The 230,686-nt window shown below is 58.0% G+C and carries 209 protein-coding genes, 3 tRNA genes, 1 other RNA gene and 1 riboswitch (1 of these 214 cut by a window edge); of the genes, 97 read left to right on the forward strand and 116 right to left on the reverse strand.

Annotated elements, in window-relative coordinates; translation table 11 throughout:
- From IEW09_RS09125 to IEW09_RS09135, 3 genes are all read right to left on the reverse strand, one after another.
- Positions 1-5,005, reverse strand: partial view of an RHS repeat-associated core domain-containing protein gene (locus tag IEW09_RS09125; protein WP_188553840.1) — the 5' portion only. Its footprint begins 176 nt before the window's first position; the window shows 5,005 of its 5,181 coding nt (coding positions 1-5,005); its start codon is at positions 5,003-5,005; its stop codon lies off the left edge, out of view.
- A 10-nt stretch (positions 5,006-5,015) separates the two neighbouring features.
- Entirely contained in the window at positions 5,016-5,897 is an 882-nt protein-coding gene (locus tag IEW09_RS09130) for a hypothetical protein (RefSeq protein ID WP_188553841.1), read from the reverse strand.
- A 589-nt stretch (positions 5,898-6,486) separates the two neighbouring features.
- The gene (locus IEW09_RS09135) at positions 6,487-6,702 is read right to left on the reverse strand and encodes a helix-turn-helix domain-containing protein (protein WP_188553842.1); all 216 of its coding nucleotides are present in this window, start codon (positions 6,700-6,702) and stop codon (positions 6,487-6,489) included.
- Positions 6,703-6,775: 73 nt separating this feature from the next.
- Between IEW09_RS09135 and IEW09_RS09140 the strand changes: the two genes are divergently transcribed.
- Positions 6,776-7,858: a tetratricopeptide repeat protein gene (locus IEW09_RS09140; RefSeq protein ID WP_188553843.1), complete on the forward strand. Its 1,083-nt coding sequence runs from the start codon at positions 6,776-6,778 to the stop codon at positions 7,856-7,858.
- Between the two features lie 770 nt (positions 7,859-8,628).
- Here IEW09_RS09140 and IEW09_RS09145 read toward each other — a convergent pair.
- The 3 genes from IEW09_RS09145 to IEW09_RS09155 all read right to left on the reverse strand — a co-directional run bounded on the left by IEW09_RS09145 (position 8,629) and on the right by IEW09_RS09155 (position 9,999).
- A complete protein-coding gene (locus IEW09_RS09145; RefSeq protein WP_188553844.1) occupies positions 8,629-8,949 on the reverse strand; it encodes a hypothetical protein in 321 nt (106 codons plus the stop codon).
- Between the two features lie 437 nt (positions 8,950-9,386).
- A complete protein-coding gene (locus IEW09_RS09150) occupies positions 9,387-9,629 on the reverse strand; it encodes a hypothetical protein (protein WP_188553845.1) in 243 nt (80 codons plus the stop codon).
- Positions 9,630-9,792: 163 nt separating this feature from the next.
- Positions 9,793-9,999 (reverse strand): helix-turn-helix domain-containing protein, encoded by a 207-nt coding sequence (locus IEW09_RS09155; RefSeq protein WP_188553846.1) that lies wholly within the window; start codon positions 9,997-9,999, stop codon positions 9,793-9,795.
- Positions 10,000-10,103: 104 nt separating this feature from the next.
- On the opposite strand from IEW09_RS09155, the gene IEW09_RS09160 reads away from it, so the two are divergent.
- Together IEW09_RS09160 and IEW09_RS09165 are read left to right on the forward strand one after the other, a co-directional pair.
- Entirely contained in the window at positions 10,104-11,006 is a 903-nt protein-coding gene (locus IEW09_RS09160; RefSeq protein ID WP_188553847.1) for a hypothetical protein, read from the forward strand.
- Positions 11,003-12,196 carry a tyrosine-type recombinase/integrase gene (locus IEW09_RS09165; RefSeq protein WP_505661218.1) on the forward strand — a complete coding sequence of 398 codons (1,194 nt, stop codon included), beginning with the start codon at positions 11,003-11,005 and terminating at the stop codon, positions 12,194-12,196. The genes IEW09_RS09160 and IEW09_RS09165 overlap by 4 nt, the downstream gene beginning before the upstream one ends.
- 105 nt (positions 12,197-12,301) lie before the next feature.
- On the opposite strand, the gene IEW09_RS09170 is transcribed toward IEW09_RS09165, so the two are convergent.
- Positions 12,302-12,376, reverse strand: a tRNA-Cys gene (locus tag IEW09_RS09170).
- 71 nt (positions 12,377-12,447) lie between these two features.
- Positions 12,448-12,522 (reverse strand) — tRNA-Gly (locus tag IEW09_RS09175).
- A gap of 166 nt (positions 12,523-12,688) precedes the next feature.
- Here IEW09_RS09175 and IEW09_RS09180 point away from each other — a divergent pair.
- Complete coding sequence (locus IEW09_RS09180) at positions 12,689-14,188, forward strand: ATP-binding protein (RefSeq protein WP_229739209.1); 1,500 nt, start codon at positions 12,689-12,691, stop codon at positions 14,186-14,188.
- Here IEW09_RS09180 and IEW09_RS09185 read toward each other — a convergent pair.
- From IEW09_RS09185 to IEW09_RS09205, 5 genes are read right to left on the reverse strand one after another with little or no spacing between them, the layout of a single operon-like run.
- Positions 14,139-16,061 (reverse strand): secretin GspD/PilQ domain-containing protein, encoded by a 1,923-nt coding sequence (locus IEW09_RS09185; RefSeq protein WP_188553849.1) that lies wholly within the window; start codon positions 16,059-16,061, stop codon positions 14,139-14,141. The genes IEW09_RS09180 and IEW09_RS09185 overlap by 50 nt on opposite strands.
- Positions 16,062-16,088: 27 nt before the next feature.
- On the reverse strand, positions 16,089-16,367 hold the full coding sequence (locus IEW09_RS09190; protein WP_188553850.1) for a helix-turn-helix domain-containing protein: 279 nt from the start codon (positions 16,365-16,367) through the stop codon (positions 16,089-16,091).
- A 52-nt stretch (positions 16,368-16,419) separates the two neighbouring features.
- Positions 16,420-16,962, reverse strand: coding sequence for a CvpA family protein (locus tag IEW09_RS09195; protein ID WP_229739210.1), 543 nt, complete (start codon positions 16,960-16,962; stop codon positions 16,420-16,422).
- Positions 16,959-17,852, reverse strand: coding sequence for a phosphoribosylaminoimidazolesuccinocarboxamide synthase (locus IEW09_RS09200; protein WP_188553851.1), 894 nt, complete (start codon positions 17,850-17,852; stop codon positions 16,959-16,961). The genes IEW09_RS09195 and IEW09_RS09200 overlap by 4 nt, the downstream gene beginning before the upstream one ends.
- A gap of 44 nt (positions 17,853-17,896) precedes the next feature.
- Entirely contained in the window at positions 17,897-18,529 is a 633-nt protein-coding gene (locus IEW09_RS09205; protein WP_188553852.1) for a hypothetical protein, read from the reverse strand.
- A 194-nt stretch (positions 18,530-18,723) separates the two neighbouring features.
- On the opposite strand from IEW09_RS09205, the gene IEW09_RS09210 reads away from it, so the two are divergent.
- Positions 18,724-19,218: a hypothetical protein gene (locus IEW09_RS09210; RefSeq protein WP_188553853.1), complete on the forward strand. Its 495-nt coding sequence runs from the start codon at positions 18,724-18,726 to the stop codon at positions 19,216-19,218.
- Between the two features lie 543 nt (positions 19,219-19,761).
- Entirely contained in the window at positions 19,762-20,619 is an 858-nt protein-coding gene (purU, locus tag IEW09_RS09215; RefSeq protein WP_188553854.1) for a formyltetrahydrofolate deformylase, read from the forward strand.
- A gap of 68 nt (positions 20,620-20,687) precedes the next feature.
- Here purU and IEW09_RS09220 read toward each other — a convergent pair whose 3' ends face one another.
- From IEW09_RS09220 to IEW09_RS09250, 7 genes are all read right to left on the reverse strand, one after another.
- Positions 20,688-21,710 (reverse strand): DsbA family protein, encoded by a 1,023-nt coding sequence (locus IEW09_RS09220; protein ID WP_229739211.1) that lies wholly within the window; start codon positions 21,708-21,710, stop codon positions 20,688-20,690.
- A gap of 44 nt (positions 21,711-21,754) precedes the next feature.
- Positions 21,755-23,443 carry an NAD+ synthase gene (locus IEW09_RS09225; RefSeq protein ID WP_188553855.1) on the reverse strand — a complete coding sequence of 563 codons (1,689 nt, stop codon included), beginning with the start codon at positions 23,441-23,443 and terminating at the stop codon, positions 21,755-21,757.
- A 17-nt stretch (positions 23,444-23,460) separates the two neighbouring features.
- Positions 23,461-24,867: a sugar transferase gene (locus IEW09_RS09230; RefSeq protein ID WP_229739212.1), complete on the reverse strand. Its 1,407-nt coding sequence runs from the start codon at positions 24,865-24,867 to the stop codon at positions 23,461-23,463.
- A 414-nt stretch (positions 24,868-25,281) separates the two neighbouring features.
- Positions 25,282-26,265: an ABC transporter ATP-binding protein gene (locus tag IEW09_RS09235; protein ID WP_188553857.1), complete on the reverse strand. Its 984-nt coding sequence runs from the start codon at positions 26,263-26,265 to the stop codon at positions 25,282-25,284.
- Between the two features lie 78 nt (positions 26,266-26,343).
- Positions 26,344-27,051: a molybdenum cofactor guanylyltransferase gene (gene mobA / locus IEW09_RS09240; protein ID WP_188553858.1), complete on the reverse strand. Its 708-nt coding sequence runs from the start codon at positions 27,049-27,051 to the stop codon at positions 26,344-26,346.
- Positions 27,051-28,514, reverse strand: a complete 1,464-nt coding sequence (locus IEW09_RS09245; protein WP_188553859.1) for a dipeptidase — start codon at positions 28,512-28,514, stop codon at positions 27,051-27,053. Before IEW09_RS09245 ends, mobA begins: the two co-directional genes overlap by 1 nt.
- A 183-nt stretch (positions 28,515-28,697) precedes the next feature.
- Complete coding sequence (locus tag IEW09_RS09250) at positions 28,698-29,093, reverse strand: (R)-mandelonitrile lyase (RefSeq protein ID WP_188553860.1); 396 nt, start codon at positions 29,091-29,093, stop codon at positions 28,698-28,700.
- A gap of 126 nt (positions 29,094-29,219) precedes the next feature.
- Between IEW09_RS09250 and IEW09_RS09255 the strand changes: the two genes are divergently transcribed.
- The 3 genes from IEW09_RS09255 to IEW09_RS09265 all read left to right on the forward strand — a co-directional run bounded on the left by IEW09_RS09255 (position 29,220) and on the right by IEW09_RS09265 (position 30,804).
- A complete protein-coding gene (locus IEW09_RS09255; RefSeq protein WP_188553861.1) occupies positions 29,220-29,627 on the forward strand; it encodes a cupin domain-containing protein in 408 nt (135 codons plus the stop codon).
- Positions 29,628-29,646: 19 nt separating this feature from the next.
- Complete coding sequence (locus tag IEW09_RS09260) at positions 29,647-30,369, forward strand: FAD-dependent oxidoreductase (RefSeq protein WP_188553862.1); 723 nt, start codon at positions 29,647-29,649, stop codon at positions 30,367-30,369.
- Between the two features lie 93 nt (positions 30,370-30,462).
- Entirely contained in the window at positions 30,463-30,804 is a 342-nt protein-coding gene (locus tag IEW09_RS09265) for a DUF488 domain-containing protein (protein ID WP_188553863.1), read from the forward strand.
- Positions 30,805-30,943: 139 nt separating this feature from the next.
- On the opposite strand, the gene IEW09_RS09270 is transcribed toward IEW09_RS09265, so the two are convergent.
- From IEW09_RS09270 to IEW09_RS09285, 4 genes are all read right to left on the reverse strand, one after another.
- Positions 30,944-32,098, reverse strand: coding sequence for an acyl-CoA dehydrogenase (locus tag IEW09_RS09270; protein ID WP_188553864.1), 1,155 nt, complete (start codon positions 32,096-32,098; stop codon positions 30,944-30,946).
- Positions 32,099-32,215: 117 nt separating this feature from the next.
- The gene (gene thiC / locus IEW09_RS09275; RefSeq protein ID WP_188553865.1) at positions 32,216-33,700 is read right to left on the reverse strand and encodes a phosphomethylpyrimidine synthase ThiC; all 1,485 of its coding nucleotides are present in this window, start codon (positions 33,698-33,700) and stop codon (positions 32,216-32,218) included.
- Between the two features lie 94 nt (positions 33,701-33,794).
- Entirely contained in the window at positions 33,795-36,455 is a 2,661-nt protein-coding gene (locus IEW09_RS09280; protein ID WP_229739213.1) for an ABC transporter permease, read from the reverse strand.
- A complete protein-coding gene (locus tag IEW09_RS09285) occupies positions 36,452-36,805 on the reverse strand; it encodes a PadR family transcriptional regulator (RefSeq protein WP_188553866.1) in 354 nt (117 codons plus the stop codon). Before IEW09_RS09285 ends, IEW09_RS09280 begins: the two co-directional genes overlap by 4 nt.
- 166 nt (positions 36,806-36,971) lie before the next feature.
- Here IEW09_RS09285 and IEW09_RS09290 point away from each other — a divergent pair, with 166 nt between their 5' ends.
- The 15 genes from IEW09_RS09290 (at position 36,972) to IEW09_RS09360 (ending at position 47,763) form a co-directional block, all read left to right on the forward strand.
- A complete protein-coding gene (locus tag IEW09_RS09290; RefSeq protein WP_188553867.1) occupies positions 36,972-37,427 on the forward strand; it encodes a cytochrome c maturation protein CcmE in 456 nt (151 codons plus the stop codon).
- Positions 37,428-38,135, forward strand: coding sequence for an ABC transporter ATP-binding protein (locus tag IEW09_RS09295; RefSeq protein ID WP_188553868.1), 708 nt, complete (start codon positions 37,428-37,430; stop codon positions 38,133-38,135).
- Positions 38,132-38,623: a Cys-tRNA(Pro) deacylase gene (gene ybaK / locus IEW09_RS09300; RefSeq protein WP_188553869.1), complete on the forward strand. Its 492-nt coding sequence runs from the start codon at positions 38,132-38,134 to the stop codon at positions 38,621-38,623. Before IEW09_RS09295 ends, ybaK begins: the two co-directional genes overlap by 4 nt.
- Positions 38,620-39,303, forward strand: a complete 684-nt coding sequence (locus tag IEW09_RS09305) for a heme exporter protein CcmB (RefSeq protein ID WP_188553870.1) — start codon at positions 38,620-38,622, stop codon at positions 39,301-39,303. The genes ybaK and IEW09_RS09305 overlap by 4 nt, the downstream gene beginning before the upstream one ends.
- 27 nt (positions 39,304-39,330) lie before the next feature.
- Positions 39,331-40,065, forward strand: coding sequence for a cytochrome c biogenesis protein CcsA (ccsA, locus tag IEW09_RS09310; protein ID WP_188553871.1), 735 nt, complete (start codon positions 39,331-39,333; stop codon positions 40,063-40,065).
- On the forward strand, positions 40,062-40,205 hold the full coding sequence (locus IEW09_RS09315) for a hypothetical protein (RefSeq protein WP_188553872.1): 144 nt from the start codon (positions 40,062-40,064) through the stop codon (positions 40,203-40,205). Before ccsA ends, IEW09_RS09315 begins: the two co-directional genes overlap by 4 nt.
- A 194-nt stretch (positions 40,206-40,399) precedes the next feature.
- Complete coding sequence (locus IEW09_RS09320) at positions 40,400-40,864, forward strand: winged helix-turn-helix transcriptional regulator (RefSeq protein WP_188553873.1); 465 nt, start codon at positions 40,400-40,402, stop codon at positions 40,862-40,864.
- A 17-nt stretch (positions 40,865-40,881) separates the two neighbouring features.
- Positions 40,882-41,280, forward strand: coding sequence for a DoxX family protein (locus IEW09_RS09325; RefSeq protein ID WP_188553874.1), 399 nt, complete (start codon positions 40,882-40,884; stop codon positions 41,278-41,280).
- Between the two features lie 45 nt (positions 41,281-41,325).
- Positions 41,326-42,441, forward strand: coding sequence for a WD40/YVTN/BNR-like repeat-containing protein (locus IEW09_RS09330; RefSeq protein WP_188553875.1), 1,116 nt, complete (start codon positions 41,326-41,328; stop codon positions 42,439-42,441).
- Complete coding sequence (locus IEW09_RS09335; protein WP_188553876.1) at positions 42,438-42,746, forward strand: MoaD/ThiS family protein; 309 nt, start codon at positions 42,438-42,440, stop codon at positions 42,744-42,746. The genes IEW09_RS09330 and IEW09_RS09335 overlap by 4 nt, the downstream gene beginning before the upstream one ends.
- A 121-nt stretch (positions 42,747-42,867) precedes the next feature.
- Positions 42,868-43,281 carry a VOC family protein gene (locus tag IEW09_RS09340; protein ID WP_188553877.1) on the forward strand — a complete coding sequence of 138 codons (414 nt, stop codon included), beginning with the start codon at positions 42,868-42,870 and terminating at the stop codon, positions 43,279-43,281.
- A 245-nt stretch (positions 43,282-43,526) separates the two neighbouring features.
- On the forward strand, positions 43,527-44,000 hold the full coding sequence (locus tag IEW09_RS09345) for a carboxymuconolactone decarboxylase family protein (protein ID WP_188553878.1): 474 nt from the start codon (positions 43,527-43,529) through the stop codon (positions 43,998-44,000).
- On the forward strand, positions 43,997-44,851 hold the full coding sequence (locus IEW09_RS09350; protein WP_229739214.1) for a sigma-70 family RNA polymerase sigma factor: 855 nt from the start codon (positions 43,997-43,999) through the stop codon (positions 44,849-44,851). Before IEW09_RS09345 ends, IEW09_RS09350 begins: the two co-directional genes overlap by 4 nt.
- A gap of 416 nt (positions 44,852-45,267) precedes the next feature.
- Complete coding sequence (locus IEW09_RS09355) at positions 45,268-46,278, forward strand: tagatose 1,6-diphosphate aldolase (RefSeq protein ID WP_188553879.1); 1,011 nt, start codon at positions 45,268-45,270, stop codon at positions 46,276-46,278.
- A 96-nt stretch (positions 46,279-46,374) separates the two neighbouring features.
- Complete coding sequence (locus IEW09_RS09360) at positions 46,375-47,763, forward strand: TraB/TrbI/VirB10 family type IV secretion system protein (RefSeq protein ID WP_188553880.1); 1,389 nt, start codon at positions 46,375-46,377, stop codon at positions 47,761-47,763.
- 3 nt (positions 47,764-47,766) lie between these two features.
- Here IEW09_RS09360 and guaA read toward each other — a convergent pair whose 3' ends face one another.
- From guaA to IEW09_RS09380, 4 genes are all read right to left on the reverse strand, one after another.
- On the reverse strand, positions 47,767-49,326 hold the full coding sequence (guaA, locus tag IEW09_RS09365) for a glutamine-hydrolyzing GMP synthase (protein WP_188553881.1): 1,560 nt from the start codon (positions 49,324-49,326) through the stop codon (positions 47,767-47,769).
- A 27-nt stretch (positions 49,327-49,353) separates the two neighbouring features.
- Positions 49,354-50,295 (reverse strand): hypothetical protein, encoded by a 942-nt coding sequence (locus IEW09_RS09370; protein WP_188553882.1) that lies wholly within the window; start codon positions 50,293-50,295, stop codon positions 49,354-49,356.
- Positions 50,295-52,823: a leucine--tRNA ligase gene (leuS, locus tag IEW09_RS09375; protein WP_188553883.1), complete on the reverse strand. Its 2,529-nt coding sequence runs from the start codon at positions 52,821-52,823 to the stop codon at positions 50,295-50,297. The genes IEW09_RS09370 and leuS overlap by 1 nt, the downstream gene beginning before the upstream one ends.
- A gap of 75 nt (positions 52,824-52,898) precedes the next feature.
- Positions 52,899-54,782 (reverse strand): peroxidase family protein, encoded by a 1,884-nt coding sequence (locus tag IEW09_RS09380; RefSeq protein ID WP_188553884.1) that lies wholly within the window; start codon positions 54,780-54,782, stop codon positions 52,899-52,901.
- A 167-nt stretch (positions 54,783-54,949) separates the two neighbouring features.
- Between IEW09_RS09380 and IEW09_RS09385 the strand changes: the two genes are divergently transcribed.
- On the forward strand, positions 54,950-55,900 hold the full coding sequence (locus tag IEW09_RS09385; RefSeq protein WP_188553885.1) for a hypothetical protein: 951 nt from the start codon (positions 54,950-54,952) through the stop codon (positions 55,898-55,900).
- A gap of 28 nt (positions 55,901-55,928) precedes the next feature.
- Here IEW09_RS09385 and IEW09_RS09390 read toward each other — a convergent pair whose 3' ends face one another.
- The 4 genes from IEW09_RS09390 to IEW09_RS09405 all read right to left on the reverse strand — a co-directional run bounded on the left by IEW09_RS09390 (position 55,929) and on the right by IEW09_RS09405 (position 64,159).
- Positions 55,929-56,798 carry a deoxyribonuclease IV gene (locus IEW09_RS09390; protein WP_188553886.1) on the reverse strand — a complete coding sequence of 290 codons (870 nt, stop codon included), beginning with the start codon at positions 56,796-56,798 and terminating at the stop codon, positions 55,929-55,931.
- A 9-nt stretch (positions 56,799-56,807) separates the two neighbouring features.
- Positions 56,808-58,598, reverse strand: a complete 1,791-nt coding sequence (locus IEW09_RS09395; protein WP_188553887.1) for an AMP-dependent synthetase/ligase — start codon at positions 58,596-58,598, stop codon at positions 56,808-56,810.
- 106 nt (positions 58,599-58,704) lie between these two features.
- Positions 58,705-59,313, reverse strand: a complete 609-nt coding sequence (locus tag IEW09_RS09400) for a TetR/AcrR family transcriptional regulator (protein WP_188553888.1) — start codon at positions 59,311-59,313, stop codon at positions 58,705-58,707.
- A gap of 280 nt (positions 59,314-59,593) precedes the next feature.
- Entirely contained in the window at positions 59,594-64,159 is a 4,566-nt protein-coding gene (locus IEW09_RS09405) for a glutamate synthase-related protein (protein ID WP_188553889.1), read from the reverse strand.
- 258 nt (positions 64,160-64,417) lie between these two features.
- Here IEW09_RS09405 and IEW09_RS09410 point away from each other — a divergent pair, with 258 nt between their 5' ends.
- From IEW09_RS09410 to IEW09_RS09450, 9 genes are read left to right on the forward strand one after another with little or no spacing between them, the layout of a single operon-like run.
- Entirely contained in the window at positions 64,418-64,858 is a 441-nt protein-coding gene (locus IEW09_RS09410) for an arginine repressor (protein WP_188553890.1), read from the forward strand.
- Between the two features lie 40 nt (positions 64,859-64,898).
- Positions 64,899-65,975 (forward strand): N-acetyl-gamma-glutamyl-phosphate reductase, encoded by a 1,077-nt coding sequence (argC, locus tag IEW09_RS09415; protein WP_188554399.1) that lies wholly within the window; start codon positions 64,899-64,901, stop codon positions 65,973-65,975.
- Positions 65,972-66,754: an acetylglutamate kinase gene (gene argB, locus IEW09_RS09420; RefSeq protein WP_188553891.1), complete on the forward strand. Its 783-nt coding sequence runs from the start codon at positions 65,972-65,974 to the stop codon at positions 66,752-66,754. Before argC ends, argB begins: the two co-directional genes overlap by 4 nt.
- Positions 66,751-68,004, forward strand: a complete 1,254-nt coding sequence (locus tag IEW09_RS09425; protein WP_188553892.1) for an aspartate aminotransferase family protein — start codon at positions 66,751-66,753, stop codon at positions 68,002-68,004. The genes argB and IEW09_RS09425 overlap by 4 nt, the downstream gene beginning before the upstream one ends.
- Positions 67,997-69,091 carry an ornithine carbamoyltransferase gene (gene argF / locus IEW09_RS09430; RefSeq protein WP_188553893.1) on the forward strand — a complete coding sequence of 365 codons (1,095 nt, stop codon included), beginning with the start codon at positions 67,997-67,999 and terminating at the stop codon, positions 69,089-69,091. The genes IEW09_RS09425 and argF overlap by 8 nt, the downstream gene beginning before the upstream one ends.
- Before the next feature lie 34 nt (positions 69,092-69,125).
- The gene (gene argG, locus IEW09_RS09435) at positions 69,126-70,469 is read left to right on the forward strand and encodes an argininosuccinate synthase (RefSeq protein WP_188553894.1); all 1,344 of its coding nucleotides are present in this window, start codon (positions 69,126-69,128) and stop codon (positions 70,467-70,469) included.
- Positions 70,470-70,472: 3 nt separating this feature from the next.
- Entirely contained in the window at positions 70,473-70,982 is a 510-nt protein-coding gene (locus IEW09_RS09440) for a hypothetical protein (protein ID WP_188553895.1), read from the forward strand.
- Positions 70,975-72,387, forward strand: a complete 1,413-nt coding sequence (gene argH / locus IEW09_RS09445; RefSeq protein ID WP_188553896.1) for an argininosuccinate lyase — start codon at positions 70,975-70,977, stop codon at positions 72,385-72,387. The genes IEW09_RS09440 and argH overlap by 8 nt, the downstream gene beginning before the upstream one ends.
- Before the next feature lie 10 nt (positions 72,388-72,397).
- Positions 72,398-73,015: a GNAT family N-acetyltransferase gene (locus IEW09_RS09450; protein WP_188553897.1), complete on the forward strand. Its 618-nt coding sequence runs from the start codon at positions 72,398-72,400 to the stop codon at positions 73,013-73,015.
- A 9-nt stretch (positions 73,016-73,024) separates the two neighbouring features.
- Here the strand turns inward: IEW09_RS09450 and IEW09_RS09455 are convergent, their stop codons facing one another.
- Positions 73,025-73,942, reverse strand: coding sequence for a vWA domain-containing protein (locus IEW09_RS09455; RefSeq protein ID WP_188553898.1), 918 nt, complete (start codon positions 73,940-73,942; stop codon positions 73,025-73,027).
- 82 nt (positions 73,943-74,024) lie between these two features.
- Here IEW09_RS09455 and IEW09_RS09460 point away from each other — a divergent pair, with 82 nt between their 5' ends.
- The 3 genes from IEW09_RS09460 (at position 74,025) to IEW09_RS09470 (ending at position 75,476) form a co-directional block, all read left to right on the forward strand.
- The gene (locus IEW09_RS09460) at positions 74,025-74,237 is read left to right on the forward strand and encodes a hypothetical protein (RefSeq protein ID WP_188553899.1); all 213 of its coding nucleotides are present in this window, start codon (positions 74,025-74,027) and stop codon (positions 74,235-74,237) included.
- 125 nt (positions 74,238-74,362) lie between these two features.
- Positions 74,363-74,833 (forward strand): SRPBCC family protein, encoded by a 471-nt coding sequence (locus tag IEW09_RS09465; protein WP_188553900.1) that lies wholly within the window; start codon positions 74,363-74,365, stop codon positions 74,831-74,833.
- A 103-nt stretch (positions 74,834-74,936) separates the two neighbouring features.
- On the forward strand, positions 74,937-75,476 hold the full coding sequence (locus IEW09_RS09470; RefSeq protein WP_188553901.1) for a DinB family protein: 540 nt from the start codon (positions 74,937-74,939) through the stop codon (positions 75,474-75,476).
- A 79-nt stretch (positions 75,477-75,555) separates the two neighbouring features.
- On the opposite strand, the gene IEW09_RS09475 is transcribed toward IEW09_RS09470, so the two are convergent.
- From IEW09_RS09475 to IEW09_RS09485, 3 genes are all read right to left on the reverse strand, one after another.
- The gene (locus IEW09_RS09475) at positions 75,556-78,030 is read right to left on the reverse strand and encodes a TonB-dependent receptor (protein ID WP_188553902.1); all 2,475 of its coding nucleotides are present in this window, start codon (positions 78,028-78,030) and stop codon (positions 75,556-75,558) included.
- Positions 78,031-78,066: 36 nt separating this feature from the next.
- Positions 78,067-78,288: riboswitch (cobalamin riboswitch) on the reverse strand.
- Positions 78,289-78,419: 131 nt separating this feature from the next.
- Complete coding sequence (locus IEW09_RS09480; protein WP_188553903.1) at positions 78,420-78,905, reverse strand: group II truncated hemoglobin; 486 nt, start codon at positions 78,903-78,905, stop codon at positions 78,420-78,422.
- A gap of 39 nt (positions 78,906-78,944) precedes the next feature.
- A complete protein-coding gene (locus IEW09_RS09485) occupies positions 78,945-79,910 on the reverse strand; it encodes a quinone oxidoreductase family protein (protein WP_188553904.1) in 966 nt (321 codons plus the stop codon).
- Positions 79,911-80,150: 240 nt separating this feature from the next.
- Here IEW09_RS09485 and IEW09_RS09490 point away from each other — a divergent pair, with 240 nt between their 5' ends.
- The gene (locus IEW09_RS09490; protein ID WP_188553905.1) at positions 80,151-80,684 is read left to right on the forward strand and encodes a hypothetical protein; all 534 of its coding nucleotides are present in this window, start codon (positions 80,151-80,153) and stop codon (positions 80,682-80,684) included.
- A gap of 93 nt (positions 80,685-80,777) precedes the next feature.
- Here IEW09_RS09490 and IEW09_RS09495 read toward each other — a convergent pair whose 3' ends face one another.
- The 3 genes from IEW09_RS09495 to IEW09_RS09505 all read right to left on the reverse strand — a co-directional run bounded on the left by IEW09_RS09495 (position 80,778) and on the right by IEW09_RS09505 (position 85,048).
- Positions 80,778-81,752, reverse strand: a complete 975-nt coding sequence (locus IEW09_RS09495) for a glycosyltransferase family 2 protein (protein ID WP_188553906.1) — start codon at positions 81,750-81,752, stop codon at positions 80,778-80,780.
- Positions 81,753-82,030: 278 nt separating this feature from the next.
- Positions 82,031-84,886, reverse strand: a complete 2,856-nt coding sequence (locus IEW09_RS09500; protein ID WP_188553907.1) for a S53 family peptidase — start codon at positions 84,884-84,886, stop codon at positions 82,031-82,033.
- An 85-nt stretch (positions 84,887-84,971) separates the two neighbouring features.
- Positions 84,972-85,048: transfer RNA gene (locus IEW09_RS09505), tRNA-Arg, on the reverse strand.
- 110 nt (positions 85,049-85,158) lie between these two features.
- On the opposite strand from IEW09_RS09505, the gene ispG reads away from it, so the two are divergent.
- Both ispG and IEW09_RS09515 read left to right on the forward strand, forming a co-directional pair.
- Positions 85,159-86,394, forward strand: coding sequence for a flavodoxin-dependent (E)-4-hydroxy-3-methylbut-2-enyl-diphosphate synthase (gene ispG / locus IEW09_RS09510; RefSeq protein ID WP_188553908.1), 1,236 nt, complete (start codon positions 85,159-85,161; stop codon positions 86,392-86,394).
- Between the two features lie 96 nt (positions 86,395-86,490).
- Positions 86,491-87,501: a polysaccharide deacetylase family protein gene (locus IEW09_RS09515; RefSeq protein ID WP_188553909.1), complete on the forward strand. Its 1,011-nt coding sequence runs from the start codon at positions 86,491-86,493 to the stop codon at positions 87,499-87,501.
- Here IEW09_RS09515 and IEW09_RS09520 read toward each other — a convergent pair.
- From IEW09_RS09520 to IEW09_RS09530, 3 genes are all read right to left on the reverse strand, one after another.
- A complete protein-coding gene (locus tag IEW09_RS09520) occupies positions 87,487-88,659 on the reverse strand; it encodes a glycosyltransferase (RefSeq protein WP_188553910.1) in 1,173 nt (390 codons plus the stop codon). The two genes, IEW09_RS09515 and IEW09_RS09520, sit on opposite strands and share 15 nt — an antisense overlap.
- Positions 88,656-89,915 carry a spinster family MFS transporter gene (locus tag IEW09_RS09525; protein ID WP_188553911.1) on the reverse strand — a complete coding sequence of 420 codons (1,260 nt, stop codon included), beginning with the start codon at positions 89,913-89,915 and terminating at the stop codon, positions 88,656-88,658. Before IEW09_RS09525 ends, IEW09_RS09520 begins: the two co-directional genes overlap by 4 nt.
- Before the next feature lie 283 nt (positions 89,916-90,198).
- A complete protein-coding gene (locus IEW09_RS09530; RefSeq protein ID WP_188553912.1) occupies positions 90,199-91,560 on the reverse strand; it encodes a Gfo/Idh/MocA family protein in 1,362 nt (453 codons plus the stop codon).
- Positions 91,561-91,837: 277 nt separating this feature from the next.
- On the opposite strand from IEW09_RS09530, the gene IEW09_RS09535 reads away from it, so the two are divergent.
- Positions 91,838-93,079 (forward strand): acyltransferase family protein, encoded by a 1,242-nt coding sequence (locus tag IEW09_RS09535; RefSeq protein WP_188553913.1) that lies wholly within the window; start codon positions 91,838-91,840, stop codon positions 93,077-93,079.
- Between the two features lie 10 nt (positions 93,080-93,089).
- Here IEW09_RS09535 and queF read toward each other — a convergent pair whose 3' ends face one another.
- Positions 93,090-93,509, reverse strand: a complete 420-nt coding sequence (gene queF / locus IEW09_RS09540; protein WP_188553914.1) for a preQ(1) synthase — start codon at positions 93,507-93,509, stop codon at positions 93,090-93,092.
- Between the two features lie 126 nt (positions 93,510-93,635).
- Between queF and IEW09_RS09545 the strand changes: the two genes are divergently transcribed.
- The gene (locus tag IEW09_RS09545; protein WP_188553915.1) at positions 93,636-94,307 is read left to right on the forward strand and encodes a flavin reductase family protein; all 672 of its coding nucleotides are present in this window, start codon (positions 93,636-93,638) and stop codon (positions 94,305-94,307) included.
- A gap of 32 nt (positions 94,308-94,339) precedes the next feature.
- Here the strand turns inward: IEW09_RS09545 and IEW09_RS09550 are convergent, their stop codons facing one another.
- Both IEW09_RS09550 and IEW09_RS09555 read right to left on the reverse strand, forming a co-directional pair.
- Positions 94,340-94,801, reverse strand: a complete 462-nt coding sequence (locus IEW09_RS09550; RefSeq protein ID WP_188553916.1) for a DUF1569 domain-containing protein — start codon at positions 94,799-94,801, stop codon at positions 94,340-94,342.
- A 20-nt stretch (positions 94,802-94,821) separates the two neighbouring features.
- Positions 94,822-95,982, reverse strand: coding sequence for a M48 family metallopeptidase (locus IEW09_RS09555; RefSeq protein WP_188553917.1), 1,161 nt, complete (start codon positions 95,980-95,982; stop codon positions 94,822-94,824).
- A 204-nt stretch (positions 95,983-96,186) separates the two neighbouring features.
- Here IEW09_RS09555 and IEW09_RS09560 point away from each other — a divergent pair, with 204 nt between their 5' ends.
- A complete protein-coding gene (locus IEW09_RS09560; protein ID WP_188553918.1) occupies positions 96,187-98,913 on the forward strand; it encodes a family 78 glycoside hydrolase catalytic domain in 2,727 nt (908 codons plus the stop codon).
- A gap of 3 nt (positions 98,914-98,916) precedes the next feature.
- Here the strand turns inward: IEW09_RS09560 and IEW09_RS09565 are convergent, their stop codons facing one another.
- Together IEW09_RS09565 and IEW09_RS09570 are read right to left on the reverse strand one after the other, a co-directional pair.
- Positions 98,917-100,050 (reverse strand): glycoside hydrolase family protein, encoded by a 1,134-nt coding sequence (locus IEW09_RS09565; protein ID WP_188553919.1) that lies wholly within the window; start codon positions 100,048-100,050, stop codon positions 98,917-98,919.
- Positions 100,051-100,065: 15 nt separating this feature from the next.
- A complete protein-coding gene (locus IEW09_RS09570) occupies positions 100,066-101,175 on the reverse strand; it encodes a substrate-binding domain-containing protein (RefSeq protein ID WP_229739215.1) in 1,110 nt (369 codons plus the stop codon).
- A gap of 304 nt (positions 101,176-101,479) precedes the next feature.
- Here IEW09_RS09570 and IEW09_RS09575 point away from each other — a divergent pair, with 304 nt between their 5' ends.
- The 3 genes from IEW09_RS09575 to pabB all read left to right on the forward strand — a co-directional run bounded on the left by IEW09_RS09575 (position 101,480) and on the right by pabB (position 104,194).
- Positions 101,480-101,866, forward strand: a complete 387-nt coding sequence (locus IEW09_RS09575) for an MliC family protein (protein WP_188553920.1) — start codon at positions 101,480-101,482, stop codon at positions 101,864-101,866.
- A gap of 28 nt (positions 101,867-101,894) precedes the next feature.
- Positions 101,895-102,110, forward strand: a complete 216-nt coding sequence (locus IEW09_RS09580; protein ID WP_188553921.1) for a hypothetical protein — start codon at positions 101,895-101,897, stop codon at positions 102,108-102,110.
- A 203-nt stretch (positions 102,111-102,313) separates the two neighbouring features.
- Positions 102,314-104,194 (forward strand): aminodeoxychorismate synthase component I, encoded by a 1,881-nt coding sequence (gene pabB, locus IEW09_RS09585; protein WP_188553922.1) that lies wholly within the window; start codon positions 102,314-102,316, stop codon positions 104,192-104,194.
- Positions 104,195-104,196: 2 nt separating this feature from the next.
- Here pabB and xseB read toward each other — a convergent pair whose 3' ends face one another.
- Positions 104,197-104,424 (reverse strand): exodeoxyribonuclease VII small subunit, encoded by a 228-nt coding sequence (xseB, locus tag IEW09_RS09590; RefSeq protein ID WP_188553923.1) that lies wholly within the window; start codon positions 104,422-104,424, stop codon positions 104,197-104,199.
- Complete coding sequence (locus IEW09_RS09595) at positions 104,424-106,361, reverse strand: bifunctional homocysteine S-methyltransferase/methylenetetrahydrofolate reductase (RefSeq protein ID WP_188553924.1); 1,938 nt, start codon at positions 106,359-106,361, stop codon at positions 104,424-104,426. The genes xseB and IEW09_RS09595 overlap by 1 nt, the downstream gene beginning before the upstream one ends.
- 179 nt (positions 106,362-106,540) lie before the next feature.
- On the opposite strand from IEW09_RS09595, the gene IEW09_RS09600 reads away from it, so the two are divergent.
- From IEW09_RS09600 to IEW09_RS09615, 4 genes are all read left to right on the forward strand, one after another.
- Positions 106,541-108,085, forward strand: a complete 1,545-nt coding sequence (locus IEW09_RS09600) for a hypothetical protein (protein WP_188553925.1) — start codon at positions 106,541-106,543, stop codon at positions 108,083-108,085.
- Positions 108,086-108,188: 103 nt separating this feature from the next.
- The gene (gene bshB1 / locus IEW09_RS09605) at positions 108,189-108,902 is read left to right on the forward strand and encodes a bacillithiol biosynthesis deacetylase BshB1 (protein WP_188553926.1); all 714 of its coding nucleotides are present in this window, start codon (positions 108,189-108,191) and stop codon (positions 108,900-108,902) included.
- Positions 108,903-108,992: 90 nt separating this feature from the next.
- Positions 108,993-109,919, forward strand: coding sequence for a ferritin-like domain-containing protein (locus tag IEW09_RS09610; protein WP_188553927.1), 927 nt, complete (start codon positions 108,993-108,995; stop codon positions 109,917-109,919).
- A gap of 12 nt (positions 109,920-109,931) precedes the next feature.
- The gene (locus IEW09_RS09615; RefSeq protein WP_188553928.1) at positions 109,932-110,909 is read left to right on the forward strand and encodes a ferritin-like domain-containing protein; all 978 of its coding nucleotides are present in this window, start codon (positions 109,932-109,934) and stop codon (positions 110,907-110,909) included.
- A gap of 71 nt (positions 110,910-110,980) precedes the next feature.
- On the opposite strand, the gene IEW09_RS09620 is transcribed toward IEW09_RS09615, so the two are convergent.
- The 7 genes from IEW09_RS09620 to dcd form a co-directional block, all read right to left on the reverse strand.
- The gene (locus IEW09_RS09620; RefSeq protein ID WP_188553929.1) at positions 110,981-112,159 is read right to left on the reverse strand and encodes a GGDEF domain-containing protein; all 1,179 of its coding nucleotides are present in this window, start codon (positions 112,157-112,159) and stop codon (positions 110,981-110,983) included.
- Positions 112,160-112,445: 286 nt separating this feature from the next.
- Complete coding sequence (locus IEW09_RS09625; protein ID WP_188553930.1) at positions 112,446-113,054, reverse strand: hypothetical protein; 609 nt, start codon at positions 113,052-113,054, stop codon at positions 112,446-112,448.
- Between the two features lie 13 nt (positions 113,055-113,067).
- Entirely contained in the window at positions 113,068-113,979 is a 912-nt protein-coding gene (gene lpxD, locus IEW09_RS09630) for a UDP-3-O-(3-hydroxymyristoyl)glucosamine N-acyltransferase (RefSeq protein WP_229739216.1), read from the reverse strand.
- Positions 113,980-113,987: 8 nt separating this feature from the next.
- Positions 113,988-114,932 carry a lysophospholipid acyltransferase family protein gene (locus IEW09_RS09635; RefSeq protein WP_188553932.1) on the reverse strand — a complete coding sequence of 315 codons (945 nt, stop codon included), beginning with the start codon at positions 114,930-114,932 and terminating at the stop codon, positions 113,988-113,990.
- 88 nt (positions 114,933-115,020) lie between these two features.
- Positions 115,021-115,719 carry a lipid-binding SYLF domain-containing protein gene (locus IEW09_RS09640; RefSeq protein ID WP_188553933.1) on the reverse strand — a complete coding sequence of 233 codons (699 nt, stop codon included), beginning with the start codon at positions 115,717-115,719 and terminating at the stop codon, positions 115,021-115,023.
- A 289-nt stretch (positions 115,720-116,008) separates the two neighbouring features.
- Entirely contained in the window at positions 116,009-116,659 is a 651-nt protein-coding gene (locus tag IEW09_RS09645) for a response regulator transcription factor (RefSeq protein WP_188553934.1), read from the reverse strand.
- Between the two features lie 74 nt (positions 116,660-116,733).
- Complete coding sequence (gene dcd / locus IEW09_RS09650; protein ID WP_188553935.1) at positions 116,734-117,288, reverse strand: dCTP deaminase; 555 nt, start codon at positions 117,286-117,288, stop codon at positions 116,734-116,736.
- Between the two features lie 220 nt (positions 117,289-117,508).
- Between dcd and IEW09_RS09655 the strand changes: the two genes are divergently transcribed.
- The gene (locus IEW09_RS09655; protein WP_121472085.1) at positions 117,509-117,778 is read left to right on the forward strand and encodes an HU family DNA-binding protein; all 270 of its coding nucleotides are present in this window, start codon (positions 117,509-117,511) and stop codon (positions 117,776-117,778) included.
- A 23-nt stretch (positions 117,779-117,801) separates the two neighbouring features.
- Here the strand turns inward: IEW09_RS09655 and priA are convergent, their stop codons facing one another.
- The 4 genes from priA to IEW09_RS09675 form a co-directional block, all read right to left on the reverse strand.
- Entirely contained in the window at positions 117,802-120,288 is a 2,487-nt protein-coding gene (gene priA, locus IEW09_RS09660) for a replication restart helicase PriA (protein ID WP_188553936.1), read from the reverse strand.
- A gap of 121 nt (positions 120,289-120,409) precedes the next feature.
- Entirely contained in the window at positions 120,410-120,937 is a 528-nt protein-coding gene (locus IEW09_RS09665) for a cupin domain-containing protein (RefSeq protein WP_188553937.1), read from the reverse strand.
- Positions 120,938-121,060: 123 nt separating this feature from the next.
- Entirely contained in the window at positions 121,061-122,365 is a 1,305-nt protein-coding gene (locus IEW09_RS09670) for an FG-GAP repeat domain-containing protein (protein ID WP_188553938.1), read from the reverse strand.
- 20 nt (positions 122,366-122,385) lie between these two features.
- Positions 122,386-123,744, reverse strand: a complete 1,359-nt coding sequence (locus tag IEW09_RS09675; RefSeq protein WP_188553939.1) for a Gfo/Idh/MocA family protein — start codon at positions 123,742-123,744, stop codon at positions 122,386-122,388.
- 270 nt (positions 123,745-124,014) lie between these two features.
- Between IEW09_RS09675 and IEW09_RS09680 the strand changes: the two genes are divergently transcribed.
- The gene (locus tag IEW09_RS09680) at positions 124,015-124,710 is read left to right on the forward strand and encodes a ribonuclease T2 family protein (protein ID WP_188553940.1); all 696 of its coding nucleotides are present in this window, start codon (positions 124,015-124,017) and stop codon (positions 124,708-124,710) included.
- A gap of 13 nt (positions 124,711-124,723) precedes the next feature.
- On the opposite strand, the gene IEW09_RS09685 is transcribed toward IEW09_RS09680, so the two are convergent.
- The 10 genes from IEW09_RS09685 to IEW09_RS09730 form a co-directional block, all read right to left on the reverse strand.
- The gene (locus IEW09_RS09685; RefSeq protein WP_188553941.1) at positions 124,724-125,599 is read right to left on the reverse strand and encodes a uracil-DNA glycosylase; all 876 of its coding nucleotides are present in this window, start codon (positions 125,597-125,599) and stop codon (positions 124,724-124,726) included.
- Between the two features lie 31 nt (positions 125,600-125,630).
- Positions 125,631-125,840, reverse strand: coding sequence for a DNA-directed RNA polymerase subunit omega (rpoZ, locus tag IEW09_RS09690; protein ID WP_188553942.1), 210 nt, complete (start codon positions 125,838-125,840; stop codon positions 125,631-125,633).
- Between the two features lie 76 nt (positions 125,841-125,916).
- Positions 125,917-126,576 carry a guanylate kinase gene (gene gmk, locus IEW09_RS09695; protein ID WP_188553943.1) on the reverse strand — a complete coding sequence of 220 codons (660 nt, stop codon included), beginning with the start codon at positions 126,574-126,576 and terminating at the stop codon, positions 125,917-125,919.
- A 54-nt stretch (positions 126,577-126,630) separates the two neighbouring features.
- Entirely contained in the window at positions 126,631-127,536 is a 906-nt protein-coding gene (locus tag IEW09_RS09700) for a YicC/YloC family endoribonuclease (protein WP_188553944.1), read from the reverse strand.
- The gene (locus tag IEW09_RS09705; protein ID WP_188553945.1) at positions 127,533-129,404 is read right to left on the reverse strand and encodes an ABC transporter ATP-binding protein; all 1,872 of its coding nucleotides are present in this window, start codon (positions 129,402-129,404) and stop codon (positions 127,533-127,535) included. The genes IEW09_RS09700 and IEW09_RS09705 overlap by 4 nt, the downstream gene beginning before the upstream one ends.
- A gap of 91 nt (positions 129,405-129,495) precedes the next feature.
- Positions 129,496-130,401 carry an RNase adapter RapZ gene (gene rapZ, locus IEW09_RS09710; protein ID WP_188553946.1) on the reverse strand — a complete coding sequence of 302 codons (906 nt, stop codon included), beginning with the start codon at positions 130,399-130,401 and terminating at the stop codon, positions 129,496-129,498.
- A 42-nt stretch (positions 130,402-130,443) separates the two neighbouring features.
- Complete coding sequence (gene hpf, locus IEW09_RS09715; RefSeq protein ID WP_188553947.1) at positions 130,444-131,076, reverse strand: ribosome hibernation-promoting factor, HPF/YfiA family; 633 nt, start codon at positions 131,074-131,076, stop codon at positions 130,444-130,446.
- A gap of 28 nt (positions 131,077-131,104) precedes the next feature.
- Complete coding sequence (gene rpoN / locus IEW09_RS09720) at positions 131,105-132,823, reverse strand: RNA polymerase factor sigma-54 (RefSeq protein WP_188553948.1); 1,719 nt, start codon at positions 132,821-132,823, stop codon at positions 131,105-131,107.
- 210 nt (positions 132,824-133,033) lie between these two features.
- Positions 133,034-133,762, reverse strand: a complete 729-nt coding sequence (lptB, locus tag IEW09_RS09725) for an LPS export ABC transporter ATP-binding protein (RefSeq protein ID WP_188553949.1) — start codon at positions 133,760-133,762, stop codon at positions 133,034-133,036.
- Entirely contained in the window at positions 133,759-136,296 is a 2,538-nt protein-coding gene (locus tag IEW09_RS09730; protein WP_188553950.1) for an LptA/OstA family protein, read from the reverse strand. The genes lptB and IEW09_RS09730 overlap by 4 nt, the downstream gene beginning before the upstream one ends.
- 69 nt (positions 136,297-136,365) lie before the next feature.
- On the opposite strand from IEW09_RS09730, the gene IEW09_RS09735 reads away from it, so the two are divergent.
- Positions 136,366-137,022: a hypothetical protein gene (locus IEW09_RS09735; protein WP_188553951.1), complete on the forward strand. Its 657-nt coding sequence runs from the start codon at positions 136,366-136,368 to the stop codon at positions 137,020-137,022.
- 119 nt (positions 137,023-137,141) lie between these two features.
- On the opposite strand, the gene IEW09_RS09740 is transcribed toward IEW09_RS09735, so the two are convergent.
- The 3 genes from IEW09_RS09740 to IEW09_RS09750 all read right to left on the reverse strand — a co-directional run bounded on the left by IEW09_RS09740 (position 137,142) and on the right by IEW09_RS09750 (position 139,464).
- Complete coding sequence (locus IEW09_RS09740; RefSeq protein ID WP_188553952.1) at positions 137,142-137,747, reverse strand: outer membrane protein; 606 nt, start codon at positions 137,745-137,747, stop codon at positions 137,142-137,144.
- A 194-nt stretch (positions 137,748-137,941) separates the two neighbouring features.
- Positions 137,942-138,418: a DUF4890 domain-containing protein gene (locus IEW09_RS09745; protein WP_188553953.1), complete on the reverse strand. Its 477-nt coding sequence runs from the start codon at positions 138,416-138,418 to the stop codon at positions 137,942-137,944.
- Positions 138,419-138,540: 122 nt separating this feature from the next.
- A complete protein-coding gene (locus IEW09_RS09750) occupies positions 138,541-139,464 on the reverse strand; it encodes a LysR family transcriptional regulator (RefSeq protein ID WP_188553954.1) in 924 nt (307 codons plus the stop codon).
- 124 nt (positions 139,465-139,588) lie between these two features.
- On the opposite strand from IEW09_RS09750, the gene IEW09_RS09755 reads away from it, so the two are divergent.
- The 11 genes from IEW09_RS09755 (at position 139,589) to IEW09_RS09805 (ending at position 152,317) form a co-directional block, all read left to right on the forward strand.
- On the forward strand, positions 139,589-140,764 hold the full coding sequence (locus tag IEW09_RS09755) for a 2-isopropylmalate synthase (protein WP_188553955.1): 1,176 nt from the start codon (positions 139,589-139,591) through the stop codon (positions 140,762-140,764).
- Between the two features lie 27 nt (positions 140,765-140,791).
- Positions 140,792-141,889, forward strand: coding sequence for a 3-isopropylmalate dehydrogenase (gene leuB / locus IEW09_RS09760; RefSeq protein ID WP_188553956.1), 1,098 nt, complete (start codon positions 140,792-140,794; stop codon positions 141,887-141,889).
- A gap of 113 nt (positions 141,890-142,002) precedes the next feature.
- Positions 142,003-142,695, forward strand: coding sequence for a hypothetical protein (locus IEW09_RS09765; RefSeq protein WP_188553957.1), 693 nt, complete (start codon positions 142,003-142,005; stop codon positions 142,693-142,695).
- On the forward strand, positions 142,692-144,128 hold the full coding sequence (leuC, locus tag IEW09_RS09770; RefSeq protein ID WP_188553958.1) for a 3-isopropylmalate dehydratase large subunit: 1,437 nt from the start codon (positions 142,692-142,694) through the stop codon (positions 144,126-144,128). The genes IEW09_RS09765 and leuC overlap by 4 nt, the downstream gene beginning before the upstream one ends.
- Positions 144,128-144,766, forward strand: coding sequence for a 3-isopropylmalate dehydratase small subunit (leuD, locus tag IEW09_RS09775; protein WP_188553959.1), 639 nt, complete (start codon positions 144,128-144,130; stop codon positions 144,764-144,766). The genes leuC and leuD overlap by 1 nt, the downstream gene beginning before the upstream one ends.
- Positions 144,767-144,866: 100 nt before the next feature.
- Entirely contained in the window at positions 144,867-146,564 is a 1,698-nt protein-coding gene (ilvD, locus tag IEW09_RS09780; protein ID WP_188553960.1) for a dihydroxy-acid dehydratase, read from the forward strand.
- A 104-nt stretch (positions 146,565-146,668) separates the two neighbouring features.
- Positions 146,669-148,423, forward strand: a complete 1,755-nt coding sequence (gene ilvB / locus IEW09_RS09785; RefSeq protein WP_188553961.1) for a biosynthetic-type acetolactate synthase large subunit — start codon at positions 146,669-146,671, stop codon at positions 148,421-148,423.
- An 84-nt stretch (positions 148,424-148,507) separates the two neighbouring features.
- Positions 148,508-148,972: a hypothetical protein gene (locus IEW09_RS09790; protein ID WP_188553962.1), complete on the forward strand. Its 465-nt coding sequence runs from the start codon at positions 148,508-148,510 to the stop codon at positions 148,970-148,972.
- On the forward strand, positions 148,973-149,581 hold the full coding sequence (gene ilvN / locus IEW09_RS09795; protein WP_188553963.1) for an acetolactate synthase small subunit: 609 nt from the start codon (positions 148,973-148,975) through the stop codon (positions 149,579-149,581). It abuts the gene before it with no gap.
- Between the two features lie 92 nt (positions 149,582-149,673).
- Positions 149,674-150,699 (forward strand): ketol-acid reductoisomerase, encoded by a 1,026-nt coding sequence (gene ilvC, locus IEW09_RS09800; RefSeq protein ID WP_188553964.1) that lies wholly within the window; start codon positions 149,674-149,676, stop codon positions 150,697-150,699.
- Positions 150,700-150,832: 133 nt separating this feature from the next.
- Complete coding sequence (locus IEW09_RS09805) at positions 150,833-152,317, forward strand: sensor histidine kinase (RefSeq protein ID WP_188553965.1); 1,485 nt, start codon at positions 150,833-150,835, stop codon at positions 152,315-152,317.
- A gap of 49 nt (positions 152,318-152,366) precedes the next feature.
- On the opposite strand, the gene IEW09_RS09810 is transcribed toward IEW09_RS09805, so the two are convergent.
- The 6 genes from IEW09_RS09810 to IEW09_RS09835 form a co-directional block, all read right to left on the reverse strand.
- Entirely contained in the window at positions 152,367-152,651 is a 285-nt protein-coding gene (locus IEW09_RS09810) for a DUF427 domain-containing protein (protein WP_188553966.1), read from the reverse strand.
- A gap of 161 nt (positions 152,652-152,812) precedes the next feature.
- Positions 152,813-153,238, reverse strand: a complete 426-nt coding sequence (locus IEW09_RS09815; RefSeq protein ID WP_188553967.1) for a DUF4760 domain-containing protein — start codon at positions 153,236-153,238, stop codon at positions 152,813-152,815.
- Between the two features lie 18 nt (positions 153,239-153,256).
- Positions 153,257-156,163, reverse strand: coding sequence for a type I DNA topoisomerase (gene topA, locus IEW09_RS09820; RefSeq protein WP_188553968.1), 2,907 nt, complete (start codon positions 156,161-156,163; stop codon positions 153,257-153,259).
- Positions 156,164-156,400: 237 nt separating this feature from the next.
- Positions 156,401-157,525, reverse strand: coding sequence for a DNA-processing protein DprA (gene dprA / locus IEW09_RS09825; RefSeq protein ID WP_188554401.1), 1,125 nt, complete (start codon positions 157,523-157,525; stop codon positions 156,401-156,403).
- Between the two features lie 95 nt (positions 157,526-157,620).
- A complete protein-coding gene (locus IEW09_RS09830; protein ID WP_188553969.1) occupies positions 157,621-158,361 on the reverse strand; it encodes a DoxX family protein in 741 nt (246 codons plus the stop codon).
- Positions 158,362-158,439: 78 nt separating this feature from the next.
- A complete protein-coding gene (locus IEW09_RS09835) occupies positions 158,440-158,640 on the reverse strand; it encodes a DUF3565 domain-containing protein (RefSeq protein ID WP_188553970.1) in 201 nt (66 codons plus the stop codon).
- 87 nt (positions 158,641-158,727) lie between these two features.
- Between IEW09_RS09835 and IEW09_RS09840 the strand changes: the two genes are divergently transcribed.
- Together IEW09_RS09840 and IEW09_RS09845 are read left to right on the forward strand one after the other, a co-directional pair.
- On the forward strand, positions 158,728-159,603 hold the full coding sequence (locus tag IEW09_RS09840) for a menaquinone biosynthetic enzyme MqnA/MqnD family protein (RefSeq protein ID WP_229739217.1): 876 nt from the start codon (positions 158,728-158,730) through the stop codon (positions 159,601-159,603).
- A gap of 77 nt (positions 159,604-159,680) precedes the next feature.
- Positions 159,681-160,418 carry a YqaA family protein gene (locus IEW09_RS09845; protein WP_188553971.1) on the forward strand — a complete coding sequence of 246 codons (738 nt, stop codon included), beginning with the start codon at positions 159,681-159,683 and terminating at the stop codon, positions 160,416-160,418.
- A 15-nt stretch (positions 160,419-160,433) separates the two neighbouring features.
- Here the strand turns inward: IEW09_RS09845 and IEW09_RS09850 are convergent, their stop codons facing one another.
- Together IEW09_RS09850 and ffs are read right to left on the reverse strand one after the other, a co-directional pair.
- Positions 160,434-161,456 carry a beta-ketoacyl-ACP synthase III gene (locus tag IEW09_RS09850; protein WP_188553972.1) on the reverse strand — a complete coding sequence of 341 codons (1,023 nt, stop codon included), beginning with the start codon at positions 161,454-161,456 and terminating at the stop codon, positions 160,434-160,436.
- A gap of 155 nt (positions 161,457-161,611) precedes the next feature.
- Positions 161,612-161,709: signal recognition particle sRNA small type (gene ffs / locus IEW09_RS09855), an RNA gene on the reverse strand.
- Between the two features lie 108 nt (positions 161,710-161,817).
- On the opposite strand from ffs, the gene IEW09_RS09860 reads away from it, so the two are divergent.
- From IEW09_RS09860 to IEW09_RS09905, 10 genes are all read left to right on the forward strand, one after another.
- Complete coding sequence (locus IEW09_RS09860; protein WP_188553973.1) at positions 161,818-162,888, forward strand: pectinesterase family protein; 1,071 nt, start codon at positions 161,818-161,820, stop codon at positions 162,886-162,888.
- A 40-nt stretch (positions 162,889-162,928) separates the two neighbouring features.
- Positions 162,929-163,282 carry a hypothetical protein gene (locus tag IEW09_RS09865; RefSeq protein ID WP_188553974.1) on the forward strand — a complete coding sequence of 118 codons (354 nt, stop codon included), beginning with the start codon at positions 162,929-162,931 and terminating at the stop codon, positions 163,280-163,282.
- Between the two features lie 100 nt (positions 163,283-163,382).
- Complete coding sequence (locus IEW09_RS09870; protein WP_188553975.1) at positions 163,383-164,234, forward strand: hypothetical protein; 852 nt, start codon at positions 163,383-163,385, stop codon at positions 164,232-164,234.
- A gap of 12 nt (positions 164,235-164,246) precedes the next feature.
- Positions 164,247-164,735, forward strand: coding sequence for a heavy-metal-associated domain-containing protein (locus IEW09_RS09875; RefSeq protein WP_188553976.1), 489 nt, complete (start codon positions 164,247-164,249; stop codon positions 164,733-164,735).
- On the forward strand, positions 164,732-165,166 hold the full coding sequence (locus IEW09_RS09880; RefSeq protein ID WP_188553977.1) for a hypothetical protein: 435 nt from the start codon (positions 164,732-164,734) through the stop codon (positions 165,164-165,166). The genes IEW09_RS09875 and IEW09_RS09880 overlap by 4 nt, the downstream gene beginning before the upstream one ends.
- A 142-nt stretch (positions 165,167-165,308) precedes the next feature.
- Entirely contained in the window at positions 165,309-166,043 is a 735-nt protein-coding gene (locus tag IEW09_RS09885; protein WP_188553978.1) for a bestrophin-like domain, read from the forward strand.
- Positions 166,044-166,106: 63 nt separating this feature from the next.
- On the forward strand, positions 166,107-167,258 hold the full coding sequence (locus IEW09_RS09890) for an FUSC family protein (protein WP_188553979.1): 1,152 nt from the start codon (positions 166,107-166,109) through the stop codon (positions 167,256-167,258).
- 254 nt (positions 167,259-167,512) lie between these two features.
- Positions 167,513-168,070: a PEP-CTERM sorting domain-containing protein gene (locus IEW09_RS09895; protein ID WP_188553980.1), complete on the forward strand. Its 558-nt coding sequence runs from the start codon at positions 167,513-167,515 to the stop codon at positions 168,068-168,070.
- A 140-nt stretch (positions 168,071-168,210) separates the two neighbouring features.
- Complete coding sequence (rimO, locus tag IEW09_RS09900) at positions 168,211-169,863, forward strand: 30S ribosomal protein S12 methylthiotransferase RimO (RefSeq protein WP_229739218.1); 1,653 nt, start codon at positions 168,211-168,213, stop codon at positions 169,861-169,863.
- Positions 169,864-169,965: 102 nt separating this feature from the next.
- A complete protein-coding gene (locus IEW09_RS09905) occupies positions 169,966-171,279 on the forward strand; it encodes a VWA domain-containing protein (protein ID WP_188553981.1) in 1,314 nt (437 codons plus the stop codon).
- 15 nt (positions 171,280-171,294) lie between these two features.
- Here the strand turns inward: IEW09_RS09905 and IEW09_RS09910 are convergent, their stop codons facing one another.
- On the reverse strand, positions 171,295-172,056 hold the full coding sequence (locus IEW09_RS09910) for a CAP domain-containing protein (RefSeq protein ID WP_188553982.1): 762 nt from the start codon (positions 172,054-172,056) through the stop codon (positions 171,295-171,297).
- A gap of 160 nt (positions 172,057-172,216) precedes the next feature.
- Between IEW09_RS09910 and IEW09_RS09915 the strand changes: the two genes are divergently transcribed.
- From IEW09_RS09915 to IEW09_RS09925, 3 genes are all read left to right on the forward strand, one after another.
- Positions 172,217-172,990, forward strand: coding sequence for an ABC transporter ATP-binding protein (locus IEW09_RS09915; protein WP_188553983.1), 774 nt, complete (start codon positions 172,217-172,219; stop codon positions 172,988-172,990).
- A complete protein-coding gene (locus tag IEW09_RS09920; RefSeq protein WP_188553984.1) occupies positions 172,983-174,677 on the forward strand; it encodes a hypothetical protein in 1,695 nt (564 codons plus the stop codon). The genes IEW09_RS09915 and IEW09_RS09920 overlap by 8 nt, the downstream gene beginning before the upstream one ends.
- A gap of 300 nt (positions 174,678-174,977) precedes the next feature.
- On the forward strand, positions 174,978-175,190 hold the full coding sequence (locus IEW09_RS09925; RefSeq protein WP_188553985.1) for a DNA gyrase inhibitor YacG: 213 nt from the start codon (positions 174,978-174,980) through the stop codon (positions 175,188-175,190).
- Positions 175,191-175,237: 47 nt separating this feature from the next.
- On the opposite strand, the gene IEW09_RS09930 is transcribed toward IEW09_RS09925, so the two are convergent.
- A complete protein-coding gene (locus IEW09_RS09930; RefSeq protein WP_188553986.1) occupies positions 175,238-176,038 on the reverse strand; it encodes a TIGR03435 family protein in 801 nt (266 codons plus the stop codon).
- Positions 176,039-176,366: 328 nt separating this feature from the next.
- On the opposite strand from IEW09_RS09930, the gene IEW09_RS09935 reads away from it, so the two are divergent.
- The 5 genes from IEW09_RS09935 to IEW09_RS09955 all read left to right on the forward strand — a co-directional run bounded on the left by IEW09_RS09935 (position 176,367) and on the right by IEW09_RS09955 (position 181,888).
- A complete protein-coding gene (locus tag IEW09_RS09935; protein ID WP_188553987.1) occupies positions 176,367-176,876 on the forward strand; it encodes a phosphatidylglycerophosphatase A family protein in 510 nt (169 codons plus the stop codon).
- 40 nt (positions 176,877-176,916) lie between these two features.
- On the forward strand, positions 176,917-177,969 hold the full coding sequence (locus IEW09_RS09940; protein WP_188553988.1) for a gluconolaconase: 1,053 nt from the start codon (positions 176,917-176,919) through the stop codon (positions 177,967-177,969).
- Positions 177,970-178,130: 161 nt separating this feature from the next.
- The gene (locus IEW09_RS09945; RefSeq protein ID WP_188553989.1) at positions 178,131-179,450 is read left to right on the forward strand and encodes a Gfo/Idh/MocA family protein; all 1,320 of its coding nucleotides are present in this window, start codon (positions 178,131-178,133) and stop codon (positions 179,448-179,450) included.
- Between the two features lie 127 nt (positions 179,451-179,577).
- On the forward strand, positions 179,578-180,189 hold the full coding sequence (locus IEW09_RS09950) for a TetR/AcrR family transcriptional regulator (protein ID WP_188553990.1): 612 nt from the start codon (positions 179,578-179,580) through the stop codon (positions 180,187-180,189).
- An 85-nt stretch (positions 180,190-180,274) separates the two neighbouring features.
- On the forward strand, positions 180,275-181,888 hold the full coding sequence (locus IEW09_RS09955; protein WP_229739219.1) for a DHA2 family efflux MFS transporter permease subunit: 1,614 nt from the start codon (positions 180,275-180,277) through the stop codon (positions 181,886-181,888).
- Between the two features lie 26 nt (positions 181,889-181,914).
- Here IEW09_RS09955 and IEW09_RS09960 read toward each other — a convergent pair whose 3' ends face one another.
- Both IEW09_RS09960 and IEW09_RS09965 read right to left on the reverse strand, forming a co-directional pair.
- The gene (locus IEW09_RS09960) at positions 181,915-183,657 is read right to left on the reverse strand and encodes a hypothetical protein (RefSeq protein WP_188553991.1); all 1,743 of its coding nucleotides are present in this window, start codon (positions 183,655-183,657) and stop codon (positions 181,915-181,917) included.
- On the reverse strand, positions 183,650-184,414 hold the full coding sequence (locus IEW09_RS09965; protein WP_188553992.1) for an ABC transporter ATP-binding protein: 765 nt from the start codon (positions 184,412-184,414) through the stop codon (positions 183,650-183,652). Before IEW09_RS09965 ends, IEW09_RS09960 begins: the two co-directional genes overlap by 8 nt.
- A 177-nt stretch (positions 184,415-184,591) precedes the next feature.
- On the opposite strand from IEW09_RS09965, the gene IEW09_RS09970 reads away from it, so the two are divergent.
- The 5 genes from IEW09_RS09970 to IEW09_RS09990 all read left to right on the forward strand — a co-directional run bounded on the left by IEW09_RS09970 (position 184,592) and on the right by IEW09_RS09990 (position 188,893).
- The gene (locus IEW09_RS09970) at positions 184,592-185,848 is read left to right on the forward strand and encodes a competence/damage-inducible protein A (RefSeq protein ID WP_188553993.1); all 1,257 of its coding nucleotides are present in this window, start codon (positions 184,592-184,594) and stop codon (positions 185,846-185,848) included.
- Positions 185,849-185,899: 51 nt separating this feature from the next.
- Positions 185,900-186,511, forward strand: coding sequence for a glycerol-3-phosphate 1-O-acyltransferase PlsY (gene plsY / locus IEW09_RS09975; protein WP_188553994.1), 612 nt, complete (start codon positions 185,900-185,902; stop codon positions 186,509-186,511).
- Complete coding sequence (locus IEW09_RS09980) at positions 186,508-187,500, forward strand: NAD(P)H-dependent glycerol-3-phosphate dehydrogenase (RefSeq protein WP_188553995.1); 993 nt, start codon at positions 186,508-186,510, stop codon at positions 187,498-187,500. Before plsY ends, IEW09_RS09980 begins: the two co-directional genes overlap by 4 nt.
- Positions 187,501-187,559: 59 nt before the next feature.
- Positions 187,560-187,841: a hypothetical protein gene (locus IEW09_RS09985; RefSeq protein ID WP_188553996.1), complete on the forward strand. Its 282-nt coding sequence runs from the start codon at positions 187,560-187,562 to the stop codon at positions 187,839-187,841.
- 116 nt (positions 187,842-187,957) lie between these two features.
- On the forward strand, positions 187,958-188,893 hold the full coding sequence (locus IEW09_RS09990) for a YXWGXW repeat-containing protein (protein ID WP_188553997.1): 936 nt from the start codon (positions 187,958-187,960) through the stop codon (positions 188,891-188,893).
- A 65-nt stretch (positions 188,894-188,958) separates the two neighbouring features.
- Here IEW09_RS09990 and murG read toward each other — a convergent pair whose 3' ends face one another.
- The 11 genes from murG to IEW09_RS10045 form a co-directional block, all read right to left on the reverse strand.
- Positions 188,959-190,077: an undecaprenyldiphospho-muramoylpentapeptide beta-N-acetylglucosaminyltransferase gene (gene murG / locus IEW09_RS09995; RefSeq protein ID WP_229739220.1), complete on the reverse strand. Its 1,119-nt coding sequence runs from the start codon at positions 190,075-190,077 to the stop codon at positions 188,959-188,961.
- Entirely contained in the window at positions 190,064-191,155 is a 1,092-nt protein-coding gene (gene ftsW, locus IEW09_RS10000; RefSeq protein ID WP_188553998.1) for a putative lipid II flippase FtsW, read from the reverse strand. The genes murG and ftsW overlap by 14 nt, the downstream gene beginning before the upstream one ends.
- A 57-nt stretch (positions 191,156-191,212) precedes the next feature.
- On the reverse strand, positions 191,213-192,568 hold the full coding sequence (gene murD / locus IEW09_RS10005; protein WP_188553999.1) for a UDP-N-acetylmuramoyl-L-alanine--D-glutamate ligase: 1,356 nt from the start codon (positions 192,566-192,568) through the stop codon (positions 191,213-191,215).
- A 19-nt stretch (positions 192,569-192,587) separates the two neighbouring features.
- Positions 192,588-193,724 carry a phospho-N-acetylmuramoyl-pentapeptide-transferase gene (gene mraY / locus IEW09_RS10010; protein ID WP_188554000.1) on the reverse strand — a complete coding sequence of 379 codons (1,137 nt, stop codon included), beginning with the start codon at positions 193,722-193,724 and terminating at the stop codon, positions 192,588-192,590.
- 160 nt (positions 193,725-193,884) lie between these two features.
- The gene (locus IEW09_RS10015) at positions 193,885-195,261 is read right to left on the reverse strand and encodes a UDP-N-acetylmuramoyl-tripeptide--D-alanyl-D-alanine ligase (RefSeq protein WP_188554001.1); all 1,377 of its coding nucleotides are present in this window, start codon (positions 195,259-195,261) and stop codon (positions 193,885-193,887) included.
- On the reverse strand, positions 195,258-196,754 hold the full coding sequence (locus IEW09_RS10020) for a UDP-N-acetylmuramoyl-L-alanyl-D-glutamate--2,6-diaminopimelate ligase (protein WP_188554002.1): 1,497 nt from the start codon (positions 196,752-196,754) through the stop codon (positions 195,258-195,260). The genes IEW09_RS10015 and IEW09_RS10020 overlap by 4 nt, the downstream gene beginning before the upstream one ends.
- A gap of 77 nt (positions 196,755-196,831) precedes the next feature.
- A complete protein-coding gene (locus IEW09_RS10025; RefSeq protein ID WP_188554003.1) occupies positions 196,832-199,180 on the reverse strand; it encodes a PASTA domain-containing penicillin-binding protein in 2,349 nt (782 codons plus the stop codon).
- Between the two features lie 48 nt (positions 199,181-199,228).
- Positions 199,229-199,753 (reverse strand): FtsB/FtsL family cell division protein, encoded by a 525-nt coding sequence (locus IEW09_RS10030; RefSeq protein WP_188554004.1) that lies wholly within the window; start codon positions 199,751-199,753, stop codon positions 199,229-199,231.
- Between the two features lie 218 nt (positions 199,754-199,971).
- A complete protein-coding gene (gene rsmH, locus IEW09_RS10035; protein ID WP_373282806.1) occupies positions 199,972-200,898 on the reverse strand; it encodes a 16S rRNA (cytosine(1402)-N(4))-methyltransferase RsmH in 927 nt (308 codons plus the stop codon).
- 7 nt (positions 200,899-200,905) lie between these two features.
- A complete protein-coding gene (locus IEW09_RS10040) occupies positions 200,906-201,346 on the reverse strand; it encodes a division/cell wall cluster transcriptional repressor MraZ (protein ID WP_188554005.1) in 441 nt (146 codons plus the stop codon).
- 388 nt (positions 201,347-201,734) lie between these two features.
- Entirely contained in the window at positions 201,735-202,268 is a 534-nt protein-coding gene (locus tag IEW09_RS10045; RefSeq protein ID WP_188554006.1) for a DUF2127 domain-containing protein, read from the reverse strand.
- Between the two features lie 164 nt (positions 202,269-202,432).
- Between IEW09_RS10045 and IEW09_RS10050 the strand changes: the two genes are divergently transcribed.
- Positions 202,433-202,990 carry a fasciclin domain-containing protein gene (locus IEW09_RS10050; RefSeq protein ID WP_188554007.1) on the forward strand — a complete coding sequence of 186 codons (558 nt, stop codon included), beginning with the start codon at positions 202,433-202,435 and terminating at the stop codon, positions 202,988-202,990.
- A 94-nt stretch (positions 202,991-203,084) separates the two neighbouring features.
- Entirely contained in the window at positions 203,085-203,594 is a 510-nt protein-coding gene (locus IEW09_RS10055) for an SRPBCC family protein (RefSeq protein ID WP_229739221.1), read from the forward strand.
- 52 nt (positions 203,595-203,646) lie between these two features.
- Here IEW09_RS10055 and dxs read toward each other — a convergent pair whose 3' ends face one another.
- Positions 203,647-205,545, reverse strand: a complete 1,899-nt coding sequence (gene dxs, locus IEW09_RS10060) for a 1-deoxy-D-xylulose-5-phosphate synthase (RefSeq protein ID WP_188554008.1) — start codon at positions 205,543-205,545, stop codon at positions 203,647-203,649.
- Between the two features lie 171 nt (positions 205,546-205,716).
- A complete protein-coding gene (gene pgeF / locus IEW09_RS10065) occupies positions 205,717-206,565 on the reverse strand; it encodes a peptidoglycan editing factor PgeF (protein WP_188554009.1) in 849 nt (282 codons plus the stop codon).
- A 135-nt stretch (positions 206,566-206,700) separates the two neighbouring features.
- Here pgeF and aroE point away from each other — a divergent pair, with 135 nt between their 5' ends.
- Positions 206,701-208,287: a shikimate dehydrogenase gene (gene aroE, locus IEW09_RS10070; RefSeq protein WP_229739222.1), complete on the forward strand. Its 1,587-nt coding sequence runs from the start codon at positions 206,701-206,703 to the stop codon at positions 208,285-208,287.
- A 76-nt stretch (positions 208,288-208,363) separates the two neighbouring features.
- Here aroE and atpC read toward each other — a convergent pair whose 3' ends face one another.
- The 9 genes from atpC to hfq form a co-directional block, all read right to left on the reverse strand.
- Positions 208,364-208,798 carry an ATP synthase F1 subunit epsilon gene (atpC, locus tag IEW09_RS10075; RefSeq protein ID WP_188554011.1) on the reverse strand — a complete coding sequence of 145 codons (435 nt, stop codon included), beginning with the start codon at positions 208,796-208,798 and terminating at the stop codon, positions 208,364-208,366.
- Between the two features lie 2 nt (positions 208,799-208,800).
- Positions 208,801-210,243: a F0F1 ATP synthase subunit beta gene (atpD, locus tag IEW09_RS10080; protein WP_188554012.1), complete on the reverse strand. Its 1,443-nt coding sequence runs from the start codon at positions 210,241-210,243 to the stop codon at positions 208,801-208,803.
- Between the two features lie 30 nt (positions 210,244-210,273).
- On the reverse strand, positions 210,274-211,365 hold the full coding sequence (locus IEW09_RS10085) for a F0F1 ATP synthase subunit gamma (protein WP_188554013.1): 1,092 nt from the start codon (positions 211,363-211,365) through the stop codon (positions 210,274-210,276).
- A gap of 2 nt (positions 211,366-211,367) precedes the next feature.
- Positions 211,368-212,915: a F0F1 ATP synthase subunit alpha gene (gene atpA / locus IEW09_RS10090; protein ID WP_188554014.1), complete on the reverse strand. Its 1,548-nt coding sequence runs from the start codon at positions 212,913-212,915 to the stop codon at positions 211,368-211,370.
- A 58-nt stretch (positions 212,916-212,973) separates the two neighbouring features.
- A complete protein-coding gene (gene atpH, locus IEW09_RS10095) occupies positions 212,974-213,513 on the reverse strand; it encodes an ATP synthase F1 subunit delta (RefSeq protein ID WP_188554015.1) in 540 nt (179 codons plus the stop codon).
- Complete coding sequence (locus IEW09_RS10100) at positions 213,513-214,229, reverse strand: F0F1 ATP synthase subunit B (protein WP_188554016.1); 717 nt, start codon at positions 214,227-214,229, stop codon at positions 213,513-213,515. Before IEW09_RS10100 ends, atpH begins: the two co-directional genes overlap by 1 nt.
- A gap of 23 nt (positions 214,230-214,252) precedes the next feature.
- Complete coding sequence (locus IEW09_RS10105) at positions 214,253-214,723, reverse strand: F0F1 ATP synthase subunit B (protein ID WP_188554017.1); 471 nt, start codon at positions 214,721-214,723, stop codon at positions 214,253-214,255.
- Between the two features lie 344 nt (positions 214,724-215,067).
- Entirely contained in the window at positions 215,068-216,450 is a 1,383-nt protein-coding gene (gene hflX / locus IEW09_RS10110; protein WP_188554408.1) for a GTPase HflX, read from the reverse strand.
- A gap of 74 nt (positions 216,451-216,524) precedes the next feature.
- Positions 216,525-216,860, reverse strand: coding sequence for an RNA chaperone Hfq (hfq, locus tag IEW09_RS10115; RefSeq protein ID WP_188554018.1), 336 nt, complete (start codon positions 216,858-216,860; stop codon positions 216,525-216,527).
- Between the two features lie 258 nt (positions 216,861-217,118).
- On the opposite strand from hfq, the gene IEW09_RS10120 reads away from it, so the two are divergent.
- Positions 217,119-218,282: a DegT/DnrJ/EryC1/StrS family aminotransferase gene (locus IEW09_RS10120; RefSeq protein WP_229739223.1), complete on the forward strand. Its 1,164-nt coding sequence runs from the start codon at positions 217,119-217,121 to the stop codon at positions 218,280-218,282.
- A gap of 20 nt (positions 218,283-218,302) precedes the next feature.
- Here the strand turns inward: IEW09_RS10120 and IEW09_RS10125 are convergent, their stop codons facing one another.
- The 3 genes from IEW09_RS10125 to IEW09_RS10135 form a co-directional block, all read right to left on the reverse strand.
- Entirely contained in the window at positions 218,303-218,977 is a 675-nt protein-coding gene (locus tag IEW09_RS10125; RefSeq protein ID WP_188554019.1) for an MgtC/SapB family protein, read from the reverse strand.
- Positions 218,978-219,053: 76 nt separating this feature from the next.
- Positions 219,054-220,193: an SH3 domain-containing protein gene (locus tag IEW09_RS10130; RefSeq protein WP_188554020.1), complete on the reverse strand. Its 1,140-nt coding sequence runs from the start codon at positions 220,191-220,193 to the stop codon at positions 219,054-219,056.
- A 192-nt stretch (positions 220,194-220,385) separates the two neighbouring features.
- Positions 220,386-221,552 carry a lactonase family protein gene (locus tag IEW09_RS10135; protein WP_188554021.1) on the reverse strand — a complete coding sequence of 389 codons (1,167 nt, stop codon included), beginning with the start codon at positions 221,550-221,552 and terminating at the stop codon, positions 220,386-220,388.
- Between the two features lie 83 nt (positions 221,553-221,635).
- On the opposite strand from IEW09_RS10135, the gene IEW09_RS10140 reads away from it, so the two are divergent.
- On the forward strand, positions 221,636-222,703 hold the full coding sequence (locus IEW09_RS10140) for a M28 family peptidase (protein ID WP_229739224.1): 1,068 nt from the start codon (positions 221,636-221,638) through the stop codon (positions 222,701-222,703).
- 76 nt (positions 222,704-222,779) lie between these two features.
- Here the strand turns inward: IEW09_RS10140 and ahpD are convergent, their stop codons facing one another.
- From ahpD to nadA, 5 genes are all read right to left on the reverse strand, one after another.
- Positions 222,780-223,334: an alkylhydroperoxidase, AhpD family gene (ahpD, locus tag IEW09_RS10145; protein ID WP_229739225.1), complete on the reverse strand. Its 555-nt coding sequence runs from the start codon at positions 223,332-223,334 to the stop codon at positions 222,780-222,782.
- Positions 223,335-223,408: 74 nt separating this feature from the next.
- Positions 223,409-223,948, reverse strand: a complete 540-nt coding sequence (locus tag IEW09_RS10150; protein ID WP_188554022.1) for a peroxiredoxin — start codon at positions 223,946-223,948, stop codon at positions 223,409-223,411.
- A gap of 101 nt (positions 223,949-224,049) precedes the next feature.
- On the reverse strand, positions 224,050-224,472 hold the full coding sequence (locus tag IEW09_RS10155; protein ID WP_188554023.1) for a Fur family transcriptional regulator: 423 nt from the start codon (positions 224,470-224,472) through the stop codon (positions 224,050-224,052).
- Positions 224,473-224,556: 84 nt separating this feature from the next.
- The gene (locus IEW09_RS10160) at positions 224,557-224,991 is read right to left on the reverse strand and encodes a DUF2203 domain-containing protein (RefSeq protein ID WP_188554024.1); all 435 of its coding nucleotides are present in this window, start codon (positions 224,989-224,991) and stop codon (positions 224,557-224,559) included.
- Between the two features lie 14 nt (positions 224,992-225,005).
- Entirely contained in the window at positions 225,006-226,157 is a 1,152-nt protein-coding gene (nadA, locus tag IEW09_RS10165) for a quinolinate synthase NadA (protein ID WP_229739226.1), read from the reverse strand.
- A 408-nt stretch (positions 226,158-226,565) separates the two neighbouring features.
- On the opposite strand from nadA, the gene IEW09_RS18795 reads away from it, so the two are divergent.
- Genes IEW09_RS18795 through IEW09_RS10180 form a run of 3 tightly spaced genes read left to right on the forward strand, consistent with a single transcriptional unit; the run spans position 226,566 to position 228,881 of the window.
- Positions 226,566-227,126 carry a twin-arginine translocase TatA/TatE family subunit gene (locus IEW09_RS18795; RefSeq protein ID WP_188554025.1) on the forward strand — a complete coding sequence of 187 codons (561 nt, stop codon included), beginning with the start codon at positions 226,566-226,568 and terminating at the stop codon, positions 227,124-227,126.
- Complete coding sequence (gene tatC / locus IEW09_RS10175; protein ID WP_188554026.1) at positions 227,119-227,904, forward strand: twin-arginine translocase subunit TatC; 786 nt, start codon at positions 227,119-227,121, stop codon at positions 227,902-227,904. The genes IEW09_RS18795 and tatC overlap by 8 nt, the downstream gene beginning before the upstream one ends.
- Complete coding sequence (locus IEW09_RS10180) at positions 227,901-228,881, forward strand: M28 family peptidase (RefSeq protein ID WP_188554027.1); 981 nt, start codon at positions 227,901-227,903, stop codon at positions 228,879-228,881. The genes tatC and IEW09_RS10180 overlap by 4 nt, the downstream gene beginning before the upstream one ends.
- Positions 228,882-229,022: 141 nt before the next feature.
- On the opposite strand, the gene IEW09_RS10185 is transcribed toward IEW09_RS10180, so the two are convergent.
- Positions 229,023-230,543: an ankyrin repeat domain-containing protein gene (locus IEW09_RS10185; protein WP_188554028.1), complete on the reverse strand. Its 1,521-nt coding sequence runs from the start codon at positions 230,541-230,543 to the stop codon at positions 229,023-229,025.
- Positions 230,544-230,686 lie beyond the last annotated feature (143 nt).

Genomic DNA, 230,686 nt, shown 5'->3' on the forward strand with positions numbered 1-230,686 from the left:
GCGATCCTTGATCGATACCGAATGGCAAAGGCCACGCAGGGTTTTGATTTAGGATGCTCTGAAATCCAGAGGGGTCAGCGACATCAAACGTGTAATTGGCGTGCCCCCCGATCGAGCCTGCAGATTGCACGTTCGAAATAGACGTTCCTGTGTTGCTCTGCACCCCTTGAGCCAATTTTGCAGAACAAGGTTTCTTATCCGGTTGCTGCCCGCTATTCGGAGAATTGGGCCTGGGCTGGAGCGATCCGTGGAACGTTGGGTGAGCAAAGAAACCGCCCGTAAATAGGTCGGCTACAACGGCTCCAATAAAAGCAGCTCCTCCGGCGACTGCACCACAAACGGGTCCGCAAGTCTCCGTCGCTGTGATTGCAACACAGGTAGCAATCGTTATCCCAGGATCAGCGACGGGAACACAAGGAATTTGGCCACTTGGATCGATGAAGCGCATCGGCATATTGCCCACATAGCTATAGCGATTGAAGCTCTGGGGATTGGCGAGGTCCATGCTGCCGTTGTAGGGGTCGGGGGACATCCATCGGCCCATCGTCGAGCCGTATTGCCGGAACTGAGTGTGGTCGAGGCCGCTCTCCGAATCGTGTTCCAGTCCGGTGAACTTGTAGTGATTCGCGGTGTATTGAGTATCGAGTTCCTGACCGAAGGGAGCGAATTGGCCCTTCCAGAGCGGATATCCCCCTGCCGAAAACTCCATCTGCGTCGTGCCGAGATGGTCATCAACATAATACCGAGTCTGTACCGAACCAATCACACCGTTATAAGAAGCCCAGTTGTTTTCCAATCCCGCAACCGCTGGCATGCTAAGTCCTATCTGGTTGATGCCGTCGTAGATCGTATCAACTCGGCCATCTGCATGAGTGATGGATATAAAGCTAAATAAAAGATCCCAGCTATCCGACGGCGCTCCAACATCCTTGAGCAGTTGCGCTCCGCTTATGGAATGACCTGCATAAGCGCTAAGGTCCACAGTTCGCCATTCCCATCCGAAGTTACCACTCCATTTATCAACGGCAACATCATTCTGGTCAAGCGCGGCAGCAGGCTGACCAGAACACGAAGTGCATGCCCCATTCAACTGCCACCCGTTATCAAAGATCAAATTCATCCCACCGGTTGTACCGCCGCTCGACTGCTGGTACTGATACCAACTAAGCTTGTCACCTGTAGAAATATTGATCACGCCTGGAAGAGCAAGATTGACAGCCGCCTCGACGGGTGTCTGGTTGGAGCCGTGCATCCAGATCGTAGATGCCACCGTATCCATCGCAATCTTGCGGCCATTGGCATAGATATAGTCCGTCCAGGCCCCGCTCTGATCCGTTTCTGCTATAGGTTGACCATTGAAATAGACATATTCGGTAAAGTTGCCGTTTGCATTGGCTTTCCGAACTCGGTTGCCATCACCATCATAGAAATAAGTCTCGAATGGAGTGCCGCTTCCGAGCATTGCAATCTGGCTGATGCGGTTCTCCGCGTCGAAGGAATACTGTCTTAACGCACCGTTGTTGTCGGTATCGCAAATCTGATTCCCAACTGTGTCATAAGGAGCCAAAGAGGCAGCGCAAGGAAGGTTGTTGATTCTATTTGTGGCTGGATCAAACGAAAACACGGGATTTGTTCCCGACATAGGGCTCATATTGCCAAAGGAGTCGATTTTGTATTGCTGACTGATCGCTCCGCCCAAGGAAAAGCTACTGATCCTATTTAATGCATCATAGGTAAAGCCCTGAGTCTGACTGGGATTGAGTGTATCTGTAATTCCCCATATGTTGCCATTATTGGCGGTCCCACCGGTTGCACAATTTACATAGCAGTACGTATGCGCCAAAAAGGGTTGTGAGTTATATGGAGATGTTGGATTCCACGCAGTTAGGCTTTGAATCTGGAGTCGGGAGTTTTTGTTTAGAGTTTCAACCATGCCGTTTCCAAAGGTAGTCTGCAATGGAGAGCCGTCTGCAAAATAGTTAATGGCGGAAATATAAGGAATGTTAACTATGGTTCCTCCGGTGAAGGAACCATAGGGGGTACTTTGTGATGCATAGATGACATTTGACAATCTGCCAGCCCCATCAAACGTTTGGTTGATGACATGCCCATCCGGATATAGCAAGGCTGTAAGATTCCCTGCAAGGTCATACTGCATCTGAGTCCAATGAGCAGCATGACCTGCCTCTGAGGGCGTTGCGCCTTCGAGGTGATTGATTCTCCCCATAGGATCATAACTGTAAAGATCATCATTGCATTGAGAAGAAGCATTACATGTTAAGGCTCGAACGAGCCTACCTATAGAAGCTCCATGAGGTTGTCCCCAGCCAGAGAAACTATCATAGGTATATGCCACATTAGGAGTTCCGTCAGAATAAGTTTTTCCTGTCAAACGATTCAATGCATCATAGGCGTAATTTATCGTGGTTCCCCGTGCATCTGTCTTGCTGCATGGGAGCGATACATCTCCTGCACACAGACTGCCGTTGGCAACATAGCTATAGCTGGTAGTTCCTGACTCTGGTATAGCAGAACTCAGCATTCGAGAAAGCGAATCATAGCTAAAGGTACGGGTTCGCGATGTATCTCCTGATCCGCCCGCCTGGATCGCTGTCACCAGGTTTCCAAGACCGTCATAGCTATAGCTGGTCTGAAGATTCCCTGGCTCTACAACATTGGTTAGCTGTCCAAAAGCATTGCTAGTACGTGACCAAGTATTGCTAGCTTCATCACTAAAACTTGTGACATTGCCTGTGTAATTCCATGTTAGCGTGCTTCCGTCTGGCTGCGTTTGCTTCTTCGGACGATCCAAGCCATCGTAAACGGTAATACAGGTGCTTCCGTCTGTAGACGAAGGTGTTCCGATAACATGTGGGTTGGTAACACAGGACTTTCTACCGTTCGCGTCATAGGCAATTTCAGTAGAAATCCCTGCTTGAATATGCTGATATGTTCGGCCAAAGGCGTCAGAGATGTCCTGTGATGATATCGTCGGATCGGGAGTAGCGGTAACGGCTGTATCAACTTCTGTTGAGGAGGGATAAGAGTATGTCGTTGTTCCTCCATCAGGACGCCCTATAGTCCAGGATCGCCCAGCGACCGCTTCATAGCTATATGTTGTACCTGAGCGACCAGCCGCCGAATCATTAGGATCTTTTACGCTGGTTATTGCGCCAGAGTTGCAGTCATATCCATAGGTTGTCGTTTGGCTCAACGCATTTGTGGATTGATATGGTAGAGCATTGGCGCATTGATAACTTGTGCTGGAAAGATTACCTTTTGGGTCTTTGATACTAGTGACCATCCCGGTATCGTCCATTGCATATATGGTTGTCGATGAACCACCGGTATTGATCCATTGAGAGACTGTCTGGAGATACGGGCCGCCCGCATTTGTTGTTCCGTGTTGAGCTATTCCAGAGGTGGTCGTAGTGGGGGACGGAGTATAGCCATAAGTGATTTGAGCTACTTGAGTCCCATTATAAAAACTTGTCGATTGTGTTAGGTCATAACCGGAATAGACATAATCCGTCTCATGAGTTGGGGTAGCCGATGGGCTGCCTGTGTAGTAATCCCATTGCTTCAAAGAGGTTAAATTCCCCAGATACGGGTCGTTATAACCATATTGAGTCTGAGTCATAAGGCCAGTATCAGACAGGGTTGTCACCGCAGTCGATTTTGTAATGTCGTTCGCGCCAATACATATCTGGCTTGGGCATGGATTTGAAAAGTCGTAGGTGTTGACCACATTCATTAATGGCGTTCCCGACAAATGTGAGCCAGTGTAGGCAGTGGTATTCGTATTCCACGCTCCATTGTTTAATGTAAGCGTGTAGACAGTTTCATCCCCACTCGGCTTATGAACAACCATCTGTTCCTGGCAGCCAGTTCCTCCACTGGAGCACTGTGTAATGACCGAAGGCGTAAACGTCATTGCCGGATTATTTCCTACCGTTCTAGACGTCAGCCACCGATTTTCATTTTGATAAGAATCGAAATAATTGCCCCAGCCGTAGGTGATGACGCCTCCGGTTGGGAGAGTAACACTCGTCATCTCGCCATATGAATCATATGAAAAGCGATAGGAGGAGCCATCAGGCAATTGGATACTTGATATCGGGGAGAGCGTCCCACTCCACTCAACAACCCCGGTCTCATTGAACTGTGTACTGACCTGAATCGGTGTTGTCGTGACAGTGTATCGAACACGTGTGCCATTATTGTTTATTGGCCCATTAGGAGCCAGAACATCGTAATAGGTCACATTCCCATTCGTCGTAGCAATAACCGGCGTTCGACCGAGATCATCAATCAGATTTTCATTATTATCGAGCGACCAATAATTGCCGTAACGGTCGATTACTTCCGGGTATACCTGAGTTCCGTTCTTATCTACAACGACTGCATTTCCATTCGAATCTCCGCTAACGTAATATCCGCTCGCGTCGGTTGCATACCCACCGTCAATGGTCCTTGAGGTGGGATACCCACAAGTATTCTCATCGTCGAAAAGTGAAGCATCAAAGATATGATTGGTGCCGCTCGGATCACTCCAACTTATGGTGTATACATAATTGTCCTGAGTGCCGGTTGGGCCGCGATTTGGGGCCTGGCATGTACCTTGAGTAGTTCCAGAGTTGAGTGTATAAGTGATGGTTCCCGTTTCGGCACCTGTGACAAATCTCCATCCTCCCTGCGCCAAGGTAGTATTAGGAACATTTGTCGGCCACCAATAATAGTTGTTGTAATGGCCGATCATCCAGATGCGGCTGTCATAGACAAGTTTTTCATCGAGTGCAAGCGCACCGCGTTGCTTATGCGTTGCCAATGGAAACTCCATGTGCAAATTGCCGTTAGCAACGTTGATAAACCCATTTTCAACGGGAATATTGACACTGAATGAAGGATTGCCGGTGGCAGTAAGGTAATCCTGCGATATTGCGGGACGGCATATGGTCAAGAGGCATAGCGCGGCTAGACGAAGGCCAAGTGGGATTCGATTCACGATGTAATCCTTAGAACTCAAAAGAGGAGGTTTCAAGGGCTGGATTGAGTTGAACCGTCGAGAGTTGCAGGGTCCATTGCTTCTGCCCATTTAGCGTCTGCGTAAATCGAAATGGAACCATAGATCCTTGTACCGATCTATAGTCGTCGTAGGAGATAACGCGGAGAAAATCAGCGTTACCAGCACCATCAATCCGAATCGAATTGGCGCTTTTTATTAGGAGATGGGATGTCGGGTCGAAGTAAAAATCCGTGATAACGGCATTTTTCTTCCGCACTACTTCGCTCGCGTCTGCCGTAGTGGTCTCATAGGTAATGCGATGGAGGGACCTTCCATCAATAACAACGAGACCACGATCTAGAAGTGATGTGCCCGAATAAGGAAAATTAGCGAGGCGTGGAAGTTCAAACTGAACAATTCCTGATTTCGCTGTGTTTGGGAGCAGAGGATATAGATGTCCATCGCCCTCTTGAATCTTGCCACGCCCCCCATTAATTCTTATGCTCAACTCTCCCTTTGCTGTCTGACCGTCTAGTCGAAAGCCGGTACCATCGAGGATGGACAGCGTCGCGCTATAAGCAGTTGTGTCTTCCACTCCATAAGTAATCTGACCCGTTCCTTGAAGTCCGCTCCAGGGACTAGTACCGACAACCTTAAGATGGTCCACGATCTCATTCAGGGCAGTAGCATCCCATTGTCCGAATGGTTCCGTTATCGTCGGGATTGGAACATCTTTATCGAAGACTGCCGGAGACGAAGATTGCGCCGATGCAAGAGTGCACCCGATAATGAGGTACACGACGCATCTGCAAATAGGCATCGAGTGCTGCCTGAAATCGACCCAAAGCGCACAAATAATTCGCGCAATACTGCGCGTAGGAAACCAAGGCATGATCTAACTCCAGTCCAACAATAACCAGCAAGAAGAAGAATGTGCCGCACAGACAGACAAATAAATACTGGGAGAAATTGCACGTCAGGACTTACTAGCTCAAGAAGTCAAATCTAATTTGTTTGGTGTCTGCTGGATCATATGTAAAGGGACATGCCTCGTCAAGTTAAATGCTTTAAATACTGATGTTATCTGCCATAACAAAGGGTCTCGGGGTGAAACAATGCGGCTATGCAATTAGCGGAATGCAGGAGGCGTGTGTTTCTTCTTTGCAAAATTTGCGGACGAGGAAACGAGTCGAATGTTTTTGATTGTTAGGCTTGCATGAGCAATACCGTATGGGCACTGGGTCAACTTCGCATCGAAGGACACAAATTCGCTTTATGTCAGGAACTTGATAAAAGCCATTTTGAATGTGGGCTTTACGGCAGATAAAGGCGAAGAAAGCGCAAGACGATGCTTAAATCGTGATATATCCATCTTAAGGGCGCAAGTTGCCACTTTTGCGATCGAAGAAGAACTGACTCAAAGACGTCGGAGGAATGCTTTCAGTCCCACTTTGTCACGGATCTGACCACTTGAGCGAGGATCACAATCCCTTCAGCATCTCCGATAACGTAGTCCCCAGAGCAGTGGCAATCTTGTCGAGGGTTCGCAATCCTGCCTCGCGTGATCCACGCTCCAAATCTGAGATGTGGACTTCGTGAACTCCTGAATGCTCCGCAAGGTCTATCTGTCGCCAACCCTTGACGCGGCGCATCTCTCTGATTCGCTCGCCCAACGCCACGCAGATATCCGATGCCATCCGTTCATCGTCGGATTGGCGCGTGCGCTATATTTAGCGCATACACTCTTTTGCGATAGAAAGGTATGGCATTATGTGGCCGGACGCAAAATTAAGAGCGCAATCCCTGCATCTATGGGCATCCTTAGGACTGCTGTGGTGCGTTGCTGGAGTATGGGCACAGTCCACACATGCGACAGGTACTCAGAGCATTATCACGTTAAAGAAGCAAGCTGCTAGCGGAGACGCGAATGCACAGTTCAAGCTCGGGAGTGCATACTCGACTGGCGGAGGTGTAACGCAAGACTACATTCAGGCTGCTGCTTGGTATAGGAAGGCTGCTGAGCACGGTAATGCGTTCGCACAGGTTAACCTTGGCTCACTGTACGAAAACGGTCAAGGTGTGTCCCAAGACTACGCGCACGCTTTGCTCTGGTACCACAAAGCCGCTGCCCAAGGAAATGCGGCGGGGCAATCCAATCTTGGCGAGATGTACGACAACGGCGAAGGTGTTTCACAGGACTCAGCACAGGCTGCTGGCTGGTATCAAAAAGCAGCCGAGCAGGGGTTTGCGTTCGCCCAATCTAAACTCGCTCATCTGTACGAAGATGGTCGCGGTATACAGAAAAACGAAGTTCAGGCCGAGGCTTGGTATCGCGAGGCGGCTGGGCAGGGTGATGCTGATGCTCAGGGACAACTTGGCATGATGTATCAGATTGGTCTTCCTATAGCAGAGGACTATTCGCAGGCGGCCCCAAAGGATTATAAGCAGGCGGTCTACTGGTATCGAAAGGCCGCAGAACAGGGCGATGCGGTAGGAGAGTTTTCACTTGGGAACATGTACGAGGAAGGAAGCGGCATCGCTAAGGATTACACCCAAGCGGCTCTATGGTACCAAAAGGCTGCGGATCAAGACTATCCAGCCGCCCAGTGGTATCTCGGAAGGCTTTATGAGGATGGTGCCGGTGTCCCTCAGGATTATAGCGAAGCATACTTCTGGTTAAGCCTTGCAAGCGCAAACGTCAGTAGTTCCGATGGAGCCAAGTTTCTCTCCGACAGAATGCTAGAAGATCGCGACCGCGTTGCCTCTAAGCTCACAAAGTCAGTGCTACTGGAAACACAAGCGAGGGTACGGAGATGGTCTAAATCTCATCATGGATTAAATTCGCAGCAATAAATTCCGGGTTATCAGAACGGTCGAAACCAATGGAGCTTGTAAAACGGATCGGTATTGGATTGCTATGGCTTTGCATCATGGTGTGCGTGACTCCCGCATATGCCAGTCGCTCAAAACTTCGAATTACATCTCACACCAAAACGTACAGTGCAGAGCATTACTCGTCTGAAAGTTGTCCCTACTACGGGGGTGCCCGCCATACGACTTCGCACGGCGGCAGGTATCCCGGCGCGACGAATTCCCATCATCGAAATGGCCATTACCAGAACTGGCGGAGCGGCAATCGGTATGGGGTTCACAAATTTTACTGACGTACTAAGGCCGTTTGCGTCGTAGACGAGTACAACGTTGTACTGTGGTCAACGCCAATAATCTGCATAAAGTTATCAGCAAACCCTTGGTGACGCCCTCACCAATCGCGTTTTGAGTCCACAACTGAAGTGCACGGATCATCGTCAGCAGGAGAAACTTTACCTCGGCATCGGCGCGCCGATGCAAGTCTAATGTGTTGGACTGATGGTGCCAACCAGCGCTCGTGAAAAGTATCCGAGAGTGTCCGCCAATTCATTTGCGACTGTTGCTGAGTCCCTATTCGCGATTATTAGACTGAGGGTTGAGGGAGCACAGCCCGGCGGCGTTCACGATTGGGCAATGCCGCGTTTCTCCATTGAAGTAGACATTTTGTCTTAAACGCACACCGCGAACATCGCGCTTCAACTAGATTGAAGCGATAATTGTGTAAGCACTTCAATCAGTGAAGAGAGTATTACCTATACAGGTACCTTGTTCTGGCATCTTGCTTCTCTCTCTTCAGAGCGGAGTTGCTTTTGAAGTTCGATTTCAGCCCTCTGCTGCTGAAACGTGTTCGCGGCTATTGCTTGAAATTCAGGATCATCAAGGGTGAAGTAGTATTGATTTACGCGTCGAAGAGGGCTTACAGCTCGATTTCGGATAACCTGTAAAAATCTCATTTGCTCAAAATGTTGCAAGGCTGCGGCTATTGTTGCCTGACTGCCAACGCCGGAATGCTGCATTAGGCCACGGTAGGAGATTTCTGCGAGCCCTGTATCGCAGCTCATAAACTCAGACAAAACAGGCAGGATAGACCTTTCTGCATTAGAGAGCGTAGACCAGAGGCCGCTTCTTACAAGCATCCCGACAACACTGTCGGTATCACTGGCGCGATAGCATGGGGACCATGATTCGCGTTTCTTAATGTGAGCCCCTTTCGGAAGTGATGGAACAGGGAATCTGTCTGTGATCCACGCAATTGCCTCTCGCAGCTTGCAGTCCCGAACGAGCATCACCAGGTCAATGTTCGACCATGTGCGAGGATCGCAGATAAAGCACCGCCCTGTATTTTGCTTTTTCCGAAATGCCATCGACGGATCGGCATCACCGTTGCGATGGTTCTCCGTCCGCCAACAGCGAGCGCGGTAGCCATTCACCGTGAGCCCTAACTCTCGGGCTACCGCAATAATAGAAACGTTTTCACGGATGTACTGTAGGTCGGGTATTGAGGAATTGTTCACTGCGCCCCCACGATAGGAAGAACCACCTCATCTGAGCTGGCTCCATTCAATCCATTGAGGATGTGGGGATGCTTGCCGACGCTGCAACCATTCTGGAGATGTGAGCAGCCGTTGGTGGTAGGAGTGTGAAGAGCGATCAATTTCCAGCGTCTTGCGGCGTACTGTGGTGCCGTTAGAAGTATGGGAGAGTCCACACCTTCTTGCTTGCCCGTGTCCAAGGCAAATGGTAGTGTGTGCATAGCAAAGTTCCCTGTAAAGTGCCCGGCGGCTACAACCGCCGGGTTTTCGTTTTTGCGAAATCTGTCCGTCAGTGTTGTGCGGGACGGACTCTGATTTCATCTAGCGATGAAGGCATACAGGTAGCGCTCGTAGATCATCAATGCGCCCGTGCAGTCTCTTCCGTTATTTGCTCAAATTACGGCGTACCATGGGCGACTTTCCGCCATCATTCATCGCCTTAAGCAACTCAGATTCGCGGATCATCGTCCGTGACCCCACCTTAGTTCGCATCAGTTTTCCTGAGCTTAACCATGCCTGAATTGTGTATTCGCTCAGACCACCAAGAAACTCCGCAGAACCCTTCACCGAATGCAATTTGTCTACGCTCATATAATGCCTCCCAAATAAATGTTGACTCCTGCAAGCCTATGCGGCAAGATGTTTTTAGTAAATAATTCATCTCACTACATTTTCCGTCTTGCGATTGGATCGCGATGAGCAAACAAAAACAAAGCGTGATTGTCCCGTTATGGGCACGAAGCATCGAGGTAGAGAAGCACGGAGGCTCACTCTTGATTAGGGGTTCTGGGCACCTCTCCAATCCCATCGAAACCAGAGATGTCGAGAACACGCGCATTTCATCTTTGGACCTTCTGCAAAAATTTCGGCGTTATGAAGTAAACCAGCTCAATAAAAAGTCACCGCCTGCCGAAGGTTCTGGCATATATCAGTTCGCCGATGCCGTTGATGATGAAAAATTGATTCAGTTCTGCCAGAAATTTGGTCCTGTATGGGGTAAAGTTCGCTCTCTAAATCGTGAAGACGACGGCACCTATACACTGACCGTTGTCCAGAGCATGAAGCAACTGAGACACGAGCAGAAAAAGTTTGCAGCCGCCACGAAATTGCTCCAACAGCTCGACCGAAATGGCAAAGCTGACAGGTTGGAAATGATGAAGGCCATGCACGACCTGCTAGACATTGATCCTAGTGTGTTAGGCACAGTGTATTTCTCAACCGAGATCATCCCTCTCGGAAAATCAAACCGAGAGAAGATTGCCGATTTCGTTCCATACGCGCAAATTGCTCTTTGTGGGGTATTGAATGATTTTCCACTTAAGCTGTTTCCTGTCCGTGGAGGTGCGATATACCTCCCCGATGTGCGAAGTGAGGGTATCCGCAATGCCATCTATTATCAATTCCATCTTGACTATCGCGCGGAGCGAGAGATAGGAACCTGCCTTCACTGTGGGCATCACTTTCCGGTTTACAGACGTGGCACAAGAGGTTGCAGCGAGAGTTGCCGGAGAGCGCTTCGCAATCGGAATTACTGGACCGAAAAAGGGGAAAGCATCAATCGCAGCAGACGTGAGAGCCGCAAATCGGAGGATCAATGAGCATCTTTAAGCGTGGAGGGGTGTATTGGTTTGAATTTGTATTCGAGGGGAAGCGCGTTCGTGTGAGCACGAAGCAGCGCAACAAGGATAAAGCGAGGACTCTGGAGGCAACCCATCGATCCAATCTCGCCAGCGGCAGATTCGGCCTTGCCGAGAGGAAGAAGATTCCCTCTTTCAAGACGGCACTGGCAGATTTCCTGAGTTGGTCAGAGCGGGAGCATCGGGCACACCCTGCCACCTATCGACGCTACGTTACCAGCAGTGTCGCGCTATTACGCCATTTCAAAGATGCGTCACTCGACAAGATCACACCCGATGAAGTGGAGCGTTTCAAGAGTGCGCGCCTAAGTCAGTACGGGACCGTCAGAGGTAAAGACAAACGCACGACAACCAATAAAAGGATTCAACCTGCCACGGTCAACCGTGAGTTGGCTTGCCTTCGTGCGATGTTCAATCACGCAATCAAGTCAGATGTGCCGTTGCGAAACCCTATTGGGAAGACAGCAGCAAAGGCTCTGCGGGAAGACAACGAACAAACCCGCGTTCTGACATATGACGAGCAGGAGAAGTATCTAGCAAGGGCAACTCCCATGCTGCGGGATGTGGCCACACTGATGCTTGAAACAGGAGCGCGACCCGAAGAGGTCTATAGGATTGAGCCGAAGAATGTCCATCTAGAAGAGAATTATTGGTTCAACCCCCACGGGAAGACAAAAGCGGCGAAGCGCCGTATCAAGCTCACGGTAACGGCCAAGGGTATATTGGCCAAGCGTATGGAGGATGCGGCGCGCCGTGCCAACGCTGATGCCACTGCTTCCAACAGCCAGGCGGACGGTAAGACTGAAGTGGATCGCGGAGAATTTCTATTTCCTTGCGAAACGGATGCGACGCGCCCTGTGCCCAAGGTCAACAATGCTCATGATCGCGCGGTGAGAGATAGCAAGGTTACGCCCTTCCGCCTCTATGATTGTCGTCATACGTGGGCTACTCGCGCAGTGGAGGCTGGGATCGACCTTGTGACGTTGGCAGCTATGTTGGGTCATGCAAAGATCAACATGGTTCTCCGATATGCTCATCCGACACAAGAGCATCAGACGAAGGCAATGGACAAGATGGAGTTGTTCGTTAGCCGGCAGAAGATTGCCCACGCCGAGCGCATGGCACCGCAAACATCATTTGCTCTTCAGTAGAAGCAGAGCAGCGTGTCGAAGCACCGAAAAGTCCTGCTCTCCCCACAATTTCCACCACAGTACAAAAGCCCTCCGATTTGGAGGGCTTCTAACTTGCTGAATCTTTGGAGGCGCGGGTCGGGATCGAACCGACGCATAAAGGTTTTGCAGACCTCTCCCTTACCACTTGGGTACCGCGCCTCGAGGATGGGCTATCTTATTATCGCAGCCCGCTGAATTGTAGGTGAAGTGTACCGCAGACAGGGCTTTTTTGGAGCGGGAGACCGGGGTCGAACCGGCGACATCTTCCTTGGCAAGGAAGCACTCTACCACTGAGCTACTCCCGCTCTCACAGGTTCAAGTATAACGGCGGAAGCCACCTACGGTCAACGCGCCAGCCACTTCGCCAGAGGAAAAGAAAGGCAGAAGAGAAAGTGAGACGTTTTTAGACAAAAGGCTGAGGTGGACTAGTAGGAAACGTTTTGCATCTGAATGGGTGACGGGAGCGAATGGGTGGTTACCTATGGGATCAATCAGATGGCGATAACACCGGAGGATCAGCGACAGATGCGGCAATGGCAAGCCGTTCTGGATTCGTCGGGAGAGGGCATCTGGGGCTTGGATCGGGAAGGAAGGTGCACGTTCGTCAATCGCCTGGCAGCGAAGCTCATGGGGTTCGATAGTGAGGAGTTACTGGGGGAAGACCTTCATGAGTTAGTGCATCGCCATCGTGCAGGCGGGAAGCATCCTTCCGCAGAAGAGTGTCCAATTTACAGCGTATTTCAGCAAAATCTACCGTTGAGCAATCTCTCCGACACCATCTTCCGCAAAGATGGAAGCTCCTTCCTCGTGGAGATGTCGGCACATCCTGTCTCGATTGAAGGAGAAGTGCTTGGGGTTGTCGTTACATTTCGCGATGCAACCCACATGCTGCAGCAACAAGACGATCTACGTAAGGTCAATGCGCAGGCAGAGCAGCGGACAGCGGAACTCAACGCAGTGATTGAGAGCCTTCCCCATGGCATTTACATCGCCACTCCAGACGGAGCGGTACGAACGAATCGATGGGCACGGACAATGAATGGGGATCGCTTCCCTGCCGAGTTGAAGACATTGCAGGGCGCATTAGCGGGTGAGGCTTCCACCGAGACAGTGCGGGTACCGGGGCACTGGATTCGAAGCGTGGCTACTCCTGTCTTGCAGGGCGGCAAAATCACAGGCGGCGTGGCGATCAATACTGACGTGACCCAGGCACGTCTGCAGGATGAAGCACTGCGCAAGTCCGAGAAGCTCGCGGCGGTAGGGCAACTCGCCTCGTCGATCGCACACGAGATCAACAACCCACTTGAGTCGATTACCAACCTGCTGTACCTGGTGCAGAAGTCAGACTCGATCGAAGAGATGAAGGAGTATGCGCAGATCGCTCAGGAAGAGCTGGCCCGTGTCACAGAGATCACCTTGCAGACGCTTCGTTTTCATCGACAGCAAAGCAAACCGACCCGCGTGGATTTAGCCGACCTGCTGCGCACCATGATGACCCTCTACACCGGGAGGCTCCTGGTGAGACGCCTTACCCTGGAGGTAAAGCTGGCAGATTCGCCGCCGGTGCTCTGCCTGGAAGGTGAGATTCGGCAGGTCTTCAATAATCTGGTGCGTAACGCGCTGGATGCAATGAGCGAAGGTGGACGGCTCCTGGTGCGGCTCCATCGGCAGACAAATTGGCTGACCGGTCAAAGCGGAGTGCGCTTAACAGTCGCCGATACAGGAGAAGGAATCAGTCCCGAGATAATGCAGCATCTCTTTGAGCCGTTTCAGACCACGAAGGAGATGATGGGCACTGGGCTGGGGCTATGGGTGAGCAAAGGCATCGTCGAAAAACATAACGGGCATATCCGAACAAAGTCGCGGCGCGGCAAAGGTCATGGCACCGTATTTACCGTATGGTTACCGCTCGATGGCAGCCCTAATCTGGCTGCTGAGGAAGATTCAGCGCGATGCGCGGACCAGCAATGATATTGGAGCGCCTGCGGACAACGCGCGGCGTTATCAGAAGGACCAAATCGCTGGAATCGGTTTCGGCAACCTTATCCGAGGTAGTGCTCTGAAAACCCGGCAGTTCGCCAAGCCCGGGAAGGCCGCTGACGGCAGAGGACTCCGTTTTACTCAATGAGCTGACAAACAAGGCAGCTTTTCCATCGTCGACAGTAATGTCAGAGGAAAACTGACGGCTCGCGAGGACAGGGATATTGTTCAAGGCCGTACCCGCCAGTGCTTCAATCTTGAGCTCGATATGCATTCTGACGGTGCCCGACTTCTGCACGGTAGGCGTGGCCTTCAGAGTCAGGCCCAGATCTTCATACTGAATCTGCGGAATCGTCACACCGGCTGAGCTTCCGGTTAGCTGCGAGAGCAGGCTGGATGCGCTGACACCATTGACCGTCACTCCGGCGAGCGAGGCCGTGCTTGCCGTTGCACCAGTGGTATAGGTCGACGTTGTGATGGGATAGCGGGTTCCGACGCGGAAATCCGCAGTCTGACCGTCGCCAACGCGAACCTGTATATCATCCAGCGCACGACTGTCGCTGGAATTCAGTGCGAGATTCAGCTTCGGAAAGACGTCGGCGGTAACACCTGCCTGGGTAAGTCCGCCTCCGAATGCTCCGATCGTCGAAGTGAGCAGTGAGCTTTGCACCAAGCCGGAGCCGATGAGGGCCAGTGCAATCTCCACATTGCTTGCTCCTGCCGGAACCAAGCCCTCCGCGATGGCCTGGTTGACCAGCGTCTGGTTCTGGCTGACGATATTGGACGCTTCTCCGGCAACACTGTAGAGACCTAGCTGCTGGGGTAGTTGAAGCCCGATATTGCGCTGGCGCGTCTTGTCGATAGCATAGAATTTGACCTCAATCATGATCTGGCTGCCGCCGTCGATCAGATCGGCCAAGGTCAGATTTACCGCCTTCAAGGTATCTTCCGGAGCCCGGAGCACAAGATCTCCAAGCCCCTTTTCCACGGTCAACTGTTTTATTTCAAATACGTTGCGTAAGACGTTCCCCAGGTCGTTGATCTCCGTCGCGGTCATACCGGGAATGCTGATAGTCTCCTGCAACTGGCGCTCCAGGCGTTCCCTGTTCTCCGGAGTATCTTTGGCAACCATGACGCTTTTGGCGTCCAGAGGAACAGCAAAGAGGCCGCACATCTCAAAGAGAACCCGGACGGCCTGTTCATAAGGCACCGATTCAAGATTGAAGCGGATCTGCTGGTGGGGGAGCGAGTCGTCGAAGACCGCACGAATCCCATAGCTTGTCATCACCTGCTGCAGGACGGCCTCGCTATCGGCTTGCAGATGGAAGCTCTTCACTCCCGGCTCAGGCATGAGCGTAATCGGACCCGCGATAGAGGCTGGCTGCTTGATCCAGGGCTCTACCTCGGGATGGAACGTGACTGGAAGAGCGCCTGGAGCCTTATGCTGCGTAACGATACGGTTCTGCGGATCGAGCAACCGGGCCTCAGTCAGCAACGTCTCTGCTTTTGTCTCCTGCCCGAGAAGATGAGCTTTCGCCGCCCCTTGTACCAACTCCGTAACTCGATGCTCGCGGGCAAGCGTAGCCGCCACAGCATAGTCATTATTGTCAGGATTGAGTGTTGCCGCCTTCTCGAACTGCGCCAGAGCAGCGGTAAGATCATTGCGTTCAAGCAGGCGCGCGCCTGCAAGATAGGCGTCTTCGGCCCGGCGAACCTGATTCTTAGTCGGCGCGGTGTGCGTGGGAGAGGGCGCTGGCGCAGCGGGCGGCTTTTGCGCCAAAGCTGTAAGCGAGAGCCCCAGCAGTGCACAGGCCGTTGTGCCACGTGTCATTGCTGTAAGCCGTGACTGAAGAGGGGAGATCATCTACTACTGGTTAGACGGGAACAACGGCTATCGGGCGCTGGCGATGCTCTGGACGCGGAGACGCTCGCTGCTGGGCGGACGACGCATTCCGTTGCGGATCGCAGCCGTGTCAAGGTCGAGCTCGGCCAGGGTGCGGCTGAGCGTATTGCGGTGCATGCCAAGCTCTTCAGCGGCCTTGCACTGGTTGCCCTTGTGATGCGCGAGGACTTCGAGGATGTAGCGCTTCTTGAATTGGCGAATGGCCTCCGCATAGGGGATGCCGGCACTGTGCATCTGCGTGATGAGACCGTCCATTTCGCGCTTCAAGATAATGTCCTCGCTTGCAAGTCCAGATTTGCGGTGCATTCTCATTGTCACTCTATTCGTGCCGTTTGATCCAATCGGGTGCGGTGTGCTTGAGTTGTTCCGCGCCGTTCAGAATGAGCTGACGAAGGTCGTGAGGTACAACGAAGGATACAGCATGCGCCCCGGCAAGGAAATAGGGAGTTAAAGAAGATTTTGCAACAGCCGTGGTTGGCGGAAGAAACGCTGTAATGGACATCAAAATAGCCACACAAAGCAGGCAGCCGCGAAGATAGCCGAAGACCGCCCCCAGCAGGCGGTCAAAGATACCCAGCCCGATAGCGTCCGCGGTATGGTGAAGCGCCTTTCCCACCAGGGCAGAGAGGATCATCACACCCACGGCAATCAATAGAAACGCCACAACATTGGCAATGGCAGTTTCTGTAATGACATGCCCAAGAACCGCCGCCAGCGCAGGATAATTCCACGAGGCCAGCAGAACACCGGCGATAAGGCCTCCCAAGCCGAAGAGCTCGATCAGGAGGCCCCGGACAAAGGCCATGACCGTCGAACAGCCGAGGATGGCGATTAGGAACCAGTCAAAATAGTTCAGGTTCATAGCTCTGTGCGACCGGTAATCAGGCGGAAGGCTTCCAGGTACTTGGCTTTTGTCTTTTCAACCACCTCCGGCGGCAACCCCGGGGCCGGAGCCTGCTTGTTCCAGCGAATGGACTCAAGATAGTCGCGGACATACTGCTTGTCGAAAGATGGCTGAGCGCCACCCGGGCTGTAGCTTTCAGCAGGCCAGTAGCGCGAGGAGTCAGGTGTAAGAACTTCGTCGGCCAGCGTGATTTCTCCGTCAATCAGCCCGAATTCAAACTTAGTATCGGCCAGGATCAATCCCCTGCTGGCCGCATGTTTGCTTGCCTTTTCGTAGATTTTGATCGTTAGGGAGCGCAGGTCTTCGGCAGGCTTCTGGCCGATGGTATCAACCATCTTCTGGAAGGAGATATTTTCATCATGGCCGACGTTATTCTTGGCGGCAGGAGTAAAGATGGGCTCGGGAAGCTTATCGGACTCGCGCAATCCAGCCGGCAGTTGAATGCCGCAGATGGAGCCGGTCTGCTGGTAGTCCTTCCAACCAGACCCAGAGATATAACCGCGAACAACGCACTCGACCGGAAACATCTCTGCACGCTTCACCAGCATGCTTCGTCCTGCCAACTGGTCGAGATATGGCTTACAAGACGAGGGGAACTCTGCGGGGTCAGCAGTGACGAGGTGGTTTTTAACCGTGTCCTGAAGCAGCTCAAACCAGAAGAGCGAGAGCTGGGTAAGAATGCGGCCCTTGTCCGTAATCCCCGTGGCGAGCACATGGTCAAAGGCGGAGATACGGTCGGTAGCGACAAAGAGAAGCTGCTGGTTGCCGAGGTCGTAGATGTCGCGGACCTTGCCGCGCGCGACAAGGGGAAGGTCACCGAGGCTGGTCTGGAGAAGGGCTTGGCTCATTGAGATGACGGTATCACTCCTTAGTAGTGATTTTAGGCGGAATTTCAGTAGAGCTTTACTACAAGGCTTCGTGCAGCATCAGGTTGCTGATTCGGAGCCGCCGGACAGGACATAAGAACGTGTTTTCCATCGGGTTCAAGCGTCGCATAGGCTCGCGAGGAATCGCACTGGCCACTGAAATAGTGCGCGGCCTGGCGGCGACGTCGAAGAAACCGTGTCCACGAAGGATGGGAATAAATCACGAGATCGAACCCGGAGGTAGGCGCGGTTCCAGTCCCCCACGCGACACGGTCGCTGGTGAAGTCGGGCCCAATGGAAACGACGGTATGGGGCGCAGGATTGAAGAGCTCGGCGAGTGGAAGGAATGGGCTTGCAGAGAGAATCGGCACGATGAGAACTATTGCAATGATCGTGGTGAGCCAGCGAGGCCGCAGGAGCGTAAAGAGAAGGAGAAAGAACTCGTAGCCCGCAATGGCAGCCCAATAGATCGCCGCATTCAGATGGTCAGAGGATGTGTTCCAGCGCGTAACAAAGAGGAGCGCGTAAAGAATCAGCGCCGCAGCGGCACAGAAGATGAGAACGTTACGCGTCTTTTGCGAGAGTCGGGACCACCGCAGCCGAACAAAAATCAATACTCCCGTCAGGATTGCGAGAGCTAAGTACGTGAGCGGGAGCATGGTTTTAGATTAAGTGTTTTGCCCAAAGTTGGGGGGAATATTTGAGACGGTTCGATCAGACACCAACAGACCGCACCGGGAAAGCAGCCTGGCATGACGGCAATCTTTTCACTCATCCCTCTTTCATCTCCGCCGATGAGAGTAATGTGCCGCAACGCACAACTTAAAACAGCGGCTTTGGGGAGACAACAGAGATGATCCGGCAGGCGATCAATTGCGATATGTGCGGAGCGGAAAAGCAGGAGACCACAAGTCATTGGTTTGTGGCTTACGAGCAGGGCGGCGAGCTGAAGCTGCGCGGGTGGGAATCGCCGAAGCAGTCCCGAAAGGATGTAAAGCATCTGTGCGGCCAGAAGTGCGCCCAGCGTCTCACCGCCAACTTCACGGCATCGGTCATGTCCTCGGGTAATGCAACCGAGGTCGCGAAGATTGTGGTTCCAGAAGTGGTGGAATCATCCGCCGTCACAACAGCAGAAACGAGCGACCGCGACGACATGTCTATTCTTCAGCGCATGGGTTACGACCGCGCGACTGCAGCGATGATTGAAGAAGAGTCATGGGCCGGCCCCGCAAAGCCCAAGGCCGCTCCGCGCACCGTGGAAAGCAGGCAGAAGATCGAGCGAGAGAGTTTCATCAACGCAACTCGCGTCAAGCCGCCGATGTCCAGGCCGTTTCAACGAATGGCCTGAGCCGACCAGCGCGGCTCACAAAATCATCGTGAGCCGCACAGCGGAAAAATCCGACTCTCTCCCCCTGTACCATTCTTCCCTACCCTGGAAAAGCACAGGAAATCCTGTACGAGCCTTTTTTGACATCGGCCCAGCCAATCCGATCAATCCATCAGGTTTAATCGGTTCGAGAATATTTTCCAAAGAAGGTGAAGCGGTAGAACCGGACAGTGCAACCATCACAGCGAAACGGACCAATACCCAAATGTTTCAAAATACGTTCATACCACCGCCGCCTCGAACGTCTCACCGACGCACGTTGGCAAACCGGGCATTTCATCCTGCAAATCTCCTATCGGGAGAGCCCTTTTGGGAGTCATCCTAACACTGATGTGTAGATTCGAAGTCAATTCACATCAAGGTGATTCTTACTGATCTGCCTCTGATACCTAAAAGAACTTCTATCCATTTGGAATGTCGCCTCGGCTCTGAACATAAGTCATATCCAACTCAGCACATTTGTCAGGCCATCCATCTGAAAAATGCTCTAATCAGTAGAGCGCTATGTCCAAGACCGCCGTTCTCCTCATCGACTGCCCTGACCGCAAAGGTCTCGTCGCCGCCATTGCCAACTTCCTCGTACAGCAATACGACGCCAACATCCTCAATGCCGACCAGCACCAGGACGTCGAGCTCGGCCTCTTCTTCATGCGTATCGAGTTCGCCACCGACGACGCCCATTGCGACGAAACAAACTTCAGCGCTGCCTTCACGCCATTAGCTCAGCAGTTCAAGATGAACTGGCGCCTCACCTTTGCCACGCCCCCACAAAACGTCGCCATCTTCGTTTCACACTATCTCCACTGCCTGGCCGACCTGCTCCACCGCCATCAGACGGGAGAGCTGAGCTGCAATCTCTCGCTCATCATCAGCAATCACGAAGCAGCAAGACCGCTCGCCGACTTCCACAAAATTCCCTTCCACTACATGCCCGTTACCTCTGCCAACAAGGTCGAGGTCGAACAACGGCAGATGGCCCTGCTGAGCGATCACTCCATCGATCTGGCTGTCCTTGCCCGATACATGCAAGTCCTCTCCCCGCAGTTCGTCCGCGCCTATCCCCAGCGTATCATCAATGTGCATCACTCTTTTCTACCCGCCTTCACAGGAGCACGCCCTTACCATGCCGCCTTCGCGCGCGGGGTCAAACTGATAGGCGCAACCAGCCATTACGTCACCGAGGTCCTCGACGAAGGCCCCATCATCGAGCAGGACGTCACCCGCATCTCGCAGAACGACCAGCTTCCCGACCTGATCCAGAAAGGCCGCGACCTCGAGCGCCTCGTCCTCTCCCGAGCTGTCCGCTGGCACCTCAGCGACCGCATCCTCTCCTACGCCAACAAGACCGTCATCTTTGCCTAACGCAGTGTCACGCGCATAAGAAAGCGCACCCGAATCCGGGTGCGCTTTCTTTTTCTTTCCTCAAAAAATTACTTGCCGGCCGCAGGCGCCCCTGTGCTGACTCCATCCAACTGGGCCTGGTAGGCGATGATCTTCTTCAGCGTCTCATAGGGAATCTGTGTAATCGGCAAAAGATGCCCGTTTACGGCCAACTCCGGAGTCTGGTTCACGCCGGAGTCTTCCGCCAGCTTCACCGAAGCATCCACCTGCGCCTTAATCGCTGGCGTAGCCGCGCATGCATCAATCGCTGCCGGGTCCAGGCCTGCCTTGGTCACAGCGTTCTTCAGCGTGGCATCGCCGGTCTCCGCGGTCAAGCCAGCCTGCGTGTCGAATACCGCTGCAGCATAAGTAAAGAAGGCGGCGTCGCTATGCTTCTGTACGCAATACCCATATGCCGCACCCTTGAATGCAAACGGATGAATCTGGGCCAGCGGAAAGGGCTGAAAGATCACACGAGCGTTGGGGAAGTCCTTCACCAGCTGATCCATCGTCGACTGTGCCTCCTTGCAGTGCGGGCACTCCAGATCGGCAAACTCAACCAGCATAAAGTCTTTGCCGGCCGCGCCACGTGCTGCGCCATCGGCATGCTCCTCGAGCGTCTTACGCAGATCGGCAAACGGCGTCGCGCCAAACGAAACCACACCGTCGCCGGCGATGACATGGTGGCCATCGGGAGTCACGAAGAACGCCGCGGTCTGCACCTTCGCATTCGGCGACTTGTCCGAGATAAAGACCACCACCTTGCTCACGCCCGGAGCAGCCGTCGTCTGAATCGCCTCGACTCGCCAGATGCGGTTGGAGTCGTATCCCCACAATGCCTTCAGAAAAGCATTTACCGTATCGACGGTCGGCGAAGCTGCGGTAAAGTACTTCGGATTTGCCGGAGGAAACGGGTCCGCTTTAGGGGTCTGCCCCAGATCATTCAACTGCAACGCCGGGGTCGGCGCTGTTGCCTTCGGTGCCGTATTTGTCGTCCCTGTCTGTGCTCCAGCTACTACCGCAACGCTGAGAACCGACGCCAATCCTGCCAACATGCATTTTGAAATCTTCAAAGAATCCTTCCCTCCGCCGCCGCTCTACGCGCGCAGCACTCCTATTACACCTGAACCTTGACCGCTATGGGAAACCGGCGTCCCGTTCCGAACGATTTTTTTGTCACCTTCAACACCGGAGCCGCCTGCTGCCGCTTATATTCGCTCCGTTCAACCAGTTGCAGAATCGATCGCACCAGGGCCACATCCACTCCCTGCTCTTCCGCAATCTGCTCGGCCGAACAATACCGCTCCACGTAGGCCTCGAGGATCGGATCCAACACCTCATACGGTGGCAGCGAATCCGTGTCCCTCTGCTCCGGCCGAAGCTCTGCCGAGGGCGGCTTCTCGATCGTCGCCCACGGAATCACCTCACACTTACGGTTGACGTACTGGCTGATCGCATAGACCTTGGTCTTCATCACATCGCCAATCACCGCCAGCGCACCCACCATATCGCCATACAGCGTGCAATATCCCGTCGACATCTCGCTCTTGTTGCCCGTCGTCAGCACCAGCGAGCCAAACTTGTTCGCCAGCGCCATCAGCAGCCCTCCACGGATTCGCGCCTGCAGGTTCTCCTCTGCCAGCCCAAAGGGCGTTCCTTCAAACAGCGGTCGCAACGTCTGCTGATACTGCGCAAACACATCATGGACCGGCAAAAGCTCAAATCTCACGCCAAGATTCTTGGCCAGCGCCCGCGCATCCTCGATTGAGCCCAGCGAAGAGTACTCGCTCGGCATGCCCACACCAAGCACGTTCTCTGCTCCCAGAGCCTGCACTGCAATCGCAGCCACCAGTGCCGAATCGATGCCTCCGCTCAACCCCACAACAGCCTTCGAGAACCCGCATTTACGAACATAATCGCGAGTTCCCAACACCAGCGCACTCCACACCTCTTCCACTTCATCCAGCGGCGCAGGGTTGCTTGCAGCTTTCATTCCGTCGGCTGCATCCGTATCGAAGATCACAATATCCTCGGCAAACGAAGCCCCTCGCGCCACAATGTTTCCCTTTGGCCCAATCACCAGCGAAGAGCCATCGAAGACCAGACCATCGTTGCCGCCCACCTGGTTCACCATGGCTACATAGGCACCGTGCCGCTCCGCCAGAGCCGTCAGCATCCTTTGGCGTACCTGCGGCTTCCCCTGCCAGTACGGCGAAGCCGAAATATTCAAAATCATGCGCGGATGTCCAGCCAGTCCCTCCGCCTGCTCTCCCCATTTCACCATCAAGGACTCAACCGGATCGACCTGATACATCGGCCTCGGCCAGAAGCCTTTGTCATTCCAGGCATCCTCGCAGATCGTGATCGCCAGTGGCTGTCCATCGACTGCGGTCAGTGCCTGGTCCCCGGCCGGCTCAAAGTAACGCTGCTCATCAAAGACGTCATAGTACGGAAGCAGCATCTTCTGCTGCACAAAACTTACCTCACCGCCGCGCAGCAGAACCGCCACATTCCGCACCCTCTTGCCCACCGGCGACGTCGCCGGCATCACTGTCCCGCACAAAATCGCAGGTCGTCCACTCCCCGCCGTCCACGCAGCGATCTCAGCCACCGCCTGGCCTGCTCTCGCAAGAAAGGAAGCCTTCTCCAGAAAGTCCGCCGGAGGATATCCGCAGACAGCAAGCTCTGGAAAAACAACAAGCGATGCGCCCTCTTCTCCAGAACGCATCGCATATTCAAGTATCTTTTTGGTGTTTCCGGCGAAGTCCCCAACCGTCGGATTAATCTGTGCGAGAGCTATCTTCACAGCCTTAAGTTTACTGCCTACGTGCCGGTTCCGCTCAAAACCACGTGCACGGTCCGCGCCAGAATCTTCAGATCCAGCCAAAGGCTCCAGTTCTCCACATAAGCTGTATCCAGCGAGATATAGCTATCGAACGAGGGGTCCTGCCTGGCCTCCACCTGCCACAAGCCGGTAATTCCCGGCAGAACGTCCAGCCTGCGCAGGTGAGCAAGATCGTACTGCTCTACCTCGGCAGCCATCGGGGGCCGTGGCCCTACCAGGCTCATATCTCCGCGCAAGACGTTATAGAACTGCGGCAACTCGTCCAGCGAGTACTTTCGCAGCACCGCGCCAACCCGTGTAATGCGAGGATCATTGGCGATCTTGAAGAGAATGCCATCCCGCTCGTTCATATGCTCAAGGTCGGCCTTCAGCTTATCGGCATTCTTCACCATGGTGCGGAACTTATAGCAGGAAAAAGTCCTTCCCTTCCGCCCAATACGCTCCGCTCCATAAAAGATGGAGCCCTCGGAGTCCAGACGAACCGCAATCGCGATTCCAAGCATGATCGGTGAAGCCACCAGCAGCGCAGCCGATGCCAACACAATGTCCAGCGCGCGCTTGAGCAGAAACGCCCCCATGGGGAAGTCCCGCCGGTGGAGCGGAATCGTCGGAAACTGGCCGATATATTCGACCGGAGCATTCCACGCCAGGCCGTCATACATGTCGGGCACTACCCGAACGTCGATCCCGGCCGTACGCGCCTCTTCCACCATGCCAATTACCAGCTTCTTGTCAGCCGGGACAGAGAAGAAGATCTCATCCACAAAAAGCGATCGCGCCAGCGAAAGGCAGTTGCGCACATCGCCAATTACCTCTGCGTCGCCCGACTCCGCCTCCCGTTCCGTCAATGCAACAAAGCCTTTAAACCGAAACCCAAGATGGTTCAGCGACTCAAGGTGGTTCCGCAGGGCATACCCTACCCGCCCGGCACCCACGATCAACACATTGCGGGTCTCCATCCCCTCCCGAAAGCGCTTGTATGCCATCCGCCGCCATATCGCGCGGCGCACACAGAGCAGGGCCGCCGAAAACAGGACCACCAGCGCGACGACAATCCGTGAGATCGCCACACCGTTGAACAAGTACAGCGCCCCGCACAGGAGCAGCCCGGAGACCAGCACCGCCTGTACGGTCATCCTCTGTTCATGCAATCCGCTGCGGTTCTGAATCGGGCCATACAGCCCATAGGACCGTGCAAAAAAGACCAGGCATGCCGCAAACCAGCCAATATACAAAAACAGCGTCCGAGGCGACGCCTCGATCAGGTCCGGGACGACATGCAGCATCGGAACCTGCGGGGGCAGGACCACCCTGACACGCAACGCCAGGATCACCGCTACAAAAACAGTTAACAGGTCCCACGAAGCCCATACCATGCTGGTCATCGAAGGACGGCGAAACAATCCAAATCGGGTCGAATAAGTTCTTCTGTCTCGAACAGCCCGTGCTCTCGCCGAAACAATAACCTGCTGCAAATAATCCGGTGTCGCCATAGCGAACGCCTCTTTACTGTGATATCTCGGGGACTTCACAGTCGGTAAGATGCCAGAAAATCACCTAGGCATGTTGCACGATCAAAAAATTCAAATGCTGCAAGAAAAAACACGGTTCAGAGCATCAGGTCCCTATGCTAACTCCAATAGATTCAGAAGCTCACAGAAACCTGCGGAAGCAACGTGTTTGAGACTTAAGGATACGTTGCCCCCTACGACATAGCAACCTAAATCTGCAAAATTTTGCTACCTCTATTAATGCATCTTGTTGATAAAAGTTGCGTTAATGCGTTTTCGCAGGCCGCACTATACCGGCACCGTCAGCTCATCAAGCGCCAGAAACTCCTTCAGCACAGGGTCTTCGCTCTCTTCCATCTCTTTCATCGTTCCAAAAAAATGCGCCTTGCCGCCGTGCAGGAACACCACCCTGTCGGCCAGTTTCTTTGCAAACCGGGTGTCGTGGGTTACGACGATGCTGGTCAGGTGAAGCTGCTGCTTCAGGCGTTCGATCAGGTCTCCTAACAGGTGGGCCATCAGAGGGTCCACCATCGTCGTCGGCTCGTCGTAGAGAACCGCCTCCGGCTGGGCCGCCAGCGCTCGCGCAATCGCCACCGATCGCTTCATCCCCGTCGACAGGTCCGAGGGCAGCAGATCTTCCATCCCCGCCACCCCCACCATCTCCAACAAACCCTTAACTACCTGCAGAATCTGTTCCTCGGCCAGCTCGCCACGCTCTCGCAGCGGAAACGCTACATTCTCGCCAACCGTCACCGAATCGAACAGCGCTCCATTCTGAAACACCATCGTCACCTTGCGCCGAATCGCCTGCAGTTCACGCTCATTGAGCCCGCAGATGTCCTCCCCGGCTACCCGGATGATTCCCTTATCCGGCTTCAGAAAGCCAAGCAGCATCTGCAATGACACCGACTTGCCCACGCCGCTACGCCCCAAAATGCACAGCGTCTCGCCCGAGTTCACACAGAAGCTGACGTCATCGAGCACCACAAAGCCGTCGAACGACTTGTAGACATGCTCAAAAGAGATATAGGAGCCCGGCTTGTTCCTGACATCCGGTACTGCCTCAGCCGCCGCCTCATTCTGCTGCGCGGCCTGCTCCATAAACTCTTCAACCACTGGAGCCACATCCGGCGAAACCTCCGCAATCAGCGAGTCGTCCCCATCGACAAGATCGGTAGTCCCAGCGTCAGACACATGGGCCGATCCCTCATGATCCGTCGCCTCCACACCCCGTTTGTTCCGCGGGTCTCTCTCGCTGTCCTGCTCGGCCATCGTCCCTGCCTTCTTTCGGCTATTGTCTTAGTCTTATCAGATGCATAACCGACCCTCCGCTATGCAGCCTGTCCTGAATTAATCAGTCTCCAGCAGTCCAGTAAAAGCCTCGGCTGCGCCAAACTCTTCGGGTGTATTCAGATTCGCAAACCACAGGTGCGATGTCGCTCGCTGTGCCTCTGTTGGCGCCCACCCATCCAAATCATTATCAAAAGCCGACAACTCTCCACTCCAGGGAAGGTTCAGGAGCGTCTCATCCGCATCCCATCCGCGCTGTGCCCCAATCGCCTTCGCGGCCTCCCTGAACACCGGAAGCAGCTTGAACTCTCCTCGCTCTACCGCCCCATGCACAAACGGCGCAACCTCATGATTTATTAGGCAAAGAGCAGGCTGCGGCCGGCCATCGACCGTAAATAAAGCTATCCTCGCATGCTGGGCCTTCATTACGCTCTTCGTCCACGCATACAGAAAACCCGCAGGCAGAAAAGGCATATCCACAGCCATAAACAGGCTCCACGCCTTCGTCGAATGTGCCAGCGCAGCCTCTATTCCGCCCAGCGGCCCACAGCCTTCATGCAAATCCCGAATTAGCGGCGCATATGCCTCCAGCTCTTCCCTGTTTCCAAGGATAGAAACCTCCGCGCAGACCTGCCGCAACTTCTCTACCGCCCGCAAGACCAGCGGCTTACCCGCCAGTTCCAGTAACGCCTTGTCCCGTCCCATGCGCGAGCTCTTCCCACCCGCCAGCACGTACCCGCTCACATCAGACGGAGCCAGCCCCACCATCAGGCTCCCAGCAGGATAAAGAACCGCACAATCGATTCGATCCCGCGATGAAAGTTGGCCAGATGGAACTTCTCATTCGGAGCATGAAGATTGTCGTCCGGCAGCCCAAACCCCATCATCACCGTAGGAATCTTCAACTCGCGCTCAAAGTCCCCCACAATCGGAATCGATCCGCCCCCGCGCACAAACACCGTCTCCTTGCCAAAGACCTCGTGCATCGCCTCCGTGGCCGCCCGAACATATTCATTGTCCGTGCTCACCACAATGGCATCGCCCGCGTGAATCAACCTCACCTCAAGCTCAATTCCCTTCGGGCAGATCGACTCGACATACGCCTTGTACTGCATAAAGCTCTCCGCTGGGGTCATATCCGGAACCAGCCTCATGCTCACCTTCGCCAACGCCTTCGCCGGAATCACCGTCTTAGCGCCCGCTCCGATGAACCCGCCCGGCATCCCATGCACATCGAGCGTAGGCCGCGCCCACGTCCGCTCCAGCACGCTATACCCCGGCTCCCCCGTCAGCGCGACCGAACCCACCTCGGTCTCACGATAGTGCTCCTCGTCGAACGGCAGCGCCTTCCATGCCTTCAGCTCCGCAGCCGTAGGCTTCTGCACCTTGTCATAAAACCCCGGAATCAGGATCTTTCCATCCTCATCCTTCAGCTTCGCGATCACTTGCGCCAGCGCCACAAACGGATTCGGCGCTGCACCGCCATACATCCCCGAGTGCAAATCCGTGCGCGCCCCCCACGCCTCAATCTCGGTGTAGATCATCCCCCGCAGGCCGACGCACAGCGTAGGCAGCTCCGGCGCAAACATCTCCGTATCGGACACCAGCGCAACATCGGCCTTCAACTGCTCGCCATCGTTCCGTACAAACGCGGCAATCCCCTCGCCGCCGACCTCTTCCTCGCCCTCGACGATCACGCGCACATTCACCGGCAGCTTTCCGCCCCCCGCCGCCATCAACGACTCCAGCGCCTTCACGTGCATCCACATCTGCCCCTTGTCATCTACCGCCCCACGCGCATAGATGTTCCCATCCCTCTCCGTAGGCTCAAACGGAGGCGTCTTCCACTCGTCCAGAGGATCGGGCGGCTGCACATCGTAGTGTCCATAACAAAGCACCGTAGGCGCTGCCTTCCCATCCGCGCCCGGAGCAGCATGAAGCCAGTCCGCATAGACCAGCGGATGCCCGATCCGCATCGGCACCCTCCGCGCATGCCCCTCCTCGTCCACAATCATCTCTTCGGGCGTACTCGTCTCAATCAGGCGGACGTTCTCCATCCCAATCCGCTTCAACTCTGCAGCCACAAACTCAGCCGCCCGGCGCACATCACCCACGTGCTCCGGCAGGGTGGAGACCGAAGGAATCCGCAGCAGAGCCTTCAACTCCTCCACAAACCGCGCCTGATTCTCCTTCGCAAACCCAACCGCAGCCGTCGTAAGATTCGTCTTCACCGCTCCACCCCCAGACCACGCTTCCAAGATCAACTTACTCGGACCCTTGTTTCACATCTCTACCAACAACGGCATCACAACCGAAGCAGTAAGAGCACGTCATCTCGACCGAAGCGAAGCGCAGTGGAGAGGCCCCTGTATTTCGCCTTTACCCGTTCTAAATCCAAACCATAAAACCCGATCTTACCGGCGATACTGCTCGTCGCTGACATGCTCCATCCAATCGACGACCTTGCCATCCAACCGCTCCTGAATCGCAATGTGACTCATGGCCGTCGTCGGTGTAGCGCCGTGCCAATGCTTCTCCCCAGGTGCGAACCAGACCACATCGCCGGGATGAACTTCCTCGATCGCCCCGCCCTCCCGCTGAACCCATCCGCAGCCTGCAGTAACAATCAAAGTCTGTCCCAGCGGATGCGTATGCCACGCGGTGCGCGCTCCCGGTTCAAACGTGACGCTGGCGCCAGCTACCAATGCCGGGTCGGGAGCCTGAAAGAGAGGGTCGATCCGCACAGTGCCGGTAAACCAATCTGCCGGACCCTTACCTGATGCCTGAGAACCGATGCGTTTGATTTCCATCCCCACATTCTACCCATCCTGCCCGTCACCCCTGATCAACCTATAGAATTGGCCCCGCACGAACATTCATGCATCCAACGTAGAAGGAGTGACATAACCATCGAATGCAATCCAAGGAGATGAAACATGACCACTTCCCAGCAAGACGGCACCATGGTCGACAAGCAGGCGCAGTTCGATCTACTTAAAGAGATAGCCAGCTCCGAGCAGAAGAAACCCTGGCCCTCGGGTCACTACGCCAAGACCCTCTTTAAAAAGCACGACTTCCGCATCGTCCTCATCACAATGGAAAAAGCCGCAAAGATGAAGGAGCACCACGCCGACGGAAGCATCTCCATCCAGGTACTCAAGGGAAAGGTTCGCCTCAACGTCAATAGCCATCCCCATGAGCTCAGCCCCGGCAATCTCTTCACTCTGGCCGCCTCTATTCGCCACGATGTCGAAGCACAGGAAGACTCCGCCTTTCTGCTGACCATCTCCTGGCCCAGCGACGAGGAGCTGGCGGCCATGAAGCACCGCGGCTACGGCACCTAAACCGAAAAGGACTCGCCAAGTGGCAACCTACAAGATCAAGCTGAAGCGCCGCAGTGAAGTAGCCTCCGGCACTATGGCCTTTCACTTTGAAAAGCCGGAGGGCTTCACCTTCGAGCCAGGGCAATGCGGCGACTTCACCCTCCCTAATCCACCTCAGAACGACTCCGAGGGCAACAAACGCAGCTTTTCACTTGCCTCCGCTCCCTATGAAGACGACCTCATCATCGCCACACGCATGCGCAACACGGCATTCAAGCGCTCCCTGAAGCTCATCGACCTCGGGACCGAACTTGACCTTGAAGCTCCCTGGGGCGAGCTGACCCTCCACGAAGACGCTCGCATCCCCGCCGTCTTCCTCACCGGAGGCATCGGCATCACACCCGTCCGCAGCATCGTCCTTCAAGCTACGCACGACAAACTGGACCACCCACTCTTCGCCTTCTACTCCAACCGAACCCCGAACGACGCTGCCTTCCTCGACGAGCTGGCCGCCGCACAAAAGACGAATCCCAACTTCACCCTCATCGCCACCATGACAGAGGTAGAAAACTCTCACACCAAGTGGGACGGCGAAACCGGCTACATCACCGAAGCCATGCTCAAAAAGTATCTACCCGATCTTAGCCACCCGATCTACTACCTCAGCGGGCCACCCGAGATGGTCGCTGCCATGCAAAAGCTCCTCAAAAAATCCGGCGTGCAGGAAGCCAATATCCGCGCTGAAGAGTTTTCCGGTTATTAAGAGACCAGGAATTGGCTATTAAGTAGTTCAATATTAAATAATTGACTTAGTAAATAGTTGAATCACTAAACTATATTTCTGAGACAGAGACCCATGCTCAAGCTCAAACGAGTCTACGAAGCTCCCGCTAAAGAAGATGGCACTCGCATCCTCGTAGATCGCCTCTGGCCCCGAGGCCTGACGAAAGAAAAGGCCAAAGTCGATCTCTGGCTCAAAGACGTCGCTCCCAGCACCGAGCTAAGAAAATGGTTCGCCCACGATCCGGCCAAATGGCACGAATTTCAAACCCGCTACAAAGCCGAGCTGAAAAATAACCCCGAACAGGTAGCGCTCCTAAAGAAAGAAGTAGCCAAAGGCCCGGCAACCCTCCTCTACGGAGCCAAAGACGAACAGCACAACGAAGCCATCGTCCTCCAGCAGTTGCTAAATAAATAGCCCCAAAGCACATCACCTCGACCGGAGCTGTACGAGAGCACGTCATCTCGACCAAAGGCGGCGCTTCTTGCCGCCGTAGTGGAGAGACCCCTGTATTTCTTTGTCGGTTCTCAATGCGTGAATCGGTGTTCGCAGTCCATCATCCCCGGCTGGGAGCCGTCCCCAACAGCTCTCGCGCAATCACCATCCGCTGAATCTCGCTCGTCCCCTCGCCGATCGTGCACAGCTTCACATCGCGATAAAACTTCTCCGCCGGATAGTCCTTGATAAACCCATACCCTCCATGAATCTGCACGCCTTCCTCGCAGATGCGGCACGCCGCCTCGCTGGCAAACAACTTCGCCATCGCCGACTCCCGCGTCACCCGCAGCCCCTTATCCTTCATCTGCGCCGCACGCATCGTCAGCAGCCACGCAGCATCCAACTGGGTCGCCATATCCGCCAGCTTGAACTGGATCGCCTGAAACTCGCTGATTGCCTTGCCGAACTGCCGCCGCTGCTGCGCATACTTCATCGCCGCATCGAGCGCCCCCCGCGCCATCCCCAGGCTCAACGCGGCAATCGAAATCCTACCGCCATCCAATACCCGCATCGCATCCTTGAATCCCTCACCCAACTTCCCCACGAGGTTCTCCCCCGGAATCTCGCACTCCTCAAAGATCAGCTCCGAGGTATCGCTGGCGCGCAGCCCCAGCTTGTTCTCCTTCTTCCCTGCGCGAAACCCCTTCGTCCCTTTCTCCACCACAAACGCCGAGATGCCTCGCGTCCCTTGCTCACGGTCAGTCACCGCCAGCACCACCGCACAGTCGGCATAACTCCCATTCGTGATAAAGGTTTTGCTCCCATTCAGCACCCACTTATCGCCACGCTTCACCGCCGTCGTCCGCGCCCCCGCCGCATCCGACCCCGACCCCGGCTCGGTCAAGCCCCACGCTCCCAGCCACTCCCCGCTCGCCAGCTTCGACACCCACCTCTGCCGCTGCTCGTCGTTGCCCGCCAGCATAATGTGGTTCGTGCAAAGCGAGTTATGCGAAGCCACAATAATCCCCACGCTGCCATCGACCCGCGACAGCTCCTCCACCGCCAGCACGTATTCCACGTAGCCCATCCCCGCACCGCCCAGCGCCTCGGGAAAGATCACCCCCATCAACCCCATCGCTCCCAGCTTCTTCACCACCTCGGCAGGAAACAGACTCTTCTCGTCCCACTCCGAAACATGCGGCGCAATCTCCCGCTCGGCAAACGCCCGCACCTCTTTTCGCAACTGTTCCTGTTCGTCGGTCAGTCCAAACATCGGCGCACCCCCAAACCATAACTAAAACTAATCAAGCTATCACATCCACGCATACTTCGGCATCAAAAGAAAGAGCCCAGCATCGCTGCTGGGCCTTTCTAAAGAATCCTGCTAAAGCTATCCGCGCAATGCCATCTGCTCGGTAACAATCTGCGTCAAATCAGGCTTCTTCAAGCCATGCTGCTCTTCATTGAACTTGTCCACCTTACTCGACCAGTTCATGCTGCAGAACTTCGGCCCGCACATCGAGCAGAAAGCCGCTTCCTTGTAGTAGTCATCCGGCAGCGTCTCATCGTGCATCCCCCGAGCCGTATCCGGGTCAAGCGACAGCGCAAACTGCTTGTCCCAGTCGAACGTATACCGCGCATGCGAGATCGCATCGTCCCGATCGCGTGCTCCCGGACGGTGTCGCGCAATATCAGCCGCATGAGCAGCAATCTTGTAGGCGATGATGCCGTCCTTTACGTCCTTCTCATTCGGCAGGCCCAGATGCTCCTTCGGAGTCACATAGCAGAGCATCGCCGCGCCATGCCATCCAATCATCGCCGCGCCAATCGCGGACGTGATGTGGTCGTATCCCGGAGCGATATCCGTCACCAGCGGCCCCAGCACATAGAACGGAGCGCCGTCGCAAAGCTCGACTTCCTTATCGACCTGCTCCTTGATCTTGTCCAGCGGCACATGCCCCGGCCCTTCGATCATCACCTGCACATCGCTCTTCCACGCCTGCCTCGTCAACTCGCCCAGCGTCTTCAACTCGGCGAACTGAGCCTCGTCGCTGGCATCTGCCACGCAACCCGGCCGCAGACCATCGCCCAGCGAGTAGCTCACGTCGTACTTCGCCATAATCTTCGTGATCCGGTCGAAGTTCTCATACAGGAAGTTCTGCTTGTGGTGCGCAGTCATCCACTGCGCCATAATCGCGCCGCCGCGGCTCACAATACCGGTGATGCGCTTGGCCACCAGCGGAACATACTGAATCAGCACACCGGCATGGATCGTGAAGTAGTCCACACCCTGCTGCGCCTGCTCCTCAATCACTTCGAGATACAGGTCGATATTCAGGTCTTCCAGCTTCTTCACACGCGAAAGCGCCTCATACAACGGCACCGTGCCAATCGGCACCGGTGAGTGCCGCAGAATCTGCTCGCGAATCATCGGGATATCGCCGCCGGTTGAAAGATCCATCACGGTATCGGCGCCAAAGTGCACGGCGGTATGCAGCTTCCGCAACTCTTCATCGACGTTCGACACCAGCGCCGAGTTGCCGATATTCGCATTGATCTTGCACAGCGACTCCACCCCAATCGCCATCGGCTCCAGCTCAACGTGGTTGATGTTGGCTGGAATAATCATCGTTCCTTTGGCAACCTCGCTCCGCACCAGCTCGGCCGCAATCTTCTCGCGCTGCGCGACATAGGCCATCTCTTCGGTAATGAGGCCTTTGCGCGCAAAGTGCATCTGCGACATGTTGGTGTCACCCGTACGCTCGGCCTCAGCCTTGCGCTTTACAATCCATTCCGCTCGCCCCGTCGGCACCTTATATCCGTTGCCGTTCGCCGCGCCACCATCCAAATGCTGCCCGTTGCCATTGCTGTTCATCAATTTTCCTCGCTCAAAAACGGCGCTGTTATCGAGTTAGTATACGCCGCCGGAGCGATTGAAAGCGGTTGCGTGCGCCTATCGCGCATTCCTATCAACTATTCCGCAACGCAACCATGGGGTTGATCCGCGAAGCGCGCCGGGCCGGCAGATATCCAGCCAATGCAGCCACGGCTCCCAGCAAAAGAATCATCCCTGCGAAGGTTGGCGGATCATTAGGATTGGTGCTGAACAGCAGCGACGAGATTAAATTCGCCACCAGCATCGACGCGAAGATCCCAACCCCAATGCCAATCGCAGCCAGTTGCAGCGTCTTTGTGATCACGGATATTTGCACCTTTCCAGCCGACGCACCCAACGCCATCCGAATCCCAATCTCCTGCGTCCGGCGCGTCACCGAGTACGAGATCACTCCGTAGATTCCGAGCGAAGCCAGAAGCAATCCCAATCCCGCGAACGCACCAACCAGCATCACAAAGAATCGCCGCGGCGAGACTGCGCGGTCGACGATGCCCTGTATCGGCCTGAACTCAACCGCTGGCTGATTCGGGTTCAACTCCCGCAGTGTCTGCAGCACGCTCCCCGCCAACTGAGCTGGCGGCAACTTCGTCCGCACCACAAGTTCCGCACCCTCAGGACCCCACTCGTCGCGCATCGTCGGCAGATACATCTGTTCGCCCGAAGTTCCCTCAACATTGGTCTCATGAACATCCGCGACGACTCCAATCACATGCACCTCATGGCCATTGATCAGCACAACCTTCCCCACAGCGTCCTCTCCGGGAGAGACAAACTTCGCTGCCTTCTCATTCAGGATCACCGTGCTCTCGCCCTTCATGTTGTCCTGCCAGGTAAAGTCGCGCCCGCGCAGACGCATTCCCATTGCAGTCACATATCCCGGCGAAACAATATAGACAAATGCACCCGGAACCTCGCCGTTCCTATACGTCTTTCCCTTGGCCTGAGGCCCGCCCCACCCACGATTGCGCTCCAGCGGCAGATTGTCCGAGATGCCCGCTGCCTCTACTCCCGGAAGCGCGCTGACCCGTCGAATGGCTTCTTCAAAGATCGCGTTTCTCTTGTCCGTGCTTCCGCCGTCGTTATAGTCCATCTTGATCGCAGCCGCATGCGACGGTTGAAAGCCGAGATCGACATCAAGCACACGCAGAAAGCTCCGCAGCAACAGCCCCGCGCCCACCAGCAGCACGCAAGCCAGCGCCACCTCGGAGATCACCAGCGCCGACCGCAGCCTCTCGTGGTTCCTGCCGGCACTGACTCCCTGCCCCGTGTCCTTCAATGCCTCCTGCAAGTTGCCGCTCGACATCTTCAGCCCCGGCAACAGCCCAAACAGAACCGCAGCCCCAACGCTGATCCCCACCGTCCACAACAGCGCTGCGCCATCCACCTTCACCTCGTTCAGCAGCGGCAGCGCAAGCGATCCCTGATGCGCGATATACGAGGTGATCGCATACGCCAGGCCAAGCCCAACCGCAGCTCCCATCCCGGACAGCACCAGGCTCTCCGTTAATAGCTGTCGCACCAGCCGTCCGCGCCCCGCACCCAGAGCGCTGCGCAGCGCGAACTCCTTGCTCCGCGACGCCGCCCGGGCCAGCAACAGGTTCGAAAGATTCACACAGACGATCAATAGAATCACGCCTACGGCACACCACAGCGTAATCAGAGACCGCCGTAACTTGCCGCTTACATATTGCTTCAGCTCAATCGGTCTCGCTGTATAGTTCCCAGCCGAATCCGGATACTTCTTGCTCCAGTAAAACTTGGGAAACAGCGTCCTTGCCTCGTCTTGCGACTGCGCGAGCGTCACGTTCGGCTTCAATCTCCCAATTAGCGCCAGCGTATTTCCTTCGTTGCGAATATCGTCGAGGACCGTCGGCTCGAAGACATCCACCTTCGAGCCCGGCGCAAACGCCGCGCCAAAATCGAATGTGGCAGGCAGCACCCCTATGACCGTCGTCGGCGTTCCATTCAGCGTGATCGACCTACCGACAATGCCGCGGTCTCCGCCGAACTGCCGCTGCCAGTAGGCGTGCGACAGCAGCACCACGGCACGCCCTCCCTTCACCGTCTCATCTTTGGTGAAAGAACGGCCCAGCTCGGGTTCCACACCCAGCACATGAAAGAAGTTCCCTATCACTCCTATGCCGGTAAGTGGTGTCGGCTCTCCGCTGCCCTTCAGCCTGAGATTGTCGGGGGTCGAAAACGCATAGTAGCCGGTCACATCCTCGAACGAGCGATTCATCGTCAACAGATCGTCATAGGCGTCCGCAGAGTACGTCGAGGCGGACAAGCCATTGGCGTCAGGCGGCGCAATCCATACCAGCTTCTGCGGATCATGAAACGGCAAAGGTCGCAGCAGGATCGTATTCACCACGCTGAAGACGGCGATATTCGCTCCAATGCCCAGCGCCAGAATTGCGACTGCCACCAGGGTGAACATATAGTCGCGCCGCAGCGTTCGCAAGCTGTAGCGAAGGTCCTGCAGAGCGATGTCGAGCCACGGCATTCCACGCGCCGCCCGCTGTTGCTCCTTCGCCTGCTCCATGCCGCCAAACTGAACCAGTGCCTGCCGTCGCGCCTCACTGGGAGAGAGCCCACGCTTCAGGTTCTCCTCCACCGCCAGCTCCAGATGACTCTGCATCTCCGCATCCAGATCAAGGTCCAGCGGGCGCTTATGAAAGAAAGAGCCAAGCCGCTGAAAACCCTGTCGTAGCAAATCCCTCATCGAGCTCTTCATTGCTGGCCTCCGTTCTCGCCCATCGCCAGCACCCGGCCCATCACGCTCGACAGCCTCTGCCAATAGACCGTGTCCTCGGCCATCTGCTTCAGCCCGCGCTTCGTGATCGAGTAGAACTTCGCCTTGCGGTTGTTCTCCGACGTTCCCCACTCCGCCGAGATCCATCCGCGATGCTGCAACCGCACCAGCGACGCATAGATCGTTCCCTGATTCAGCAGCACCTCATCGCCGCTCACCTGCTCGATGCGCCGCGCGATACCGTACCCATGCATCTCGCCCATGGCAGACAATGTCTGCAAAACCATCAGGTCCAACGTCCCCTGCAACAAATCGAGCTTCGAATCTCCCACGATCTTCCTCCTGTGGCGCAGCCACATAAGTCTGCCATAACTGATGTGGTTACGCCACAGGAAAAGAAAAGTTCTGCATCTCACGAAAAATCCAGCCTTTCCACCCTCCAAATCGCCAACCCTGTTCAAAATCACCCTCGATCTCGTACACTTAACGGCGAAGACCATGTCCAGCGCAGCCAGCAAAAGTCCGATCAAGATCATCATTGCCGCGGTCATCATCATCGCCACGATGGGGTACCTCGCCTACACCGGCGTGCAGGACAACAAGAGCTACTACGTCACCATCGGCGAGCTGCAGGCCATGGGCAATAAAGCCTACGTCCGCCATCTCCGCGTCGCAGGCAACGTAGCTCCGGGCAGCATTCATCGCAGCGGAACCTACGTCGACTTCTCTCTGCTCGAACAGAACCGCACCCTCAAGGTCAGCTATAAAGGCGTCGAGCCTCCGCCCGACACCTTCAAGGACGATGCTCAGGCACTCGCCGTAGGCACCTATGGCAAAGACGGAGTCTTCCACGCGACGCAGCTTCAGGCCAAATGCGCCTCCAAGTACGCTCCGGCCAAACCAGCCACTCCCACAGCCACAGCGACCGCACTGCCCGCCGACTTCAAAAAATAAATGGAGAAGTCAGCCCAGCCTTCCAACGGCTCACCCAGCAGCACCGCCGCCGAACTCGAATCCGTCTCTAAGATCTACGGCACCTTCGCCGCTCTCCGCAACGTCTCCGCCAGCTTTGAATCGGGTACCTGCACCGTCATCGTAGGCGAAAACGGAGCAGGAAAATCCACCCTGCTGCGCGTCCTCGCCGGGCTCATCACTCCCACCCGTGGCACCGCCCGCGTCTTCTCCGAATCTCCGCATAGCCAGCGCCGCCGCATGGCCTATATGAGTCACTCCACCATGCTCTACGACGAGCTGACGGCGATGGAGAACCTCAACTACTTCGCCTCCCTGCACCGCGAGGGCGGCTGCGCCTGCGTCGGCAGCCCCGAGATGGCCCTCCGCGCCGTCGGCCTCGACCCCAATCTCACCCGCCCCGTCGGCCAATACTCGCAAGGCATGCGCCAGCGCGCCTCGCTCGCCCGTGTCCTTCAGACCGACCCCGAGATCCTCCTCCTCGACGAGCCCTTCTCGAACCTCGACGTAGCCTCCGCACACCACATGGTCGAGTTGCTCGCCGACTTCCGTACCTGGCCAGTCGTCGGCGGCGGCAAACGCACCATCCTGCTCACCACCCATCAAGCCCATCTCGCCGAACCCATCGCCGACACCACCCTCAACATGCGCGGCGGCCAAATCGTCCAGCCGGAGGCCGCCACCAAGTGAAGCCGCCAGCCAAAGCCAGCACAAAGACCAACGCCGCCCGCCTGCTCGACGGCCTCAATATCTCTTACGAGCTGCGCGCCTACGAGGTCGATCCCGAAGACCTCACCGCCATCTCGGTCGCCCGCAAGATCGGCCTTCCCCCCGAGCAAGTCTTCAAAACCCTCCTCGCACACACCAACGATGGCGAGCATCTCTTCGCCGTCATCCCCGGCGACGCCGAACTCGACCTCAAAAAATTAGCCCACGCCGCCAACGCAAAGAAAGCCGAGCTGGCCTCGCTCAAAGAAGTCGAGCCCCTCACTGGCTATATCCGCGGCGGAGTCACCGTCATGGCCGCCCGCAAACCCTTCCCCGCCTACGCCGACGAGACCATCGAGCTGCACGACCTCATCTCCATCTCTGCCGGGCAGCGCGGCCTGCAAATCCTGCTCTCTCCTGCCGACTACCTCCGCGCCACCGACGCCACCCTGGCCGACCTCACCAAATGAAATACATCGGCCACATCCTCGCCCATCTCCGCAAAGACCTCCGCATCGAGTGGCGCTCCCGCGACTCCATCAACGGAATGCTCTTCTTCTCGCTGCTCGTCGTTGTGGTCTTCTCACTCGCCTTCGATCCCACCGCCGCCGTCTCCCGCCAGATCTCTGGCGGCATCCTCTGGGTCGCGCTGCTGTTCGCCACCGTCACCGCGCTCAACCAGGCCTGGACCCGCGAGCAGAACCATCAGGTCCTCGAAGCTCAGCGCATGGCCCCGGCTCCGGCGTCCGCGCTCTTCCTCGGCAAGGCCATCGCCAACATGCTCTTCGTCCTCGTCGTCGAAGCCATCCTGGCGCCTGTCTTCATCATCTTCTATAACCTGCACGTCCTCGGCAACGCGTGGCTGCTCGCGTTGATTCTCCCCCTCGGCACCTGGGCGCTGGTGGTCAACGGAACCTTCTTCGCCGTGCTCGGCCTGCGCACCCGCAACCGCGAACTCCTCTTACCCCTGCTGCTGCTGCCGATCTCGCTGCCTGCTCTCCTCGGCATGGTCGAGGCCACCACCGGAGTCCTCACCGCCCAACTCGATCCCCTCGAGATCAATACCTGGATCACCCAGCTTGCCGGATACGACCTCGTCTTCACCATCGTCTGCGTCCTGCTCTTTGAGACCGTTCTCAACGCCGAGTAGGGCTTTCGCGGTAAAATTACCCGCATAGTGTCCCGACCCGCCATTCTCCGCACAGTTGCCTGGCTCTGGTTTCTCGCCAGCATCGTCGTCCTCGTCATCGGCTTCCGCGAGGCAATCTTCCTTGTGCCCACCGACGCGGCCCAGGGCGACGCTGGACGTATCTTCTACTACCACGTCCCCAGCTCGATGCTGAGCTTGATCTTCCCCTACATCAACTTCCTGGCCTCGCTGGCCTACCTCTACTGGCGCCGCCGCGATCCGCTCAAGGCCCTCACCTCGGACGCCCTCGCCCTCACCGCAGCCGAAGTAACCGTCGTCTACGCCAGCATCTGCCTGATCACCGGCAGCATCTGGGGCCGGGCAACCTGGGGCATCTGGTGGACGTGGGATCCGCGCCTCACCAGCATGTTGTTGCTCTGGCTGCTCTACGTCAGCTACCTGATGCTGCGGCGCTTCTCCTCCGCTGGACAGAGCCAGACCCTCGCTGCGGTCCTCTCCGTTTTCGCCGCGGTGGACGTTCCTATTGTCTATATGTCGATCCGCTGGTGGCGTACGCAGCACCCCGCCCCTGTCTTTGGCGGCGGTCCTGACTCCGGGCTCGATCCATCGATGATGCCCGCCTTTGTCTGGAACATCGCCGGTTGGGCCATGTGGGGCATCTTTATCATGTGCTTCCGTTTCGCCCTCGAGCGCCGCCGCCAACTGGCCGAGCAGGAAGCCGCACTCAGCGCCATCGAAGCCTCTCTGGAGACCGCCCAATGACCTGGAGCACCTTCTTCAACCTGAGCACCATCGAGCACAGGCATCTTCTCGCGGCCTACGCCACAGTCCTGATCATTCAGGGCGGATACTTTCTTCTGGTTTTGCGGGCGTGGCTGCGGACGAAAGATCCGCGCAAATAAAAAGCAACGAAGCTACAAGAATTGCAGCTTCGTTGTCCGAGAAGAATTACAGATGACGCGGAATTCGCTCAAAGCGGATTTCCGCCTCTTCCCCTCCTAAACACCACCACTCAAAAAAGGTTTCGAAAAAAGTCGGTGCGTTCATCCGCCTAATTCACTTGCATAGAACAAGTGAATTAGCTATCGTCTCAACCGTGCCAGAAAAGTCAAAATCAAAGCCACGCTCCGGCTGCCCGGTCAGCATTGCGCTCGAAAAGTTCGGAGACCGATGGTCTTTGTTGATCATCCGCGACCTGATGGTGCGTGGGTACAAGACCTTTAAGGAGTTTCAGGAGTCCGGCGAAGGCATCTCGACCAACATCCTTGCCGATCGCCTGCAAAAGCTCGAGGCCGGTAAGATCATTCTCCGTGAGCCGGAGGAGACCGACGGAAGAAAGATCAACTATCGCCTCACCGAAAGAGGAATCGATCTGGCGCCCGTGCTTCTGGAACTGCTTCTTTGGAGCGCAAAGCACGAGCAGACCGGCGCTCCGTGCGAGCTGATGGCGCAGATGGCGAGCAACCGCGAAGCCGTTCTCGCCGAGACCCATCGCCGCTGGAAGGACCGCGACCCCAACCCATTGCTTCCCCCTTTTAGCAGCAAATCCAGCAGTCATTAAAAGATGGAGGACAGTACATGCAAGCAGAGACACAGACAGCATCAGGTAAGCCACTCTGGACCGGCCGCATCCTCAGCATCCTCGCCGTCGTATTCATGCTCTTCGACGCCATCGGGCATCTTCTCAAACCTGCGCCGGTAGTCCAGGCCTTCCTTCAGCTCGGATTTCCGCTTAACCTGTCCGTCGATCTCGGCATCATCCAACTCATCTGTGTCCTCGTCTATGTCATTCCGCGAACCGCCATCTTTGGCGCGGTACTGATCACCGGCTATCTCGGCGGTGCCGTCGCCATCCATATGCGCGTCGGCAACCCCGTCTTCGAGTGCGTCTTTCCCATCCTCATCGGCATATTTTTCTGGGCTGGCCTTTTTCTCCGTGACACTCGGCTTAGCGCAATCTTTCCCATCAGCAATTAGCATCTTCGGGCCTTCATCGACAGACATCATCGAAGGGAGCAAGTCATGAGCAAGGTAAGAGTATTGGTCGGCACCCGCAAAGGAGCCTTCGTCCTCACCTCCGACGGCAAGCGCGAAAAGTGGAACATCAGCGGTCCCCACTTCGCCGGGTGGGAGATGTATCACCTCAAAGGCTCGCCCTCCGATCCCAACCGCATCTACGCCTCGCAGTCCAGCGGCTGGTTCGGCCAGGTCATCCAGCGCTCCGACGACGGCGGCCAAACCTGGTCTCCCGTCGGCAACAAGTTCGCCTACGAAGGCGTCCCCGGCACCCATCAGTGGTACGACGGCACCGCGCATCCGTGGGAGTTCAAGCGCGTCTGGCACCTCGAGCCCTCGCTCACCGATCCCGACACCGTCTACGCCGGAATCGAGGACGCCGCCATCTTCCGCTCGACCGACGGCGGCCAGAGTTGGAGCGAGCTTCCCGGCCTGCGCGAGCACGGCTCCGGCCCACGCTGGCAGCCCGGCGCGGGCGGCATGTGCCTGCACACCATCATCCTTGATCCCAGCGACCCCCAGCGCATGTATATCGCTATCTCCGCAGCAGGGGCCTTTCGCACCGACGACGGCGGCAAGACCTGGCAGCCCATCAATCAGGGACTTCACTCCGAATACATCCCCGATCCCAAGGCCGACGTCGGCCACTGCGTCCACCACATCGCCATGCACCCGGCACGTCCCAATACCTTGTTCATGCAAAAGCACTGGGACGTCATGCGCTCGGACAACGCCGGAGACCACTGGCACGAGATCAGCGGCAATCTCCCCACCGACTTCGGCTTCGCCATCGACGTCCATGCCCACGAACCCGAAACCATCTACGTCGTCCCCATCAAGTCCGACTCCGAGCACTTCCCCCTCGACGGCCAGCTTCGCGTCTACCGCAGCCGCACCGGCGGCAACGAGTGGGAGCCGCTCACCAAGGGCCTCCCGCAATCCGACTGCTACGTTAATGTCCTCCGCGACGCCATGGCCGTCGACAAGCTCGACTCCTGCGGCGTCTACTTCGGCACCACCGGCGGCCAGGTCTACGTCTCGCCCGACGCCGGAGATAGCTGGTCGCCTATCGTCCGCGATCTCCCCGCTGTGCTCTCCGTCGAGGTCCAGACCATCGCATGACGACAAATCGCATCCGCGTCGAACTGCCAGCGCATCTGCGCAACCTCGCGCAGGTGCACGGCGAAGTCACGCTTGACGTTGCCGCACCCATCACCCTCCGCTCCGTCCTCGATGCCCTCGAAGCCACCTACCCCATGCTCTCGGGAACCATCCGCGACCACACCACCTTGCAGCGCCGCCCCTTCCTGCGCTTCTTCGCCTGCGAAGAAGACCTCTCCCACCAGTCTCCAGACTCACCGTTGCCCGAAGCCATCGCCACTGCCCGCGAGCCGCTGCTCATTATAGGGGCCATCGCCGGTGGATGAAATTTACAGAAGTCTACTGACAGAATGCTGTCAGTAGACCCTGTTTAGCCTCTGACAATAAGCCAACCTTTCACCATCAAAGCAGTAAGCAAAGTCCTCATCACACACAAAAGGAGCAGTCATGAAAGAATTCAATGCCTATCTCAACTTTTCCGGAAACTGTCGTCAGGCCATGGAGTTCTACGCCAAATGCCTCGACGCCGACGTGCAGATCATGCCGTTCTCACAAGGTCCTATGGAGGTAACTCCAGAGACGAAAGATATGGTCCTTCACTCGCGCCTGTCCAAAGGCGACCAGGTCATCATGGCCTCCGACTGCCCTCCCGGCACGCCCATGACCGTGGGCAACAACGTCTCCATCTGCATTAACTGCGAGAGCCGCGATGAGGTCGACAAGTTTTTTGGCTCCCTCGGCGAAAAGGGTAATGTGATCCTGCCCGTGCAAGACATGTTCTGGGGAGCCTATTTCGGCATGCTTACCGACCAGTTCGGTATCAACTGGATGCTCAATTTCGAAACCCCGAAGGCAAGCTGACCGCATCGCAGCATCGAATTGAAATGCAACGCGGCCCTTCGAACGAAAACGAAGGGCCGCGTCGCATTAAAGTTTTTGCACCGGCCATCAGCGATCATCTCAATACGATCGAGTCACTTAGGTCAGCATGAGGGGAGGGCGACCTCTCCCGTCTTCCCCTAGTCAAAATCTTTTCCTCAGCCTGCATGTCACACTCGCTGCTCCTGTCTCGTCATGGTGGTAGTAACCCCAAAAGGAGATTGCTCATGACAGCCAAACTGAATCCGCTTACCGCTGCACCTGCACTGATGAAGCAGTGGCACACTACCTCCATCGCCATCGCCGCCAGCCTCGAGCCGAAGCTCAGCGAGCTTGTGAAGATTCGTGCCTCACAGATCAACGGCTGCGCCAACTGCCTCAATATGCATAGCGTCTTTGCGCGCGAAAACGGAGAGACCGAGCAGCGCCTCTTTCTGTTGTCGGCATGGCGCGAGGCTCCCTGCTATACCGACCGCGAGCGTGCGGCGCTCGGCTGGACCGAGGCGATGACACGGCTCTCCGAAGGTCACACGCATGAAAGCGCCTACGAAGCCCTCAAGGCCCACTTCACCGAGGAGGAGCAGGTCAAGCTCACCTTGTTGATCAACATCATCAATGGTTGGAACCGCATCGCGGTTGGCTTTGGCGTCTGGGCCGATCCGGAGATGATCAAAGCCGCCAACAAGGCGGTCGCCGCTTGATCGAGAACACGAGATTCGAGGACGCAGCGGCAGGCTTCGAGCCGCTGCGTCCAAAGCTCACGCGCGTCGCCTACCGCATGCTCGGCTCCGTGCCCGACGCCGAGGATATCGTGCAGGATGCCTTCATCCGCTGGATGAACATTGAGCGCAGCGATATCCGCGAACCCGAGGCCTTCCTCCGTCGCACGGTCACGCGCCTCTGCCTCGATCAGCTCAAATCGGCGCGTCGCCAACGCGAGACCTACATTGGCCCGTGGCTCCCTGATCCTGTCGTGGAAGAGGAAGAGGTAGAGGACGTCACCTTGCCGCTGATGCTCGCGCTCGAACGCCTCTCTCCACTGGAGCGTGCCGTATTTCTTCTGCACGACGTCTTCGGTCTCGGCTTCGAAGAGGTCTCAGCGACCATCCGCCGCGATCCTGCAGCCTGCCGCCAGCTTGCTTCACGCGCACGCGAACACGTTCGCAGCGCCCGGCCGCGTTTCCAGATAGAAAAACAACGCGGCCTTGCACTTGCCGAGGCATTTTTTACCGCATCGCGCAGCGGCGACCTCAAGACTTTGGGCGCAATGCTGGCAACCGATGTCAGCATCCATGCAGACGGCGGCGGCAAGCGTCCCGCGGCCATAAGACCGATCCTCGGGTTCGATGCCGTGATGAAGCTGTTCGAGGGCCTGGCGAACTTGTTCAAGACAACGACGTTTATTCGTGCCGCCTTCATCAACGGACTGCCCGGATTCATCACCCTCGAAGCCGATGGCGAACTCCAGACGACAGCGCTCGAGATCGAAGACGGAAAGGTCGCAGCCATCTATGTCATGCGGAATCCTGACAAGCTGAAGCATCTGCATTAGTCTGACCACTCAGTCGGCTGTCTTCGGATGGCAAAAGGTTCATCACGGCAGGACTCATCAATCCTTGTCGAGGATCCTGTCAAGTCCCACTTTGGCTTAACCTACTGAAACCAAGCAACATCCCCATTGCAAAAGAGTTCCCTCCCTCTTTCTATAATTGAAATAGAGAGAAAAAAATCAGGCAAAAACAGCAACTCCTTTGCAATCAATATTTTAGAAAATAAGTCGTTTATTTTGAATACTTTGCATAAAAAGTACAGGGGTAGGGGTACTTCCCAAACGGGCTTTTCATGCCGTCTAGTCAGGGGATCAGCATTGCTCTGCTCCGGCAAAGAGCCTCAAAAATCACTCTCATCTGCACTGTGTAAAATGGCCTCGTACAAATAAACGCAAAACTGCACAGGAGAACCACAGCAATGTCGAAGTTGACCCCAGGTAAGCTCGCCGGACTCAAATCCGTCTCCGATTCACGCGGCGTCATCGCCGCAGCGGCGATGGACCAGCGCGGCTCCCTCCAGAAGTCCCTTGCCAAAGAGCGTGGAGCCGCAGCCGACGCACACGATCTCGAAGTCTTTAAGACCCTCGTCACCGAGGTCCTCACCAAGCACGCCTCCGCAATTCTGCTAGACCCCGAGTTCGGCCTGCCCGCCTCCAAGCATCGCAATGGCAAGGGCCTCCTGCTCGCCTATGAGAAGACCGGCTATGACTCTCAGACTCCTGGCCGCCTGCCCGACCTGCTCGACCTCTGGAGTGTTCGCCGCCTCAAGGAAGCCGGAGCCGACTGCATCAAGATCCTGCTCTACTACACTCCTTTTGAGAAGTCGCACATCAACGACCACAAGCAGGCATGGATCGAGCGCATCGGCGACGAGTGCCTCGCTCACGACATCCCCTTCTTCCTCGAGTTTGTCGGCTACGATGCCAACGGCGGCGATGAGAAGTCACTCGCCTACGCCATGAAGAAGCCAGAGATCGTCTCCGGCGCCATGGCCGAGTTCGGTAAGGCCCGCTACAACGTAGACGTCCTCAAGGTCGAAGTCCCCATCGTCATGGAGTTCGTCGAAGGCACCAAGGCTTTCAAGGGCGAAAAAGCCTACACCCGTGCCGAGGCTCTCCAGCACTTCCGCGATGCTGAATCGATGACGCACAAGCCCTTCATCTATCTCTCTGCGGGCGTCTCGAATCCAGTCTTCATCGAGACCCTCGAACTTGCAGGCGAGTCCGGCACCAAGTACAACGGCGTCCTCTGCGGCCGCGCCACCTGGAAAGACGGCATCGCCATCTACGCCAAGCAGGGTGAAGATGCCTTCCGCAAGTGGCTCGAGACCACCGGCGTCGAGAACATCAACAATGTCAACAACGCCCTCAAAACCGCCAGCCCCTGGTACCTCAAGTTCGGCGCCAAGAGCCTCGCAGAGCTTGGCTAATCAGCAGCTCAAGCAAGCAGTCAAAGACCCCGACTTTGAGCCGGGGTCTTTGCTTTAATCTCGTCTCGCAGATTCACACAGAAAGGAGCGCAACCTATGACGATTCAACACACCGCAATGGAAACTATCGTCGACAAGCCTTCAGCTTGCCTTAACCTGGCTGCGCTACCCTTCCCCCAGATGAAGTGCCGACCCTCCCTGCTCCTGCCCATCCTTCTGGCATCCTGCACTGCCTTGTGCCAAACGGCAATCATTCCTGCAGGGACTCCGCTCGTCGTCCAGACCGACGATCATCTCCCCATGCGCGTCGGCCAACCCATCCGTGCTGAACTCATCTATCCCGTCTACGCCGACAACAAGCTCGTTCTTCCCGAAAAAACCGTGCTCGAAGGCACAGTCACAGCACTTCGTCCCGATCACTCTCATCGCGTCACCGCACGGCTTCGCGCAGACTTCACGCCCTTCTATATCCCTGTGGTCCGCTTCACCGCAATCCGCCTCGACGATGGAAGCGCTCTGCCTATCACCACCGAAACCGCCACTGACGGAGCGCCAATCTATCGCCTCGTTCCGCCGCCTCATCGCAAAGGCGGCTTCATCCGTCGGCAGTTCGACAACGGCGTTCAGGTCCTGCGCGATCAGCTCGCCTTCTTCACCGCTCCCGGCAAAGGCGACCGCTTTACCCAGCTTCTCTACACGCAGCTTCCCTATCATCCGCAGCGCATTCAGAAAGGGACAGCGTGGACCGTCGAGACAGCAGCTCCGCTTAGCGTTCCACCGCAATCCGCTCCGGCTCTAACGCTCACCGCCAAACCAGCCGATTCTTCCACCTGGATCGTCAACGCTTACCTCGCCGACCAGCTTAGCTCTGCATCCTCTAAATCGGGACAGGTCATTCACGCTACCGTGTCCGAGCCTATCTATAACTCCGACCACACTATTGCCGTTCCCGAAGGCGCAACCCTTGTAGGCGCTGTCACGCAGGCGAAACCAGCACGTCGCTTCGGACGCGTCGGCGTCCTGCACTTCGACTTCCGCCAGCTTGTTCTGCCCAGCGGAAAAACGCAGAATGTCCAGGCTGCCGTCACCAGCGCAGACTCATCCTCCGCTCAAAATCTCGCGATGGACTCCGAAGGCCAGGTAAAGCCAAAGCCGCAGGACAAGGTCATTGTTCCCCTGCTGCTGATTGCGCTCGCGGCCAGTCCGCTGCATCAGGACCGTGACGACGGCGATAGAGAACTCTTCCGCAAGAATGCCGGAGCCTCCAACAGCATCGGCCTCATCGGCTTCATCGTCGGAACGGCGAGCGGGTCGGCAAACATAGCTGCGGGCTTTGGAGCTTATGGTGCAGCGCTATCTCTCTACAATCGGTGGATCAAGCGAGGCGGCGAAGTGACCTTCGCCCGCAACACGCGTATCGTCGTCCAGACCACGGCTCGCCGCTCTCAGGTTCTGAAACCGAACCTTCCTGCGACCAGCCACTGATCGTTATTCCCACTCAATCGTTCCCGGCGGTTTCGATGTAATGTCGTAAACCACGCGGTTGATGCCGCGAATCTCGCTCACGATGCGGCTCGAGATCGTCCGCAGCACCTCGTAAGGCAGAGCAGCCCAGTCAGCGGTCATGCCATCCTCGGACTCCACCGCACGAATCGCGCAGGTGTAAGCATAGGTGCGCTGGTCGCCCATCACGCCGACGCTCTTGACCGGTAACAGCACCGCAAACGACTGCCAAACCTTGCGATAAAGTCCAGCGGCCTTGATCTCGGAGACAACAATCTCGTCCGCCTCCTGCAACAAGGCGACACGATCGGCAGTGACCTCGCCGAGAATTCTGACTGCAAGTCCCGGCCCCGGAAAAGGCTGCCGTTCGAGAATATCCTCGGGCATGCCCAGATCGCGGCCGATGCGCCGAACTTCGTCTTTGAAGAGATCACGCAGCGGCTCAATCAGCTTCAGTTTCATGTTCTCCGGCAAGCCGCCGACGTTGTGATGGCTCTTGATCGTGTGCGAAGGTCCATGCACGCTCGAAGATTCGATGACGTCGGGATAGAGCGTTCCCTGCACCAGCCACGCGACTTCTTCGCCAGCGCTTTTTTCCGCCTCGAAGATCTTCTTCGCTTCATCATCAAAGACGGCGATAAACTCGTTGCCGATCACCTTTCGCTTCTTCTCGGGATCGGTCACGCCAGCCAGCTTCGACAGGAAGCGCTCGCCTGCATCAACAGCAACGACGTTCAGCCCAAGCTGCTCGCGCATCGTCTTCTGCACCTTGGCGAACTCGTCTTTGCGCAGCACGCCGTTATTTACGAAGATGCAGGTCAACCGGTCGCCTATCGCCTTCGCCACCAGAACTGCGGCGACCGACGAGTCAACGCCTCCGCTCAATCCGCAGATGGCATGGCCATCGCCGACCTGGGCCTTCACCCGAGCGACCGTAGCCTGAATAAAATGCTCCGGCGTCCAGTCCTGTTTCGCTCCGCAGATATCGAGGCAGAAGTTCTTCAGCAGCGCCATTCCCTGCCGCGTATGCGCGACCTCGGGATGAAACTGCACAGCCCAGATTCGCCGCGCCTCGTCGGCGATTCCGGCAACAGCATTGGCCGTCTTCGCCGTCAGAGAGAAGCCCTCCGGCAATTGCTCGGCATGGTCTCCGTGCGACATCCAGACATCAAGCGATTGTGGCAACCCACGGAACAGCGGCGTCTCCGCAATAACCGATACCTCTGCGTGGCCGTACTCCCGCGCCGCTGCCGGTTGTACCTTGCCGCCCAGATGATGCACGACGAACTGCAATCCATAGCAGATGCCCAGCACTGGCACGCCCATCGCCAGCACCGCCGGGTCCGCCGCCGGAGCCTGAGCATCGTAGACCGAGCAAGGGCCACCCGAGAGGATCACGCCCTTCGGGTTCAGCTCGCGCACCTTTTCCAGCGAGGCGGTACAGGGCAGCACCACGGAGAAAACGTTGAACTCGCGAATACGCCGCGCGATGAGCTGCGTGTACTGCGACCCAAAATCCAGAATGACTATCGTTGAAGTGTCCACGTATCCAGTGTAAATGGCCGCTTGTGCCTACCCCAGCGAAGACCCCTCGTAGGCGCGCCAAAGCTCCAGATAGGCCACCAGCCGCGCCACATGGAAGAAGTCCGAGGCCACAAAGTAGATCACCGTCACCCCGGCCCACCACCACGTCAGGAACTGCGGCGTCGCTACCGCCTCAAACGGCAGTGGAGTGGCAGAAAGCACCATCGCCAGCACGATCAGCGCGATCTTCACGATCCCCATGACGAGGTTGATCTCCATCAGCTTCGACTTGAGCGGCCCCAGCCGGAACGCCGCCGCAAAGCTTTTGCCGACGCCGATATCCCGCAGCATGGCCAGTAGAGGAGCTACACTAAGCCCCCAGCTCGCAATGGCCCAAAGCGAAAACAGTCCCAGCGTCCCTACGATCACCATCGCGCAGTAGCCGACCAGATTCGGCTCGCCGCCAGCGGCGATCGGGCCGACGATGTTCACTCGCGCCGCCCACTGCATGCACACAAACCAGATTGCAAAGCTTCCCAGCAGCGCCACCACTCGCACTGACTGCAACACGATCAGCGTGCCAACCCGCGCATGGAGACTGCTATCTACGCGCCGCAGCACCACCGTCCGCCCTATCGATGAAACTACGACCCACACCAGCACCAATAACGGACCAAGCCACGCCAACACATGCGCTACCGGCGGCAGCACCACTGCCATTGCTTCCGCCAGCGTCTTCGCCGATCCCATCGCATCCAGGATCGACATCGACTTCAACGCGGGCAGATCCAGCGGAGCGGTCTGCAGGATTTTTGTGCCTTCGTACCAGAGCACCAGCAGCGCCGGGATGCCATACACCCAACGCCACAGCACCTCCAGCGCTGTCCACGAAGGGCGCTTCCAGCACTGCGACAGCACATGCACAAACGACTGTGTTCCACGTACCGTTCCCGCAGCAATTACGACGCCATCCTGCGACGGCGCCTTCACTACTTCACCACCAGGTTCACCAGCTTGCCAGGCACCATAATCACCTTCACCACATTCTTACCGGCGACCCTTGAAGCTACCTTTTCATCGGCTTGCGCAGCGGCCTTGATCGCGTTTTCAGCAAGCCCAATTGGGAACTTCAACACACTGACGAGCTTTCCGTTTACCTGAACCGGGATCTCCATCTCGCTCTCGCGAGCAAGCTCTTCATCGGCAATAGGCCATGCGGTGCGGAAGGTTGCACCTTCGCCGCCAATCTGCTCCCACATCTCGGCAGCAAAGAATGGAGCGAACGGAGACAGCAGCAGCACGAGGTTGCGAAGCAGCTCACGAACAGCACCACCGGATATCTTGCCGGCATCGATCAGCGCTTCAGCAGCGGCAAACTCATTTACCAGCTCCATCACGGCAGCGATGCTGGTGTTGAAGTGCCAGCGCCCGCTGAAGTCCAGAGTAATCTTGGCAATCGTCTGATGCAGCTTGCGACGAAGCTGCGCCTCGGCAGCGGACGCGCTCTCAGGCATGTCTCCCGCGATTGAATCGTACTTCGTGATCAACCGGTAGACCCTGCTCAGAAAGCGGCTGATGCCGGCGACGCCTTCTTCCTGCCACTCCAGATCGCGGTCAGGCGGAGCCGCAAACAGCGCATACATGCGCGTAGCGTCCGCGCCGTAGCGCGCGATCATGTCGTCGGGTGAAACCACATTGCCCTTCGACTTCGACATCTTCGCGCCGTCTTTGATGACCATGCCCTGCGTGAACAATCGCGTCGCAGGCTCATCGTTTTTGATCAATCCAAGATCGCGCATCACCTTCGTCCAGAAGCGCGAATAGATCAGGTGAAGAATCGCATGTTCCACGCCGCCGATGTACTGGTCGATCGGAAACCAGTAATTCGCCTTCTCGCTGGCAAACGGCGCGTTCGCGTTCTTTGAATCGGTGTAGCGATAGAAGTACCAGCTCGAATCGACGAACGTATCCATCGTGTCGGTCTCGCGCCGCGCTGGGCCGCCGCACTTCGGACAGGTCGTATTCACAAACTCCGGCACGCGGCCCAGCGGCGATCCGCCTTGCTGCGTGATGTCTACCTGCGGCGGCAGCACCACCGGCAATGCACTCTCCGGCAGCGGAATCGGATTTTCACCGGAGCATTCGCAATAGACCATCGGGATCGGCGTTCCCCAATAGCGCTGACGACTCACGCCCCAGTCCTTCAGGCGATATGTAACCGTGGCCGTACCAAATCCATTTGCCTTGGCAAACCCGGCCATCTTCTGCTGGGCTTCCACACAGTTCTCGCCCGTCCATCCGCCTGAATCAATGAGCACAGCGTCGTCTTCTGCCGTATAGGGAAGCGGCACATCGCCAGCATCGACCTTGGGTGTAATGACCTGCTTCACAGGCAGGCCATACTTCTGAGCAAACTCAAAGTCGCGCTCATCATGCGCCGGAACGCTCATGATTGCCCCTGTGCCGTAGTCCGCGAGAATGTAATTCGCCACCCAGATAGGAACGCGCTCGCCATTGAACGGGTTGATCGCAAAGCGACCCGTATCCACGCCATGCTTCTCGATAGCGCCGACATCTCCGGACTCACGCGCCAGCGTCTGTTGCGCCAGCAATTCCTCGATCTTCTCGGCAAGGGCAGCGTCCTCAGCGGCAAAAGCCTTGGCCACCGCATGCTCCGGAGCAAGCTGCACTGAGGTCGCTCCGAAGATCGTATCCACTCGCGTCGTAAATACCGTAATCTTCGCGCAATCCTCGGCCTTCACCTCGCCGTCCACGGCGAAGTCGACCAGCGTGCCTTCGCTGCGGCCGATCCAGTTGCGCTGCATAGTGCGAACCTTCTCAGGCCAGCCCTCCAGCTTGTCCAAGCCGTCCAGCAACTCATCGGAATATTTCGTGATCCGCAGGAACCACTGTGTCAGGTCGCGCTGCTCGACGATGGTGTCCTCGTGCCGCCAGCAGCGGCCGTCGACCACCTGCTCGTTGGCCAGCACCGTCTGGCAGTCTGGGCACCAGTTCACCTTGCTCTTCTTCCGGTAGGCGAGACCAGCCTCGTACATCTTCAAGAAGAACCACTGGTTCCAGCGGTAGTACTCCGGCAGGCAGGTCGTGACCTCGGTCGCCCAGTCATAGCTCAAGCCAAGCCGCTGCATCTGCTTACGCATAGCAGCGATATTCGACAGGGTCCACTCACGCGGCGGAGTATTGTTCTTCAGTGCGGCGTTTTCTGCGGGCAAACCAAACGCGTCCCATCCCATCGGATGCAGGACGTTATACCCGCGCATCCACATGTGGCGGGCCAGCGCATCACCAATGGCATAGTTCCGCACATGCCCCATGTGCAACTGCCCGCTGGGGTAAGGCAGCATCTCGATGCAGTAGTACTTCGGCTTGCCCGCATCGTGCCCTTCGGCGGCGTATAGCGTCGGATCGGCGTCCCACCGCTGCTGCCACTTCGGTTCAATCTCCGCCGGGTTATACCGCGCCTGCTTCTCAGTCTCGTTCGTCTGCATCTCTGGCATATATATCTGATTGTAAAGAAAACCACGCCATCGCTGCTTGCGAACGCATTCTTCCTGGCAAATTCCAGCCAATCGTTAGGTTTGCGCGCCTTTAGCCTTCCATGGAGCAAACCCGTTTTCTACCCCTTCCAGTGCTGGTGCGAGCGACGGATAATGCCGCAGCAACACCGTAGAAAGCGTGCTGTCCCTGATCCAATCCATCCCGGCCTTGCTGTAAACATCTTCGGTAAAGTCGGTGGTGAAGAAGCGATCGCTGTTGAGCCGCCGCGACGCCATCAGGATGAAGATGCGGAAGGCAGTATCGCTGAAGCCGAAGCCTTCGGGCGGCTTCTCCGCGAACAGACCCACGATCAAATCCACCGAGTCGATATCGTTGTTGTAGACGCGTCGTATCTCTTCGCGCCACTCCACATTTGGAGTCAACTCCTCAAACGTCGTTACTGGCCGGAGGTTCAGCAGCTTGCGGAACTTCGTATACCGTGGAACTCCCAACTCGCGGCAGCGCATAATATCGTGCGCCGCAAGGTCCATCAGAATGCCGTCCGGCCTTACAAAGTGCTGCAGCGTCTTTGGATAGTTATGCAGCACGACCGCACCGGGATTCATCAACCCGAACGAATACAGTAGGTCCTCGATGTGAACGCTGTCGCAGATATTCTGTGCGTCATTACCGGCAATCTGCTGGAAGTTGAGTTTTTGCAGGACATCGCCCGTCTCCCGCGACCAGAACGTAATGTCATCAGGAATCAATGGGTGCATTCGATACACCGCTACAAATTCTTCGGTCAGCGAATAAGGCACTCCAAAGTGATCGGTCTCAGAGCCCGGTATCCCGCTGATCAGTTCGCTTCCGCTCAATCTGCCGAACAGATTTTTGATATGTTCTCCGGCCAGTCCCCACCAGTTGGAACGCATGGCAATCTGCAAGACGGGGTGTCCCAGGATTGCTGTCGTCCATTCGACGGTATGAATTTTAGCGATAATTGCCGCGTTGATAAGACGCGCATGCTCAAACAGGTCGTCATCCCCCCACTCTGGATACTCCTGCTTCAGCCGATCGCAGATGGCGTTATGTTCCAGCGTGAACAGCGTAAAAAAGAGTTCGAGTCCCACCCACCATCCCACCAGCGCAGCAGATTGCAACTGCACGAGCGCAGTCGGGTCGGGATGAACTAGATGATCCTTACCGACGAAGATCTTGCCGTCAACTCCCGTACGTACCTTCGCACGATAGTCCGCCGTGCTGCCATAAAGCTGCGAGCCGTCCCACCAGTGCGTCTCCGTGTTGACGTAGGTAAGCGGCTTGCCCTCATCCGCAGGGGTCCGCGTTGGGTCGGGCATGACTCGCAAAACCTGCATCGGGTTCTCGTGCCAGGTGTCATTCTGTGCCAACGGCACCTGCCACGGATCTTCCTTGACACTCTTGCCATGGCTGAACCAGTCACGAATCTGAAACTGCAGCCACGCCGCCGCTAATAGATTCAATGTCTTCGCGGGCGTAAATTCATTGCGAGTCATCAGCTCCAGGCTCACTACACGCGGACTCGGCGTCATCAGCTCCGGCATCTTCTGCTGCCAGGTCTCCTCCAAAGGAACGTTGCGCCCAAATCGTGCGCCCGCGCTTCCCATGAAGGGGCACTTCAGGTCGTTGAACGTTCCATCCGGCGTGCGAGCCGTCACTACATTGGGATAGCTCGGAGGAGTTCCCGGCACGGTGTCCGGCGTATTGGTGTCGGTGAGATTCTTCTCTCGCACCGTATTTCGGTAGCCGGCCAGAACCCCGAGCGCCAACGGAACCGGCAACGCCGGCCAACCGATCTTCTGGTCTACCCGAACACAGGTTCGATTGAACCCGTCAAGAAGTACCTGTTTGCATCGTCCACTACGAAGAATTTTTACCGCGGCGGCGGCCGCAAGCGCACCTCCGGCCGCAATTCCAATTGCTTTCAGCACTTTCATGGCGGTGTCCTCGTGACACATATGGCTTTACCAGCCGGCCCGAAACTGCACGGCAATACTAAAACCGCTTACACGATCAGAGCAAGAAAATTACAAGAAGACATCGCGACAACAACCATGCCAAAAGGACTACACTCTCTTCGAAGTCGGATGCAGGAGCACCACGGATGGCAGACCTGCATCGGGGAGTGGTTGTGTACTCGAAATCTGCCAAATTCGTTCCATCAGTTGCAGGCCGTCAGAAGCCATCCCCTTGGTTCGGAATTTTGCCCTCAATCCTTACCATCGCGTTTCTCTCGGCGTTGCCATGCCTCGGTATGCCCTTCGAACAACAGGCCGCTGAAGCCGCACCGCTCCCCGCTATCGCTGCGACACTTCCATCAGCATCGGCATTGACGACGGACCCCGAGACGCTGCCCTTGCATACGCCTGCGGTAAATGAGGCTCCCGCTACTTCTCCTGTCATCGTGATCGGATTTCTTGGAGGCCGCGTCGCGAAAGACAACGTTATTCATCGCGAGGTGCAGCTTGCGATGCATCTTCGCCAGAAACACCCGGTTGGAGTCGATGCGGAGGTATTTCAAAACTCCCACGGCCAAAGAGCATTTCGACGAATCCTGCACCTGCTCGATACGAACCACGACGGAACCCTGTCTCTCGCTGAAAAGCAACATGCCCGTATCATCATCTACGGCCATAGCTGGGGAGCCTCCGAAACTGTCACGATGGCCCGTGAGCTTCAGGACGACAAGATTCCCGTTCTGCTGACCATCCTTGTAGACCGCGTCTCGAAGATCGGAGAGGGCGATCCGCGCATCCCGTCGAACGTAGCCCAGGCAGTCAACTTCTATCAGTTAGACGGTATGCTTCACGGCCGTCCTACCATCCGCGCTGTCGATCCGACCAAAACGCAGATCATCGGCAATTATCAGCTCGACTACAAGGACACCCACGTCGACTGCGACAAATATCCCTGGTACGCTCGCCTCTTCATGGGGCCACATATCGAGATCGAAAACGATCCGCGTGTCTGGAACCAGGTCGAAGCGCTGATCAGTGCAAAACTTCCACCGCAGAAAGATACTACGACTGCAACGCTCACAAGTCCGTCAGAATAAATCTTAAAGTCACCAGATCAATCTGCGTTTACCCTGCTGCCAGCGTTCGCAAAACCCCGACATTTCTCGCTTCATCACCGGGAGCATCGACCGGCGTCTCGGCGATAAATGCCGCGTGAGCAAATCGGGCATCGTGCAAGAGCCGGCGAAACGCCTCCGCTCCAATCGTTCCTTCGCCAATATGTTCATGCCGGTCGAGCTTCGATCCCATCGCGGCCTTGGCGTCGTTCGAGTGCCAGACCTTTACCGCATCGAAACCCACCGTCGACTCCACCAGCTTCATCGTCTCGATATAGCCATCCGCCGAGACGATGTCATATCCCGACACATGCACATGGCAGGTATCCAAGCAAACCGCTACCGGAGCGCAGGTCTTCAACGTCTCCACCAGCTCCGCCACCTGCTCCAGCTTGCCGCCGAGCGAAAATTCCGCACCGGCCGTATTTTCGATCAAAATTTTGAAGTTCTTCCCGGTGAAGTCGATCCCATCAATCGCCCGCTCGATTGACTGCGCAGCCAGCCGCAATCCTTCCTCTCGGGTCAGGCCCTTCCAACTTCCAGGATGCAGCACCAGATACTCCGCACCTAACGCCAGAGCGCGCTCTACCTCGCCGCGAAACGCAGTGGTCGAGTTCGCACGTACGCTTTCGGTCTGGCTGCAAAGATTAATCAGATAGCTCGCGTGGACGGCCACCGGCCCCACATCATGCTGAGCGCGCAGCGCCAGCATCTTCGCCGCGTCCTCCGGCTTTACCGGCGCAGCCTTCCACATGCGCGGACTCGTTGAAAATATCTGGAACGTATTCGCTCCCGCTGCTACTGCACGCTCTACCGCCGTCCAGCATCCACCTGCCGTACCGACATGCACACCGATGCGCTTCTTCATTGAATCTGCCATGCCTCCAGCCTACCGCACCTTTGCCGTAGCCTCATCGGCATAGAATGCCGCGATCGCCTTCTCGTATTTCTTCTCGACCACGCGCCGCTTCAGCTTCATGCTCGGCGTCAACTCATCGCCTTCCACTGACCACTCATCCGGCACAACGTACATTCGCTTCATGCTCTCGTAGCTGGCCAGATCGGCGTTCACCTTGTCTACAATCTCCTGATAGAGCTTCACTACTTTGGCATCTTTTACCAGCGCAGCATGATCTCCCACAGCGATGCCCTGCCCTTTGGCCCATCCTTCCAACGCCGCAAAGTTAGGAGAAATCAGCACGCAGGCAAACTTGTGCTTGTCGCCCACCATCGCCGCGTGCGCTACCAGCGTATTCGCCTTCAGCCTGTTCTCAATCGGCTGCGGAGCAATGAACTTTCCACCACTGGTCTTCAGCAGCTCTTTCTTTCTGTCCGTAATCGACAGAAATCCATCTTCGTCTATCTTTCCGATGTCGCCTGTTTTGAACCAGCCGTCCGGTGTAAATACCTCTGCCGTCTCCTTCTCTTTCTTCCAGTAGCCCGGAAAGATTGAAGGCCCCTTCACCTCAAGCTCGCCATCCGCGGCAAACCGACACTGCACATTCGGCACCGCTTTGCCCACAGTTCCAATTCTGTGCGCGTTCGGATAATTCAATCCAATCACAGGTGAAGTCTCTGTCAGTCCGTAGCCTTCAAATATCCGAATCCCTGCATCGGCAAACCATCCTGCTGTGTCCATGCCTAAAGGAGCGCCGCCGGAGATAAACACCTCTACGCGTCCGCCAAATGCCTCGCGAATCTTGCCGAACACCAGCTTGTTCGCCAGCTTCCATCCCATACTCGCCGGAATCTTCCCCTCCAGCGTCTCCGGCCTGTGTGTCTTGCCTGTCGCCAGCGCCCACTTCAGAATCCTAGACTTCACGGGCGACGCAGCCGACTTCCCTTCCACCGCCTGACGAATCTTCTCGTAGACCCGCGGCACCGCTACAAAGATTGTCGGTTGCAACGCCTTCATGGCCTGCGGCAGCAGATCGAACTTCGGGCAATAGGCCACCGTCGCTTCATTGCACATCATCGCGTAGTCCAGGTGTCGCGCCGTCACATGCGACAGCGGCAAAAACGAGATGCAGCTATCTTTATCCGAAAACTTAAACGGATCGGTTGAAACATTCAGATTGCTGGCCAGATTGCCATGCGTCAGCATCGCGCCCTTCGGCTCGCCGGTCGTCCCCGACGTATAGATGATCGTCGCCAGATCCTCTCCGCGCGCGCCCTTCACCATCGCATCGAATGCCGCGTCCCGCTGCTGCTTTGCCTGCGCACCTTCGATCAGCCTGGCAAAGCTCTCCGTGCCGGGAAACTCTCCGGCGTCCATCACCACGACATGCTCCAGCTCCGGCATGTCTCCGGCGGTGGTCAGCTTGTCATATTGTTCCTTCGAAGAGACGACGGCCACCTTCGCACCGGAGTCCCGTACCATGTAACCGACATGTTCCGCCGTCAATGTTGGATAAAGCGGCACATCGACTCCGCCGATTGCCAGCGTAGCAAAGTCCGTTACCGCCCACTCCCAGCGGTTTTCTGAAAGGATTACGACCCGGTCGCCCTTACCTAGCCCCCATCCGCGCAGCACATCGGACAGCGCCCGCACCCGTCCATAAAGTTCGGTCGAAGAGATCGACCTCCACTCCCCCGTCGCATCCTGCCATCGCATTACAGGACGCTCACCCCGCCCCGTAACCTTCACCAGAACATCGTTCAAAGTCGTCAGGTCAAACATGTCGCCTCCAGCATCGGCTGTCAGAGGGCATTATTGCAGCAATTGGTTGAAGATGCAGTCGCCGAAGACTCTTTCGTTCCGTACCTCGGTTTTTTCAGCGAAGACCTTAAGCCTTCGTCGCGGTAATCCCATTCAGCAGCACATCCATCACCTGCGCCGCCGTAGCCTTGGCGTCATAGATTCGCCCGGTAAAGATCGCCGAGCTTACCAGCTCGTCAATCGTGCCGAACATACAGTGCGCTACCACGCCGTCGGAGAGATCGCTCCGAAAGATGCCCATATCCTGTCCTCGCCGAACCACCTCGCGAACCGTCTGGATGTACCTTGCCAGATGGCGGTGCGAGAACTCCGCAATGAACTTTGCGCTCTGCCGCATCTCTGTCTGCAGCAGTACGGCCATGCTCCGGTTCACCTGATAGCTCTCCAGATGTACCTGTGCAATGTACTCGAGCTGCTCTCGCGGGCCTGCGATGGTCACAAATGCATCTGCGATCTGCTGATAGAACGTCTCGAATCTTCGGTCGATCGCCGTTCGCAGGACATCGTCCTTGCTCTTGAAGTAGAGATAAACCGTCCCGTCCGCCACCCCGGCGCGCTTCGCAATCTCGCTTACAGGCGATTTGAAGTATCCCCGCTCGGCGATTACCTCCACAGCCGCATCGAGGATACGCTGATACTTTTCACAGGCTGCCAGCTCTTCTTCCGTCTTCTTCAAGCCCTCTCCCACTTCGGTGCTCAGTCCGTAACGTGAATTTTCGGCAAAAGCTTAGTCTTGCAACTGTAGTAATGCTGGATAAATCTACCAACGGAACCCGACTTGGCCCTCAAAAATGCATCTTTATGCATTTTTCCACTTTTCCACAGCGATCCATCTCAAATAAGAAAAGGTCAGCCCTACTGAAAGCAAGACTGACCCGTAAATCCATTACCGTTGAATGCAAATACACTACATCCGTCTTCTACCAGCCTGTTCGGCCAGAGAAGTGGAGGGAAAATTACGCCTGCGGAACCGGAGTCAACCGAACGAATGCCGCAGCCTGCTTCGGCCAGTCCGCCAACATGGCCTTTGCCAATCCGCTGGAAGATTCCTCCGCATGAGCCACGATCATCGCCTTCAAGGCTTCCTGCGACTCCTGATCGACTGAGTTGAATCCCTCTGCGGAGATGAACTCAGGGTGGTATCGCTGACCCGACACGAACGAACCGTCGGCATCGTAGACCCACGCCAAACCGCCGGTCATACCGGCTCCGAAGTTCATGCCGACCCGGCCCAGAACGGCCACAACGCCACCGGTCATGTACTCGCAACCGTGGTCGCCAACACCTTCAACAACGGCTATTGCGCCAGAGTTACGAACGGCGAATCGCTCTCCCGCCCGGCCTGCGGCAAACAGCTTCCCGGACGTAGCGCCATACAAGGCCACATTGCCCAGGATGACATGCTGCCCGCTGTCCTTCGCCGCCAGACCACAGGCGCGGATCACGATCTCGCCACCGGATAGTCCCTTGCCAACAAAGTCGTTGGCCTGTCCATCGAGCACCAGCTTCATGCCATCGACCGCAAAGGCACCGAAAGATTGTCCCGCCGTGCCATTCAGATTGAAGGTCACATCCGAGGGGAGATCAGCCTGAGCGCGCCGCAGAACCAACTCTCCGGCAAGACGGGAACCGATAGCGCGGTCGCAGTTAGCAATCTTGGACTCAACGACGTAGGGCTTGCCCTGCTCAACAGCCTCGAGCGCAGGAGCGACCCATGCCTCATCCAGCGGCAAACCAACCGTTGGCTGGTCGTTGCGACCACCCATCCACCGGCTTGCACCTTCCGAGACCTTCGCCAGCATCGGCTGAAGGTCGAGGTTGCCGTCGAACCTGACCTGCTCCAGCAGGTCCGTACGACCAATCGCTTCGTCGAGCGAAGCGAAGCCATACTTCGCCAGCAACTGCTGCAAGTCAGCCGAAAGTTGCTCGAAGAACCGAACCACATGCTCCGGCTTGCCGCGGAACTTCGCCCGCAACTCCGGCTTCTGCGTCGCAATGCCCGTGGGACAGGTGTTCAGGTGGCATTGACGGGCCATATCGCAACCCAGAACTACCAGTACCGCTGTACCGAACGCATACTCATCCGCGCCGAGCAGAGCCGCAATCAGAATGTCGTGGGCAGTCGCCAGACCACCATCGGTACGCAGACGAACGCGCCCACGCATACCATTCTGCATCAGCACCTGCTGCGCCTCGGCCAGTCCAAGCTCCCATGGATTGCCTGCATACTTGATGCTCGACAAAGCCGCTGCACCGGTTCCACCGACATTGCCAGCGATGACGATGAAATCTGCATACGCCTTGGCGACACCGGCAGCAACTGTGCCGACGCCGCAGCCGGAGACCAGCTTGACGCCCACCGCAGCCTTCGGGTTCACGCGCTTCAGATCGTAGATAAGCTGTGCGAGGTCCTCGATGGAGTAGATGTCGTGATGCGGCGGAGGCGAGATCAGCGGAACGCCGGGCTGAGCATGGCGAAGACGCGCAATCATCCCGCTTACCTTGTGGCCGGGCAACTGTCCGCCCTCACCGGGCTTCGCACCCTGCGCCACCTTGATCTCGATCTCTTCCGCGTGCGCCAGATACTCAGCCGTCACGCCGAAACGTCCGGAGGCAATCTGCTTGATCTTGTTGTTCAGCGAAGTATGCACAGCCGGAGCTTCGACGACAGGCTCTGCCACTGCAGCAGCGCCACCGCCGGAACGCGACCGCGCCTGTAGGATCAGCTCCTCGTCCTGATGGATCCTGCCGCCGTCGACGGAGTTAAGCTTGTAAACCGCTCGGTCTTCACCGCCTTCACCAGTGTTCGAGCGTGCGCCGAGCATGTTCATACCGGCAGTGATGGTCTGGTGCGCCTCCGGGCTCAACGAGCCGAGGGACATTGCGCTGGCGATGAACCGCTTGCACAGGCTCGACGGCGATTCAACACTGCTCAAAGGTAGCTCAGCGGCCGATGGGCGAATCTTCAACAGATCGCGCAGGACAGCCGGATCGTGTTCCAGAACTTCCTGGGTAAAGATGGCAAACGCGCCCGCCGGATCGGTCGGCTGCGGAACATTGCGCGCCGTGCCAACTACAGACTGCAACGCCTTGACGTTGGGTGGCTGCCAGGCATGAGGCTCAGAGACGTTGGCCTTGCGGAAGCGCACCCAGCCATAGTCCGGCAGGTCTGCGGTAGCAGCAACTCCTTCATCCACCAGCCACGTCTGCCGAAGCTGACGCTCCACCTCCGCAAACCCGATGCCCGAAAGAGGCGCGGGAGTGTCGACAAAGCAGCGATCGACCACGCTGGAGTGCAGGCCGAGGATATCGAACAGATGTCCGCCGCGATAGCTGTGAACGACCGAGATGCCCATCTTCGACATCACCTTCGCCAGACCGGCATCAAGCGCCTTCAGCATCTTGCGCTCGTACGCCTCTGCATCCGTTCCCGCAGGTGCCACGCTCAAAGCAGTCTCAAGGGCAAGCCACGGGCAAACCACGCCAGCGCCATAGCCGATCAGGACTGCTGCGTGATGAATATCGCGGCAATCGCCGGCTTCAACGGCGATTCCGGCCAGCGTCCGCAGACCAGCGCCAACCAATGCCTGATGCACCGCTCCGGTGGCCATCGCCATCGGAACCGGCAGCCGCTCCGGACTCGCCGAGCGGTCGGAGAGCAAGAGGATGCGCGCGCCGTTGCGGACCAGTTGAATGGCCTGCATGCAGATGTCATCGAGTCCTTGAAGCAGGGTGCTCTCCGGCTTGAAGACGCACTGCAGTTCAGCAAAGTTCAGCTCTGCCGCATGAGGATATTCGCGCTTCCGCAGAGCCTCAACTTGCCCCAGAGAGATAAAAGGCGACGCTAACGAGAGCCCGGGCAGCGGCGAATTCTTGTCGAGCAGATGGGCCCATGGACCGAGGCGCGTATGCAGCGAAACCACGCAGGCCTCGCGCAGAGGATCGATCGCGGGGTTGGTCACCTGCGCAAACCGCTGCCGGAAGTAGGCGTACAAAGGCCGTGGCGAACGCGCCAGAAAAGCCAGCGGAGTGTCGTCGCCCATCGACCAGACCGGGTCCTTGCCCTCGGCTGCCATCGGCTGCAGAATCATCTTCACGTCTTCGCGTGTGTAGCCAAATCCACGATGCGTCGCCGAGAGGGTCGCTGCCTCAATCGGATGGAAGGGGACAGGGTTCAGCGGAGTATCTTCTACAAGCTTGGCGTAGGTCGCTCCGGCATCGAAGATCTGCAACAGCTCCTCGTTCTCGTAGACCTTATGGGCCTCGAGATCGACAAGGAACATCTCACCCGGTCCAAGACGTCCGCTATGCACTACCACTTCCGGATCGAGATCGACCAGACCGATCTCCGAGCCTGCAACCACCAAACCATCCTTGGTCACGGCAAAACGGCAGGGGCGAAGACCGTTGCGGTCCAATGCAGCGCCAACAACTTTGCCGTCGCTGAAGGCCAGTGCTGCCGGGCCATCCCACGGTTCAGCGCAATCGATGTGGTAACGCAGGAACGAAGACTTTTCGTGACCCTCGGACGCAGGCGGGAGGAGCATGCGAACCGCCTCGGCCAGCGTTCTGCCATTCTGCGAGAGCAGTTCAATCGCCTCATCGAGGCTGGTCGAGTCCGTGCCGCCCTCGGTCAGCACAGGCTTGCACTCTACCGGCAGCGTGGAATCGCGGGCCGTCATACGCGCACGATTTCCCCAAATGGTGTTGATCTCACCGTTGTGGCCTAGCTTGCGGCCGGGCTGCGCACGATGCCAAGTCGGCAATGTGTTGGTGGCATACCGCTGATGGAAGACCGCGAACGGCGTGACAAACTCCTCCGACGCCAGGTCGGGGAAGAAGTTCGCCAGAAAGCTTCCGGCCACCATTGCTTTATAGGTAATCGTCTGCGACGACAGAGAACAGATATAGCCGGTCACATCCCCACGTTCGTGCGACCGCTCAAATTGCTTCCGGGCCAGATAGAGTCTCCGCTCCATGGTTCCCGCTTCGGCGTTGGCCGCATCCACCACCAACATCTGCCGAATCTTCGGCATCGTTCCAAGGGCCTCTTCTCCAAGCCACTCCGTACAGATAGGAACGTCGCGCCAACAAAGCACCTTAAAGTCGTGTGAGAGCAGACAGCGCTCGAGCAGCGCCTCTGCCCGCGTCTCTTCGAGCGGCAGCAGCAGCATGCCCACACCCAGCGCCTGCTGGTCATCCAACTCAATATTGGTAGCGCGCAGCAGTAAGGTGCGCGGGACAGCGGTCAACACGCCCACGCCATCGCTGCTCTTTCCATCGGCAGCGGTCGCACCACGGTGCGCCAGGCGGCCAAGAGCGGTCAAAGCCTGCTCAAGAATCTTATGCGTCGGCACGGCATCCACGGCAGCGACAAAGCCGACGCCGCAGGAGTCATGCTCAAATTTTTCATCAATCAAGGAGGAAGGAATGCGCGGAGAGACGCGCAGGGGGCTCTGGGCAGACAAGGGGGCAGGGGTCAGGGCAGCGGGGTTTAACGTATTTGTAAAAAACCGGTCCATGCTTCACTATACGTCCAGCGATGCTCAAGTGTCGCCAGAGGTACCTTCCTTTTTTTGATACGCTTCATAAAGCAAATCAGCGGGGGCATGTATAAATATACACGATGATGTATATTTATACATGCCCTATTCTTCTGTCCGGGGCTGACATCTAAGCCTTACGATCCATTTCCATGAGTGTGTTGCGACCGTTAACATAGATACATTGCAATCTTTTACAGAGTTATATTGCGATTTTTTAATAGGTGAATCACCCGCATGAAACAACAGCGTCATACCGTAATTCGAGAGTTGCTGGTAACGGCCTCCGTTGCCAATCAGGATGAGTTGCGGAAAAAACTTGCGGGTCGAGGCTTCCATGTCACTCAGGCCACCCTCTCACGGGACATCCATGAGCTCCGGCTCTCCAAGGGGCCTGCCGGCTATTCCCTTCCCGGCGGAGAGGACGCAGCCGAAGACGCGCTGCCGGGTATCCGCGATATCCTTCACAGCTTCGGCCTTGAAGTGCGTCCGGCAGCAAACCTTCTTGTTCTGGTTACAACGACCGGCGGCGCTCAGCCAGTCGCTGCCGGAATCGATTACGAAGACTGGCCGGAGGTCGTCGGCACCATCGCCGGAGACGACACCATTCTCATCATCTGCCCTGACGAACAACAGGCAAAGGCACTAAAAACGCGAATTGAAGGTTACATTGGCTAATCTCGAAGCACTGCAAACATCGACCAAAAGCGTTGGCACCCTGACTGCCAGCTCACGTCCACCCCGCATCGCTGTGGCAGGCGTCAGCGGCTATGCCGGTGGCGAGCTGGCACGCCTGCTGCTGCATCACCCTGCTCTCGAAGGAACGAAGCCGACCTTTCTGGGCCGCGCAGGCGAGGCCGAGGTCGGCCCGTCCACTTCGCTTGAGGCGCTTCATCCTTATCTTACCGGCCCGGGCGCGGCGGAATCCAATCCGGTTTATTCCTTCAGCTGGAACCGAATCGTCGACGAAGGAATCGAGGTGCTATTTTTGGCTACGCCGCATGAGCAATCGCGCGAATGGGTCCCCGAAGCCATCGAGCGCGGCATCAAAGTCGTCGATCTGAGCGGCGCGTGGCGGTTGCAGGAGACGCGCAATCGGGACGTCTATCGCTTGAAGGATGCCAAACCCGCGCTCGCAGATGAGTTGCAGGCAGAGGCAGTCTACGGATGCCCCGAGCTGCACCGCAACGCGATCAAGCGCGCTCGTCTGGTTGCGAACCCGGGCTGCTACTCCACGTCCATGATTCTGGCACTCGCTCCTCTGGTTCAGGCAGGATTGGTCGATCTCGACCACGGGATCGTCTGCGATGCGAAGTCGGGTGTGAGCGGAGCGGGAAAAGCCGCGACGACAAAGACTCACTTCATGTATGCCGCCGACAATCTCTCTGCCTATAACGTCTTCGGCCATCGGCATAGAGGCGAACTGCTGGAACAGCTTCATCTGGACTCCGACCAGATTCAGTTCACGCCTCACCTGCTACCGATTCCACGCGGAATTCTCGCGACCATTTATCTGCGGCTCAAGCGGCCGACCGAGCCCGCAGCGATCAGTGCCATGTTCTCAGACTTCTATCGGGACAGCCCCATGGTTCGTCTCTATCCCACGCCGCACTTGCCGCAGATCCAGCACGTCGTTCGTACCAACTTCTGCGATATCGGCTTCGAGCTTGCGCCGGATGGAAAGCGGATGGTCATCGTCTCCTGCCTGGACAACTTGTTGAAGGGTGCGTCCGGTCAGGCAGTTCAAAATTTAAACCTGATGTGCGGTTGGAAAGAACAGGAGGGCTTGCTGTGAGATTTGTCGTTAAACTAGGCGGTGCGGCCCTTGAAAATCCCCAGATTCTACATGGTTGCGGCAAAGCAATCGCCGAGCTGGTAGCCGACGGAAACCAGGTTGCCGTCGTCCACGGCGGTGGCGTTCAGCTAACGCGCACCCTGGCGCTGATGGGCAAGAAGAGCGAGTTCGTCTCCGGCCTGCGTATCACCGATGCCGAGACCCGCGATGCCGCCATCATGGTGCTGGCGGGCCGCGTCAACAAGTCGCTGGTCGCTGCGATTGGATCGCATGGCCAGGCGGCTGTTGGCCTCTCCGGCGGCGATGGCCATGTCTTTCGCGCGCGCAAGAAGAAGACGAACCCCGATCTCGGCTTTGTCGGCGAGATCGCCGGAACAGACTCCCGCTGGCTCGAAGCCATCTGGACGATGGGCGCTGTGCCTGTCATCTCATCCATCGCTCTGGGCTTCGACGGCGAGTACTACAACATCAACGCCGACGAGATGGCCGCAGCCTGCGCCATCTGCACGCAGACCGATACCCTCGTCTTTCTTACCGACGTCCCCGGCGTAAAGGGAGCGGATGGAAACGTGATGCGATGGCTGACGCTGTCGCAGATTCCGGCGTTGGAGAAGCAGCAGGTTGTCTCTGGCGGTATGTTGCCAAAGCTCAATGCCTGCCGCAATGCCCTTACGCATGGCGTCAAACGTGTACGAATTCTGCCTGCGGAGTCGGCGATGTTGCTGCCTGATCTCTGCTCGACCCGAGTGAATGATGGAACGGAGGTAATGGTCGCATGAAGTTGGCATCCATACAGGCGGCGGAGAGCAAACTGCTTCTCCATACCTATGAGCGCAATCCTTATCTCTTTGTCGGTGGACACGACGTCTACCTGCGCGATGAAAACGGCAACGACTTCCTCGATCTGTTGAGCGGCATCGGCGTCTCCGCGCTCGGCTACGCTCATCCAGCCATTGAAGCGGCCATTCTCGACCAGAGCAAGCGCCTGCTCCACACCTCGAACCTCTTCTATCACGAAGGCACAGCGAACCTCGCGCTTCGCCTCACCGAGATCAGCGGTCTCGATCGCGTCTTCTTCTGCAACAGCGGCACCGAGGCATGGGAGGCCGCGCTGAAGCTAGCTCGCTCTCACGCTCGTCTGCTGCGCGAGAAGGGCCGCAAGATCGGCACGAAGTTTCTTGCCATGGAACACAGCTTCCACGGACGCACCATGGGCTCGGTTGCAACGACTCACAAAGAGAAGTACCGCGAACCGTTTGCTCCGGTCATGCCCGATGTCGAGTTTGTGCGCTTTAACGATGTCGACGATCTGCGCGCGAAGTTTTCGAACGATGTCTGCGGCATCTGCATCGAGCCGCTTCAGGGCGAAGGCGGCATCCATCCCGTCTCGAAGGAGTTCTTCGCCACTGCTCGTGAGCTTTGCGACTCCACCGGCGCTTTGCTGCTCGCCGACGAGATTCAGAGCGGTCTTGGCCGTACCGGCAAATGGTTTGCCTACCAGCACTACGGCATCCTGCCCGACATCACCACGCTCGCCAAGCCCATCGCCGGCGGCATCCCCATGGGAGCGATGCTTTGCACCGATGAGGCTGCTCTTGGCTTCACTCCCGGCCAGCATGGCACGACCTTCGGTGGCGGCCCTCTCGCATGCGCTGTCGCTATTGCTGTACTCGATACCATGCAACGCGAAAACACGTTGGCACACATTCAAGCCACGGGAGAGTTCTTCAAATCGAAGCTTCAGGAGCTGGCAACCCGTCACGACTGCATCGTCGATGTTCGCGGCACGGGCCTAATGCTCGGCATTGAGATCAACTCCGCCGAGCTGGCAAAGCAGGCCGCCGCGCAGATGATGGAGCGCCGCATCATCATCAACCGCACCAGCGAGACGGTGCTTCGTTTCCTGCCGCCCTACATTCTTGAGCGCAAGCATGTTGAGATTGCCGTCAACGCGCTCGACGAAATTCTGAAAGATCTTGCAGCAGCATATGCCGGGACCGCACCGGCAGGAGAAAAAGCCCATGGGTAGCAAAACCGTAGTCATGAACCCGAAGCCCGCAGACGGCGAAGAGATTTCGCGCAAGCCGACAGCAACCCTTGGCATCCAGTCAGACACTGCTTTCAGCGAAGCAAGTAAACGCCTCAGCGGCCGCGACCTCTGTTCCATCGCCGACCTCACCGTGCAGGAGATGGCAGCCATCATGGAGCTCGCTCACGCCGTCAAGGCCAACCCCGAAGACTTCCGCCATGCGCTCGACGCCCGCCAGATGGTGATGTTCTTCGAGAAGGCATCGTTGCGCACACGCGTCACCTTTGAAGCCGCAATCAACACGCTCGGCGGAAACGCCATCTTCGTCGATCAGACGCAGTCTCCTCTCGGCGAGCGCGAATCACTCTCCGACATGGCGCGCAACCTCGAGCGCTGGATGAACATCATCGTGCTGCGCACCTATGCGCACGACACCATCACCGAGATGGCCGCATGCTCCAAGGTTCCCGTCATTAATGCACTCTCCGACCTTGAGCATCCCTGTCAGGCCATCGCCGATTTCTTCACGCTCGAAGAGCGCTTCGGCTCGGCACAGGGGCTGCGCTTCGCCTATGTCGGCGACGGCAACAACGTCTGCCACTCGCTGATGCTGACCGCCGCACAGCTTGGCGCACATTGCATCGTTGCATCGCCTAAAGGTTTTGCTCCTAAGCTCGATATCATTCACAAGGCAATCGAGATCAGCGAATCGACAGGCGGCAGCATCACGCTAATGCACGATCCCATTAAGGCCGTCACCGGTGCCGATGCTGTCTATACCGACGTATGCACCAGCATGGGCTTCGAGCACGAAGCCACCAAGCGCGCGCCCATCTTCAAGCCCTATCAGGTCAACGAAGAGCTGATGTCCCACGCGCAGCCCGACGCGGTCTTTATGCACTGCCTGCCCGCGCACCGCAACGCTGAAGTCACCGATGCTGTGCTAGATGGCCCGCAGTCGGTCGTCTTCGATCAGGCAGAGAACCGTATGCACGCACAGAAAGCGCTTCTGCTGATGCTGCTTGGCGGCGCCAAGCGGACGGCCAGCAGCCGCAACCGCTCATCTCAGCCTCGCAAACGCTCCTAATCATTCACGTTCACCTATTGAGGTCCGCATCACTATGTCCGTAATTCTCGAATCCCTGCCTGTCGGCCAGAAGGTCGGTATTGCCTTCTCCGGCGGCCTGGACACCAGCGCCGCGCTCCACTGGATGAAGCAGAAGGGCGCTCTGCCGTACGCCTACACCGCCAACCTCGGCCAGCCCGACGAAGCCGATTACGACGAGATTCCGCGTAAGGCGCTCGAGTACGGCGCGGAGAAGGCACGTCTCATCGACTGCCGCGGGCCGCTCGTGCGCGAAGGCATCGCCGCGCTTCAGTCAGGCGCGTTCCACATCACCACCGCGGGCGTCACCTACTTCAACACCACACCCATCGGCCGCGCTGTCACCGGCACCATGCTGGTGACGGCGATGAAGGAGGACGACGTCAACATCTGGGGCGACGGTTCCACCTTCAAGGGCAACGATATCGAGCGGTTCTATCGCTACGGCCTTCTCGTCAACCCCGACCTCAAGGTCTACAAGCCCTGGCTCGACGCCGCCTTCATCGACGAGCTCGGTGGCCGCGCCGAGATGTCGGCCTTCATGCAGAAGTCCGGCTTCGCCTACAAGATGTCGTCGGAGAAGGCCTACTCGACTGACTCCAACATCCTCGGCGGCACGCACGAAGCCAAGGACCTCGAACATCTCTCGACCAGCATGAAGATCGTCGCCCCCATCATGGGCGTCGCCTTCTGGCGCGACGATGTCGAGATCAAGCGCGAAGAGATCACCATCCGCTTTGAAGAAGGCTTCCCCGTCGCACTCAACGGCAAGGAATTTCCTGATCCCGTTGAGATGATGCTCGAAGCCAACCGCATCGGCGGTCGCCACGGCCTCGGCATGAGCGATCAGATCGAAAACCGCATCATCGAAGCCAAGAGCCGCGGCATCTACGAATCGCCCGGCCTCGCTCTGCTCTTCATCGCCTACGAGCGCCTCATCACCGGCATCCACAACGAGGACACCATCGAGCAGTACCGCGACAACGGCCGCAAGCTAGGCCGCCTGCTCTATCAGGGCCGCTGGTTCGATCCCCAGGCCATCATGCTGCGCGAAGCCGCACAACGCTGGGTCGCCGAGCCCGTCACCGGGGAAGTCACACTTGAGCTGCGCCGCGGCAACGATTACTCGATCCTCAACACCGACTCTCCCAACCTCACCTTCCACCCCGAGCGCCTCAGCATGGAGAAGACCGAATCCACCTTCTCTCCACGCGACCGCATCGGCCAGCTCACCATGCGCAACCTCGACATCACCGACACCCGCGCCAAGCTGATGACCTACGCACAGAGCGGCCTCATCACTCTAAGCAAGGGCTCCGAGATGCCACAGCTTGAAAGCACTAAGGACAGCAAGAAATAGACGATGAAAATCAGCGCGGCATCTTCGGATAAGTGGTGCTTGCAAGAACCACCATTCATGTTTCAGCAAACATATGCCACTCCACTTAACGACTTATCAACCTTTGTTCACACTCTTCTTGACTCATTCGAAGCCAACAAAGGGGTTGTATGTATCGAGCAACTCGTATTCAATCCCCGCGAACTTATTTGGTATCTCAAGGGATTGGGAATTGTTACTGACGAGTCTCGATTGGAGCACTCGACACTTGAAGCTGAAGATACTGCGGAAGTCGTTAACATACTCGAGTGTCTGCTCGGGCAATGGATAGACTTTGCGTTTTTCCCATCTTCGAAAGAATTTGTGAGTTACGCAGACCACGACGAATATACGACTGTCTTTACACCAACAGTTGAAATATTGAATCTGCTCCGCTCTAAGATGCAGGCACAAAGTTTCAAAGAAATTGAAAATTGGACATGGAGCCGGCCACGTTCGCAAAGCAATACCAAAGGAACAGATACCGATGTCTAACGAGCAACCAAGTAAGATGTGGTCAGGCCGTTTCCGCGAGCCACTCAACAAAACCTTTGAAGAGTGGCAGCGCTCGTTCCCTTTTGACTGGCGTCTCCTCCCGCAGGAGGTCGCCGCCTCGAAGGCGCACGCCCGCGTCATTGCTGCCGCAGGCATCCTTACCGATGCCGAACTGGCCACCATGCTCGACGGGTTGGACAAAGTTCTCGCTCAGACCACCCTTACTCCGGCCGTCGTTGCCTCCGCGCCCGAGGCTGAGGACATCCATCACTTCACCGAGCTTCAGCTCACCAGGATCATCGGCGACCTCGCCCTCAAGCTCCACACCGGCCGCAGTCGTAACGAGCAGATCGTCACCGACATGCGCCTCTTCGTGCGCGACGCCATCGACGCTACCCTCGCCGGTCTACGCGAATGGCGCAAGGCCCTTATCGACCTCGCCGAGAACGCAGGCGAAGCCGTCATGCCCAGCTACACCCACCTCCAGCGTGCCGAGCCCGTCCTCGTCGCCCACTGGCTGCTCACCTACGTCAGCCAGCTCGAGCGCGATTCAAGCCGCCTCGTCGACGCCCGCAAGCGCATGAACCTCTGCCCTCTCGGCTCGGGCGCCATCGCCGGAGCCACGCTCGCGCTCGACCGCACCATCGCCGCCAAAGCCCTCGGCTTCGACGGTCCCACGCCCAACAGTATGGACGCGACCAGCGATCGCGACTTCGCCCTCGAGTTCACGCAGGCCCTCACCACCCTCGGCATCCACATCTCGCGCTTCGCCGAGGAACTGACCCTCTACTCGACGGCAGAGTTTGGATTTTTAGACCTGCCCGAAGCCTTCTCCACCGGCAGCTCCGCCATGCCGCAGAAGAAGAACCCCGATCTCACCGAGCTTATCCGCGGCAAGTCCGGACGCCTGCTTGGTGCGGCAACCACCCTCGCCACACTCATCAAGGGCCTGCCCCTCGCCTATAACAAAGACCTTCAAGAAGGACAGGAGCCAGTCTTCGACGCAGCCGACACCATCGCCGGAATGCTTAGCGTCCTTCCCGCCTTTACCGCGTCGCTCAAGTTCCGCTTCGACCGCATGAAACTCGCCGCCGAGACGGGATACCTGAACGCCATGGCCGCCGCTACCTATCTCTCAAATAAAGGCGTTCCCTTTCGCAAGGCGCACGAGATTATCGGCAATGCCGTCCGTCTTGGACTGGAGACTGGCCGCGAGCTTGACCAGCTTACTCTCGAAGAGCTGAGGCAGCTCGGGCCAGAGTTCGATCAGGATTTCTACGCATCAATTACTCTAGAAGCAACGCTGGACTGCCACGACGTCGTTGGCGGCACGGCGCGGCACCGGGTCAGACAGGCCCTTGCGGATGCTCGCAAGCGGCTTGAGGCCGAGTCTGGAAAGGTTTAAGACGGCTGTTATGTCAGTGTTTAGTCCACTGTCGCCAGTAAGTGAATCAACCGCATCGTCGCGCCCTCGTGTGGGCGGAGCTACCGTGCGCACGGCGAAGTTACAGGACGCCGTGAACATCTTCGACCTGGTCAACTCCCTCTCCGGCGATGGCACGCTGCTGCGCCGCAACTACGCCGAGATCTGCGAGAACGTCCGCGACTTCAAGATTGCCGAGTCCGAGAGCGGCGTCTTCCTAGGTTGCGGTGCCTTGCACCTTTATGGGCCACATCTGGCCGAGGTACGGTCGATTGTGGTGAAGCCCGAGGCCAAGGGGCAGGGCGCTGGCGGCAAGCTGCTACGCGCGTTGCTCGATGAGGCGGAAGAGCAGGGCGTAAGCTGCGTCAGCCTCTTTACCCGCATCCCTGACTTCTTCTTTCACTTCGGCTTTAGAACCGTAGATCGCACCGCTCTGCCGGACAAGATCTACAAGGACTGCCAGAACTGCCCGCGCCTCTACGCCTGCGATGAAGTAGCGATGGTTCGCGGCTCACTGCCGAAGATCGCAGTGCTCGGGCCAAGCAAGTTCGACCAGCCTGAACTGGTGAAGTTGCAGGCCGGCTCGCTTACTTCCAACTCGGGACAGTAGTGCTCTTCGCTACTGTTGTATCTGCGTTCCGGGATTCACATACTCTGGTGCGTTGAGCTTCGTCTTGGGCAGCTTGGTGGAGACCTTTAGCTGCACCAACCCCTTGCCCCCGGGAGCCATAAAGCTGGCAACGTAGGTCTCGGAGATGGCCTTCTGAAACTGCTTGAGGTACGGTTCCATGGAGACGGGGTTACCCACTCCCTGATAGTAAGCAGTTCCACCAGTGCCCTGCGCTATCTGAGCAAGATAGCTTTGGCCGCTGAAGCTGGCACGGCCGCCGCGAATACCGGCGTCCGAATAGTACATGGAGTAGACGGCAACACCGGCCCGCTGGGCGTCCTTGACCGCAGCGTCGACGTAAGGACTGTTCTGGTTCGTGATGCTGGTGCTGCCATTGTAAGGATCGACGCCGTTCGTAATCATAAGTACAAAGCGGGCTTTGGGAGTTGAGCTCGCATTTTCAGGCCACCTCTTCACAAAGTCGGAGAGGCAGAAGTAGGGGCTGGCACTGAGGCCGGGAGAACCGACTGGAATGCGCAGATCATCTGCAACCGCATTGAGATCGGTCGTGAAGCCCTGACTGTTAATGATTCGGCCATTCTGCATGTATCCCACAAAGGCTTCGGTTCCGGGGCGGAGACCTTTGACGAAATCACGCAGCGCAGGCAGCTCGCGCGCCATGCTCATGCGCAGGCCATCGTCGATGAGAATGGCAACCTGTGCTCCGGAAGCTTGCACCGGCGTGAGGTTGGTGAGCTGGGTCGCCCGATTATTTACCTTGATCGTGACATCGGAGATCGTCGGGACCGTGGGGTTTTTAGCATCGACAGCAACCAGAGCTTGCGTCGGGGTGGGACCTTCCTGCTGAGCTTGTGCTGCAAGGGTTGTGGCAGTCAGAAGAGTCAGGGCCAGAAAATAGCGGGTCATTGATGTTTCCCTTCCAATCGTTAGACGCGTGAGAGAACCGAAGATAACGTAACCAGATCGAACAACTTATCTTAGATGTTTCATGGCATTCTTTGAGCCATTTATCGTATGGTTCTCGTTTGCAGTTGACATATTCTCATATGGGTATATATTTGAACCAATACTACCAGGTGCGATCAGGACCGATGGATTCGGCGTCATCTCCAATCCTCCTTCAACGGTGGACTGGGATTCGCGGAGCAGGGCAAACCTCGGCTCTATCGATTACGTGAATGGAGCTGAGACTGATGCATGACTGGCGAAAGATCTACGAGCGCTACTGGGCCCATCGGATCGACTTGATCCGGCAATGGGCCGAGCGCAGGATGCTGGACCAAATCGCTCGCGAGAGCCAAACAGGAAAGACAAGGAGAGATAACCATGGCGGCTGGAGCTTCTGAACAGACAATGCAAACGCTCGAGGTAGTTCAAGACGAGCTGATCGCGGCAACAATCGATATCGTGTTCGAGTCCATCCTCGAACAGCTCGGGCCACTCAACGAGACGCCAGATGGAACGTCGCTCTCCATGAAGCTTGAGCCATGGCCCGGCGGCCGCTGGTATCGCGATCTGGGCAACAATACGGGACACTTCTGGGGCCACGTGCAGGCCATCAAACCGCCCAAGCTGCTGGAGATCTGCGGACCGCTGTTCATGTCACAGCCTGCCTTCTCGAACGTGCAATACAGGCTGAGTGAAGAAAACGGTCTGACCCGCGTAAAGTTCGTGCACCGCGCAGCCGGCATGATTCCGCCGGAGTTTACCCAGGGAGAGAGAAGCGTCAACAACGGTTGGGGCTATTTCATGAAGAGGATTCGCGAAGCTGCGGAGCGCCGTAGCGGCAAAGCCTAAACATCTTCGAAAGCATGGCGAGGGTGAGATGGAGAGTCATTCCCTCTCGCACAACCGATCGTTCTTTGCATTCTGTAACCATCACCCCAAAAGGAGAGAAGCTATGTCACTCGCAGAGTCTATCTTTACCGAATTTGATATACAGGCACCGATCACTCGCATCTTTCTTGAGCGTTTGCCCGAGAGCAAGCTGACCTGGAGGCCGCACGAGCGCTCCATGACGGCCGGGCAGTTGGCCTTTCATCTTGCGCGCGTCCCGGGAGGTGTCGTGCAGGCAGTGCAGCAGAACCCTGTACAGGCTCCCGAATTCGCCATGGAGACTCAGCCCACCAGCGTTGGAGAGATCCTCGAGACGTTCGATCGGAGCGTCGTCACGGTGAGAAAAGTGCTGCTCGCGTACAACGATGACAGCATGCGCGAAACCTGGCGTCTGATGCGCGGCGATGAGGAACTGCTTGCTATACCCCGAATGCAATTCCTGCGCGACATCATGCTGAATCACTGGTATCAACATCGCGGCCAGTTCAGCGTCTACCTTCGCATGCTCGATGTGGCTGTCCCGGCAAGCTGGGGGCCAAGCGCTGACGAAAGAGACCCCGGCCAGGGTTTTCGCTGGGTACATCGGCCCGCACTCGTCGCCTGATAAACGATCCTCAACAAAATAAAACGGCCTTTGGGTTCATCACCCAAAGGCCGTTTTCGCGTGCTGCTATATAAACCGGTTAGTTGCCGCCAATCCTGATCTTCAGACCGGTGCGGAAGGTGAAGGGCAAGCCAGGATAGCCGATGGGACCAATGTGCTGCTGGCTGAGCAGATTGCCGAACTGGCTGAAGATGGTGACGTGATTGGTGGCAGCGAAGAGGAAGTTGGCGTCGAGCTTGGCATAGCCGAAGTCCAGATCGCGGTTGGGAAGAATAAGGCTGTTGCCAAAGTTGGGATCGAAGCCGTCGAGGTAGGTGGAGTCGTCAGAGCGGCTGGCGAGCGCCCCCTTGAGGGCTGCGGAGAATTTGCTGGTGGTGTACTGTGCGGTGAAGAAGCCAGTGTGCGGTGGGCGACGGAAGGGGCGAGCACCGATCAGGGGGCTCTCGGCTCCAATGGCGATGCCGGGAAGGTTGGGATTCTCCGTGGGGTTGCCGGTGTTGGCCGCGATGGCGTCACCGGAGAACGACTGGATCACAACAGCGTCGAGGTAGGTATAACCGCCACGCAGGAAGATGTGGCGAGTAGGCTGGTATTGCAACTCGGTTTCGAGGCCCTGTGCGCGGAAGGCCAGCGAGTTGAGATAAGCCGAGAAGAGGCCGGAGACCACGCTGGGCGGCAGGCCGAAGTATTGCGTCAGTGCGCCTGACTGCACGCCTTCCAACTGATGATCGAAGATGTTGTGGAAGTAGCCTGCCTTGAGGATGAGCTTCTCGCTGAGGATGTTCTGGTCGATGCCGATGTCGTAGGTGCGTGAGCGCTCCGCACCGACCGGGGTGATGTGATACTGCGCGATGGCTGAGGTATTCCCGGCCAGTTCCAACTGCTTGTAGAGGCTCTGGAACTCGATGGCAAGGTTTGGCTCCTGAACGCCGGTGGCGACGTTGGCGCGAAGCTTGGTTCCTTTGAACCAGCCGTTGCCGGAGCGAACAGGAACATACGAGAGGCCGATGCGCGGTGTTCCGGCTACGCCGTAAAGATGGTTCTTTTCGATTGCACCGCCAAGGGAGTAGAAGAGACGGCTTTTGATATCGCCCTGAAATTGAAGGGTGTACTGATAGTTGGTGCGCTTGGTGATCTCGTCCTCGCCGAAGTCAGGCTCGACGAAGCTGCCGCGCTCGTTCTCGTAACGGAAGCCGAAGAGGGCAGTGAGGTGGTGGGTGAAGGCGTAGTCGGATTGGTAGTAGAGCTCGTCGCGGTTGGAGGCGGAGTCTTCGTTGGGTAGAAAGAAGGACGCCTGCCCGGTAGCGGTATATCCGTTGGCTCCGCGAATGGTGACGTTATTGCCGAAGTATTCGGTGAAGACGTCGCCGCCGCCAAAGTCATAAGTGATAGGCTCGCCGACGTTGGTGAACTGGTGCTCCTGCTCGCGCTTGCGGGCGATTCCGTAGCGGACAAGGTTATGCCATTTGCTCTGGAGCGCACGGTTTTCGAGGGTGAGGCCGGAGTAGATGTCCTGATCGCCCTGCTTGCCGTCCGAGGAGATGCCGTAGAAGTCATGCGCGCTGGGCAGACCGCTGGCCGAAACAGCATTGCGCAAAGTGAAGCGAGCCTGCGTGTTGGCAGTGATGTTGAAGCCGAGGTTCGCTACCGAAGTGGCGGAGTGGAACCTGTCCAGAGGCAGCGCGTTGGAGCTGTCGAAGCGTGAGAAGGCACCATAGTAGTCGAGACGGTTCCATGCACCGCTGAGGGCAGCTTCGTTGCGATAGGTGTGGAAGTTACCGGCGTCGCCCGAGTAGTTGAGCGCAGGGCGAAGAGAGTTGCCGCGTGGGCTGTTGAGGCTGACAACAGAAGCTCCGGCGTCAGAACCGTAGAGGACGCTATTGGGACCGCGGTAGAACTCAAATCCGGTAAGGCCGGTTGAGGAGACATTGCCGAAGTCGAAGACCCCGCCCACGTCTTCAGCGGGAATGCCGTCGATGAGCACCTTGTTGGCCGTGGAGTTGCCGCCGCGAACGAAGAGCGAGGTAGCCCCGCCGTATTGACCGGTCTGAACGGCAGCCGCGCCGGGAGATTGGCGAAGGTCATCGACGATGCCGACCTGGGTGACGAGATCAGACTGTGGGATGAGCGTGACTGGCGAGCTGACCTGCTGGATCGGTGTAGGGATTCCGGTGGCAGTGACCGTGACAGCGGTGGTAACGGAGGCAATCTCGAGGGTGACGTTGCGGGTGACAACATCGGTGCGACCGCCGTAGAAATCCTGGCCGATATTAGGCGTGAAGGTACGCGCCGAGGTAAGCAGAAGGAAGCGTCCCGGCGCGGTGCTGCGAATCTCAAAGGAGCCATCGAGGCCGGTAAGCGAGGCGGCGATGGCGCTCTTACCCTGAATCAGTTGGACACGGGCTCCGGCGACGGCGGCGCCGAGCGGGTCGGTAACAGTGCCGCGAACGATGACGGCGCGAGCGCAAGGCGCGGCAAGAAACAGGATGGCGGCGAGTGCAGCGAGCGTGCGAAGAGATGACGCTGCCGCGGAACGGTGCAGAGGTGCAGACATGAGTGAAGCTCCTCCATTCCCCCCTCGGGAATGTGGTTGATGTACGCAGACGGAACCGGTCTCCTGACTGACGCGATGCATGATGGCCGTGGGGCTTGGCTGCTTCCCTTCCCAATGCGCTACGGCATCAGTGGGAGCGGCTGGCTGGCATTCACGCAGCGATAGTACGGCTGCGTGCGCGAATCACAGTTGCGGGGCAGTGGCGGAGTCTCACCGCGCTTCCCGAGCATTCCGAATCGGGACAAAGGGTTTAGGTGGAACGGCTGGAGATACGATGCCACGCCGCAGGAGAAAAAGGGTGAGGCTTAAGTTTGAGGCATCGATAGGTGGAAGTCAAAATGAATGCATAGCCCGAATGCGGATCGACAAGGTCCTGTCGCTTGCGGCCTTCAGGATTCAGGGGTATCCGGCTGATAGGGACCGCCGGGAACGCCCCAGTTCCAGGCGGGCATCGGCGCATCGCTGACTGGGGTATCGGCAGGGAGCGCCGAGTTGATAACGGCGAGGCGAGAACCCCACTCGAGGTAGGCGACGAGAGCAGAACGAAACTCTGGGTCGGAGGGAAGTTCCAGCTCGTCTGCGGTTTCAAGCAGGAGGCCAACCCAGCGGTGGCGTTGCTGCTCCGTGATGCCCCGCCCCAGGTGGTGACGGATCATGGCAGCGTGTCCACCGTGAAGTCTGGAGTAATCGTCGGGACCACCCAGTACCTCGGCGATGAACTGGGCCACATGCTGGAAGTGCTCCTTCGGCATCTGAGCGAAGAGAGGCTCAAGAATAGGGTCGGAAGGAACCTTCTCATAGAAGCGGTCGATGAGCCGATTGAGGGGCTCTGCGCCGCCTAGCCATTCGTAAAGGGTGGGGACTTTGGAGGCCATGGCTGAAATTTTAGCGCGATCCACCTCCGTGGTCGATTCTTATGGAATAAGAAGCAGCTTTCCCGTAGTGATGCGGGCTTCGAGATCACGATGAGCGTGGGCCGCGTCGGCAAGTGGATACGTGTGCTCGAGCCGAAGCTTGAGTGTGCCGTCGGCGACGGCATTAAGGACAGCGCCTGCTCGGAGCTCGAGCTCTGCGCGACTGGCAATATAGTCCTTGAGAGTGGGCCGGGTGATGTAGAGCGAGCCGAGACCGGAGAGCCTGATGAGATCAAAGGGCGGCACTGGGCCGCTGGAAGCGCCGAACAGCACCAGGGTTCCGCGCGGACGAAGAACCTCGAGCGATTTGTCGAATGTAGACTTGCCAACGGAGTCATAGACAGCGTGCAGACCGGCGGAGCACATCTTTTTGATCTTCGCTGCGAAGTCTTCTTTGGTGTAGAGGATCACTTCATCGGCACCGGCGGCACGGGCAAGATCGGCCTTCTCATCGTTGGAGACAGTGGTGTAAACGCGTGCCCCAAGCAACTTCGCCATCTGAATAAAGAGAAGCCCTACACCACCGGCTCCGGCATGGATGAGGACCTCGTCATCTCTGCGTATGGGATAGGTGGAATATGCGAGGTAATGGGCGGTCATCCCCTGCAACATGGCTCCGGCTGCCTGCTGAAAGCTGACCCCGTCGGGGATGATAACCAGGCGGTCGGCGGGAGCAACGGCCAACTGGGCGTAAGTTCCAGGAATGGAGCACCAGGCGACCCGGTCTCCGGCCTTTACCGTCGTGACGTTGTCTCCAATCGCCACAACCGTTCCCGCAGCCTCCTGCCCGAGAGTGTAAGGCAGCTTCGCCGGATAGCGGCCTTCGCGGAAATAAACGTCAATGAAGTTGACGCCTGAAGCTTCAAGACGGACAAGAGCTTCGCCGGGGCCGGGAGCCGGTGTGGGGAGATCGCGAAGAACGAGAGCGTCGGGGCCGCCGGGAGCGAGAATCTGGATGGCTTGCATTCTGAATTGGATGCCGTCAGAGATGATTCTACTGTGTTTTTTTGAGCAAGGCGGACAGAGGAAAAGAGCGGGGGATGGGCCTAGATTTAGATAGCGCCTGCTCTTTGCGGCATGGTATTTTGCGTGATGATCGCAGGCTGCGAGACGCCGTGTTCTCAGGCGTCGTTGGTGGACCTCTCCCGGTTTTGAACTTTATCTGTAAATTTGCGCATAATATACAGGTCCTTCTGAGGTGTACGGATGCGGTATGGGCTAAGTTGTGGGCTGGCACGTGGGCTATGGGCTGGATTGCTGACCGCCGGGTTGGCGACAGGGATTCTGGGATGCCATGGGAAGGCGGAGCCATCCATTACCGGGGTGCCCTCGGAGCAACCGACGGTGCTGGCCGCCAAGGGTGCCGCTGCAATTGCTTCTATCTGTTCCCGGCAATCGTTCGCCACGGCGAAAGCGGGCGTAATCGCCGGAGAAACCAAATTGCGCGAAGACGTCTTCGAGATGCGCGATCCCGTATCGTATACAGTCATTCCCTACCGGTTGGGAGCTACCGTGAGACTGGAAACGATGCTGCGACAGCAAGCAGCGGCTCCGGGACACCCCAACGATCAGGCACAGTGCATGAGAGACTTTGCCGATCACCTGAAGGGACTAAGCGATCCGCTGGTGGCAGCGGCGAAGAACCAGGACCAGGTAGACGTACTGGCCTTCAAGGACGCCGAAAAAGAGGCCCAGCAGGAGATCGAGTCGCAGGAAGAGATCGAGAAGGACACCAAGTAACCTCAAGCCTCGGCAACTTTATTGCAAAAAGAACATAGCCCCTGTCAGTTTGATCAGGGGCTTTGCTATGTATGCAATTTGGATGCAGCAACTTTACTGAAGCAGACTCTCTTCGGAGCGGAGCCGGATGACCCGGTCTACAGCATAAGGAGCGCGGTGGGCTGCGGTGAAGTAGTGGCGAACCTGCAACTCGCCGAGGAGGCCAATGCCAATCATCTGAACACCAGCGAGGATCAAAATACCGGCGATCACAAAGATGGGGCCATGCTGATCCATAATTGGCTGGCCGCTGAGCAGCTTGAGGATGAACAGCCAGATGGCAAGGCCCGAGCCGGTAGCCACGCCCAGCGCGCCGATGGTTCCGAAGAAGTGCAGCGGTCGGGTCATGTACTTCAACAGGAAACGGATCGTCAGCAGGTCGAAGAAGACGCGGAAGGTACGGGAGATGCCGTAGTGGCTCTTACCGAACTCGCGGGCAGGATTGGAGATCGGAATCTCGCAGATGCTGGCGCCGTACCACGAAGCGAGCGCAGGGATAAAGCGGTGCATCTCGCCGTAGAGCGGGATATTTTGAATGACCTCGCGACGATACGCCTTGAAGGTGGTTCCAAAGTCATGGATGTTGACGCCGCTGAGCGTCGCCATCAACCAGTTAGCCGCGCGTGAGGGGATGCGGCGCATGATGAAGTTATCACCGCGGTGAGAGCGCCAGCCGCTAACGACGTCATAGCCCTCTTCGAGCTTGGCAAGGAAGTTGGGGATCTCGTCGGGATTGTGCTGCAGATCGCCATCCATGGCGAGGATGTAGTCACCGGTGGCATGATCGAAGCCGGCGGCGAGCGCCGAGGTCTGGCCGAAGTTGCGGCGAAGCTTAACGACAAGGACGCGGCTGTCTACCGCGGCTATCTCTTCGAGCAGGCGATAGGTGCGATCGCGCGAGCCGTCGTCGACGAAGACCAGTTCAAAGCTGTCGCCGACATGCTCCATGATGGCCTTGAGGCGATCGTAGAGCGTGGTGACATTGTCTTCTTCGTTATGAAAGGGAACGACGATGGAATATTTCGACACGATGTTAATGATACTCCCCAAGTAGAGCGGCCTGTGTTGTTTAGACATGTTCGAATAAGGTACGGTTGCAGATTTTTTAGCTGACAGAACATTTGTTGTTGATCAGCGCAAAACACTCGCTTCAGAGATCCCCGCAAAGTGGCCTCTCTTCAACTGGAACCGTACCGATATTTGAACGACGAAGCGATGGCCGCAAAATGGGTCTTATCCATTCAAAACAGGGACTTTACCGAGCGGTAAAGTCCCTGCCTGTCGGAACAAAAACAGCTTGTGTTGCGCTATTGAACGACCAGGGTGATGTTCGCCGAGGAGGACTTCGACGATGCGCTGTCCGTTCCCGTTACGGTAAGAGCGTAGGTTCCTGAGGCTGCATTGCTAGTCGTTGTCGTGGTGGTAGAGCTACTGCTGCCGCAACCAAAGGTCGAGAGCGTCGCCACCGAGATGACACCGAGCGCGAGGAAGATGCGCAGTTTACGAGAACGGCCTCCCAGAAGACCGCAGAAGAGCAAACCAGCCAGAGCTATGCCTGTTCCCGTCCCCGGAGAGAATGGCCGCGCAGGAGACTTTCCGCGAGCAGCCTGAGGGTGGGAGTTGGAAAATCGAAGCTTCGCACCACTTCCTGAAGGCGATACATTGGCTCCGGAGCATTGGGACGCAGATGTATAGATCGTCAGCGTTGCGGGTACGGGAGCGGTTCCGCTGACCGTAGTTGTACTGGTGCTGCTGCCGATGGTGTAGCAGGCTGCCAGCGACGAGGGGCCTGTGACCGACCAGTCGATAGTTCCCGTATAACCGTTCACCGGAGTTACCGTGATGGTAGAGGTGCCTGTGCTTCCAGAGGCTACGGTAATGGTGGTAGGGGCTGCAGCAATCGTGAAGTTCGCACCCACATTCACAACGAGCGTATTGGTCGACGGCGCATAGGTTCCGTCGCCGGAGTAGGTCACGCGAATGACGTGTGAGCCGTCGGTAGTGGAAGAGAAGCTATAGGTAGTGGTACCGCTCGAAAGCGTTGGCGCAGGCGATACTGGCGTGCCATCTACCAGAATCGCAACTGTACCGGTGGGTGTGCCCGTACCGGTAGAAGGAGCGACAGAGATAGTGAGTACATCCGCAGCGCCGGAGGCTGGAGCAGTGCTGGCCGCGGTAATGGTTGTAGTCGTGGCGAGGAGCGATGAGCTACCCGCGACTGCAGCCGCCTTCCATGCGGTAAGCAGGTTATTGAAGTCAAGCGAGCCAAGACCGCTGGCCAGGTCGTAGCCGGGACCGGCGGCATAGAGCGAGGTGTTCGCCGCTGCGGTGGTGCAATAAGCTGTTCCGGCGGTGCAGGCATTGTTGCCGGTAGTGATGTCGTGAAACGCCGAGGCGTAGGTCGAGGTATTGGCGGCAAGCGTGTAGAGCGTTGGGTTGACGACGCCCTGCCCCGTCTGGCCGGTCGCCTGATTAATCATGGCCACCATGCCCGCAAAGATAGGAACGGTGAAACTGGTGCCACCGGCAACGGTCAAGTTGGTGTTGCTGCTGTCGCGGAAGCCATTCGAGCAACTGCCCGTGATTCCGGTCCCCGTGTCGCTGGAACAATAGAGATAGCCAGCGTTGTTGGGCGAGGCATCGAGTGAGATATCAGGCACCACGCGGGTAGTACCCGAGGGAATACCAGGAACACCCACCTGCCAGGAAGGCCGGGTGGTATTGAGAACGCTGACACCGCCGCCGCCTGCGGAGATACCGATGGTCGAAGAATCGTCGTTCCAGATCTGCTCAGGGATGTAGGACTTGGCTGAGCTGATAACATCGCTGCCGCTGGACGCTGTCCAGTAACTGCTGCCGCTGGCGACGTTGGCGGTGGAGAACTCGGTGCCGCCCATGGCAGTTACATATTGGCTGCTGGCGGGAAAGTCTACCGCAAGGGCCTGCTGCTGCGCGGTGCTGAGTCCCTTGACGCCATAGCAATCGGTCGAGCCTTCATCTCCAGCAGCCGCGATCACCGTCTGTCCCTGCGCTGCCGCCTGTGCAAACACACTGTTCTCGGTTGCGTATGACGTAGCCGAATACTCAGTTTCGCAGCCGCCGTAGCTGGTGCTGATAATGGGCGCGATGTCGTTATCGACGGCGTATTCGATGGCGTCGTTCACGCTGGCATTGGTGTTATTGCCGGAGTAGACAAAGTAGATAGTCGCGCCGGGAGCGATAGCACCCGAGTATTCGAGATCCAGATCAGACTCGGACTCGTCTCCGGTGTAAACGGTAGAGCTACCAGTGCTCGGCACAAGGACGAGCGTAGGGTCCTTCTTCGTGAGGCCCGCAGCGCTCTGGAAGTTCTCGATATCAGAGAGTGTGACGGCAGACTGGCCCATGATCGCAATCGACTGGCCAGCGCCATTGAACCCTGCGCTCTGCGCTGCCTTAATGTCGTAGATCGTCTCGATATCGCCAGGAGTCAGATAGTGATTGCCAGTCTGGCCCGAGGTGAAGTTTGCAGTGGGAACGACCTGGCCTTGCTTCACCAGCATGTGCGAGTGAGGACGGAAGTTCGAAAGATTGGTGACTCCCTGAATGACGGGAGAGAGTGCCGCGGGAAGACTGATATCGCTGGCAGGAGCGAAGTGGGTGGTGCCGTCGGTCTGATAGTTGTGCAACTCGACGCCAAAGGCGGCCTCGGCCTGCGCCGCCGTACCGGAGAAGGTGATGCGATTTTTGCTGCGCGCCACTCCTTCGACGGTAAAGCCCTGCTGCTCAAGCCATGTCTCGGCCTTGGAGATATCGGAGTCGGACATGCCGAAGCGGGTGGCGAACTGGTCGGGAGTCAGCCAGACGTGATACTGCGGCGAGGCAGGGTTCTGCTGTGCAGCAATCAGGGCCTGAAGATCGGCCTCCTGCGCGGCGGAGCGACTGAAAACAAGGCTCATGCTGCCAAGCTGGGTCTGAGGCGCAAGGCTTCCCTTGTCTTCGGCAAATTTGGCCAGGGGAGGCTGTGATTTGGGGATCACGACGCGCTCGGAAGTGATCTCTCCGGCAATACGGGACTGCGGTTTCTGAGCGAGTGAGGAGATCGTGGAGCCGAAGAGGAGTGAAGCGGATGCTGTCAGCCCTAACAAACTACGCCTGGAGAGGTGAAACTTTCTTGTCATCATCGTCCCTGAGTGCAGCAAAATGAGTTGAACACAGTTTGATTGGGGTAGTTGCGACAGAAGATCATTTTTCAATGGGGGGAGAGGGTGGTGGCCCGGGCAGGAGTCCAACCTGCGACCTTCGCGTTAGGAGTGCGCTGCTCTATGCAACTGAGCTACCGGGCCAAGGATAAAAGGAGCAAGATCAAATTTTACGAATGTTTAGACCGCTTTAGATGACAGTGTACCGTGAGGCCCGAGCCGGACGCAGTGATAAACTTGAGGGTGGAGACTTTATGCCTGAGATACAGCGTCGACGTGCAGTAACAGTAAATATTGGTGGGATTCGTGTGGGCTCGGATGCCCCGGTCGTGGTGCAGTCGATGACCAATACGGACACGGCGGACGTTGAATCGACGGTGCAGCAGATTGCGGCGTTAGCCCGGGCAGGCTCGGAGATGGTGCGAGTCACCGTCAACAATGATGATGCCGCCAAAGCCGTTCCCTATATTGTCGAGGGCATTGCCAAAAAGGGCTGGACGACTCCGATCATCGGCGACTTCCACTATAACGGCCATCTATTGCTGACCAAGTATCCCGATACGGCGGAGGCGCTGGCGAAGTACCGGATTAACCCGGGCAATTGTTCGATTGGCCGCAAGGACGACGACAACTTCAGGACCATGGTCGAAGTAGCAGTCAAGCACCAGAAGCCGGTGCGGATCGGGGTCAACTGGGGATCGCTCGATCAGGCTCTGCTAACGAAGATGATGGACGAGAACTCGAAGTCTGCCGATCCCCTGCCCGCACGCGACGTGATGATGGAGGCGATGGTGGTGTCGGCGCTCGACAATGGCGCCGCGGCAGAACGATATGGATTGCGGCGGGACCAGATCATCCTGAGCGCCAAAGTTTCGGGCGTACGCGACCTGATCGACGTCTATACCGAACTGGCCGGGCGCTGTGACTATGCGCTCCACCTTGGGCTGACCGAGGCCGGAATGGGAATGAAGGGTGTAGTGGCCTCGACGGCGGGTTTGGCCCCACTCCTGCTCTCTGGAATAGGGGATACGATTCGCGTCAGCCTGACGCCTACCCCGGGGGGTGATCGCAGCGAAGAGGTTCGCTGTGGGCAGCAGATTCTGCAATCGCTGGGGATTCGCAGCTTTATGCCGCAGGTAACGAGCTGCCCCGGCTGTGGACGAACGACTTCGACGTATTTTCAAGAACTTGCAGAGAAGATCCAGGGATACCTGGTGGCCTCGATGCCGGAGTGGAAGAAGCAGTATCCCGGCGTGGAAGAGATGAAGCTGGCGGTAATGGGCTGCATTGTTAATGGTCCCGGAGAAAGCAAACACGCCAATATCGGCATCTCACTACCAGGAACCTTCGAAGAACCGAAGGCGCCTGTGTACGTTGATGGCAAATTATTTACGACATTGAAGGGCGACAGAATCGTTGAAGAGTTTCAGGTGATTCTCGATGAGTATGTGGAAAAGCGGTATGGACATGAGCTGGTAGGAAGTCGATAGTACGGGATCGATAGCTCGTTGCAAGTAGAAAGACGGAACGCATGATCGAAAAGTACGAAAATTCTCCGAGAAGTTTCCTCCCCGGAAATGAGTTGTATGTCGTACCAAATGTTCCTGGCCCGTGCTTTACAGAAGCTGGGGGTTCTCCGAGCACTTGAGTTGCACCACTCGAAGCCCGGCATTTTGATTGTGAGTCACCATCGGATTGGTGTGCCAACGGAGACATGCTTCGATAGGAATCTCTTCGGTGCCACAGTCGATGAACTGGATGCCCAAATCCAATACTTCAAGAAGCGTGCTCCCATTGTCTCCGGCGAGGAGCTGGAGAACCTGGTTTCGGGTAAGACACCTGTAAAGCATCTGTATGTAGCGTTCACATTCGACGACGGATATCTGGACAACTACACCAAAGCCCTGGATGTCTTTCGCAGCTCTGGAACGACGGCTGCCTTTTTCCTTGTTAGCGATTATGTAGGTACAGCTACGGTGCCGTGGTGGGACGAGATCGCATATCGCCTGCGAAATACGAAGAGAACAGAGATCCAACTTGAATCTCCAACGCCGCTGAAGCTCTCACTGAATGGGCATCGAGGGGTTGCGATTGACGCCGTCCTGCAGCACTACAAACAGGCGAACACTGTTCAGGCAGAGGAGATGATGGACGATATCCGGCGCGAAGCTGAATGTGAGCTTCCCGAAGTGAAGAGACGATTTCTTAACTGGGACGAGGCAAGAGAGATGCAGGCGGCAGGAATGACGATTGGATCGCACACCCTGTCTCACGCGATCCTCGGAAAACTATCGCCGGAAGCACAGAAGAAGGAATTGGAAGGCTCAAAGAACGCGATCGAAAGACAGCTTGGAAGCAATGTAAAAAGTTTGGCTTACCCGGTTGGGGAGAAAGGCTGCTTCAACGAAACGACTGAAAAGATTGCCATCGATGCCGGTTACAGCATGTGTTTTTCAGCATACGGCGGGATCAACAACGCTACCCATCTGAGACGGAGCAATCTTCTGCGTGGAACAGTTCCTTCGGACCCGGATAAATTTCGTGCCGTGGCTGCAGCTAGAATCAGCCCCTGGACAGCATCCTTAGTGGGACGTTGAGACATCTTTGCGGAGCTCAGCGAGAGGATAGAACGTGCCTCGCCAGGTGACTCCTCCTTGTTTGAGCGTGATGACCATGGACCGCAGCAGGCTATAAAGAAACAGGATTGCGCTGATCGGAAACAAGACGCCGTACCATGCGGAGATTCCGCTGAGGCGCCCGGCCAAACGATAGAGCAGAGCGATGGCTACGAGAGTAACGATGGATGGGATGCGCGTCTCTGGCCATGCCAGCCACGCGATGGGCGCAAGGTAGAACAGCGCGAGCCATCCACAGGCAATCAGCAGCAATGAAATGCGGAAGACGAAGACAGCGAAGAGGTTCTTCGTCATTACGCCAACTACGCCCATCGCTCCAGAGGCCCAATGCACCTTGACGAGGCCGGGAGCGATGGCCACGCGTTGGCGAAGCTCCATCAGCTTGACGCGGCGGGCGAGGCTGAGATCTTCGAGGATCTCCATGCGGACGGCCTCGAAGCCGCCTAGCTTCTGATAGACCGACCGGCGCAGCAAGCAGAAGGCACCGATGCCTACAAAGTCGCGCTTAGCGCGAGGATTATCAGCGCGCCAGGGACGCGTAACCCAAAGCCCGAGAACCTGAAGAAAGCCGAGCAACATGCCTTCGCCGCGAGTCTTGATGGTAGGAGTAGGCAGCGTGACGAAGTGGTCGGCGTTGGTCGCGATGGCTTGCGCGAGGCAGCGGCGAAGAGCATCGGGACGAAAGAGGATGTCGGCATCCGTGAAGAGAAGATAGTCGGATGCTGCATGGCGCGTGGCTAAGGCCATCGCGTGTGTCTTGCCCAGCCAATTCGGTGGGAGTTCGGTGATGTGGAGGACACGAAGCTTGTCCGGATGCGCGGCAGCGAGTGAGTCCATAATCGCTCCGGTCTGATCGGCGGAGCGATCATCGACAGCGATGATCTGGAGGTTTGCGTAGTCCTGTTGCAGCAGCGATTGCAGACAGGCTGCGATGTCAGCCGCTTCGTTGCGAGCAGGAACGATGACGGTGAGAGATGGATTGCCTTCGGGAGAAACGTCGTACTGCGGCAGCGTAATGTCGGGAATGCCGGGAAGTCCACGCGCAGCGGCGATGGCTTTCCATACCCAAAAGAGAGCGATCAACCACGCCAGATACGGGAGTATTGGAGCAAGGTTCATGCTGCGACTTGCATTTCGGAGGAATGCAGCTCGGGAGCATATCTCGATCCGACGAAGAAGATGATGGCCGCAAGAACAAGGGTGATCAGCGTGGCTCCGAGGCCGGTGTTGAGATTGCTGCGGTCGCTGATGCTGCCGATGATGCGCGGCGAGATGGCATCACCGAGAGCATGGATCATGAAGAGCTGTCCTGCCAGCGCAGTCGCTCGGATCTCGGGGCGAACGGCGTTCACTGTGGCTGCGTTGACTGGTCCGGTGCCGAGAAAGATCAGGAAGACAGCGACGGCGAGCGAGGGCAGTGTGAATGGCTTAGGGCCGAAGAAGCAGAGCAACGCGGGAGGGACGGCGAGCAGCGCGCTCCACGCAGGGACGAGGTAGAGCGCCTTGGAGTTTTTATATGACCACTTCTGCGCGATGGTGCCTCCAACGATCGTGCCGCCGAGTCCGGTGACAACAGTGATCGCTCCCATCAGAAATGCGGCGGAGGACTCGCTGCGGCCATCGACACGCTGGAGAAACGAAGGCATCCACCACGAGATGCCACCGAGCGAAAAGGTGACGGCAGCGTAACCGAGGATGGAGGCGAGGTACGCCTTATTTTTGAGCAGGGTGACGACTGTGTCCTTCTTCAGCTTGGCCTTGTCGTGCTGGCTGGCTCCGCGTGCCGGCTCCTTCATGAAGAAGGCGATGAGCAGCGCGAGAATGACTCCGGGAACGGCGGAGACAATGAAGGACATGCGCCAGCCGTGATGTTCACCGACCGTTCCACCGATGAGGTAACCGAGCGCCGCGCCAACGGGAATAGCTACGTTGAAGATAGTGAGGACGCGGTTGCGCTGGTCTTCGGGGTAGAAGTCAGCGAGGATGGCGGGCGCGAAGATGCCGAAGCTGGCTTCGCCGACGCCGAGCGCAGCGTGACGGACGTTAAGCGAGTCGTAAGAATGCACGGTCGCGGTGAGGAAGTTGATGCCGCTCCAAAAGAGGGCGGCGATAACGATCATCGGCTTGCGTGGGAAGCGGTCGCCCAACCAGCCGGTGATGGGCGACGTAAACATGTACGCCAGCATGAACCAGAGGGTGAGCGAGCCGATCTGCGCGTCGGTGGTGTGGAACTCGCCCTTGATCTGCTCCTGCACGCCGGGCAGGATGTAGCGGTCGATGTAGTTGACGAAGTTGAGCGCGGTGAGCAGGACAAGCGCCGTGGTCGCTCCAACGACGGAGGCAGCAGAGGGCTTCGGTTTAGTCGCGGAGGCCATGTTGGGAAGGATAGCAGCGGATTGTGGCTGTTCGTTCATCGCGTTTTGCAGGTATCCCCCCTCCCCTACTTAAAGTATCCAAAGTCTTCGAAACAAAGGACCTAAGTCCAGACTTCCGGTATGACTTAAAAGCGAAAGTCCGGCGCTGGCCGGACTTTGTTTTCCTGTTTTAAGGATAGCAGGAGTGTCAAGTGCTGGAGCAAACCGCAGGTCCTTCGACTGCGCCTCTCGCGATAAAGCTGCGAGAGGCTTCGCTCAGGATGACACTCCTAATAAAACCAATCTAGGTTTGGGTGGCGATCTGCGATGCGGTGCGTTCCTTCCAGTGGTCGCGGGTGAAGTCGGGAAATTTAGCAGGCGCGCTGCCTTCGGCCACCGAGAGCCTGCTGAGTGGGCCGGGTGCGGACCAGGTTGCGGCGTCGTAGACATCCATATCGGGCACCAGGCCGTTGCGCATGCACTCGAGCAGGCGGTACAGCATGATGTAGTCCATGCCGCCGTGGCCTCCCAGCTTCTGCGCGATCTCGCCTTCGCGCTTCCACAGCGGATGCTGGTGATCCTTCCACGAGTCGATCGTGGCCCACTCCTCACCGCCGGTCTGTCCGTCAAGATAGATTCGCGGCGGATAGTCGACGAAGAGACCCTTGGTGCCGGCGATCAGATTGGTGCGGCTGTAGGGATGGGGGTTGACGGTACCGTTCTGGAGCGTGATCGTGCGGCCGTTCGCTGTCTTGATGAGCGAGGTGCTCATGTCTCCGGTGATGTAACGCTCGGACCAGCGAGGATCGGAGGACGGCAGGTGTGCTTTGCGATAAGCATCGAGTCCCATCTGGGGCGTGCTCATGGAGACGATGTAGTCGAACCGGTCGCCGCGCTGGATGCCCATATAATTCGCCACGGGGCCGAGACCATGCGTCGGATAAAGGTTGCCGTTGCGCTGGGTATGAACGGTGCGGCGCCACAAGCCCTCTCCCTTATTGGAGAAGAGCTCTTCGCGAAGGTCGTGGAGGTAGGCGCCTTCTCCGTAGAGCAGGTCGCCGAAGAGCCCTTCGTGGGTCATGCGCAGGATGAGGGTTTCGTTGTAGCCGTAGCAACAGTTTTCGAGCATCATGCAGTGGCGCTGGGTGCGCTCGGAGGTGTTGACCAGCTTCCAGCAATCCTCGATGGTGGCGGCAGCCGGTACTTCGACGGCGGCGTGTTTGCCGTGCGTCATGGCAGCGACGGCCATCGGCACATGCCAGTCCCACGGAGTTGCGATGATGACGAGGTCAAGATCGTCGCGGGCCACCAGCGACTCGAAGGCGTGGTCGCCTTTGGTGTACAGCTCGGGAGAGGGCTGTCCGGCCTTTACGACGAGTGACTGCGCGTGGTCGGCGTGCTCCTGCACGATATCGCAGAGGGCGAGAATCTGCGCGTCGGCTGCGAGCAGATTACCGAGAAGGCTGGTTCCTCTTCCGCCGACGCCGATGATGCCGATCTTTGGGTTCTTCGCGGCGAACGGAACGCCGATCATGCTTGATCCCTGCGGCTTTGCGGCCTCGGCGTGAAGCTGCGGAACGCTCAGGCCAACGGCGGTGATGCCGCCGAGGCGAAGGAAGTTCCTTCTTGAAATATCGTCCAACGCGTTACGCAATTCGTCGCTCATACTCTCTTCTCCCCCTTAAATCTCGATGCATTCGATCTACAGAGTTAGCCTGTAGAGGTTCCCGGACGGCACTTTATCGGTTGTTTCGTTATACTACGTTTTTTCTTAGCTGCAATACGTTTTTACTTCGTTATAATTCATTTTTATTTCGTACTATTGAGCTTTCGCAGGCATACACGAATTTCATGTGTTACCTTGCGAAGGCTCTAAAGCTCTACAGATTCAAGTCGTGATGCCTGTTCAGACAGGCATGAGATAAGCAATCGGAGCGAAATGCATGCAAGCGACGATCAGCGAAGTACACGCGAACCCACACGCTAACTTGGTCCAGCCAGCGGCACCGCGGACCGCGACTCCTCCGCGCAACGTTGCCGTCGATGCCTATCGCGGACTGGTGATGCTGCTGATGATGGGCGAGGTGTTGAGCTTCGCCGCCGTCGCACGGGCGTTTCCTCATAGCCTCTTCTGGCATGTGCTTGCCTACAACCAGACGCATGTGGAGTGGGCGGGCGTTGGTCTGCATGACATGATCCAGCCGTCGTTTACGTTTCTGGTGGGCGTTGCGCTTCCCTATTCGATCCATAGCCGTATTCGCAAAGGGCAGAGCTTTCGGAAGCAATTGGCGCATACGCTGTGGCGAAGTTTGATTCTGATTGCGCTGGGAATCTTTCTGCGGTCAACCCATAGCGGGCAGACCTATTTCACCTTTGAAGACACGCTGACGCAGATCGGTATGGGATATACGTTCGCGTTTCTGCTGGCGTATTGCCGACCGAAGTGGCAATGGACGGCGCTGGGCACGATTCTTTTTGGGTATTGGCTGGCTTGGGCGCTCTATCCTGCGCCGGGGGCGAACTTTGACTACGCAGCGGTTGGCGTGCCTGCGACGTGGCACCACAACTTCAGCGGATTTGCCGCGCACTGGAACAAGAACAGCAATCTTGGGCAGGCGTTCGATGTCTGGTTTCTGAATCTCTTTCCGCGCGCATCTCGGTTCGCCTTCAATGAGGGTGGCTATCTTACGCTGAGTTTTATTCCTACGCTGGGAACGATGCTGCTTGGTCTGCGAGCGGGCGAGTGGTTCCGCTCGGCTGCGCCGAAGATTCCGGTGAAGCGCTTTTGGGTTGTGGGAACGCTGCTTGTCGCTGCTTCGCTGCTGCTGCATGTGACGGGAGTATGCCCCATCGTGAAGCGCATCTGGACGCCAGCGTGGACGCTGTTCAGCGGCGGCCTATGCTTCTACTTCCTTGCAGTGTTCTCTTGGGTGATCGACGTGAAGGCGTATCGGCGATGGGCGTTTCCGCTGGTGGTCGTCGGTATGAACTCAATCGCGGCTTATCTGATAGCCGATCTATTCGGAGAGTCCATTCAGCGAAATTTGCACATCCATCTGGGCTATCGGGTCTTCCAGATATTTGGATTGGGCCTGGCGCCGCTGATGTTCGGCATCGTTGCGCTTCTCATCTATTGGTTGATTCTGTTCTGGATGTACCGCAGGAATCTCTTCCTGCGGATTTGAGATCCAGCGATTACATCGGGCCTTTGGAGTTTTTGGGGCGCGGTGAGAAGGCTTCGACGACGGTCGAGATGCCACCGCGGGGGCGAAAGTCGCCGACTACCTTGGCCCAGACGGGATCGCAGGCTTTGACCACGTCGTCGAGGATCTGGTTGACGATGTTTTCCTGAAAGATGCCGAGGTTGCGGTAGGTGAAGAGATATTCCTTGAGCGATTTGAGCTCGAGGCAGCTCTTGCGGGGCATGTAGCGGATGGTGATGCGGCCGAAGTCGGGCAGGCCGGTCTTGGGGCAGACGCTGGTGAACTCAGGGTCGTCGACGAGGATCTCGTAAGCCTTGAACTGGTTCTTCCATGTCTCGATGGCGGGAAATTTGATGTCGAGGCCGGCGGCGGCGTGGTCGTCGGTGTAGCCCGTTGTGCGCTTGGTGGTCATGCATCTATTTTATCGCGGTGGCTGTTGCCGGGTGCTGCGTCGAGTTTGAAGGCACTATTCGGAGTGTTGTGCGGCGCGGGTTTGCTTATGGTCGAGAGAATCTCATCTCGAAAAGGAAATCACACGATGCATCTAACTGTTCATCCTTCGATTCTTTATGTCGGCACTCCTGTTGTGCTTATCGGCACGTTGAATGAGGACGGCTCACCGAACCTTGCGCCCATCTCTTCGGCATGGTGGCTGGGGTGGAACTGCATGCTCGGCTTTGGTGCGAACTCCAAGACGCCGCAGAATCTGCAACGCACGCGCCAGTGCACGATCAATCTGCCTTCGGTGGCAGAGGTGTCGCAGGTGAATGGGCTGGCGCGGCTTACGGGTTCCGACCCGGTGCCTCCGCACAAACAGGCTCGCGGATATACCTTTTGCGCAGACAAGTTTGGTGCATCGGGATTTACCCCGGAGGATGCCGAGCTTGTCGATGCGCCGCTGGTCCGCGAATGCCCGTTGCAGATGGAGGCGGAGTTGACGGCTGCTCACCCCTTCGCTCCTGAGACGAACGGGAGCCTGATCGCGCTTGAGGTTCGCATTCTGCGCGTGCATGCGCACCCGGAGATTCTGATGGGAAGGGATGGGAACCGCATCGATCCCAACAAGTGGAAGCCGCTGATTATGAGCTTTTGCGAGTTCTATGGGCTGGGAGAGCAGGTGCATCGTTCACGACTGGCGGAGATCTCTGAAGATCTGTATCGACCGGCGCGAGTGAAGGAGATGATGGAGGAAACTACGGCTGCAAAGTGAGCCGCGAGCCAATGGAATCCTGATCGCAGATATCAGCAACCGAACTGGCGAAGATGGTGATCGGTGTGGCGAAAGCCCCACCGCATCCATTGCGATCGATTGAGCGAGCCAAACATCGGATGAGTGGAACAGAGGTTTGCGGCGGAGACCTCACCGAAGCATCGGATGGCAACTGCTATCTTTGCGTGCTCATCCGCGAAGTCCACAGACGAGGGCCGCAATGCAGCACAATCGATCTCGGGAACAGTCTTGATTCCTTTAGGCCATGGGATGGGCAGAGTAAGCGCAACGAAACGAACAAGTGGATTATCGAACTTTCTCGACGCAGCATCGGCGACTGCGCATTCGCCCATCGCCATGCGAAAGGCAAGGACAAGATGGCGAAGCATCTGCGTAGAGGACATCGTGCCCCATCGCGCAGACGTTTGAGGGGTAAGTCTGTCAAAGCGACGGATGAGGGTCACTCGAACCGCCGGATCTGCAAGCGTATTCAACCTGTCCCAACTGTAGGGCATTAATCGCGGCGGCTGAGTGTTGGCCTGTCGTCGCCGGAGTTGGCCGGATTGTTGGGGTTATTGGGATCGTTGTTGGTGCCGCCTACGCGACGCAGAGTTGGCTTGTTGCCACCATTCTTGTCGTTAAGCTTGCGCTTGTTTTCGAGCCGGGCAAGGCGGGCTTTGACATCGTCGAACTCGCTGGTGGTGACGATGTAGTCGAGCCGGGGCGGCATGATGGTCGCAATCTCTTCTTCGGAACGCGCGATGCGGTCCGGCGTCTGAGGATGGTCGGAGAAGACCTTGGCCAGCGTGCCGGGTTTGTGCTTCTCGAGCGCGTCGAGCTTTTCGAAGAACTGGATGAAGGCCTGAGGATCGTAGCCGGCCTTGTACATGTATTGGAGTCCGAGCCAGTCGGCCTCGGCCTCGAAGTTGCGGGAGAACTGAAGGAAGGTGACGGGGATGGCGAGTTGCGAGGCCTCGTAGATGCCGTAGCCGGTCCACGAGCCCTGCGTGAAGATGATGAGCGGGACGGAGCCGATCTGCATGTAGTTCAGCCGCGTCATCTCGCGGGCGGCGTGGTGGGCGCAGACGTGTGCGGTCTCGTGGGCCATCACACCGGCAAGCTCGGCCTCTTCGTCGGCGGCGAGGATGAGGCCGCTGTTGACGTAGAAGAAGCCGCCGGGAAGTGCCATCGCGTTGATCTCGTCGGAGTCGATGACCTTGATGGTGAAGGGGACTTTGCAGTCAGAGTTTTTGACGATGTTCTGGCCGATGCGGTTGACGTACTCGTTGATGACGGGATCGGTGACCATGTGGGCCGACTTCTCGATCTCCATGGAGTACTGCTTGCCGTTGCGGATCTCCCAGTCGGTGGAGTACCAGTTGCCCATGCCGCGGCCGCCGATGTTGCGGTCGCCTACGGCGCTGACGTCGTCTTCGCTGCCCTTCTTAATGTGGGGATCGAGGTCTTCACCGGGTGATGGCAGGGAGTCGGTCTTGGCAGCAGCCTTGGCCGCAGCGGCCTTGCTCTCATCGGGGGTCGCAGTGGGCTTGCCGGGGATGGGCGACTCGGTTGGAATCGTCGACACCGGTCCCTGGGTCTGGGTTTGAACCTGAGCAAAAGCGGCTGGGGTCGCGATGAGAAGGGCGGCCAGGGCAAGTTGCGTGACGGGTCGCATGGGAGTTCTCCTGATGAGCTGCTTCCTTGCCGGGAGACGCAACTCAACACTTCATTTGACGTAGTATGCGCCTTTTAAGGGTGTCAAAGATAGTGGGGGCCGTCTGCCGAAGAGCCCGGAATTTCACCAGAGGAAAAATTTACCGAGACACAACAATGGACAGCAGGGTAATTTTGTAAGTCGGAATATTCGAAGGAGCCTTGAATGCCTCAGTTTTGGTTGCGCGTGGTGGTGTGTACGTTGTTCGCAGGGTTGGGATGTGGGGCAGGACATGCTGAGGGACGACTACTCGCAGCGGCGGAACTGCAATGCGATGCGAAGACGCAACCGATGGCGGTGGAAGAGGTTGCACCGCAGCTGGAGTGGCGGCTGGCGGCGGCGAGCAGCGATATGCGCGGCGTTGGGCAAAGTGCCTACCGCGTGCTGGTGGCTTCTTCGCAGAAGGCTCTGGACGCAGGGCAAGGCGATGTGTGGGACAGTGGGCGAGTTGCGTCGGGCGATAACTTTGGGATCGTCTACCGAGGAAAGCCGCTGGTTGCGGAGAAGACTTACTTCTGGAAGGTGATGGTCTGGGACGAGCGAGGCGATTCCGCTCCGTGGAGCGCGGCTGCAAGTTGGACGATGGCTCCGGCAGAGTGGACGGCAAAGTGGATTGCCCAGGCCGGAACGACGAACAAGACAGAGGATATGCCGATATTCCGGCGGCAGTTCGCGGTGAAGCGCAAGCTGGTGCGGGCGATGCTGTATGTCTCCGCGCTGGGGCAGGGCGAGGTGCATCTGAACGGCAGCAAGGTGGGCGACGCCGAGCTGGCTCCGTCATGGACGGACTATGGCAAGACGGTTCGGTATGAGGCTTATGACGTGACCTCGATGCTGCGCCAGGGCAAGAATGCAGTGGGCGTGATGGTGGGCAATGGGATGTTCAACGTGGTGAGGACTCCGCACCGCTACACCAAGCTGGTGAACAGTTTTGGGCGGCCGATGGTAATGGTGCAGATGCGGTTGACGTATGCCAACGGGAAGACAAAGACGATCGTAAGCGATGGCTCCTGGAAGTCTGCGGCAGGGCCGATCACTTTTTCTTCGACCTATGGTGGTGAGGACTACGATGCAACGAAGGAGCAGGCGGGGTGGGATTCGGCTGGGTTTCGAGACAAGGGATGGAAACGGGTGAGTGTGGTGGATGGGCCCGGAGGCAAGCTGGAGTCTGAGATCGCTCCGCCGATTGAAGTGATGAAGACATATATGCCGGTGAAGACGACGGAGGTAAAGCCGGGAGTGACGGTCTATGACCTGGGGCAGAACTTTGCCGGATGGCCCGATGTGAAGGTGAGCGGGACGAAGGGCGCTGTCGTGAAGATGATTCCCGGCGAGTTGCTGAATGCGGATGGGACTGTATCGCAGATGAGCTCCAAGGGGCCGCAGTGGTTCAGCTACACGCTGAAGGGTACGGGCGCGGAGGAGTGGCATCCTCGATTCAGCTACTACGGCTTTCGCTATGTGCAGGTAGAGTGGGCCTCGGGAACGGGAGAGGTAGCTTCGCTGATCGGCGATGCGGTGCATACCTCTTCGCCGGTGGTGGGCGAGTTCACAAGCTCAAATGAGCAACTAAACAGCATTCATCACCTGATCGTGATGGCGATGCAGAACAACTCGGTCAGCCTGTTTACCGACTGTCCCCACCGCGAGAAGCTGGGATGGCTGGAGGAGACGCATCTTGTGGCTCCGGGGCTGATCTTCAACAGCGATCTGCAGGGACTGTTCGCCGCGACCGAAAAAAATATGGCCGATGCGCAGAAGGTGGATGGGATGGTTCCGACGATTGCGCCGGAGTACACCGTCTTTGGCAAACAAGGCTATGGCGTCTTTGATGACTCGCCGGAGTGGGGATCGGCCAGCGTGCTGGCGGAGTGGTCGGCGTATCGCGCCTATGGAGATATCGGCGAGCTGCAGCGGAGCTATCCAATGATGCAGCGGTACGTGAAGTTCCTAGAGGGCAAGGCGAAGGACGGCATCGTCGCCTATGGGCTGGGTGACTGGTACGACATTGGACCGGGCGGGCCGGGGTTTGGCAAGCAGACGACGTTGGGTGTGACTGCGACGATGATGCTCTATCAGGATGCGGTGACGATGGCGAAGATTGCCAGACTGCTGGACAAGCCGGAGGATGCGGCAGGCTATGACGCGCTGGCTTCGCGAACAGGGACGGCATTCAATGCGCGTTTCTGGAATGCGTCGACGCAACAGTACGACAAGGGCAGCCAGACGGCGAATGCGATGCCGCTCTCGCTTGGACTGGTGCCGGAGGCGGAGCGCGCAACCGTGCTGGAACACATTGTCGCCGACATCCACGCGCACAACGACCATGTGACTACGGGAGAGATCGGCTATCCATACATGCTGCGGGCATTGATGGCAGCGGGACGCAGCGATGTCGAGATGGCGATGATGATGCGGAAAGATCCGCCGAGCTATGGCTCGCAGCTTGCGGCGGGCGCGACCGCGCTGACGGAGGCGTGGGACGCCAATCCGCATAGCTCGCAGGACCACTTCATGCTGGGAGGCGCGGAAGAGTGGTTCTATCGCGGGCTGGGCGGAATCGACTTCGATCTCTCGCGTTCTGCGAAGGATGAGCGGATTACGATCCACCCGGCGATTGTCGATGGCGTGGATTGGGTGCGGTGCTCGTACGATTCGAAGCTGGGAAAGATCGAGAGTGACTGGAAGAGAGACAACGGTGCGCTTGCTATGGATGTGACCATTCCGGCGGGAGAGACGGGGACGGTCTGGGTTCCGGCGGCCGATGGAACTGCGGTGATGGAAGGTTCGACGCCAGCGGAGAAGGCTGCGGAAGTTACATTTGTGCAGCGATCCAATGGTGCGGCGGAGTATCGCGTGGCTTCGGGCAGCTATCACTTCATCGTGAAGTGATAGCTACCACGGCTTGGAGCGGGCTACGGCGATGCCTCGGATCTCGTTCGGGTATTGACCCGAGACCGCGCAGTAGAAGTGATAGAGCACGCCCTCGTGAGTAATAACGGACGGCTTGTGAGCGAAGGTCTCGTCGATGCTGCCGGGCGCTCCGGTGTCGATGAGTATCTCCGGCACTTTGACGAAGGTGTAAGGATCGACGCTGAGCGCAAGCAGCTCGCGGGCGCGGCCAGGCCGCTCATAGTTGAAGCCGAAGTAGAACATGGCGAAGTCGCAGCCGTTTTGTACGACGAAGGGATTGGAGGCAAAGCGGCTGTCGCGTGCGTCCGGAGTGGGTGGCTGCGTAGCGTGAATGGGATTCGACGCCGGATAGGTCGCGCTGCCTCGGGGGCCGTTGCGGAGTATAGGATTTTCCGGATATCGCTTCCACGTCTTGAGATCGGTTGAGGTGGCTACTCCCGTCTGCTCGTGCCAGCCTCCGCCGACAGATTTCGGCAGCGGGTCGGTCTTGGCGTTGTAGTAGAGGTAATACGTTCCGCGGTCGAGCATGAGATCGGGACGGTAGAGGCCACCATGCTCCCACGGTGCTCCGTCCTGCGGATAGAGGATGGGATCGGTGAGCTGCCAGTGCAGAAGATCGTCGGACCATGCCAGGCCGATAACGGCTGCACCTTCTTCGTAGCCTGCGCCGGGGTAGGCGTTCCACGCGCCGAGATAGCGCCCGTTGATCTTGATGGCTTCACCGTTGGAGCGAAGCTGCTTGTCGCGAAGAATGGAGCTGAGGGCGAGGTTATACTTTGTGAACTTCGATGACGGATCGCGAGGGGCGACAAGCGCGACGCGCTCCCAGTGGAGAAGGTCCGTCGACCTGGCAAGGCCGGTCTGGTAGCCGATGCCGTCAAATCCGATGTAGAGCATGTAGAAGGCGCCGTTGGCGTGGAAGACGATGGGGTCGTCCACGCTGCGCTCATCGAAGTCACCCTTCTTGCCGGTGGCTTTGAGAATGAGCTTTGGATACTTGTACGGCGTGCGGAAGGGCGCGACCTCATCCTTCGATGCGAACGAAAGATGAGGTGACGCAGCGGCAGTTGCAGCGATAGCAGAGTTGCGGAGAAACTGACGGCGAGTGTTCTTCATGCTTGGTGAGCCGTTCTACCTTGATACGACTTCGACGGAAGCCGGAACAGTGGCTCGGCTGAAGATCTTGTGGTCGATGTAGTTGTAGGGCGGCACCGTGTTGCCGGTGACGAGCAGCACACCAAGATGGATGAGGCCCGGGCCGTATTGCTGAACGTCCGGCGAGATCGAGGCCAGCACAGGGCTGGTGGGGTCTTCAAGCTCGGCGAGCATCTCGGGGATGCCGTCGTGGCCGATGATGACAGTATCGTGCTGGCGATTAAGCTCGCGGATGGCTTCGAGCGCACCGAGAGCGCTGGAGTCGTTGGCGGCAGCTATAAGGATGTGTTTGTCGTGCGGGTGACGATGGAGGAAGTCGCTGACCAGGCGATGGCTCTCTTCGCGGAGACCACGGCCATCCATGCGGACAAAGGACTCGATCGGCAACGACGGCAGCAGGGTGCGGACGGCTTCGAACGCGCCGGTGGTGCGGCTCTGGACGAGCGTGCCCGCCTCTTCAATGTCGAGGCCGAGCATCCAGTCCACCTGTTTACCCCATCGGTCGATGGCATAATTAGCAAGAATCTCGCCACCCTGGAAGCCGATGCGATAGTTGTCGACGCCAAAGTATGTGGCGTTGGGGTGGGGGATGTCGATGGCCATCAATGGGATGCCGGCAGCGGCGAGGCGCGCGGCGATGATGGGCGCGGCGTGGTCTTCCACCTGGAACTCGATGACAAGCTCGACCCGCTCGCGGATGAACTCCTCAGCGTTGGCGAGTGCGGTCGATGCATCGTAACGGTTATCGAGAACGAGCAGATCGACGCCGGAGGTCGCAGCAGCGGCGCGCAGGCTCTCCGTAACTGCCTGCGAGAAGGGCTGATCGCCACTCTGTCCGGCGAAGCCGAAGCGCATCTTGCGTGGGCGGCTGGCGCTGCGATAGAGACCGTCGGGCGACTGCGACACGTATCCGCGATGGACGAAGGTCTTGAGGATGCGGTAGACGCTGGTCTTGGAGTGGCGGGTCTCGCGATAGATCTGCTCGAGCGGAAGAGAGCGGTTCTCACGCTGGAGATACTCGAGAACATCGAGCGCAGCGGACATGATGGGGATGAGATAGAGGTGGTTTGAGGTCTTGTTCGACAAGATACATCTCCTTCGTGCAGTAGCGGCTGGGTTTATGCCTCTCCAACGATTGAAACAAGCATAGCGTAGGAATTGATTTGAGTTGAAGCCTCAAATTCCCGGATTTTCCGCGAACCGGAATTAAAGGGAGAAAACACCCGGCAACGTGCCCGGCAGCAAAGGCAGGAGCAAACGAGACAAAAGAGAGCGCCGCCCGTCTAAAACCATGGAGCGATGCAGCGAAGTATCGCTGCCGGTGCCTGGCATGTTATTTGTGGCCAGGCGAATGATTTCGGCATAGCATAGTGCGCGCGGGAGATTGCGTATGCGATATGCGGCTGTGATTGCCGGGATAGTGCTGATAGCAGGGACGGTGGCTTCGCCCCTTGCGGAGGACCTCTCCGTGCGCCTGCCGGGCGTTCCAGTCACACGGATTCATGCCACCTTCGAGTGCGGTGCCGATGGCGTCGCGCTTGGCCTTCCCTCGGGGCCTTTCACGGTCGACTATCTGAACGCCGGAGAGAACCATCTGGCTGTGCTTCCTATCCATGGACAGGCGTTGGTCTTCGCAAATGTAATCTCCGGCTCGGGTGCGCGTTATGCTGCCGGGCGCTATATCTGGTGGGACGCGGGCGCGCGCGGTGTAACTCTTTATGCCGATGGTGTCGATGGACATCCAAAGGCCGAGTGCCATGCGGTGGAGAAGAGATGAGAGACGCGCTTTCAAAGGAGGTTGAGAGATGACGAGAAAAACATGGCGTATCGTGCTGACAATCCTGATGTATGGAGGAGTTGTCGTCTTCCTCCTTCCTTACTTCAGGGGAAAGATCATGACCAGCTCGGGCATATGGTTCATGATCGTCGGCGTAGGAATGGCAGTCGTGTGCGGTTTGCTGCGCTGCTATCTCACCGAAGGAGACTGCGCGCGGATACCTCACATCGGACGAGACTGGTAAGAGTGATTCCCTCCTAAGAGAGCGGCATGGTGGGTGCCGTCGAAGACTCTATCTCTGCATGAATTGCGCTTTGCAGTTGCCATGGTGACGGCGGGTAAATGAACGACCTCGTGCAAATTCGAAAAGATCAATACTGAATTAAGATAACGGGAGGGCTTGCGGCAGGATGATCGAATCCCCTGCGCCGCGTCAATGGAGACAGCTTGAATCGATGGCACCAGCTTCCGCAGCAGTTGCACACTCTGGTTGCCTGCAATCCGAACTCTGTCCTGCTCCAGACCGCCTGCTTCGATCCATCGAACAAGCGAAGCTTGCTCTTTCTCGATCCTGTTCAAACAATAACTGCCCGCACGCTTGAAGAAATTCCCGAACTCTTCCGGCGCATCGAGCAGGCGCTGGCCGAGGGATTCTATGCAACCGGCTATCTCAGCTACGAGTGCGGGTATCACTTCGAGCGTTTCAAGGGCATCGCTCTCACGGAGCAGAGTCTCCCGCTGGCATGGTTTGGAATCTATCGCAAGCCTGTAATCTTTGATCACGAGACCGGCCGTTTCGATGGCGACCTGCCACTCTCTTTATCCAGTGAGACGACAAAAGCTCCAGCCAACTTCGCGGATAGCGTTACATTGGCGATCTCGGAAGAGGACTACACCGGGAAGATCGAGCGTATCAAGGAATGCATTGCTGCCGGAGAGACCTATCAGGTCAACTTCACCGACAAGGTAAGCGTCCGCTCTGAAATTGGGGCTGACGCTGCATTTGCTACGTTGTTGCAGCAGCAACCTGTGGCCTATAGCGCGTTCCTGAATGTAGCCGGACATCAGATTCTCTCACTTTCTCCGGAATTATTTTTCAAGATCGAAGAAGGAAAGATCATCACCCGTCCCATGAAGGGTACGATGCCGCGCGGCCTCGATGCTGCGGAAGATGTGCAGGCTGCTATTCGCTTGCAGAACGATGAAAAAAATCGCTGCGAGCACGTAATGATCGTAGACCTGCTGCGCAACGACATTGGCCGCATCTGCGAGATGGGCAGCGTGCAGGTGGACGATATCTTCTCCGTCGAAACGTATCAGACACTGTTACAGATGACCTCGACAGTATCGGGCAGGCTTCGCGAAGGGCTTACCTATTACGACATCTTCAAAGGGGTGTTCCCCAGCGGCTCCATCACCGGCGCTCCCAAGATTCGTACCATGGAGATCATTCACGAGCTGGAAGCAGCGCCGCGCGGAATCTATACCGGCTCTATCGGCTATATGGCTCCTGATGGGAGCGCAACATTTAATGTGGCCATTCGCACGCTCGACTTGTATGAAGGCAAAGCGCAGATGGGAGTGGGTGGGGGGATTGTCGCTGACTCCGATCCGAAGGACGAGTATCGTGAGTGCCTGCTGAAGGCGGAGTTCCTCGTCCGCGCGCGGCACGAGTTTCAGCTGATTGAGACAATGCTCTGGAACGGGGAATTTCGCCTGCTCGGCATGCATCTCGATCGCATGGAGTCCTCCGCTACTTACTTCGGCTTTGCTTTCGACAGGGCTGCCATCAAAGCGCAACTGATCGCAGAAGCGTCTCTGTTCGAACCCGGAGAGCTTTATCGTGTGCGCTCCCTGCTCGCCGAATCAGGAGACCTGACCATCACCTATGCGAAGCACACTGCAAACATCGCTTGGCAGACAGGTCGCATCCATCTCTCTTCAGAACGCACTTCGTCAACAGATGTTTTCCTTCGTCATAAGACAACCCAGCGAAAACTATACGAAACGGAATACGCGAAGTGTCGCAATGATGGCTTTGACGAAGTCATCTTTCTGAACGAGAAAGGCGAAATCACCGAGGGAGCCATCAGCAATATCTTCATCAGCAGAGCAGGTAGGTTACTCACTCCTCCGCTGAGCTCCGGCGTGCTCCCAGGTGTCTTCCGTCGTCACATCCTCGAAACTGATCCCGGAGCGAAAGAGAGAATCCTGACACTCGAAGACCTGGAATCGGCGGATGCGATCTATCTATGCAACTCGCTGCGCGGCATGCGCGAGGTCAGGCTTTCTTCCGCCGACAGCACATTGCAGACGCTGGCGCAATAGCGCTATTCGTCGTCCTCTTCGACATCGAGATCAGTTGCCACCATGCGGCTTCCGCGTTCGACCAGCACCTGAATCCTGCCTTCAGCGTCTTCCAGCTGTTTCTTACACGCGTCCGACAGCTTCACTCCTTCTTCAAACAGCCGCACCGACTCATCGAGCGAAAGATCACCGCGCTCCAGCTTCTCGACCACGGCCTCCAGTGCGGTCAGCTTCTGCTCAAAGTCGGCCATCAGACCACCCCCACTTCCACCAGACCCAGCACCTGTGCCGCAGCCGCATACTTGCCGAACGGTGCGCTCACCTGAACTCCCTGCACCATCGGTCGCGCCTCGGCGAGCATCTCCTGCGCGATCTTCACCCCCTCAGCGCGTGCCGCCTCGGGCGAAGTCGCCGCGGCCATCCGAACCATGATCTCTTCGGGCATACTCACCCGCAGATCGTTCTTCATGAACTCCGCATTACGCAGATTGGTCAGCGGCCAGATCCCTGCAATCACCGGGATACGGAACCCTTCAATCCGCTTCAGAAATGCCTCCAGCAACCGCAGATCGAAGACTGGCTGCGTAATCGCGTACTCTGCACCTGCCTCCACCTTATAGGCGAACCGTCGGACCTCCTGATCGATGTCGGGCACTCCCGGATTGGCTGCGACCGCAACCGTAAATCCAGTTGACTCGCCAATCGAATTCTTGCCGATATCGAGCCCGCAGTTCAGGTTGCGAACGATGTTCACCAGCCCAATCGCGTCCACGTCGAAGACCGCCGTCGCGTCGGGGTAGTTCCCCAGCTTCGGCGGATCGCCGGTCAGACAGAGAACGTTCTTCAGCCCAATCGAGGATGCTCCCAGCAGATCGCTCTGAATGCTCAGCACGTTCCGGTCGCGACAGGTGTAGTGCAGAATCGTCTCGATGCCGACGTTCTGCTGAATCTGCACGCACAGGCTCTGGGCGCTCATCCTCGCGCTGGCCCGCGGCGAATCCGGCACGTTGATCGCATCCACTCCGAGCCGGTGAAGTTCGGCGGCGCCGTTCACCTCTTTGCTGCAATCGATTCCCTTAGGCGGCACAATCTCCACCATGGTGACGAACTCACCCGCAGCCACCATCGACCCAATCTTCGACCGCTGCGCCAACGGTGGCGGCTCGACTTTGTTCTTCACGACGGCAGCTGCGGCAGAGTCACCGCTCTCCATCACCTGCGCACCTGTCTCCATCGCGCCCAGAGCACGCAGCGCGCTCTTCATCGCCCGCGTATAGCTTGGAGTCGTTCCGCAACAGCCGCCCACAAAGGTCGCACCCGCCTTCACCAGCTTGCGAGTAAAGCTCGCCATATATTCAGGCGACGTCAGATAAAGCGTCCGCCCCTCGACCGCTCGCGGAATCCCTGCATTCGGCATCGCCGCCAGCGGCAGCGGGGTCACCTTGCGCATCCGTTCGATCACACTCAGCACCGTCGCCGGTCCGGCGCTGCAATTGCAGCCGATAGCGTCCGCGCCCCACTCTGTCAGTTTGTTGGCGGCAGTCTCTGCGGAGGCGCCATCGAGGCAGTTCCCTTCCTCGTCGACAGTGACCATCACCACCACAGGAAGCCAGGGAGCTTCACTCCGCGCCGCTCGAATCGCCTGCTTCGACTCCGACAATGAGGTCATCGTCTCGATCATCAGCAGATCGACGCCAACCCCGGGGCCACCCTCGGCCATCGCTCGAATCTGTTCGGCAAATGCATCCCGGGCCTCGTCCAGCCCAACCTTGCCCAGCGGCTCCAGCCGAACTCCCAGCGGCCCGATCGAACCGGCTACAAACGCCTCGCTGGCCTGCTTCTCGCGAATCTGATCCACGCACTCCCGTGCCAGCTTTACGCCGGCCAGATTGATCTCACGGACTTTATCCTGAATCCCGAAGTGCTCCAGCCGAAAGCGGTTCGCTCCAAAGGTGTTGGTCTCCACCACCTCCGCGCCCGCCTGCAGGTACTCGGCATGGACCTCGCGCACCAGCTCCGGCTGCGACAGGTTCAGCTCGTCGTAGCTGCGGTTGATGAACACGCCGCGCGCGTAAAGCATCGTCCCCATTGCGCCATCGCACAGCACTGTTCCACCTGCGAACAGCCTGTCTACCGCAGCGGGTTCTGCTACATAACGAATGCCAATACCGCCAGCGCCATCACTCATCTTCTTCTCCGGGTATTCCTATCATCCTAAGCCACCAGCCGGATGCGCTCCAAACCCGGCCATCGAGGCTCCCCGGGATTCCCCTTTGACCCAGCCACCCTGCCTCCTTTGTTATACTCAGCGGATAGCCGTGGCTCCGCATAAATACGCCGCAGCGCTCAGGTTGGAGTTTGTCCACGTTGAAGAATCGAAGTCTCTTTGCCCAGTCCCTCAGCGCCCAGATCTACTGCGGTCTGCTGATCGCCATCGCGTGCCTCACCCTCAGCTCCTGCCACAGCGCTCAATACTATTACTACAAGTTTCCGCAATATACCTTTGCCGACCGGCCGGTTCCACCCAGTAAACTCGCCCAGCGGGTCATGATCGCCTATACGGTCAACGGTTCGAGCACATCAGCCAGTGCCTCGGGAGCCCTGGCCATCGTGGACGCCAAGCGCGACATCCGCAGCAATATTGAGGGCACCATTCCCTCCTTCTCCATCTCCGGTTATAACTCGGGCTATCCCAGCATGATCTTCAACTTCCCGGCGGAGGTTCATGGCTACGTCTACTCCAATACTGACGGCAGCCTGGGCATCATCGACTACAGCAAGGAATCCTCGTCCGGGTCGGCGGGCAAGTTCCCTGGAGCCGCGTCCATCGCTATTCCTCCCGGCTTCATGCACTACTACGCGGCAGAAGAAGCCGCCGGTCAGCTTGCCGTCATCGATAACGCCACGGGCAGTAGCTACGGCCTCAATCTGCCGAACATCGACAAGGTAGCCGTCAACCAGGGCGACACGGTTGTGCTTGCCATGGTCCGTAATTCCAACATCATCTACCGCCTGGTCAAGCTCAACGCCAACCAGTTCGCCACTTCTCAGTTGGCCATCCAGTCTACCGGCGCAACCGACTGCCAGCCACTCAATCTGCCCGTCTACTGCCTTGTTCCGGTCAACTCCACAGGAGCAGGAGCGGGCGGAGCCAACACCTTCGACCGCCCCATTGGAGCTTACTTCTCGCTGGACGGCACCACCGCCTTCATCCTCAACTGCGGCCCCGAGTGCGGTGGAACTACTTCCAGCCTTACACTGCTCAACCAGAGCACGCTCAACGTCAACACCATTCCTAAGACGATCCCCGATAATTCCGCCTTCGTCTCGAACGTTCCCATTCCCGGCGGAGCCACAGTCGCGCTTTCAGACTCCACTACACTTTATGTAGCGGGACAGCAACAGATGCCCGACGGTCTCTTTACCGGCTATCTCACCACCGTCAACCTGGCCGCCGCCGCCAACAGTCCCTCCACTGCGGTCACCGGCAAGTACGGCATCTCTGACGGCACCCACACCAAGCTGCTCTTCGCCGACAACAATACCCTTTGGATCGGCTCGCAATACTGCGCTACCGGCGAGCGTCAGAAGCTCAACACAAACTACAACTGTCTCACGCGCTTCGATCTCGGAGCCAAGACCGCTCAGATCGTGCCCAACGTCACACCGGGCAGTACCGCTGCCGGTGCAACCGTCGGCTATCCCAACACAAATCAGAACCTCTACTACTACGGCGACCTCACTGGCCTCTGCTGGGTACAGGGCTTCAACAAGATCTATACCGCCTACGGTGGCCAGGTACATGTCTTCAGCACCGTCGATGGCTCTGAGATCGATAACCAGTACGTCACTGTACAGGGCACGGCCCTCGACGTCGCCTATTTAGACGCCGTCACGGACGCCGATAACTAAACCTTCGCCTCGAAACAAATCACAAATCAGGCCCTATGCTTTGCAGATCACGCAAAGCATAGGGCCCCACTCTTTAAGCTTGCCCGCTGCTACCATAACCACCATGGCCTCCATCGACATTCTTGCCATTGCCGCCCACCGCGACGACGTGGAGCAGACCTGCGGCGGCACTCTGCTCGCCATGCACGCCCGCGGCTGGAGCACAGGCATCCTCGACCTCACCCGCGGCGAGTCAGGCACACGCGGCACCGCAGCCGAACGCGAGGCCGAAGCCATCGCCGCCGCGCAGATCCTCAACGTCGCTCACCGCGAAGCTCTCGACCTGCCCGACGGCAACGTTGAGAACACGCTAGCCAATCGCCTTAAGGTGGCAGAGGTGCTCCGTCGTCTGCGGCCTCGTGTCGTGATCCTGCCTTATTGGCAGGGCCGTCACCCCGACCACTACACCAGCGCCACGCTCGGCTACGAGTCCTGCTTCATCAGCGGCCTCGCAAAGCTGGACATCCCCGGTGAGCCTCACCGACCCTATAAGATCCTCTACGCCTCTCTCTACGCCGACGTGCGCCCCTCCTTCGTCGTCGATATCACACCGCACATCGAACAGCGCTATCAGGCTCTGGTAGCCTATCGCTCGCAATACGCATCTCAATCCACAGGCGACTCTATCTTCGTGCGCGAGGACGATATCCGCGAGCGCACCTTCGCTACAGCACGCCACTATGGCCTGCTCGCGGGTGTGCGTTACGCAGAACCTTTCGTTCAAAAAGAAGTCGGCCTCATTGAAGACCTGATGCTTCTTCCCGTCCAATCTATTTAGTTTTTTTGAATTCTCTTACATCCACCGCACCAGCGGGGCCGTACTCCGAATGAAGGCGCAACTCAACCTGCATTCAGGAGAGGTCCTATCGTGGAAAAAGTAAATGAACTTATCAAGAGAGCAGTCTCCCGTCGAACGTTCATGGCTGGGGCAGGAACTACAGCAGCGGCTGCATTTCTGGCCGGATGCAATAATTCACCCGCATCTACGTCCTCCGGCGGTGGGACCACCACTCCTCCTCAGGATGTTCCGGACAACGACATTCTCAACTTCGCGCTCAACCTTGAATACCTCGAAGCCGAGTTCTACCTTCGCGCTGCCACCGGCAGCGGCCTCTCTTCTGCCGATGCTCTCTCTGGTGCTGGAACAGTCAATGGCGGAGCCGCCGTTCCAGGCTTCTCCGCTGCCATGCAGCAATACGCTGTCGAAATCGCACAAGACGAGCTCAATCATGTCCGCGCTATTCAGGCGACCATCTCGAAGAACAGCGGAACACCCGTTGCTCGGCCCAACATCGACTTCACCAATGCCTTCAACGCCCTCGCTTCGGCTGCCGGCATCGGTTCGAGCTTCAATCCCTTCTCCAGCCCCAGTGCCTTCCTTGTAGGCGCATTCGTATTTGAGGACGTAGGCGTTACCGCCTACACCGGTGCTGCCCCTGCCATTACCAACGCCAGTATCCTCTCCGCAGCAGCGGGAATTCAGGCCGTCGAAGCCTATCACGCCGCAGAGATTCGTACGCTGCTCGTAGGCATGGCCGCAGCAAAGAATGACCAGACCTACGTCAACTATGCCAACCAGGTCTCCGCTCTGCGCGGCAAGCTTGGCGGCGGCAACGAGACTATGCTTAGCATCAACAGCATCGTCGCATGTGATACCACCAACGCCATCGCCTTCTCTCGCACCACCGATCAGGTGCTCCATATCGTCTACGCCGCGGCGTCCGGCGCAGGCGTAAAGAGCGGTGGCTTCTTCCCCAACGGCCTCAACGGCTCCATCTCAACGACTGCATCCTAAGGACAGATCATCATGGCAAATCCAGAGACCAAACAACTCGATTCCATCATCTCCAGTCGCCGTGCTTTGCTGGCCATTGGCGGCGCAGCGCTCGCGGGCCTTGCCTTTACACCAAAGGCCGACGCCCAGGCAGCCATCACCGATACCGATATCCTCAACTTCGCCCTCAACCTCGAATACCTTGAGGCCCAGTTCTATAACCTCGCCGCCTCAGGCGTCACCATCGACAAACTTCCTACTCCCATCCCGGTCAGCGTCAACGGTGGAACTGCAGGAACGGTCACGCTCAAGCCCAGCTTCACCAAAGTTACCTTCACCATGCCGACCATCCAGGCCTATGCGACGGAGACTGCACTCGAAGAAGGCAAGCACGTCAGCTTTCTTCAGGGAGCGTTAAGCACAGCTGCGGTGTCGATGCCGAACATCGATCTTTACAACTCCTTCAACGCGCTTGCCGCTGTGGCAGGAATCGGATCTGCCTTCGATCCCTTTGCCAACGACGCCAACTTTCTCATCGGTGCTTACATCTTCGAGGACGTCGGTGTCAGCGCCTATCACGGAGCAGCAGGCCTGATTCAAGATAAAAAAACAATTCTGCCCGCAGCGGTAGGGATTCACGCAGTCGAGGCTTATCACGCCGGCCTCATCCGCACCAGCATCAACGCTCTCGATGCCGGAACCGGAACCCTCAACACGCTCACGCAGAAGATCTCGGCGGCGCGCTCCATGCTGGCGAATCCCTCCGGCGCGTCGACAACCACCTACACCGGAACCAAGGCCGACGACATCGGCCTTACGACAACCATGGTCACCCTCAACGGCAGCTCGGCGTCGGTCGCTTCATCCACCATCGTCGATTGCGATTCGAACTCTATCGGCTGGGGCCGCACTACCTCGCAGATCCTCGCCATCGTTACCGGAACCGACCCCAGCGCCACCATTCACAAGGGAGTCTTCTTTCCTTCCGGCCTTAACGGGACGATTAAGTAATCTCATTTCCTTTAAAACAAAGAAGGCTGCTCGCTAACCAGCGAACAGCCTTCTCTATTTTCTTCTACGAATCAGCCTTCCTCAGCTTCTCCCTTTGCCTCAATCGGATCGGCAGCTACGACCCGGTTCCGGCCAGAGCGCTTGGCGCGGTAGAGTGCGGCGTCGCTCTGCTCCACGAGACTTTGCCACGAGAGCTCGCATCCCTCCGACGAAGCCACACCCAGGCTCGCTCGCACAGGAACAAACTCTCCCCGGCACTGCACTATCAGCGCATCCACCTGCGCCCGTATACGCTCAGCAGCCATCCCTGCCTCGACCAGACCCGTGTCCGGCAGCAGGATACAGAACTCGTCGCCACCCATGCGAGCTACGGCATCCTGCACACGCACCGTCTCGAGCAGTGCCCTTCCAACTGCCTGTAGAACGGCATCGCCACATGCATGTCCAAGCGCATCGTTGACTCGCTTCAGACCGTCGAGATCCATCATCACAACAGCGACCACTCCCTTGGAGCGGCCGCACCGCGCTATCTCTCGCGTCGCAATGCGCGTCAGCGCCCACCGGTTGAGCAACCCGGTCAACTCATCGACCTGCGCATGCCACAGCAGCTCCATGCGCAGCTTCGCCGATGAGAGGAACATAAAGCCGAAGGCAATAGCGCTATTCGTTACCAGCGTTCCCACCAGCCAGAAGCGCAGCATCTCGTTGGCAAGTGCCGGATAGTTGGGCGTGCCGAACTTCAGGCTCACCATCACGCGCAGCAACAACAGAAAGGCATAGACGACGAGCGACACGCCGCTCAGGCTCGCGACCAAGCCAATATCCTCGCCCGCAAAGAGAAATACCACCGTCGCCGTCGCTGCCACCTGCACGCTCTCCGTCGCGCACACAAGCAACAGCATCGCCGGATAATGGGATGGCTCAATCAACAGATAGATCGTGCCCACAGCCACCACGCCCACCAAAACATATTGCAGCGATCGCAATCTGGGGCCGCGCTCCAGCAGCTCGTCGAAGCTGAAATGCAGCATCATCATGCCGAGCACTGCCAGCAATCCAATCAAAGGCTGGGCCATCGGCAACACGCCGCCCAGCAGCGTCAGCAGCAACCCACCACCCCGGCTCAGGTTTGCCCCCGCAAACCACACCACACCTTTTGCCGAGCCGATCATGCGGGCATTTACCACAATCACGCCCGCATACATCACATACAGAAGCACGTTCATCACAACAAGTGTGTGCGTGTCCATTGTTTCGTCCTGGGAACCCACTTCAAATACTGCAATGCGTGCTTATTTACCGAACTGTCCGTCAGTATTTTCCCTGGCGAATGGCGAATATATATTTAATATGCTTGTTTCGCCAGTCGAATCTTTATTACCTATCCCTTCGAATTACCTTTCAATCCAAGTCAAACATGCAATATTTTGCACATAGCATCTCTACCGCTAGAGATAAGAACTGAAATTGCCGTTGCCGGGTTGCGTCTGCAATTGTTCTTGCTTTCAACTCTCATATAGCGATGCTTTCGCACCCTTATCGCGAGCCGATCCGCTCCGCAACAAACCGCACAACCTCGTCTGTTACATAAACCGGAGGCCGCATCGCCAGTACCGGCGTTCCCTGCACCAGTTTTAGCGAGACACCCTTCCACTCCGGCCGCCCCAGCACCCCCTCAGGCACCAGAACAGCATCCGCCCGATCAAGATAAAGCCGCGCCGATTCCTTAAAATCCTCCACCGCAGGGTCGAGCACGCTCAGGTAAATGTCCGGTCTAAGAAATCGGAGAATGCTGTTCGACTCGATCACCGCATTCTCTGCTCGTTCCAGCTCCTTGCGAATCCGAGGCATCGCCTCTGCCAAATTGCCCTGCCTGGTTCGCACCCAGAACGAACGCATTGCACCCGCCGCCAGATAACGTGCAGAATCGGTCCCAGTGGCGCCCTGCCGCTCTTCGCTGATTGCAATCGTATGATCATCCGTCTCGCAGTCGCAGGGCTCTCCATTGGCCGAGCACACCCCATGCCCGAACTGTGTCACCTTGAACGCCGTCCAGTTCATCTGCGGCAACGCTGCAATCAATCCCGCGACCACGCTGGTCTTACCGATGTTTCGGCTATGTCCGCCCACAACCAGGATCGCCATGCCAATGCCTCGCTCAGCCCTTCCGCAACCGGGCCAGATCTCGAAGATACTCTTTCAGAGGCCGCGCCGGACGTCCCCAGAAGACCTCTCCCGGACCGCGCATCTTCTTCCCGCTCAGCACTCCCGCGCCACCACCCAGAATGACCCCAGCCCCTACAGTGGCGTGCTCGCCAATCCCAACCTGGCCGCCTAGGATTGCACCATCCTCCACCACGCTCGACCCCGAGATGCCAGTCTGCGCTGCGATAATGACGTTCTTCCCGATCACGCAATTATGCCCAATGTGCACAAGGTTATCGATCTTCGTCCCTCGCCCGATTCTCGTCTCACCCAAGGCGCCGCGATCGATCGTCGAGTTTGCCCCGATCTCAACGTCGTCTTCCACATGCAAGCTTCCTTGTTGCGGGAAGATCACATACTCCCCAGTCTCCGCATGACGCGCATAGCCAAAGCCGGTAGAGCCCAGCACAGCTCCTGCCTGCACCACCACCCGGTCACCCAGAATCGTCTGCGGATAGAGGGTGACTCGAGCGAAGAGGTCGCAGTCATTGCCGATAGAGACTCCATCGCCGATCACCACCCCCGGCCCAATGCGCGTCCCTGCGCCAATCTTCACGCCTTTCCCGACAACGGCCGAAGGATGAACCTCAGCCTCAAATCCCTTCCCCTTTAATCTTTTGGCGACAACCGCAAAGGCATAGCGTGGATCGGCAACCTGACAGATCCGCGGGTCATTCTCCATGCCCTCAAGCCTTTTGCGAGCAAGAATCAGGCCGGCATTTGACTCGACTGCGGCCTTGAGCGACGCCGGATCGACGGCAAAGACCACGGAACTCGCCGTAGCCGTCTCAATGCTCGAAACCCGGTCGATCTCTCCATCAACAGACAAAGCTCCCGCCCCAATCCAGCCAGCGACTTCACTCATCTTCGCCATCAGTAGATCCCCGTCTCTCCCGCAGGCCGCGTCTTCCATCGCCGATGCATCCATAGCCACTGTTCGGGATACTGCCTCACATAACCTTCAATCACACTGGTGAACAAGGCTGTATTCGCGATTGCATCCGATTCGGAGTCACCGGTACGCACCAGATTCAACTCCGCTCCAAAATGTAAAACATATCTCTTCTCTCGCGGCTCCCATAACAGAAAGCCCGGCACCACCGCTGCTCCTGTCTTCAGCGCTATCCGGGCCATTCCGGAAGCGGTACAAGCCTCAACGCCGAAAAACGGCACAAAGACACCCTGCGGAGGCGTCATATTCGTGTCCATCAGAATCCCGACCGTCTCTCCGCCACGCATCGAAGCAATCAAGCCGCGCGCGAAATCGTCCTTGTGCATCACCTTGTTCCCATGCAGGCACCGGATACGATTTACAAAGGTATCAACCAGCGGATTATCCAACCGCCGGATCACCATTCCCATGGGATACCCCATCAGGGAGTGATAAAAACTCGACAGCTCCCACGCCCCCAGATGGCCGGTCAGCACCAGCACACCCTTGCCTCGTTCCCGTGCTGTCAGATAGCTGTCCAGACCGTCATAGCGAATAAACTTGCTTGCCCGTTCCGGAGTATAAGACGGCATCTGGCAGAACTCCGCCAGCAGGCAGCCCAGATTGCGATAGACCGCACGCAGAATCGTCTCGCGCTCTGAAGCACTCTTCTCCGGAAACGCCAGTTGCAGATTGCGCAACCCCACCTTGCGCAGACGGCCTAAAGCGTTGAACGCCAGCCAGCCAATTCCGGCGCCTACTCTCCGCGCCAATCCTCTTGGAAGGACAGCCAAACACGCGACAAAAACCCTTACAACAAAGAATTCGGCCCACTCTCGAGCCGTAACTTCTTCCCGCCGTGACTGTCGCTGTGTAGCCTTGCTCAAGCATTCAGTCTACTAGCGTGTCGTGCTCTTGTTCTCAAAAAACAAAGGGCGGCCAGATCGGCCGCCCTTCGCAAATTACTGTTTGAATCTACTGGTTCGCCTTGGAGACGACGAAGTAGTGGGCCACAGTCCGAACAAACGGACGCGCCTCGGGCGGTGTTGCCTGATTGCCCTTCAGGATGGTCTGGAACGGAAGGTCCGTGCCGTACATCGTGCGGGTGTCGTCCTGGTTCTGCGAGAGCACCGTGCCGTCGAGATTGATGCCGGCAAAGAGTCCCTTGCTGCGCGAATAGGTCAGGAACTCCGCATTCAGCTTCCAGTCCGTTCCGGCCTGGGCGTTGCGGCCAACCGGGCCGGCCGAAGCAGCGGCATCGCCACCGATCTTGAACTTGTTCTTCAGCATGTCCTGAAGCCCCTGCTGATTCATCGCAACCAGCACCAGGTCTGTGGCCTGTCCGCCGATCTGGAATCCGAAGCTGCCGCCGGCAAGCTGCACAAATACCGGAGCGCTCCAGCCGCGTGGCGTGCGGCAGGTGGCTACACCTTGGCCATACTGTCCGCCAACAACAAACGCTGCCTTCTTATAGCTAGGAACCACCACCACGCAGGACGCGCCAGCGAGGATGCTTTGCGGGATCCCTTTATCCGGTGTTGCCATAATCTGCCGAACGACGTTCTGGGCATCTGTCAGGCGCTCTGTCAGCTTCGCCTTATCCGATGCCGCAAATGCCGAGACAGAACTCGCCACCATGGCCAATCCACATGCAATCACTGTTATCCGCTTCATAGTTTTTATGCCTTTCACTTTCCAAGACTTTGATTTGAGTGGCCGCTTCAACATTCGATGAGATGGGAAGAACCAAAGCCGAGTTGTACCTTAGCAGAGTTGCCTGAGGTAACACAAAAAATGGGGGTTGTAGAGATAGCGCCAGAGTTACCCCTGACACGCTCTCTACAACCCCTCTCCCAGGTCTGTGTTGCTTATGACACTCTGCATCACATCCACAGCCATCACAACGGTACGAAGGTCTATATACCTTTGAGCGATTCTTGTTAACTTCTTAGTCAATAGAAAACTACTTCTCGAGGAGGTTCCTATTAAGCGTCTCGATCGTAAGCGCGATGCGGTTGGCCACCCCGACCTTCCGCATAATCCGGCCCACATGCGCCTTCACCGTCACCGCATCGATGCCGAGTGCGCGAGCGATCTCCCGGTTCGGGCTGCCGGTCACCAGCAGGCGAAGCACCTGCACCTCGCGTTCGGTAAACTTCGGTGCGCTGCCTACTGCGGTATTTGCCGTCTCAGTCGCCGACGACGACTCCAGCAGCCTTGCCAGCACCTTTCTGGGTGCCCATAGCGAATCGTCCTGCACGATCTCGATCGCCATGCGAATCTCGCTCTCCTTCGCCGTATGGGTCAGGTACCCCTTGGCTCCGGCGCCGATCACCTGCTGGATGTACTCGTGGTCGTCCTGCACTCCGATCACGATCAGCCGCAGGCGCGGGCGACGCCGATGAAAGGTAGCCAACAACTCGAAGAGATGGTCCGTACATGCGGCATCGATCAAAATCAGCGATACACCGGATGCGTCCAGCGCTCCCGGTACCGATAGGGCAAGTACCTCGAAACCGCTCTCGGAAAACATCGACTGCAAACCAATAATCCGCAATGGGTCAGTCGCAATCAACCCAATACGCAGATGTACATCCGATGCTGTCTCTTTCATCGCCCTTAAAGCCTCTACTTCTCAACGGTTACAGGCAGGCAGTGTGCTGTTGTCAGGGAAAGGTTCGGCCGCCGCTACAGCTTTGGCAGAACGATTCCCTGCTGATTCTGGTACTTTCCTTTACGGTCCGCATAGCTGGTCTCGCAGACTTCATCGGACTGAAAGAAAAGGATCTGACACAGCCCTTCGTTGGCATAAACCTTGGCCGGAAGCGGCGTCGTATTCGAGATCTCGAGCGTGACAAACCCCTCCCACTCCGGCTCGAAGGGCGTGACATTCACGATGATTCCGCACCGGGCATAAGTCGACTTGCCGACACAGATCGTCAGGACATCCCGTGGAATTTTGAAGTATTCGATCGACCGCGCCAGCGCGAACGAGTTTGGCGGCACAATCACGCTATCGGACTGCACCGTGACGAAAGACCGCTCGTCGAATGCCTTCGGATCGATAATTGCGCTGTTGACGTTCGTAAAAATCTTGAATTCATCCGAAACACGCAGGTCGTACCCATAGGACGAAAGTCCATACGAAATCACGCCTTCCCGGACCTGTTTTTCGCTGAACGGAGAAATCATGCCGTGCTCGATCGCCTGTTGGCGAATCCAGCGGTCGCTTTTAATGGCCACGCTAATCTGCTTCCCTTCGTCTTCCGATTCGAGTCTCTTATCATGAGGTAAGGGAAACCGGGGCCTAAAACGCCCCTCTTTCCGTTGCCTCATTAGATTCTTCATCTTACGGTAGCGTTCTTACATTGACAATCTTGTTTCGACTTTCTACCATCACGGTACTAAACCCGGTCAGTAAATGTGTTGAAAAAAAATTACAGCCCAAGGACGGCGGCCCCAAATGATTAAGCAGGATCTTATACAAAGGGTTGTTGAACGTACCGGCCTCCCGCGGACCAAAGCAGAGGCTGCCGTCGACGCCATCTTCGATAGCATGAAGCAAAACCTGATCGCCGGTGACCGCATTGAACTTCGCGGCTTCGGCGTCTTCACCGTGAAACCGCGCAAAACCGGCATCGGACGCAATCCGAGGACAGGCGCTGAGGTCACCATCGCCCCAGGAAAAGCGGTCCGCTTCAAGCCCGGCAAAGAACTCCACCTTCTGGAATAGTATCGGAGTTCGCCCGCCACGGGTCACATCAGGTGCACCGGGTCCACGTCGACGACCAGGCTCCGGCGAGGTATTCCTTGTGTCTCGGCAAAGGCCAGCATAGCGCGCAGGGTTGTGCCCAACGCCTGCCGCTGCTCCGCCTTCAGCACAAAGTGATATCGGTAGATCCTCTTCAAGCGCACAATCGGCGCAGCCGCAGGCCCCAGAACGCGCACCTTGTCCAGCCGCGTCTGCTGAAACCACCGCCCCAGCGTAGACGACCACCCCGTAGCCTCTTCCAGCCTCTCGCTCTGGATCACCACATTGGCCAGCACAGCGTTGGGCGGATAGTGCATCCACCGCCGATAATTCATCTCCTTGCCCACAAACCCCGGATAGTCATGCTGCGACGCAAACTGAATCGCGTAGTGGTCGGGGTGATAGGTCTGCACCAGCACCTTTCCGCGCAGATCGCCGCGCCCCGCCCTGCCTGAGACCTGTGTCAGCAGTTGAAATACCCGTTCGGCGGCGCGAAAGTCCGGCAGCCCCAGCGCAAAGTCTGCGCCGACCACGCCAACCAGTGTCACGCCATGAATGTCATGCCCTTTGGCGATCATCTGCGTGCCCACCAGGAGGTTGATCTCGCCTGCATGGAGCCGTGATAGCAACCGCTCCATATCGCTGCGTCCTCGGACCGTATCGCGGTCCATGCGGCCTATCCGCGCCGCGGGAAAGATCTCCTGCAACCGCTCCTCGCCCTGCTGCGATCCTGCACCCAGAAAATAAAGGTGCTCGCTCCCACACTTCGGGCAGACCTTCGGCACTCCCCTCCGAAATCCGCAGTAGTGGCACTCCAGCCGCTGGCCCGGCTGGGCAATGGCATCGTTGCCGCTCACCGGCTTGTGATAGGTCATCGAGATCGCGCAGTTCTCGCACTCCACCTTGTCGCCGCAGCTTCGGCACATCACCACAAACGAGTAGCCGCGCCGGTTCAGCAGAATAATCGCCTGCTCGCCGCGGTCGAGCGTGGCCTGCGTCTCTTCGATCAGCCTGCGCGAAAAGATCTGCTCCTGCCCCGTCTCTTTGAACTCCATGCGCATGTCCACCAGCTCTACCGCTGGCAACGGACGGTCGGCGACGCGCTGCCGCATCTCCACGCGCACATAGCGCCCCTTCTCCGCGTTCGCCCAACTCTCAAGCGACGGCGTAGCCGATCCCAACACCACCGTCGCATCGTTAAACTTTGCCCGCATCACGGCGACATCGCGGCCATGGTAGCGTGGCGTCTCCTCCTGCTTGTAGCTGGAGTCGTGCTCCTCATCGACGATGATCAGGCCGAGGTTCACCATCGGCGCAAACACCGCCGATCGCGTTCCCACCACAATGCGCGCCTCGCCCCGGCGAATCCGGTGCCACTGCTCGGCGCGCTCATCGGGCGTCAACTGAGAGTGCAGGAGCGCCACCTCGCTGCCGAACGCCGCCACCATCTGCCCCGTCATAGCAGGCGTCAACCCAATCTCCGGCACCAGCAGCAGCGCGGACTTTCCTGCCTCGAGCGCACGCTGCATCGCCGCAAAATAAACCGTCGTCTTGCCCGAGCCGGTCACGCCATACAGCAGATGCGGCGCAAATCCGCCCTTCGTCATCGCTGCCGCAATCGTACCCAGCGCCTCCATCTGCGCTTCGTTCAAAGCGTGCTCATGCGCATGCTTCTTTCCATGCGCGCCCACACCGCCCATGTGGAAGTTCTCGGCAACCTCCTCGATCTTCACCAGCCCACGCTTTACCAGCGTCCCCAGCGTGGACTCCGGCACTGCAGGCAGCGTCTGCCGCAGATCTCTTATGCGCATCCGCCCACCTACCGCAGCCAGCTCTGCCAAAATCGCCGTCTGATTCTCGTTGAGCTTAGGCAGACGCGCATCCGTCACCAGTACGGCTACCTTCTCCAGACGCCTCGCATCGCGCTCCTCTGCCACCGCCTCGCGCGTCAACCACTTCTTGCGAACCATGCCCTCCAACAGGCTCTTGTTCGCGCCCGTAGCCGACCGCAGCGCCGACATCTTAGCCTGCTCCCCACCCTCCAGATAGTTCAACACGGCGTACTCGCGGTTCTGCTCCTCGGGCGACAACTTCGACCGGCGCGAAGATCCCTTCGCCGCGCCCTCGTACAGCACCTTCCGTCCTGCCTCGGCAATGCTGTAGACAAAGTGTCGCTTCACCTCGGCGGCCAGCGGCAACATTCCCCGCAGCACCTCGCCCAGCGGAGCGACGTAGTACGACGCAATCCACTGCGCCAGCTTCATCAACTCATCCGGCAGCAGGGCCGCATCATCCAGCACCTGCTGCACGGGCTTAATCTCGAAGCCATCCGTGGGCGCATCCTCATGCACCCGCAGCACCACGCCCATCAAACGCTGCCCGCTGAAGGGAACCAGCACACGCGCCCCCACCACAGGAGTCACGCCATCCACCGCATAGGTAAAGGCCTGGTCCAGAGGAACCGGAAGGGCGACATCGCAAAACAAGGGCATCCCTCCAGCTTAACCGCTTCCGCGAATGGGGAGCCACCATAGCCAAAAGCTGAGCAGCTCCATTTCCACAACCAGAAAACAGAGCCACTCAGCTTTGAAAAATACGCAGATGAATTGGTGCCTACGCCGGAGACGTGGCATTGATAAGCAACAAGGTCACACTCTCTTCTGTAATGCGTTTGTGAGGCGTCATTCTCGGGACCACCAGCATGTCCCCCTTCTTGAGCGTGATCACCTTGCATCCCTCCGAATCGGGCGCCAGCCACTCCCCCGGCCTGATCTGGCGTGGGTTCTTCGGCGTACCGCCGAGCTCATAGCGAGTCATTCCCTCAAGGATCTGGAAGACGTGGTCGCGGTGCTGGTGATACTCAAACTCTTTCGCCACCTTGTTGTTCTCCGCGCTGATCGTCATCGACACACCGACCTTGCCGGTGATGAGGTCCTTCGAGCCATGCGAGACCTCAAGCTCGTTCATCAGGCCTTCGATCGTCTCGGCTGGGAATACCTGAAAGGTTGCAGCCTGTCCAGCCTCAGCAGCAGGAGCCTGCGCTTGAAGCAACGTATCGGTCAAAGGTAGAACGGCAGGAAGAGCGGCGGCGGCGATTGGGGCCGTCCGAAGGAAGTTGCGGCGAGTTTGTACGTTAGGCATGCAAAAAAGTGAATCATATCCGGCAGCGCTCGCGCCACATGTAACCACTTAAAATGCATTTAGCCGGTTACAAGACTCGTCTTGTAACCGGCTAAATAGGGTTATACAGGTTACATGTCAAAATCAGCGCGGCCCGTCCTCCTGCGGAACCTCCTGACCTTCGCCCGGGAACGGCCACTTGCGCTCAATCGGCTGTTGCGCCTCGCGAGTCGCCTTAGGAACGTTATTGGATATCTTCAAGTTCTCCATAAAATGCACGCCCAGCTTGCCCGCAGTGGCCAGATCGATGTCGCCGTCGTGATCAAGGTCTTCCGCAATGATCTGCGTTCCGATGCCCGCCGTGCCATTGGCTGAGATCGTCGTTCGCGTAAACGTCCCGGTCTTGCGGTCGATCCTGTAGGCATAGATAACCACCGGATCGTATGACCCGGGATCGTTGCCTGAGTGCCCGCGATAGCGCTTGCCTGTAATCAGCACCGGCACGCCGTTGCCGTCGAGATCGACCAGCTTGAGCGCATGAGACTGCGAGAAGGATTCGTCGATGGTGTGCCGCGTCCATGTACGGTGTGCAGGTGTGCCTCCCTGCTCCAGCCAGTAGAGGCCATAGCTGTGTCCCTGGCCATAGATGATGTCGGCCTTGCCGTCGTTGTTGACGTCGTAGGCCAGAATCGGGAACCCGGCATCGCCAAGATGCCAGTCGGGATGCCAGATCCACTTGTCATGGTCGGCGTCGACGTTCTGAAACCATCCGGAGGGCGTCAGAATGTCCGCCTTGCCGTCGCCATTGACGTCGGCGATACCAATCCCGTGCCCGTCCTGCGCCTTGCCGCCCACATGATGCACCTTCGGCGTCGGGCCGGAGAAGTCGACCCAGATGACGCCCGAGTGGTTGTAGTGCGCGAGTGCGATATCGGGCTTGCCGTCTCCGTTGATGTCGCCCTCGGCGCCGCCTTCGGTGTCGAAGCTATCGGTGATGAAGTGCTTCTGCCACATCGCTCCGGGCTTCTTCGGATTCTCGTACCACCACAGGCCGTTCGAGATCCATCCTGTGGTTACCACGTCCGGCGCGCCATCGTGGTTCACATCGATTGTCCACTCTCCGCAGTCGGAGACGAACTCGTTGTGCGTTCCAACGGTGCGGTACTGATGCTGTTTCCAGTCGCCGCCGTGCGGCCCGGGATTCTCGTACCAGTAGGCGCCGCTCAATAGATCGTCGAAGCCGTCGCCGTTCATATCGAGTGTCGTGATGGCCTCGGCATGATCGTTGCCTAGCCGGTGCGCCAGAAACGCAAGTCGCGGCTTGCCGTCCGGCCCGTTGCCCGGAGTCGGCTTGCGAAACTCCGTGGCGTGAGCCGGGTCCTGCGCGTGAGCGGCAACACCGGCACCCATGACAAGAAGAAAAGCGAGCGAAAGAGCAGTGATTCTCATATTTTTTTACCGGGCCTTCTTTACGAAGCTGCGTTTACGATTTTCATCGTGGTCGGATTCCAATGCACCACGTTGTTCTTCTCCATGCTCAGGTTGCTGAGCAGCGCCGCTCCGGCCGCGCGGAATCCGAACACCGCATCTTCGACCACCGGCTTGCGCGTGCGCACCGAGTCGAAGAAGTTGTGGAAGTGGTCGTAGCTATCGCTGTAGCCCCTGGGCGCAACAAACCGCTCCAGCCCAACCTGACTCATCGCCGTCAGTGGCTGCGCCGGATACTTTTCGCGATACTTGGCGATGTACTCCTTCTGCATGGCGTTGGTAAAGGTGCTGACCGTATACCCCGGCTCCTTCTCACGCGGCACGCGGTTCAGGATGACGGAGTTGCCCGCAATCTCGATGGTTCCCTCGGAGCCGGTAAAGAGCAGCCCTTCGCTCTCCTCGCCGCCATCGACGAAGTTGACGTGCAGACTCAGATTGAAGCCTTCCTCGTAGTCAAACAGAGCCAGCATGACATCGGGAACGTTGCGCCCATCCTTCCAGAAGCGCAAGCCGCCGGTCGCCATCGCCCGCGTCGGCCCATGTGAGCCGGTGACGAAGTGTGTCCCGCTGAAGAGATGGACGAAGAGATCGCCAGCTACGCCGCTGCCATATGCCTTCCACTTGCGCCACTGGAAGAAGTGTTCCGGGTTCCAGGGAATCTTAGCCGCCGTTCCCTGAAAGCGCGGCCAATCGCATGTCTCCGGGCTTGCGTCCAGAGGAATGGAGTAGTCCCACGCGCCGATGGCGGAGTTTCTGTCCCAGCGCGCGGTCACCATGTTCAACTGGCCGATCGCGCCTGAGGCCAGCAGCTCCTTCGCCTTCGCGTAGATGATGGAGCTGACGCGCTGGCTGCCAATCTGAATGATCCGCTTCGTCGACCGCGCCGTCTCGATGATCTCGGGGCCGTCGGAGTAGAGATGGATCATCGGCTTCTCGCAATAGACGTCCTTGCCCGCATTCATGGCATCGACTGCTGCCTGCTTATGCCAGTGGTCCGGGGTGGCGATCAGAACGGCATCCACGTCCTTGCGCACGAGTATTTCGCGATAGTCCCGCGTCGTAAACAGGTCATTGCCCCAAAGCTCTTTGCAGTGCGCCAGCCGGCCATCGTAGCAATCCGCCACGGCCACCAGCTTTACACCGGGAACCTGCACCGCCCATCCTGTATCGCCCTGCCCCTGAATTCCTGCACCAATCAGCGCAAGCTGAATGTGATCGTTGGCAGATATCGGTTGATCCGTTTCACGCGGCGCTTGTGCAAGCATGTGCATCCCAGATCCAGCCGCTGCAATACCAGCACCAGCGGCCTTCAGAAAAGCTCTACGGTCCAGACTCGTCATAACAGGTTCTATCTCTTTTCACGACACAGGATTTTGTCTCTCGATGGACATCAAAAACTTATGTCATCCTGACGCTGATGTCCAGTGCGATACAAAAATATGTTAGCGGTAACATCCTTGAAATATAGGGAAATTTATGCATTGAGTGACCGCGCCTGCTCACGATACAGCGATCGAACCTGCTCACACTACGATGTCAGTTAATCCCTGTGCGTTAGCATTCGATAGATAGCTTAAACTCAGTGCAGTTCAGCATCTCCAGGCGAGCCCATGAAGAATTTGTCCATCACCATCTGCCTTCTGCTTTCTCTAGCGCTGGGCTGCAACTCGTCTCCCGCGCCAAGCCGCTCGTCTGCCACTCCGCAAGAATCGTCGCGGCAAGACTTCGTCGCACAAACTGCCCCTGCGAATCAGCCATTCGACTACTACCTTCTCAACCTGTCGTGGTCGCCCGAGTTCTGCTACAGCCATCCCAATGCAGCCGAGTGCGCCGAACACCGCGCCTTTACGTTGCACGGACTCTGGCCACAGAACAACACAGGCCCCTATATCGAGAACTGCTCCGACGCACCCGGCCCCAGAGACCCATCCGCTTATAGCGACATCTATCCCGACGCCGGCCTGCTGCGCCACGAGTGGAAGACGCATGGGACATGCTCCGGCGTCGCTGCCGACGCCTTCTTTCATCTTGCCCGTCAGGCCGTGCGCAGCGTTGTCATCCCCACGGAACTGACCACGCTCGATCATCAGATATCGATGCCGCCTGCGCAGATTCTCGACCTCTTCGCCAGCGCCAATCCATCCTTCCCGCGAGAGAGCCTGGCTCTGAGCTGCGGCAACAACTACCTGACGGCGATTGAGGTTTGTATGAGCAAAACGCTGCAGCCCATAGCCTGCGGCCCTATTCGCAGCTGCCGGGCTAATGCCGTGCGTATTCCGCCGCCACAAGGCGGATCTGCCAACTAGCGTACGGGGAAAATTATCCCTTGGCCGGAGCCTTCAGTCCCATCTCCGCCATCACCCTCTGCAGGTCCTTCCACGCTTCACCCTTTTGTCGAGGATCGCGCAGCAGAAACGCAGGATGATAGGTCACCGCCAGCTTTGCGCCGCGACAGCTATGCCACTTGCCGCGCAGCGAGACCAGAGACTGCTTCACACCCAACAGATAAGTCGCAGCAGTGGCTCCCAGCGCCACGATTACCTCTGGCTGTACCACATCGATCTGCTTTACCAGAAACTGCGTGCAGGTGTTGGCCTCGACCGGCTCGGGAACACGGTTCGCCGGCGGCCTGCACTTCACGATGTTGGCGATGTAGACCTCTTCGCGCTTCAGCCCCATCGCCGCAATCATGTTGTTCAATAACTGACCGGCCTTGCCTACAAAAGGAAGACCCGAGGCATCTTCATCCGCGCCTGGCCCTTCGCCTACAAACATGAGACGGGCGCCGGGATTGCCGTCGCCAAAGACAATGTTGTGTCTCCCTGCATAGGCCAGGGGGCATCGAGTGCAATCGCCGATCTCCTTGCGAATGGCCTGCAACGCTGCCTCTCGTTCTGCCACAGGAATCCGGCTTGCAGGCAAAGGCGCAAGATTGTCAAAACTGATTAGTTTAGGGATGACCGGCTCCTGGGGAACATGGCTCAAAGGCACGGCAGCAATCGCTACAGCAGGCGTGGGGGCATGTGTGGCTTTCGCAACCACCGGTAAGGGCTCTACCAAAGGAGTCGAGGGGGCAACGACAACCGCAGCCGCTTCTATCGCAATCGGCTCGCCGCGGCGGTAGAAATCATGAATGCCCATATCGCGGAAGTAATCGACATACGCCCGCAGTTGCTGCTCTGCATCTCCAGCCATGACTCTATGCTATCGCGCGTGCGGCGAAACGCTAAACGAGGTTATCGAGCGTCGGCGCAACGGCCTTCTCAGGCAACACAAACTTCACATGCCCCTGCTCGATCTCGTCCTGCGCCACGCGGCAGGCCTTTGTCGACTTGGCAGCAATCAGCGGAGAGGCCCCGGACTGCAACTGACGGGCCCGTCGTGCCGCGCCTTTGACCAGGCTGTATTTGTTGTGGAAAGCACTCTGATTCATCATGCGTCTCACCCCGTAAACAAAATCTACCTTAGAACGGTCGAATGTCCCAGACAACTTGTATCGGATAGTGCCACCATTATGCTCCAAAAGTCTGCAACGCGCTTTTAAGACGCTGGGAGGCAGCGTCCGTCCGGCAGCTCGCGGCCAGCTCCTGCGTTCCCTCTCGCTCCCCACGCTCAAACAAAACAATGGCTCGCATCTCTGCCACCGCCTGCTCCAATACATCGTTCACCAATGCATATTTGTAGTCGTCTATGCGCTTTAACTCGTTCCGCGCTTCGGCCAGACGGCCCTCGATTACAGCCTCCGAGGTTACATGCTCGGCCATGCTGCGGTTGCGCAGCCGCATCTCCAGCACCTGCGGGCTCGGGGGCAGAATAAAGATGGACACCGCAGCCGGCAGCTTGTTCATCACCTGTACCGCACCCTGCACGTCAATATCCAGCAGAAGGTCCCTGCCTGCCTCACGCGCATGATCGAGCGCCGACATCGCCGTTCCATAGTAGTTGCCAAAGACCTCGGCCCACTCAAGGAAGTCTCCTCGCGCGACCATGCGCTCAAACTCCTCGCGGCTGATGAAGTAGTACTCCCGCCCGTTCTCCTCCGAACCTCTCGGAGCCCGCGTCGTGTAAGAGATCGAAAAATCCAGTCCTGCAACCAGCGTTCTCAACTGGCTTACCAGCGTTGATTTTCCTGAGCCTGAGGGCGCCGAAATAATGAAGAGTATGCCTGCCATCCGTTTGAAAACTCCACCTGCGCAATATTTATTCCGTCTATCCGCTTGTTTCTTTTATTCCAGATTCTGAACCTGCTCTCGCGCCTTCTCGATCTCGGCCTTCATCTCGAGCCCAAGTTCGGTAATGCGCAGGCTGTTTCCTCCCGCCGCTCCGCTGGTCTTCGAGAGCATCGTATTCGCTTCGCGATTCAGCTCCTGCAACAGAAAATCCAGCCGCTTGCCGACCTCTCCGCCTGCGTCCAGTATTCCGACAAAGTGCTCGACATGGGTACGCAGGCGCACGATCTCCTCATCGACATCGCTCTTTTCGGCCAGCACCGCAGCCTCCGCCAGCAGGCGCTCTTCGCTCACCGACGTGGACTGCATCAACTCCGCCAGCCGTGCGCGCAGCCGCTCAAACAGAGCATCGCGCACGCCGCTGCGTAACTCCGCTACCTCCGTCGCAAACGTTAGCAGACGTGACATCGATGCACGCAGCTCTGCCGCCAGTGCAGCTCCCTCCTGCGCACGCACCTCATTCAACTTACTTAACAGCTCATCCAGCAGCGAGAGCACGGCTTCATCAAGACCCTGGAGCGCCTCTTCGTTCATGTTGCTCTCAGCGCTCATCAACCCAGGAAGCCGCAGCATTGAATTCATATCCGGCTCACTCGTCAGACTATGCAACGCCGAAGCCTCGCGAAACGCCTTTACATAGGCATCGAGCAGCGCCGAATTCAACTGAATCTGGACGTTCGACTTTCGCTCCACCTGCAGCGTTACATCGACATGCCCGCGCCGCAATCTCTCCTTCAACACGCGCCGAAGCTGCATCTCCAGAGCATCGCAGGACGAAGGCAGACGAAATTGCAGATCGAGAAATCTATGGTTGACACTCTTGACCGTCAACGTAAAGCCAAGCTGCTCCCTCACCGAGCCACGCAGGTTCGCATACCCCGTCATCGAATAAACAGAGCTCATGCAGTTCCCTCCAGTTCTGCCGCGGGCACAACCTCGTTGCCACTCGCGCTGCCTAAATCATCTCTACCGAATTGGAGGTTATGAAGCCGCCGATAGGTTCCCGATTGCGACAACAACTGCTCATGGGTCCCCATCTCGGTGATACGGCCGTTCTCAATTACTGCGATCTTTGTCGCCCGGCGTACCGTCGAAAGCCGGTGCGCGATCACAAACACGGTTCGCCCCTGCATCAGGTTCGACAGAGCAGCCTGCACCAGATGCTCGCTCTCCATATCCAGAGCCGAGGTCGCTTCATCCAGGATCAAGATCGGTGCATTCTTGAGAATCGCGCGCGCAATGGCAAGCCGCTGCCGTTCGCCCCCGCTCAATCGAACGCCCTTCTCGCCGATCATCGTGTTGTAGCCTTCAGGCATCTTCATGATGAAGTCATGCGCCAGCGCCATCCGTGCCGCCTCTTCCACCTTGCTGATCGGAACATCGGGCTGCCCATACGCGATGTTATTGCGCACGGTGTCGTTGAACAGTACCGTCTCCTGCGTCACCTTACCGATCTGCTTTCGCAGCGAGGCAATCGTCACATCGCGCAGATCGTATCCGTCGAGCAGGATTCTTCCCTCGTTGACATCGAAGAAACGCGGAATGAGGTTCACAAGCGAAGACTTGCCCGCGCCACTCGGCCCTACAAAGGCGAGCACCTCGCCCGGCCGCACGGTGAAATCGATGTGCTGTAATACCTGTGTCTTTTCCCCTTCATTCTCATAGGCAAAACCTACATCTTCAAATGTGATCTCTTTACTGAATCCCTTCAGAACGTGTGCGCGCTTCTTCTCCTGCACATCGTCCTGCGCGTCCATAAATTTGAAGATATCTTCGCTAGCTCCGAGCGCCTGCTGGAAGCTGTTGTAGAAGAGCGCGAACTTTCGCACCGGATCGTACAACGTGAACACAGCGATCAGAAAGGTGACGAAGGAACCTGCCGTCATCTCGTGATGCAAAATTCGCTCTCTTCCGAACAAGAGCAAAAGCGCGATTCCCACCGATCCCAGCGCATCCATCAAGGGAGAGCTGATGGCCTGTACGCTCACCGACTTCAGGTTCGCCTGGAAGAGCCTCGTCGCCGCTCTGCGGAAGCGGTCCATCTCCCACAGTTCCATCCCGAAAGCCTTCACGATGCGATTGCCTGTAATCGTCTCGTGAAGGATGTTCTGTATCTCCGCCAGCTTGTCCTGCCCCTTGCGTGTCGTGTGCCGCACTCCGCGGCCAATACGGCGAGCCGACGAGATCACGATCGGCACAAATAGCAGCAAGACCCACGCCAGCTTTCCGCCAACGACGACCACCACGCCGATCGTAAACAGCAACGTGAAGAGCTGCTGCAGAAAATCGCTTAGCACTGTCGACATGGCATACTGCACGCGCTCAATGTCGTTGATCAGCGTCGACAACAATGTTCCTGTCGTGTGCTTCTGAAAGAACGCGACCGAGCGGCGCAGAATCGCATCGTAGAGATCGTTGCGCAGGTCGGTGATCATTCCGAAGCCGGCGTAGTTGACCAGATACGTTCCCGCGTAATCGCAGACCGACTTTAGCAACGCAGAGACTACCAGCGCATAGGCAACGATGGTCCATGAATTGTGAAAGTGGCTGGGGACCAGAAAGTTCAGGTCGAGCGTCCAGGTCGTATGCGGGATGGGAAAGTTCAGTACCCTCTTCGATTCCTGAGGGCTCAAGACGTTGTCGAAGATCGGCTTGACCAGCAGCAGACGAAACGCTGTCATAGCACCGACGACCGCCATCAAGGTCACAGAGATTAACGAGTACAACGCATAGGGCCGTACATAGAGGAGCAATCGCCAGATGCGCTTCACGCCATCACTCTCCTGTTCATCTTCGTTGCGCTCGACATCCTACTATTCTATTGGCTATCTCTTTTTCTCGAGCAATGGCCGCTTTCGATCTTTATCGCGGCATGTCCCGATGCGCGGTCTTTACTCGATAGCCAGCAGCCGTCAGCCGTTTCTTCATCTCTTCAGCAATAAAAACCGACCGGTGCTGACCGCCGGTGCAACCAAAGGCAACCGTCAGATAGCTCTTGCCTTCCTTGATGTAGTGGGGCAAAAGAAACTTCAACATATCGGTAGTCTTGTCCAGAAACTCCGCCGTCTGCGGAAACTCCCGAACGTACTTGGCCACCTTGGGATGCTTCCCTGTGAGCTTGCGAAACTCCGGCACAAAGTGAGGGTTCGGAAGAAACCGCACATCGAACACAAGGTCAGCCTCCGAGGGCACGCCATTTTTAAAGCCAAAACTTGCGGAAGAGATCGTCAGATTCTGGTCACTCTCTTCCCGCTCAAACTGCGCGTTGATGTGTGCACGAAGCTCGTGCACGTTGAACTTCGTCGTATCGAGCACAATGTCCGCGACGTTCCGAATCGGGTCGAGCCGCTTCCGCTCTGCGCGGATCGACTTGACCACCGTATTCGTTCGCCCCATCGGATGCGGCCGCCGCGTCTCCGAGAAGCGCCGGATCAGCGCATCCTCGCTCGCCTCTAAAAACAGCACACGAGTCGGAAGTACTCTGCGCACACGTTTGAGGATCGCCGGAAACTCATCCAGCCGCATCCCCTCGCGCACATCCACTACCAGTGCTGCTCGCTCAATCTCTGCCGATTGCCGCACCAAGTCGGCAAATTGTGGCACAAGCTCAAGCGGCAGGTTATCCACCGAGTAGTATCCAAGATCCTCAAACGTCTTGAGCGCAGAGAGTTTTCCCGATCCTGACAACCCTGTCAGAATCACCAACTCGCCTTTGCCAGCCGTCCCCGATTCCTTCTTCGCAGCCTTCTTAGCGATCTTACGTGGCATGAACAAATCCTAGCATCACCACGAATCCCTTCAACCGCTGCGTTACGGAACCTCGATCAACTCCATCTTTCCGTCGCGCTTACGATAGAGAACCATCGCCTGGCCGCCATGATCGCGGAACACGAAGACGTCCCGGTCGCGAAATGCTGCCTCTTTTACTGCTTCTTCGAGCGTCATCGGTCGCAGGGCCACCCCGTCGGTCGAACGGGCCACATGCGGCTCTGCCAAAGGCGAGTGAGACGGAAACGAATGTACCAGCATCTGCACAGCCTTTCTTCCCGGGCTGCTCTTTGTTGCAGCTTTGGTCGCGGCAGGCTTTGCGGCAACGATCTCTTCCGCATCCTTGCCATTCTTGCCGACAGGCACGGTGTCGGACTTCCCGTGCCGCTTGATGGTCATCTTTTTCTTCTTGTGTCGAATTGCCTGTTGCTCAATCTTGACCAGCGCATCGCGCAGGGCCAGCACCATCTCCGTCGATTCGCATGCGGAGACCAGCTTCTGGTTCCTGATCTGTATCGTCACTTCGGCCTTCTGGCGATACTTGTCCGTAGCCAGAATCACATGCACATTACCCGCGTTTCCAAGGATCTTCGTAATCCGGGCCAATCCCGCTTCGGTCTGCAGCTTCAATTTTTTGGTAATGGTTGCCTGTCTGCCTGTGTACTCAACGTCCATATCGACTCCTCTTTTTCCTTCGATGCGGTCAGCGTACACGACGTTGGTGCGTACTCGGAATCTGCATGTCTTCGCGATACTTCGCCACCGTCCGCCGCGTCACCTGGATTCCTTGTTTTTGCAGTTCAGCCGCCAGCTGATCATCCGTCAGCGGCTTTCGTTCATCCTCTTCTTCGATTAACTTCTTCACCTTCCGTTTCAACAGTACCAACGGCAGGTCTCCACCTTCAGGTCCATTCACTCCTTCCGAAAAGAAGAAACGTAATTCAAACACACCTTGCGGCGTATGCACATATTTATTTGCGACCGCTCGGCTGACCGTCGACGGGTGCACCCCAATCTCTTCGGCGACATCTTTGATCATCATCGGCTTCAGCGCATTGACGCCGTGCTCCAGAAACTCCGTCTGCCGCCTGACGATCACATCGCATGTGCGCACAATCGTGTTCTTCCGCTGCTCAATATTTCGCAACAGTTGAATCGCCGATTTGTAACGCTCCTTCACGTACTCCTTTACCTCTTTTTCCGTCTGCTTCTGCTGCAGCATCTTCCGATAGCTCTGATTGAGCCGCAGCGTTGGCATGTCCTCTTCGTTCATCAGCACAATGTACTGGTCGTCACGCTTTACAAAGGCGACATCCGGCTCGATCAGCCGCGCCTCGCTCTGGTTGTAGCGTTGACCGGGGCGAGGATCGAGCGTGCGAATAAACTCAACTGCCGCCTGCACCTCTTCCGGAGTACGGCCACAGCTTCGCGTCAGCTCGCGCATGTCTTTCTTCTGCAACAGCGTCAGGCAGTGCGACACGATATGGCTGGCCACGCTAAAGATATCCGCGCGTCCCGCATCGTCAACCGGTTCCTGCGGCTCATCGGCAGCAATAGAACTCTCATCGTCATCGGCATGGTGATCCACCGTCTGCCTGCGACGCAATACTATCTCCGCTTCGCCTTGCTGGGCTGAGATCTGGATCAGCAAACATTCTCGAAGATCTCTGGCACCCACTCCAATCGGATCGAGAAAATTGACGATCGACCGGGCCTCCTGCACCACCGCCAGCAGCGTCTCTTGCCGGTCGCTCGCACCATCGATTGCCGCAGCAATCTCAACCTCTTCTTCGTGCGCCTCGCCGTTGCCGGCTTCTTCCGCCTGCGGGCGAAGTGCCTTCGCCTTTAGACCGCGCTCGAATGGAATCGGGCCCGACCAGACCGGACTGCGGAACTGCGCCAGCCCCTCCATCAACTCTTCGTCGCTGGCAGTGAGATAGCCGTTCTCGTTCAGATTGCCGACGACCAGTTCCGCCGCTGCTCGCACCTCGGATGACAAGGTCAGCGAGCCGAGCTGCCACAGCAGATGATCGCTCAGCGTACTGGGCTGCGAAAGAAAGTTCTCGAACGAAGGCTTGTCATACTCCTCAAAGCTTGAGGTTGTTCGGAATCCGGGATCGAGATAGTCCTGAAAGTAGCTTCCGAAGTCGATCTCGTCGAAGGGGTCTTTCTCCACTCGTTCGCTCGCCGCCGCCACCTCTTCGGCAGAACGTTCACGGTCGCCTTCCATGCCCGACCGCTCCTCAAGCGAGACCGCAGACTCCTCAAGTTCTTCCAACACCGGATTTTCCACCATCTCGGTGTTGATCATCTCCTTTAACTCAAGCTTGTTCAGCGCCAGCACGCTGACCATCTGCACCAGTCCAGGCGTCAATACCTGGCGCTGCGAGACCTTCATATTCAGCTTGGGTTGCAGCAGCAAATCTTAACCTCTCATACATCGGCTTGCGATAAATTCTGTACCAGCTGTCCCCTTGGCATTGACTTCAATTCATCCTCAAAACGAATCAAGCAACCACAGTTGGCCACAGTCTACACGTATCCACCGGTTCTCGCTGTAAGTCTAACTCTGCGAAACCCTGTGTATGTCTTGTCCGAAGTAACCGCACCTTACAACAGAAGTTGTATCGGGCTAACTCATTGAAAAATTTTCGCCCAGATAGATCCTTCTGACCTCCGGATCGTTCCCCAAATCACCCGGCGTACCAGTCCGAAAGATTCTGCCTTCGTTGATGATGTAGGCTCGGTCCGTCACCGACAACGTCTCCCTCACGTTGTGGTCTGTAATCAGAACACCGATCCCGCTCTTCTTTAGTCCGAAGATAATCTCCTGCAAGTCCAGCACGGCGATCGGGTCAATTCCCGAAAACGGCTCGTCCAGCAGGATAAACGCGGGCTCAATCGCAAGACAACGCGCAATCTCTACTCGCCTGCGCTCGCCGCCGCTCAGCGCATAGCCGCGCGTCTTGCGGACATGCCCCAGGTTCAACTGCTCGATCAACTTCTCGGTGCGCATCCGGCGGCTCTCCCAGCTCAGTTGCTGCGCCTCCAGTACCGCCAGGATATTGTCCTGCACCGTCAGCTTGCGAAAGATCGAGGGCTCCTGCGGCAGGTAGCTGATGCCGTGGTTTCTCGCCCGCAGATACATTGGCAACCGGCTAATATCTTCGCCGTTCATTAACACCCGTCCCGCATCCGGCCGCACCAACCCTACGATCATGTAGAAACTGGTCGTCTTGCCTGCGCCATTCGGCCCAAGCAGACCTACAACCTCACCCTGCTCGATCTGCAGGCTTACGCCGCGTACCACCTGGCGTCCACCATACGACTTGCCGATCTCCTCCGTCGATAACGTCTTCATCGATCCTTTTTCACCCGCGTCTCTGTACGAACCCTCGGTTTACCTTCCACTCCATTAGAAACCCCATTAGAAACCATGACACTCTCATCCCCTGTACGAAACCGTATGGATGTCCCAGTCACCGTTCCCTGAATCGCATCCACAAGCTGCGGCGGAGTTGCCGCCGTGCCTGTCATCACAAACACTCCATCACTCGCTGTATAGACGGCGCGTTCGCCTGTGGCTCGCCGTCCCGGCTGGTCGATCTCGATCGGTCCGGTCGCCACAATTCGTTCGACACCACCGCCCATAAACGCACTCGGCCCCGCCATCAGCGCATGAGCGGCAGTTGCATTCTTTGCATTCACATTGGCTGCACTCGGCTTCTGCGCCTCCTGCAGATAGACGACCGCATCCTGCCCCCGCATACGGCCATCCACGCTCTCGATCAGCACACCACCGCTGAACTCTGCCTGCCGGGTCGTGTCAGCGTAGACCAGCTTTTGGCTGACCACGCGTATGACTTGAGTCTTGCCAGCGCTGGTCTTGTCACTTGTCTTTGCAGCGACGGCCTTGCTTGCTCCAGCCTTTGTACTCTCTGCGCTCACCAGCACGGTATGCACAACCATCGTATCGCCTTGTCGGACGCCGTGCGCGACCAGTCTTTTCTGCTTCCGGTCGAACTCAATCACAGGAGCCTCTACCTGCGAACCGCTCTGCCAGAGCCGTGCAGGCTTGCCTGCTATGCCGTAAAACACCGCCTGCTCGGTGTCGTGGTTGAACGAGCCGCGCGACGCCAGCACATGTACCGGCTCGCTCCCATTCCCGGAGAGCTGATAGCTCGCCTTCACCCCGCCATCTGCCTCTGCATTGCCCGTCTGCCGCTCCAGGACGACCCGATCTGCCCACAACATGCCGCTCGCATCGGCCAACTGCACATTGCCCGTCAGTGTCAGCTTCTGCGTTGCACCGTCATACACAGATCTTGCAGCCGTGGCCTTCTCCTGCTGCGGCGCGTTCGCATCCGCGGGCTTCTTCGCTGGTGTCTGCGTGATCGTTACGTTGCCTTCCTGCACTGCGGAAGCAATCTCATCCGCTGCGCCTCCGGCATGGCCTACTGTCGGCTGGAAGTGCACCTCAAGCCCATCTCCCGAACTCGTATTCACCACCCCCTGAGCATTTACTTGCCGCAGGAAGGTATGCCCCGCTCCATTGACTACCGAAATCCGCCGCACTCCATCCACAGGGACAAAGTGCGCCGTCAAGACATCCCCGGCAAGATCGCTGCTGGTCATCGTCACATGTCCCTGCTTGGAGGACGGGTTCGCGACCTTCAGGCGAGCATCTCCGCTCGCCTTCGCATCCTGCAACTGCGCCTTCCCGGCCTTATTCGCAACCAGCGCAAGCTCCACCGTTCCTGCTCCAAGATCGCGTTCGCTCCACAGCGCATTTGCCGTATCCGAAGGCCGCACGCGCTCATGTAGCTTCACTGCGCCCGTCAGCACCACATGCTGCAGCCGCCCCATCTTGTCGAACGAAGCCCTGCCCTCAGTGGCCTCTCCCTGTGCCTGACGCAACGGCTCATCCGCCACATAGCGCAGCCCTCCTGACAGCACCGCCGACAGAGGCTTGCTCTGCGCGTTCAGCAACACATTGCCTCGTGGAGCCACCACTCTGCCGCCGTCGCCGTCGGTCAGCGTCACCGCTCCCTCGGCGTCCATCCGCTCGGCCGAGCCATCTTCGCGCAGATGAACGACGACCCGCTGCGCCTCCGCTGTCTGCCCTGCGCTTGCCTTTGCTCCACCCACCAGCACATACTTCGCCTGCGTCAGCACCAGTTGCTTGTCGGTCCGATCCAACTCCGCGCGTGTAGCCGTCAATGTCGCAGGCTGCCCCTGCTGTAACCCCACCACCTTCACCGCCGAGTGCAGCACCATCACGCCGGTATCGGAGTCGTAGTCCGCACCCACGGCGTTGCCGGTAATTCCTCCCGACTCAAACTCAATCTCCTTGTCGGTCGCTGCCACTCCCAGCTTCTGCATGAAGACCAGCCCACTGGTCTTTACGTGAATGATGCGTGCATCCTTCGGAGGATGTTGCGTCGCAACAGGCTCGCCTCCGGCGGCATAGGTACGTTTATCCTGAGCGTCCGCCGGTGCCGGAGCCTGCAGGTCAATCCGTACCTCGCCCACCGCACTGGCTACCTGGTTCTTCTGGTCGTACTCAAATTCGTTGCCATAGATGCGGTCTGCCCGGTTGGAATCGCGCCCATAGACCACGATCCCGACATCGCGCAGCGTGTACTTGCCATCCTTATGCTGGATCGCCTTCGCCGCATGAATGGTATAGATCGTCCTGCCGCCCACCGACTGCGAATAGGTGAACGCATTCGTCTCCCGCGTCACGTCGATTCCAAGCTTTGCCGGAAGTTCGGTCAGGAACCGATGCGCCCGATAGTGTGCATATCCCAGAAACGCAGCGATCACTGCGACCAGCAGGGCCGCGCCCACCAGCAACCAAACTCTCAGCCTCTCGACAGACATCGAAATACGCATCAACCCGCCCAATCTATCTTCTCATTCCGGTGGCCAACCCTCAGCTTCTGATCGCTGTAAACTCTACCTATGGCCGATCAGCTCTACCTAAGCCTCTGGTTCCCTAACTTCCGCTTCGAGGCACTGCCCGCCGCGCTGGTATCGGTCCTGCGCCAGTTCGCGCTCATCAGCGGCGAAAAGCGCGTCGCCGCCGCATCCGTCTATCCCATTAGCTTTACCGAAGCTCCCACCTATCAGCGCATCTACGTCAACGACGACCGCGCCCAGGACTCGGAGGCCTCCATCATCGAGAACGCTGTGGCCGAAGCCACCGAGCAGCTTCACGACGACATGGCCTACGAGTTTGAGATGAAGTGGAAACTGTGGATGCCCGAATCGGATGGCGCAGGTGATCCAGATGCCGCGCTCGATGCCCTGTGGAAACTGCAGCCTTCTACCGTCCGCATTCTCGGCTTCGGACCCACCTTCGACGATGCCAGCTACGAGCAGAACGGCCACATCCGTATCGACTTCGGCCTCGATACTCCCTGGATCATGGATGAGACCGTCGAAGACAGCGACCTCGACGAGCTAGCCCAAAAGCGCATCCAGCAAAATATCGAGATGCTGCTCGCCTTCACCCTCTCGGTCGAAAAACACTGCGGCATCAGCAGCCGTCTTCTCTGGACAGAGTCCGGCGAACCGCTGGCCGAGAAATTGATCGCCCGCCTCCAACGGCTCAACTAGCCAAACTTCAGCAGGTGTAATCCGCAAAAGTACAAGGCTTCCATTCCTCACGATGTAACGTAAGGAATGGAAGCCTAATATCTTTATTCCGAAGTTTGCTCTATCGGCATAGCGTTCCACTAGAAGTGGTAAGCAATACCGATCGAAGGCGACGAGCTGAGCTGGTACTTATTGGTCTTGAAGATGTCTCCGGGAAGACCGAAGTCCGGGGTCTTGCCCACGAAACCGCGATACTCGGCGCGGATATCGAAGCTGGGGCTGATCTCATAGGCCAGACCAACTCCAAAGATACCGCCGATCTCGGTATTCGACTTGGCATCGATCTGGTAAGTTCCGTTGTCGAGCAGGGGATGGTAGACCATCACGCCGGGGCCTGCTTCCGCGAAGGGATTGAAGTTCCCGAAGTTCAGGCTATAGACATAGGCGGCACTGTACTCCGACTGAAGGGTGTGAATGCCTCCCTGTGCCTTGCCCGAGACGATGAACTTTTCCGTGTTCTGCGCATACCCGTAGTTCACCTCGAGCGCGCTGCGCGGCGTCAGCATATAGCGGTAGCTGGCCAGCAGGCCCAGGGTCGTGGTCGTATTTTTCTGTATGGCATTTCCGTGCACTTCGGGGGCAAATATTCCTGAAGCGCTTATGCTCACGTCCTGCCGGCTCTCCTGCGCGTAACCGGCAACTGCTGTCAGCATGAGTGCGCCCAGCAACAATATTGTCTTCTTCATTCTTCGCTAGATCCCTTCGAATTCGTCCATGACCTTCTACGCTGTCCCACAGGCAACGCGTTTCTGAAACAGTCACGGAGCGCCGTAGTCATTGTCCTTCATTGTAACCGCACAAGGGCCCGCACAACGGACCCGGACGAAAGAAGGCCGGAGGACGATGTGTCCCCCGGCCTGTTGTTCCCATTTTTCTACTGTTATTGCGGTGGTGGCGGAGGAGGAGGTGCGCCTGCATCGCCGCCATCATGGTTATGACGCCGCGACTGCATCTTTGCCAGCATTGCGTCATATTTCGGCTTCTGCTCGTCGGTCAGCACGTTGCGGATCTTATCCTGCGATGCCTGACGAATCGCCATCATCTTGCTGCGCTTGTCTGCCTGGGGAGTGCTCGTGTCATCGTGGAGCGCCTTCATCTGGGTCATCTGATCGGCATCGATGGCCTTGACCTGCGTCACCTGGTCAGGTGTCAGGTTCAGCCGCTTGGTCAGCATCTCGACCTGCCGCTCGCCGCGCATGCCACGACCGTGGCCTCCCGGCGGTGGCCCCATGTTGTCCTGCTGCTGCGGAGGAGGTGCAGTATTATCCTGCGCCATCATCATCGGCGCCGTGCTCAGGGTAGCGGTACAGAGCGCCAGCACTGCCGCTCGCATCATCGGTTTATGAAACAGGTTCATCTTCATCGGATACCTCTCTCGTGTCCATCCACCGGAGAGGTCGTCTCCGGCGCGTAAGTCTACCGGGTACAGACGCGGTTTCCAGATAAAGGTTTCCCGGTTTGCGAAATTTCACGCCGAATCTACATTCCCCGCTCCGGCAGAAAGCAGTAAGGATCTCCATGCGCCGCCGCATAGGCCTCCACCACCTTCAAAAAAGCCAGCGCCACATGGGACAGACTGGCCTGTTTTCGATAGACCAACCGTAACTTGCGCTCGATCTGCAATTCTGGAATCTGCACCCGCACCAGCGAACCACTCTGCAGTTCGGTTCGGACGGTCAGCCCCGGCACCAGGGCGACACCATTCCCCATCTCCACAAACCGCTTAATCGCCTCCAGCGAAGGCAGCTCGACCCCCATGTGCAGAACGGTCTTGTGCCGCTTAAATGCCTGAATCACCTTCTGCCGCTGCGGCGAAGTAATGTTGTGGGCGATAAAGTTCTGCGTCCCCAGCTGGCGAATCGAGACCGTTCCGGCCTGCGCCAGCGGATGCCGCGGGTTCACCACAAACACCAACTCGTCGCGATACACCACCATCGACTTTACCTGCGCGTCGTCCGGCCGAAACGACAGCACACCAAGCTCGACCGAATGCATCAGCACCTCATCCGAGATCCGACTAGCCAGCGACCGCTGCACCGCCAGCTTGATCCTCGGATTCTGTCGCCTGAACTCATCGAGCAGCGGCAACAGATAAAGGCAGGTGTACTCATTCGCCGCCAGGTTCAATCGCCCGCGATGTAGCGACCGCAGCTCGGTCAAAGCCGCACCCGCTTCATTCCTTAGATTCAATAACTTAGCGGCATACTCTCGCAAAACCTCCCCTGCGTCGGTCAGGGTGCCGTCCCGCGACGAACGCTCGAAGAGCACCTCCCCCAGCTCGCTTTCCAGCTTCGCAATCGCCTGGCTCACCGCCGGTTGAGTGCGATGAAGCCGTGCCGCGGCCCGCGAGAAGCTTCGCTCCTCCGCTACCGCCAGAAATGTCTCCATCTGCACCAGATCCATGCTGTTACCCCCGCTAGAAAGAGAGATACTTAGTTTGAATACTTCAATTAGAATTGGTAATACACGTGGAAGTCATCATAAGCCTGCATTATGATGACGTCTAGATCGGGAGTGCCAACTTTATATGGTTGACCCAAACAAAATCGTCTTCTTTGATACCACCCTCCGCGACGGCGAACAGTCCCCTGGCTGCACCATGCATCACGAAGAAAAGCTGCGCATGGCGCATCAGCTGGTGAGCCTCGGCGTCGATATCCTCGAAGCCGGATTTGCCATCGCCTCTGAGGGCGACTTCAACGCCGTTCAGGCCATCGCCCGCGAGGTCAAAGGCACACGCATCGCCTCGCTCGCCCGCTGTAAGCGCGAGGACATCGAAGCCGCAGGCCGCGCCATCGCGCCAGCGCCCAGTAACCGCATCCACCTCTTCCTCGCTTCGTCCGATCTGCACCTCGAATACAAGCTCCGCATCTCGCGCGAACAAGCGCTCGATCAGGCCGCCGAAGCCGTTCGGCTCGCCCTCACCTTCACCGAAGACGTCGAGTTCTCGACCGAAGACGGAACCCGTACCGATCACGAGTTTCTGCTCAAGATGATCACCGTCGCCGTGCAGGCCGGTGCCACCACCATCAATATTCCCGACACCGTCGGCTACACCACGCCAGAGGAGTACGCCAACATCTTCCGCATGGTCAAAGCGCGCGTTCCCGGCATCGAGAACGTCGTTCTCTCCACCCATTGCCACGACGACCTCGGCATGGCAGTGGCAAACTCACTGGCCGGAGTCGAAGGCGGAGCGCGTCAGGTGGAGTGCACGATCAACGGCATCGGCGAGCGCGCCGGAAATGCCGCTCTCGAAGAGATCGCCGCCGCGCTGATGGTGCGCCACGACCGCTTCCCCTATACCAACAACATCAGGATGGAACAGCTTTATCCCACCAGCCAGATGCTCGCTCAGTGCATCAGCTTCGGTGCCGCGCCCAACAAGGCCATCGTTGGAGCCAACGCCTTCGCGCACGAGTCCGGCATCCACCAGCACGGCATGCTGGCCAATCCGCTGACCTACGAGATCATGACGCCCGCGTCTGTCGGCGTAGCCAATACCAACCTCGTTCTCGGCAAGCACAGCGGCCGCCGCGCTCTCTCCGAGCGCTTTGAAAAGCTTGGCCATCCGCTCACTCGCGAACAACTCGACGATGTTTATCACCGCTTTACCGAGCTGGCCGACCGCAAAAAATCTATCTACGATCAGGACCTCCTCGGCCTCCTGCAACCAGACAAAGCCGCGGTCGTCATCCACTAGCCGCACAGCAAAAAAGGAAAGTTATTCATGCGCCTCAAAATTGCAGTCCTGGCCGGCGACGGCATCGGCCCCGAAGTCACTCGCGAAGCAACCAACATTCTGCGCGCTGTTGCCGAGCTTGGCGGCCACGACTTCACCTTCGTCGAAGGCCTGATCGGTGGAATCGCTATCACCGAGACCGGATCGCCGCTTCCCAAAGCTACACTCGACGCTGCGCTGGACTCTGACGCCGTATTGCTCGGTGCCGTAGGCGACAACAAATTTAATTCGCTCACTCCCGACAAGCGCCCCGAGGCCGGTCTTCTGCAGATCCGACAGGCCCTCGGCGGCTTCGCCAACCTGCGCCCTTCCACCGCCTACAAAGCGCTCAGCGCCAGCTCTCCGCTGCGCCCCGAGGTTACCGAGAACGTTGACATCCTCTTCGTCCGCGAGCTGCTCGGCGGCCTCTACTTCGGCGCACCGCGCTCCTGGAACAAGGAGACGAACGAGGCCATCAACACCATGCGCTATACCCGCGACGAGGTCGTCCGCGTGGCTCGCATCGCCTTCGAGCTTGCCAGCAAGCGTCGCAAGAAGGTCACCTCGGTCGATAAGGCAAATGTTCTCGAAGTCTCGCAACTCTGGCGCGCGACTGTTACCGAGGTGGCGAAGGATTATCCGGATGTCACTCTCGAGCATCAGCTCGTCGACTCGATGGCGATGCACATCATGAACATTCCCCGTAACTTTGACGTTGTGCTCACCGAAAATCTCTTCGGCGACATTCTCTCCGACGAGGCAGGCGTCATCACCGGATCGCTCGGCATGCTGCCCTCGGCCACCATCGGCGGCGCAGTCAATCTCTTCGAGCCCGTGCATGGCAGCGCACCTGACATCGCTGGAACCGGCAAGGCGAATCCGCTCGGCGCAATTTTGACCGCAGCTATGATTCTTCGCCACTCCGCAAATCTTGAGCAGGACGCTCGCGCCGTGGAGCAGGCCGTACACAAGGTTCTCGACGAAGGCTACCGTACCGCAGATATCGCTCGCGGCGGAGAATCCATCACCACGCAGGAGATGGGCAAGCGAGTTCATCAGGCTCTGGCAGAGTCCATCAATCGCCGCCAGTCCATGCACGCCGTCTAGAGATAGAACGTAACACTTTCAGTTACGTCATCCTGAGCGATGGCGCAAAGCGCCGAGTCGAAGGATCTCTGTATTTCGCTTTTTGCCGTTGTTGTTGCTGTACACAAACAAAAATGCGCCGCCATCTCCAACTCGCCGCCATCCTTCTCCTCATCACAGGAACGGCGGCGGCGCGCGCGGACCTCTTCAAGCACAAAGACAGCAGACCAAAGTCAAACGTCGAGTGGATGTGGCAGTACAGCCCACCGCCCGCAGATGGCCGCGAAAACGCTCTCGTCCTCGATCCTCACTTTCAGCCATTTCTGGCCCAGTACCTCACTGCACCTCAGACATTCTGGAGCCAGACCGGGCCAAAGCCAAAGTCGCTCGCCGAGACCGCGCTCGACTATCTCTCCATGCCGGGCAAAGTTCTCGCCGACCAGAACCGCTATCTCACCGTCACTGGCTGCGTCTATCGCTTCTGTCCTGACCGTGGCCTGCTCTTCGTCGATCTCGGTCTCCCGCAGCCGCTCGTCGTCTTCGCCGCCATCAACTGGATTCAGCAGAACAAGACTCCCGATCAGCCCGGCGCCGAGTACACCCTATGGGTCTTCAGCAATAAGGCAATCGACCCCGATCACATTCCAGCGGCATTAACGCACAGCATCGCCCGCTGGACCGCCGAGCCGCCGCTCGGCACCACGATTCACCAGATCATCACCAACGCAATTCTTGTTGACCCCGACGGCAAGCCGCAACAAATCAAGCCGGCAGCCATCGGAGCCAACACCATCACCGAACAACCTGAAATCAAGGCCAAATCATGACCACGACACCCAAAACATTATTCGAAAAAGTCTGGCAGCAACATCTTGTCGTCGAGCCCCAGGGCGAGCCTTCCATCCTCTATATCGACCTGCATCTTGTCCACGAGGTCACGTCGCCCCAGGCCTTCGACGGCTTGCGCATGGCTGGCCGCAAGCTGCGCCGTCCCGACCGCACCATCGCAACGGTAGACCACAACGTTCCCACCACCAGCGCCTACGACCGTCTCCACATCGTCGACCAGATCTCGGCCACGCAGGTCAACGCGCTGCGCAAAAACTGCGCCGAGTTCGGCATCGAGTTCTTCGACGTGCAGGATGCCTCGCAGGGCATCGTCCACATGATCGGGCCTGAGCTGGGAGCAACCAAGCCCGGTATGACCATCGTCTGCGGCGACTCGCATACGTCGACCCACGGAGCCTTCGGCGCGCTAGCTTTTGGAATCGGCACCAGCGAGGTCGAGCACGTCATGGCCACGCAGACGCTGCCGCAGTCCAAGCCCAAGACCTTCCGCATCACCGTCGACGGCGAGCTTCCCTTCGGTGTCACTGCCAAGGACATCATCCTCGATATCATCGGCAAGATCGGCACCGACGGAGCCACCGGCTACGCGGTCGAGTATGCCGGTTCGGCCATTCGCGCGCTCTCCATGGAAGGCCGCATGACCATCTGCAACATGAGCATCGAGGCCGGCGCCCGCGCAGGCATGATCGCTCCCGATGAGACGACCTTCGCTTACCTCAAGGGCCGCCGCTTCTCTCCCACCGGCGCGGCATGGGACGAGGCCGTCGCGCACTGGCGCACGCTTCCCACCGACGAAGGCGCGAAGTTCGATCGCGAAATGCATATCGACGCGGCAACTCTGGCTCCCGCCGTCACCTGGGGCACGTCGCCCGGCATGACCACCACCATTAACGCCAACGTTCCTACGCTCGACGAAGCCGTAACTGAAGCCGACCGCAAGTCCTTCGAGCGCGCATACGAATATATGGCGCTCAAGCCCGGCACACCGATGGAAGAGATCGCCATCGACACCGTCTTCCTCGGCTCCTGCACCAACGGCCGCATCGAAGACCTTCGCGCCGCAGCCGCCGTCGTCAAAGGCCATCACATCGCCACGCGTGTTCGCGCAATGGTCGTCCCCGGCTCGCAGGCGGTCAAACGCCAAGCTGAAGAAGAAGGTCTCGACTCCATCTTCAAGACCGCAGGCTTCGAGTGGCGCGAGCCCGGCTGCAGCATGTGCCTCGGCATGAACCCCGACATTCTTCAACCCGGCGAACGTTGCGCCTCAACCTCGAACCGCAACTTCGAAGGCCGCCAGGGCCGCGGTGGCCGCACTCACCTCGTCAGCCCCGAGATGGCAGCCGCAGCCGCCATCACCGGCCACTTCACCGACATTCGCAAGTGGAAGCAGAGCGAAGGAGGCTCACGCTAATGGAACCCATCAACGTCCTTACCTCGAAAGCCGTCCCGCTGCCGCTGCCTAACATCGACACGGACCAGATCATCCCGAAGCAATTCCTCAAGCGCATCGAGCGCACCGGCTACGGCGAGTTTCTCTTCTTCGATTGGCGCTACGACGTCGAGACGCCCGACCATGTCGAAGAGCGGAAAGATTTCGCCCTCAACAAGCCCGAGTACAAAGGCGCGCAGATCCTCATCGCCGAAAAGAACTTCGGCTGCGGCAGTTCGCGCGAGCACGCCGCGTGGGCACTCAATCAGTACGGTTTCCTCGCCGTCATCGCGCCAACGTTTGCCGACATCTTCTTCTCGAACGCGGGCAAGAACGGCATCATCCTCGTCCGCCTCAGCGAAGAAGAGGTCCAGGAGCTTTTAGCCCGCTGCACCAAAGACCCCGAGCACAAGCTCACCATCAACCTCGAAGCCCAGACCGTCACCGACGACCAAGGCTTCAACGCGCACTTCGACATCGATCCCTTCCGCAAATACTGCCTGCTGAACGGCCTCGACGACATCGGTCTTACGCTGCGCCACGAATCCGAACTGGACGCATTCGAATCCAAACACAATAAAGATTTCTGGTCCGCACCCAAGGCCGCAACCCTTTCATAAATTGTCATCCTTCCGCGAAGCGGGAGGATCTGCTTTCGCCGACTAGCCGACTCATTGACTTGCTAACCCGCTAACTCGATTTACCTGAAAGGCTGACATCTTGAGCAACGAACTCGATCCCGCAAAGAAAAATTCCATCGCACTGACCGAAGGCCCGTCCCGCGCCGCTGCGCGCTCCTACTTTCGCAGCGTAGGCTTCAGCAAGGAAGATCTGCACAAGCCCATCATCGGCATCGCCAATACATGGACCGAGGTCGGCCCCTGCAACTTCCATCTGCGCAAAGTCGCCGAGGCAGTCAAGCAGGGCATTCGCGAGGCTGGCGGAACACCGATGGAGTTCAACACCATCACCGTCCACGACGGCATCACCATGGGCACACAGGGCATGAAGGCTTCGCTGATCTCTCGCGAGGTCATCGCTGATTCCATCGAACTCGTCACCCACGCCAACTCCTTCGACGGCATCGTCTGCATCGCCGGTTGCGACAAGAACATGCCCGCCGCCATCATGGCGCTGGCGCGTCTCGACATTCCCGGCCTTATGCTCTACGGCGGCAGCATCGCTCCCGGTCATCTGCAACAGCCCGATGGCAGCAGCAAGGACATCACCATCCTCAACGTCTTCGAGGCCATCGGCTCACACGCTGCGGGCAAGATCAACGATGACCAGCTTGAAGCAGTCGAAGCAGCAGCCTGTCCCGGCCCCGGAGCCTGCGGCGGCCAGTTCACCGCCAACACCATGGCGATGGCGGGCGAGTTCCTCGGCATCTCGCCGATCGAGATCACTGGCGTTCCTGCGATGTCGCCCGAGAAGCACGAGGCATCGCGTCAGGCTGGCCGCCTCGTAATGGACCTTGCACGTAAGGGCCTCACGCCGCGCCAGATTATGAGCCGCAAGTCCATCGAGAACGCCATCGCCGCAGTTTGCGCGTCGGGCGGATCGACCAACGCTGTGCTGCACCTGATCGCCATCGCGCATGAGCTGAACATTCCCATCTCGATGGAGGACTTCGACAAGATCAGCGAGCACACGCCGTTCATCTGCGATCTCTCGCCGGGCGGCAAGTACACCGCGAAGGATTATCAGGAGGCAGGCGGATCGCGCCTGCTGGCCAAGCGGCTGATGGAGCGCGGACAGTTGCACGACACCATCACCGTCACCGGCAAGACGCTGCACGAAGAGGCCAAGGCTGCGCACGAGACGCCTGGCCAGGTTGTGATTCACGAGTGGGACAAGCCGCTGAAGCCGACCGGAGGCTTGGTCATCCTCAAGGGCAATCTCGCTCCTGACGGCTGCGTCATCAAGGTGGCTGGGCACGAGCGGCTCTTTCATCAGGGTCCGGCGCGCGTCTTCGACTCCGAGGATGACTGCTTCGCCGCGGTCGAGTCAGGCAAGATCAATCCGTCCGATGTTCTCGTCATTCGCTATGAAGGACCTCGCGGAGGTCCGGGAATGCGCGAGATGCTGGCAGTTACGGCTGCGGTCAAGGGCATTCCTGAGCTCTCAGAAACGGTCGCTCTGCTCACCGATGGACGCTTCAGCGGGGCGACGCGCGGCTTGATGGCTGGTCACGTTGCACCCGAGGCTCAGCTTGGCGGACCGATCGCCGCGGTGCATGAAGGCGACACGATCACGTTCGATATTCCGAACCGCGAGCTGCGGCTTGAGGTTCCAGCGGAAGAGATTGCTGCTCGTCTCAAAAACGTCAAAGCTCCAGTGCCGCACTTCAACAGCGGAGTCTTTGCCAAGTATGCCAACACCGTAAGCAGCGCGTCGAAGGGCGCTGTTACAACTTAGCGTTTTGTATGGGCATGCGTAAGACTGTGCCCATAACAAAGCTGCACCTTTAGCAATTTTTTTCGGGACCGTTTCACAGAGCAACAGAACTTATGGAGGGCAATATGGCAGACAAAAATCAACATCCGCAACTCACCGGAGCCGAGATCGTTTGGGCCACACTGGCGGGCGAAGGCGTCGACAAGGTCTTCGGCTATCCCGGCGGAGCCATCCTGCCCGTCTATGATGCCCTGCGCAAGTTTCCCAGCATCCACCATGTGCTGGTGCGCCACGAGCAGGGAGCCTCGCACATGGCCGACGGCTACGCGCGCGCCTCGGGCAAGACCGGCGTCTGCATCGCCACCAGCGGGCCGGGTGCGACCAACCTCGTCACTGGCATCGCCACGGCCATGCTCGACAGCATTCCCATGGTGGCCATCACCGGACAGGTCTCGTCGAAGGTGCTCGGCTCGGACGCCTTTCAGGAGGTCGACATCACCGCCATCACCATGCCGATCACCAAGCACAACTGGCTGGTGACACGCGCCGAAGATATCGCGCCGACCATTCGCGCTGCCTTCCAGATCGCGCAAACTGGCCGTCCCGGCCCGGTGCTGGTCGATATCACCAAGGATGCGCAGCAGGGTATGGCAACTTTCGACTTCGAGGCTGCCGCGCCAGCGCCGCATCGGCCGCACCCGATGCTGCGCTCCGAAAGCTCGTCGATCAAACAGGCCATCGAGCTGATTCAGTCGGCCAAGCGTCCGGTCATCCTCGCGGGTCACGGCATCACGCAGTCGGGAGCCGAGGCTGAGGTTATCGCCTTCGCCGAGCGTCAGCAGATTCCGGTTGCCAGCACGCTGCTCGGCCTTGGATCGTTTCCAACGCACCATCCGCTGTCGCTCGGCATGATGGGCATGCACGGCGAGTCGTGGGTGAACCATGCAATTCAGCAGGCCGACCTTCTGCTCGCCTTCGGCATGCGCTTCGACGACCGCGTGACCGGCAACCTCGCCAGCTACGCGCCCAACGCGAAGAAGATTCACATCGAGATCGACCCCAGCGAGATCAACAAGAACGTCAAGGTAGATGTAGCGCTGATCGGCGACCTGCGCCAGACGCTCGATCTTCTGCTGCCGCTGCTGCCGAAGAAGTCCGACGCAAGCTGGATCAAGGCTGTGAATGCCATGAAGGGCGATGCCTCAGTGCGTGACATCATCAACTTGCCCGACAACGGCCATCTATACGCCGCGCACGTCATCAACGACATCTGGCGCGAGGCCGAAGCCGCCGGAAGAACCGCCCAGACCATCATCGTGACCGACGTAGGCCAGCACCAGATGTGGGAGGCGCAGTACTACAAGCACGACACTCCGCGCACGCTGGTCACCAGCGGCGGACTGGGAACAATGGGATTTGCTCTGCCCGCAGCGATCGGCGCGAAGGTGGCCTGCCCCGAGAAGGACGTCTGGGTAATCGCAGGAGATGGCGGCTTCCAGATGACCGCCTCTGAGCTTTCGACCATTCAGCAGGAGGGCCTTGCGATCAACATCGCGGTCATCAACAACGGCTTCCTCGGCATGGTGCGGCAGTGGCAGGAGGCCTTCTACGAGAAGAACTACGCCGCCAGCCCCATCCTCTCGCCCGACTTCGTCGCACTCGCCGCCGCGCATGGTATCGCAGGAGCAACCGTCAGCAAGCGCAAGGATGTAACTCCCACAGTCACAAAAGCTCGCACCAGCGGCAAACCATTTCTGATTAATTTCCAAGTCGAAAAAGAGGACGGCGTTTATCCGATGATCGCTCCGGGTTCGGCACTGCACGAGATGGTTCGCAGGCCGACAAAGGATCCGCTGCTTGAGACTGCAGAGGATGAGTAGATACCTTTCGTTGTATGACGGAAAAAATGCTCAACCTCGGTAATTTTGATGAACAATAGATCGGTTTTTCCAACCCGAGCGGTCATGTTTTTTCTTCTCTTCGCGCTTACATCGGCGCTCGCGAAGACACAGGAGCATAGCGTCAGAATCAAAATCATCAACGCACAGACCAATCATCCGATCACCGACGAGAACCTAAACGTAGCTCTGCGAGTCGATCAAATTGGCTCCGTCGCCATGAAGACGGACAAAGACGGCATCATCAACGTGGACACGGGTCACGCAACCATCATCCGCATCCTCGCGAACATGTATGGCGACTGCCGTTCGCGTGGTGAGCTTTATACCAACTACTCCATTGCCGAGATTCAGACCCATGGCATTACCACCGGCAATCTGTGCAGCAATGCCAAACCCAAGGCGAAGCCCGGAGAACTCATCCTCTTCGAGACTCCCAAAACCTATATCCCGACGTATCCCGCGCCTCCAGCATCCCGCGCAACCACTGTACCTGTTGACCCCGCTGCTAACTCCAAGGAGAAGCCGTAAATGCTCCACACCTTTGTAGCCCTCGTCTCCGATAAGCCCGGCGTTCTTACCCGGGTCGCCTCGCTCTTTCGCCGCCTGAACATCAATATCGTCTCGCTCACAGTCGGAGAGTCCGAGCGCCTCGACACCTCGCGCATGACCATCGTCTGCGAGGCTCCGGAGCATGCCGCCGACCGCATTCGCGCCAGCCTCTACAAGCTCGAAATCACCGTCGATGTCGACGAGGTAGGCCGCAGCGAGGCCGTCATCCGCGAGCTTTGCCTGATCAAAGTTTCGGCCGGGCCACGCGAGCCGAATGGCCTCTCCTCCCGTTCGCAGATCTTCGAGCTGGCCACGGTCTTCCGCGCCCGCGTTGTAGACCTCGCACCCGAGTCGATCATGCTCGAAATGACGGGCAGCTCCTCAAAGATCGAAGGACTGCTCCAGGTGCTGCGCGAGAGCGGCTACACCATACTCGAGGTCTCACGCACCGGCCGCATGGCGATGCGGCGCGGCCACCATACCAGCCGGGTGCTCAAGGCGCTGGGCACTCCCAACGGAAACGGCGAAGCCGATATTCTCAGCGTGCCGACGACCGATATCATCCCCAACGAATTTGACGAGCACTAAAACTTCTCGATTACCGAATAAATTCCGTTCAATTCGTAGTCGTCAACTGATTCACTGAGCTACCATTAACTTAAAAGGAAACGAACACCATCATGGCTAAGGCATACCACGACGCAGACGCAGACCTCTCTCTTATCCAGGCGAAGAAAGTCGCCATCATCGGCTATGGCTCGCAGGGCCATGCCCATGCTCTCAACCTCAAGGACTCCGGCGTCGATGTGCGCGTTGGTCTCCGCACGGATAGCCCCAACGTGGAGCGTGCGCGCAAGGCTGGCCTTCAGGTCGGCACCGTCGCCGAAGTGTCGAAGTGGGCAGACGTCATCATGAACCTGACCCCCGACCAGACTGCCGCCAAGGTCTATCACGCCGATATCGAGCCGAACCTTGCCCCCGGCAAGACGCTGATGTTCGCGCACGGCTTCAACATTCGCTTCCGCACCATCACTCCCCCCACGGACGTTGATGTCTCGCTGGTCGCACCCAAGGCCCCCGGCCATCGCGTGCGCGAGGTCTTCACCGAAGGCGGCGGCGTACCCGGCCTGGTAGCGGTCGAGCAGGATGCCAGCGGCAACGCGCTCGCGCTTGCACTGAGCTACGCCAAGGGCATCGGCTGCACCCGCGCCGGTGTGCTTGAGACGACCTTCACGGAAGAGACCGAGACCGACCTCTTCGGCGAGCAGGCTGTCCTTTGCGGCGGAACCTCGGCGCTGGTCAAGGCTGGCTTTGAGACGTTGGTCGAGGCTGGCTATCAGCCCGAGCTGGCTTACTTCGAAGTGCTGCATGAGCTGAAGCTCATCGTCGACTTGATGTACCGCGGCGGCCTCGAGTACATGCGTCACTCCATCTCCGACACCGCGGAGTGGGGCGATTATGTCACCGGCCCCCGCATCGTCACCGACGCGACCAAGAAGGCCATGAAGGAAGTGCTCACCGACATCCAGAGCGGCAAGTTCGCCGAGCGCTTCATCGCAGACCAGAACTCGGGCCGCAAGGAGTTCGAGGGCTTCCGCTCGAAGGAGCGTGGCCACCAGATCGAAAAGGTCGGCGCAGAACTTCGCAAATCCATGCCGTTCCTCGACCCAGTCGTGGTCAAGGACGGAGCAGTCGTCAAGGCCTGACCGCCATTCGCAACCAAACGAAGGGCGGGGCTTCTGGCTCCGCCCTTCGTGCTTTTATAAGGGAACCGGCACACAAAGATCTGCGTAATTAACAGCATCATCTACCATAAGAATAGAACTGGAGCCACGCCCTATGGAAACCGCGACCCTCCAAGCCGAGCCATACCTAGTTCCTATCACACCTGCAACCCCCACACCATTGCCTGAGATCGTTGCTGCGCTGCGCACGATCACTCCGCTCATCGGCCTCTCCGACGAGGAGTACACGTGGCTGGCCACGCATGGCTCAGAGCGCATCAGCGATTACGACGCCATGGTCTTTCGCGAAGGCGAGCCGACCTCGCATCTTGTCTTCATTCTGCGCGGGGAGATCCATGTCCGCCGCCGCCACTCCGGCCCTATGGCGCTGTTCATCGGCCGCGCCGGACAGATGACCGGCAAGCTTCCCTTCTCGCGCATGAAGACCTACGGCGGCGATGGCTACACCATTGGTCCCACCTGGGTGCTCGACATTCACGAGTCGCTCTTCCCCGAGATGCTCGAAGCTATCCCCTCGATGGCACAGCGGTGCGTCTCTGTGCTGCTCGATCGCGTGCGCGAAGTAACGCGCATGGAACAGCAGGCCGAAAAGCTTTCGGCTCTGGGCAAACTTGCGGGCAATCTCTCACATGAGCTCAACAACCCTGCCTCTGCAGCGCAGCGCTCCGCAGCCAGCCTCTTCGGCGAGCTGCGCAAGTACGGCGACCAGAAGTATCTGCTAGGCTCGCTTTGTCTTACGCCGGAGCAGTCCAAGATCTACAAGGACTGGGTGATTCGCACCCGTGCGAGCATGGCAGCGTATTCCAGTGAAACGGTCGCGCCGCAGAATCCGCTGGCCTTCTCGGATCGCGAAGAGCAGCTGACAAAATGGCTCATCGACCACAACGTCACCGAGCCGTGGACGATTGCACCTTCCCTCTCTGAGACGCGCATCACGCTCGAACATCTCGATGACCTGGCGCGCCATGCCCCACCGGAGCTTGTCCCTATTACCATCGGCACCTTTGCCACGTCGCTGCGTGTCGAGCGCATGACCGAGGCTATCGTCGACTCGACCGTCCGCATCTTCGACCTCATCAGCGCCATCAAGGACTACTCCTACATGGACCAGGCGCCGATTCAGGACATCGATCTTGCCCAGTCACTTGAAACCACACTGGCCATGTTCTCATCGCGGTTGCAGGGCATCACCGTCGAGCGCGACTTCGATCCTGAGCTTCCGCCAATCAGCGCCTATGGCAGCGAGCTCAGCCAGGTCTGGACGGTGCTGATCGAAAACGCCATCGAAGCCATACGATCGAGCGGCGTATCTGGCGTCCTTCGCCTCCGCACCTGCCTCACCGGTACGATGGCGAGCATCGAGGTCTGGAACAACGGCCCTGAGATCGACCGGGCCATTCAATCCCGCATCTTCGAACCTTTCTTTACAACCAAGGCTCCCGGCCATGGTCTGGGGCTCGGCCTCGATACCGCCCAGCGCATCGTCAGCCGCCACTCAGGCTTTCTGACAGTGGAATCGAACCCCGGAGCCACCTGCTTTCAGGTCCGTTTACCTCTGGACCAGGCACAGGCCTATTAAATGCGAATGGGAGAGGCAGCGGCCTCTCCCATTCGCATTGATTCTAAATCTATTTAGTGATTTCCACACCTCGCCAGAACGCGATGTGATGCTTTACGTTGCGAGCCGCAGGCTTCGGATCGGGGTAATACCACGCCGCATCCTGATTTTCCTGGTCGTCAACCATCACCGTGTAATACCGGGCCAGTCCCTTCCACGGGCAACTGGAGGTCGTCGAACTAGGCCTCAAAAACTCTCGTTTGACCGTCTCCTCCGGGAAATAAATGTTTCCCTCGACTGTCTCGTATGTCTCGCTTTCGGCCAGCGTCTGGCCATTCCATACTGCCTTTGCCATTGTTCGCTACCTTATTCTTTTCAATAAGTTACAGCTCATCATTTGTACAGGCGTGTCAATGAGCGGGGTTCTGAACCCTGAGTGCTACCAACCTATTTGTAACAGAAGCGATGCCGAAAAGGAAAGTGAGGGCTGGGCTGGACGCACCCTGCCCTCAAAATCTATGCCGGGGTCTGGGCAGGCACAAACCTCTTCAATAAGCTCTCGTATCGTGCCTTCGCGACCGGATATTTTTCAATCAGAGCTGCCGTCTGTCCCATGAAAGGATTGCCTGACTCCTTCTCGGTCTCGGCGTGGAAGTGATGGAACTTCGCATAGAGCAGAATACCCTCTCCGTTCGAGTCCAGAAACAGGTCGGCATCCAGCGCGCCGCGCAGCACCAGCGAAGCAGCCATCTCCCAGTAGCTCATGGTCTGCCGCCACGCGGGGTTATGCGGAGACTGAACATCCCTCGACACCGCCCGCAGCTCTTCAAGCGTCTTCGGCTGAAAATCGAAGACCATAAACCGCCGCGCACTCCTCAGCGCCTCTTCCCGTCGAAGCTCATAGAGCCGCAAAATCAGTTCAGCATCCGCTGCCGTTGCCATTTGTTCTCTCTTTCATTTTTATGCAACACTCTCGACCACAGGCCGAGTCTTCTCCGGGTCAGGCCGCTCTACCACCACAGCAGGCGCAGGCCCGGCAATCTTCTTCTCGTAGCTGCACTCAGGAGTCGTCGATTCTTCTTCAACGGCACCCCTCTTCTTGCGTCGCTTCGGTAAGGCCTCGCGATTGTTGGGGCATACGAGGTACGTCCCCTTATCGCTCGTCACCTCAAGCAGATAAGAGCTGTCTCCCTTGGGGCAGGCCTGATTGACCAGCTTCAGGTTCGAAGCGAAGTCGCACTTCGGATACTTCACGCAACCGTAGAAGGTATCGCCACGCTTGGTCTTGCGCACGGCGATCTCGCTGCCGCACTTGGGGCACGGCACATCGAGCAGATCCTGCTTGATGTACTTGCACTTCGGATAGCCGCTGCAACTAATGAACTCGCCGTACTGCCCATTGCGCAACAGCAATGGCTTGCCGCACTTCGGGCACATCTCTTCGAGCTGCACCGGCGGCTTCTGCTGCACCTTCTGCGTCAGCTTGCGAATCGTCTTGCAGGGCGGGTCCTCGTTGTATCCGGGACAGGCCATGAACGGTCCCCACGGCCCATTACGCAGCACCATCACGCGACCGCAGTTATCACAGAACTCTTCTTCGGGAACATCATCCGCACCCGGAGCACTAAGGTCCGGCTTGGCAGCAAAGTTCTCCTTAGTGAAGTCGCAGCTTACCGGCTCTACAGTAATTTTCTTACCCTGCTCGGCCGCAGCATTGATGGAGGTAGACAACTCCTTCGCGTCATCGACCTCTTTCGAGTATTCGATCACATCATCGGTCGTCGCCTTCACAATCATAGGAAACTCAAATGCAGCGGTCACCTTCTTCGTGACTGCCTTTGCATCCTTCTTCCAGGGCCCCATCGCCACCGTCATGGGCTTTACCTTGGTGAAGTTGCTGCACGAGTAGAAGCTGCCAAACTTGCCCCACTTCAAGACCAGCGGACTGCCGCACTTGTCGCAGAGCTCCTCGGTGGCCTGCTCCATGCGCTTGACGTCTTCCATGTGCGTGCTGGCAACCTTCAACTCCTTCTCGAAGTGGTCATAGAAGCCATTCAGCAGATCGGTCCAACGCTCCTCACCCTCTTCGACCGCGTCCAGCTCGCCTTCGAGCGTCGCCGTGTACTGCGTGTCGAAGATGTACGGAAAGTTCTTCACCAGCAGGCTAGTGACAACCGTGCCAATCTCCGTCGGCACAAACTTTGCGCCGATCTTCTTGACGTAGTCGCGATCCTGAATCGTGTTGATGATCGAAGCATAAGTCGAAGGCCGACCGATGCCGCGCTCTTCCAGCACCTTCACCAGCGAAGCCTCGTTGTAACGCGGCGGCGGCTCGGTGAACTTCTGCTGCGGATCGAGCTTCGCCAGATCCAGCGCCTGCCCCTCGTTCAGCTCCGGCAGACGGCGATCAGCAGAATCATCCTGCGACTCGTTCTCCTGCTGAATGCTCTGCTGCGCAAGCTTCTCCGCGGCAGCCTGCTCTTCCTTGCTCGCTTTATCCTTGGCTGCCTGACGCGCTTTCTTGTCCTCTTCTTCAAACTTGAGGAAGCCATCGAACTTGAGCACACTGCCGCTGACACGAAAGTCATACGTGTGCTTTGCCTTGGCCGCGACATCCACCGTGGTCTGGTCAAAGACCGCAGGCGTCATCTGGCTGGAGACAAACTTCTGCCAGATCAGGCGATAAAGGCGGAACTGCTCGTCGGAAAGATACTTCCGAATCGACTCCGGCGTGAACTTCACGTTCGTCGGACGAATGGCCTCGTGCGCATCCTGTGCCTGCTCCTGTTTCTTGCCGGCATACTCGTTCGGCTTCGCCGGTAGATACGCCGCTCCCAGCTTGGCAACAAACTCGCGCACATCGACAATCGCATCGGCGCTGACGCGGGTCGAATCGGTACGCATATAGGTAATCAGGCCGACCGTACCTTCGCTTCCGATCTCAACGCCTTCATAAAGCCTCTGCGCCACGCCCATCGTTCGGCGCACGTTGAATCCGAGTCGACCGGCTGCCTCCTGCTGCAACTTGCTGGTCGTAAACGGAGCCTGAGGATTCCGTCGCCGCTCTTTTTTCTCAATGCTGCGAACGGTCCACGTAGCCTTCTCGAGTTGCTCGACCACCTCGTCAACCGACTCGTTATCGGGCAGCGCATTCGAGAGAAACTGCTCCTTGCCCTCCTTATCGACGCCATTCGAGACACGGATCGGCTTGCCTTCGATGCCGACCATGCGCGCCGTGAACTCCTGCGCACTCTTGCCCGTCTTCAAATCTGCATCGATGGTCCAGTACTCAACCGGATTAAACTCATTAATCTCGCGCTCGCGTTCCACAATCAGGCGCAATGCCACCGTCTGCACGCGGCCAGCGCTCAACCCACGGCGCACCTTGTCCCATAGCAGCGGCGAGACCTGATATCCCACCAGGCGGTCGAGCACGCGCCGGGTCTGCTGCGCGTCCACCAGATTTTCATCGACATCGCGGGCGTGGGCAAACGCTGCCTTCACCGCCTTCTGCGTAATCTCATTGAAGGTCACGCGGCGAATCTTCGACTTGTCCTTCATCACAGGCAGAAGCTGCATCGACAGGTGCGCGGCAATCGCCTCACCCTCGCGGTCGGGGTCGGGTGCCAGGTAGACCATGTCCGACTTCGCCGCCAGCTTCTTCAACCGCTCCACAATCTTTTCTTTGCCGGGAGATACGATCAGCGTCGGCTCGAACGTCCGCTTCTTCAGCTCGACGCCGATGTCGTTTTTGGGCAGGTCCATGATGTGGCCAATCGAGGCCTCCACCGAGTATTCACTGCCGAGATATTTATTGATCGTCTTCGCCTTTGCCGGCGACTCCACGATCACAAGTGATTTAGCCATTCGTTCCCTTCATCCCCAAAACCGCTAACCTTAAATCAATCGATCTGCTATCAACTCATAGAACTGCCGTTGCGCAGGATTCCAATGCGAACCTAACACGAGTTGCCGGAAATATGCGAACTGGACATCTTTCGTGAGACGCAAAATTTGACCAAAATCTATACGATAGACTGCCGCTGTTCGATTCCGTCTGCACTATCTACGGGTAACATACGGCAACTTATCCACAAGGTTCCATCAGAACGACCGCACATAGTTCTTGCCCGGTAGCTGCCGAATGCGACCGGCAAGCTCCAGTTCGAACAGCGCCGTAAAGATCTCAGCAGACCCCAACTCCGCCTCCAGCTGCTCAATTAAGTCATCCAGTTGCACCGACTCATCGTGTTTAAGCCGGTCCAGAACCATCTGTTCCTGCTCCGGCAGCGGCTTATTGCTAAATAGAGATGCAGCCTCCGTGATTTTCGATTCACCACCCGATGCGGCGCTTATCTCATCTTCCAATTGCCGCCTTATGTGTGACGGCAAATCTTCCCATACATCCTCCCACGTCGCCGTAAGCTTAGCCCCCTGCTTTATCAATGTGTTAGGCCCCCAGGCGTTTTTGTTCGTTACGTTGCCGGGAACAGCATAGACATCGCGATTCTGCTCCATCGCCAGCCGGGCCGTGATGCGGGTTCCACTGTACTCCGCCGCCTCAATGACCAGCACACCCACGCTCATGCCACTCAAGATTCGGTTCCGAATCGGGAAATTCTGTGGAGCCGGAAATGTTCCCAGCGGGTACTCGCTGATGATCGTTCCGCCCGACGCGACGATATTCTCTGCCAGTTTTTTATTTTCCTTCGGATAGATGACGTCGATTCCTGTTCCCCAAACCGCAACCGTCTTGCCACCCGCCTCAATCGCTCCCTTATGCGCCGCCGTGTCGACCCCGCGAGCCATGCCGCTCAGGATCACCAGTCTCCGGTTGGCCAGATCGCGCGACAGCATCTCTGCCATGCCGGTGCCGTAGGGCGAAGGGTGGCGTGTTCCCACCACAGCAATGCCCGGCCGCGCCAGTAGCTCCGCATTACCCCGAACCCACAGCACCGCCGGCGGATCATAGATCTCTCGCAGCCGGTCGGGATAGGCTGCGTCCTGCTGGGTCAGAATGCTGCCGCCAGCCTCCGTTACCTTGTGTATCTCGTCTTCGGCAATCTCTCGCGCCTTGCCGTCGAAGATGAACTGCGCCGACTGCGCAGGCATCCCGGTCGCCTCCAACTCGGTCAAGGAAGCATCGAACAGATTTTCCGCCGCGCCCAGAGCCTTCACTGCCCGGTTAATCCGCGTCGGTCCCATCCCCGGCGTCAACGTCAACGCCATCCATGCTATCCGAGCCTGGTCCAGCGGCGTTCCATTCCCAATATTCTGCTGCGACAAAATCCACTCCTCCGAGCCCGCACTCTGAAGCTTATCCTTTAATGTTCCACGTGGCGCAAAGCTCCTGCCAGAACGAACGATCCACCACTCATCGCCAGGGCAATCATGGCGCTGGTCCATTCATTCCCATTATGCGGAGAAGCGACAACTCGCGGAATATGGAGAACAATCACCCACAGCAGAAACATCAGCCCCAGCAGCGTCGCCGCCAGACGTCCCTGTATCTTCGTCGCAAGGCTTAAAGCAGCCGCGATAAACGCCACTCCTACAAAATAGGCCCAGAACAGATGTCCCGGAATCCACCCAGTGATCAGCGTCGCGATGAACTTTGCATACAGGAAGTGCTGGATTCCGAAGACCACCAGCGCAGCCGCGAAGAGAAAACGCCCGGCCAACATCAGGCTCTCCCACGACATGGAGTTTGATAATTCCAGCTCCCGAGCCAACACCAGCGCAGCCGCGCCCAGTGCCATCACCTCGGCTCCGCTGGTCCACGGACCGGGATCGCGCACATGCTCGATCACCCGCGGCACAAAAGTAAACAGTACGCGCAACAGAAAAGCGGAAGCCAATAAAACGGTCGCAGCCCGAGCCCACCTCTTCACCACAATGCAAACGCCGGCAACAACAAATCCAACGCCGATCAACCACGCCCACACTCCGGTCTCGGCAGTCCACGGTGGCCCGGGAGCGGGCATGAGGCCGCGTGAGTAGAAGAGGTACAGCAGTCCAAAAAGCACCATCGCCACACCAAACACAATGCGGCCAAACCGGCTCATTCCATCCACGGTAAAGACCTCCAGACAGCCCATCAATGCAATTTCGTGACCGTCATGAATCCTACCCTACGGCGAAGCTTATGGAGGGGTTAATTCCTCATCGCACTTCTTGCACTCCAGCATCCGCCCAATCCGCTCGGCCCGGGTCTCCTCATGCAACACCCACTCTCGAACCATCCAAGGCGGATCGTGGCGCACATGCTGCCCATGCCCGCACTCAAGCCTCGCGGCCCAGTGCCCCTCTTCGTCCTGATAGAAGCCGACTATCGCACGCTGCATCGAATAACTCCTGCCCACATCTATTAAACTAAAGAACAGATCGCCGAATTAAACTCTCTCAGTCTGCCTGTATCAAATAGTTATCGTTTGCCCAAATCATCCCATCCCGTTCGCGTAGCCGCCATCAACTTCCTCAACCCCGCACCTCTCATGTGGGACTTCGAGCACCCACCTCTGGCAGCAAAGCTAGCCGAGCGCTACACGCTCCACTACACCAGGCCCGCACTCTGCGCCGATGAGCTGCTCGCGGCCCGTGCCGATCTTGGCCTCATCCCTATCGCCTCACTTACGCCTGATCTCGCCATCGTTCCCGGCTGCACCATCGCATCGCTCGATCGCGTGCGCTCTATCCAACTCATCGTTAAATTAAAAGACGGGAAGCAGCCGCACGCTCTCAAGGCAGTCCGCACCATCGCCGCCGACACCGCCTCGCGCAGCTCGCTGGCCTATACCGAGATCCTCTTCCGCAAGTTCCTGGGCACGCAGCCCGCGTTTATCCAACACCCAGCCGACCCCATCGCCATGCTCGAGCAAGCTGACGCGGCCCTGCTGATCGGCGATCCTGCCCTACTGGCGCTTGAAGCTCGCGATCAAATCGAGCAAGCCATCGGCCCCTGCCAGTGGATCGACCTCGCTCATGAGTGGACCACCCGCACCGGCCTGCCCTGGGTCGCCGCCGTCTGGGCGGTTCGGCCCGAAGCCCTCAGCCTCGGACACATCAGCCCCGCTGAAATCACCGACGAACTCACCACCTCACGCGATCACGGCCTCGCCCATATCGAAGACCTCGTGCGCCAGTGGACGCCGCGCATCGCTATCCCGGCTGAAACCATCCGTCACTACCTCACCGAAAACATCCACTACACCCTCACCTCGGACTGCATCGAGGCTATGAAACTGTTTCGTCGCTACGCCGCCGAGATCGACGCACTTCCACCGCTCCCTGAACCCCGCTTTCTGTAGCCCGGTCACCACTTCGCCACAATTATTCGCCTTTTTGCCGCTGAGACTCACAGACTTCTGTTAGCGTCATATTGACCATGAAGGCCCCTGCCGGCACCGCAGCCATCGCCGCAACCGGATCAACGAAGCCCCATCTCGCCTTCCTTCTGGCCACCGCACCGCATCGCCACTCGAGCAAGTTCTTCCACTTCCTTACCAGCTTCGGCGTCTTCGGCATCTTTCTGGTCTCTATCGTCGACTCATCGTTCGTGCCGCTCCCCGTACCGGGCGTCACCGACGTTATGCTGATCATCTTTGCAGCCCAAAAGGCCAACTGGATTCTGCTCATCCTTCTCGCCACCGCAGGCTCGGCGATCGGCGGATATCTGAGCTACCAGGTCGGCCACGCCGGAGGCATGCAGTTTCTCGAAAAACACGTACCGGCACGCATCTTCAAAAGCGTCTGCGAGTGGATGGAGAAGCACGCAATCCTGGCCATCGCGCTTCCCGCCATCTTGCCCCCGCCTATGCCGCTCTCGCCCTTTGTGCTGGCAGCAGGCGCATTAAAGATGTCGAAGAAGAAGTTCATCACCATCTTCACCCTAAGCCGCTGCGCACGCCACGCACTCGCCGTATGGCTCGGCATCTTTTACGGCAGGCATGTTCTTCATCTCTGGAACCGCTTCTCCGCCAAATGGGCAGGCACCATCCTCATCGTGCTCTGGACGGGAATCCTGGTGAGCTGCGCCATCGCTTTCTGGAAGCTTTACAAGGCTTCCAAAGACGTCAGCACTCACTCAGCCAGCCTTGCGGACGGCACTAACACCACAATGTGAACTTACAACTTCGGTTCACATCTCCCACTGCAACAGAGTCGCGCCCACGGTAAACCCGGCACCCACACTTGCCAGCAGCACCAGATCGCCCTTCTTCAAGCGTCCTTCTTCAAGCGCCGTGTGCATGGCAATAGGAATCGTGCCTGCCGTAGTGTTCCCATAGCGGTCGATATTGATGACCACGCATTCTTCCGGCATTCCCAAACGCTCCGCCGTGGAGAGGATGATCCGCTTGTTTGCCTGATGCGGAATAAAGCAGCTCAGATCCTTGCCGGTGACACCATTCCGAGTCAGTACCGTCTCGGCAGCCTCCGCCATCTTGCGCACAGCAAACTTATAGACAGCCTGACCATCCTGATGCACGAAGTGCATCTTCGCCGCCACCGTCTCTACCGTCGCCGGATGCAGGCTTCCGCCTCCTGGCATATTCAACGACGCCGCACCCGAGCCGTCCACCTCGTGCCAGTAGTCGATCAGCCCGACCTCCCCTTCAGCGCAGGGCTCCAATAGGACCGCTCCCGCGCCGTCACCAAAGATCACGCAGGTCGCCCGGTCCGTGTAGTCGATGATCGAGCTCATCACATCCGCACCGATCACCATCACCTTCTTGTGCATCCCGCTCTCCACCAGCTTCGCGCCCACCTGCAAAGCATAAGGAAAGCCCGAGCACGCAGCGGAGAGGTCGAACCCCCACGCACCCTTCGCACCCAGCTTGTCCTGCACCAGGCACGCCGTCGCCGGGAAAAACATATCCGGAGTCACGGTCGCGACGATGATCACCTCAAGCTCGCTGGCTTCGATGCCCCGAGCCGCCAGACAGCGCTTGGCCGCCTCAACCGCAAGATCGCTGGTGCCTACACCCTTCTCCACGATGTGCCGCTCACGAATGCCGGTGCGCTCCACAATCCACTGGTCGTTCGTCTCCACCATCTTTTCGAGATCGGCATTGGTCAACAACCGTGGCGGAACATAGGCTCCTACCGAACTGATCTTTGCTCTCACCTGCGCATGCGGCCTCAACGTCAAACTCAAATTCATCACCTCGTCAGCAACCAGAATACAAAACTATTCGCAATCAACACTATCCGCTGTAAGACGTACCAAAGTCGACCACAGACGCAACTTCTCTGCGTTGGATCATCCAGGTTTGCAGGTTTTCAGAGGAAGAATGAGAGAAAAGAAGGGGGAGAAAAATGTACCGGGCGACCCACTGCGCCCATACTAGCCCGTTACCGTTGCTTCCTTCCGGACCTGGCGGGGTTGGCGGGATTACGTCGCGTAGGACCCGGCACACCTCCTATCCTAACATCGACAAGCCGTATGCCAAAACTTGGCGATAATCACTCATTCCACGCAGAAGATTGCCATCAACCTGCTGTAACGCATACGCTTATGCATCATGCGACTTGTCCTACCAATTTTGTTTGCCCTCGCGCTCAGTGCCTCTGCTCAGGACATCCACGTCCGCGTTGATCCCTCAGCTCGGCCCGCCCAGCCCGGCAACGAAAACCTTTCTGTCTTCCCCACCATTCAGAATGCGATGGACCACCATCCCTTCGCCGGGCCCGCCCCCGGCAAGGATGGAAGACCAGCCCGTGTCTATATTGAGATCGCCCCCGGCATCTATCACGAGCGAGTCATCATCACCCAGAACCATCCCAACATCACCCTCATCGGCATGGGCAAGTCGCCCGAAGACGTCGTCATCACCAACTCCCTCAACGCCAAACAAGCCGGCGGCACCTTCTTCACCGAGACCGTCGAGATCAACGGCTCTGGCTTCGAAGCCGACAACATCACCTTCGAAAACGCCGCCGGCAACACTGGGCAGGCCGTCGCTGTAGCCGACCGCAGCGACCGCTCTATCTTTAAACACTGCCGCTTCCTCGGACATCAGGACACGCTCTTCGCCGACTACGGCCGCCAGTACTACGTCGACTCGTACATCGAAGGCGGCGTCGACTTCATCTTCGGCAACGCCACCGCCGTCTTCGACCACGACGAGTTGCACTCCAACGGCCCCGGCTTCCTCACCGCGCAATCCCGCACATCAGCCGACCAGACCACCGGCTACGTCATCCTCAACAGCAAGGTCACCAGCGGCATCGACCACACTGCCCAGCCCATCAGCCCCAGCGCCAACTTCACCGGAGCCCGCTCCATCGCCTCCGCTCAGGGCGCAATCGGCCTTGGCCGCCCCTGGCGCCCCTACTCCCGTGTCATCTATATCAATACCAACTTGCCCAGCGACGTCCGCCCCGCGGGCTGGAACAACTGGGGCAAGACCTCCAACGAGCAGACAGCCTTCTACGCCGAATCCAACAGCACCGGCCCCGGAGCCAATCCCGCCACCCGCGTTCCCTGGTCGCACCAACTCACAACAGCGCAGACAAAGCAATTTCTGCCCGCAAAGTTCCTAAGCGGCAAAGACCACTGGAACCCCGAGGCGGAAGCAAAAAAACTTCCCTGACAATATTTAATTTGCAGCAAACTCTATAATTGAGATGTTCATGCGCCGTCTCATCAGCTTCGTCGCGGTATTGCTCTTGGTGGCCTCAGCAGCGCCAGTGATGGCCTGCGTCACCAACCTCGCGATGAGCCAGACCGAGAGCGCCTGCTGCCGCTCCATGCACGGCCAATGCGGCGAGATGGCAAAGATGGGCTGCTGTCAGACAGTCGTTCACAACGACTCGCCTCAGGTCGCCACCGAGACCGCAACGCTCACGGTTCATTGGACCTCCCTCGCACAGGGAGACAGCCTCGCAACGCCTGTAGTGCTGGACAATCCAGCCCGGCAGATGTCTTTGGCAGAGCACTCCCCACCCGGCCTGCTCATCGCTCGAACCACCGTCCTACGAATCTGATCTCCGCTTCCGGTCTTTGACAGCAGACACACGCTGACGTGTGCCTGAACTTCTCTGTTAACTTCTCTCGCAATCGAAGAGACCAAAAAGGAAGCATTCCATGAAAATCATTCTGGCTTTGGCCTGCGCTCTGACGCTGGCCAGCCCCGCGTTGGCCGCTGGGCATGGGCCTGTATTCGGCTATGCCACGCCCGTAAATTCACAAGGCGAGTTCAGCTTCGACAGCGGCCTCATTGGCCGTCACGGCTCGCTAGGAGATGCGCTGACCGAGAGCTCGCAAATCGGTTACGGCATCACTCCACACATCACCGTCAACGCGGTTCTGCCTGCCACCTTCGGCAGTGCCGCACTGCCTGAAACCCGCCTGGCCGGAGGAGGCGAGTGGTCAAGCTCCGTCGCCTGGAGGTTCCAGCACTCCGTTACCTCGGTCGGGCGGCGAATCGAGTCCACCGCATCTCTGGGGCTCGTCGTTCCCGGCCCGCAGCAGGATAGCGGCGTCCTCGCCAACCTCCATCGCGCACCGGGAGTAGCCGCAACCCTTGCCTCCGGGCTGGCCTCGCGCAGCCAATATCTCTGGTTCGGCGGAGGCTACACGCGCTTCGCCGAAGCCCACACCGACCGCCGTCCCGACACCATCTCGTGGAGCACGGTCTACGGCTACCGTCCGCCCCGCCTGCGTCGCGACGTCAACCACTGGGACTACCGTGGCTTTGCCGAGCTGACCGGCGAGCACACCGGCGCAGTGCGCAGCCAGGGAAGCCTCGTGCCTCATAGCGAAACGACCAGCCTGTGGCTTGGCCCTTCGATCCTCGCCATCCTCAAGGACGTTGCCATCGAAGGCGGCATTCAGGCTCCTCTCTATCGAGACGCCTCCACATCGCTCTATGGCCGCGAGAGCATTCGCTTCGCCATCAACTTCAGCTACCTCAAATACTCTTCGCACGCATACTGAAAGGACTTCACCATGAAGATCTTCGCACTCGCATTAATTACGTTCTTCAGCGCCGCCGCGCACGCTGAATACAAGCAGATCAACATGACCGTCTTCGGCATGGACTGCGCCCCCTGCGCCCACGCCATCCATGTCTCCATGAAGGGAATCAAGGGCGTGGACACGGTAAATGTGGACCTCAACACCGGCCTGGTAACAATCTCCCTCACGCCCGGAAACTCTGCCGGAATGCACCAGTTCGAAGAAGCCGTCGAAAAGAACGGCTTCACCCATAAAGACGCGACTGTAGTCGTGCGCGGCAAACTTACCGGCACAGCAGGCGCGCCCATCCTCGAAGTAGAGGGCACCAGCGACCACTACACGCTCACGCCTTCTGCCCAACCGGCAGACATCGCCTCCCTGATGGGCAAGCTGGTAGAAGTCAACGGACTTCTGCCTCAGGCCGCAAAGGGCAAGCTGCCCGACACCCTCCACTACAAGACCATCACGGAGGCCCAATGAACGCGCTCACCCTGCCGAATGCTCCCGAGCAGCGCAGCCGCCGTGCCACGCTGCTCAACTACTTCTCCCTCTTCAGCTCGTTCAGCACGCTGCTCTGCTGTGCGCTGCCTTCCGTGCTTGTCCTGCTGGGGATGGGAGCGACGGTAGCCTCGCTCTTGTCCGTCGCGCCCTGGCTCGTCACTCTGTCGCGCCACAAGATCTGGACCTTCAGCATCTCCGGCGTGTTGATCGCAACCAGCTTCGTCGTGACTTATTGGATAGCCCCGCGCCTGCAACAAGGCGAAGCCTGTCCAGCAGACGATCCTACCGCCTGCGGAGCGGCAACCAGAATGAGCAAAGTCCTGCTCTGGATCTCAGCCGTGATCTGGAGCGGAGGCTTCTTCGTCGCCTACCTGCTGGCCCCAATCCTTCAACACATGGACCAGTCATAGCCAAAGCAAACTGTTCGAACCTGTATTCCATCATGTCCCTGTCTTCGCCATTTCTCAGGCAAAAGGCAGGGACACTGATGCGAATGCGCATCGCAAGCTCTACCCGCACAACGACCAATTTGCTATCGTCATCTTCAAGCCAATGATCTTTCCGCCTTACCTCGCGCTGCTGCTCTTTCCCGCCATGCTCCTTCTGCTGGAGCTTGGCCGCCGCTTTCGCCTCAGCCGAAAGCATCCTGTACAAAGCAACGCAGTCGAAGGCGCAGTCTTTGCTCTCTTCGGCCTTCTACTGGCCTTCACCTTCTCGGGAGCGGTCACCCGCTACGATGCGCATCGCCAGCTACTCACGCAGGAGACCAACGACATCGGCACCGCCTATCTTCGCCTCGATCTTCTTCCTGCATCGTCGCAGCCTGCTCTTCGCCAACTCTTCCGCGACTACACCACCTCACGTCTTCACCTCTTCGATGCTGTCCAAGAAGAGGTCTCGCCGGAGAGCCAACGCCTGCAGCGAGAGATCTGGCGTCAATCCGTCGCCGCGGCATCCGCCCCAGGCGCCAGCGCAGACGCGACCAAACTTCTCCTGCCTGCTCTCAACGACATGATCGACATCACAGCGACTCGTCAGAATGCATTCAACATGCATCCTCCCGTCATCGTCTTTCTGCTTCTCTTTGCCTTCAGCCTTGGCTGTGCCTTTCTCGCCGGTTACGGCATGACCGCCGTTCCGCGAAACTGGCTCTATATCGTTGCGCTCGCCGCTGCGGTCACACTCACCATCTACGCTACGCTCGAGATCGAGTTTCCCCGACAGGGTCTTATCCGCCTTACCAACACGGACAACACTCTCATCAATCTCCGCAGTTCCATGAACTAACTTCTGGAGCTAGCTCTTGAGAACTGACATTCGGCCCATTGCGGCATCCTACAAGAGACAAGAATGCCGACTACTGCCAATCCTCCTGCACCAGTTCGACGCGGCTATCTCGCCGACATCTATACCTTCGACTGGAAGGCGTTCTCCTTTCGCACACCGTTGATCGGCGTCCTCGCCATCGCCGTCTGCCTCTTCGTCGGAATCCTCTGCGGACATCCCTCCGCCGGTCTCATCGCAGGCGGCGGAGCCTTCACCATCGGCTTCGGCGTCAACCAGCGCATCGCCGACTCGCGGCTCTGGCCTATGATCGCCGCCACCGCCGCAGTATTTCTCTCCACCATGATCGGCATGCTCGTAGGGCACCGCGGCTTCACGCTCGTCCTCGCCGCAGCACTCTGGGGATTCATCTACGGCATTCTCACCGCGCGTGCCGCAGGCATCAGTTGGGTCGGGCAGCAATCTGCCATCACTCTCTTCGTAGCCTCCGCCTTCCCTGCCAACTTCCACTCCGCACTGCTGCGCGCTCTGCTGATCGGTGGCGGCGGAGCGCTGCAAATTCTCATCACCAGCGCCTTCCTTCGTCTGCTTCCTGAACTCGCCGCCGACCTTCGCGCCATCCGTCAAACAAGTAGCGACGAGATCAGCCACCTGCTCAACAGCAACTTCGCTCGCTACCGCATGCTTGTGCGTCTTCGCGCGATGCCCGAAAACCTTCTGCACATTCCAACGTTTCCCTTCGCCATTCGCATGTGTCTTACCATTGCGATCTCTGCCGAGGTCTATCGCCATCTCGGCGTCCAGAGCGGCTATTGGATTCCTATGACTGCGCTTCTCGTTCAAAAGCCCGCCTTCTCCGAGACCTTCACCCGCGCCTTTCTGCGCGTAGGCGGAACCCTTGCAGGCGCAGTCGTCTCGACGATCTTTCTCGTTCACATCCACCCTGATCCCTACTATCTCGCCACAGCCACCGTCTTCTTCGCGCTCTGGTCCTACGCCACCAACACCGTCAATTACGGCCTCTATACGCTCTTCCTCACCTCGTACATCGTCTTTCTTCTCTCGCTTAACAGTCTTCCCGGCCCAGTCATCGCACATCGCCGCGCGCTATGCACGATTGCCGGAGGGTTCATCGCACTCATCATTCACGTCGATGCCATTCGCCGCCTCCGCAATCGTCAGCACACTGCTTCGCTCGAAATTTCATCGCAAACCTAGCAACTCGCGACAGCGAAAAAAGGCCTTCCAGAATTTTTAAATTTTCGGTTGAAGTTGCAAAATTTTGCACACTCTCTCAGTGCAAAATTTAGCTCATTCCCTTGTCCAAAATACGGAACGCAAACATTTGCTTGCGGCTCGCAAGAGCTTTCCAGTGTGCAATTAAATGCACTCAATACGGCAAAGTACTTCACCGAAAACATTCTTGTACTATCTGCATCTATTGGCAGAGATTTATTTAGGAGACTCATCACGTGCGTAAAGTTCTTTCTTCTCTCGCAGTCCTTGCCGCTCTCGTAGCGGTTCCCGCGGCGCTCCATGCAACCCCAATCACCGGCCAGTTTTCCATCACCGGTGCCTCGGTTACAGATAACGGATCGTCTCTCACCTTCGTCCCCGATTCGATCAATGCAGGCGCAGCGAACACCCTCACCGGTGACTTCTCCTCTCTGATCGCAGCGGGCGAGTCTGGAACCATCACCCAGACCATCAACTACAACCCCTACGTTGCCAACAGCGGAGTCATCACGTTGACGAACCCCGATGGGACAACGGTCACCTACACCATCGCCACTCTCACCGAGACCAGCGCAGCTGGCTTCGATCTCTTCTCCGGCACAGGCATCATTACCACCAACGCAGCTGGCTTCGATCCAACCGAAGGAACCCTTCTGTTCTCGAGCCAGGGCAACGGCACCGTGACCTTCTCGGCCACAGCAGCCGCATCGCCTGTTCCTGAGCCCTCGACGCTCGCTCTCCTCGGCACCGGCCTCGTCGGTATCGCTGGAGTAGTCAAGCGCCGCTTGGCATAACTGCTTCAATAGCATCGAACATCGCGGGCACAGTGAACCGGCTGGAAGACCAATCCGTTCACTGTGCCCGTGGCATTTAACCCTTCTCAGATCCTTCCCCGGTATAAAAAGCCAAGGGAAAACGCTATAATTAAGCTTCCGTGACTCCCCCCACCACTCTCGAAGAGCTGACCTGGTCAGCACAAGGTAAGCCCCGCCCCAAGATCGGTTTCGTCTCTCTCGGTTGCCCTAAAAACCTGGTCGACTCCGAAGTCATGATGGGCATGCTGCATCAGGCAGGCGGCGAGCTTACCCCTCAGGCTGAAGACGCCGAGATCCTTGTCGTCAACACCTGCAGCTTCATCGACTCCGCCAAGCAGGAGTCAGTCAACACCATCCTCGAGATGGTGCAGCACAAGCAGGCTAACGGCGGCAAAGCCCAGCGCCTCATCGTCGCCGGCTGCCTGGTAGAGCGTTACCGCGACGAGATCCAGAAAAATATTCCCGAAGTGGACGCAGTCGTGGGCACCGGCGAGCTCGAAGGCATCCTCGCCGCCGCCGGACTCACATCCACCGGCCACGCCAACGACTCGCCCTTTCAGATCCTCACGCAGGCACAGATCGACCGCATCCCCAGCGCCGTCCATCAGCACAGCCGCCCCGAGAGTGATGGCGCACAACTCGTCATCGAGCAGTCCGCAGAATCGGCTCCCACAAAACTGGGTGCCCCACATCTCGATTCTGCGATGTGGGCGCAGAGCGCCACCCCCTCCCGCCCCGAAGGCGACCTCCGCGAGCAGCAGGGCCGCTTCTCCCGCACCGCATGGGACGGAGCTACGGCCGCGCTTCCCGAGTACCTCTACAGCGACACCACTCCCAGAATCCTGACGACGCCTCGGGCGTCGGCATATATCAAGATCGCCGAAGGCTGCGACCATCCCTGCGGCTTCTGCATCATCCCGCAGCTTCGCGGCAAGTTCCGCTCGCGCCGCATGTCGTCCATCATCACCGAGGCCGAAAATCTCATCGCCCAGGGCGTCCGCGAGATCACCCTCATCGGTCAGGACACCACCTGCTACGGCGAAGACCTCGGCATCAAGGACGGCCTCGCCCAGCTCCTCGAAGCCCTTGCCGCGCTTCCCGGCCTGCGCTGGCTGCGCTTCCTCTACGCCTACCCCAACAAGGTCACTACGCGGCTGCTCGAGACCATAGCGCGCCACGACAACATCGCCAAGTACCTCGACGTCCCCCTCCAGCACGCCAGCCCCAGCGTCCTCAAGCGCATGAAGCGCGGCGGAACCCCCGAGGTCTTCCTCAAGCTCATCGAGAAGGCACGCAGCATCGTCCCCGGCATCGTCCTCCGCACCAGCTTCATCGTGGGCTTCCCCGGTGAGACCGAAGAAGACTACAAGCAGCTCGAAGCCTTCATCACCGCCGCCCAGATCGACTGGCTCGGCGTCTTCACCTACTCCGACGAAGAAGGCGCAGCCGCCTTCGAGCTGGCCTCCGAACTCAAAGTCCCCAAGCGCACCATCGAGTCGCGCCGCCGCAAGCTGATGAAGCTCCAGCAGAAGATCAGCGCCAAATCCAAATCGAAGTGGATCGGCCGCGAGATCGACCTGCTCGTCGAAGGCCCCAGCGAAGAGACCGACCTGCTCTGGGAAGGTCGCACCCCGCTGCACGCTCCCGAGATCGACGGCAAGGTCTTCATCAACGACTTCGGCCCCCACGAGGCCCTCGTGCCCGGTACCTTCTACCGCGCCGAGATCACCGAGTCCCACGACTACGACGTAGTAGCCCGCATCCTCGATTAAATCTCCAGCATCCATCTGTCCTCCTCTGGACTAGAATGACGCTCGCCAGAAGAGCACACTTCTGACGGGGTTGAGCATCGTGCCCGCAGCTTGGCATCTTCGATGCATGACACAGCAGATGGAGGGATATTGCCCGGCGAAGTCCTCAAAGTCATGCGCAAGGTTCTTGTCCTCGGTTATCTGGGACTGTTCGCTTATGCCTACGCCGTAGCTCAAGCAGCCCCCAGGCCGCAAGGCGCTCCCTACAAGATTGAAGTAAACGTCGAAAAGGTGCTGGTGCCGGTTGTCGTTCGCGACAAACAGGGACACTCGATTGGCAATCTGAAAGAAGAAGACTTCCACGTCTTCGATAACGGCAAGCCCCATCCACTCTCTGCCTTCATGGTGGAAGGCCGCATCGGAACAGAGCCTCGCACCGCAAGCAACTCCGAAAGCGACACCCTCTCGCCCACTCCACCGCAACCCGTCATCGTGTACCCGCGTTCCATCGTCTTCCTCTTCGATGACATGCACCTGAGCGCTGAAGAGATGGAACGTGCGAAAAACGCCGGCGCCGCCCTACTTGCAGGCTCACTCGTCGATTCCGATATAGCTGCCGTAGTCTCACTCTCCGGTCGAACCAACAGTGGACTGACACGCGATCGCGCAAAGCTGCACGAAGCGATCATGAGCCTTAAGCCAGTCCTGATCTACCAGAACGACAATGCCGATTGTCCAAAGATCAGCTACTACCAGGCCGACCTGATGGAGAACAAGCACGACAGCACGGCAGAGCAGGACGCAGTAGCTCAGGCATTCCACTGCGATCCCAAAATAACGCTCAACGTAGCGCAGTCGCTGGCCGAGGAAGCAGCCCGACGTGCCTTGATCATCGGCCATCAGGACGCTCAAGTGGCGCTTGCCAACATGCGAGAGCTGGTGCAACGAATAGCCACACTGCCCGGACGACGCATGCTCATTCTGATTTCGCCGGGTTTCCTCACAGTCGAATCCGATGTCTTAACACAGGAATCACAGTTGATCGACTTCGCAGCCCGCGAAGACGTGACCATCAGCGCCCTCGACGCACGCGGAATTTACATCACAGCATTAACGGCAAGCGATGATGTCCACAACGCTCCCATTCTGTCCAGCATGGCATTCCGTGCCGGTTCGATGAAGTCATCCACAAACGTGATGGCCGAGCTTGCCGATGGAACCGGCGGCAACTTCTTCAACAACAGCAACGATCTCGGCGCAGGATTTAAAGGACTCACGGCAACACCGGAGTACGTCTACCTGCTCGAGCTACCGCTCGACAACATCAAGCCCAACGGCTCATACCACCGCCTGAAGGTGAAGGTAGATCGCAGCGGTGTAGAGGTACGGGCACGCCGCGGCTACATCCTGCCCAAGCCCGCGAAGAGCAAAAAATAACGCACCGCGCGATCGTCAATACAACAGCACAGCCACCCGATACGTAGTGAACCCCTGTCCCGCCTGTGCACTCGGACACGCCCCCACCGCAGCCGACTGATAGCTGCCCTGCGATATCCGCTGCGCTACCACATCCGGCAACTGCCCCGGATTCGACCCCTCCCAATGCACCACCAGCTTTGCACCCGGCGACGCATTGCTCTGGCTCTCGCAGTTCGACCGCGCCGCCTCTGTCATCTTCACCGAACTTATGCCTGCTCTCTGCAGAGCGCCCATTACCTGGCCTTCAATCACACCACGCCTCGGCGTTGGAACGCTCTGCGCAAAATCCTCCACCGCATACAGCAGTCCATCACTCTCGATCACACCGATCCCTACAACATTCATCTTCGGGTCGAGGAGATTTGCACGATGAGTCGGTGTAATCATCCAGATCTGTTGCAACTGCGCCGCAGTCTGTCCCCTGCCCGCCAGGTTCTCGGCAACCGCACTGAAGTGCGCTCCCTCCTCTGCCGCACGCGCAATCATGTCCGGCTCCCCTGGATACTGATGCTCCAAATCTCCGTCCGCCGAGACCATCAGCCGCGCATGCTTGCGCGCCGCACGCGCCAGCTCACCGTTCCACGTCAGCGGAGGCACGCCATGCGCAGCGCGAAACTGGTTCGCCATTTGCAGCAGCGCCCTCTCCGCAGGCGACGCATCGGCCTGCGCCCTCCCCACAGACGCCGTCACCACAACACAGAACAAGACAGCCAACGATCGTCGAATCGCACCCACAGGGGCCTCCTTACAAGCTTGCATCTCTGCCGCAAACTTGCTGCAGCCTGCTGTAAGCGTAATCTCCCTTCCGCCTGAAGCGCATCTCTCCTCAACATCTACCCTATGTAGTATACTATTTTAAGTAGTTCACTACATAGTTAAGCAGCGAGGAAGACTCATGCTGGAACTGAGAGACGTATCGAAGAGTTATCGCAGCATTCCCGCAGTGCAGGATGTCAGCTTCACCCTCAAAGCGGGCGAGATTCTGGGCTACCTCGGGCCCAATGGATCAGGAAAATCAACCACCGTGAAGATGGTGATCGGCATGATTCAACCGAGCAAGGGAAAGGTCTTCTTTGCAGGAAAGAATATTCATGACGATCTCGCCTCCTATCGCGCACAACTTGGCTACGTGCCCGAGGAGGCGCAAGTCTACAACCATCTCTCCGGGCTGGAGTACCTGCAACTGGTAGGCCGCCTACGCGGCATGCAGGAGAAGCTCATCGAACGCAAAGCGCGCGAGCTGCTTCATCTCCTGTCGCTCGAAGCGGCGCAGTACTCCGCGCTCTCCGACTACTCCAAGGGAATGAAGCAGCGCGTGCTCATCGCCGCCGCGCTGTTACACGATCCCCGGCTCATCGTCTTCGACGAGCCCCTCTCCGGCCTTGATGCCACCTCCGCACGCCTCTTCAAAGACCTTCTCGGCCTGCTCGCACGCGAAGGCAAGGCGATCCTCTACATCTCGCATGTGATGGAAGTCGTCGAGCGCGTATGCAATCGCGTCATCGTGCTGGCCAAGGGTAAAGTCGTCGCCGATGCTGCACCCGACGATCTCACCCGGTTGATGGAGCTGCCCACGCTTGAGAGCGTCTTCGCTCAACTCGTGCAGCAGACCGACACCGCGCGGGTCGCGCAGCAGATGGTGGAAGTCATGAAGGTGCACCATGCCTAAGAAAAATAACGTAACTAGCGTCCTGATCGTCCACTTCTTCCGCCGCTTCTTCGACAACGACACCATCCAGGTTGACGGCGACACGCTGACCACCGTTGTGCGCGCCATCTCCGTCGTCGCCATCCCCGGCCTCATGGTCGCCTTCTTTCTGCAAAACCAATATCCACGCAGGTCCCTGTGGGGATCGATCGAAGACCAATATTTCTTCGTGCTGTTTTCATTCATCGTCATGGGCGCGGTATCCATCTTCGAATGGGAGATGCTCTTCCCCGACCGCCAGGACTTCCTCATTCTTTCGCCACTCTCTTTGAAGCCAAAACAGATGCTCACCGCAAAAGCGGCCGCGCTGATCGCATTTCTGGGGCTGTTTCTGGTGAGTTGCAATCTGTTCGGGACGCTGGTTCTGCCTGCGGTTACGCGACACTTCGTAACGGTGAATGGCCACTTGACGGTGCAGGTAGATTTCTACCGGCAGGTCTATGCCCACGGAGCAGCCGTATTCATGGCAGGCATCTTTGCCGCAACATTCTTTCTTGCGCTTGGCGGCGTTCTACTCTGCGTGCTCGGTGCCGCACGTTTCCGCATGGTCTCGCCCATCATGCAGATGCTCTCCATCACGGCGCTGGCGTTGATGCTGATGCAATACGCTCAGTTTGGCGACTCCATGCAGGCACTATTATCGAAGCCGCTTGGAGCAATGCGCTGGATGCCGCCACTCTGGTTTCTCGGCATCTACGAGCAGCTCCTGCACGGAGACGCCGCACCTGCATTCGCACGCGAGATGTCGCGCTTCGCCATCCGTGGAACAGCAATCGCAGTAGCAGTCACGCTGCTGACCTATCCCCTCGCATGGGCAAGAATGCGCAGAATGGCCATCGAAGGCATATCGAGCAAACGGCGGAAGCCATCGCGCTGGCTCGCTGCGCTTATTCACAGCATCGTTCGACGTCCGGGCGAGCGCGCCGTATTTCACTTCATCGGACAGACCATCGCCCGCAACAACCGCTACCAGATCTATCTCGCCATGTACGGCGGAACCGGCCTCGCTCTGGCCATAGCATGCGCAGTTACCTATCCCGTCATCGGCGACAGCATCCACCCTGCCCTCTCGAACAAAGGCCTGCATGCAGTAATGCCCCTGCTCTTGTTCTGGGTGATTGCCGGTCTGCGAACCGCCTTTGCCTTTCCTCTGAATCTCGCCGCAAGATGGGTCTTTCGCATCACCGGCGTCAACCTGGGCGAATGCACCGCTGCGGCGCACCGTTGGGTGCTCCTATGTGCGACCGGTGTCGCTATGTTCATCGTAGTCGCACTGCACTTCGCAGGCTGGGATACACGACAACTTCTGGTGCAGGCAGTATGCGGACTATGCCTTTGCATCCTTCTGACCGACGGCTTCTTCTTCTTCCTGCAAAGCGTGCCGTTCAATCAACCCAGAATGCCGGGCAGAACTAGCTTTCCTCTTATGCTGACGCTTTACGTGGGAGTACTTCCACCGTTCATCTTCGGCGTGATTTATACCGAGATGCAGATGGAAAGAAATCTCGGAAAGCTTCTGCTCCTGACAATCATCACCGCAGCAATTCACGTTGCCTTGCAAAACCTCCGCAAAGGATACGAAGAGATCGAGGAAGAGATGGAGGGATACGACGGCGAGTTTCAACTACTCGGCCTGAGTTGGAGATAGCAACCTCGCCAGCCACTCCCTCAAAGTCCATTCGACTCGAGTACCCCCAACTAACGTCACCCCACCTCGCTCCTGAATCACGTCACCCCACCCCTAACTCACGTCATCTCGACCGAAGCCGTGCAGTTTCATCGCACGGCGCAGCGGAGAGACCCCTGTATTTCGTCTTTGCCGTTGTCTTTGCCTGTTCTCTTCTTTCCACCAATGGAACGCAGCTTCTTACACTTTTGAAGACGCTACTTACCGTAACCCCAGCCCCCGCATCCCACCCTGAGCCACCGGATTTACAATCGGTATGCCATGTCAAAAGCGCTCTTCTGCCCCACATGCCGCAAAGTAGTTCTCGCCACCGATCCCGACTTCCCCTTTTGCTCCGACCGCTGCCGCATCCTCGACCTCGGCAAATGGGCGAGCGGCGACTACAAGATCTCCACCCCTGTCCAGGACCCCGACGACCTCGAAGAGCTGGCCCGTTCCAAAACGCACCGTCCCAACTCCGGCGACGAAGACTAAAGCGTGTCACAAAGTTTGCATCAGATATGCGGTCAACGGCGAGAACATCAGTTCTCGGTAGGTTGGCGATTCATCTTGTCCACGACGACGACCTTCGATGGAACTTTCGCGCCTTGAAGACGCAGCCCCAACTGCTCCCTCAGCGCGGTAAATACTGAAGCAGGCAGATTATCGACATCGATTCCGTATTGCTTCCCATATCGCTGCTGCGCGGCCAGTTCAGCAGCATCCGACGATCTCCACATCAATTTGAAATCGAATCCACCCGAAAGGTGCGTTGCATCAACCACGGGCTTTCCCAGTACCTGTTCCAGCGCCTTCGCAAGCTCTGACATCGACATATTGGTGCCGCTAATCAACGTAGGGCCGGAGCTCGTTCCATGGCGGCCTTCCATCCGTTCCAGCATGCCCGCGGGTTGGGCCAGTACCTTCTTCTCAGTAACCAACTCATAGCCGGATACGCTCTGGGACTCCTCGTGCCATTTCAATCCAAATCGTTCGATCAGGAGCGCTTTCATCATTTCGACCAAATCTTTCTGGTCGACCGGGCCGCTGGGCAGTTCTGCATTCAGATCAAACTTGGAGCTATCAAGCCACGAAGGAGCCTTCAGATCATAATCACTAACCGATAGCCCCATCTTCACCCACTGCTTTAGAGGCACATTCAACATCCGAAACTGCCTCCCGGATGAGCCGGTCCACGACGACACCGAATCGGGGTTACCCGGCCTGATGGCAGCCACTTCAAACTGTAAAGGCTTTATCTGTTGCGGCTGCTGTGCGGTAGAGATGCTCGCCGAAAAGACCAATACCGCCGCGAAACCAGCCAGAGCTACTCGCCTCATCATCCGGCTCCTCCAAACAATTATCAAAAGCAGGCTCTTAGCCCATCACAGGAATCTGAACGGACCAAGTGCAATAGTTTGCCCTCATCATCCTAAGCTGCTCCTGGCCCCATCTGTTGAAGCGGTTACAAAACACCGCACTGCCTTAGCATCTAAAAAATAAGTGCGCTCTATGATCGGACAAGTCACTTGGAATCAAGACTTTGTCGACAAAATGACGACTTTGGCGAGACCTCGCATACCTAACTCCCCTAAAATGAAGACTTTGGGTACTTAGTAGGGGAGGGGGAGGTACTTCCACACCCCACCGCTAAACTAAACTCTGAACGACATGGCCAACTCCAACATCCAACTTCATCCACCTTCCAAAAAGAAAACCCTTTGGGCCTGGACAATCGGCACTTTTTTCGGAGCCGGCCTGCTCAAACCCGGTCCCGGAACTTACGGCTCCATCGCCGCCGTCCTTCTCTGGTTCATCGCCGCCCATATCTTCCCTGTCACCAGCCTTTCGTTGACCATCGGCACCATCATCGCAGCCATTGTCGTCACGCTGATCGGCATTCCAGCCGCGACCATCGTAGCTCGCGAATCCGGCCGCGAAGATCCCGGACACGTCGTTATCGATGAGGTCGCCGGCCAGCTCATCGCCCTCATCGCCATCCCCGCCGATTGGCGGCACGCCGCTCTGAGCCTGCTGCTCTTCCGCCTCTTCGATATCCTCAAGCCTCCGCCCATTCGCCAGCTCGAACGCCTCCCTGAAGGCACAGGCATCATGCTCGACGACGTAGCCGCAGGCATTCTGGCTCTCATTGTCGCCCAACTGGCGCACCTATTCTTCTAGCCTTGCACTCCCTCACCGCAACGCATACCGTAAATAGTCAATGAGCCTCTTTCATCCCCATGCCGACGCGCCACACCTCCAACTCGTCACTCCACCTGCAGCCATGCCCGGCGGAGAAGCCGAGGTCCACGGCAGCAATCTAGGCCCAGCCTCGCACGTTATTCCCAGCGCCACCATCGGCGACACCAGCGCTGCGGTCATTCTCAGCCGCCCCACACGCGCCACCGTGCGCATTCCTGATGGCACCATCACCGGCGACCTTGTCCTGCACCGCAACGGAGCCTCCAGCAACCCGCTGAACCTCCGCATCGCTGTGCCTATGGCCGAAAACCTGCATCCTGTGTCCAACCCGGCAGTCGATGCGGAAGGCAACGTCTACGCCACGCTCTCCGGCTCCCGCGGCCAGGAGACGCCTGTCTCCATCTTCCGCATCCAGCGCGACTTCCAGATGACGCCCTTCGTCCGTGGCCTGCTCAATCCGACCGGCCTGGCCTTCTCTCCCGACGGCTACCTCTACGCCAGCTCCCGCGCCGAGGGCACCGTCTACCGCATCTCTCCCGAAGGCGCGATCTCCACCTACGCCGAAGGCATGGGCATCGCCACCGGCATCGCCTTCGACGGCGACGGCAACCTCTTCGTCGGCGACCGCTCGGGCACTATCTTCAAAATCGCCCGCGGAGATGCGCAGGGCAGCAGTGGCGAAATCTTCGTCTACGCCACGCTCGAGCCAAGTATGGCTGCCTACCACCTCGCCTTCAACGATGCCGGAACACTCTTCGTCACCGGCCCTACCACCAGCAGCAATCAAGCCGTCCACGCCATCGATCGCGACGGCAACACGACCGTCTTCTATCGAGGCCTCGGCCGCGCTCAGGGCATGGCCTTCGACGTAGACGACAATCTCTACGTCGCTGCCAGCCTGCATGGCCAGCGCGGAATCATCCGCATCACGCCACAGCGCGAGGCCAGTCTCGCCGTCTCCGGGCAGAACCTCGTAGGCCTCGCCTTCCTCGAAGACGGTTGCGCGGCTTTGGCTACCCGCGACGCTCTTTACCATGTAGCGCTCGACATCGAAGGCCGTCCGCTCATCTAATCCGGCGACTTCTCCGACAAAGGTCTTGAAAATCAATACGACTTGGGTCAATTTGTTTTTACTTTGAACCAAGCACCCTCGCTCGTGTAAAGTTATCCCGCGACCGAAGGGCGCCTAAACGGCCATCGTCTGCTATCAGTAATAACTCCCAAGGAGGAGATGTGATCTCTCGACGTGAATTTCTCGACAGTCTTGCAGTAGGAGCAGCGGGCCTCGCTGTAAGCTCTACCGCAAAAAGCTATGCTCAGATTCTCGGTGCTAACGACCGGCTTAATTTTGCCGTAATCGGCCTTCATAGCCGCGCTTACGCTCACCTTGCTTCGCTCAAGGCAAACGAGAAGCACGCAAGGATTACCCACGTCTGCGACGTCGATAGCAACACCCTCAAGAAGTTCGCAGGGGCCGTCCAGCAGAAGTTTGGCGATGCACCTATCGCTGATAAAGACTTCCGCAAGACCCTCGCCTCCAAAGACGTGGACGCCATCACCATCGCCACGCCCGATCACTGGCACACTCCCATGGCCATCCTCGGACTTCAGGCCGGCAAACACGTTTACGTCGAGAAGCCTTGCAGCCACAATCCCGCCGAAGGCGCGCTGCTCGTCGAGGCCCAGCGCAAGTATGGCAAAAAAGTCCAGATGGGCACACAACGACGCTCTTCCCCCATCTACATCGATGTCGTCCAGAAGATCCACGAGGGTCTCGTCGGCCGCGCCTATTACGGCAAAGCCTGGTACAGCAACACCCGCAAGTCCATCGGTGTAGGCAAGCCCGCGCCCGTTCCCGCAGTTCTCGATTGGGATCTTTGGCAGGGCCCCGCGCCGCGCCAGCCCTACAAGGACAACGTTCAACCCTACAACTGGCACTGGTTCAAGATCTGGGGCACAGGCGAGGCCCTCAACAACGGAACCCATGAAGTGGACGTATGTCGCTGGGCGCTCGGAGTCGACCTTCCCAACCGCATCACCGCGGCAGGTGGACGTTATCAGTTCAAGGACGACTGGCAGTTCTACGACACCCTCGACACCAGCTTCGAATACGATGACAAGCTGATCTCCTGGCAGGACCAAAGCTGCAACGGCATGAAGCTCTACAATCGCGACCGTGGCGCGGTCATCGTCGGCACCACCGGCAGCGTCATCCTCGATCCCGCAGGCTATGAGGTCTATGACCTCAACGGCAAGAAGATCAACGAGGTCGCAGAAGGCAAGGCAGCCGCCTCGTCCGATCTCACCGGGGCCGACCACATGACCGACCTTCACTTCGCCAACTTCATCGCCGCCATCCGCACCGGAGAAAAGCTCAATCAGCCTATCGACTCCGGCAACATCTCCGTCACCATGCTGCAACTCTCCAACATTGCGTGGGAGATGAAGCGCGAACTGCACCTCAACCCGCAGAACGGCCACATCCTCAACGACCCTGAAGCGATGAAGCTATGGGGCCGCGAGTACGAAAAGGGCTGGGCTCCGCACCTCTAACCGGCGACAACGGCGCGGTCGCACTCAGCGACCGTGCCGCTTTATTTCTCCTTGTGCTAAAATTTAGAGACCGTTTGGTTCTAAATCGAACGTCATCGTCACTGGAGTTCAGCTCCAAGGATTTTGAATGAGTAAAGGCGAAGAAACTCGGCTGCGCATCGTCGCTGAGGCCGCCCCGCTCTTCAATCAGCGCGGCTATGAGGGCTGCTCCATTCAGGACATCATGGACGCCACCGGCCTTGAAAAAGGCGGGATCTATCGCCACTTTGAAAGCAAGGAAGAGCTCGCGGCGGAGGCATTCGACTTTGCCTGGGCATTGGCCTTCAGCAAGCGCAGGCAAAATCTCGACTCCATTCGCAATCCAATCGATCGCTTGAAGCAGCACGTTGCAAACTTCGTCTTGCGCTCTACCTTCCCCGGTGGCTGCCCTCTTCTCAATACAGCAATTGACTCCGATAACGGCAATCCCATTCTGAGAGAAAAGGTCCGTAAAGCCCTTCGCGACTGGCAAACCATGCTCCAGGACATCCTCAAAGAAGGAATTCGCGAAGGATGCATCCGGCAAGATATAGATATCAATAAAGTTGCCAGCATTATCGTGGGCGGACTCGAAGGTGGCATGCTGATCAGCCGCATCGAACGCAACGATCAGGCCTTACACGCCACACTGGAGCACCTCGACGCATATATCGAATCTCAGCTCCGACGAACCTCCAAAACCTCACAAAAAAATCGCTAATTTATTCACGCATCCTTGTGCCTCCTCTTGCCTCTAATAGAGACCGATTGGTTTCTTTTATCTCAACTCTGCGTGAGAGGCAATCTTGGCAACCCTTACACTCCCGGCTCCCCCTCAGATAGCCACCAAGCGCGCCATCAACCCTTGGGTGATTGCTCTCACGGTCACCCTGGCAACCTTCATGGAGTTGCTCGACACCTCCATTGCAAACGTCTCGCTGCCTTACATTGCAGGCGGACTGGGTCGCAGCTTCGACGAGGTGACGTGGATTCTCACGACGTATCTTGTCGCCAACGCCGTCATCCTTCCCATGAGTGCATGGCTTAGCCGCGTCTTCGGTCGCAAGAACTATTACATGGCCTGCGTCGCTCTCTTCACAATCACTTCTCTTTTCTGCGGCATCGCTCCCACGCTCGGCGTCATGCTCGTCAGCCGCGTACTTCAGGGTATCGGCGGAGGCGGACTGGCGCCGGTCGAACAAGCCATCCTCGTGGATACCTTCCCTCCAGCACAGCGCGCCTCTGCCTTCGCGCTCTATACGGTTGCCATCGTTACTGCTCCTGCCATCGGTCCCGTCCTTGGAGGTTGGATCACCGACAACTTCAACTGGCGCTGGGTCTTCTTCATTAATATTCCCATCGGCGCGCTCTCACTCTTTCTTACCAGCCGCTTCGTCCACGATCCCCCCTCATTTGCGGAGGAGCGCAAATCAGCGCGTCGCAGCGGCAAGCTTCGCATCGACACGCTTGGCATCATCCTGATCGGCATAGGCTCCGCCGCACTCGAAATTGTGCTCGACCGCGGCCAGATCGACGATTGGTTCGGCAGCAACTTCATCGCATGGACGTTCGTTATTGCGCTGATCTGCTGGTCAATCGCCATCTATTGGGAGCTGCAGCACGATGACCCAATCATCGACCTCCATCTGCTCGCCAATCGAAACTTCCTGATCGCTTCTACCCTCTACTTCATCTTTGGCTTCGGACTCTTCGCCAGTACCACCATGATTCCGCAGGTGCTGCAATCACTCTACGGATACCGCGCCATCGATGCCGGCCTCGTCCTCGGACCAGGAGCCTTTGTCATCACGCTGCTCGCTCCCGTAGGCGCTCAATTGATACAACGCGGCATCATTCATCCGCGTGTCCTGGTTGCCATCAGCCTTGTGACCGTATCTGCCTCGATGCTTTACTACAGCGGCTTTACTTTGCAGACAGACTACAGTCACTACGCACTGGCACGCGCCTTTCAAGGCCTCGGCTATGCCTTCTTCTTCGTTCCTGTCAGCGTCATCGCATACTCGCAACTCAAGCCCAATCAAAACAACCGGGCATCGAGTCTCACCAATCTCTTTCGCAATTGGGGCGGCAGTTTTGGAATCGCCTTCATCACTACCGTCAGCGAACGCAGACAAAACTTTCATCAATCCGTGATGGGTGCGAATCTTACTCCCAGTTCTCCGGGGCTACAGGAATACGTTCACAGGACAGCGGCCTATCTCGCCCAGCATGGTTATTCGCAAGCAGACTCTGTGAAGGCGGCGTACCTCTATTACTACTCTCAGCTTGAACAGCAGACTCGACTACTGGGCTTCATGGACTGCTTCCGTGTTATCGGCTGGATAACTTTGGCGATGGTGCCGCTCGTCTTCCTCATCCGCCACTTCCATGTCAGCGGCAAACCCTCCGGCGGCCACTAAACCGACCGCAGAGGTTTGCCTATCCTTCAAAGAGATTTCGGGGAAGCACCTGCAACATTCGAACGTGTAAGTGGCGCTCCCATATTGCGCAGCAGATTCAGACTAAATAGCTCAGGCGGATACTCTTCTTCAAAGATCAGCCCTTCGACCGATGCCGCCGAAGCTGTGGTGCGCCACCGCGCACATGCCGCTATCAATATGAGCAAAATGGCGATGCCAATGAAATCGAGAGGCCTACTCAGGATTCGCATCTCGAATCGTGCAGCGACAAGTGGCACCCACACGAGAAGGCAACCCCAGAACACGACGTGCACCTTTGATTGACCCGGCAGATAAGAACACGTGAATGGAAGTTTGTGAAAGCCGTACAAGCTAAGCTCGACAACGATCATTCCCACCAGTGCGAGCAAAAAGAGATGGCCGACGATCCGCCATGTCGGCCAGCGAAGAAGAAACAGAATGGCCATCAACAGCCACGCCGGTATCGCAGCCAGCACGAAGAATGCTCGCCGGATGGCCGATAGATAGGCGGTTGCACCACGAATCTCGGTTATACGAAAGATCCAGTTTGCCCGCAGCGTAAGCGGCATGGAGATCACAAGCCTGACTCCCATAATCGCAAAACACATGATCCAGATGCTGGCTACGAGAAACGTGGCATTGACTGCATCCCCGGCAGTTCCGTGCAGCAGCTTCAATACCCTGAGGGATGTTCCTAAATACGCCAGTACGATGGCGAATGTAGCGCCTAGATAAAAGGAGAGCAGCATCCGATGTTGCCTGCTGCGCAGCAGCGTCCGGACGCTGAACAGCACGACCGCAGTTTGCAGCAATGTTCCGAATCGCAGAGGCAAGTTGACTCGTCTGCCCCCTGGCGCGATGTCGGGTGTTTCGATAATCTTGCCCATCACGCGGAAATACGCGAGGAGAACAGATATCGCGCCGACGACAGTCGCAACCGCTATCCCAACCCATGCTCGCCTCGCCAGTGGCGCAAACGCGGGCAGCATCGATCCGTTGAGTTGCTGAAACAATCCCAAAAACCAATAGGATGGCAGCCACGCAAGCAGCCGCTGGTTCTCCGGCGCAACCAGGGCTTTAGGCGCTTCTAATGAAGGCTCGATGATGTAGACGGTAGTGAAGAGAAAGAATAAGAACACCTGTAATAGCGCGGACAAGCGCAGAAATTGCGCGCGCGGCAGTAGCTGTGAGGTAATCCCCTGTATCCCCAAAACACAGCCGAATACAAATGTTGCTGCCAGCAACATCGTCGCCCAATAGGCGACCAGCGAGTGGAGCATACCGAGGTATCCACCACCGTTGGTCGCAGAAAACATCTTCGGCCAGACAAGACCCGAGATGCAGTTTAGAGAAAGCACCGAGAGGCTCAGCGCCGCGATCAACGCTGATAATTTTGCCCGAAACAGCGTGCTCACACGCACAGGCAACGGAGCCAATACCAGCACATCGCCGCGGTCGGGAAAGATGGATTCCCAGCACAGCACCGAGAACAGGCCGACCACCAGCATCGTAGTCGCAATCAGAAAGTGCTCCATCACCCAAAGGAAGTCTGGCGAAAATCTTCCGCCGGCAAAGATCAACCAAAAGGTAAATAGATAGCTGATTCCAGCAAACAGCGCCGCAAATTGACCGAGCAGTCTTGTAGTATCCGCATCGGCCGACAACAATTCCAAATCGACCACACGCAGCAGAAACGCCTTATAAAGTATGCGGAATTGGCGCTTCTCGATATTGACGGGCTTATGCATAAATAAGGTCCGCAATCTGCTTTGAAATTGCTTCTGTATTTTGTTCGACTGCAAGCTGCGAGAAGATTCCCTCAAGCGTCGGCAGCGACATCAGCGCCCGCAGCCGCTCAATCGAATCGTCGGCCACAATTTTGCCGCGATGCAGAATCACAATATGCGAAGAGATCTTCTCCACCGTCTCCAACTCATGCGAGCTGAAGAGCACGACCTTCCCTCGCCGCGCAAGCTCCTCAATCAAGCTACGCAGGATCAGCGAAGAACCAACATCGAGTCCGGAGAAAGGTTCATCCAGCAGGATAAGATCAGGATTATGCAGCAGTGCCGCCGCCAGCAATATCTTCTGCCGCATGCCCTTCGAGTACGCCGAAATCCCTACGTGCCGGTCATCGTAGAGCGCAAACAACCGCAACAACCCATCAATCCGTTCGGTTGCGAGCTTCCGCGCAAGATTACGCAGTTGCGCAACCATTACCAGGTATTCAGCCCCGCTCAGATGCGTATACAGATAAGGCTCTTCCGGCACATACCCCATTCGCTGCTTGTAGGCCATCAGGTCGGCATGAATCGGCCTGCCGTCAAAGAGTATCGAGCCCGAGTTCGTCGCAATCAGGCCTGTAATCATCTTCATCGTGGTGGATTTGCCGGAGCCATTTGGGCCGAGATAGCCCGTCACCTCTCCAGGCCGCGCACAAAAGCTTACGTTCTCGACGGCTGGAATACTGGAGTAATGCTTGGAGACGTTTCGGATTTCGAGCATAGGAAGCACCTGCACCCTATGTAGTTCAATACTTATTAGATTGTCAAGCAGATTTACCAACAGGCTCTTCTACCCATCAGCAATCTATCTCCCACTGCGATCAAAACGGCGCAAACGTTGCCGGAAACCGCTAACATCCCAAGAGAGGGTCATTTCCAGACTTCATTCATCCAAATTATGATCGCTGAAATCATCGCCGTCGGCTCCGAGATGCTCACGCCCCACCGACAGGACACGAATTCCCTATACCTTACCGCCGGACTCAATGACCTCGGCGTCGAGATGGCCTTTAAAACCATCGTCGGCGACAACCTCCGCCATCTCATTCAGGCTGCAAAGATCGCCATCGAGCGCGCAGACGTCATCGTCTTTTCGGGCGGCCTCGGCCCTACCGAAGACGACCTCACCCGCGAAGCCGCCGCCGCTGCGCTTGGCATCGAGTTGCACCCTGATCCAGCCATCCTTACCGCGCTGTATAAACGATTCGCTGCGCGGCAGATGATCATGCCGCCCAACAACGCCAAGCAAGCCGACGTTCTGGATGAAGCCGTCCTGCTAGAAAATAAAAACGGCAGCGCTCCCGGCCAATACCTCGATACGGTCGTCAACGGGCATCGCAAGATCGTCATTCTTCTACCCGGCCCACCCAGCGAACTGAAGCCTCTCTTTGACGATGCCGTGAAGCCGCGTCTCGCCTCTGCTCTTCCCCCGCGTTACCTTGCGCGACGAATGCTGCGCATGGCACTGATACCGGAGTCGCAGGTAGACGCCCGTACTGCTCCTATCTACAAGCAATATCCGGACGTCGAGACCACCATCCTCGCCGGCAACGCTGAGATTCAGCTCCACTTCCTCTCCGCCAAACCAACGCTCGCAGAAGCTCAGGCACGCGTAGACGAGCTTACCGGGAAGATTGAGCACGAGATGGACGATGCCATCTTCTCCTCGCACGGAGAAAGCCTCGAAGAGGTTGTGCTCCTGATGCTGGGCATGAGACATCTCACGCTCGCCACTGCGGAGAGCTGCACCGGCGGTCTGCTGGCTCAGCGCCTGACTGCCGTGCCGAACAGCTCGAGCGCCTTTATCGGCGGCACTGTCGTCTACACTGCCGAACTCAAAACCTCCTTAGCCGGTGTGGCCAAAGAAACCATCGACAGCAAAGGAACAGTCAGCGAAGAGGTGGCCCACGAACTCGCAGAGGGCATCCGCGCGCGTACTGGCGCCTCTATCGGCATCTCCATCACGGGCCTTGCCGGACCAGCAGGCGGGGCCTCCGGTCCCGACGCAGAGAAACCGGTTGGCCGCATCTATATTGGCCTGGCCGACGGTCGCCAGACCACAGTGAAGGAGCTTAATCTGATGGGCAATCGGGAACGCATCCGTTACTGGGCCGCACAGCAAGCTCTGGAGCTCATTCGCCGCCACTTGCTTTAAATGTGCCAAACTATTTCATAACAATCACTTGGTAAACTCATCAAGAACACTATGATTCCGTGGCTCCTCTCCATCTCGCTGGCCTATCTCCTCGGCTCCATTCCGTTTGGCTATGTTCTGGTGAAGATCTTCCGCAAACAGGACATTCGCGCTACCGGAAGCGGCAATATCGGGGCCACAAATGTAGCTCGTTCCGGGGCAAAGGGTCTCGCTATCGCTACGCTTCTGTTGGACCTGGGCAAAGCCTTTGTCGCAGTCAAGATTGCACAGCACATCCTGCCCGGCAACTATGATCTCGCCGTCGCCGCTGCCGTCGCCGCCATCCTCGGCCACGTCTTTCCCATCTGGCTGCGCTTTCACGGAGGCAAGGGAGTAGCCAGCGCTCTCGGCGTCTTCCTCGCGTTAAGCTGGCCCAGCGCCCTCGCTGCGCTCGCCGTCTTTGTCGTCATCTTCGCGCTGACGCGCTATGTCTCGCTGGCTTCTATTATTGCGGCAGCAGCTTTTCCGGCCTTCGGCTTGTATTTTGTTCCAACCAGAACGCCCATCGTTGTGGGTGGTTTCTTCTTCATTCCCTTGCTCATCATCGTCAAGCACCATCAGAACATTCGCCGCCTGATCTCCGGCACGGAGAATCGCTTCGGCTCTCCAAAGGTGACAGCATGAGCCGCATTGCAATCCTTGGCGCGGGCGCCTGGGGCACAGCCCTTGCCCTTTCGCTTGCCCGACGCGGCGGCCACGAGATCGTTCTCTGGTCGCACTCCGCTCCGCTGGCAGAGCAGCTTAACGATGTAGGAGAAAATCTTCCCTATCTCCCCGGCTTCACCCTTCCCGCCGACATTCTGGTCACCTCCGACCTCCCCGGCGCCATCTTCGAAGCCGATATCCTGCTCTGCGTCACCCCTTCGCAATATCTTCGCGGCGTCATCAGCCACATCGCTCCTCTGCTCACCCGTGACCAGATCATCGTCATCGCATCCAAGGGACTCGAAGAGGCCACCTTCCTGCGCATGTCACAGGTCGTTGCCTCCGTCACCAACAATCCCTGCGCCGTTCTCAGCGGACCCTCCTTCGCGCAGGAGGTAGCTCTCGGCTATCCCACCGCCATCGTCGCTGCTGCCTCCACCTCCGCACTCGCGCAGATTATTCAGCGTGAGTTTTCTTCGCCGACGCTCCGCATCTACACCAACGACGACGTCACTGGCGTCGAGCTGGGCGGCGCCCTGAAGAATGTCATCGCGCTCTCCTCCGGCGTCGTCCACGGCCTCAATCTGGGTCACAACTCTGCCGCCGGCCTCATCACCCGCGGTATCGCCGAGATCACCCGTCTCTCTGTAGCCTGCGGTGGCCGCCGCCAGACGCTCGCCGGCCTCTCCGGAGTCGGCGACCTTATCCTCACCTGCACCGGAAATCTCTCCCGCAATCGCTCTGTCGGAATCGAGCTGGGAAAAGGCCGTCATCTGCCGGAGATTCTCGCGGGGCTGAACGGCAAGGTGGCCGAAGGCGTTCAGAGCACCGTAGCCGCACTCGGCCTGGCTGCCCGCTACGGGGTCGAAATGCCGATTACCGAACAGATGGACGCTATTCTTCATCACAATAAATCGCCCAAAGATGCCATTCGAGACCTGATGGCTCGTCCCGGGCGCGACGAATAGCCGCAAAATCCTCCCATCCCGAATATCCCCGATATGCCGGAATTGCATCTTATTTACACATGAGCGCACAGAAGGTTCCTGACGCGGATAGTCATATCTCACCAGACGCCGTCAGTTTTCTGCATGTTGTCATCTATGCAGGCATATTCCTTGTGATCGGGCTTATCGCAGCCTTTGTCATCATCAAGGGAGTAGGGAAGCATATGGTTCCTGGCAAGCACGATCCGCACCCAACCTCACAGTTCCTGCTCCCGGCTGCGAAGCGCCCCGCTCTGGCAGCTCTAAATCTCACTGAATCAGCATTCACATTTCCGCAACAAAACCTCAGAACCCGTGTTTAGTTAGAGTGAGAGTTGGACTTGGGCAACCGGTCAGGCTGGCACTCAAACCTGCTCTTCTCGAACTCCGGCGTATCTGGCACGGCCGGGCAAAACGAAGAAGAGTGGGAAGGTAGATCATGAAGATTACACGTCTCGTCAAAAACTCGATCGGCACTATCGCACTGGCAGGAGCGCTCCTCTTTGCTGCTCCCCGCCCGGCCCACGCAAGAGTCTTTGTCTCTGTTGCAATTGCTCCCCCAGCGATTCCTGTGTACGCGCAGCCTCCCATCCCCGGCGATGGCTACATCTGGACTCCCGGCTATTGGGCCTGGACCGATGATGGCTACGTATGGGTCGATGGAGCCTGGGTTGAGCCTCCCTACGTAGGCGCACTCTGGACCCCCGGATACTGGGGCTGGGGCAATGGCGGCTACTTCTGGAACGCTGGATACTGGGGCCCGACAATCGGCTACTACGGCGGCATTAACTACGGCTTCGGATACTTCGGCGTCGGCTTCTGCGGCGGATATTGGGGCCACGGCCATTTCTGGTACAACCGCGGTTACAACAACTTCGGTGGTCGCCACTTCGGAAATATCTATGACCGCCCGGTACACGGCTTCAACGGTCGTCCCGGAGGCGCCAGCTTTACGAGAAATGTAGGAGCTCGTAACTTCGCCGGCAATCGCGGCGCGTCCATCGGTGGCCGCAACTATGGCAACCGTAGCTTTGCTGACAACCGTAGCTTCGCCAACGGACGCAGCAGCTTCAACGGCGGCAATCGCAGCGCCTATAACGTGAATAACCGGCAGGCCTTCAACAGCAGCAGCCGTCAATCGTTCAACGGCGCACGCAGCTTCTCTCAAGGCTCACGCAGCTACGCCCAGCCAAGCCAGCAGCGAAGCTACGGCGGGCAGAGCCGCAGCTTCGCCAGCGCTCCCCGCGGCAACTATGGCGGCGGAGGCAGCTTCCATGGTGGTGGCGGAGGCGGAGGTTTCCACGGCGGAGGAGGCGGCGGTGGTGGCTTCCACGGCGGTGGCGGCGGTGGTCACGGCGGTGGTGGCCATCGGTAACAATCAGGCAAAACGGGCTGAAGAGCAACTCTTCAGCCCGTTTCCTTTTGCGAACAATCCATCAGTCATAGGCGCTTCGCCAATTGCAGCACCATCTCTCCAATCGACTTCACCGCCGCAGGATGCGCCAACGCCCGTGCACTCTCCGCCATCTCCTGCCGTCGTGAATCATCTGCCAGCAGTTGCTGCAACACCTGCAATAAACGCTCCTCGTTCAGCGAGGACTCGACGATCATCTCCGCTGCCCCTGCAGCGACAAATGCATCGGCATTCTTCCGCTGATGGTCGTCAGCCGCCTGAGGAAACGGCACCAGAACAGAAGCCCTGCCCGCCGCCGCAAGCTCCGCAATCGTGCTCGCACCGCTGCGGCAAAGGATCAGGTCCGCCGCCGCAAACTGCGCTGCCATGTCATCCAGATAAGGCGTCACCGTGACCCGCTCAAAACCAATCCCCAGATCACGGTATATAGCGAGCGTTGTCTCCCCATGCCGGCCGCCGGTCTGATGTACCACATCGAGCGTCGGGAAGGCGTCCAGAAGCCGCGTCATCGCCCTCGGCATCAGTTCGTTGAATACGCGAGCACCCTGACTGGCCCCGAATACCAGCAGCCTCTTGCTCTCGCCCTGCTCTTTTTTGCCAATCGCAAAAAACTCAGGCCGTACCGGTGTTCCTGTGACCTGTGCCCTGCGAAAATAACGGCGCGTCTCCTCGAAGTTCACCGCAGCCGCCGTCACCAGCCGCCCCACCAGACGGTTCGCCAGCCCCGGAACGGCGTTCGGCTCAAACGCCAGTGTCGGCACCCGCAGCAAAATCGCCGCCATCATCGCCGGGCCGGAGGCATAGCCACCCACTCCCACAACAACATCCGGCTTAAAGTTCCGCAGAAGCCCAACGCAGCGCCCCACGCCTAACGGAAGATCCATCAGCGTACGCAACCGAGTAGCCACGCTGACATTTTTCAATTGCCCAACATGAATCAGTTCGAGTGGAAATCCCGCCTCCGGCACCAGCCGCGTCTCCAGCCCTCGCGCCGTCCCTACAAAACGAACCTCAGCACCAGTGGTATCCCGTAGCTCCCGCGCAATCGCCAGCGCCGGAATCACATGACCGCCAGTTCCTCCCCCCGCTATCAGAACCCGTAGCCCCACGCTCTTCGCCGCTTGCCCCACGTCAGTCGATCTCACGAGTTACGTTCAGCAGAACGCCCATACATGCCATCGTGACAAACAACGACGTTCCTCCGAACGAGATAAAGGGCAGCGTGATTCCCTTCGTCGGCAGCAGTGCAACCACGACGCTCATGTTGAAGAACGCCTGAATCAGGATCGCCGAGGTAATCCCAAAGGCGAGAAACCTCGCAAAGGGATCAGTCGAAAGAAACGCCGCCCGCAGGCCGCGATAGCCGAGAAACACAAACATCGCGACTACAGCCACAGCGCCAATCAATCCAAGCTCTTCGCAGATATTCGCAAAGATGAAGTCCGTATGCGGCTCCGGCAGGTAGAACAGCTTCTGCCGTCCTTCCATCAATCCAAGCCCGCGAATTCCCCCCGTACCAACGGCAATCAGAGACTGCAGAATATGGAACCCTGTCCCTCTAGGGTCGGCCTCGGGATTCACAAAGGCCAACATGCGCGCACGCCGCCAGGGCACACGAAACAGCATGTAATAAAGCACAGGAGAGGCACACGCCAGCGCGATCCCGATGTAGCGCACCTGCAATCCCGCAAGGTAAAGCATCAGCATGGTGACCGCGGCACACACAATCGCTGTCCCCAAATCAGGTTCTTTGAGGATGAGCGCAATGAACAGCAACGGCGGCAGCGCGGCCCGCAGCACGGTCCCTCGCCAGTCATCCATCTTGTGCATCCGCGTCTGCAAAAAGTACGCAAGAAACAAAATCAGCACAGGAGTCGCCAGCTCCGAAGGCTGAAAGCTGAATGCTCCGAAGCGAAACCAGCGATGCGTGTTATGAGAGTCGCGGCTGGCAAAGACCGCCATCAGCAACAGCATCGTCCCCGCAACCAACGGAAAGACCACCCTGGGATTGTTATAGTGGCGATAGTCGACCCGCATCAGCAGCACCAGCGCCACCATGCCAAACCCGGCCCAGATCGACTGCCGAATCATGAAGTAATACGCCGAGCCGAACTGCGACTTGGCCATCACCGCGGACGCGGAAAACACCATCACCAGCCCAAACAGCACCAGCAGCAGCACCACTCCGAAGAGCCACTTGTCCACTCCTACTCTCTTCGCCATTCCGTCCGCTTCCTGCCCGCTGTCGCTGTGATTGATCCTGCTGTTGCCGTGATTGATTTAGCTCAATTCGTTGACTAACTGCCGAAAAACCTGTCCCCGATGCTCGTAGTTTTCGAACTGGTCAAAGCTCGAGCAAGCCGGAGCCAGCAGAACCACGTCCCCAGCCACAGCACCCTTCGACGCCTCGGCCACGGCAGCCTGCATCGTCTCCGCTGAAACTATCTTCACCACTCCCTGCAACTGCCGCTCAATCTTTTCGGCGGCTGAACCAATCGTATAAACAATCTTCACCCGCTCCTTCAAAAGATCGGCCATCGCACCGTAGTCGGAGTTCTTGTCCTTGCCGCCAAGAATCAGATGAATGCCGCCAGCAAACGAGGCCACCGCCTTCATCGCCGCATCCACATTCGTCGCCTTCGAATCGTTATAGAACTCCACACCGCGCAGCAGCCGCACAAACTCCAGCCGATGCTCCACGCCTTTGAACTCCGCAACCGAAGCCCGAATCTTCTCCGCCGAAATCCCCGCCAGCCGCGCTGCACAAACCGCCGCCAGCACGTTCTCAACGTTATGCGCGCCCTTTAGCCGAATCTCCGCCACCGGCATCACCGGCTCAGGCTTGTCACCCTCTTTCGCAACAAAGAAGATGCTCTCGCCATGGACAAAGGCCCCCTGCTTGACTGGCCGCCGCGGACTGAACCAGTAGATCTGTGCCCGTGTCTTCGCCGCCACCATCTGCGTCGGCTTGTCTTCTCCGTTCAGAACCAGAAAATCACTCGCCTCCTGCCGCTCCGTAATCCGCGCCTTCGCCGCAGCATAGTTCTCAAAGCTGCCATGGCGATCCAGATGGTCTGGCGTGATGTTCAACACTACCGAGATCCACGGATGAAACTCCTCAATCGTCTCCAGTTGAAAGCTCGAAACCTCCAGCACGCTCACCGTATCCGCTGTGCTCTTCGCCACCAGATCGATCACCGGCAAGCCGATATTGCCGCCCACCAGCGTCGACATGCCACCATCTTCAAATATCTTGCCCAGCAGAGTCGTCGTAGTCGTCTTCCCGTTCGATCCCGTAATCGCCACAACTTTGCCTTGCAGAAATCGGCTGGCCAGCTCCAGCTCCCCAATCACCGGCAGGCCAAACGCCTTCACCTGCTTCACCTCGGGAGTATCCATCGGCACTCCCGGCGACACCACAATCAAATCCTGCCGCCGAAAGGTCAGCAACCCATGCCCACCCGACTCGACCATAATCCCCGCATCCAGCAGCGCAGGAATCTCCTTCGCCAGCGCCTCCGCGCTGCGCGTGTCGCTCACCGTCACCTGCGCGCCCTGCGCCCGCAAAAACAGCGCAGACGACAGCCCACTCTTCCCCAACCCCACCACCAACACCCGTTTATTCTTCAGTTCCATAACTTTTCCAATCTCTCAATCAGCGGAGCTTCAAAGTCGTCAAAGCAAACAGAGCAAACACCAGCGCCATAATCCAAAACCGCGCAATCACCTTCGACTCCGACCACCCCATCAACTCAAAGTGATGATGCAGCGGAGCCATCTTGAAGATGCGTTTCCCATTGCGCAGCTTATAGCTCCCAACCTGGAGCATCACGCTCACTGCCTCCAGAATAAACACCCCGCCGATAAATGGCAGCAGCAGCTCCTGCTTGATGACCACAGCCACCGTACCGATCGCCCCACCCAGCGCAAGGCTACCCACGTCCCCCATAAAGATCTCCGCCGGATGAGCGTTATACCAGAGGAAGCCGATACTCGCGCCCACCATCGCCCCGCAAAACACCGTCAACTCGCTCACCAGCGGCATCCGCTGCAACTCCAGATAATCGGCAAAAACAACATGCCCACTCACATAGGTCAGCACCGTCAGCGCACCCGCCGCAATAATCGTGCAGCCAATCGCCAGCCCGTCGAGACCATCAGTAAGATTCACCGCATTGCTCGAACCCGCAATCACAATCATCACAAAGACAACAAAACCCGCATACCCCAGCCACCACACATGGGGCATATGCAACAGGCTGTCGATCACAAGGTCCGGACGAAACCGCTTCGCAAACGGCACCATCAACCGAGTCGAATAGTTTCCATGCGTCTCCAGCCCCACCAGCGCCACAGCCACACCGCCGCTCACCAGAAGCTGCAATCCCAGCTTCGCCCGCGCCGTCAGTCCCTGGTTCCTGCGATGCACTACCTTGATGTAGTCATCCGCAAATCCTATTGCGCCAAAGGCCAGCGTCGACAGCATCACCAGCCACACCAGCGGGTTCGACAGATCCGACCACAGCAGCGTCGGCACCAGCACCGAGATCAGAATCAGCACACCGCCCATCGTCGGCGTTCCGCTCTTCTTCTGGTGCGACTGCGGCCCCTCTTCGCGGATGTACTGCCCAATCTGAAACTCGCGCAGCTTCTCAATCACATACGGCCCAATCAGCAGGCCGATCAGCAACGCCGTCAGGCTCGCGAATACCGTACGAAACGTGAGGTAGCGAAAGATACGAAAGAGACGAAAATAAGGAAATAACTTCTGATAGAGCAGCCAATAGAGCAAAACGTCTCCGCCTTCAAACCACAGTCAATTCGCGGCCGCGTGGCTCCCGCCGCAAACTCATCGCTATCTTAACAGGCGTACGCCCACTCGCCACGCGGCATTTTCCTCCGCGAACCAAAACACATTCCGCTTCTGACACAAGCTCGCTCGCCGCGAAATCCTAAGCCAGCGCCGCAAAGGCCCGCTCCAGCTTCACTCCGCGAGAAGCCTTCAACAATACCGCATCGCCTGCACGCACGTTCTCCTGCAACCACTTACCGGCCGCATCTGCATCCGCCACATACACCGCTTCTACACCGCCCTCGCGAGCAGCCTTGACCAGAGCCTCCGCAGCGCCACGCACGCCAACCACCACGGTCACACCACGCTCCGCCATCCGCTTTCCACAAGCCGCGTGCAGCGCCTCACCCTCCGGCCCCAGCTCCAGCATCTCTCCGGCCACCACGATGTGCCGCTCGCCCGGCATAGCCATCAGCGCATCGACCATCGCATCGAGCGCCCTCGGGTTGGAGTTGTAGCAATCATTGATCAACGTTGCGCCCTGCCATTGCACCACCTCGCCGCGCTTATCCCCTGCGCGCAGCTCGCCCACCGCCGCCGCACACTCCTCAAGACCCATGCCGCACTGCAACCCTGTGGCAATTGCCGCCAGCGCATTCGGAACATTATGCCGCCCCAGCATGTGCAACTGCACACTGGCCCGCTCGCCCCCGGCCTCCACCGTAAAGACCACGCCTTCAGCTCCCACCTCAGCCACATGCACCGCGCGCACCGCGACCCCTTCGTTCAACCCGTAAAAGACCGCTCGCTCGCCCATACCCCTGCCAAACGAAGCCACATAGTTGTCGTCGAAGTTCAACACTGCTATCCCATCCGCAGGCAGCGCTTCCACCAGCTCATACTTCGCCTGCGCAATCCCGGCAATGCCATCGGGGAAAAACTCCAGATGCACCGGCCCCACATTCGAGACGACCGCCCAGTCCGGCTCCGCAATCTTCGCCAGCGCCGCAATCTCCCCCGCATGGTTCATCCCCATCTCGATGACGGCAATCTCATGCTCCCGCTCCAGCTTCAGCAACTGCAACGGCAGCCCAAACCCGTTATTCAGATTTCCCTGTGACTTCAGCACCTTGAACCGCGCCGACAAAACCTGCGCCACAGCCTCCTTCGTCGTCGTCTTTCCCGCCGACCCGGTCACGCCGATCACCCTTCCGCCCCACTGCCGCCGCACAGCATGGGCCAGCTTCTGCAACGCCAGCAACACGCAGTCCTCGCAGTCCGAGACCCGCAGCAGCTTCGTCTCATCCACCTCCGCAGGCACCACCCAACGGTTACTCACCACTGCGGCAACCGCGCCATCAGCAAGCGCCGCCTGGACATAATCATGACCATCCAATCGCTCGCCCTTTACGGCAAAAAACAGATCACCCGCACCAATCGTCCGCGAATCAATCGAGTACCCCAGCGCCTCCGCAGAGGTATCGAACTCCCCGTCCGCGTGAATCCAATCTGCAACCTGACCCAGTGTTAACTTCATGCAATCTCCTTCAAAGCCGCGGCAGCCACAGCCACATCGTCAAAGGGCACAGTTCCATCCCGCAGAACCTGCACCTTCTCATGGCCCTTGCCTGCCAGCAGCACAATGTCTCCAGCTCTCGCCGAACGGATCGCAATCTCAATCGCTCCCGCACGGTCTTCTTCTACGATGCAAGTTGTGCCTGTCGCAGTTACACCAGCCAGCGCTTCTTCGATAATCGCCATCGGCTCTTCACTACGCGGATTATCGCTGGTCAATACAACCAAATCGCTGCCTTCACCAGCAGCTTTTCCCATCCGTGGCCGTTTCGTGCGGTCCCTGTCCCCTCCACAGCCAAACAACGTAATCACACGCCCACCACGCTCCTTCACTAACTCACGGCCCAGCGCAATTAAATTGCGCAAAGCATCATCGGTATGCGCATAATCCACCACCACCGTAATGCCCGTATCGCCCGAAGGCACCACCTCAAACCGCCCCGGCACTTGAGCACCAGCAGCAGCCCCCACAGCAATCTCATCCAGCGTCAATCCACGTGCCCACGCCGCCGCACTCGCCGCCAGCAAGTTGTAGACATTCACGCGCCCCGTCAGCGGCGACCGCATCTCAACCACACCCGCAGGCGTCATCATCCGAAACCGAGTCTCCCCCGCCAGCATCTGCACCGACTCAGCACGAAACTCGCCCCATCCCTCCATCCCATACGACAACACCTGCGACTGCCCCGCAATTGCTACCAGCCTCTCGCCATAAGGATCATCCGCATTCAACACCGCAACTCGCGGCGGCGGCGCACCCACGCCTTCAAACAACCGCGTCTTCGCTGCAAAATAAGCCTCCATCGTCTCGTGATAATCCAGATGGTCCTGCGTCAGATTTGTAAAGATAGCCACATCCACAGGCAGCCCCCAAACCCGCTCCTGCTCCAGCGCATGGCTCGACATCTCCATCACTGCCTCAGTCGCACCCGCCTTCACCCCATCGGCAAAGATCGCCAGCACGTCCCGGCTCTCCGGCGTCGTATGCGGAGACACCCGCACCTCATCGCCCACATGCGTCTCAATCGTCCCAATCAGCACGCACGTCCGCCGCACACTGCGCAACATCGCCTCCAGCAGAAACGCAGTCGTCGTCTTCCCATTCGTTCCCGTCACAGCGCTCAAAGCCAGCCGACGCTCAGGATGCCCCATCACCGCCGCACTCGCCTCAGCCAGCGCTCGCCGCCCATGCTCCACCAGCGCCACACCTACCGCCGCATCGTCCCGCCGCAAACCCTCATACGCCTCACGAGAATCCGTCACCACAGCCGCCGCACCCTGCGCCACCGCCGCCTCTATATACCGATTCCCATCCGTAGCTCCACCGCGCATCGCAACAAACGCATCGCCGCGCCCCACTCGCCGCGAGTCATACTCAACGCCGGTAACCTCGACAGCAGGCGCACCCGCGCTCTCCACCACCCCAACATTGGCTATAAAGTCAGTCCACCGCATAGGCCATTCTAAAGCCGACGGCAAGCAGAACATGTTCTGCTCGATCTTCTTTACTGCGTAAATCTGCTCTATTTTCTTTACCGCGTAAACCGAACCACGATCTCCGTCCCACTCGGCACCATCGTCCCCGCCGCCGGAACCTGCTCCCGCGCCAGACCGCTGCCTACCGGCTTCACTCGCAACCCAACCGCATCTGCCTGTTCCACCGCCGCACGCAGTCCAACTCCAGTAAACGAAGGCACAGCCACGCGCTTGCTCGCATCCACCGTAACGCCGCTGCCGCTCTTCGCCTGAGCCGGTGGCGCCGTATTCGCCGGAGTCAGATGAGCCGCCTCACCCGCCGCCGTGTCCGGCATCGAAGAACTCGTTCCTCCGTTCGCCTTGAACGCCGACAACACCTTTGCCGGCAGCAGCCCCATTACTCCCGGCGATTTGTCCTTCGCAGAGGCCTTCGCCGCAGCAACCGCAGCCTTATCATCCGCACTCGCCTGTGGCGCAGTGACAGCCGCCGGATTCCGCAGCGGATCATCCGCAGGCAGATTGTTCGCATCATCGAACATCGATGTCAGATCCGTCGTGCTGTCCGCTGGACTATCGTCAACCAAATCCTTCGCCGTCAGCATCGGCTCAGCCTTCTTCGCCTTCAGCGGCTGATCGTGCGGCACTCCCAGATACTCGAGCACCTGCTGCGCCACCTCCGCAAACACAGGCGCGCTCACCGCCGCACCATACTTGCTCGGCCCCGCCGTCGGATTATCAATTACAACCGTCACCGAAATCGCCGGATTGCTCACCGGCGCAAATCCCGCAAAGCTCGCAACCAGCTTCGTATGCGAGTACGTGTGCGTCGCCGGATCGATCTTCTGCGCCGTACCCGTCTTTCCCGCCGAGCTATACCCATTCAACGCCGCAGCCTTGCCCGTTCCCTCTTCGACAATGCCCTGCATCATCTTCCGCATCTTCGCCGAGCTCAACTCCGAGATCACGCGATGCGCCCCATCCGGCAGCGGATCAGGCAGCTCGTTCTCAGGATGAAACGCCACCGGCTTCAATCGCGGATCGCCCTTCATCGCGTCAGTCGAGCTCAGCAGAATATGCGGAGGCAGATACATTCCTCCATTCGCAATTGTGCTAACCATGGTTACAAGTTGAATCGGCGTTACACCAACCTCCTGCCCGATCGCCAGCGACAAAATACTCGTCGATCCCCACCGTCTCGGCGGACGCAGCAGCCCGCGCGTCTCGCTCGGCAGCTCAATGCCCGTGCGCTCGCCAAACCCATACGCCTTCATATAGTGGTAGAACTTGTCCGGCCCCAGCTTCAGCGCCATCTTCGCCGCGCCCACGTCGCTCGACCGCTCCAGCGCATACTGCACAGTGATCTTGCCTAGCCCTCGGTCCGATACGTCGTCATGCAACGTACGCCCATACATCGTCATCTGGCCGCCCTGGCAATCCACAATGTCAGTCGGCTCCACACCCGCGCCATCAATTGCGGCAGAGTACGTCACCAGCTTGAACGTCGAGCCCGGCTCATACACATCGCTCACCGCCAGGTCCGTCAACGATCCCGGCTGCATGTGCCGCGAATCGTTCGGATTAAATCGCGGAGAGATCGCCAGCGCCAGTATCTGCCCGGTGTGCGGGTCCTGCACCACCACCGTTCCGTGCAGCGCCTTCACCTTCGCCATCTGCTCATCCAGCGCCTTCTCTGCGATGTACTGGATGTTCGCGTCAATCGTCAGCAAAAGATTCTCGCCCGGCAGCGGCTGGCTCTCTTCGCTTCCCAGCACATGGCGTCTCGCGTCCAGCGCGGTCAGCATATGCCCCGGCGTGCCATGCATGTCGTCGTCAAACTCCAGCTCCAGCCCGCCCAAACCCTCGTCGTCGGTGCCGACATAACCCAGCACCTGCGCCGCCAGATCGTTGTTCGGATAGAACCGCTTGAACTCCTTCTGAATGTACACACCCTTCAGATTCAGCTCTTGCACCCGCTTCGATGTCTCCGGATCGAGCTTTCGCGCTACCCAGGCAAAATTTCTCGAAGCATTCAGTCTGGCCAATATCCGGTTCTCCGACGTATAGCTGTCCGCCGGATCGGAATGCACAATCTGCGACAGCAGATGCGCCGCATTTTCCTTGTTATCACCCAGCTCCGAAGGCACCGCGTATACGCTGTCCACCAGCACTGTCATCGCCAGCTCGCGCAGATTGCGGTCGTACAACATCCCGCGCCGCGGAGCCACCTCAAACGTCCTCTGCTGCTGCTGTGCCGCACGGCGTACAAATTCAGAGTGACGCACCACCTGCACCCACCCCAGCCGCAGCACAATCAATCCCACCCAGAAGCAGAAAAAAAGCGTCACGTAGACGAAACGGATTCTCCGTATCGGAGCCGTCAACGTCTGCCGTGGCGCCTGCTTCATACTTCTGTTAACTCCCGCTCCGTCTACCTCTAATTGCTTATCTCTATCCTACTGCCCCATCAAGCGGGGAGCGCGGGCCTGTGCCATCACCGGAACATTCGAGTCGCTGCCATCCTGACGAATCACCTGACCGGGCTGAGGAGCGTCCAGACCAAGCTGCTTGGCAATCCGGTCAATCCGCTCCGGGTCGGTCAGCTCAGCCTCCGACAGGCGAAGCTGCCGGTTCTGCTCGCTCAGATGTTCGACCTGCACCTTCTGCGCCTCGATGTTGTAGCCCATCTCGATCGCCGAAAAGTGCTGCCACACATAGACCATCACCAGCACGAACAAAATGCTCGTCACCGCCGCAAACGTGCGCATCTCGCGCTTCCGCTCCGGGTCGTCAGCCTTCACGATGCGGCTGTTGTCGATGTGCTTGGTGAAAAAAACCTCGGGCGTAGGGCCGCGTCGCGCTCTCCGCTGCGCCTCATACAGCTCACGGTTCCGCTCGGCCAGGGTCGCCGCGCGCCCCTGCGACTGCCGCCGCGTGCCCATCATCTCGATCTGTTGTCCTGCCATCGCCGTTGCTGCCATAGCGCACCTCTTCTGCTCTTACCTGCCCGACTTCTTTATGTCCGGGCTGAATTCTTTGCCATCTCTTCAAAACGTACGAACCGGGCCGGGGTTGCTATTTGAAGGAAGGGACTTTTTGTTACAAGTTGTCTTTCGCCTGAAAGAAGGTAGGACAACCCCGACCCGATCACTTGCCGTTACCCATCTGGCACGTCCTCCCAAACAAGCAACTAAACCTGTTACTTAATCTTCTCCGCCGCCCGCATCTTTGCACTTCTTGCTCGCGGGTTTCTCATCTCTTCCTGCTCACCGGCTACAACCGGCTTCTTCGTCAAAACCTCAAACACCTTGTCCCGGCCAGCCTCACGGAACGCATCCTTCACCAGCCGGTCCTCCAACGAGTGGAAGCTGATCAACACCAGCCTTCCTCCCGGCTTCAGCAGAGACGGCGCGCTCTTAAGCAGCGTCCTGATCTCTCCCAGCTCATCATTCACTCGAATCCGAAGCGCCTGAAAGGTCCGTGTAGCGGGGTGAATCTTGTCGCCTTTCATTGATGGGGCCGCGGCCGATACCACTCTGGCTAACTCCGCCGTCGTTGTAATCGGCCGGGCCCTCACAATGGCTCTGGCGATTCTCCGCGACCTCCTTTCCTCTCCGAATTCGTAAATCAGGTCGGCGAGCTCGTTTTCGTCCTCCTGATTTACCACTTGCTCGGCCGTCTCCCCACTGCGCGTATCCATCCGCATGTCTAGTGGACCGTCCGACCGAAAACTGAATCCTCTGTACGCCTCGTCCAGTTGCAAACTGCTCACGCCAAAATCAGCGAGCAGGCCATCCAGACTCCCTGGCTTAATCAGGCTCGAAGCCTCCGAAAACGCCCTCGGCTCAAAAACCACCTCCGGCATCTCGCTGCCAATCTCGGCTCTTACTTCTTCAAGCCTCGCCTTGGCTGCCTCCATCGCCTGCGGGTCGCGATCAAAGCAGATCAATCTGCCCTTCGCGCCCAGCCTCTTCGCAATCTGCGAAGAATGCCCAGCCAGCCCCAGTGTTGCGTCTACATAAACGCCGCCGGGCCGCACATTCAAATACTCCAAAGCTTCATCTAAAAGAACCGGCACATGCTGCTGTTTCCGCACCACGCGCTCTCCCTGGGGAGCCTCATCCATCTGCTGCCTACAATCCAAACTCTGACAACGCCATCTGATCCGCTTCCGTCATCGGGGCCGCTTCCATCTCAGCCTTGAACGAATCGTGGTTCACCACTTCAAGGAACGTCTGTACGCCGAACACAACTACCTCGCCCGTCACCTTCGCCGTCTCCCGCAGCAACTGCGGAATCAGCACCCGGCCCTGCGCGTCCATCTCTGCCATCTGTCCGTAGTAGTTCGTCACGTCCAGAAACTTCTTCTTTGCCGGGTTCATGGAAGGGATCGCGGCCAGCTTCTCCTCGATCTTTTCCCACTCCTTCAGCGGATAGATCTCAGCCCGCTTCCCATCCTTGCTGGTGATATAGAACTGCGGTCCATACAGCTCATCCACACGGCGCTTGAACTCGGCAGGCAGTTTTAATCTGCCTTTCTCGTCAACGCGTGTTGGGTGATTTCCGCGAAACATATCAACCTCGATACCGGCCCTGCTCAAATCTCTTCTCGAAGCAGCTCAGCAGAGTAGAATTTCTTCAGATCGTGCTCAAGTTCAACCCGTTTGGACCACTTTCTACCACTCCGCTCCACCATCCTTACCCAGTGACTACGTGCTGTAAAGCACTAAATTGCGCAAAATACTGCATTTCCCACAATGGGATGTGGAAAACTCAGCCATTTGTGGTTATTGAGAAATAAACCACTATATGTAGTGTTGGTTTGGCTGGTTCATACCTCGAACGACACTTGCAGACCCAAAATTCATCTGCTAAGGCGAATCAAAAGCGAAGAAACCACTAAACTCAGCTTTTATAGGTTACACGATGAGAACCGTAACCGGTAAAAACAATATTCTCCGGTTACATCTCCATCTTTGAAGCTTCAGGCTTCTTTCGCCGTAGCAGCCACACCAGGTAAGCGAGCACGGCCAGATTGATCAACAGCAGGCTCAACCGAAACCAGTTTGGCCGCCGTGCCAGTTCATACAGCTCCCAAGGGAGAAACGAGATAGTAAGGATCAGCGTGAGATATTCCGCCCACACCTTCTCCAATACAAGCCCCACGCCTTCCGTCAGTGCCACCGCGGAATAAGCGAATGTTCCCAAGCTGATCAGCTTGAGCCGATGCACATCAATCAGATCAACCTTGTTCAGCAATAGGGAGACAAACCGGCTCTCCGGATCGAACTTCAGCGCCACGGCTACGCGCATCACCACATCGCCAAGGTCTTTGTGCAGCAGATGAATCGCGCCCATGCCGATACAGAAAAAAAAGATCGACTTTCCCAGCTTGAACAACCCGATCAGCAACAACCCGCGATCATGCGCCTTGTGCTGCGTATGTCTTGGCACCGTCACCAGGTTTCGTTGCGCGGATTCGCTCTGCGTCGCCATGTGATTTCAAGTTGACGGGGATACACCACAATTGTCAACGCGCCAGCTTTTTGCTCTTTCCCGAAATTTCCGCAATCCACTCCACGTCTGCCGACGTAGATGAAAGTGAGCGCTCTGAACAAAAGACAAGATTCAGGAATTCAAAAGGATAAAGGACACCATCTATGAAGAAGACCATTCTCGCCGTTATGGCCGCAGCAGCTTTGGCTATGACCTCTTTCAGCGCATCGGCTCAGATGAAGGACCCAGATGTCGGCGGCGCTGCCATGTCTCCACAGAAGACCATCGTAGAGAACGCCCTCAACTCGCCGATTCACACCACGCTCGTCGCTGCCGTCAAGGCTGCAGGTCTGGTGGATACGCTCAACGGCCCCGGGCCCTTCACCGTCTTCGCGCCTACCAATGAAGCCTTCGACAAGCTGCCTGCGGGAACGGTCGACACCCTCGTTAAGCCGGAGAACAAGGCCACCCTCACCAAGATCCTCACCTATCACGTCGTTCCGGGCCGCGTCAGCTCAAAGCAACTGATGAAGATGATCAAAAAGGGCAATGGCAAGGCCACGCTAAAGACCGTGCAGGGTGAAGACATTACCGCCACCATGTCCGACGGCAAGATCATGCTCACCGATGCCAAGGGCGGCATGGCTACTGTCACTACAGCCGATGTCTTCCAGTCCAACGGCGTCATTCATGTCATCGACACCGTTCTTATGCCCAACTAATGACGCATGACAAACGCAGTACGTCCAACTGTAATTCCGGGGTGCCCCGAACGGGCACCTCGCTTTTTGCATCCACTACACTAGCGAGCAACGCATGGCTGCAATGCACACCTTTCACTCCCGGCAATGGCTCGCTCTTCCCACAGAGCTTGTCTTTGCCTTCTTTGCTAACCCGGCCAACCTTCCTCTTCTTATGCCGGATTGGCAGCAGGCTCGCATCGAAGAAGCTTCCATCGTCGCTCCGCCCATTTCGCCGCACGCTATCTCCACGCCGGTAGCTGGCGCGGGCACGCGGCTTACCTTGAGCTTCCGCCCCTTCCCTTTCTCACCTGTTCGACTGCAATGGCAAGCTGAGATCGATTCTTTCGTCTGGAACTCTCACTTCTCCGATAAGCAACTTCGTGGCCCCTTCGACTACTGGCATCACACTCACAAGGTCACACACGAGACTCGCAACAGCGAAGACGGAACGCTGCTCGAAGACGAGATTCAATACCGGCTTCCCTTTGGAAGATTCGGCAACCTGGCCTCTCCACTGATTGCCATGCAGCTCCGCCAAACCTTCGACTATCGGCACCGCCGCACGCTCGAACTGCTCGCATAAAAAGCGATCGACCGCATCGAGCGGCCCATCGCTTTCTCACGAAACAAAAACTCTACGAGTGCTTCGCCAGAATCTGTTCCATCATCTTGCTCAGATAAGGTCTCGCCTTCTCGAGCGCAGCCTCGGCAGTCAGGCCATACTTCGCGCGCAATGCCTCGACCTTTCCATGCTCGATAAACTCGTCCGGCCAGCCCACCCGGACAACCGGAACCTGCACTTCGAGCGTATTCAGCGTTTCCAATACAGCAGAGCCAAAGCCTCCCGCCAGCACATGGTCTTCGAGCGTAATCACCAATCCGCAGCGCTCGCCGAACTTCGCGACGCACTCGCGGTCAACCGGCTTGGCAAATCGTGGATTGATCACCGCAGCGGAGAACCCCTCCCGCTCCAGCATCTCCGCCAGTCGCACAGCCTCAGGCAGCATCGCACCCAGGCCGAAGATGGCAACATCGGCGCGCCCTGAATCGCGAATGACCTCGGCCTTGCCAATCTCAATCGCTACCGGCTGAGCTTTGACAGCAACCCCCGGCCCGGTTCCACGCGGATACCGAATCGCCGACGGCCCCTCGTGCAGCATCGCCGTGTACATCATGTCGGCCAACTCGTCCTCGTCCTTCGGAACCATATGGATGAGATTGGGCACGCTGCGCAGATAGCTAATATCGAAGAGCCCATGATGCGTCGGGCCATCGTCGCCGCTCAGTCCCCCACGATCCATGCAGAAGACCACCGGCAGATTCTGCAGGCAGACGTCATGCACAATCGGATCGAACGCCCGCTGCAAGAAGGTCGAGTAGATCGCGCAGAAGGGCTTGTACCCTTTGGTTGCCATTCCTGCCGCAAAGATCACGGCATGCTCTTCGGCAATACCTACGTCGAAGTAGCGCTTCGGGTGATAGGGCCGGAACAGATCGAGCGCCGTGCCGTTCGGCATCGCCGCTGTGATGGCAACCACCTTCTCGTTCTTGTCCGCCAGCTTCGTCAGCGACTCGGCAAATATCTCGGAGTAGGTCTTCTGCCCCGCAGACTTGGTCTCGCCTGTCTCCGCGTCATACGGCCCCAGGCCATGAAACTTCTTCTGCTTCTCGAGCGCAGGCTGAAAGCCTCTGCCCTTTTGAGTGATCGCATGAAGCACGACGGGGCGGTTCTGCGTCTTCAGAAATTTGAAGGTCTCAATCAGCAGCGGCAGATTGTGTCCGTCGAGCGGGCCAAAGTAGCTCAGCCCAAACTCCTCGAACAACATGCCCGGCCCAATCAGGCCCTTGGCTGCTTCTTCTGCCTTACGGACGACGTGCCGCGCCGTCTTGCCGCCATATTTCTCGAGCAGGCCAGCCGCGCGGTCATGCAAGCTCGACACGGTGGGATTGGTCACGATCTTGTGGAAGTACTCCGCGATGGCGCCGACGTTCTTGTCGATCGACCAGGCGTTATCGTTCAGCACGATGATCATCCGGCGCGTCTGCGCAGCGATGTTGTTCAGCGCCTCAAACGAGATGCCGTTGGTAAATGCCGCATCCCCGGCGAGCGCGATGATGTGTTCCTTGCCACCGGACATATCTCGCGCCACGGCCATTCCTAGTGCCGCACTCAGCGCGGTTCCGGCATGGCCCGCGCCGTAGCTGTCGTGCTCGCTCTCGGTGCGGAGCATAAAGCCGTTCAGGCCGCCCGGCTGACGAATCGTATGAAATAACTTCTCACGCCCGGTCAGCAGCTTGTGCACATAGGCCTGGTGGCTGACGTCGAAGACAAAGCTGTCATTGGGGGTGTCGAACACATAGTGCATCGCCAGGGTCAACTCGACGACGCCGAGATTCGGTCCGATATGGCCGCCGGTTTTGGCGACGCCGACGATCAGGCGTTCACGAATCTCCTCCGCCAACTCCGTCAGTTGCGGAATTGTCAGCTTCTTTACATCGGCTGGGGAGTGGATCGTCTCAAGAAGGTTGCTCATCCAAAACCTATTCTGCGAGGCCGCTCATCGAGCGCGGCGGCCTGCCAGGACACATAGACACAAACACATAGAACCTACCGCAAGACTAGCTCGCCTTAACTGCGGTAGCCCTTAAGTATATCAACCCCTTAGACACGAAAAAGACTCCGCCGGGGTGTCTCGTACCCAAACCTAAACTACGCCGATTACGCTCATCATCCGGCCAGTAAACCCGTGTTCGTCACGATGCGAGAAGTACTTTCTCTCTCCATCGGAGCGCGCACAGGCCGTACACTCGCCGAGCACCGTGATCTTCTCCGCCGGAACTCCGGCATCGAGCAATTGTCGCCGGTTCGCCTGCCAAAGGTCGAGATGCATCTGGTCGCCCACTGTGGAGAACAGAGCATCCGCATAGTTGAACTGCGACCCGAACTCCGTACGCACCTCTTCGCCCACGGCATAACAGCAAGCGCCAATCGAAGGACCGACAGCGGCCACTAAATCCTCAGGGCGCGATCCGTACTCCTTTTGCATAGTTGCGATACCCTTCTCCACGATCCGCGCCACTGTGCCCCTCCAGCCCGCGTGAATCGCAGCCACGACACGCTTGTTTACATCTGCGATCAGTACCGGGACGCAATCCGCTGTCTGTACGCCAAGCATGAGTCCGGGCAGGTCCGTTACTGCGCCGTCACCTTCGAGTACGGCTTTTCCGTCAGCGGTCTGGAGTTTTCCTTCCGAGGCACCATCATTTTTCCGGATTGGCAGAATCAGTGCCGAGTGAATTTGCCTGAATGTGACCGTCTGAAGGTCGCGGCCCTCAGGCTCATTTCCTTGTGCCGCCTGATAAAAGAGCCGCCGATTCTCCGCGACCAGCGCCGGATCGTCATCCTTTGTCCATCCCAGATTTAGCGAATTACTCCCGTAAACCGTTGAAACGCCACCCTGTCGGGTGCTGAACCCGTGCCGCAGCCACTTATAAGAGCTCCACGATGCCACTTGCTCGATGCCAACTGTAAGCCCTTTATTTACAATGCTCATAGACCTAACTTTTTCCCGTCTCCAACGTCCAAGTTCCCAGCCAGCAGGCAAAGATAACCCCTTGCTTTTTCAACAAAAGTTGCATCCTGCCCCATCGCACTGTAATATACCGCGATTGTAGACATGAGAGTGAATGTGCCCACAGTAGCCCCCCAATTTCTCCGCTCCCGTATCGGCAAAGTCTGCGTAGCCATCACTGGCACCACACCCGCCGAGATGCTTGAAAAAGCCACCGCCGTCGTCAAAGACACTCCCTTCATCGAGTTTCGTCTCGATTATCTCGAAAAACCGCTCGCCGCACTGCCGAAGTTCAAGCACTTCTTCACCGAAAACACCGCCGCCACAGGCATTGCGACCTGTCGACGCTCAGCGAACGGTGGAAAATTTACCGGTACCCTCGCTGCCGAGCTTGAAATTCTTATCAAAGCAGCCAGCAGCGGTTTCCATATCGTCGATCTCGAGCTTGAATCGGCAGAATCGCTGAAAAAGGCCGACTATCAAAAGCTGCGCGACACTGGCGTCGCTGTCATCGTCAGCTATCACGACTTCTCAGCCACGAAGGATCTTGAGGGCATCTATCAGCGCATCCAGCCCTTCCATCCTGACTTTTACAAGATTGTCCCAACCGCCAAAGCCCTTACCGACAATGTGACTCTGATGCGCTTTATCGAGCATATGGAGGACCACTCGAACATCATCGGTATCTGCATGGGCGATGCGGGAATTATCTCGCGCGTGCTCGGCGTTCGCGCGGGTAGCGCCTTTACGTTTGCCGCCGCCACGACCGGCGAAGAGACCGGCCCCGGCCAGATCGCCGCTCGCACGCTGATCGATACCTACCGCATTGAGCAGGTCGATGCAGCCACCAAGGTTTACGGTGTTGCGGGCAATCCGATTCGCAGCTCACTCTCCCCTGCCATGATGAATGCGGCCTTTCGCCGCGAGACGGTGAATGCTGTCTATCTTGCGCTTCAGACACATAAGCTGGCTGACCTGCTCAAGCTGGTCAATGAGATCCCAATTCAAGGGCTCAGCGTGACCATGCCACTAAAGCAGGAGATTATGGCGCATCTCGAAAAGACCGATCCGCTTTCAACCAAGATCGGTGCCTGCAATACCGTGTTGCGGGCGCAGGATGGCAAGCTCTACGGATTCAATACCGATGTTGCCGGTATCGTTGGCCCGCTCGAAAAGCGGTTGTCGTTGCGCGGCACGAAGGTTCTGGTTCTGGGTGCAGGCGGAGCCGCACGAGCTGCGGTGTTCGGGGTTCGGGATAAGGGAGCCGATGTGTTCATCCTGAACCGTACACCGGAGACAGCGCAGAAGCTGGCACGCCAGTCGGGATCGAAGACGATCAAGAAAGATGCGCTGGCTAAGACCTCTTTCGATGTGATCATCAATGCGACGCCACTCGGCATGGCCGGGCAAAAAGGGACGCAGATGCTGGAGGCGAAGGACCTGAATGCGAAGCTGGTCTTCGATTTGGTCTACAACCCGATTGAGACTCCGCTGATCCGGCTGGCCCGGCAGCAGAGCATTCCGATCATTACCGGCGTCGAGATGTTTGTGCAGCAGGGAGCAAGGCAGTTCGAGATCTGGACGGGAAAACCTGCGCCGGAGGAAGAGATGCTCCGCGTCGTCATCCATGCGCTGCGACAGCAGGCTGAGGCTGCTCCCGAGGCTCCCGAGCCAGCGGCAAAGCCCAAGGCCAAGAGGAAATAGTTCTAAAGCCTGGTTGTTTGAAAAGAAAAAAGCCACCTCAAACGAGGTGGCTTTTTTGATTAGGTTGAAAAGTGGATTAGTGGCTCTTGCCTTCGGCTGAGGCCAGCTTCTCCTCTGCCTTACGAGTGACGGCGTTGGCTTCGTCGTATTTGTCGCCTTCGTCGCCTGCGGCCTGCCAGAGTTTTTCGCCCTCCTGAAGCTCCTGCAATGCTTCATTGCGGTCGATCTCGTTGGGATGAAGAGCTGTCTCAGCCAGAATCGTCACACGCTCCGGCAGAACCTCGACAAAGCCCCAGGCCACGAAGAACTTCTGGTCGCCAGAGGTGCCTCCGTGAAGACGAACCTCGCCAGCGCCAAGTTCGGCGAGCAAGGGAGCGGCTCCGTAGAGCGCCTCCAGGTAGCCGGACATCGAGGGAAGCTCCACTGCATTCGCCGTTGCGTCGAGCAGGACGCGGTCCGGCGTTACCAGCCTGACCGTCAACAATCCCGAGTTGGTGTTTGTGTCTGCCATGGTTATGCGGTCTGCTTCATCTTCTCTGCGGCGGCCAACACATCTTCGATGCCGCCCTTGAGGTAGAAGGCCTGCTCAGGAATATCGTCGTGCTTGCCTTCGATGATCTCCTTGAAGCTGCGGATGGTGTCCTCGACCTTGACGTAAGCGCCGGGGATGCCGGTGAAGATTTCCGCAACATGGAAGGGCTGCGACAGGAAGCGCTGCACCTTGCGGGCGCGGGCCACTGTGATCTTGTCCTCTTCCGAGAGCTCGTCGATACCAAGGATGGCGATGATGTCCTGCAGGTCCTTGTAGCGCTGAAGGATGCGCTTAACGCCCTGGGCGACATCGTAGTGCTCTTGACCGACGATGCGAGCAGAGAGAATACGGGAGGTCGAGGTCAGCGGATCGACGGCGGGATAGATACCAAGCTCTGACAAGGGACGCGAGAGAAGCATGGTCGCATCGAGGTGAGCAAAGGTGGTCGCCGGCGCGGGATCGGTGATGTCGTCGGCGGGCACATAGATGGCCTGAACCGAGGTGACGGAGCCCTTCTTGGTCGAGGTGATACGCTCTTGCAGCTCGCCCATCTCGGTGGCGAGGTTCGGCTGATAACCTACGGCCGAAGGCATACGGCCGAGCAGCGTGGAGACCTCGGAGCCGGCCTGCGTGAAGCGGAAGATGTTGTCGATGAAGAGCAGCGTGTCCGCACCTTCTTCGTCGCGGAAGTACTCGGCGACGGTGAGGCCGGTGAGGGCGACGCGCAGACGCGCCCCCGGCGGCTCGGTCATCTGGCCGTAGATCAGTGCGGCCTTGGACTTGTTGAAGTCATGCGGATCGATAACGCCCGACTCCTGGAACTCGTGCCAGAGGTCGTTGCCCTCGCGAGTGCGCTCGCCGACTCCGGCAAATACGGAGAAGCCGCCGTGCTTGGAGGCGACGTTGTTGATCAGCTCCTGAATGACGACGGTCTTGCCGACTCCGGCGCCGCCGAAGAGGCCGATCTTGCCGCCCTTCAAGAAGGGCAGGATCAGGTCGACGACCTTGATGCCGGTCTCGAACATCTCTTCCGAGGTGGACTGCTCGTCGAAGGCCGGGGCTTGGCGGTGAATGGGGCGATGTTCCTTGGCGTTGACCGGACCGAGCTCGTCGACCGGCTGGCCAAGCACGTTGAGCACACGGCCCAGCGTCTCGCGGCCCACGGGAACGGTGATGCCCGCGCCGGTGTCGATGGCCTTCATGCCGCGAACCATGCCCTCGGTGGCAACCATCGCGATGCAGCGCACACGGCCTTCGCCGAGATGCTGTTGCACTTCGACGACAACGTCGAGCGGCTGGGGTACGTCGAAGCCATCGCTGACGATGCGCAGCGCCTGGAAGATAGGCGGCATATGCGCTTCGTCGAATTGAACGTCAACGGCCGGGCCGCTGATCGAGATTACTTTTCCAATATTCTCTGCCATAAGTCTCTTTCGTCTCGCAGTTGTTCTGTTTTACAGAGCGGCTGCGCCACTCACAATCTCAATAATTTCCTTGGTAATTGCCGCCTGACGCACACGGTTCATCGTGAGCGAGAGGGCGTCGATCATATCGCCTGCGTTGCTGGTTGCCGAATCCATCGCCGTCATGCGGGCGGCATGCTCTGCCGCAACCGACTCCAGCAGCGCATGGAAGATCTGCGTGGTGACGTAGCGCGGCATCAGGTGACGGAACAGACGCTCCGGCTCCTGATCGAAGATGTAGTCCACCTCGGCGGTGCCGAACTTCTTTGCCTCGGCATCGAGCGCCGACTCGCCTTGGTCGGTGATGGTGATGCCCGAGGTGCGTGCCGCATGGGCAGCGGCATCGCGCTGCTCTTCGCTCATGACCTCGGCCACGGTGATCTCGTGCGAACCGAGCTTGCGGATGGGCAACAGCTTTTCGACGACGACGCGCTGCGAGATGACCGACTTGAACTCGTTATAGACGACGTAGACCGAGTCAATCTCCGAGCGCGTGTAGCGATCGATGATGGAGTGGGCCATGTCCGAGACTTCGTCGATCTCGATCTTGAGCAGCATCGTGGGATGCTCTGCGGCGATTTCGATAGGAGCGGCGCGATGACGAATCACCTCGAAGTGAGTGGCGAGATCGTTGTCGTAGTGCTCTTCCTTCTTCTCGTAGTTCGCTGCCGGATAGCGCTTGCGGAACATATCGCGCGCCTTGCGTCCGATGGGCTCGACGTCGATGGTCTGGCCCTCGGCGCGGCGAGAGTCGATGAAGCCCTGCGCTGCCTTGACGATGTTGGAGTTGAAGGCACCGGCGAAGCCCTTGTCTCCGGCGACGACAACGACGAGAACGTTCTTCTCTTCACGCTCGACCAGGAGCGGATGAATTACATTGCCGGTCTGCGCATTGTAGAGATCGGTGCGTCGCACCAGCGACTCCAGAACGTTCGACAGCATCTGCGCATAGGGCCGCGCCAGCATGGCACGCTCTTGCGCACGGCGCAGCTTGGCCGCCGACACCATCTTCATGGCCTTGGTGATCTGCCGCGTGTTCTTCACACTGCGGATGCGACGCCGTAAATCGAGAACGTTTGCCATGGTTATTTAGCCGCGACCGCTTCCTTCTTGTCCTTGAGCCCGGCGAGGAAGTTCGACTTGTAATCCTTGATGGCTGCGGTGAGGCGAGCCTTGATGTCGTCGTCGAGCGCCTTCTTGGTAGCGATATCGGTGAGGATAGAGGCCTGTGCCGACTCAAGGTACGGATAGAAGCCGTCCTCAAAAGCACGAAGGTCCTTCACCTCGACATCGTCGAGCAGGCCGTTGACACCGGCAAAGAGAATCGCCACCTGCTTCTCAGCCGAGAGCGGATGGAACTGCGGCTGCTTGAGCAGCTCGGTCAAACGCTGGCCGCGGCTCAACTGCTGCTGCGTGACCTTGTCGAGGTCGGAGCCAAACTGCGCGAATGCGGCGAGCTCGCGATACTGAGCGAGGTCGAGCTTCAGTGTCGAACCTACCTGCTTGGTCGCCTTGATGGCCGCGGCGAATCCTACGCGCGAGACCGAGAGGCCGACGTTGACGGCGGGACGGACGCCCGAGTTGAAGAGGTCGGTCTCAAGGAAGATCTGACCGTCGGTGATGGAGATGACGTTGGTCGGAATATACGCCGAGACGTCGCCTGCCTGAGTTTCGATGATGGGCAGCGCGGTGAGCGAACCGCCACCGAGCTTGTCGGAGACCTTGGAGCTGCGCTCGAGCAGACGCGAGTGGAGATAGAAGACGTCGCCGGGGTAGGCCTCGCGTCCTGGCGGACGGCGGAGCAGCAGCGAGATTTCGCGGTAGCTGGCGGCGTGCTTCGAGAGGTCGTCGTAGATGACCAGAGCGTGCTTGCCGTTGTCGCGGAAGTATTCGCCCATGGCGGTCGCGGCGAAGGGAGCAAGATACTGCATCGGAGCAGGCTCGGAGGCGGTCGCAGCGACGACGATGGTGTAAGCCATCGCACCGTACTCTTCGAGCGTCTGTACCACCTGTGCGACGGACGAGCGCTTCTGGCCGACGGCGCAGTAGATGCAGATGAGGTTGTTCTTGGCCGAGTTGATGATGGTGTCGAGCGCGATGGCGGTCTTACCGGTCTGACGGTCGCCGATGAGCAGCTCGCGCTGGCCGCGGCCGATGGGGATCATCGTGTCGATGGCCTTGATACCCGTGGCCATGGGCTCGTGAACCGACTGGCGATCGATAACGCCGGGAGCGAGGCGCTCGACGGGAAAATACGTGTCGGTGTTAATGGGCCCTTTATCGTCGATGGGCTCGCCGAGCGCGTTGACGACGCGGCCAATCAGGGCTTCGCCGACGGGCACGGACATGATGCGGCCAGTGCGCTTGACCTCGTCGCCTTCCTTGATCTCGGTGTAGTCGCCGAGCAGCACGGCTCCGACCTGGTCTTCGTCGAGGTTCATCGCGAGACCGGCTACGCCGTGGGGGAACTCGATCAGCTCACCGGCCATGACCTTGTCGAGGCCGTGGACGCGGGCGATACCGTCGCCGAGCGAGATGACTGTGCCGACCTCGTCGACCTGGATGCGCTGCTCGTAGTTCTCAATCTGCTGGCGAAGCAGCTCTGTTATCTCATCAGCCTTAATCTTTGCCATGTCTTCCTTCTACTCGATTCGTTTCAATCTCAAAATTTTGGTGTGATGCGGGAGAAACTCAGGCGTTTACCAGCTTTTGCTTCAGCTGCTGGAACTGGCCCCGGAGCGAGCCGTCGTAGACCGTCGATCCGATGCGCACCACAGCCCCGCCCAGCAATGTAGCATCCTGACGGTACGATGCGCGAACGCGCCCTCCCGCCACCTTGGCAACCTGCGCCTCAAGTTGAGCGCGATCCTCGTCATTCAGAGGATGCGCGCTGGTGATCTCGGCTTCCGCAAGGCCCAACTGCTCATCGGCGATCTCGTGATACTCGACGAGAATCTCATCCAGCTCGTCGAGACGCTGGTGATCCACAATGACCGCAATAAAGTTGCGAACCTGCGGAATCATGCCGATGCGGCCGGCGATAGCGTCGAGAACCTTCAACTTCTGCTCGCCGGGAATGGAGGGGTTGATCAGGACCTCGCGCAACTCATGGCTTCCAGCCAGAGTGTCGCTGAAGTCGTGCAACTGCTGCTGAACGGCGTTGGTGTCGAGACGGTTGGATGCGGCTACCGAAGCGAATGCGTGGGCGTAGCGAAGGGTGAGCGCAGACATTAGTTTTCGCCGCCCTTCGTCGTATCGCTGGAGAGGCGACGGGCAAAGTCCTGCACCAGCAGACGGTCGGTCTCGGCCGTAACTACCAGCTTGCGGGCTGCCTGCTCAATAGCCAGATCGGCAGCGTATTGCTGAAGCTGCTTGCGAGCCTGAACTGTAGCGGCAGCGATCTCCTGCTCCGCCGACTTGAGAATCTTTTGCTTCTCGTCTTCAACGGCAGCCTTGATACGCTGCTCGTCGAGCGCAGCATCTTTTTCCGCCTGGGCGCGCATGGCAGCAATCTGCTCGTCGAGCTTGCCAAGGCGGCTCTCGACGCTGTTCAGGCGGGCACTGGCCTCTTCCGTCGCAGCGCGGGCATCGACAAGGTGCTTCTGAATGGCAGAGCTGCGATCGCGGAAGGTCTTGGGCAGCGTCTTGAGCAGAAACCAGCCGACCAGAATGGCGAGGACGATAAAGTTGAGGACGGTAAAGGCAGTCGCTGCCTGCTCCGCATTCATGCCCAGCTTTGCGCCAAGAGCGCGCACCGCGGCAGAGTGGCGGTACTCGTCATTCTCGTCCTTCTCCTGCTGGTTCTTCTCAGGAGACTGGGCCTCGGGGGTGCTCATGCGGCCGCTATCCGACTCGACAGCTACGTTGGCCTGCTGCTGAGCAACGACATGGCAAACAGGAGCGAAGAGAAACGCCGCCAGAAGAAAGGCAGGAAAGAACTTTTTCATTGCGGAGAATTTCTTAGAAAATCTCACCGGGTTACCTCTTCCGGCTGCGTCACACCGACGGGCAGCATTGCGGCAAGGATGCGGGAGCTGAGCTCGGCGCTCGTCGTGTCGATCTGCGTCCGGGCAGTAGCCGCGCTCTGCTCGATCTCCTGCTTGGCTGCAAGGATACGCTGCTGGGTGGCCTGTCGAACCTGTTCAATGGCGGCCTCGCGCTCCGCATTCCACTGCTTCAGCTTCTGATCGCGAGCCTGGAAGATCTCGGCCTTCGCCTTGCGCAGCTTGTCCTCATAGACAGTGGTCTCGGCCTCGGCAGCGGCGATGGCGCCTCGTGCCTGCTCCACCGCGCCTGTGGTGCGCTTGCGACGCTCAGCAAGAAGACGGTCCAGCGGACGACGCACCAGCAGGCCATAGGAGATGACCAGCAGGATAAAAAGAATCATGGTCGGCACAGAGCCGAGCACAAGTCCACCGAGTTGATTGAGTATTTCTTCCATTGAATAGGGGTCGCAGCAGCCGTTCAGAAAGTTCGTTCGCAGCCGAGTTCACACACTTATCTTGTTCAACCTACGTCGAGTGTGTGGCTTAACTTGCTAGATGCGATACATCTAGTTCTAGCAAAGCGTTTACAACAGTGTCAAACTAAACGCGCACAATCGATTTGCTTCGGTAACCGCACAAGCTGCAAGGGCTATCGGCCTCTTTTTCGCCAAAAATCTTTCTTTGACTTTTGTGGGGAAGGGGCTAAACTGGAAGATACCACCCGGACCCTATATTCTGGGTCACATAGGTCGCGTGATTGGGACACCACCTCCGCTCCCGTTCAGGCGACCTATGCTAGTTAAGAGCGCTCCCGAAATCTGCTGAACCGATTGAGCAGCGATGCCGGGCCGCGTGCCGTGACGTAAACCAGGTTCCCTTCGAACTGCTTCTTCTCAAGAACAGCCCCAGCCTCCAACGCAGCCAGGATGGCTCCTTCCGATTGCGGCAGGCGGAATTTCACTCGAATCAGAGGATCGACGACCAGTGCTTCGTCGATGGCCGCCAGCAGCTCGTCAAGCCCCATTTTTTTCAATCCTGAGACGGCAAGGCCGCCGGTCAGATGGCTGCGCTGCTCATTGGGCAAAAGGTCAACCTTATTCAACACCTCGATGACCGGTTTTCTGGTGACATCAAGCTCGCCCAGCACCTTTTCCACCTGCGCCTTTTGCTCGTCCATCATGAGGCTGGAGGCGTCACGGACATGCAGCAGAATCTCGGCACGCTCGACCTCTTCGAGCGTGGCGCGGAAGCTGGTCACCAGCGTGTGCGGCAGGTTGCGGATAAAACCTACCGTGTCCGATAGCAGGATCTTGCGCCGCGACGGAAGCTGCAACTGGCGCAGCTTGGGGTCGAGCGTAGCGAACATGCGCGACGATTCCAGTACGCCTGCCTCGGTCAGTGCGTTGAAGAGTGTGCTCTTTCCCGCGTTCGTATAGCCGACCAGCGCCACGACAGGCACCGGCACCGCCTCCCTGCGCTGGCGCTGCTGGCGGCGAATCCGGCGCACCGATTCGAGCTGCTCCTTTACGTGGTCTATACGCAGATTGATCTTGCGGCGGTCGGTCTCGAGCTGGGTCTCGCCCGGACCTCGGGTGCCGATGCCGCCGCCAAGCTGCGACATGGCCTTGCCTCGGCCAGCGAGCCGGGGAAGTTGATACTCCAACTGCGCCAGTTCCACCTGCAACTGGCCTTCGCGGGTGCGGGCATGGCGCGCAAAGATGTCGAGGATCAATTGCGTCCGGTCGATGACGCGACAGGGGAGCTTGGCTTCGAGATTGCGTAGCTGCGACGGCGTCAGATCGTGGTCGAAGAGCACAAGATCGGCGCCTGTCGAGGCAATAACGCCCTCGATCTCCTCCAACTTGCCCTGTCCTACGAGCGTGGCCGGATCGGGCCGCGGACGACGCTGCACCAATGTCGAAGCCACCTCAGCCCCGGCGCTTCGGGCAAGCTCTTCAAACTCTGCCAGGGAGGCGTCAAAGTCGAGATCGACAGCGCGCGCCAAAGGCTCTGTCGCGGCGGCGGTTTGATCGTGTCCAGACTCTGCCGAAACGGCTGCTGCCTTGCGGGCGAGCTGTGCCGCAGAGGTGAGCTTGCGCCACTCGCCGGTAAACTCCACTGCGACCAATACAGCCCGCTCGGCGTTCTGCCCCCAGCCCTGCGAGCTGCGCGCAGCAGCCATCGCAGCCTCCTGCGCGGCAACGAGACTACGCCGCGCAGGCCGGGCTGCGACCGCATTCTGACTACTGGTTTTGATCAACGACTAACGGCACCCTGGGTTCCGGTCGCTTCAGACGATGGTGCACTGGCGACCGGTGACGGATGAGGTATCGACGCCCGCACATCGGACTTATTGTCCGAGCGCAGTTCGAGATGAGCGCCTGCACGGCCACTTACCACCGTAGAAATGGCGTGTTTGAAGATGAGCTGTTCCTGGCTGTTGTTTTCCAACAACACCGAGTATTTATCGAACGACCGTATCTTGCCGGTCAGCTTGACACCGCTTACCAGATAGATCGTAATGGGGCTCTTATCTTTCCGAACCGTGTTGAGAAAAGTGTCCTGAATGTTCTGTGCCGGCTTTGAGTCCATGAGGCCGATCTCCTTTAGCTTGAGCTAAATTTGTGTTCCCGTAAAAATTCCGCCATACCGCATTTACTTCAGCAATAAACCCCAACCTTCGTAGCAGCCGGGACTGAAGCCAAGATTGTGAAACCATACGACCATCTACCGCATTTTTCAAGCGGCACGGCCTAGTGTTCTGTGGACACACTAGGCCGTGCCGAGTCTATTAGACGCAGCGGAGGGGAAAATGGACGCCTCACCCTTGCACACTTTCTGCGATATACCATGACAGAAGTGACTCATAACTCCCAACCGGTTCCCATGCTGGACTTCTCCCGCCAATTTGCCGGGATTCGCCAGGAGGTCCTTTCCGCTCTTGAGAGCGTCTGCGACTCGCAACAATTCATCCTCGGCCCCGAGGTAGCACACTTCGAACGAGATGCCGCGGCGGCCTGCGCCGCCCCCTACGCCATTGGCTGCGCCAGCGGAACCGATGCCCTGTGGCTGGCCATGGCCGCCGCTGGAATCGGTCCCGGAGATGCCGTCGTCACTACGCCGTTCAGCTTTTTTGCCACGGTCAGCTCCATCCTGCGCTGCGGAGCGCAACCTCTTCTTGCTGATATCGATCCTGTTACCTTCAACCTCTCGCCCGGTGCGGTCGAAGAGGTGCTGCAATCGAGCGCCGGTAAGACGGTCAAAGCGATCCTCCCCGTCCACCTGTACGGCCAGTGCGCCGACTGGGATGCCTTCAGCGATCTGAAGCAGCGTCACAACCTGCTGCTCATCGAGGATGCTGCCCAGGCTTTTGGGGCGGCATGGAACGGCACCCCTGCCGGAGCGCTCGGCGACCTGTCAGCATTCAGCTTCTACCCCACCAAGAACCTCAGCGCCTTTGGCGATGCGGGCCTGCTGACGACTCTCTCGGCCGAGTACGACGAGCGCGCGCGGATGCTGCGCGCTCATGGAATGCGTCGCCGCTACTTCCACGATGAGGTGGGCTGGAACTCGCGGCTGGACACGCTGCAGGCTGCCGTGCTCAGCATCAAGCTGCGCCATCTGCCTGCGTGGAACCAACAGCGCAGGGACCGCGCGGCTCGCTACGACCAGCTATTTCGCGGGGCTGGGCTTGCCGCTGCGAACACGACGGAAGGCATCGTGCTGCCTATCACCGATCCTCGCGCGACGCCGGTCTTTCACCAGTACGTTATTCGCGCCCCCCGACGCGATGCACTGCGCGAATACCTTACAGAGCGCAGGATTGGCAGCGAGATCTATTACCCGCTGCCGCTGCATCTGCAGACAAGCCTCCACGAACTGGGCTACCAGCGCGGAGACTTCCCTGCCAGCGAAGCCGCTGCCGCCGAAGTCCTTGCATTGCCTATTTATCCCGAGCTGCGCGATGACGAGCAGCAGACAGTGGTGGAAGCCATCGCCGCGTTTTACGCGTAGCACCGCACCTCTGCGCGCGGCTATTCGATCTTCGCGCTCTCCACGCCCTCTAACTGCACAACGGCCTGCAAGGCATCTTGTAGAACCGTGCCTCCGCTTTGATTGAGCGTAATTTGAATCTCATCTTTGCCGCTGCTGCCCTGCGTCTCTACGCTGAGCCCGGTAACGTTGAGGTTGATGCTCCGTAGCGCCGCCAGTAACGTTTCGATCGTTACAACTTTAGGATCGTAGAGCAGGCTGATGGTTTGTTTGCGCCAGAATGTGTCCAGACGGCGCTCGACAGGACGCAGCACCAGAAGCAGAATCAGCGTAAGCGCTGTTCCAAGAATGGCAGCGCGATACATGCCACAGCCGACGGCGATTCCAATCGCTGCAACCGTCCAGATGCTGGCCGCGGTCGTCAATCCGCGAACCGACTCACCATGCGCGATGATCGTTCCCGCACCCAGAAAGCCGATACCGGTAACAATCTGCGCCGCGATACGCGAAGGATCGAGGCCCACGCCGGGAGTGCCCAGGATATCGGCAAAGCCAAAGGCAGAGGCGATCATCAGCAGGCAGGCCGACATCCCCACCAGAGCATGGGTGCGCAGACCAGCAGCGCTTCGGCGATGTTCTCGATCGAGGCCCACCAGACCTGCCAGTGCCGTCGCTGTAACGAGCCGCAGTGTGATTTCGTGCGGGGGAAGAGTCATCGAGCACTCCCATTTGAGGTAAATCGTACAGGCACTTATATCATTGCCGCCATCGTTGCAGCCTGTACCGACGGCACTACCGTCTTCGCCGTTTGGCTCTCACGGCCCTTCTGTGAACCGCAGCCTTCTTTGCCTTCTTCACAACCGGCTCGGGATGGGTCTCATCGGGAGGCGTCGCATCGGGAGGCAGAACCCGGCGCACCAGGTTTCCTTCCAGCCGATAGGTCTTCAGGATTGTCTTACTCGGCACCACCGCTCCAGTGACCGGATCGGGCACCACCGGCGGAGCGTCATCGGCCAGCACGCGATAGTTGTACGTGGGTGCAACTGTCGCGGATGCTGGAGCCTTGCTATAGGGATCGCTCGCCATCGTCACCGTCAATGGCAGATATCCCTCGATGTTCTTGTCACGGTACGCAGTCTCGTAGCGATGCTTCTTCACATTCCAGATGAAGACACGTACCTGGTTGAAGTCGTAGGGCAAGCCGGATGTATATGGACTGGTTACAGTTACATACTCGGGAATGTTCTTGTCGTCCTGCGGAGCGTCGGGGTCGTAGACCTTGTTCAGAATGTATGCGCCGACGATCCTCTGGCCTTCGGAGTAGCGTACCAGTGCATCGGGAGCGTCCACATCCATCAATCGGCTATAGATCCAGCCGGCATTTCCTTTGGAGTCGCGCACCAGCCACCAGTCATCCATCGCAGGCGGAGCGGGCGGAGCAGCTTCCACAACCTTTCCCTTCTCCACGACTGGAGCAACCGCTCGCAGGCCCGGCGGCACCGGCTTCGGCAGCGTGGCTCGGCGCAGCAGCTTCAACTTCTCGCCCTCGCCCAAACGCAAAAAATGCTCTGTCTCGCGCCCGGGAGTGAGGTGCATATAAACGTCATCGCGCACAACACCGGTTGCTACAACCGGATCTTTTTCATGCTCCTTGGTCAATGCGGCGAACTGATCGAAGATGGACTGCGTCGCCACCATCTTTTCGTTGATCCAGCCCTGTGCGCCCTTGTCGGTCTGCACCTTGAAGAAGCGCCGCCCATGATCGAGCACCAGCAACCTGTCACCGTTCTGCACATCAGCAGTCCGGTTCGATACCGCAGCTACGCGGTCACGCAGGTAGGTCTCCTTCGCCATCACATAGACATATTCGCGATGCGGTTTAGGCCGCAGCCTCGAACAGCCGGTGGTGCCGGCCAGCATTGACGCCGACAAAAGCGTGCAGGCTGAAAGCCGGATGAGACGTCGCTTTGAAACGGATTGGCAGAAAGAAGAAAAAATAGCCCTAAAACTCCAGCAAAACATAGAAACTTCTCTATCCATATTAGTTGCCGATGCGCTGAACCCAAGCACCGTTGTGCGCCGATTCCCTACATTCCGACAAACGAACAAGATGAGTTACTGCCTTTAATGCGTTAACGCAACAGCAATCGCTCCAGTAGGATCGGTCCCCGTTGCCGTGCTGGTCGCAAGGTCCAGCTTTCCAGGAGTCGTCGTATCGTAGCTGTACATCGACAGATCGGGGCTTCCTCCATTCGCCGCTGCGAGCAGATAATCTCCGCTGCTGTCTGTGCCGAGCGACGTCACCAGCAACCCACTTGTGTAAGGCGATCCGGCGATGGCAGTCAGAGCGCCTCCCGTCCCGATGGTGTAGCCGTAGATCGTGCCGTTGGTTCGGTTGGCAGCGTAAACATATTTGCCTGAGTTATCGACCACCACCGAATATGCCTGTCCGCCGGATGCAAAGGGCGAGCCCGCGATCTCGTTTAGAGTGCCGCCGCTGTCAATCGCAAAGACGCGCACACCGCCGCCGGTTCCGCTGCGAGCAATGTAGAGGTACGCCGAAGCGTTATCGACAGCGAGGCCGTTATCGCTGGTCTGGCTCGACACAGTAAGGCTATGGCTGGTCAACAACGCGCCCGTGGTGGTATCGAAGTTGAAGACCACGTCTCCGCCGGTACCCAGCGCGGCAAAGATCAGTGCTCCGTTGGGGGCTATCTTCACCATCTTTGGATTAATCACAGCACTCGGAATCGCCAGTTGCCCGGTTCCCACAGACGTTAATGCGCCAGTCGTGGCGTTGATCTGAAATACGTCAATCTGAGCCACGAGCGTATTGCCATCCAATGCCACCAACCATTGGCCGTCCGGCGACACATCCATCGAAACAACGTTCACAATCGCAACACCCGTTCCCGTACTCGGAACGCTCAACGATCCATCCGAATTAATGGTGTATACGTTGATGTTCCCAAGCGCCGCCACATACAGAAACTTGTTGTTCCGCGTCACTGCCATGGCTACGGGCTGATATCCAAGGGTCAACGGCGAGCTTGGCACGGCCGTCAGCGTTCCCGTACCCACCGTAAAACCGCTTACCGTGCCGGTTGCGGAGTTCGTTCCACTGGCAGTCGTCCCCGTGGTGTTGGCGACATAGGCGTAATTCCCTGTCGATCCAGGCGGTGGAGTCGGCGTTACAGGAGGAAAGAAGCCGCCGCAACCGGTCAGCATCATCCCTGCTACCGCTGCCATCATCCACACCAACCATGGCACTCCTGCGGTCCGTACCCTCATCCTCACCCCTCTAGCAGTTATCTTCGCAGCAGATCTGCGCTTCTCAAAATGGATATTGCTCATGCTTCGATATAATCTGCGCCATGTCTTCGTCCAGGCTCGCATCTCTCCTCGGATTTGCAATGCTTCTCGGGCAATGTATCGCCGGTTCTGTCCTCAAGGGTCAGCGGGTCCATTCATTTGACTCGCTGTCTCCACAAACGGCATCTTTTCTTCCAGAACTTCAGCGCGAGGTCCACGCCGACATGTCCTTCCTCGCCGACGATGAGCTGCATGGCCGCGGCTCCGCCACGCGCGACGAACATATTGCCGCCCTCTTTGCCGCCTCACAGTTCCAGGCGCTCGGCCTCGAACCCGGTGGCGACAACGGCACCTTCCTGCAAAAAGTGACCCTGCCCAATCCTCTTCCCGAGGATGCGAAACAACATCTCTCGAAGCTTGAAGACACGCCGCGCAAAGAGACCTGGAATGCCATCGCAATTTTGCGCGGCAGCAGCGCGCCGAAAGAGACGGTCCTGCTCACCGCGCACCTCGACCATCTCGGCATCGGCCCCTCGGTCAACGGCGACAACATCTATAACGGCGCAGATGACGACGCCTCAGGGACGACAGCGGTTCTGGCTCTTGCCCACATCCTAGCAACTGGACGCCGCCCGCGCCGCACCATCGTCTTTGCACTCTTCGGATCGGAAGAGATCGGAGGCTTCGGCAACCGCGCCTTTCTTGCGCATCCGCCCGTACCGCTGGCCAGCATCGTCGCCAACCTCGAATTCGAGATGATCGGACGGCCCGATCCCGCCGTTCCCGCAGGAGCTCTGTGGCTTACAGGCTTCAACCGCACCAACCTCGGCCCCGAGCTGGTAAAGCATGGCGCTCACCTGGTCAACGATCCGCACATGGGACAGCATTTCTTTCGCCGCTCCGATAACTACGCTCTCGCGCTTCAGGGCATCATTGCTCAGACCGTTTCCAGCTTCGGACTGCACAAGGACTACCACCAACCCAGCGACGACCTTCGCAGCATCGACTTCACTCACATGAACGATGCCATCTCCTCCATGGTTGCGCCCATCAACTGGCTGGTCAACACCACATGGAAGCCTCAATGGAACTTCGGCCGCAAGCCCTGGCATCAGGCAATCCCAAATTAAAGCATCGAGCAATTCCCAAATAAAAAAGACGCGAGACCATGCTCGCGTCCTTTTTATTTCCTTGATCGGCGATAGCCTATGCAGTTGCCGTGGGGGAAGCCTTCTCGGAATCCAGCACGACCCCGATGGCATGAATAACGGAGGTGACACGCACCACAGCATTGATCAACTCTTCCGTAGCGCCCTTTTCTCTCAGTACCTTCTCATGCGAGTCGACGCACTTGTCACATGCGTTGATCGCACTCACCGCCAGGCACCACAGCTCGAAGTCCACTGCCTCAACCGTGTGTCCACGAAGTGCGTTCATGCGCAGCCGTGATGGCAGCGTCGCATACTTCTCATTCTTCGTCAGGTGATGGAAACGATAGTAGATATTGTTCATTCCCATGATTGCCGCCGCAGCCTTGGCCGCATCGAGCGCGCCCGGAGCCAGCACCGATTCAGCCTCTGCAATCACCTCGGTCGTCAGCTCCGCGCAGCGGGTAGCAATCGCAGCCACCACCACCGTCCCCCACAACTGCTGCGGAGTCAGCTCGGTATTCTGCTTCACCAGCGACGAGTAGTTCAACTTCAAATCCTTCGCATATGCGGGCAAATCACTAATCAACTCTTCCAATGCCATCTCTGCCATCCTCTCCGGTTGCGGGTTTCATCCTACAGAAAAAACGCGGCCACTTCAGCAGCCGCGCCGGGGATTACTCAAAACTACGCCAGAGTAGCTTCGCCCTTCTGCCAGTTGCAGGGGCACAACTCATCGGTCTGCAGCGCATCAAGCACACGCAGAACCTCCTGCGGATTGCGCCCCACCGAGAGGTCCGTTACGTAGATAAAGCGGATCACGTTCTCTGGATCGACGATGAACGTCGCTCGCTGCGCCACGCCCGCCTTCTCATCCAGAATACCGAGCTGGCCGCAAAGATCGCGTCGAATATCCGACAGCATCGGGAAAGGCAGGTCCTTCAGGTCGGCGTGATGGGTACGCCATGCAGCATGGACGTATTCGTTATCGGTGCTGCCGCCAAGAATCTGGCAATCGCGATCGGCGAACTCGCTGTTCAGCTTGCCGAAGGCCGCAATCTCAGTCGGACACACAAACGTAAAGTCCTTGGGCCAGAAAAAGTACAGCTTCCACTTGCCCGGATAAGACTCCTCCGTAATGGTAGTGAATGCCTTGGCTTCATCCTTATCCGTTGAGATGGTTGCAGTAACGCTGTAGTTAGGAAATTTCTCTCCGATTTGTAGCATGTAAACGTAACTCCTTTTAGGTACAGTTCCGCGTCTTCCGCCAATCGGAAGACCGATTTAACAATTGCTCTTTCACTCAGGCTTACCGGTCGATCGCCGGCTTATTGACACTTCGGACATAGGCCAATGACATCGACGGCATACCGCTCCACCAGAAAACCTCCCGGCAGCCGCGTGCGTTTCGACACCAGCCCCAACTCTTGTTCCCCTATATCGGTAATCGCTTTGCACTTGGAGCACACCATGTGGTGATGCGCTTCGCTGTTCATCTCTACGCGTACCGAACCGTGGTGCATGCTCATCTTGCGAAAGACGCCGCTTTCGACAAAGAGATGAATATTCTTGTAAACCGTAGCCAACGAGATCGCCGGAATCTTCTTCTTCACCCGGGCATAAACCTCTTCCGGGCTGGGATGTCCACTCATCCCCTGCATCACTTCATACAGAACCTGCCGCTGATGCGTGACAGCAATGCCATGTTCGGCACAAAGATCACGAAACGACTTGGCTGCGGTAACCTGCACTCAGTTAGTATAGCTTATATCAAACAATAATTATTATCATTTGATAAATTAAGTTTTCCCCGACTTTTCGCTTCAACAGCTTCTTTAATTCAAGCGCTCGCGCTCCGGCTTGCCGAACCCCGCATCGAGTGGCTTGCGCCCAGAGCCATCCTCCTGCTCGTGCCAGTGGGTAATCGCATCCTCGCCCAGCTTCCAGCAGAGCATCACGGTCTTGCCGTCCATCACGCAGGGAAAGTCGAGCAGGCCTTCTTCAAGGTCCTGCACTTGCACACCGATCGCTTCGATCTCGCCCAGCGTGTCGGTCGCCTCCTGCGCTGCCTTGTCACGCTCCGCCCGCCGCTTTGCCGCAGCGGTTACATCCACACGCATGCCACCCAACAGAAAGATGCGATAGCTCAACTGCTGCATCTCGGCTTCCAGCGTGCCAGCGCGAAGCCCCGCCGCCTGCGCCTTGCGCAGCAGAGCCTCCAGCACCCGTAGCATCGTCTGCGCCTCGCCCAATGTAAACGTCTTACCCACGACGCCGTCCTCTCTTACGAAACTTCAAGCATGCGGTCGAGCGCGATGCGCGACCATTGCTTGACATCATCATCCACCTTGATGCGATTGACCACGTTCCCTTCAACAAGGTTTTCAAGTGCCCAAGCCAGGTGCTGCGGCGAGATGCGGTACATCGTCGTGCACAGGCAACCGGCATCGTCCAACGTAATCACGCGCTTGCCCAGCGGAGCAAAGCGCTTCGCCAGCCGGTTCACCAGATGAATCTCCGTACCGACGGCAAAGCTCGTGCCTGCGGGAGCATCCTCAATGACTTTGATAATCCGCTCCGTCGAACCAACTTCATCTGCCTTCTGGCAGACCTCCCAGCGGCACTCCGGATGCACGATCACCTGCATCCCCGGTTCCTCGCGACGCACGCGGTCGACATGCTCCGGCAAAAAGCGCTGATGCACCGAGCAGTGCCCCTTCCACAAGATCACCTTCGCCGCCTTAAGCCGGTCCGGCGAGACGCCGCCATTAATCTGATACGGGTCCCAAACCACCATCTGCTCTCGCGGAATGCCCATAGCAAACGCCGTGTTCCGCCCCAGATGCTGGTCGGGCAGAAACAGAATCTTCCCGGCCCGCGCAAAGGCCCACTCAAAGGCGCCGCGAGCATTCGAAGAAGTGCAGACCAGCCCACCACGCTCTCCGCAAAACGCCTTGATCGCCGCAGTCGAATTCATATAAGTCAGCGGAATCAGCCCGCCCGAAGCTTCGTCGGTCAATCCGGCGCGCTCCAGCGAATCCCAGCAGTCCTCTACCTGGCCAATCTCGGCCATATCGGCCATCGAGCAACCAGCGTTCAAGTCCGGCAGAATAACCTGCTGCCACGGTTGAGCCAGAACATCCGCCGTCTCCGCCATAAAGTGCACACCGCAGAACAGCAGATACTTCGCGTTCGTCTCGGTGGCGGCTTTGCTCAGCTTGTAGCTGTCGCCGGTGTAGTCGGCAAACCGAATCACCTCGTCGCGCTGATAGTGGTGCCCCAGCAAAACTACGTCGGTTCCCAGCGTAGCCCGTGCTGCGGCGATACGCGCATCCATCGTGTGATCAGGCTGCGAAAGATAGTTATCGAGAGAACACGTATCCGCAACACGCTCTGCCACGGCCGTTGCCGCGACCTCTTCCATTAGTCCGTTCAATCTACTCCGCCTTCAGTCTCACGAGGTCGTTAGGTGTCGGCTGTCGCCGGCACCGCCCTTCGCCTCCGAGACGGGGATGTTGAAAGCATGTACTGCCGAGGCTGCAGTGGATTCGCTAGAGCGGCCCGTTTCAAACCGCCATCCAACCCACGGGGATGTTGCAACCCTTACAACTTCTACTACACTCGCGGCCATCTTTTGCCGCTCGTATTCATTGGACGAAGACCGCATGCAAAAGATGCATCTTTCGTCGTCGATTCAGCCGTGCAATCATCAGACTCAGTTCTTCAAATCCGTCAGCCTTACTCCTTTAATCTTACAACAGTGTCAATCGAAGCCATCTAAATCCAACTAAGCCTCTAATCTATTTGTTACCCTCCAACGTAAGCCGTATCATGGGACGTATCTATGCCTAGCTTTCAGGACAGCGCACTCATCTTCGTTCTCGCCTTGCTCCTCTTCGGCCCGAAGAAGCTGCCCGAGCTCGCCCGCCAGTTGGGCAAGCTTATGGCCGAGTTCCGCCGTGCCTCCAACGAATTCCGCATGCAGATGGAAGACGAGTTGCGCATGGCCGAACAGGCCGAGCAGCAGAAAAAAATCGCCGCCATGGAAGCGGCTGCCCCCGTCACCCCAGCCATCACCGACGGCAGCGAGAACACCACAGCGCCGCTCAGCCAGGACCCCATCGAAGAGCATCCTCACATGGACCCCTTCAAGGACGACTACTCGACCACAAGCCTCGAAACGGCAGTCGAGCCCGTCGCTGAAACCGTCGCCGAACCAGCTTCCGAACCGGCCCCCGAACCACTTCCCATCGCAACCTCAGGCGACCTTAATCTCATGCCCCCATCGACCGGCCTTCCCGTAGCCAGCAGCTCTTCCATCTCGCAGGCCTTTACCTCCATTCCGCACGCACCCGAGTCCGTGCCGGTATCCGATCAGACGACCGAGGCCCCTGTTCATGGCTGATTTCGTCGATCGCGCCCGGGCCGCCGTTACCGACCGCGCAGAACTCCCCGGCATGAGTCTCATGGAACACCTCGCCGAGTTGCGCACGCGGCTCATGCACTCGGCTGCCTACTTGCTCGTTGGCTTCGTCGTAGCCTATGTCTTCCACGAGCGCCTCTACGGCTACGTGCAGCAGCCGCTCACCAACCTGCACATCGCGCTCAACTTCACCCACCCGACCGACGGCCTCAACCTCTATCTCAAGGTCGCCTTCCTCGGCGGAGCCATCCTCGCCTCACCCTTCATCCTCTATCAGGTCTGGCTCTTCATCTCGCCCGGTATGTACGCCAACGAGAAGCGCTACGTCGTCCCCTTCATGGCCGCGACCATCGGCCTCTTCTTTATCGGAGCGTGGTTCGGCTATCGTTGGGTCCTTCCCGGCGCACTCAAGGTCCTCATCCTCGACTTCGGCAAAGACTTCCACCCCATCATCACCATCGAGGACTACACCGGCTTCTTCCTCGCCATCATCCTCGGCCTGGGCATCACCTTCGAGCTGCCCATCCTCATCTTCTTTCTCTCGCTCTTCGGCATCGTCGACGCGAAGTTCCTGCTCAAGCACATCCGCTACGCCATTCTCGTCATCTTCCTCATCGCGGCCATCATCTGCCCCATGCCTGACCCCTACAGCATGTGCCTCTTCGCCGCGCCTATGCTTGCGCTCTACTTCGTCGGCGTCGGCGTAGCCTTCTTCGTCCACCCCGCCCGCCGCAAAGCCAAGGAACTGAAAGCCTCATGACCTCGGTCGCATTAGTAAACACCTGTCATCCTGAGCGAAGCGCAGCGAAGTCGAAGGACCTGCGGTTGTTCTTACCTCTGCTTGTCCTTCTCCTCACAGCCACAAACCTCCACGCAGCAGCACCCGCCCGCTTCAACGGACAAGCCGCCTTCGCCCTCACCCAGCAGTTCCTCAACGTAGCCCCCAAGCGTTACCTCGGCTCCCCCGGCCATGCCAAGGCCGAAGCCTTCATCAAGGACCACTTCAAGCCCGAGATCGCCAAGGGCCACTTCGAGACCGACAGCTTCAGCGCCAGCACTCCCGCCGGCCTGATGGACATGCGCAACTACATCGTCAAGTATCCCGGCAAAAAAGACGGTGTCATTGTCATCGCCAGCCACTACGAGACCAATTACCCGCTGCGCGACATCGGCTTCGTCGGCGCCAACGACGGCGCCTGCACCACCGCCCTGCTCATCGAGATCGGCAACTACCTCCGCACTCATCCGCCGCAGGGCTACAGCGTCTGGCTCGTCTTCGACGACGGCGAAGAGGCCGTTCAGTCCTGGTCCAACTCTGACTCCCTCTACGGCACGCGCCACCTCGCCGCCAAGTGGTCGCAGGACGGCACTCTCAAAAAGATCAAGGCCTTCATGGTCGCCGACATGATCGGCGACAAAGACCTCAACATCGACAAGGACGCCAACTCAACCCCGTGGCTGCTCGACCTGCTCCAGCAGGCGGCCAAAAACACCGGCCACTCCAGCTACGTTTTCAAGAATCAGACAGCCGTCGAAGATGACCATCTCCCCTTCCAGCAGCGCGGCGTCCCTGTGCTCGACATCATCGACATGGACTACGGCCCGCACACCATGACGTTGCCCGACGGCTACCATCACACCGCCTTCGACACCATCGACAAGATCAGCGCGCACTCGCTCCAGATCGCGGGCGACCTCTTCCTCGAGATGATTCGCCTCATCGACCAGCACGGCTAACCCTGTTTCGCAGCGGCTAGCCGTGCGCTCAAAATAATCGTCATTCTGAGCGCAGCGAAGAACCCCCGCATTTCGCTTTTGCAGTTGCCGTTGCTCGTTCTTTACTTTTCTAGATACCCTTTCTAAATCACCGCGCCAGCCCTAACCGCTGTGGCGGCGCAGCACAGCCAGCACCTCTTCACTAGCTTCCACACTGGCAAGCTCTGGAGCCTTGGCACCCGCAGCCAGCAGAGCCTCAACCGTCTTTCCGTAGTTGCCCTTATCGCGATGCCAGCCGTGCTCCGACCCATGAATCGCCCATCCCAGCGGCGTTGCCTTGTACTCCTCTTCCTGCGCCTCCAGCGGAGCATGGTGCCGCAACAGCTCCTGCACCATCGCAACGTTGCCATGCCACGCTGCCCAGTGCAGAGGCGTCTGGCCACTGTCTCCACGCACATCCGAAGGCCATCCCGCGCCAAGCATCAGCCGAATCCCCTCGGTATTGTTCCGCAGCGCCGTGCCCACAATGCGGCGGCGAGCCTTCTCTGTCAGCGACTCCACCAATGTCGGATGCTTGGCCACCAGCTCCTTCACCAGCGCCTCATCACCCACCTCGCAGGCCTGTGTCAGTTGCAACCACAGCGGACTGCGCTCCATCAGCAGCCGAAACACCGCTTCATACCCAAACTTATGAGCGATCATATGTGGCGTTGTGGCCCAGCCGAAGGTGTAGATATAAATACTGCCGCCGCTGTGCGGATTCTGCTTGGGAAGGTCTTTCTCCGACACGCTCACGCGCACCAAAGCCGGATCGGCATCAAGAAACTTCCGCACCATCTCCAGATCGCCCAGCGACGCCGCCATAAAGATATCGGTCTGCGCACCTCGCGAGATCAGGTAGCGCAGCACATCCGCACGCGGCCAGCTCGTGCAACCCGCCATGTACTGCGCGGCGGTTGACTCGTGATCGATATCGCGAGCATCGATCTCCGCGCCATGGTCCAGCAGATAAGCCGCAATCTCAACCGTCGCGGCAAAGTGCAGCGGCATCTGCCCATCGCCGCCGCGAGCATGAACCAGCGCCGCATCGCCCTCAACCAGCTCTTTGACACGATCGAACATGCCCAACCGCGCAGCCGCGTGGATGTCCACATACGCGCCGCGCTCAATCAGAAACGAAGCCAGCTTCGGATCGCCGTCGAAGACGCCAAAGCTCCCCGCCCACCACTTCGTCCGCGCATTGATATCGGCACCGGCCTCAAGCAGAACATCGACCATCTCGCGATTGCCATGATTCACCGCTCCAATCAGCGCAGGCGCTTGAAAACCAAAGTTAGGCAGCGGCTCATTCAGCCGCGACTTCAGCGCAGGATGCCGCTTGAGCACCTGTCGCACCAGCGCAGCATCGTTCGCCCTGACAGCACCGGTCAGCGCCTCCACCGGGTCGTCCGACGACGACTCGACATAGCCCTTCAGGCTCGCCCAGCTATCGAAGCCATACTCCCGTGCAATCGCATGCAGCGCATCAGCCAACTTAGGCTGTGCCTCTGAAAGCTGTACACCGGCATCACGAAAACGCTGCGTCGCAGCAGCATCATCCTGAAGCGACTCCCGTAACAGCAGCCGTGCTTGCTTCTTAAGATGTTCGAGGTTAGGGCGAGTAGGTAATTGGCGGGTAGACATCAAACACACTCCTTCTTATGTCGCCCGTGGTCCGCTGCGTCGGGCAGAAGAGAGTGGATGTTGCATACAGCCAAACGGCAAAGGTGGGATAGTCCCTTTCCGCGGACGGGGTGCACCCTCGGTGTGCAAAATAACTGTAGCAA

The sequence above is a fragment of the Edaphobacter dinghuensis genome, from assembly GCF_014640335.1.
GTDB lineage: Bacteria > Acidobacteriota > Terriglobia > Terriglobales > Acidobacteriaceae > Edaphobacter > Edaphobacter dinghuensis.

Excerpts from the sequence above, each read along its gene's own strand:
- IEW09_RS09730 (WP_188553950.1), bottom strand. The coding sequence starts at position 136,296 with ATGCGTATTTCGATGTCTGTCGAGAGGCTGAGAGTTTGGTTGCTGGTG.
- IEW09_RS09490 (WP_188553905.1), top strand. The coding sequence starts at position 80,151 with ATGCGGTATGGGCTAAGTTGTGGGCTGGCACGTGGGCTATGGGCTGGA.
- IEW09_RS09395 (WP_188553887.1), bottom strand. The coding sequence starts at position 58,598 with ATGTTTGACCTGACGACTTTGAACGATGTTCTGGTGAAGGTTACGGGG.
- IEW09_RS09485 (WP_188553904.1), bottom strand. The coding sequence starts at position 79,910 with ATGCAAGCCATCCAGATTCTCGCTCCCGGCGGCCCCGACGCTCTCGTT.
- IEW09_RS09210 (WP_188553853.1), top strand. The coding sequence starts at position 18,724 with ATGATCCGGCAGGCGATCAATTGCGATATGTGCGGAGCGGAAAAGCAG.
- IEW09_RS09135 (WP_188553842.1), bottom strand. The coding sequence starts at position 6,702 with ATGGCATCGGATATCTGCGTGGCGTTGGGCGAGCGAATCAGAGAGATG.
- IEW09_RS09765 (WP_188553957.1), top strand. The coding sequence starts at position 142,003 with ATGCGCCGCCATCTCCAACTCGCCGCCATCCTTCTCCTCATCACAGGA.
- queF (WP_188553914.1), bottom strand. The coding sequence starts at position 93,509 with ATGACCACCAAGCGCACAACGGGCTACACCGACGACCACGCCGCCGCC.
- IEW09_RS09235 (WP_188553857.1), bottom strand. The coding sequence starts at position 26,265 with ATGGCCGAGCAGGACAGCGAGAGAGACCCGCGGAACAAACGGGGTGTG.
- IEW09_RS09340 (WP_188553877.1), top strand. The coding sequence starts at position 42,868 with ATGAAAGAATTCAATGCCTATCTCAACTTTTCCGGAAACTGTCGTCAG.
- IEW09_RS09745 (WP_188553953.1), bottom strand. The coding sequence starts at position 138,418 with ATGAACCTGTTTCATAAACCGATGATGCGAGCGGCAGTGCTGGCGCTC.
- gmk (WP_188553943.1), bottom strand. The coding sequence starts at position 126,576 with ATGGCAGGCATACTCTTCATTATTTCGGCGCCCTCAGGCTCAGGAAAA.
- IEW09_RS09740 (WP_188553952.1), bottom strand. The coding sequence starts at position 137,747 with ATGAAGAAGACAATATTGTTGCTGGGCGCACTCATGCTGACAGCAGTT.
- IEW09_RS09265 (WP_188553863.1), top strand. The coding sequence starts at position 30,463 with ATGCTCAAGCTCAAACGAGTCTACGAAGCTCCCGCTAAAGAAGATGGC.
- ilvN (WP_188553963.1), top strand. The coding sequence starts at position 148,973 with ATGCTCCACACCTTTGTAGCCCTCGTCTCCGATAAGCCCGGCGTTCTT.
- IEW09_RS09345 (WP_188553878.1), top strand. The coding sequence starts at position 43,527 with ATGACAGCCAAACTGAATCCGCTTACCGCTGCACCTGCACTGATGAAG.
- IEW09_RS09230 (WP_229739212.1), bottom strand. The coding sequence starts at position 24,867 with ATGACCAGCATGGTATGGGCTTCGTGGGACCTGTTAACTGTTTTTGTA.
- IEW09_RS09545 (WP_188553915.1), top strand. The coding sequence starts at position 93,636 with ATGCATCTAACTGTTCATCCTTCGATTCTTTATGTCGGCACTCCTGTT.
- IEW09_RS09755 (WP_188553955.1), top strand. The coding sequence starts at position 139,589 with ATGGTTGACCCAAACAAAATCGTCTTCTTTGATACCACCCTCCGCGAC.
- IEW09_RS09295 (WP_188553868.1), top strand. The coding sequence starts at position 37,428 with ATGGAGAAGTCAGCCCAGCCTTCCAACGGCTCACCCAGCAGCACCGCC.
- IEW09_RS09130 (WP_188553841.1), bottom strand. The coding sequence starts at position 5,897 with ATGCCTTGGTTTCCTACGCGCAGTATTGCGCGAATTATTTGTGCGCTT.
- murD (WP_188553999.1), bottom strand. The coding sequence starts at position 192,568 with ATGGAACTGAAGAATAAACGGGTGTTGGTGGTGGGGTTGGGGAAGAGT.
- argG (WP_188553894.1), top strand. The coding sequence starts at position 69,126 with ATGTCCGTAATTCTCGAATCCCTGCCTGTCGGCCAGAAGGTCGGTATT.
- IEW09_RS09360 (WP_188553880.1), top strand. The coding sequence starts at position 46,375 with ATGACGATTCAACACACCGCAATGGAAACTATCGTCGACAAGCCTTCA.
- IEW09_RS09255 (WP_188553861.1), top strand. The coding sequence starts at position 29,220 with ATGACCACTTCCCAGCAAGACGGCACCATGGTCGACAAGCAGGCGCAG.
- IEW09_RS09815 (WP_188553967.1), bottom strand. The coding sequence starts at position 153,238 with ATGGCAACGGCAGCGGATGCTGAACTGATTTTGCGGCTCTATGAGCTT.
- IEW09_RS09810 (WP_188553966.1), bottom strand. The coding sequence starts at position 152,651 with ATGGCAAAGGCAGTATGGAATGGCCAGACGCTGGCCGAAAGCGAGACA.
- IEW09_RS09205 (WP_188553852.1), bottom strand. The coding sequence starts at position 18,529 with ATGCTCCCGCTCACGTACTTAGCTCTCGCAATCCTGACGGGAGTATTG.
- atpA (WP_188554014.1), bottom strand. The coding sequence starts at position 212,915 with ATGGCAAAGATTAAGGCTGATGAGATAACAGAGCTGCTTCGCCAGCAG.
- IEW09_RS09645 (WP_188553934.1), bottom strand. The coding sequence starts at position 116,659 with ATGAAAGAGACAGCATCGGATGTACATCTGCGTATTGGGTTGATTGCG.
- IEW09_RS09880 (WP_188553977.1), top strand. The coding sequence starts at position 164,732 with ATGAACGCGCTCACCCTGCCGAATGCTCCCGAGCAGCGCAGCCGCCGT.
- IEW09_RS09195 (WP_229739210.1), bottom strand. The coding sequence starts at position 16,962 with ATGAACCTGAACTATTTTGACTGGTTCCTAATCGCCATCCTCGGCTGT.
- IEW09_RS09270 (WP_188553864.1), bottom strand. The coding sequence starts at position 32,098 with ATGTTTGGACTGACCGACGAACAGGAACAGTTGCGAAAAGAGGTGCGG.
- IEW09_RS09665 (WP_188553937.1), bottom strand. The coding sequence starts at position 120,937 with ATGCCTAACGTACAAACTCGCCGCAACTTCCTTCGGACGGCCCCAATC.
- ilvC (WP_188553964.1), top strand. The coding sequence starts at position 149,674 with ATGGCTAAGGCATACCACGACGCAGACGCAGACCTCTCTCTTATCCAG.
- ispG (WP_188553908.1), top strand. The coding sequence starts at position 85,159 with ATGCCTGAGATACAGCGTCGACGTGCAGTAACAGTAAATATTGGTGGG.
- IEW09_RS09685 (WP_188553941.1), bottom strand. The coding sequence starts at position 125,599 with ATGGCTGGAGATGCAGAGCAGCAACTGCGGGCGTATGTCGATTACTTC.
- IEW09_RS09515 (WP_188553909.1), top strand. The coding sequence starts at position 86,491 with ATGTCGTACCAAATGTTCCTGGCCCGTGCTTTACAGAAGCTGGGGGTT.
- ahpD (WP_229739225.1), bottom strand. The coding sequence starts at position 223,334 with ATGGCAGAGATGGCATTGGAAGAGTTGATTAGTGATTTGCCCGCATAT.
- IEW09_RS10030 (WP_188554004.1), bottom strand. The coding sequence starts at position 199,753 with ATGGCAGCAACGGCGATGGCAGGACAACAGATCGAGATGATGGGCACG.
- IEW09_RS09165 (WP_505661218.1), top strand. The coding sequence starts at position 11,003 with ATGAGCATCTTTAAGCGTGGAGGGGTGTATTGGTTTGAATTTGTATTC.
- IEW09_RS09470 (WP_188553901.1), top strand. The coding sequence starts at position 74,937 with ATGTCACTCGCAGAGTCTATCTTTACCGAATTTGATATACAGGCACCG.
- IEW09_RS09185 (WP_188553849.1), bottom strand. The coding sequence starts at position 16,061 with ATGATCTCCCCTCTTCAGTCACGGCTTACAGCAATGACACGTGGCACA.
- IEW09_RS10180 (WP_188554027.1), top strand. The coding sequence starts at position 227,901 with ATGACCTCGGTCGCATTAGTAAACACCTGTCATCCTGAGCGAAGCGCA.
- IEW09_RS09530 (WP_188553912.1), bottom strand. The coding sequence starts at position 91,560 with ATGAGCGACGAATTGCGTAACGCGTTGGACGATATTTCAAGAAGGAAC.
- lpxD (WP_229739216.1), bottom strand. The coding sequence starts at position 113,979 with ATGAGTGAAGTCGCTGGCTGGATTGGGGCGGGAGCTTTGTCTGTTGAT.
- IEW09_RS09960 (WP_188553991.1), bottom strand. The coding sequence starts at position 183,657 with ATGCATAAGCCCGTCAATATCGAGAAGCGCCAATTCCGCATACTTTAT.
- IEW09_RS10020 (WP_188554002.1), bottom strand. The coding sequence starts at position 196,754 with ATGCGGTGGACTGACTTTATAGCCAATGTTGGGGTGGTGGAGAGCGCG.
- IEW09_RS09950 (WP_188553990.1), top strand. The coding sequence starts at position 179,578 with ATGAGTAAAGGCGAAGAAACTCGGCTGCGCATCGTCGCTGAGGCCGCC.
- IEW09_RS09480 (WP_188553903.1), bottom strand. The coding sequence starts at position 78,905 with ATGGCCTCCAAAGTCCCCACCCTTTACGAATGGCTAGGCGGCGCAGAG.
- plsY (WP_188553994.1), top strand. The coding sequence starts at position 185,900 with ATGATTCCGTGGCTCCTCTCCATCTCGCTGGCCTATCTCCTCGGCTCC.
- IEW09_RS09930 (WP_188553986.1), bottom strand. The coding sequence starts at position 176,038 with ATGATGAGGCGAGTAGCTCTGGCTGGTTTCGCGGCGGTATTGGTCTTT.
- IEW09_RS09920 (WP_188553984.1), top strand. The coding sequence starts at position 172,983 with ATGCCTAAGAAAAATAACGTAACTAGCGTCCTGATCGTCCACTTCTTC.
- IEW09_RS09850 (WP_188553972.1), bottom strand. The coding sequence starts at position 161,456 with ATGAATTTGAGTTTGACGTTGAGGCCGCATGCGCAGGTGAGAGCAAAG.
- dprA (WP_188554401.1), bottom strand. The coding sequence starts at position 157,525 with ATGGCGTTGACGTTGACGCCGGGGATGGGACCGACGCGGATTAACCGG.
- IEW09_RS09140 (WP_188553843.1), top strand. The coding sequence starts at position 6,776 with ATGTGGCCGGACGCAAAATTAAGAGCGCAATCCCTGCATCTATGGGCA.
- IEW09_RS09385 (WP_188553885.1), top strand. The coding sequence starts at position 54,950 with ATGGCAGACCTGCATCGGGGAGTGGTTGTGTACTCGAAATCTGCCAAA.
- IEW09_RS18795 (WP_188554025.1), top strand. The coding sequence starts at position 226,566 with ATGCCTAGCTTTCAGGACAGCGCACTCATCTTCGTTCTCGCCTTGCTC.
- IEW09_RS09680 (WP_188553940.1), top strand. The coding sequence starts at position 124,015 with ATGAAGAATTTGTCCATCACCATCTGCCTTCTGCTTTCTCTAGCGCTG.
- IEW09_RS10100 (WP_188554016.1), bottom strand. The coding sequence starts at position 214,229 with ATGAAAAAGTTCTTTCCTGCCTTTCTTCTGGCGGCGTTTCTCTTCGCT.
- atpH (WP_188554015.1), bottom strand. The coding sequence starts at position 213,513 with ATGTCTGCGCTCACCCTTCGCTACGCCCACGCATTCGCTTCGGTAGCC.
- leuB (WP_188553956.1), top strand. The coding sequence starts at position 140,792 with ATGCGCCTCAAAATTGCAGTCCTGGCCGGCGACGGCATCGGCCCCGAA.
- IEW09_RS09970 (WP_188553993.1), top strand. The coding sequence starts at position 184,592 with ATGATCGCTGAAATCATCGCCGTCGGCTCCGAGATGCTCACGCCCCAC.
- rsmH (WP_373282806.1), bottom strand. The coding sequence starts at position 200,898 with ATGGATGAGGCTCCCCAGGGAGAGCGCGTGGTGCGGAAACAGCAGCAT.
- IEW09_RS09980 (WP_188553995.1), top strand. The coding sequence starts at position 186,508 with ATGAGCCGCATTGCAATCCTTGGCGCGGGCGCCTGGGGCACAGCCCTT.
- IEW09_RS09835 (WP_188553970.1), bottom strand. The coding sequence starts at position 158,640 with ATGCAGCGTGCGATAGTCGGCTTCTATCAGGACGAAGAGGGGCACTGG.
- IEW09_RS09885 (WP_188553978.1), top strand. The coding sequence starts at position 165,309 with ATGATCTTTCCGCCTTACCTCGCGCTGCTGCTCTTTCCCGCCATGCTC.
- tatC (WP_188554026.1), top strand. The coding sequence starts at position 227,119 with ATGGCTGATTTCGTCGATCGCGCCCGGGCCGCCGTTACCGACCGCGCA.
- IEW09_RS09915 (WP_188553983.1), top strand. The coding sequence starts at position 172,217 with ATGCTGGAACTGAGAGACGTATCGAAGAGTTATCGCAGCATTCCCGCA.
- thiC (WP_188553865.1), bottom strand. The coding sequence starts at position 33,700 with ATGAACAGCAATGGCAACGGGCAGCATTTGGATGGTGGCGCGGCGAAC.
- IEW09_RS09935 (WP_188553987.1), top strand. The coding sequence starts at position 176,367 with ATGGCCAACTCCAACATCCAACTTCATCCACCTTCCAAAAAGAAAACC.
- IEW09_RS09200 (WP_188553851.1), bottom strand. The coding sequence starts at position 17,852 with ATGAGCCAAGCCCTTCTCCAGACCAGCCTCGGTGACCTTCCCCTTGTC.
- IEW09_RS09405 (WP_188553889.1), bottom strand. The coding sequence starts at position 64,159 with ATGGACCGGTTTTTTACAAATACGTTAAACCCCGCTGCCCTGACCCCT.
- atpC (WP_188554011.1), bottom strand. The coding sequence starts at position 208,798 with ATGGCAGACACAAACACCAACTCGGGATTGTTGACGGTCAGGCTGGTA.
- ftsW (WP_188553998.1), bottom strand. The coding sequence starts at position 191,155 with ATGGCGAAGAGAGTAGGAGTGGACAAGTGGCTCTTCGGAGTGGTGCTG.
- IEW09_RS09890 (WP_188553979.1), top strand. The coding sequence starts at position 166,107 with ATGCCGACTACTGCCAATCCTCCTGCACCAGTTCGACGCGGCTATCTC.
- rapZ (WP_188553946.1), bottom strand. The coding sequence starts at position 130,401 with ATGCCACGTAAGATCGCTAAGAAGGCTGCGAAGAAGGAATCGGGGACG.
- IEW09_RS09870 (WP_188553975.1), top strand. The coding sequence starts at position 163,383 with ATGAAAATCATTCTGGCTTTGGCCTGCGCTCTGACGCTGGCCAGCCCC.
- IEW09_RS09805 (WP_188553965.1), top strand. The coding sequence starts at position 150,833 with ATGGAAACCGCGACCCTCCAAGCCGAGCCATACCTAGTTCCTATCACA.
- IEW09_RS09460 (WP_188553899.1), top strand. The coding sequence starts at position 74,025 with ATGGCATTCTTTGAGCCATTTATCGTATGGTTCTCGTTTGCAGTTGAC.
- IEW09_RS09560 (WP_188553918.1), top strand. The coding sequence starts at position 96,187 with ATGCCTCAGTTTTGGTTGCGCGTGGTGGTGTGTACGTTGTTCGCAGGG.
- dxs (WP_188554008.1), bottom strand. The coding sequence starts at position 205,545 with ATGAGCAACCTTCTTGAGACGATCCACTCCCCAGCCGATGTAAAGAAG.
- leuC (WP_188553958.1), top strand. The coding sequence starts at position 142,692 with ATGACCACGACACCCAAAACATTATTCGAAAAAGTCTGGCAGCAACAT.
- IEW09_RS09595 (WP_188553924.1), bottom strand. The coding sequence starts at position 106,361 with ATGAGTGATGGCGCTGGCGGTATTGGCATTCGTTATGTAGCAGAACCC.
- IEW09_RS09520 (WP_188553910.1), bottom strand. The coding sequence starts at position 88,659 with ATGAACCTTGCTCCAATACTCCCGTATCTGGCGTGGTTGATCGCTCTC.
- IEW09_RS09925 (WP_188553985.1), top strand. The coding sequence starts at position 174,978 with ATGTCAAAAGCGCTCTTCTGCCCCACATGCCGCAAAGTAGTTCTCGCC.
- leuD (WP_188553959.1), top strand. The coding sequence starts at position 144,128 with ATGGAACCCATCAACGTCCTTACCTCGAAAGCCGTCCCGCTGCCGCTG.
- IEW09_RS09735 (WP_188553951.1), top strand. The coding sequence starts at position 136,366 with ATGGCCGATCAGCTCTACCTAAGCCTCTGGTTCCCTAACTTCCGCTTC.
- IEW09_RS10055 (WP_229739221.1), top strand. The coding sequence starts at position 203,085 with ATGGCTGCAATGCACACCTTTCACTCCCGGCAATGGCTCGCTCTTCCC.
- argH (WP_188553896.1), top strand. The coding sequence starts at position 70,975 with ATGTCTAACGAGCAACCAAGTAAGATGTGGTCAGGCCGTTTCCGCGAG.
- IEW09_RS10140 (WP_229739224.1), top strand. The coding sequence starts at position 221,636 with ATGTCTTCGTCCAGGCTCGCATCTCTCCTCGGATTTGCAATGCTTCTC.
- IEW09_RS09330 (WP_188553875.1), top strand. The coding sequence starts at position 41,326 with ATGAGCAAGGTAAGAGTATTGGTCGGCACCCGCAAAGGAGCCTTCGTC.
- IEW09_RS09580 (WP_188553921.1), top strand. The coding sequence starts at position 101,895 with ATGACGAGAAAAACATGGCGTATCGTGCTGACAATCCTGATGTATGGA.
- IEW09_RS09305 (WP_188553870.1), top strand. The coding sequence starts at position 38,620 with ATGAAATACATCGGCCACATCCTCGCCCATCTCCGCAAAGACCTCCGC.
- hfq (WP_188554018.1), bottom strand. The coding sequence starts at position 216,860 with ATGGACTCAAAGCCGGCACAGAACATTCAGGACACTTTTCTCAACACG.
- IEW09_RS09790 (WP_188553962.1), top strand. The coding sequence starts at position 148,508 with ATGTTTTTTCTTCTCTTCGCGCTTACATCGGCGCTCGCGAAGACACAG.
- IEW09_RS09410 (WP_188553890.1), top strand. The coding sequence starts at position 64,418 with ATGAAACAACAGCGTCATACCGTAATTCGAGAGTTGCTGGTAACGGCC.
- IEW09_RS09290 (WP_188553867.1), top strand. The coding sequence starts at position 36,972 with ATGTCCAGCGCAGCCAGCAAAAGTCCGATCAAGATCATCATTGCCGCG.
- IEW09_RS10040 (WP_188554005.1), bottom strand. The coding sequence starts at position 201,346 with ATGTTTCGCGGAAATCACCCAACACGCGTTGACGAGAAAGGCAGATTA.
- IEW09_RS09625 (WP_188553930.1), bottom strand. The coding sequence starts at position 113,054 with ATGGCGATCCTGGTTGTGGGCGGACATAGCCGAAACATCGGTAAGACC.
- IEW09_RS09150 (WP_188553845.1), bottom strand. The coding sequence starts at position 9,629 with ATGCACACACTACCATTTGCCTTGGACACGGGCAAGCAAGAAGGTGTG.
- IEW09_RS10050 (WP_188554007.1), top strand. The coding sequence starts at position 202,433 with ATGAAGAAGACCATTCTCGCCGTTATGGCCGCAGCAGCTTTGGCTATG.
- IEW09_RS10105 (WP_188554017.1), bottom strand. The coding sequence starts at position 214,723 with ATGGAAGAAATACTCAATCAACTCGGTGGACTTGTGCTCGGCTCTGTG.
- IEW09_RS09315 (WP_188553872.1), top strand. The coding sequence starts at position 40,062 with ATGACCTGGAGCACCTTCTTCAACCTGAGCACCATCGAGCACAGGCAT.
- IEW09_RS09655 (WP_121472085.1), top strand. The coding sequence starts at position 117,509 with ATGATTAAGCAGGATCTTATACAAAGGGTTGTTGAACGTACCGGCCTC.
- IEW09_RS09155 (WP_188553846.1), bottom strand. The coding sequence starts at position 9,999 with ATGAGCGTAGACAAATTGCATTCGGTGAAGGGTTCTGCGGAGTTTCTT.
- pgeF (WP_188554009.1), bottom strand. The coding sequence starts at position 206,565 with ATGAGCATTGTAAATAAAGGGCTTACAGTTGGCATCGAGCAAGTGGCA.
- IEW09_RS09525 (WP_188553911.1), bottom strand. The coding sequence starts at position 89,915 with ATGGCCTCCGCGACTAAACCGAAGCCCTCTGCTGCCTCCGTCGTTGGA.
- IEW09_RS09465 (WP_188553900.1), top strand. The coding sequence starts at position 74,363 with ATGGCGGCTGGAGCTTCTGAACAGACAATGCAAACGCTCGAGGTAGTT.
- IEW09_RS09965 (WP_188553992.1), bottom strand. The coding sequence starts at position 184,414 with ATGCTCGAAATCCGAAACGTCTCCAAGCATTACTCCAGTATTCCAGCC.
- IEW09_RS09500 (WP_188553907.1), bottom strand. The coding sequence starts at position 84,886 with ATGATGACAAGAAAGTTTCACCTCTCCAGGCGTAGTTTGTTAGGGCTG.
- IEW09_RS10015 (WP_188554001.1), bottom strand. The coding sequence starts at position 195,261 with ATGAAGTTAACACTGGGTCAGGTTGCAGATTGGATTCACGCGGACGGG.
- IEW09_RS10025 (WP_188554003.1), bottom strand. The coding sequence starts at position 199,180 with ATGAAGCAGGCGCCACGGCAGACGTTGACGGCTCCGATACGGAGAATC.
- IEW09_RS09440 (WP_188553895.1), top strand. The coding sequence starts at position 70,473 with ATGAAAATCAGCGCGGCATCTTCGGATAAGTGGTGCTTGCAAGAACCA.
- IEW09_RS09425 (WP_188553892.1), top strand. The coding sequence starts at position 66,751 with ATGAAGTTGGCATCCATACAGGCGGCGGAGAGCAAACTGCTTCTCCAT.
- hpf (WP_188553947.1), bottom strand. The coding sequence starts at position 131,076 with ATGGACGTTGAGTACACAGGCAGACAGGCAACCATTACCAAAAAATTG.
- hflX (WP_188554408.1), bottom strand. The coding sequence starts at position 216,450 with ATGGCTGCTGCGCGCAGCTCGCAGGGCTGGGGGCAGAACGCCGAGCGG.
- IEW09_RS09380 (WP_188553884.1), bottom strand. The coding sequence starts at position 54,782 with ATGAAAGTGCTGAAAGCAATTGGAATTGCGGCCGGAGGTGCGCTTGCG.
- purU (WP_188553854.1), top strand. The coding sequence starts at position 19,762 with ATGTCCAAGACCGCCGTTCTCCTCATCGACTGCCCTGACCGCAAAGGT.
- atpD (WP_188554012.1), bottom strand. The coding sequence starts at position 210,243 with ATGGCAGAGAATATTGGAAAAGTAATCTCGATCAGCGGCCCGGCCGTT.
- IEW09_RS09905 (WP_188553981.1), top strand. The coding sequence starts at position 169,966 with ATGCATGACACAGCAGATGGAGGGATATTGCCCGGCGAAGTCCTCAAA.
- IEW09_RS09455 (WP_188553898.1), bottom strand. The coding sequence starts at position 73,942 with ATGACCCGCTATTTTCTGGCCCTGACTCTTCTGACTGCCACAACCCTT.
- IEW09_RS10135 (WP_188554021.1), bottom strand. The coding sequence starts at position 221,552 with ATGAGGGTACGGACCGCAGGAGTGCCATGGTTGGTGTGGATGATGGCA.
- priA (WP_188553936.1), bottom strand. The coding sequence starts at position 120,288 with ATGCCCTTGTTTTGCGATGTCGCCCTTCCGGTTCCTCTGGACCAGGCC.
- lptB (WP_188553949.1), bottom strand. The coding sequence starts at position 133,762 with ATGAAGACGTTATCGACGGAGGAGATCGGCAAGTCGTATGGTGGACGC.
- mobA (WP_188553858.1), bottom strand. The coding sequence starts at position 27,051 with ATGGTGGGGCTGGCTCCGTCTGATGTGAGCGGGTACGTGCTGGCGGGT.
- IEW09_RS09280 (WP_229739213.1), bottom strand. The coding sequence starts at position 36,455 with ATGAAGAGCTCGATGAGGGATTTGCTACGACAGGGTTTTCAGCGGCTT.
- IEW09_RS09830 (WP_188553969.1), bottom strand. The coding sequence starts at position 158,361 with ATGAGCCGGTTTGGCCGCATTGTGTTTGGTGTGGCGATGGTGCTTTTT.
- IEW09_RS09535 (WP_188553913.1), top strand. The coding sequence starts at position 91,838 with ATGCAAGCGACGATCAGCGAAGTACACGCGAACCCACACGCTAACTTG.
- IEW09_RS09325 (WP_188553874.1), top strand. The coding sequence starts at position 40,882 with ATGCAAGCAGAGACACAGACAGCATCAGGTAAGCCACTCTGGACCGGC.
- leuS (WP_188553883.1), bottom strand. The coding sequence starts at position 52,823 with ATGCCAGAGATGCAGACGAACGAGACTGAGAAGCAGGCGCGGTATAAC.
- IEW09_RS09675 (WP_188553939.1), bottom strand. The coding sequence starts at position 123,744 with ATGACGAGTCTGGACCGTAGAGCTTTTCTGAAGGCCGCTGGTGCTGGT.
- IEW09_RS10150 (WP_188554022.1), bottom strand. The coding sequence starts at position 223,948 with ATGCTACAAATCGGAGAGAAATTTCCTAACTACAGCGTTACTGCAACC.
- IEW09_RS09575 (WP_188553920.1), top strand. The coding sequence starts at position 101,480 with ATGCGATATGCGGCTGTGATTGCCGGGATAGTGCTGATAGCAGGGACG.
- IEW09_RS09475 (WP_188553902.1), bottom strand. The coding sequence starts at position 78,030 with ATGTCTGCACCTCTGCACCGTTCCGCGGCAGCGTCATCTCTTCGCACG.
- IEW09_RS09615 (WP_188553928.1), top strand. The coding sequence starts at position 109,932 with ATGGCAAATCCAGAGACCAAACAACTCGATTCCATCATCTCCAGTCGC.
- IEW09_RS09335 (WP_188553876.1), top strand. The coding sequence starts at position 42,438 with ATGACGACAAATCGCATCCGCGTCGAACTGCCAGCGCATCTGCGCAAC.
- rpoZ (WP_188553942.1), bottom strand. The coding sequence starts at position 125,840 with ATGATGAATCAGAGTGCTTTCCACAACAAATACAGCCTGGTCAAAGGC.
- IEW09_RS09845 (WP_188553971.1), top strand. The coding sequence starts at position 159,681 with ATGAAGGCCCCTGCCGGCACCGCAGCCATCGCCGCAACCGGATCAACG.
- IEW09_RS09750 (WP_188553954.1), bottom strand. The coding sequence starts at position 139,464 with ATGGATCTGGTGCAGATGGAGACATTTCTGGCGGTAGCGGAGGAGCGA.
- IEW09_RS10085 (WP_188554013.1), bottom strand. The coding sequence starts at position 211,365 with ATGGCAAACGTTCTCGATTTACGGCGTCGCATCCGCAGTGTGAAGAAC.
- IEW09_RS09565 (WP_188553919.1), bottom strand. The coding sequence starts at position 100,050 with ATGAAGAACACTCGCCGTCAGTTTCTCCGCAACTCTGCTATCGCTGCA.
- IEW09_RS09985 (WP_188553996.1), top strand. The coding sequence starts at position 187,560 with ATGAGCGCACAGAAGGTTCCTGACGCGGATAGTCATATCTCACCAGAC.
- ilvB (WP_188553961.1), top strand. The coding sequence starts at position 146,669 with ATGGCAGACAAAAATCAACATCCGCAACTCACCGGAGCCGAGATCGTT.
- IEW09_RS10185 (WP_188554028.1), bottom strand. The coding sequence starts at position 230,543 with ATGTCTACCCGCCAATTACCTACTCGCCCTAACCTCGAACATCTTAAG.
- IEW09_RS09865 (WP_188553974.1), top strand. The coding sequence starts at position 162,929 with ATGCGCCGTCTCATCAGCTTCGTCGCGGTATTGCTCTTGGTGGCCTCA.
- IEW09_RS10045 (WP_188554006.1), bottom strand. The coding sequence starts at position 202,268 with ATGGCGACGCAGAGCGAATCCGCGCAACGAAACCTGGTGACGGTGCCA.
- bshB1 (WP_188553926.1), top strand. The coding sequence starts at position 108,189 with ATGGCCTCCATCGACATTCTTGCCATTGCCGCCCACCGCGACGACGTG.
- IEW09_RS09860 (WP_188553973.1), top strand. The coding sequence starts at position 161,818 with ATGCGACTTGTCCTACCAATTTTGTTTGCCCTCGCGCTCAGTGCCTCT.
- IEW09_RS09450 (WP_188553897.1), top strand. The coding sequence starts at position 72,398 with ATGTCAGTGTTTAGTCCACTGTCGCCAGTAAGTGAATCAACCGCATCG.
- IEW09_RS09670 (WP_188553938.1), bottom strand. The coding sequence starts at position 122,365 with ATGAGAATCACTGCTCTTTCGCTCGCTTTTCTTCTTGTCATGGGTGCC.
- IEW09_RS09700 (WP_188553944.1), bottom strand. The coding sequence starts at position 127,536 with ATGAGCTCTGTTTATTCGATGACGGGGTATGCGAACCTGCGTGGCTCG.
- IEW09_RS09940 (WP_188553988.1), top strand. The coding sequence starts at position 176,917 with ATGAGCCTCTTTCATCCCCATGCCGACGCGCCACACCTCCAACTCGTC.
- IEW09_RS09640 (WP_188553933.1), bottom strand. The coding sequence starts at position 115,719 with ATGAAGCGGATAACAGTGATTGCATGTGGATTGGCCATGGTGGCGAGT.
- IEW09_RS09355 (WP_188553879.1), top strand. The coding sequence starts at position 45,268 with ATGTCGAAGTTGACCCCAGGTAAGCTCGCCGGACTCAAATCCGTCTCC.
- IEW09_RS09250 (WP_188553860.1), bottom strand. The coding sequence starts at position 29,093 with ATGGAAATCAAACGCATCGGTTCTCAGGCATCAGGTAAGGGTCCGGCA.
- IEW09_RS09620 (WP_188553929.1), bottom strand. The coding sequence starts at position 112,159 with ATGGACACGCACACACTTGTTGTGATGAACGTGCTTCTGTATGTGATG.
- IEW09_RS09390 (WP_188553886.1), bottom strand. The coding sequence starts at position 56,798 with ATGGCAGATTCAATGAAGAAGCGCATCGGTGTGCATGTCGGTACGGCA.
- argF (WP_188553893.1), top strand. The coding sequence starts at position 67,997 with ATGGGTAGCAAAACCGTAGTCATGAACCCGAAGCCCGCAGACGGCGAA.
- topA (WP_188553968.1), bottom strand. The coding sequence starts at position 156,163 with ATGGCTAAATCACTTGTGATCGTGGAGTCGCCGGCAAAGGCGAAGACG.
- IEW09_RS10125 (WP_188554019.1), bottom strand. The coding sequence starts at position 218,977 with ATGACTCTTCCCCCGCACGAAATCACACTGCGGCTCGTTACAGCGACG.
- IEW09_RS09875 (WP_188553976.1), top strand. The coding sequence starts at position 164,247 with ATGAAGATCTTCGCACTCGCATTAATTACGTTCTTCAGCGCCGCCGCG.
- IEW09_RS09990 (WP_188553997.1), top strand. The coding sequence starts at position 187,958 with ATGAAGATTACACGTCTCGTCAAAAACTCGATCGGCACTATCGCACTG.
- IEW09_RS10120 (WP_229739223.1), top strand. The coding sequence starts at position 217,119 with ATGACAGAAGTGACTCATAACTCCCAACCGGTTCCCATGCTGGACTTC.
- IEW09_RS09555 (WP_188553917.1), bottom strand. The coding sequence starts at position 95,982 with ATGCGACCCGTCACGCAACTTGCCCTGGCCGCCCTTCTCATCGCGACC.
- IEW09_RS09160 (WP_188553847.1), top strand. The coding sequence starts at position 10,104 with ATGAGCAAACAAAAACAAAGCGTGATTGTCCCGTTATGGGCACGAAGC.
- xseB (WP_188553923.1), bottom strand. The coding sequence starts at position 104,424 with ATGGCCGACTTTGAGCAGAAGCTGACCGCACTGGAGGCCGTGGTCGAG.